Source organism: Pseudomonas sp. J380, from assembly GCF_009827115.1.
GTDB lineage: Bacteria > Pseudomonadota > Gammaproteobacteria > Pseudomonadales > Pseudomonadaceae > Aquipseudomonas > Aquipseudomonas paracarnis.
The window spans coordinates 1,487,559-1,718,244 of the sequence record NZ_CP043060.1; the positions used below are offsets into that span (position 1 = coordinate 1,487,559).

181 protein-coding genes, 1 tRNA gene and 2 pseudogenes (1 of these 184 running past the window's edge) are annotated in these 230,686 nt (G+C 60.8%); 87 read left to right on the top strand and 97 right to left on the bottom strand.

Annotated elements, in window-relative coordinates; translation table 11 throughout:
• The 3 genes from FXO12_RS06685 to FXO12_RS06695 all read left to right on the top strand — a co-directional run.
• Positions 1–171: the final stretch of an efflux RND transporter permease subunit gene (locus tag FXO12_RS06685; protein ID WP_057977148.1), read on the top strand. The gene continues 2,904 nt to the left of window position 1, outside the view; the window shows 171 of its 3,075 coding nt (coding positions 2,905–3,075); the start codon falls outside the window, past its left edge; it ends in the stop codon at positions 169–171.
• 128 nt (positions 172–299) lie between these two features.
• Positions 300–4,997 carry an RHS repeat-associated core domain-containing protein gene (locus tag FXO12_RS06690; protein WP_256678930.1) on the top strand — a complete coding sequence of 1,566 codons (4,698 nt, stop codon included), beginning with the start codon at positions 300–302 and terminating at the stop codon, positions 4,995–4,997.
• Between the two features lie 49 nt (positions 4,998–5,046).
• Positions 5,047–5,406: a hypothetical protein gene (locus tag FXO12_RS06695; RefSeq protein ID WP_034127726.1), complete on the top strand. Its 360-nt coding sequence runs from the start codon at positions 5,047–5,049 to the stop codon at positions 5,404–5,406.
• Between the two features lie 1,125 nt (positions 5,407–6,531).
• Here the strand turns inward: FXO12_RS06695 and FXO12_RS06700 are convergent.
• The 5 genes from FXO12_RS06700 to FXO12_RS06720 all read right to left on the bottom strand — a co-directional run bounded on the left by FXO12_RS06700 (position 6,532) and on the right by FXO12_RS06720 (position 10,729).
• Entirely contained in the window at positions 6,532–7,761 is a 1,230-nt protein-coding gene (locus FXO12_RS06700; protein WP_160049594.1) for a M20/M25/M40 family metallo-hydrolase, read from the bottom strand.
• A gap of 48 nt (positions 7,762–7,809) precedes the next feature.
• On the bottom strand, positions 7,810–8,868 hold the full coding sequence (locus FXO12_RS06705) for a diguanylate cyclase (RefSeq protein ID WP_057977142.1): 1,059 nt from the start codon (positions 8,866–8,868) through the stop codon (positions 7,810–7,812).
• A 79-nt stretch (positions 8,869–8,947) separates the two neighbouring features.
• Entirely contained in the window at positions 8,948–9,580 is a 633-nt protein-coding gene (locus tag FXO12_RS06710; protein ID WP_054918636.1) for a LysE family translocator, read from the bottom strand.
• 69 nt (positions 9,581–9,649) lie between these two features.
• Entirely contained in the window at positions 9,650–10,519 is an 870-nt protein-coding gene (locus FXO12_RS06715; protein WP_034127732.1) for a sugar phosphate isomerase/epimerase, read from the bottom strand.
• A 27-nt stretch (positions 10,520–10,546) separates the two neighbouring features.
• Entirely contained in the window at positions 10,547–10,729 is a 183-nt protein-coding gene (locus tag FXO12_RS06720) for a rubredoxin (protein ID WP_014718115.1), read from the bottom strand.
• Positions 10,730–10,887: 158 nt separating this feature from the next.
• On the opposite strand from FXO12_RS06720, the gene FXO12_RS06725 reads away from it, so the two are divergent.
• Positions 10,888–12,318 carry a PLP-dependent aminotransferase family protein gene (locus FXO12_RS06725; protein ID WP_057977139.1) on the top strand — a complete coding sequence of 477 codons (1,431 nt, stop codon included), beginning with the start codon at positions 10,888–10,890 and terminating at the stop codon, positions 12,316–12,318.
• A gap of 51 nt (positions 12,319–12,369) precedes the next feature.
• On the opposite strand, the gene FXO12_RS06730 is transcribed toward FXO12_RS06725, so the two are convergent.
• Positions 12,370–13,359, bottom strand: coding sequence for a GlxA family transcriptional regulator (locus FXO12_RS06730; RefSeq protein WP_160049595.1), 990 nt, complete (start codon positions 13,357–13,359; stop codon positions 12,370–12,372).
• A 109-nt stretch (positions 13,360–13,468) separates the two neighbouring features.
• Between FXO12_RS06730 and FXO12_RS06735 the strand changes: the two genes are divergently transcribed.
• Entirely contained in the window at positions 13,469–14,011 is a 543-nt protein-coding gene (locus FXO12_RS06735) for a thioesterase family protein (RefSeq protein WP_057977136.1), read from the top strand.
• 9 nt (positions 14,012–14,020) lie between these two features.
• Here the strand turns inward: FXO12_RS06735 and FXO12_RS06740 are convergent, their stop codons facing one another.
• On the bottom strand, positions 14,021–15,649 hold the full coding sequence (locus tag FXO12_RS06740; RefSeq protein WP_054897061.1) for a hypothetical protein: 1,629 nt from the start codon (positions 15,647–15,649) through the stop codon (positions 14,021–14,023).
• A 142-nt stretch (positions 15,650–15,791) separates the two neighbouring features.
• Between FXO12_RS06740 and pvdM the strand changes: the two genes are divergently transcribed.
• From pvdM to FXO12_RS06755, 3 genes are read left to right on the top strand one after another with little or no spacing between them, the layout of a single operon-like run.
• Positions 15,792–17,141, top strand: coding sequence for a pyoverdine-tailoring dipeptidase-like protein PvdM (pvdM, locus tag FXO12_RS06745; RefSeq protein WP_057977134.1), 1,350 nt, complete (start codon positions 15,792–15,794; stop codon positions 17,139–17,141).
• Positions 17,142–17,159: 18 nt separating this feature from the next.
• Positions 17,160–18,428, top strand: a complete 1,269-nt coding sequence (locus FXO12_RS06750) for an aminotransferase class V-fold PLP-dependent enzyme (RefSeq protein ID WP_057977132.1) — start codon at positions 17,160–17,162, stop codon at positions 18,426–18,428.
• Between the two features lie 29 nt (positions 18,429–18,457).
• Positions 18,458–19,330: a formylglycine-generating enzyme family protein gene (locus FXO12_RS06755; RefSeq protein WP_034127738.1), complete on the top strand. Its 873-nt coding sequence runs from the start codon at positions 18,458–18,460 to the stop codon at positions 19,328–19,330.
• A gap of 123 nt (positions 19,331–19,453) precedes the next feature.
• Here FXO12_RS06755 and FXO12_RS06760 read toward each other — a convergent pair whose 3' ends face one another.
• Positions 19,454–20,281 (bottom strand): formyltransferase family protein, encoded by an 828-nt coding sequence (locus FXO12_RS06760; protein WP_160049596.1) that lies wholly within the window; start codon positions 20,279–20,281, stop codon positions 19,454–19,456.
• 201 nt (positions 20,282–20,482) lie between these two features.
• Here FXO12_RS06760 and FXO12_RS06765 point away from each other — a divergent pair, with 201 nt between their 5' ends.
• Together FXO12_RS06765 and FXO12_RS06770 are read left to right on the top strand one after the other, a co-directional pair.
• A complete protein-coding gene (locus FXO12_RS06765; RefSeq protein ID WP_034127740.1) occupies positions 20,483–22,135 on the top strand; it encodes a cyclic peptide export ABC transporter in 1,653 nt (550 codons plus the stop codon).
• Positions 22,136–22,253: 118 nt separating this feature from the next.
• Positions 22,254–24,695, top strand: a complete 2,442-nt coding sequence (locus FXO12_RS06770) for a TonB-dependent siderophore receptor (protein WP_082631555.1) — start codon at positions 22,254–22,256, stop codon at positions 24,693–24,695.
• Between the two features lie 145 nt (positions 24,696–24,840).
• Here the strand turns inward: FXO12_RS06770 and FXO12_RS06775 are convergent, their stop codons facing one another.
• The gene (locus FXO12_RS06775) at positions 24,841–36,696 is read right to left on the bottom strand and encodes a non-ribosomal peptide synthetase (RefSeq protein WP_057977125.1); all 11,856 of its coding nucleotides are present in this window, start codon (positions 36,694–36,696) and stop codon (positions 24,841–24,843) included.
• Positions 36,697–36,699: 3 nt separating this feature from the next.
• Complete coding sequence (locus FXO12_RS06780; RefSeq protein ID WP_160049597.1) at positions 36,700–50,733, bottom strand: non-ribosomal peptide synthase/polyketide synthase; 14,034 nt, start codon at positions 50,731–50,733, stop codon at positions 36,700–36,702.
• Between the two features lie 210 nt (positions 50,734–50,943).
• Between FXO12_RS06780 and FXO12_RS06785 the strand changes: the two genes are divergently transcribed.
• Both FXO12_RS06785 and FXO12_RS06790 read left to right on the top strand, forming a co-directional pair.
• Positions 50,944–51,195 (top strand): type II toxin-antitoxin system HicA family toxin, encoded by a 252-nt coding sequence (locus FXO12_RS06785; protein WP_057977120.1) that lies wholly within the window; start codon positions 50,944–50,946, stop codon positions 51,193–51,195.
• Positions 51,192–51,557 (top strand): type II toxin-antitoxin system HicB family antitoxin, encoded by a 366-nt coding sequence (locus tag FXO12_RS06790; protein ID WP_014718824.1) that lies wholly within the window; start codon positions 51,192–51,194, stop codon positions 51,555–51,557. Before FXO12_RS06785 ends, FXO12_RS06790 begins: the two co-directional genes overlap by 4 nt.
• Here FXO12_RS06790 and FXO12_RS06795 read toward each other — a convergent pair whose 3' ends face one another.
• Positions 51,558–52,730 (bottom strand): MFS transporter, encoded by a 1,173-nt coding sequence (locus FXO12_RS06795; protein WP_054897054.1) that lies wholly within the window; start codon positions 52,728–52,730, stop codon positions 51,558–51,560.
• A gap of 132 nt (positions 52,731–52,862) precedes the next feature.
• Here FXO12_RS06795 and FXO12_RS06800 point away from each other — a divergent pair, with 132 nt between their 5' ends.
• Complete coding sequence (locus FXO12_RS06800; RefSeq protein WP_054897053.1) at positions 52,863–53,450, top strand: TetR/AcrR family transcriptional regulator; 588 nt, start codon at positions 52,863–52,865, stop codon at positions 53,448–53,450.
• Here FXO12_RS06800 and FXO12_RS06805 read toward each other — a convergent pair.
• The gene (locus FXO12_RS06805) at positions 53,434–54,789 is read right to left on the bottom strand and encodes an MATE family efflux transporter (protein ID WP_054897052.1); all 1,356 of its coding nucleotides are present in this window, start codon (positions 54,787–54,789) and stop codon (positions 53,434–53,436) included. The two genes, FXO12_RS06800 and FXO12_RS06805, sit on opposite strands and share 17 nt — an antisense overlap.
• 19 nt (positions 54,790–54,808) lie before the next feature.
• Complete coding sequence (locus tag FXO12_RS06810; protein WP_054897051.1) at positions 54,809–55,381, bottom strand: DUF2239 family protein; 573 nt, start codon at positions 55,379–55,381, stop codon at positions 54,809–54,811.
• A gap of 525 nt (positions 55,382–55,906) precedes the next feature.
• Here FXO12_RS06810 and FXO12_RS06815 point away from each other — a divergent pair.
• The 3 genes from FXO12_RS06815 to FXO12_RS06825 are packed head-to-tail and all read left to right on the top strand — an operon-like array spanning position 55,907 to position 58,224.
• Positions 55,907–56,425 carry a PAAR domain-containing protein gene (locus tag FXO12_RS06815; RefSeq protein WP_082423389.1) on the top strand — a complete coding sequence of 173 codons (519 nt, stop codon included), beginning with the start codon at positions 55,907–55,909 and terminating at the stop codon, positions 56,423–56,425.
• Positions 56,422–57,120, top strand: a complete 699-nt coding sequence (locus tag FXO12_RS06820; RefSeq protein WP_054897050.1) for a VRR-NUC domain-containing protein — start codon at positions 56,422–56,424, stop codon at positions 57,118–57,120. The genes FXO12_RS06815 and FXO12_RS06820 overlap by 4 nt, the downstream gene beginning before the upstream one ends.
• Positions 57,121–57,135: 15 nt before the next feature.
• A complete protein-coding gene (locus tag FXO12_RS06825; RefSeq protein ID WP_057977116.1) occupies positions 57,136–58,224 on the top strand; it encodes a DUF3396 domain-containing protein in 1,089 nt (362 codons plus the stop codon).
• 63 nt (positions 58,225–58,287) lie between these two features.
• On the opposite strand, the gene FXO12_RS06830 is transcribed toward FXO12_RS06825, so the two are convergent.
• Positions 58,288–58,935, bottom strand: a complete 648-nt coding sequence (locus FXO12_RS06830; RefSeq protein ID WP_160049598.1) for an isochorismatase family protein — start codon at positions 58,933–58,935, stop codon at positions 58,288–58,290.
• A gap of 222 nt (positions 58,936–59,157) precedes the next feature.
• Positions 59,158–59,931 (bottom strand): L-iditol 2-dehydrogenase, encoded by a 774-nt coding sequence (locus FXO12_RS06835; RefSeq protein ID WP_057977113.1) that lies wholly within the window; start codon positions 59,929–59,931, stop codon positions 59,158–59,160.
• A gap of 254 nt (positions 59,932–60,185) precedes the next feature.
• Between FXO12_RS06835 and FXO12_RS06840 the strand changes: the two genes are divergently transcribed.
• On the top strand, positions 60,186–61,133 hold the full coding sequence (locus tag FXO12_RS06840) for an AraC family transcriptional regulator (RefSeq protein ID WP_057977112.1): 948 nt from the start codon (positions 60,186–60,188) through the stop codon (positions 61,131–61,133).
• On the opposite strand, the gene FXO12_RS06845 is transcribed toward FXO12_RS06840, so the two are convergent.
• Positions 61,115–61,927, bottom strand: a complete 813-nt coding sequence (locus FXO12_RS06845) for an aminoglycoside phosphotransferase family protein (protein ID WP_054897045.1) — start codon at positions 61,925–61,927, stop codon at positions 61,115–61,117. The genes FXO12_RS06840 and FXO12_RS06845 overlap by 19 nt on opposite strands.
• Before the next feature lie 212 nt (positions 61,928–62,139).
• On the opposite strand from FXO12_RS06845, the gene FXO12_RS06850 reads away from it, so the two are divergent.
• Entirely contained in the window at positions 62,140–63,090 is a 951-nt protein-coding gene (locus tag FXO12_RS06850; protein WP_032872109.1) for a nucleoside-specific channel-forming protein Tsx, read from the top strand.
• Positions 63,091–63,104: 14 nt separating this feature from the next.
• Positions 63,105–64,136 (top strand): purine nucleoside permease, encoded by a 1,032-nt coding sequence (locus FXO12_RS06855; RefSeq protein ID WP_034127319.1) that lies wholly within the window; start codon positions 63,105–63,107, stop codon positions 64,134–64,136.
• 150 nt (positions 64,137–64,286) lie between these two features.
• Here the strand turns inward: FXO12_RS06855 and FXO12_RS06860 are convergent, their stop codons facing one another.
• The 6 genes from FXO12_RS06860 to FXO12_RS06885 all read right to left on the bottom strand — a co-directional run bounded on the left by FXO12_RS06860 (position 64,287) and on the right by FXO12_RS06885 (position 67,616).
• A complete protein-coding gene (locus tag FXO12_RS06860; RefSeq protein WP_054918674.1) occupies positions 64,287–65,246 on the bottom strand; it encodes a zinc-binding alcohol dehydrogenase family protein in 960 nt (319 codons plus the stop codon).
• 28 nt (positions 65,247–65,274) lie between these two features.
• Positions 65,275–65,448, bottom strand: a complete 174-nt coding sequence (locus FXO12_RS06865) for a DUF1427 family protein (RefSeq protein WP_014718843.1) — start codon at positions 65,446–65,448, stop codon at positions 65,275–65,277.
• A gap of 69 nt (positions 65,449–65,517) precedes the next feature.
• Positions 65,518–66,294 carry a helix-turn-helix transcriptional regulator gene (locus FXO12_RS06870; protein WP_054897042.1) on the bottom strand — a complete coding sequence of 259 codons (777 nt, stop codon included), beginning with the start codon at positions 66,292–66,294 and terminating at the stop codon, positions 65,518–65,520.
• Between the two features lie 114 nt (positions 66,295–66,408).
• The gene (locus tag FXO12_RS06875) at positions 66,409–66,579 is read right to left on the bottom strand and encodes a putative metallothionein (protein ID WP_019816816.1); all 171 of its coding nucleotides are present in this window, start codon (positions 66,577–66,579) and stop codon (positions 66,409–66,411) included.
• 88 nt (positions 66,580–66,667) lie between these two features.
• Entirely contained in the window at positions 66,668–67,123 is a 456-nt protein-coding gene (locus tag FXO12_RS06880; protein WP_003191976.1) for a DMT family transporter, read from the bottom strand.
• Between the two features lie 4 nt (positions 67,124–67,127).
• Positions 67,128–67,616 (bottom strand): DMT family transporter, encoded by a 489-nt coding sequence (locus tag FXO12_RS06885; RefSeq protein WP_014718846.1) that lies wholly within the window; start codon positions 67,614–67,616, stop codon positions 67,128–67,130.
• 119 nt (positions 67,617–67,735) lie between these two features.
• Between FXO12_RS06885 and FXO12_RS06890 the strand changes: the two genes are divergently transcribed.
• Positions 67,736–68,668, top strand: coding sequence for a LysR family transcriptional regulator (locus FXO12_RS06890; RefSeq protein WP_057977109.1), 933 nt, complete (start codon positions 67,736–67,738; stop codon positions 68,666–68,668).
• A 76-nt stretch (positions 68,669–68,744) separates the two neighbouring features.
• Here the strand turns inward: FXO12_RS06890 and FXO12_RS06895 are convergent, their stop codons facing one another.
• The 5 genes from FXO12_RS06895 to FXO12_RS06915 all read right to left on the bottom strand — a co-directional run bounded on the left by FXO12_RS06895 (position 68,745) and on the right by FXO12_RS06915 (position 84,056).
• On the bottom strand, positions 68,745–70,064 hold the full coding sequence (locus FXO12_RS06895) for an Nramp family divalent metal transporter (protein ID WP_057977107.1): 1,320 nt from the start codon (positions 70,062–70,064) through the stop codon (positions 68,745–68,747).
• A 42-nt stretch (positions 70,065–70,106) separates the two neighbouring features.
• Positions 70,107–71,660, bottom strand: coding sequence for a DUF726 domain-containing protein (locus tag FXO12_RS06900; protein ID WP_054897040.1), 1,554 nt, complete (start codon positions 71,658–71,660; stop codon positions 70,107–70,109).
• A gap of 132 nt (positions 71,661–71,792) precedes the next feature.
• Positions 71,793–72,098 (bottom strand): XRE family transcriptional regulator, encoded by a 306-nt coding sequence (locus FXO12_RS06905; protein ID WP_057977105.1) that lies wholly within the window; start codon positions 72,096–72,098, stop codon positions 71,793–71,795.
• Positions 72,091–72,456, bottom strand: coding sequence for a type II toxin-antitoxin system RelE/ParE family toxin (locus FXO12_RS06910; RefSeq protein ID WP_034127312.1), 366 nt, complete (start codon positions 72,454–72,456; stop codon positions 72,091–72,093). The genes FXO12_RS06905 and FXO12_RS06910 overlap by 8 nt, the downstream gene beginning before the upstream one ends.
• 212 nt (positions 72,457–72,668) lie before the next feature.
• Entirely contained in the window at positions 72,669–84,056 is an 11,388-nt protein-coding gene (locus FXO12_RS06915) for an autotransporter-associated beta strand repeat-containing protein (protein ID WP_160049599.1), read from the bottom strand.
• Between the two features lie 411 nt (positions 84,057–84,467).
• Here FXO12_RS06915 and FXO12_RS06920 point away from each other — a divergent pair, with 411 nt between their 5' ends.
• Both FXO12_RS06920 and FXO12_RS06925 read left to right on the top strand, forming a co-directional pair.
• The gene (locus FXO12_RS06920) at positions 84,468–86,279 is read left to right on the top strand and encodes a monovalent cation:proton antiporter-2 (CPA2) family protein (protein ID WP_054918692.1); all 1,812 of its coding nucleotides are present in this window, start codon (positions 84,468–84,470) and stop codon (positions 86,277–86,279) included.
• Between the two features lie 72 nt (positions 86,280–86,351).
• Entirely contained in the window at positions 86,352–86,906 is a 555-nt protein-coding gene (locus FXO12_RS06925; protein ID WP_054897036.1) for a hypothetical protein, read from the top strand.
• 648 nt (positions 86,907–87,554) lie between these two features.
• Here FXO12_RS06925 and FXO12_RS06930 read toward each other — a convergent pair.
• The 3 genes from FXO12_RS06930 to FXO12_RS06940 are packed head-to-tail and all read right to left on the bottom strand — an operon-like array spanning position 87,555 to position 89,637.
• A complete protein-coding gene (locus FXO12_RS06930) occupies positions 87,555–88,271 on the bottom strand; it encodes an alpha/beta hydrolase (RefSeq protein ID WP_057977101.1) in 717 nt (238 codons plus the stop codon).
• 10 nt (positions 88,272–88,281) lie between these two features.
• On the bottom strand, positions 88,282–89,037 hold the full coding sequence (gene cobF, locus FXO12_RS06935; RefSeq protein WP_054898541.1) for a precorrin-6A synthase (deacetylating): 756 nt from the start codon (positions 89,035–89,037) through the stop codon (positions 88,282–88,284).
• 45 nt (positions 89,038–89,082) lie between these two features.
• Positions 89,083–89,637, bottom strand: coding sequence for a histidine phosphatase family protein (locus tag FXO12_RS06940; RefSeq protein WP_034127306.1), 555 nt, complete (start codon positions 89,635–89,637; stop codon positions 89,083–89,085).
• 216 nt (positions 89,638–89,853) lie between these two features.
• Here FXO12_RS06940 and FXO12_RS06945 point away from each other — a divergent pair, with 216 nt between their 5' ends.
• Positions 89,854–94,410: a DUF6543 domain-containing protein gene (locus FXO12_RS06945; protein ID WP_125919871.1), complete on the top strand. Its 4,557-nt coding sequence runs from the start codon at positions 89,854–89,856 to the stop codon at positions 94,408–94,410.
• 62 nt (positions 94,411–94,472) lie between these two features.
• Here FXO12_RS06945 and FXO12_RS06950 read toward each other — a convergent pair whose 3' ends face one another.
• The 3 genes from FXO12_RS06950 to FXO12_RS06960 are packed head-to-tail and all read right to left on the bottom strand — an operon-like array spanning position 94,473 to position 98,537.
• Positions 94,473–95,792 carry an MFS transporter gene (locus FXO12_RS06950; RefSeq protein ID WP_034127304.1) on the bottom strand — a complete coding sequence of 440 codons (1,320 nt, stop codon included), beginning with the start codon at positions 95,790–95,792 and terminating at the stop codon, positions 94,473–94,475.
• A gap of 33 nt (positions 95,793–95,825) precedes the next feature.
• Positions 95,826–97,355 carry a class I adenylate-forming enzyme family protein gene (locus FXO12_RS06955; protein WP_054898544.1) on the bottom strand — a complete coding sequence of 510 codons (1,530 nt, stop codon included), beginning with the start codon at positions 97,353–97,355 and terminating at the stop codon, positions 95,826–95,828.
• Between the two features lie 3 nt (positions 97,356–97,358).
• Positions 97,359–98,537 carry an acetyl-CoA acetyltransferase gene (locus FXO12_RS06960; RefSeq protein ID WP_057977097.1) on the bottom strand — a complete coding sequence of 393 codons (1,179 nt, stop codon included), beginning with the start codon at positions 98,535–98,537 and terminating at the stop codon, positions 97,359–97,361.
• Between the two features lie 130 nt (positions 98,538–98,667).
• Here FXO12_RS06960 and FXO12_RS06965 point away from each other — a divergent pair, with 130 nt between their 5' ends.
• The 4 genes from FXO12_RS06965 (at position 98,668) to FXO12_RS06980 (ending at position 103,247) form a co-directional block, all read left to right on the top strand.
• Positions 98,668–99,240 carry a LuxR C-terminal-related transcriptional regulator gene (locus FXO12_RS06965; RefSeq protein ID WP_003190613.1) on the top strand — a complete coding sequence of 191 codons (573 nt, stop codon included), beginning with the start codon at positions 98,668–98,670 and terminating at the stop codon, positions 99,238–99,240.
• Positions 99,241–100,050: 810 nt separating this feature from the next.
• Positions 100,051–100,947, top strand: a complete 897-nt coding sequence (locus FXO12_RS06970; RefSeq protein ID WP_057977095.1) for a VOC family protein — start codon at positions 100,051–100,053, stop codon at positions 100,945–100,947.
• Entirely contained in the window at positions 100,944–102,335 is a 1,392-nt protein-coding gene (locus FXO12_RS06975) for an alginate export family protein (protein WP_057977093.1), read from the top strand. Before FXO12_RS06970 ends, FXO12_RS06975 begins: the two co-directional genes overlap by 4 nt.
• A gap of 93 nt (positions 102,336–102,428) precedes the next feature.
• Entirely contained in the window at positions 102,429–103,247 is an 819-nt protein-coding gene (locus tag FXO12_RS06980; RefSeq protein ID WP_057977091.1) for an alpha/beta fold hydrolase, read from the top strand.
• 150 nt (positions 103,248–103,397) lie between these two features.
• Here the strand turns inward: FXO12_RS06980 and FXO12_RS06985 are convergent, their stop codons facing one another.
• Positions 103,398–103,784, bottom strand: coding sequence for a DoxX family protein (locus FXO12_RS06985; protein ID WP_034127298.1), 387 nt, complete (start codon positions 103,782–103,784; stop codon positions 103,398–103,400).
• Positions 103,785–103,967: 183 nt separating this feature from the next.
• Between FXO12_RS06985 and FXO12_RS06990 the strand changes: the two genes are divergently transcribed.
• Positions 103,968–104,966: an NAD(P)H-quinone oxidoreductase gene (locus FXO12_RS06990; protein ID WP_054918707.1), complete on the top strand. Its 999-nt coding sequence runs from the start codon at positions 103,968–103,970 to the stop codon at positions 104,964–104,966.
• Between the two features lie 177 nt (positions 104,967–105,143).
• Here the strand turns inward: FXO12_RS06990 and FXO12_RS06995 are convergent, their stop codons facing one another.
• From FXO12_RS06995 to FXO12_RS07005, 3 genes are all read right to left on the bottom strand, one after another.
• The gene (locus FXO12_RS06995; RefSeq protein ID WP_057977089.1) at positions 105,144–106,274 is read right to left on the bottom strand and encodes an alkene reductase; all 1,131 of its coding nucleotides are present in this window, start codon (positions 106,272–106,274) and stop codon (positions 105,144–105,146) included.
• Positions 106,275–106,352: 78 nt separating this feature from the next.
• Complete coding sequence (locus tag FXO12_RS07000; RefSeq protein WP_034127295.1) at positions 106,353–107,030, bottom strand: type 1 glutamine amidotransferase domain-containing protein; 678 nt, start codon at positions 107,028–107,030, stop codon at positions 106,353–106,355.
• Positions 107,027–107,656 carry a TetR/AcrR family transcriptional regulator gene (locus tag FXO12_RS07005; protein WP_054898552.1) on the bottom strand — a complete coding sequence of 210 codons (630 nt, stop codon included), beginning with the start codon at positions 107,654–107,656 and terminating at the stop codon, positions 107,027–107,029. Before FXO12_RS07005 ends, FXO12_RS07000 begins: the two co-directional genes overlap by 4 nt.
• A 173-nt stretch (positions 107,657–107,829) precedes the next feature.
• Here FXO12_RS07005 and FXO12_RS07010 point away from each other — a divergent pair, with 173 nt between their 5' ends.
• Positions 107,830–108,768 (top strand): GlxA family transcriptional regulator, encoded by a 939-nt coding sequence (locus FXO12_RS07010; RefSeq protein WP_034127293.1) that lies wholly within the window; start codon positions 107,830–107,832, stop codon positions 108,766–108,768.
• Between the two features lie 558 nt (positions 108,769–109,326).
• Here FXO12_RS07010 and FXO12_RS07015 read toward each other — a convergent pair.
• Entirely contained in the window at positions 109,327–109,965 is a 639-nt protein-coding gene (locus tag FXO12_RS07015) for a GNAT family N-acetyltransferase (RefSeq protein WP_054898553.1), read from the bottom strand.
• Positions 109,966–110,013: 48 nt separating this feature from the next.
• Between FXO12_RS07015 and FXO12_RS07020 the strand changes: the two genes are divergently transcribed.
• Positions 110,014–110,886, top strand: a complete 873-nt coding sequence (locus FXO12_RS07020; protein WP_057977087.1) for an undecaprenyl-diphosphate phosphatase — start codon at positions 110,014–110,016, stop codon at positions 110,884–110,886.
• Positions 110,887–110,992: 106 nt separating this feature from the next.
• Here FXO12_RS07020 and FXO12_RS07025 read toward each other — a convergent pair whose 3' ends face one another.
• From FXO12_RS07025 to FXO12_RS07045, 5 genes are all read right to left on the bottom strand, one after another.
• Positions 110,993–111,946 carry a Dyp-type peroxidase gene (locus tag FXO12_RS07025; RefSeq protein ID WP_054918716.1) on the bottom strand — a complete coding sequence of 318 codons (954 nt, stop codon included), beginning with the start codon at positions 111,944–111,946 and terminating at the stop codon, positions 110,993–110,995.
• A gap of 46 nt (positions 111,947–111,992) precedes the next feature.
• Positions 111,993–112,811 carry a sugar phosphate isomerase/epimerase gene (locus tag FXO12_RS07030; RefSeq protein ID WP_057977085.1) on the bottom strand — a complete coding sequence of 273 codons (819 nt, stop codon included), beginning with the start codon at positions 112,809–112,811 and terminating at the stop codon, positions 111,993–111,995.
• 2 nt (positions 112,812–112,813) lie between these two features.
• Positions 112,814–114,013, bottom strand: a complete 1,200-nt coding sequence (locus tag FXO12_RS07035) for an NAD(P)/FAD-dependent oxidoreductase (RefSeq protein WP_057977084.1) — start codon at positions 114,011–114,013, stop codon at positions 112,814–112,816.
• A complete protein-coding gene (locus FXO12_RS07040) occupies positions 114,010–114,336 on the bottom strand; it encodes a MocE family 2Fe-2S type ferredoxin (protein WP_034127287.1) in 327 nt (108 codons plus the stop codon). Before FXO12_RS07040 ends, FXO12_RS07035 begins: the two co-directional genes overlap by 4 nt.
• 104 nt (positions 114,337–114,440) lie before the next feature.
• The gene (locus FXO12_RS07045; RefSeq protein WP_054898558.1) at positions 114,441–115,523 is read right to left on the bottom strand and encodes a fatty acid desaturase family protein; all 1,083 of its coding nucleotides are present in this window, start codon (positions 115,521–115,523) and stop codon (positions 114,441–114,443) included.
• 161 nt (positions 115,524–115,684) lie between these two features.
• On the opposite strand from FXO12_RS07045, the gene FXO12_RS07050 reads away from it, so the two are divergent.
• Positions 115,685–116,734 carry a LacI family DNA-binding transcriptional regulator gene (locus FXO12_RS07050; RefSeq protein ID WP_057977082.1) on the top strand — a complete coding sequence of 350 codons (1,050 nt, stop codon included), beginning with the start codon at positions 115,685–115,687 and terminating at the stop codon, positions 116,732–116,734.
• 18 nt (positions 116,735–116,752) lie between these two features.
• Here FXO12_RS07050 and FXO12_RS07055 read toward each other — a convergent pair whose 3' ends face one another.
• On the bottom strand, positions 116,753–118,714 hold the full coding sequence (locus tag FXO12_RS07055; protein ID WP_057977080.1) for a sigma-54-dependent Fis family transcriptional regulator: 1,962 nt from the start codon (positions 118,712–118,714) through the stop codon (positions 116,753–116,755).
• Positions 118,715–118,901: 187 nt separating this feature from the next.
• On the opposite strand from FXO12_RS07055, the gene FXO12_RS07060 reads away from it, so the two are divergent.
• From FXO12_RS07060 to FXO12_RS07070, 3 genes are read left to right on the top strand one after another with little or no spacing between them, the layout of a single operon-like run.
• The gene (locus FXO12_RS07060; protein ID WP_060772968.1) at positions 118,902–119,918 is read left to right on the top strand and encodes a Gfo/Idh/MocA family oxidoreductase; all 1,017 of its coding nucleotides are present in this window, start codon (positions 118,902–118,904) and stop codon (positions 119,916–119,918) included.
• On the top strand, positions 119,918–120,697 hold the full coding sequence (locus FXO12_RS07065; RefSeq protein ID WP_057977076.1) for a TIM barrel protein: 780 nt from the start codon (positions 119,918–119,920) through the stop codon (positions 120,695–120,697). Before FXO12_RS07060 ends, FXO12_RS07065 begins: the two co-directional genes overlap by 1 nt.
• A 19-nt stretch (positions 120,698–120,716) precedes the next feature.
• The gene (locus tag FXO12_RS07070; RefSeq protein WP_057977074.1) at positions 120,717–121,643 is read left to right on the top strand and encodes a sugar ABC transporter substrate-binding protein; all 927 of its coding nucleotides are present in this window, start codon (positions 120,717–120,719) and stop codon (positions 121,641–121,643) included.
• A gap of 160 nt (positions 121,644–121,803) precedes the next feature.
• On the opposite strand, the gene yghU is transcribed toward FXO12_RS07070, so the two are convergent.
• Positions 121,804–122,631 (bottom strand): glutathione-dependent disulfide-bond oxidoreductase, encoded by an 828-nt coding sequence (gene yghU, locus FXO12_RS07075; protein WP_034127280.1) that lies wholly within the window; start codon positions 122,629–122,631, stop codon positions 121,804–121,806.
• A gap of 95 nt (positions 122,632–122,726) precedes the next feature.
• Between yghU and mug the strand changes: the two genes are divergently transcribed.
• Together mug and FXO12_RS07085 are read left to right on the top strand one after the other, a co-directional pair.
• On the top strand, positions 122,727–123,260 hold the full coding sequence (gene mug, locus FXO12_RS07080) for a G/U mismatch-specific DNA glycosylase (RefSeq protein WP_054918728.1): 534 nt from the start codon (positions 122,727–122,729) through the stop codon (positions 123,258–123,260).
• A gap of 30 nt (positions 123,261–123,290) precedes the next feature.
• Positions 123,291–123,887, top strand: coding sequence for a glutathione S-transferase family protein (locus FXO12_RS07085; protein ID WP_034127278.1), 597 nt, complete (start codon positions 123,291–123,293; stop codon positions 123,885–123,887).
• A 132-nt stretch (positions 123,888–124,019) separates the two neighbouring features.
• On the opposite strand, the gene FXO12_RS07090 is transcribed toward FXO12_RS07085, so the two are convergent.
• A complete protein-coding gene (locus FXO12_RS07090; protein ID WP_034127277.1) occupies positions 124,020–124,787 on the bottom strand; it encodes an SDR family NAD(P)-dependent oxidoreductase in 768 nt (255 codons plus the stop codon).
• Between the two features lie 138 nt (positions 124,788–124,925).
• Here FXO12_RS07090 and FXO12_RS07095 point away from each other — a divergent pair, with 138 nt between their 5' ends.
• Positions 124,926–126,074: an aldose epimerase family protein gene (locus tag FXO12_RS07095; protein ID WP_057977072.1), complete on the top strand. Its 1,149-nt coding sequence runs from the start codon at positions 124,926–124,928 to the stop codon at positions 126,072–126,074.
• A gap of 115 nt (positions 126,075–126,189) precedes the next feature.
• On the opposite strand, the gene araH is transcribed toward FXO12_RS07095, so the two are convergent.
• The 7 genes from araH to FXO12_RS07130 all read right to left on the bottom strand — a co-directional run bounded on the left by araH (position 126,190) and on the right by FXO12_RS07130 (position 134,643).
• Positions 126,190–127,158: an L-arabinose ABC transporter permease AraH gene (gene araH / locus FXO12_RS07100; RefSeq protein ID WP_005787495.1), complete on the bottom strand. Its 969-nt coding sequence runs from the start codon at positions 127,156–127,158 to the stop codon at positions 126,190–126,192.
• A gap of 9 nt (positions 127,159–127,167) precedes the next feature.
• The gene (gene araG, locus FXO12_RS07105) at positions 127,168–128,670 is read right to left on the bottom strand and encodes an L-arabinose ABC transporter ATP-binding protein AraG (protein WP_054898569.1); all 1,503 of its coding nucleotides are present in this window, start codon (positions 128,668–128,670) and stop codon (positions 127,168–127,170) included.
• Positions 128,667–129,671 carry a substrate-binding domain-containing protein gene (locus FXO12_RS07110; RefSeq protein ID WP_057977070.1) on the bottom strand — a complete coding sequence of 335 codons (1,005 nt, stop codon included), beginning with the start codon at positions 129,669–129,671 and terminating at the stop codon, positions 128,667–128,669. Before FXO12_RS07110 ends, araG begins: the two co-directional genes overlap by 4 nt.
• Positions 129,672–129,840: 169 nt before the next feature.
• Positions 129,841–130,704, bottom strand: coding sequence for an SMP-30/gluconolactonase/LRE family protein (locus tag FXO12_RS07115; protein WP_057977068.1), 864 nt, complete (start codon positions 130,702–130,704; stop codon positions 129,841–129,843).
• A gap of 16 nt (positions 130,705–130,720) precedes the next feature.
• A complete protein-coding gene (locus FXO12_RS07120; RefSeq protein ID WP_160049600.1) occupies positions 130,721–132,301 on the bottom strand; it encodes an aldehyde dehydrogenase (NADP(+)) in 1,581 nt (526 codons plus the stop codon).
• Positions 132,302–132,311: 10 nt separating this feature from the next.
• Positions 132,312–133,304, bottom strand: coding sequence for an AraD1 family protein (gene araD1, locus FXO12_RS07125; RefSeq protein ID WP_057977064.1), 993 nt, complete (start codon positions 133,302–133,304; stop codon positions 132,312–132,314).
• Between the two features lie 16 nt (positions 133,305–133,320).
• Complete coding sequence (locus tag FXO12_RS07130) at positions 133,321–134,643, bottom strand: MFS transporter (RefSeq protein WP_003190554.1); 1,323 nt, start codon at positions 134,641–134,643, stop codon at positions 133,321–133,323.
• Between the two features lie 191 nt (positions 134,644–134,834).
• Here FXO12_RS07130 and FXO12_RS07135 point away from each other — a divergent pair, with 191 nt between their 5' ends.
• Positions 134,835–136,571: an IlvD/Edd family dehydratase gene (locus tag FXO12_RS07135; protein WP_019817288.1), complete on the top strand. Its 1,737-nt coding sequence runs from the start codon at positions 134,835–134,837 to the stop codon at positions 136,569–136,571.
• A gap of 48 nt (positions 136,572–136,619) precedes the next feature.
• A complete protein-coding gene (locus FXO12_RS07140) occupies positions 136,620–137,342 on the top strand; it encodes a FadR/GntR family transcriptional regulator (RefSeq protein WP_034126739.1) in 723 nt (240 codons plus the stop codon).
• Between the two features lie 7 nt (positions 137,343–137,349).
• On the opposite strand, the gene FXO12_RS07145 is transcribed toward FXO12_RS07140, so the two are convergent.
• From FXO12_RS07145 to FXO12_RS07155, 3 genes are all read right to left on the bottom strand, one after another.
• Positions 137,350–137,949: a hypothetical protein gene (locus FXO12_RS07145; protein ID WP_034126738.1), complete on the bottom strand. Its 600-nt coding sequence runs from the start codon at positions 137,947–137,949 to the stop codon at positions 137,350–137,352.
• 432 nt (positions 137,950–138,381) lie between these two features.
• On the bottom strand, positions 138,382–140,511 hold the full coding sequence (locus tag FXO12_RS07150; protein ID WP_057977062.1) for a TonB-dependent siderophore receptor: 2,130 nt from the start codon (positions 140,509–140,511) through the stop codon (positions 138,382–138,384).
• A gap of 205 nt (positions 140,512–140,716) precedes the next feature.
• On the bottom strand, positions 140,717–141,808 hold the full coding sequence (locus FXO12_RS07155) for an NADH:flavin oxidoreductase/NADH oxidase (protein WP_014718067.1): 1,092 nt from the start codon (positions 141,806–141,808) through the stop codon (positions 140,717–140,719).
• Positions 141,809–141,898: 90 nt separating this feature from the next.
• Here FXO12_RS07155 and FXO12_RS07160 point away from each other — a divergent pair, with 90 nt between their 5' ends.
• Positions 141,899–142,198: a helix-turn-helix transcriptional regulator gene (locus FXO12_RS07160; protein WP_003190545.1), complete on the top strand. Its 300-nt coding sequence runs from the start codon at positions 141,899–141,901 to the stop codon at positions 142,196–142,198.
• 450 nt (positions 142,199–142,648) lie between these two features.
• On the opposite strand, the gene FXO12_RS07165 is transcribed toward FXO12_RS07160, so the two are convergent.
• Together FXO12_RS07165 and FXO12_RS07170 are read right to left on the bottom strand one after the other, a co-directional pair.
• Positions 142,649–143,677, bottom strand: a complete 1,029-nt coding sequence (locus tag FXO12_RS07165) for a GGDEF domain-containing protein (protein WP_054922113.1) — start codon at positions 143,675–143,677, stop codon at positions 142,649–142,651.
• Positions 143,678–143,679: 2 nt separating this feature from the next.
• The gene (locus tag FXO12_RS07170) at positions 143,680–144,531 is read right to left on the bottom strand and encodes a hypothetical protein (protein ID WP_169922168.1); all 852 of its coding nucleotides are present in this window, start codon (positions 144,529–144,531) and stop codon (positions 143,680–143,682) included.
• 329 nt (positions 144,532–144,860) lie between these two features.
• Between FXO12_RS07170 and FXO12_RS07175 the strand changes: the two genes are divergently transcribed.
• The 5 genes and pseudogenes from FXO12_RS07175 to FXO12_RS07190 all read left to right on the top strand — a co-directional run bounded on the left by FXO12_RS07175 (position 144,861) and on the right by FXO12_RS07190 (position 151,853).
• Positions 144,861–145,751, top strand: coding sequence for a bestrophin family protein (locus tag FXO12_RS07175; protein WP_003190542.1), 891 nt, complete (start codon positions 144,861–144,863; stop codon positions 145,749–145,751).
• 295 nt (positions 145,752–146,046) lie between these two features.
• Positions 146,047–146,922 (top strand): annotated as a pseudogene (locus FXO12_RS29350) (cache domain-containing protein); the annotation flags it as partial.
• Between the two features lie 375 nt (positions 146,923–147,297).
• A pseudogene (locus FXO12_RS29355) lies at positions 147,298–147,834 on the top strand (methyl-accepting chemotaxis protein); the annotation flags it as partial.
• Positions 147,835–148,124: 290 nt separating this feature from the next.
• A complete protein-coding gene (locus FXO12_RS07185; protein ID WP_057977060.1) occupies positions 148,125–150,533 on the top strand; it encodes a glucose/quinate/shikimate family membrane-bound PQQ-dependent dehydrogenase in 2,409 nt (802 codons plus the stop codon).
• Between the two features lie 57 nt (positions 150,534–150,590).
• A complete protein-coding gene (locus FXO12_RS07190) occupies positions 150,591–151,853 on the top strand; it encodes a carbohydrate porin (protein ID WP_060772970.1) in 1,263 nt (420 codons plus the stop codon).
• Here FXO12_RS07190 and FXO12_RS07195 read toward each other — a convergent pair.
• From FXO12_RS07195 to FXO12_RS07205, 3 genes are all read right to left on the bottom strand, one after another.
• Entirely contained in the window at positions 151,850–153,025 is a 1,176-nt protein-coding gene (locus FXO12_RS07195; protein WP_057978031.1) for a XylR family transcriptional regulator, read from the bottom strand. The genes FXO12_RS07190 and FXO12_RS07195 overlap by 4 nt on opposite strands.
• A gap of 127 nt (positions 153,026–153,152) precedes the next feature.
• A complete protein-coding gene (locus FXO12_RS07200) occupies positions 153,153–153,542 on the bottom strand; it encodes a hypothetical protein (protein WP_054895673.1) in 390 nt (129 codons plus the stop codon).
• Positions 153,539–154,954, bottom strand: a complete 1,416-nt coding sequence (locus tag FXO12_RS07205; RefSeq protein ID WP_057978033.1) for a PAAR domain-containing protein — start codon at positions 154,952–154,954, stop codon at positions 153,539–153,541. Before FXO12_RS07205 ends, FXO12_RS07200 begins: the two co-directional genes overlap by 4 nt.
• Positions 154,955–155,234: 280 nt before the next feature.
• On the opposite strand from FXO12_RS07205, the gene xylA reads away from it, so the two are divergent.
• The 7 genes from xylA to FXO12_RS07240 all read left to right on the top strand — a co-directional run bounded on the left by xylA (position 155,235) and on the right by FXO12_RS07240 (position 163,515).
• Positions 155,235–156,551 (top strand): xylose isomerase, encoded by a 1,317-nt coding sequence (xylA, locus tag FXO12_RS07210; RefSeq protein ID WP_057978035.1) that lies wholly within the window; start codon positions 155,235–155,237, stop codon positions 156,549–156,551.
• Positions 156,552–156,695: 144 nt separating this feature from the next.
• Positions 156,696–157,694, top strand: coding sequence for a D-xylose ABC transporter substrate-binding protein (xylF, locus tag FXO12_RS07215; protein ID WP_057978037.1), 999 nt, complete (start codon positions 156,696–156,698; stop codon positions 157,692–157,694).
• A 97-nt stretch (positions 157,695–157,791) separates the two neighbouring features.
• A complete protein-coding gene (gene xylG / locus FXO12_RS07220) occupies positions 157,792–159,336 on the top strand; it encodes a D-xylose ABC transporter ATP-binding protein (RefSeq protein ID WP_057978039.1) in 1,545 nt (514 codons plus the stop codon).
• Positions 159,337–160,473 carry a sugar ABC transporter permease gene (locus FXO12_RS07225; RefSeq protein ID WP_034127128.1) on the top strand — a complete coding sequence of 379 codons (1,137 nt, stop codon included), beginning with the start codon at positions 159,337–159,339 and terminating at the stop codon, positions 160,471–160,473. It begins immediately after the preceding gene.
• A 223-nt stretch (positions 160,474–160,696) separates the two neighbouring features.
• Positions 160,697–161,638: an ornithine cyclodeaminase family protein gene (locus FXO12_RS07230; RefSeq protein ID WP_057978041.1), complete on the top strand. Its 942-nt coding sequence runs from the start codon at positions 160,697–160,699 to the stop codon at positions 161,636–161,638.
• Between the two features lie 117 nt (positions 161,639–161,755).
• Positions 161,756–162,889: an FAD-binding oxidoreductase gene (locus FXO12_RS07235; protein WP_057978043.1), complete on the top strand. Its 1,134-nt coding sequence runs from the start codon at positions 161,756–161,758 to the stop codon at positions 162,887–162,889.
• Complete coding sequence (locus tag FXO12_RS07240) at positions 162,889–163,515, top strand: transcriptional regulator (protein WP_057978045.1); 627 nt, start codon at positions 162,889–162,891, stop codon at positions 163,513–163,515. The genes FXO12_RS07235 and FXO12_RS07240 overlap by 1 nt, the downstream gene beginning before the upstream one ends.
• 124 nt (positions 163,516–163,639) lie before the next feature.
• Here the strand turns inward: FXO12_RS07240 and FXO12_RS07245 are convergent, their stop codons facing one another.
• Both FXO12_RS07245 and FXO12_RS07250 read right to left on the bottom strand, forming a co-directional pair.
• Positions 163,640–164,416 carry an ABC transporter substrate-binding protein gene (locus FXO12_RS07245; protein WP_057978047.1) on the bottom strand — a complete coding sequence of 259 codons (777 nt, stop codon included), beginning with the start codon at positions 164,414–164,416 and terminating at the stop codon, positions 163,640–163,642.
• A 174-nt stretch (positions 164,417–164,590) separates the two neighbouring features.
• On the bottom strand, positions 164,591–166,090 hold the full coding sequence (locus FXO12_RS07250; protein WP_057978048.1) for a CoA-acylating methylmalonate-semialdehyde dehydrogenase: 1,500 nt from the start codon (positions 166,088–166,090) through the stop codon (positions 164,591–164,593).
• Between the two features lie 108 nt (positions 166,091–166,198).
• Here FXO12_RS07250 and FXO12_RS07255 point away from each other — a divergent pair, with 108 nt between their 5' ends.
• The 4 genes from FXO12_RS07255 (at position 166,199) to FXO12_RS07270 (ending at position 171,473) form a co-directional block, all read left to right on the top strand.
• The gene (locus tag FXO12_RS07255; protein ID WP_057978049.1) at positions 166,199–167,140 is read left to right on the top strand and encodes a LysR family transcriptional regulator; all 942 of its coding nucleotides are present in this window, start codon (positions 166,199–166,201) and stop codon (positions 167,138–167,140) included.
• A 280-nt stretch (positions 167,141–167,420) separates the two neighbouring features.
• Complete coding sequence (locus FXO12_RS07260; protein WP_014718046.1) at positions 167,421–167,879, top strand: (2Fe-2S)-binding protein; 459 nt, start codon at positions 167,421–167,423, stop codon at positions 167,877–167,879.
• Positions 167,879–170,116: a molybdopterin cofactor-binding domain-containing protein gene (locus tag FXO12_RS07265; protein ID WP_054895689.1), complete on the top strand. Its 2,238-nt coding sequence runs from the start codon at positions 167,879–167,881 to the stop codon at positions 170,114–170,116. Before FXO12_RS07260 ends, FXO12_RS07265 begins: the two co-directional genes overlap by 1 nt.
• A 16-nt stretch (positions 170,117–170,132) precedes the next feature.
• Entirely contained in the window at positions 170,133–171,473 is a 1,341-nt protein-coding gene (locus tag FXO12_RS07270; protein ID WP_057978053.1) for a cytochrome c, read from the top strand.
• Positions 171,474–171,623: 150 nt separating this feature from the next.
• Here FXO12_RS07270 and FXO12_RS28735 read toward each other — a convergent pair whose 3' ends face one another.
• A complete protein-coding gene (locus tag FXO12_RS28735; protein ID WP_164919367.1) occupies positions 171,624–171,773 on the bottom strand; it encodes a hypothetical protein in 150 nt (49 codons plus the stop codon).
• 135 nt (positions 171,774–171,908) lie between these two features.
• Positions 171,909–172,352, bottom strand: coding sequence for a DUF421 domain-containing protein (locus FXO12_RS07275; RefSeq protein WP_034127111.1), 444 nt, complete (start codon positions 172,350–172,352; stop codon positions 171,909–171,911).
• Positions 172,353–172,586: 234 nt separating this feature from the next.
• Between FXO12_RS07275 and FXO12_RS07280 the strand changes: the two genes are divergently transcribed.
• A complete protein-coding gene (locus FXO12_RS07280) occupies positions 172,587–172,823 on the top strand; it encodes a hypothetical protein (RefSeq protein WP_034127110.1) in 237 nt (78 codons plus the stop codon).
• A gap of 9 nt (positions 172,824–172,832) precedes the next feature.
• On the opposite strand, the gene FXO12_RS07285 is transcribed toward FXO12_RS07280, so the two are convergent.
• A complete protein-coding gene (locus FXO12_RS07285; protein WP_057978055.1) occupies positions 172,833–173,666 on the bottom strand; it encodes a DNA/RNA non-specific endonuclease in 834 nt (277 codons plus the stop codon).
• A 267-nt stretch (positions 173,667–173,933) separates the two neighbouring features.
• Between FXO12_RS07285 and FXO12_RS07290 the strand changes: the two genes are divergently transcribed.
• The gene (locus FXO12_RS07290) at positions 173,934–174,389 is read left to right on the top strand and encodes a GNAT family N-acetyltransferase (protein ID WP_034127108.1); all 456 of its coding nucleotides are present in this window, start codon (positions 173,934–173,936) and stop codon (positions 174,387–174,389) included.
• Positions 174,390–174,589: 200 nt separating this feature from the next.
• Complete coding sequence (locus FXO12_RS28740; RefSeq protein WP_019821496.1) at positions 174,590–174,739, top strand: hypothetical protein; 150 nt, start codon at positions 174,590–174,592, stop codon at positions 174,737–174,739.
• Positions 174,740–174,766: 27 nt separating this feature from the next.
• On the opposite strand, the gene FXO12_RS07295 is transcribed toward FXO12_RS28740, so the two are convergent.
• Positions 174,767–176,290, bottom strand: a complete 1,524-nt coding sequence (locus tag FXO12_RS07295; RefSeq protein ID WP_054921133.1) for a sensor domain-containing diguanylate cyclase — start codon at positions 176,288–176,290, stop codon at positions 174,767–174,769.
• Positions 176,291–176,708: 418 nt separating this feature from the next.
• Here FXO12_RS07295 and FXO12_RS07300 point away from each other — a divergent pair, with 418 nt between their 5' ends.
• The 5 genes from FXO12_RS07300 (at position 176,709) to FXO12_RS07320 (ending at position 178,853) form a co-directional block, all read left to right on the top strand.
• A complete protein-coding gene (locus FXO12_RS07300) occupies positions 176,709–176,885 on the top strand; it encodes a general stress protein (RefSeq protein ID WP_003190478.1) in 177 nt (58 codons plus the stop codon).
• Between the two features lie 328 nt (positions 176,886–177,213).
• Complete coding sequence (locus FXO12_RS07305) at positions 177,214–177,564, top strand: general stress protein (protein WP_014718036.1); 351 nt, start codon at positions 177,214–177,216, stop codon at positions 177,562–177,564.
• 53 nt (positions 177,565–177,617) lie between these two features.
• Positions 177,618–178,169 carry an ATP-dependent Clp protease proteolytic subunit gene (locus FXO12_RS07310; RefSeq protein ID WP_014718035.1) on the top strand — a complete coding sequence of 184 codons (552 nt, stop codon included), beginning with the start codon at positions 177,618–177,620 and terminating at the stop codon, positions 178,167–178,169.
• A 29-nt stretch (positions 178,170–178,198) separates the two neighbouring features.
• Positions 178,199–178,432 carry a DUF2934 domain-containing protein gene (locus FXO12_RS07315; protein ID WP_057978057.1) on the top strand — a complete coding sequence of 78 codons (234 nt, stop codon included), beginning with the start codon at positions 178,199–178,201 and terminating at the stop codon, positions 178,430–178,432.
• Between the two features lie 211 nt (positions 178,433–178,643).
• Positions 178,644–178,853 (top strand): hypothetical protein, encoded by a 210-nt coding sequence (locus tag FXO12_RS07320; protein WP_057978059.1) that lies wholly within the window; start codon positions 178,644–178,646, stop codon positions 178,851–178,853.
• A 55-nt stretch (positions 178,854–178,908) separates the two neighbouring features.
• On the opposite strand, the gene FXO12_RS07325 is transcribed toward FXO12_RS07320, so the two are convergent.
• Positions 178,909–179,178, bottom strand: coding sequence for a DUF6555 family protein (locus tag FXO12_RS07325; RefSeq protein WP_003190473.1), 270 nt, complete (start codon positions 179,176–179,178; stop codon positions 178,909–178,911).
• A 402-nt stretch (positions 179,179–179,580) separates the two neighbouring features.
• Positions 179,581–179,895, bottom strand: coding sequence for a hypothetical protein (locus FXO12_RS07330; RefSeq protein WP_034127106.1), 315 nt, complete (start codon positions 179,893–179,895; stop codon positions 179,581–179,583).
• Positions 179,896–180,292: 397 nt separating this feature from the next.
• Between FXO12_RS07330 and cyoA the strand changes: the two genes are divergently transcribed.
• From cyoA to cyoE, 5 genes are read left to right on the top strand one after another with little or no spacing between them, the layout of a single operon-like run.
• Complete coding sequence (gene cyoA, locus FXO12_RS07335; protein ID WP_057978061.1) at positions 180,293–181,216, top strand: ubiquinol oxidase subunit II; 924 nt, start codon at positions 180,293–180,295, stop codon at positions 181,214–181,216.
• A 2-nt stretch (positions 181,217–181,218) separates the two neighbouring features.
• Positions 181,219–183,192, top strand: coding sequence for a cytochrome o ubiquinol oxidase subunit I (gene cyoB, locus FXO12_RS07340; protein WP_057978062.1), 1,974 nt, complete (start codon positions 181,219–181,221; stop codon positions 183,190–183,192).
• 3 nt (positions 183,193–183,195) lie between these two features.
• Positions 183,196–183,810: a cytochrome o ubiquinol oxidase subunit III gene (locus FXO12_RS07345; RefSeq protein ID WP_054895700.1), complete on the top strand. Its 615-nt coding sequence runs from the start codon at positions 183,196–183,198 to the stop codon at positions 183,808–183,810.
• 1 nt (position 183,811) lies between these two features.
• The gene (gene cyoD / locus FXO12_RS07350; protein WP_034127103.1) at positions 183,812–184,150 is read left to right on the top strand and encodes a cytochrome o ubiquinol oxidase subunit IV; all 339 of its coding nucleotides are present in this window, start codon (positions 183,812–183,814) and stop codon (positions 184,148–184,150) included.
• The gene (gene cyoE, locus FXO12_RS07355) at positions 184,108–185,004 is read left to right on the top strand and encodes a heme o synthase (RefSeq protein ID WP_057978064.1); all 897 of its coding nucleotides are present in this window, start codon (positions 184,108–184,110) and stop codon (positions 185,002–185,004) included. Before cyoD ends, cyoE begins: the two co-directional genes overlap by 43 nt.
• A gap of 214 nt (positions 185,005–185,218) precedes the next feature.
• Here the strand turns inward: cyoE and FXO12_RS07360 are convergent, their stop codons facing one another.
• The 4 genes from FXO12_RS07360 to FXO12_RS07375 form a co-directional block, all read right to left on the bottom strand.
• A complete protein-coding gene (locus tag FXO12_RS07360; protein WP_232458755.1) occupies positions 185,219–186,751 on the bottom strand; it encodes a histidine kinase famiy protein in 1,533 nt (510 codons plus the stop codon).
• 153 nt (positions 186,752–186,904) lie between these two features.
• Complete coding sequence (locus FXO12_RS07365) at positions 186,905–187,414, bottom strand: ferritin-like domain-containing protein (protein WP_019821478.1); 510 nt, start codon at positions 187,412–187,414, stop codon at positions 186,905–186,907.
• A gap of 63 nt (positions 187,415–187,477) precedes the next feature.
• Positions 187,478–188,362: a manganese catalase family protein gene (locus FXO12_RS07370; RefSeq protein ID WP_057978066.1), complete on the bottom strand. Its 885-nt coding sequence runs from the start codon at positions 188,360–188,362 to the stop codon at positions 187,478–187,480.
• Positions 188,363–188,527: 165 nt separating this feature from the next.
• Complete coding sequence (locus tag FXO12_RS07375; protein WP_054895704.1) at positions 188,528–188,758, bottom strand: hypothetical protein; 231 nt, start codon at positions 188,756–188,758, stop codon at positions 188,528–188,530.
• Between the two features lie 320 nt (positions 188,759–189,078).
• Between FXO12_RS07375 and FXO12_RS07380 the strand changes: the two genes are divergently transcribed.
• Entirely contained in the window at positions 189,079–189,261 is a 183-nt protein-coding gene (locus FXO12_RS07380; RefSeq protein ID WP_057978068.1) for a general stress protein, read from the top strand.
• A gap of 68 nt (positions 189,262–189,329) precedes the next feature.
• Here FXO12_RS07380 and FXO12_RS07385 read toward each other — a convergent pair whose 3' ends face one another.
• The 11 genes from FXO12_RS07385 to FXO12_RS07435 all read right to left on the bottom strand — a co-directional run bounded on the left by FXO12_RS07385 (position 189,330) and on the right by FXO12_RS07435 (position 205,034).
• Complete coding sequence (locus FXO12_RS07385; protein ID WP_232458754.1) at positions 189,330–190,448, bottom strand: fimbrial protein; 1,119 nt, start codon at positions 190,446–190,448, stop codon at positions 189,330–189,332.
• Positions 190,449–190,450: 2 nt separating this feature from the next.
• Positions 190,451–193,048 (bottom strand): fimbria/pilus outer membrane usher protein, encoded by a 2,598-nt coding sequence (locus FXO12_RS07390; RefSeq protein ID WP_044273270.1) that lies wholly within the window; start codon positions 193,046–193,048, stop codon positions 190,451–190,453.
• Between the two features lie 33 nt (positions 193,049–193,081).
• The gene (locus FXO12_RS07395; RefSeq protein ID WP_054895706.1) at positions 193,082–193,828 is read right to left on the bottom strand and encodes a molecular chaperone; all 747 of its coding nucleotides are present in this window, start codon (positions 193,826–193,828) and stop codon (positions 193,082–193,084) included.
• A 71-nt stretch (positions 193,829–193,899) separates the two neighbouring features.
• On the bottom strand, positions 193,900–194,448 hold the full coding sequence (locus FXO12_RS07400) for a fimbrial protein (RefSeq protein ID WP_003190448.1): 549 nt from the start codon (positions 194,446–194,448) through the stop codon (positions 193,900–193,902).
• 923 nt (positions 194,449–195,371) lie between these two features.
• Positions 195,372–197,714: an ATP-binding protein gene (locus FXO12_RS07405; RefSeq protein WP_057978073.1), complete on the bottom strand. Its 2,343-nt coding sequence runs from the start codon at positions 197,712–197,714 to the stop codon at positions 195,372–195,374.
• Positions 197,711–200,071, bottom strand: a complete 2,361-nt coding sequence (locus FXO12_RS07410) for an ATP-binding protein (RefSeq protein ID WP_054895708.1) — start codon at positions 200,069–200,071, stop codon at positions 197,711–197,713. Before FXO12_RS07410 ends, FXO12_RS07405 begins: the two co-directional genes overlap by 4 nt.
• A 29-nt stretch (positions 200,072–200,100) precedes the next feature.
• Positions 200,101–200,766 (bottom strand): response regulator transcription factor, encoded by a 666-nt coding sequence (locus tag FXO12_RS07415; RefSeq protein WP_003190442.1) that lies wholly within the window; start codon positions 200,764–200,766, stop codon positions 200,101–200,103.
• 151 nt (positions 200,767–200,917) lie between these two features.
• Complete coding sequence (locus FXO12_RS07420; RefSeq protein WP_032892352.1) at positions 200,918–201,583, bottom strand: response regulator transcription factor; 666 nt, start codon at positions 201,581–201,583, stop codon at positions 200,918–200,920.
• 324 nt (positions 201,584–201,907) lie between these two features.
• On the bottom strand, positions 201,908–203,242 hold the full coding sequence (locus FXO12_RS07425; protein WP_054895709.1) for an EAL domain-containing protein: 1,335 nt from the start codon (positions 203,240–203,242) through the stop codon (positions 201,908–201,910).
• Between the two features lie 137 nt (positions 203,243–203,379).
• Positions 203,380–203,802: a hypothetical protein gene (locus FXO12_RS07430; protein ID WP_032892354.1), complete on the bottom strand. Its 423-nt coding sequence runs from the start codon at positions 203,800–203,802 to the stop codon at positions 203,380–203,382.
• A gap of 20 nt (positions 203,803–203,822) precedes the next feature.
• Entirely contained in the window at positions 203,823–205,034 is a 1,212-nt protein-coding gene (locus tag FXO12_RS07435) for an EAL domain-containing protein (RefSeq protein ID WP_057978075.1), read from the bottom strand.
• 192 nt (positions 205,035–205,226) lie between these two features.
• Here FXO12_RS07435 and FXO12_RS07440 point away from each other — a divergent pair, with 192 nt between their 5' ends.
• Positions 205,227–205,481, top strand: a complete 255-nt coding sequence (locus tag FXO12_RS07440) for a hypothetical protein (RefSeq protein WP_014718023.1) — start codon at positions 205,227–205,229, stop codon at positions 205,479–205,481.
• Positions 205,482–205,486: 5 nt separating this feature from the next.
• Complete coding sequence (locus tag FXO12_RS07445) at positions 205,487–205,765, top strand: hypothetical protein (protein ID WP_020303212.1); 279 nt, start codon at positions 205,487–205,489, stop codon at positions 205,763–205,765.
• Positions 205,766–205,784: 19 nt separating this feature from the next.
• Here FXO12_RS07445 and FXO12_RS07450 read toward each other — a convergent pair whose 3' ends face one another.
• Entirely contained in the window at positions 205,785–206,285 is a 501-nt protein-coding gene (locus tag FXO12_RS07450; RefSeq protein WP_160049601.1) for a CinA family protein, read from the bottom strand.
• Between the two features lie 122 nt (positions 206,286–206,407).
• Between FXO12_RS07450 and FXO12_RS07455 the strand changes: the two genes are divergently transcribed.
• Complete coding sequence (locus tag FXO12_RS07455) at positions 206,408–206,806, top strand: low affinity iron permease family protein (RefSeq protein ID WP_057978079.1); 399 nt, start codon at positions 206,408–206,410, stop codon at positions 206,804–206,806.
• A 34-nt stretch (positions 206,807–206,840) separates the two neighbouring features.
• Here the strand turns inward: FXO12_RS07455 and FXO12_RS07460 are convergent, their stop codons facing one another.
• Positions 206,841–207,902: a M28 family peptidase gene (locus FXO12_RS07460; protein WP_057978081.1), complete on the bottom strand. Its 1,062-nt coding sequence runs from the start codon at positions 207,900–207,902 to the stop codon at positions 206,841–206,843.
• Positions 207,903–208,094: 192 nt separating this feature from the next.
• Here FXO12_RS07460 and FXO12_RS07465 point away from each other — a divergent pair, with 192 nt between their 5' ends.
• From FXO12_RS07465 to FXO12_RS07485, 5 genes are all read left to right on the top strand, one after another.
• The gene (locus tag FXO12_RS07465) at positions 208,095–208,859 is read left to right on the top strand and encodes an OBAP family protein (protein ID WP_054895713.1); all 765 of its coding nucleotides are present in this window, start codon (positions 208,095–208,097) and stop codon (positions 208,857–208,859) included.
• A gap of 80 nt (positions 208,860–208,939) precedes the next feature.
• Positions 208,940–210,229, top strand: coding sequence for an SDR family oxidoreductase (locus tag FXO12_RS07470; protein ID WP_160049799.1), 1,290 nt, complete (start codon positions 208,940–208,942; stop codon positions 210,227–210,229).
• Positions 210,230–210,394: 165 nt separating this feature from the next.
• Positions 210,395–210,676, top strand: a complete 282-nt coding sequence (locus tag FXO12_RS07475; RefSeq protein ID WP_054921166.1) for a hypothetical protein — start codon at positions 210,395–210,397, stop codon at positions 210,674–210,676.
• 102 nt (positions 210,677–210,778) lie between these two features.
• Positions 210,779–211,036, top strand: a complete 258-nt coding sequence (locus FXO12_RS07480) for a DUF6555 family protein (RefSeq protein WP_003190423.1) — start codon at positions 210,779–210,781, stop codon at positions 211,034–211,036.
• On the top strand, positions 211,033–211,272 hold the full coding sequence (locus tag FXO12_RS07485; protein WP_057978083.1) for a hypothetical protein: 240 nt from the start codon (positions 211,033–211,035) through the stop codon (positions 211,270–211,272). The genes FXO12_RS07480 and FXO12_RS07485 overlap by 4 nt, the downstream gene beginning before the upstream one ends.
• Before the next feature lie 276 nt (positions 211,273–211,548).
• Here FXO12_RS07485 and FXO12_RS07490 read toward each other — a convergent pair whose 3' ends face one another.
• Positions 211,549–212,406, bottom strand: a complete 858-nt coding sequence (locus FXO12_RS07490; RefSeq protein WP_014718015.1) for an SDR family oxidoreductase — start codon at positions 212,404–212,406, stop codon at positions 211,549–211,551.
• Between the two features lie 308 nt (positions 212,407–212,714).
• Here FXO12_RS07490 and FXO12_RS07495 point away from each other — a divergent pair, with 308 nt between their 5' ends.
• A complete protein-coding gene (locus FXO12_RS07495) occupies positions 212,715–216,860 on the top strand; it encodes a CheR family methyltransferase (RefSeq protein WP_057978085.1) in 4,146 nt (1,381 codons plus the stop codon).
• Between the two features lie 15 nt (positions 216,861–216,875).
• Here the strand turns inward: FXO12_RS07495 and FXO12_RS07500 are convergent, their stop codons facing one another.
• Positions 216,876–217,391 carry a hypothetical protein gene (locus FXO12_RS07500; protein WP_057978087.1) on the bottom strand — a complete coding sequence of 172 codons (516 nt, stop codon included), beginning with the start codon at positions 217,389–217,391 and terminating at the stop codon, positions 216,876–216,878.
• A gap of 14 nt (positions 217,392–217,405) precedes the next feature.
• Positions 217,406–217,627: a PLDc N-terminal domain-containing protein gene (locus tag FXO12_RS07505; RefSeq protein WP_003190416.1), complete on the bottom strand. Its 222-nt coding sequence runs from the start codon at positions 217,625–217,627 to the stop codon at positions 217,406–217,408.
• 288 nt (positions 217,628–217,915) lie between these two features.
• Between FXO12_RS07505 and FXO12_RS07510 the strand changes: the two genes are divergently transcribed.
• The gene (locus FXO12_RS07510) at positions 217,916–219,190 is read left to right on the top strand and encodes a glycoside hydrolase family 68 protein (protein ID WP_057978089.1); all 1,275 of its coding nucleotides are present in this window, start codon (positions 217,916–217,918) and stop codon (positions 219,188–219,190) included.
• A gap of 305 nt (positions 219,191–219,495) precedes the next feature.
• Here FXO12_RS07510 and FXO12_RS07515 read toward each other — a convergent pair whose 3' ends face one another.
• The gene (locus tag FXO12_RS07515; protein ID WP_057978091.1) at positions 219,496–221,205 is read right to left on the bottom strand and encodes a polyurethanase; all 1,710 of its coding nucleotides are present in this window, start codon (positions 221,203–221,205) and stop codon (positions 219,496–219,498) included.
• A gap of 254 nt (positions 221,206–221,459) precedes the next feature.
• Between FXO12_RS07515 and FXO12_RS28940 the strand changes: the two genes are divergently transcribed.
• The 6 genes from FXO12_RS28940 to yecR all read left to right on the top strand — a co-directional run bounded on the left by FXO12_RS28940 (position 221,460) and on the right by yecR (position 224,762).
• Complete coding sequence (locus FXO12_RS28940) at positions 221,460–221,768, top strand: transposase (protein ID WP_057978987.1); 309 nt, start codon at positions 221,460–221,462, stop codon at positions 221,766–221,768.
• Positions 221,769–221,776: 8 nt separating this feature from the next.
• Entirely contained in the window at positions 221,777–222,607 is an 831-nt protein-coding gene (locus FXO12_RS07520) for an IS3 family transposase (RefSeq protein WP_232458742.1), read from the top strand.
• A 135-nt stretch (positions 222,608–222,742) separates the two neighbouring features.
• Positions 222,743–223,042 carry a hypothetical protein gene (locus tag FXO12_RS07525; RefSeq protein WP_054922084.1) on the top strand — a complete coding sequence of 100 codons (300 nt, stop codon included), beginning with the start codon at positions 222,743–222,745 and terminating at the stop codon, positions 223,040–223,042.
• A gap of 275 nt (positions 223,043–223,317) precedes the next feature.
• Positions 223,318–223,926 (top strand): hypothetical protein, encoded by a 609-nt coding sequence (locus tag FXO12_RS07530; RefSeq protein ID WP_057978347.1) that lies wholly within the window; start codon positions 223,318–223,320, stop codon positions 223,924–223,926.
• A gap of 42 nt (positions 223,927–223,968) precedes the next feature.
• On the top strand, positions 223,969–224,385 hold the full coding sequence (locus tag FXO12_RS07535; RefSeq protein WP_057978349.1) for a hypothetical protein: 417 nt from the start codon (positions 223,969–223,971) through the stop codon (positions 224,383–224,385).
• Positions 224,386–224,459: 74 nt separating this feature from the next.
• Complete coding sequence (gene yecR, locus FXO12_RS07540; RefSeq protein ID WP_057978352.1) at positions 224,460–224,762, top strand: YecR family lipoprotein; 303 nt, start codon at positions 224,460–224,462, stop codon at positions 224,760–224,762.
• Between the two features lie 209 nt (positions 224,763–224,971).
• On the opposite strand, the gene FXO12_RS07545 is transcribed toward yecR, so the two are convergent.
• The 5 genes from FXO12_RS07545 to FXO12_RS07565 all read right to left on the bottom strand — a co-directional run bounded on the left by FXO12_RS07545 (position 224,972) and on the right by FXO12_RS07565 (position 228,684).
• A tRNA-Gly gene (locus FXO12_RS07545) sits at positions 224,972–225,047 on the bottom strand.
• Between the two features lie 60 nt (positions 225,048–225,107).
• Complete coding sequence (gene pgsA, locus FXO12_RS07550; RefSeq protein ID WP_003190391.1) at positions 225,108–225,668, bottom strand: CDP-diacylglycerol--glycerol-3-phosphate 3-phosphatidyltransferase; 561 nt, start codon at positions 225,666–225,668, stop codon at positions 225,108–225,110.
• A gap of 32 nt (positions 225,669–225,700) precedes the next feature.
• Positions 225,701–227,524 (bottom strand): excinuclease ABC subunit UvrC, encoded by a 1,824-nt coding sequence (gene uvrC / locus FXO12_RS07555; RefSeq protein ID WP_019821446.1) that lies wholly within the window; start codon positions 227,522–227,524, stop codon positions 225,701–225,703.
• Position 227,525: 1 nt separating this feature from the next.
• The gene (gene uvrY, locus FXO12_RS07560) at positions 227,526–228,167 is read right to left on the bottom strand and encodes a UvrY/SirA/GacA family response regulator transcription factor (RefSeq protein WP_003190387.1); all 642 of its coding nucleotides are present in this window, start codon (positions 228,165–228,167) and stop codon (positions 227,526–227,528) included.
• Between the two features lie 151 nt (positions 228,168–228,318).
• Positions 228,319–228,684 (bottom strand): helix-turn-helix domain-containing protein, encoded by a 366-nt coding sequence (locus FXO12_RS07565; RefSeq protein WP_054895748.1) that lies wholly within the window; start codon positions 228,682–228,684, stop codon positions 228,319–228,321.
• A gap of 82 nt (positions 228,685–228,766) precedes the next feature.
• Here FXO12_RS07565 and FXO12_RS07570 point away from each other — a divergent pair, with 82 nt between their 5' ends.
• Positions 228,767–229,006 carry a DNA-binding protein gene (locus FXO12_RS07570; protein ID WP_044273192.1) on the top strand — a complete coding sequence of 80 codons (240 nt, stop codon included), beginning with the start codon at positions 228,767–228,769 and terminating at the stop codon, positions 229,004–229,006.
• Between the two features lie 35 nt (positions 229,007–229,041).
• Here the strand turns inward: FXO12_RS07570 and FXO12_RS07575 are convergent, their stop codons facing one another.
• Together FXO12_RS07575 and FXO12_RS07580 are read right to left on the bottom strand one after the other, a co-directional pair.
• On the bottom strand, positions 229,042–229,488 hold the full coding sequence (locus tag FXO12_RS07575; protein WP_057978354.1) for a GNAT family N-acetyltransferase: 447 nt from the start codon (positions 229,486–229,488) through the stop codon (positions 229,042–229,044).
• Positions 229,489–230,238, bottom strand: coding sequence for a carbon-nitrogen hydrolase family protein (locus tag FXO12_RS07580; RefSeq protein WP_057978357.1), 750 nt, complete (start codon positions 230,236–230,238; stop codon positions 229,489–229,491). It abuts the gene before it with no gap.
• Positions 230,239–230,686 lie beyond the last annotated feature (448 nt).

The window sequence follows — 230,686 nt, forward strand, 5'->3', positions numbered from 1 at the left end:
GCGTTGGCGTTTATTCCGTTGACGTTGTCTGTGTTCTGGTCGTCGCTGGCTTATGTGCTGATTGGCGGTGTGCTGGTGGGCACGGTGTTGACGCTGTTGTTTCTGCCGGCGCTGTGCAGCCTGGTACTGCGCGACAAAGTTGCTGAAACGTCCCACGTAACTGCCGGATAAGCTCTACTCCCCTCCGCTTTCCACCGCTGCAAAGTCCCTCGCCTGATCAAACAGTGCGAGGGATTGCAGATGGTTTTTCCTGTTAGAGACTTGGTTACCTGGCCGCCCCCTGTGGGGAGCCGCCGCGTATGACCCAAGCAGCCCACATTACCTTTATCGAACACGAGCTGGATGGTTTCCATCAGAGCCTGGTGGAGTACCGCCAGCAGATGGGCGCCTGGTATTCGCGTGCGCTGGATACTGTCAGTCATGCAGCGGACATGCCTTCGTTGCTGGGTATGGATCGGGTGTTGCGGGTTGGGGATGCACAGCAGTCGGTCGGTCTTGGCGATGCGGACTTTTCCACCGTGGCCCGCTGTCCGGCAGGGGGTGTGCTGAAGATCCAGAGCAGGTTCGAGTCAGCGTACGACGTGCCGATCGGCAATATTCCGGTTGAAGTGATCGGGCTGGATGACGGCAGCTCCAGGGTCATCCTGCTCGACGAGCACGGCGACGGTTTCCACGAATGCGCCGCCGGCGGGCGCTATCAGGTAAGGGTTCAGGGCGGCGTTTCAGCGCAGCAAGTCGATGCCTTGTTTGCTTCCTATGCCGGGCTGACTGCGGATCTGGAGCAATGGCTGCGCGAGCAGTGGCAAGGCTTCAAGCCGCATTGGCAGCAATCCCCGGCCAGCGCAATAGGCAACGGCGTGCTCGCCGGCAGTTGGGCAGCGATCCGTGACGTGTGGGACAGCATCAAGCAGGTGCAGGCGATTCTTGAAGACCCGCTCAAGTACGTCGAGCAACTGGGTAGCGAGGCGGCGAAGTTGGCGCAAATCGCCACCGATGCGCCCAAGGTCATGGAACAGGCGATGTTGCTGGCCAGTGATGAGGCGGCGCTGTACCTGTTACTGCGCACCGCCATGATCTGGCTGGAGGCGTTACCACCTAGTGAAGTTGCGCAAGCGGCCGCCGGTTTTATGGTATCGCTGCTGATTGACCTGGTGATTGGCGTGGTGTTGACCATCGCGCTGCCGGCAGCGGGCGTAGCGTATTTGAGTATGCGCCTGGTCAAGTACGGCGCAGGGATTCTTCAGTCAGCCGTGGGTTTCGTGACCGGTGTGCTGACGATCCTCACAACGTTCATGCGGGCGGTGGACCGCTACAAAGCGGTGGCGGTTCGCGGGGTGGTGGGAGGGCTGAAGCAAGGCACGGTGCAGATGCGCTGGCGAGCGCGGCAGAACGTAGTGCTGACGCAGAAAGAGCGTGTGGATGATGTGCCGGCGGTGGCGTCGAACCCGAAGGGGGATGCGGCGACGCCTGCGGATAAAACGGTCACTCACGGTTGCCCGGTGTCGATGGTTACCGGCGAGGAATTGCTGACCCTCACCGATGGCGCGCTGGATGGGATCTTGCCGTTTGAGTGGACGCGGCTGTACCGCACCAGTGCGGTGGATGTGGATTGTGGGTTGGGGTTTGGTTGGAGTCATGGGCTGGCCCATCGGCTTGCGGTGTCGGGCGATTCGGTGGTGTGGAGCGACCATGAGAACCGCTCGACTACCCTGCCCTTGCCCACAGTTGCTCGACCGGCGATTACCAATAGCCTGGCGGAAGCAGCGATCTACTTGGGCTCGGCTCCTGATGAACTGGTGTTGGCCCAGGCGTCGCGGTTTTATCACTTTCGTAACGGTGTCTTGGTTTCCATCAGCGATGCGTATGACAACCGTCTGCGCATTTGCCGTGATCGCTCAGGACGGATTGAGCGGCTGGATAACGGTGCTGGTCGTTCCCTACTACTGCGCTATGAGCTGGACCGCATCGTCGCGGTGGACTACCAGGTTCATCGCGCCAAAGGGCGTGAGCCCTACGTTTGGGAAACCGAGCAGAACATCGTTTCCTACGCCTATGACGAAGCTGGCCGACTGGTGTGTGCGACCAATGCCGTCGGTGAAAGCGAGCGTTATCGGTACGACGATCAGCACGTCATTGTCGAGCGGCAGTTAGCCGGTGGGGCGAGTTTCTTCTGGGCGTGGGAAGGCGCGGGCAAGGCGGCTCGCTGCGTGCGGCATTGGGCGAGTTTTTCGCAGATGGACACGCGCTATGCCTGGGGCGATGACGGGCGTGTCACGGTGCATAACGCCGATGGTAGCCAGGAGGTGTATGTCCATGACCAGCGGGCGCGGCTGGTGCAGAGGATTGATCCGGACGGCGCCACGCACTTTGAATCCTACGACGACCAGGGCCGGCTGACCGTCGAGCAAGACCCGATGGGCGCGGTGACGGCCTATCAATATGACGACGCCGGACGCTTGGTGGCGCTGTTTCCGGGGGATGATGAGCCAACGTCCTACGAGCATGACAACGGTTTTGTACGGGTTGTCAGGCGTGGGGAGGCGGTCTGGAAATACGAGCGTAATGAGCAAGGCGATGTTACGCGTAGGACCGATCCCGATGGAGAGGTTACTGACTACAGCTACACCAAGCACGGGCAACTGACTGGGATTTGGTACCCGGATCACAGTTGCCATCGACTGGTGTGGAACGAACGTGGGCAGTTGCTTGAGGAGCAGTTGCCCAATGGTGGGATCAAGCGTTATCGCTATGACGATCTGGGTCGACAGGTTGCCCGTGAGGATGAGCATGGCGCACTAATCCAGTATCAGTGGGACGCCGCAGGACGCTTGCTGAAACTGACCCAGCCAGGCGGTGGTTGTAGGGAGTTCAGCTACAACCCCTACGGCAAAATCATCGCCGAACGCGACGAACTCGGCCACGTCACCCGTTATGAATACGCCGATGGCCTGCACCTGATCAGCCGCCGCCTCAACGCCGACGGCACTCAGGTCAAGTACCGCTACGACAACGCTCGGCTATTGCTCACCGAGATCGAAAACGAAGCCGGCGAAACCTACCAACTCGACTACCACCCCAACGGCCTGATCCGCCAGGAAACCGGCTTCGACGGCCAGCGCACCGCCTACGCCTACGACCTCAACGGCAACCTGCTGGAGAAGACCGAATACGGCGACGATAACAGTCAGCTAATCACCCGTTACGAGCGCGACCACGCCGGTCGCCTCGTCCGAAAAACCCTGCCCGATGCCAGCGTTGTCGACTATGCCTACGACCGCCAAGGCAACCTCCTTAGCGTCGAGGACGGCCACTGGGCGCTGGCCTACGAATACGACCGCCAAAACCGCCTCACCGCCGAACACCAGGGCTGGGGCACCCTGCGCTACGGCTACGACGCTTGCGGCCAGCTGAAAAACCTGTGCCTGCCGGACAATAACCGCGTCACCTTCACCCACGATAAAGGCGGCCACCTCGCTACCGTCGAACTCAACGGTGAAGTGCTCACCTCACATCTGTTCAAGAGCGGCCGCGAGCATCAGCGCCAGCAAGGCCAACTGCTCAGCCACTACCACTACGACGACCAACACCGCCTGCACGCCCACGCGGTAACGCAGCAACAAAACCACCTCTACCAACGCCAATACGACTACGACAAAAGCGGCAACCTCACCCGCCTGCTCGACACTCGCAAAGGCGAACACCTTTACCGCTACGACCCGCTAAACCGCCTGACCCGCGCCGATCACTCCCAGGACGTGCAGGAACGCTTCGCCCACAACCCGGCCGGCAACCTGCTGATGCAAGACCGCCCCGGCCCGGACATCGTTGCGGCCAACCGCCTGATGATCCAGGGCGACCGCCATTACGACTACGACGCCTTCGGCAACCTCATCCGCGAGCGGCGCGGCAAAAGCCAGCAACTCGTTACTGAGTACCGCTACGACTGCCAGCATCGATTAATCAGCATCACAAAGCCCAACGGCCAAACCGCCAGCTATCGCTATGACCCATTTGGACGCCGCATCAGCAAAACCGTGGACGACAAAACCACCGAGTTTTTCTGGCAAGGCGACAAGCTGATTGCCGAGCACCACGCAGAACGTCATCGAAGCTACCTCTACGAACCCGACAGCTTCCGCCCACTGGCACTGCTGGAAGGCTTTGGCCCACAAGCCACAAAGCCCTACCACTACCAACTCGACCACCTCGGCACCCCGCAGGAACTGACCAGCCCCGAAGGCGAAATCGTCTGGTCCGCCCACTACCGCGCCTACGGCCAGATCGCCCGGCTCGACGTGGGCAAAATCGACAACCCACTGCGTTTCCAGGGTCAATACTTCGATCAGGAAAGCGGGCTGCACTACAACCGCCATCGCTACTACAATCCGGATGTTGGTCGCTACCTGACGCCGGATCCGGTGAAGTTGGCGGGTGGGGTCAATGGCTACCAGTACGTGCCCAATCCGACAGGGTGGGTGGATCCGCTAGGCTTGAATTCATGCCCAGGTGCTGGCGGGTGTAAACCCAGCACTAGTGCTCCAAACCCTACGGAGAGTGTTAACCACGGAGAGCCTGCCTTACCGCAACTGACCCGCGCGCAGCGGCAGGCGAGAATTGATGAGCTTGCAGAAGCAAACGCATACAGACGTTTGAAAGAGATCGAACAAGCATTCCCAAGAGCACATTTTTTGGAGAAGCACGGCGCGCAGACAACCCCCAACTCCCAACTCGAAAGAGTAAGATCGGGTAAAAACCCAACAACAGAAGAAATCGAAAGATACATTGGTGGAAGAAAAGATGGTGAACCCAAAATACCTACTGCAGCTACTAGATATTTCAGCCATCGGGACCAACTCAACGCCATTTATCGCGCACAACTTATATTTAAGTATACAAACCTACAAATATCTCGCAGACCAATGGACATGGGAAAAATAATTGGAGAAGGATACAAAAAAATAATTTTGAATATGGAAGACAAAGCAAAGCTATTGTAATACTTGATAACGATGGCAATCCGATTACTGCGTACACGGAATTCTAAACATGAAGCTCACACCAGAACTATCAATACTCAGAAGCCTACTATTCACCTACAGCATTGAAAACTACGACGACCCTGAAAGAGAGCGCTTCATCGCTTCAAAAAACATCAACAACGAAACAGAACTCGCTGATCTTTTTGAAAAATTGACCAAGCCAGAATTTCTTTCATACAAACTTGAAATTCAACAATGGCATATTGAAACACTTCAGCACTACCTAAATACTGATGAAAATTTTAATTCCGTTTTTTATCTTCTCGACACCTATTTCGATGATGAAATAACTGACCACAGGCAATTTATGAGCGTGCTATTACGCTGCTTACAGAATTACACAACTGAGGCTACCACGAGCAAATAATATGAAAATAAAACCACCCAGCATGTCAATAATCCGCGGTCTACTGTTCACTTACGACATAGAAAACACGTACGACTTAGTGCGAGAAAAAACCATTTCATTAAGAGACATAAATAACGACGAAGAACTTATAAAACTATTTGACGAACTGACCAAGCCAGAATTCGTAGCTTATACAAGAAGTGAACAAAAATGGTTCATTGATTCCATATCACACTTTCTAGCTACAAGCGACAACTTTGACGCAGTCTTTAAAAATATGAAAACTTATTTCAGCGCCCCCGTAACCAATCAAACAAACTTCATGCAAGTCCTTTTGAATTGCTTAAGAAACTACTACAACACGCCAAACTCAAAAATTTAAAAAAAGCTGTTCGATGCTAAATCGGCGCTCCTCCGGCGAGCGAGCTTCCTCGCGCTGTGTCACAAGCGGCCCCAATCCAGGCGATGCGCTTCCAGAAGACCGATGTGTGCAGCTTCTAAAGCAAAACGTCCTTTTCAGTTACAGGGCACTGGACAGCATATTTCTTCATAGCTTTTAAGTATCTCCAATGAAACTCAAGCCAAAGCTATCGATAATCCAAGGTCTGCTTTTCACTTACTGCATCGAAAACACTAGGGATGTGGACAGAGAAGAGCTCATTACCTCCATAAACGTGAACCATCACGAGGAACTTACATGGCTATTCGACAAACTAACCAAACCTGAATTCATGAAATATAGGCGAGACGAAAGAGAATGGTACATCAACACACTTCAGCATTTTCTCAGCATCGGAGAAAACTTTGAGTCAGTGTTTTATCTCTTTAACACTTACTTTAATGATGAAATATTCGAAAAACGGCAATTCATGAAAACACTGTTGGACTGCCTCAGCAGATACAACCTTGACATTGTCGAGAGCAGGTCAGACGCCCCCTCTGCTAACCAGTAAGTGATGGAAAGATGACCCCAAAGCCAGCTTCGAAGTCCACTCACTATGGGGCGCTGAGTATCCAATGTGGGAGGGGGCTTGCTCCCGATAGCAGTGATTCAGTCAATGCATGTGCAAGCTGATCCAGCGCTATCGGAGCAAGCCCCCGCCCCCATTTGAATTTCTTCAGTGCTTCAATCCAACGCTCCGATCAGCGCTTGGAAAGCTCCATGATCATCCGACTCAACAAATAAACCCGCGGCACCACACTCTCCACCTCGGCATATTCCTCCGCCGTGTGAATATTGCCCCCCACTATCCCAAACCCATCCAGCGTCGGCGTGCCTACACCGGCGGACAAGCTGGCATCCGCCGCGCCGCCGCTGCCTTCGATGGTCAACTTGCGTCCCAGTTCGCCATAAATCCCTTGGGCAATCGCTACCAACTTATCCGACTCGGCGGTCTGCGGCATCGGTGGCAGGCCGCGCTGCAGGCTGGTGTTCACTTCGGTTTCCGGGATCAATTTGTTGGCTGAAACCCGCGCCAGGTCTTTCTCGATCCGGTCGAACTCTTCCGGCAAGGCCGCACGCACGTCGGCCTTGGCGGTGGCTTGGTCAGGGATAACGTTGGTGCGGTCACCGGCCTTGAGCACGGTGAAGTTGATGGTGGTTTTCTTGTCTTCATCGCCGAGTTTGCCCAGTTGCAGGATCTGGTGCGCGGCTTCCATGGCGGCGTTGCGTCCCAGTTCCGGGGCGACGCCGGCGTGGGCGGCCTTGCCTTTGACTTTGACCACCGCGGTGGCGCTGCCTTTGCGCCACACCACCAGGCCGTCGGCAGGGCGGCCGGGTTCCAGGTTCAGGGTCACGTCGTGGCCCTTGGCAGTGTTGCGGATCAGTTCGGAGGCGGCGTCGGAGCCGGTTTCTTCGCTGGCGTCGAGCAGGAAGGTGATCTGCGCGTAATCCTTGAAGCCCTGGCTTTTGAGGACCTTGAGCGCATAGATGCCCGCAACGATGCCGCCCTTGTCATCCATCACGCCGGGGCCGTAGGCGCGGCCGTCCTTGATGTGGAAGGGGCGCTCGGCAGCCGAGCCTTCCTTGAATACGGTGTCCATATGGGCCATCAGCAGGATCTTGGCCTTGCCGGTGCCTTTGAGGGTGGCGACCACATGGCTATTGTTGGCGGCTTTATCCGGCACCAATTCGATGGTGAAACCCAACTGTTTCAACTCATTCACGGCGATATCGCGCACTTGGGTCAGGCCCGGCTCGTAGCCTGAACCCGAGTCGATATTCACCAGGCGCTCCAGCAGCTTCAAGGCTTCGGCCTTGTATTGTTCGGCCTGTTGCTGGATCTGTTTATGAGGCTCGGCGCTGTAGGCCGGCAGGCTGAAAGACAAGGCCAGGGTAGCGGCCAAAAGGGTACGCGGGAACGTGAAGAGCATGGACCGATCCTTGTTTTTTGTTGGAAGGTGCCCCGCCACCCTACCCCACTAAACTGACCGCAACCAACTGCCCTGTACCGAACTGACCCGGTTGCGCCCGCTGCTCTTGGCTTCGTACAGCGCCTGGTCGGCATCGTTGAGCCAACTGATGGAGTCGGCGTGGCTAGGCTGGTACGGCGCCAGGCCGATGCTCAGGCTCACTCGCAGTGTCGGGTCCTGGGCATAGGCCAAGGCGTTGAAGCGACTGCGCAATGCCTCCATCACCTCGGTGGCACGGTTGAGGGGCATATCGGGCAGGATCACGCAGAACTCATCACCGCCATAGCGCCCGGCCAAGTCGTTGGTGCGCAGGTTCTGGCGCAACACCTTGCTCAGTTGGCGCAGGACGATATCGCCAGTCACATGGCCGTAGGTATCGTTGATGGTCTTGAAGTGGTCGATGTCGATCAACGCGATGGCGGCACCGCCCGGGCCACGGCGGCAGCGTTGAAACTCGAGGTCCAGATGGTCCTTCCAGGCGCCGTGGTTGAGCAGGCCCGACAGGCTGTCGGTGCGGCTCAAGGCCAGCAGTTCACGTTTGTGGCGGGCCAAGGTGACGGCCTGGCGGTAGCAGATCCAGCCCAGGGCCAGGGGATACAGCATCAGGATCGGCAGGCAGGCATACAGCTGGGCCTGGGTGGTCACGGCGATAAATCCTGGTGTGAACAGCAGCAACGCGGTGCCCAGCCCCAGTGCCTGCGCCACCCAACCCGCGAACAGGAAACGCGGCCCGCCGATGGCGACGTTGTTCATGCTCATCATCGACAGGGTGGTGACGCTGGGCAGCGGGTTGAAGTGCATCGCGCCAACCCAGAACCCACCGCAAAAGGAATCGAACAGCAGGCTGCGGCGTTCGCTGCGCAAGGTATTGGCCGAGCGCAAAGAACATTGAAAAGCCAGGTGCGGCCACGCAAAGGCATTGATCAGCATCCAGGCCCACACCCACAGGGACGGATTCAACGGATACATGCCGAACGCCACGCACACAAAGCCGAGCGTCAGCCCCAGCACGCGAGATTTGTACAAGCGCAAAGCGAGCGGAAGTCCTTTTCCTCCGACGGCTGGCATGGTGGGGGCGATCCTGGGTGAATGCCTGGAGTCTATCAGGGCGACGTCAAATCGCCACTACCGCTTATTGGCTAATACTTCAGTGCGAAAACCCACGCGCCAGCATCAAGGCGACGCCCAGCAGCAACACGGCCGTGATTCGCTGCAACAACACCCGCCGCTTGGGGTTTTCCAGCACGTGTTTGATGCGCTGGCCGAAATAGCAATACAGGCAGCCGCTGGCAAATTGCAGCAGCAGGAAGGTCAGGCCAAGGATGGCGATGTCCGCCGCCGAACTGTGTTCACCGGCGCCGGCAAACTGCGGGAACACGGCGCTGAACATGATGATGGTCTTGGGGTTGGAAAACCCGGTCAACAGCCCTTTGCCAAACAGGCTGCGCGCCCCCTCGACCTTGTCGGCGTTGTTGATCGACACGCCGCTGCTGGTCCACTGCTTGTAGGCCAGGTAAAGAATGTAGGCCACCCCGACAAACTGGATGGTCTGGGTAATGGCGAGGTTGCCCTTGATCAATTCCGAGAAGCCGACGGCAAAGATCAGGATCGAAATCAGGTACGACACAGTGGCGCCGACCTGCGCCGGGATCGAACTGCGCAGGCCGTCCTTCAAGCCCAGGCTCAACAACAGCAACGTCATCGGGCCCGGACTGAAGGTCATGGTGGCGCAAAACAACAGAAAGTAGAGAAATGAAGACAGGGTTAACGCACTTGTCATGGCCAGCACCTTGAATAAAAAGAAACAGCAGCAACAGGGCGAACGCGGCCAGCGCTCGCCCCCGGCCGATCAGGCGACAGCGATTTCGGTGGTCAGGGAGTCGCGGTACATCACCGCCAGGTCAGCCAGGGCAGCCTTGGCGGTCTGGTTGCGGGTTTCAAACGCGACCAGCCCCTTCCAGTTGGTCTCGACAATGGCCTGCAGCACATCGGCGTAATCGCAGTTGCCGTCATGGATGCCGAAGTGCTGGTCTTGCACGCCGTTGTTGTTGCTGAAGGAAATGCCCTTGATCAAGTGGTGGTATTTGCGCACCACTTCTGCCGGCAGGCCGTTCTCGATGTTGGCGTGGCCGGCATCGAGGAAGAAATACACATTGCTATGGGCTTGCAGGCGCTCGAACACAAAGGCGTATTCGGCTTCATGGGTAAAGATGTAGTGGAACGGCCGATAGTTGACGTAGTTGGACAGGTTCTCCAGGTAGATATCCGTGCCCTTGGCCTCGGCATAGCGCGCCAGTTCCTGCACCGACTTGAGATAATGCTCCAGGGCAACCTTCTTGGCCATCAGCACCATTTTCGGCTCGACGATGCAACCACCGTGAATGATCAACGGCGCGCCCAGGCGGCTGGCGATATCGATTTCTTTTTTGACGTACTCCACGGCCGCACTACGGAAGGCTTCGACATCACTGCCCAACGGCGCCTTGAAGTTGCCATGGAAAACCGGCTTGACCCCCGTGGCCGCGATTTGCGCCTGCAGGCTCTCGATACGCGCCTCGGTCCAGTCATCGACCATTTCGCCGAACAGGCTGCCGTCGATGTACCAGTGGGTGCAGTCACCTTCGATGGCGGTTTGCAGGCCCTTTTCGGCGCCCAGGTATTTCTGGTGGGCCACACCGGTGCAGAACGGGACGGTGGCGTTGATCAGTTTGCTGTTCATGGGACGATTCCTTTCGTTGATGGAGTGTCAGGCGAATTGACGTTCAGGAAGATTGATGGCCATGAAATCGGCCTTGGTCACGCCGCAATCCGGGCATGTCCAATCTTCAGGCACCTCTTCCCAAGGGGTGCCTGCGGGAATTCCGTCCTCCGGAATACCCAGTTCTTCTACGTACATAAAACCGCAGGGTGCGCACATATAAGTCTTCATGGAAATGCAAAATCCATTGCTCAGGTGTAGGAAATATCGCCATCTCCAGGCGAGATGCCGCGCAGTCTAGGGGAGTGGCATTGCGCAAGGCAGGTAAAGTGGTGCCTAATCCGGCCTAACTTCACCGGTAAAAGCACCGGCAAACACAAGGACGCGTCATGTTTGTATCCGCCATCGCTTTCGTAGAAGGCACGCCCAAGGTCCAGCAGATCGTCGAGGCGTTCAGCCTGGCCATCGAAAATGGCGAATGGGCACCGGGCAGCAAACTGCCATCCGTGCGTGAACTGACCCAGGTCCTCGGCGTCAGCAAGTTCACTCTCAATGAGGCACTGGACCGCCTGCGCGGTCGCCACCTGCTCACCTCGAGCCAGGGCCGCGGCTACTTCGTGGCGATGGACAGCACCCGCCCTGCCTCGGCGACCTGGGTGGACCTATTGCCCCAAGACCTGCTCAGCGTATTGCGCCGGCCCTTGGCCACCGCCAGTGGCGAACTGCGCCCCGGTGGCGGGCACTTGCCGGAGGATTGGCTCAATGGCGAAGCGATCCGCCAGGCCATGCGCAGCGTAGTGCGTGCGCCGTCACTGCGTATCGCCGGGCTGGGCACGCCGGCGGGGCTGTTGCCGTTGCGCCAGGCGCTGCAACAGAAACTGCACGGCGAAGGCTTGTCGGTACCGGTGGAACAGATCATCACCACACCCAATACCGTGCAGGGCCTGGACATGCTCATGCGCCTGCTCGCACGCCCCGGCGACACGGTGCTGCTCGACGCGCCGTGCTACTTCAACTTCCACGCCAACCTGGCGCTGCACGGCGTCAAAGTCATCACCATTGCACGCCGCCCCGACGGCTTTGACTTCAGCGCCCTCGAACAGCTGCTGGCCGAACACCGCCCCAGCCTGTATCTGACCACCAGCGTGTTGCACAACCCCACCGGCCACTCCTTCAGCCCCAGCCAAGCGTTTCGCCTGTTGCAACTGACCCAGCAGTACCACTGCCACATCGTCGAGGACGACCTCTACGGCGACCTGCACCCCAACCCTCCACCACGCCTGGCCGCCGTCGCCGGGCTGGACCAGGTCACCTACCTGTCGGGGTTCTCGAAGATCCTGAGTGCCAACACCCGCGTCAGCTATGTGGTGGCCGCTCCGCAACTGGCCGCCAACCTGACCAACATGAAATTGATGAGCGGCGGCGTCACCTCGGAACTGTTCGAACAGATCGTCTACCGCATGCTCAGCGAAGGCAGTTACGCCAAGCACCGCAAACGCATGGTGCAGCGCCTGATGGAAGCCGGTGGGCGCGTCGAACAATGGCTCAAGCGCTGCGGGTGCGAACTGCCCATGGCGTATGAAGGCGGGATGTTCATCTGGGCACGCCTGCCGCCTGGCGTGAACGGCGAACTCCTGGCCCAGGAAGCCCTGAAACGCAGCATGGTACTGGCACCTGGCGCGCTCTTCGGCTACGACCCGGCCCACCGCGACTCAATGCGCTTCAATGTGGCCCACAGCGACGAACCACGGGTACAGCGGGTGTTTGAGGCGCTATTGCTGCACGGTGTTGCACAGAGCAATCCCCGCGCAAAAAAGTGATACACGACCCTGGTGCAGCGCGCCTGCTTACCTGACCGGCATCAAGGCAGGTCAGGACCTCGGTGCGTCAGGTACATAGGCGTCGCCCTGGGCAACCAGGAACTTCTTGCGATACGCCGCCGGCAGCATCCCCACCCGTTGCTGGAACAGACGCCGAAACGAGTTGCTGTCCTCATAGCCCACGGCATACGTGATGCTGGCGAGGGTCATGCGTGTTGACTCCAGCATCTGCTTGGCTCGTTCCAGGCGCAGGGTTTGCAGGTAGCCAATCGGCGTACAACCAGTGGCATCCTTGAAACGCCGCTTGAAATTACGCACGCCAAAACCAAAGCGCCGGGCCACCTCATCGATCACCATTGACTGCGCAAAGTGCTGCTCCAACCAATGCTGCACACGCAGGATCTGCGCATCACCGTGGCTTTTGGGCAGCGACCACATCGCGTAGGCCGACTGCTCGGTGCGGCCGGCATCGATCAGCAAGTACTTGCCGCAGGTATGAGCCAGCTCCGGCGAGCCGAAACGGCGGATCAGGTGCAGCATCAAGTCCATCGCCGCCGTAGCGCCCCCGCACGTGATCAGGCGATTGTCTTCGCAAAGGATCTGCCCCTCATCCAGGCTGACCTGGGCATATCGACGCCGGAAGAACCCGGCAAATGCCCAGTGAGTCGTCGCACGCAAGCCGTGCAATAAGCCGGTCTCGGCCAGCATGAAGGCCGCCGTGCACATGGAAGCCAACACGGCGCCCTGCCCATGCTGCTCACGCAACCAGGGGCCGTAGGCAGCAAACGTCGGCATAGCCTCCTTGAGGGTAAAGAGAAACCCGGGAATCAGCACCAGGTCCGTGTGCGCGATCTGCGCCATTGAACCCTGCACCTGCAGGCGCTGCCCGCCCCATGCTGTCACCGGCTGGCCGTCCATAGACGCGAGCATCACCTCAAACGGCGGGCTTTCAGCGAACAGATTGGCCGCACTGAGCATTTCCATGGCCAGGGTGGCACTGGCAGCGGAACATTGATCCGCCAGGAGCAAGGTGACATGCATGTAAAAACTCCGGCTTGCACTTTTCGCATGTAATAAGTCATTTACGCATCTACCTTAGCCGATCCCACCCCCGTACAGTGCGGCCATTGATCAACTGCCTGGCGTTTTTATGAATCTCTGGTTTCGATTACTGCACATGCTGTTGCGCCGCCCCTGGCGCAAACCGGTCCACGGCCTGGCTACCTCGGTGGTGCGCATGCGTGTCTGGCCGCTGGACCTGGACCTGAACCGGCATGTCACCAATGGCCGGTATTTCACCCTGGCCGATGTGGCTCGCATGGATTTTGTGCTGCGCACCGGCGCCTTTCGCGTGGCGCTGCGCCATAAGGCGATGCCGATAGTCGGCGATACCTGGGGCAAGTTCCGTCGGGAATTGAAGCTGTTCGAGGTATTCGAGGTGCATACCCGCATTCTCGGCTGGGACCACAAGTGGAACCTGATGGAGCACCGCTTCGTCAGCAATGGGCGGGTGGTCGGCGTGGTGGTGATGCGTGGGCTGTTTCGATCCGCCAAAGGCACCCTGCCCCCGGCCGAATTCATCCGCGAGTTGGGCTTGGACGACACCTCACCGCCGATGCCGCAATGGTTGAGCGACTGGGCACGCAGTTGCGATGAGATGAGTGCGCAATTGCGTGAGGAAGAGCAGGTTTAAAAAAACCTGCTAAGCCTCGCGTTTGAGTTTCAGATGCCGCGCATACCATGGCCGCTGCGGCACACGTTTGAACAGCCCCTTGAGCAGCTCTTCATCGGCACCGAAGGTAATGCGCAGGGCCAGCTTCATGATCTCCGGGTCCATTTCCATCGAGCGCCCCTGTTGCAGCCCCGGCGTGGTGCTGCAGCCGTGGGTGTCCGGGCCCAGCCACGGGTCACCTATTTCCACCCAGCGACCTGGCGCAAACCAGGCTACGCCGTTGACTTCCAGTCGGCTCACCTCGCCTGGGTTGAAGCGCTCGTGGGCACGAAACCAGTCTTCGATGCGGTCATCGATCCAGCCGTGGAAATGCCAGAACACCGGGTTCACATGGGATGAAAACGGGTCGCCCAGAAAGTCGTTCTCCGGCGCATACCAACGTGCGGCAAAGTCTGCGGGGTCACGGGCGAAGGGGACCGGGGCGCCGTTGGACGGGTCGCGGGGCACCGAGGCCCAGCGCATATGCAGCCAATCGTGCAGGCCCAGCTCCATTTCCGAGCCCAGTTGGCCCAGGGTCAACTTGGCCAGGTAGCGCGGGTCGCGGTATTGGGATTCCCACACCTGGAAGTTGCTGTGGTAGGTCTCGGCCGCCTTGATATCGCTGACCCACTGGGTGTAGTCGGCGTCATCTGGCGCTGACCAACAGGGCGGCAGTGCGAAACCGTCGTGGTTGTCGAAGTAGCGCACAAAGCCCGGGCGATCCCGCTCCAACGGCGGTTGCGGCTCGGGGAATTGCGGCCAGGAGGGCAAGTCCTGCATGGAACGTGCGGTGCCGAGCATGTGGCGGTGCATGAAGAAGAAGTCGATGCCCGAACCATTGCGGTCCTTGCGCTTGCCGCGGGCGTCGCGTTCCTGACCACGGGGCCCCGGTTGCCAGCCGATGCCGCGCAGGGCCTCGCGTTTTTCTTCGGAGAGCTTGTGCCATTGGTCGCGGGTGGCGTGCCACAGTTGGTGAAACAGGCGGTGCTCGGGAGAAATCAGCCAGGCCAGCAAGGTCGGGTTGAGGCCGATGCGCTGGCGGGCTTCGGGGAACAGTTGTTTGTGGGCGATAAAACGGTTGTCGCGTTCGGTCAGCGCCAGGGGCCGCTCAAGGTCGAGGATGTGCCCGCTGAGGGTGGCGCTGCCGGCATTGCCGAAATCGGCCCAGACTTCATCCAGGGTCATCTTGAATTCATAGGCCGGCACGCCGCCGGCTGAATCGCGGTCGATCAAGCGCCAATAGAGCACGGCGCCCTCGCCCGTCAGCACATCACCCAAGACCCGGTAGCGCGGCTCGCCTTCAGCGCGCAGCTGCTCGGCGGTGTCCAGGTAACCGCGCAGGCCACGCCCACGGGGGGCGATGTCGAGCAGCAACTCCAGGCCATGCAGCGGCAGGCCCGCAAGGCCCGCATCGCGGCCTTCCAGGCGCAGGCTCCAGACGCCCCGCAGGGTGTTCGCCAGGTGCTGGCCCTGGGTGTCAGCGAGGTCGACCGTAGCTTCGCCGGGGGTGATAGGAAACTCTTCTTCCCGCGTCAACTCGCGATGGGCATAAAAGGCCGCGGGCACGGCTGCACCGGTCAGCGCCAGGCCTGCGATGAACCCACGTCGAGAGATTGTCATTGGCTACCTTAGGAAACAGCTTGATCAGAGCTAGAACGTTTGCAACCCGATGAAATTTACCGCCCTCCCCCCGCCACCTAAATTTCCCCCGTCATCGCTCGTTCTTCCCTGATAGCAAAGGCCTCAACTGACTGAGATGGCAATGACAAAATCACGTTCGAAAAAGGCGCTGTATATCGGCCTGCCGCTGGCCCTCGCTATCGGCGCCGGGGCTGGCTTGCTGGTCTGGGATCAGTGGTTCAAGGGCAACGCCGGCTACCCGCTGGAGGTGATCAAGCAGGCCAATGAAATGCAGGATCGCCTGTTGTCGTTCGACAGCCACATCACCCTGCCCCTGGATTTCGGCACGGCGGGCAACGAGGCCGACAAGGATGGCAGCGGCCAGTTCGACCTGGCCAAGGCCGCCCGCGGCCGATTGTCGGGCGCCGCGCTGACGATCTTCGGCTGGCCGGAAATCTGGAACGGCGCCAACGCCCCACACAAGCCCACCGACGGTTTTGTCGAAGAGGCCCGGCACGAGCAGGAAGTGCGCTACAAGATCATCTCCGGCATGGTGCGTGACTTTCCCAACCAGGTGGGCATTGCCTACACACCGGACGATATGCGCCGCCTGCACGGCGAAGGCAAGTTCGCGATTTTTATCAGCATGCTCAACGCCTACCCCTTGGGCAATGACCTGAACCAGCTGGACTTGTGGGCCGCACGCGGCATGCGCATGTTCGGGTTCAGCTACATCGGCAATAACGCCTGGTCCGACTCGTCGCGCCCGCTGCCGTTCTTCAATGACTCCACCGATGCCCTCGAGGGCCTGTCGCCTATCGGCCAGCAAGCGGTGCATCGCCTCAATGACCTGGGGGTGATCATCGACGTGTCGCAGATGTCGACCAAGGCCCTGCAGCAAGTCGCGCAGCTGAGCCGCACGCCGATGGTGGCGTCGCACTCGGCGCCACGGGCATCGGTGGACATCCCGCGCAACCTCAGCGACAAGGAGCTGCAACTGATCAAGAACAGCGGCGGCGTGGTGCAAGTGGTGGGTTTCCCCGCCTACCTGCGCCCCTTGAGCCAGCCGACCCAGGACAAGCTCAATACCTTGCGCGCACGCTTCGACCTGCCGCCACTGCCCAACCTGGCCATGGCCCTGATGCCCGGCGATGCAATCATTGCCGCCTGGCCCGAGCAACGCTTCGGCCAATACGCCAGCGCGCTGTACGGCATTCTCGAGGAAGAACCCAAGGCCACCCTCAAGGACCTGGGCGACGCCATCGACTACACCGTGCGCAAGATCGGCATCGATCATGTCGGTATTGCCTCGGACTTCAACGACGGCGGCGGCCTCCAGGGCTGGGAGAACGTCGGCGAGGTGCGCAACGTCACTGCCGAACTGATCCAGCGCGGCTACTCCGAAGCCGATATCGCCAAGCTGTGGGGAGGCAACTTCCTGCGGGTGTGGGACCAGGTACAAAAAGCCGCCAAGCCATTGGCCAATCGCTAACCACCACGAAGTAAGTCCATGACCGACCGCCGTACATTTCTCAAGCAGGCCGGCGTCTTTGCCGCGAGCCTGCCGCTGGGCACCGCGTTGCTGCCTCAGGCAGTAGCCGCTGTTACGAACGACCCATGGACGGGATTGAAGCAACTGTTCAACCAAGACCCCAATTACCTGCACCTTTCCAACTTTCTGGTGACCTCGCACCCCAGGCCCGTGCGCGAGGCCATCGAACGCTACCGCCAACAGATCGACCGCAACCCTGGCCTGGCCATGGACTGGGACCTGCAGGAAACCTGGAAGCGTGAGGGCCAGGTACGCGAGTGGGCCGGCCGCTACCTGAACGCCACGCCAGCGCAGATCGCCCTCACCGGCAGCACGTCCGAAGGGCTGGCGATGATCTATGGCGGGATCAAGGTGCGCGCCGACCAGGAAATCCTGACCACGGTGCATGAGCATTACGCCACCGCGTTCAGCCTGGACTTCCGGGTACGCAAGGAGCAAACCCAGGTTCGTAAGATACGCCTGTTCAAAAACCCCAATCAGGTCTCGGCCGATGAAGTGCTGGGCAACATCCAACGCAACATTCGCCCCAACACCCGCGTGCTGGGCATGACCTGGGTGCAGTCCGGCAGCGGCGTGAAACTGCCCATCGGTGAGATTGGCAAGCTGGTGGACGAACACAACCGCAACCGCGACGAGCCGGACCGCCTGCTCTATATCGTCGATGGTGTGCACGGCTTCGGCGTGGAAGACCTCGACTTCCCCGCTATGCACTGCGACTTCTTCATCGCTGGCACCCACAAGTGGATGTTCGGCCCGCGGGGCACCGGCCTGGTATGCGCCCGCGAGACCGAAAACAAATACGTCACACCGATGATTGCGACCTTCTCCGAAGACAAAAACTTCGCCACGACCATGACGCCCGGCGGCTACCACGCCTTCGAACATCGCTGGGCCGCCGACGAAGCCTTCAAGCTGCACCTGCAACTGGGCAAGGCGCCGGTGCAGGCACGTATCCATGCCCTCAACACCGAACTCAAGGACCAACTGCTGGCCCACCCGCAGATCGAACTGGTGACACCGCGCAGCCCCGACCTGTCAGCCGGATTCACTTTCTTTCGGGTCAAGAACTGGGACAGCGATGCCGTTGCGGCCTACCTGATGAAAAACCGCGTGGTGGTGGACGCGGTGGACCGTGACGTTGGCCCGGTGATTCGCACCTCGCCGGGCCTGCTTAACAACTCCGATGAGATCCAGCGCTTCATGACCCTGCTGAGCCAGCGGTTATGACCCCTTTTCCCTTTGAACGAGACGCCTCCATGATGCCATCCCGACTCAAACCGCTCACCGCATTGGCACTCACCGCCCTGTGCGGCGCCCTGCTGCCCGGCCTGGCCCAGGCCGCTGCCCCACAACCGGGCAAGGTCTTCAAAGACTGCAAGGACTGCCCGGAAATGGTGGTGCTTCCCGCCGGCACCTTCACCATGGGTACGCCGGACGACGAAGTGGGCCGCGAGCCTGACGAAGGCCCGATGCACGAGGTGACCTTCGCCAAGCCGTTCGCCATGAGCCGCTTCCATGTCACCGCCGGCGAATGGGACAGCTACGTGCGCCAGACCGGGGTCAAGATCGCCAATGGCGACGACCGCCCCGGCCGCGAATGCATCGCCAGCAAGCCGCGCTATCCCCAGGGGCCACGGCAGCCGGCGGTGTGCATGGACATGGACGACATCAAGCAGTACGTGAGCTGGCTGTCGAAGAAGACCGGGCACACGTACCAGATGGTCAGCGAAGCCCAGCGTGAATACGCCGCCCGCGCCGGCACCACCGGCCCGTTCCCCTTCCCGTTCGACGAAGGCAAGGGCTACAGCATCGCCCAGCACGCCAACACCTACGGCCCGGCGGACGGCTACAGCTATTCGTCGCCCGTGGGCAGCTACCCCCCGAATGCCTTTGGCATGTATGACATGCACGGCAATGTGTATGAGCGGGTGGCTGATTGCGAGCATCCGAACTACGTCGGCGCGCCAACTGATGGCAGCGCCTGGGTGGAGCCCAACTGCGAGGCCTACCAGATTCGCGGCAATGACTGGGGCGAGGCGCCGGTGTTTTCACGCTCGGGCAATCGCAACAACATCTACCCGCAGACGCGCGGGGACTGGATCGGCTTTCGGGTCGTGCGCGAGCTCTAATACCTTGTAGGAGCGAGCTCGCTCGCGAAAAACGTCAACGATGACGCGTGCTCTCTGAATAAACGCGGCGTCTGTGAGATTTTCGCGAGCAAGCTCGCTCCTACAGGGTTCGCGCCCGCATGTTCAGCCTTGTTTGGCCAACAGCTCCAAGCCTTCATGCAGCGCCGGGAACAGGCTGTTGTTGAAGTTGTTCCAGCGCAACTCAAGGATGGTGTCTTCGGGCGAAATCTGGGTCTTGAGCACGTCGTGGAATACCTCTCCCGAGTCGATGCCGTTATCCACGTAGTGGAATGACGCACCGGTCCAATACAACGGCTCGCACGCCTGAGTCGCTTTGGTTGCCCAGTCGGTGATCGCCTGCCCACGTGCGCCGTACAGCGCATTCCAGGTGGCGTACGCCCCACGGCGCTCGTAAGGCGACTCGAGACGGGTGATGCCCGGATGAATGTTCATGATGCGCCGCGCAAACGTCGCACCCGGGCGCACCAGTTCGTCGAGGATCACCAGCAAACCATCCAGCACCACGATGTCAGCCTTCAACTCCACTAGGGTGTCATGCAGGCGACGCTCGAAATCCTGCTTGCCGGCGACATGTTCGGCGCTGCCTCGTGGCAGGCGACGATAGGTCGACGGCACGCTGAGCAGCAGGTCGTTGACCAACGTGTCCTGCACACGCAAGTCCGCTGGGTACAGCCACTGGCGACCCGGCTGGTAGGCGAAGCCGTAGTCCGCCACCAACTGCTGGTCCCGCGGGTTGTGCTCATCGTCGTCATACACCACGCCTACGAGGTTGTAAGCCTCGCCCAGCGACGTGTCGTTGAGCGAGCCCACCAGAAACTCCAGCACCGATTTCATATAGCGCTCGTGGTCTTTATAGGCCACCGGCTGCCCCGCCTTGTCGGCGGCGGCATTTCTCAGGGACCAGACATACACCAGGTTCTTTTTCGTCATGTGTTTCGCTCTCGCTCAAAGGGCCACGCACGGCATTGATACACGTGCGCCTACAGAACAAGAACGAACCAGGCCCCGGGCAATTTATCGCTCACTGCCACCGTCCGGCACGCCGCGCTAAATAGTCACGCCACAGCTTCGTTTGTCATGGGTAAGGGTCTGTGTGCCCAGCCCCCTCTTTTCACTTTCCGGGAAGTATTTATGACCGACCCCAAGCGCGGCGCCTTCAAAGGTTTGCTCGCATTGCTCAGGCCCTTTCGCACCATCGTGACGGTCTCCGTCGCCCTTGGCATGGCGGGCGGCCTGGCCATTACCTTGCTGTTGGCGACGATTAACAATGCCCTGCATTCGGCGGGGGGGATGACTCAGGGTGTGGTGTTAACCTTCGCCGCGTTGTGCGTGGTGGCGCTGGTCAGCTCGATCATTTCCGACATCGGCACCAACTACGTCGGGCAACGGATCATTGCCGCCCTGCGCAAGGACCTGGGTGAAAAGGTGCTGTCAGCGCCCATCGGGCAGATCGAGCAATATCGCTCTCACCGCCTGATCCCGGTGCTGACCCACGACGTGGACACCATCAGCGACTTTTCCTTTGCCTTCACGCCCCTGGCCATCGCCGCCACCGTTACCCTGGGATGCCTGGGTTACCTGGCTTACCTGTCCGTGCCGATGTTCCTGATGATGGTGGTCGCAATCATCATCGGCAGCGCCGTGCAATTCATCGCGGGCGGCAAAGGCATCCAGGGCTTCGATCTGGCCCGTAGCCACGAAGATGAATTGCAGCGTTACTACAATGCGATTGCTTCGGGAGCCAAGGAACTGCGCATGCACCGTCCGCGGCGGTTTCGCATGAACACCCACCGCATCCAGGAAACCGCAGACCGCATCAGCGATATCCAGGTGCGTTCAGTCAACATCTATATCCTGGCCAAGACCTTTGGCTCGATGCTGTTCTTCGTGGTCATCGGCCTGGCCCTGGCGATGCAGGCCTACAACCCCAACCCCGACCCCACGGTGATTACCGGCTTCGTGCTGGTACTGCTGTATATGAAAGGCCCGTTGGAGCACCTGCTGGGTTACTTGCCCGTGGTTGGCAAGGCGAAGATTGCCTTCGGGCGCATCAGCGAACTGTCGGAACGTTTTTCTTCGCCCGAGCCCCACTTGTTGATGGACGACAGTGAAGCGCCGAAGCCTGTGGTCAACAGCCTTGAACTGCGCGGCGTCAGCTACAGCCCGCCAGCGGTTGAAGGCAGCCAACCGTTCCACCTGGGGCCGATCAACCTGAGCATCAAGCAAGGCGATATCGTGTTTGTCGTGGGCGAGAATGGTAGCGGCAAGACCACCCTGATCAAGCTGCTGCTGGGCCTGTATCCACCTCAGGCGGGTGAGATCCTGCTCAACGGTACAGCGGTGACCGACCCAGAGCGCGACGATTATCGCCAGTTGTTTACCACCGTGTTTTCCGACTATTACCTGTTCGATGACCTGGTACAAGGCAGCGCCACCCAGTCCCTGGACAGCGCCACCAAATACCTTGAGCGCCTGGAAATCGCGCACAAGGTCAGCGTCAAGGACGGCGTGTTCAGCACCACTGACCTGTCCACCGGCCAACGCAAGCGCCTGGCCCTGGTCAATGCCTGGCTGGAAGAGCGCCCGGTACTGGTGTTCGACGAGTGGGCCGCCGACCAGGACCCGGCCTTCCGCCGCATCTTCTACACCGAGCTGCTGCCGGACCTCAAACGCCTGGGCAAGACCATCATCGTGATCAGCCACGATGATCGTTATTTCGACATCGCCGATCATCTGGTGCGCCTGCGCGCCGGTCAGGTGGTGCATGAGATGGAGCCTGCATGAAGTACCGGAATAATTTTTTCCGGTTTTGCGAAGTAGGAACGTCTCACTAGTGGTAATGAGAACTAACCTCAATAAACACTTAGAATTGCCCACTTAAAACATAGAAGAGAAAGCATCCATGCCAGCACGACTCGGTCTCAGCCCCCTGAGCAAAGCGCTATCCATGCGCCGGGCCCTGAACATCAACCTCTTGCCCAGTGCCTTGGCGTTGGCTGTGTCGATGCCGATTGCAGGCTATGTGCAGGCCCAGGAGATCGAGTTGAATATTCCTGCGCAGTCGCTGGGGAGCGCACTGCAGGAATTTGGCCGCCAGACCAATGTGCAAGTGCTCTACAGCCCGGGCGATGTGCAGGGCAAGAACAGCCCCGCCGTCAAGGGCAAGATGCAGCCGCAGCAGGCCATAGCTGCATTGCTGGCCGGTAGCCAGACTACCTATAACCTCAATGGCAATACCTTGACCGTCACTGCTGCTGGTAGCGGTGGCGGGCTGGAGCTGAGCCCGACGCAAGTGACTGGCAACTACTTGGGCAACGTCACCGAAGGTTCTGGTTCCTACACGCCTGGCACAATTGCCACGGCTACACGTTTGACGTTGACCCCACGGCAAACTCCGCAGTCGATCACTGTGGTGACTCGCCAGCACATCGAGGATTTTGGCCTCAACAACATGGATGACGTGATGCGCCATACTCCGGGCATCACCGTTTCCGCCTACGACTCCGACCGCACCAACTACTATTCCCGTGGTTTTTCGGTCAATAGTTTCCAGTACGACGGTATTCCATCGACTGTGCGTAACGTCGGCTATTCGGCGGGCAACACCCTGAGCGACATGGCGATCTACGACCGTGTTGAAGTCCTCAAGGGCGCTACCGGCCTGCTCAACGGTGCCGGTTCCCTGGGTGCGACCATCAACTTGATCCGCAAGAAGCCAACCGCGCAATTCAAGGGCCATGTGCAATTGGGGGCGGGTTCCTGGGACAACTACCGCAGCGAAGTGGATGTCAGTGGCCCCTTGACCGACAGCGGCAATATCCGTGGCCGTGCGGTGGCTGCGTATCAGGACAAGAAGTCCTTTATGGACCACTACTCGCGCAAGACCGAAACCTACTACGGCATCACCGAGTTCGACCTGTCTCCCGATACCATGCTGACGGTGGGCTTCGATTACCAGGACAACATTCCACAGGGTTCCAGTTGGTCCGGCTCCTTCCCGCTGGTCAACTCCAATGGCAGCATCAACAAAATGCCGCGCTCCTACAACAACGGCACCACCTGGAGCTCGTGGGAGCAAAACACGCGTACCGCCTTTGCCATGCTCGAGCATGACCTGGGCGACGGCTGGGTGACCAAATTCCAGCTCGACCACAAGATCAACGGTTACCACGCCGATCTGGGTTCGATCCAATTCGTCCAGCCGGCAGCCGATGGCACCGCTGAGATCAACGGGCAGAAATACACCGGCGAGACCAAGAGCACCTCGGCCGACCTCTACGCCACCGGCCCTTTCAGCCTGTTTGGCCGCGAGCATGAACTGGTGGTGGGCGGCTCGATCGGCACCTCACGCTGGCAAGGCAAGGGGTACTGGTCGCCGGAATGGCCTGGCGGTAACAAGGTCGATTTCTATAACTGGAACGGCCATATCGCCAAGCCTATTTACGGCCCTGCCCAACAGCACATCGACGACACTATCCGTCAAACCGGGTATTACCTGACCGCGCGTTTCAACGTGATTGACGACCTGAACGTGATCCTGGGTGGGCGCGTGGCCAACTATCACGTGACTGGCAACAACCCTTCCTACAAGGAAACCGGGCGGTTCATTCCTTACGCCGGTGTGATCTACGACCTCAACGACAACTTCTCGGTATACGCCAGCTACACCGATATTTTCCAACCTCAGGAAAGCACCTATAAGGACCGTAACGAGAAGCTGCTGGAGCCAGACGAAGGGCAGAACTACGAGTTGGGCCTGAAAGGCGAGTTTTTCGATGGCCGCCTCAACACCAGCATCGCTTACTTCGAAGTGCATGAGACTAATCGCCCCATCTCGGATGACGCCTACAACAACCAGACACCTGCCCCGAACAACTGGGCGTTCAAGAGCTCCAAGGCCGTCACCAAAGGCTACGAAGCGGAAATTTCCGGTGAGTTGAGCCCAGGCTGGCAACTTCAAGGTGGCTACACCCACAAGATCGTACGAGACGAAGACGACAAGAAACTCTCCACCTTCGAACCCGAGCATCAGGTCAATCTGAACACCACCTACAAACTCAAGGGCGACCTGGACAAGTTCACCATCGGTGGCGGTGTACGCTGGCAGACCAAAGGTTGGAACGAGATCTGGAACGGGCCACTTGAGAAAAACCAGGACATCACCCAGGAGTCCTACTGGTTGGTGGATTTGATGACCCGCTACCAGGTCACCAAGAACCTGTCGGCTACCGTCAACTTCAACAACATCTTCGACAAGTCTTACTACACCAACGTGGGCTTCTATAACTCGGCCGCCTACGGTGAGCCACGTAATGTGATGGTCAGCACGCGCTGGGACTTCTGATTCCACGCGTCGATCGATCAAACGCCCGGTGAGCACCCCATGCTCACCGGGCTTTTTTTTGGGCGTGCAGAGATACTGGCGAAGAGGGATTGGAGCATAAAAAAACCCGGACACTGGATCCGGGTTTTTGTGATTGAGCGGCGGCTTACCTCAACGCCTCTACCAAACTGCTGATAAACACCGCGCTGTCGATAATGCCATCATGATCGGTCTCAATCATCACTGAGCGCTCGATGCGCCCTTGGCTGATCACCGTTGCCATTTGCTGCTCGATCAGGTCCTTGAAGCGCCCTGCCCGGCTCATGGACGCCCACCAACAAGTGACGGGCGCCTTGATCGGCTTGAAGTCAGCTTGCAGCAAACGCTCACTGAGTGCCCGGTCAACGTCCCAGGAAATCTGCGCCTCATTGCCACGCAGTAATTCATCCTTGATCACCGTGAAGGCTTCGCCCAAAGACTGTTCAGCCCAATTCACAAATTCCCGCCATTGTCCCGTTTCATCCTCGCTATCCCGTTGGCATTGCTGCCAGGCGTGTTGGATGGACTCGGCGAACTCAGGAAACATAACCCCCAGCAACGCTGCGCGGCGCTCATTGGCTGAGATCTCGCGAGCGTCCTCGACCACCACTGCGTCCCAATAGGGTGTGACCCATTGCGGCGGCGCAGCGTCGATCCAGCCGACAAACTCCACTTCTCGGCCGGCTTGCTCCAGGCCGTAGGCGACCTCCATCGCCAGGTTGCCGCCCAATGACCAGCCACCCACGCGGAACGCGCCTTCGGGTTGGGCCACCAACAATTGCGCGGTGTAGTCCTCGACCATTACCTGCCATTGCGGCACCGTGGCGCCCAATTCGGCCAAGGCACGACACATGACCCCGAACACCGGGCGCTGCTCGCGCAAGGCCAGGGCAATCGCGGTGTAGCAATGCACCGAGCCGAAGCTTGGGTGGAACAGGAACAACGGCGTGCCTTGCGTCTGCTGGTTGAGCTTGACGATCAACGAAGACCGGCTATTGCCCTGCAGGCATTTGACCTGTCCCGCCACAGTAGGGTTAAGCATCAGTTGGCTGACAGACAGGTTCACGCCGCTGACCTTGCGAATTCGCTCCTTGAGCATCAACACTCGCAATGAATGGCCACCGAGCTCGAAGAAGTTGTCGTTGAGCCCTACGCGCTCCACCTCCAGCACCTCGCTCCAGACCGCTGCGATTTGCTGCTCGATCTCGCTAACGGGCGCCTGGAATTGCGCGGCACCGTGAGCCTCTGGCTTGGGCAACGCCTTACGGTCCAGCTTGCCGTTCGGGCTCAACGGCATCTGCGCCAGTACCACCCACTGCGCCGGGACCATGTAGTCGGGCAACTGCTCGGCCAGGTGTGCAACTACCCCTGCCTTCCACTCTTCAAGGGGCTGTTGCAGCACCAGGTAACCCACCAGGTGGGTACCGTCCACCGCCAGCACCGCGGCTTCGCGGACATTGTCGAGCTCCAGCAGGCGCGCTTCGATTTCGCCCAACTCTATGCGCAGGCCGCGCAGTTTGACCTGGTGATCGATGCGCCCGGCATATTCAATCACGCCATCGTCGCGATAACGCGCCAGGTCACCGGTGCGATACAGACGTGTGCCGCTGCCGAACGGGTCGGTCACAAACCGCTCGGCGGTAAGTGCCGCACGGCGGTGATAACCCCGCGCCAAGCCAATACCGCCCAAATACAGTTCGCCCAGCACGCCCACTGGCGCAGGTTCCAGGTTGTCGTCCAGCACGTAGCAGCCCAGGTTGGCAATGGGTCGGCCAATAGGTACGGCGTCGCGACCTTCCTCGACACAGGTCCAATGGGTTACGTCGATAGCGGCTTCGGTAGGGCCGTACAGGTTGTACAAGCCGGCGTGGGGCAATTTGACGAACACCTGTTGCTGGGCATCCGCAGGCAACGCTTCCCCACTGCAAACGATGTGTTGCAGGCTCTGGCATGAAGTAGCCGCCGCGTCTTGCAAGAACGCTTGCAACATGGAAGGCACGAAATGCAAGGTGGTGACCTGTTGCTCGTTGATCAGCCGTACCAGCCTGGCTGGATCACGATGATCGCCCGGTGCCGCCACTACCAGACGCGCGCCGGTCATCAGCGGCCAGAAAAACTCCCACACCGACACGTCAAAGCTGAACGGAGTTTTCTGCAACACGCTGTCGTGCGGCGTGAGCCCATATGCCTGTTGCATCCAGCACAGGCGGTTGGTCAGCGCGATATGGCGGTTGCCAGCGCCCTTGGGCTGACCGGTGGAGCCGGAGGTGTAGATCACATAGGCAAGGCTTTCGCCGTGCACCGGGATATTCGGGTTGTGGCTGCTGAAGGTTTCCAGCCAAGTATCGCCACATTCCAGCACCAGGGTTTGTACACCGGCGGGAACCGGCAGTTGCGCCAGTAGATGAGCCTGGGTCAACAGCAGTTGCACACCACTGTCCTGCAGCATGTAGGCCAGGCGATCACGAGGATACTCGGGGTCCAGCGGCACATAAGCGCCACCGGCCTTGAGCACCGCCAACAGGCCAACTACCATCTCCACCGAGCGCTCTGCCGCCAGCCCCACCAACACATCCGGGCCAACCCCGGCCGCCATCAAGCGATGCGCCAGGCGATTGGCCCGGGCGTTCAACGCGCTGTAACTCAAGGCTTGCCCCGCGAAAATCAAGGCAGGTGCATCCGGTGTACGCAGCACCTGAGCCTCGATCAGCGTGTGGACCGCTTGATCCAGCGGGTAATCCACCGCAGTCGCATTCCAATCATGCAATACCCACTGCCGCTCGGCCTGCGCCACTGAGGGCAACGCGCCAAGGCGTTGACTGCCGTCGCTGGCCAGGGCCAGCAGCAACTGCTGGAAGTGCTCGGCCAAGCGCTGGATATGCGCGCCGCTGAAAGCGTGGCGGGAGTAATTGAACTCCAAGCCCAGTGTCTGGCCAATAGCCAACAACACGGTCAATGGATAGTGGGTCTGTTCCAGGCTGTGCACTGCGCCAAAACGCAGCCCCGACGGTGCGCCCTGCTCCAGCGCCTCGGACACCGGGTAGTTCTCGAACACCAGGATACTGTCGAACAGCGCCTCTCCACCCAGCCCGGCCCAACGCTGGATCTCGAACAGCGGCGTGTGTTCATGCTCACGCAAGCCAACGTTCTGTTGCTGAAGTTGCTCCAGCCAATGGCTGACCGACATTTGCGCATCCGGCGTCGCCACCACCGGCAGCGTGTTAATGAACAAGCCGACCTGCTGTTCAATCCCACGCAGTTCCGCCGGACGCCCTGCTACCGTGGCGCCGAATGCTACGGTGGCTTGCCCGGTGTGGTGATGCAACAGCAACAACCAGGCGCCTTGCACCAGGGTATTGAGGGTCACCTTGTGACGTTGGGCGAAGGCTTTGAGGTGTTCGGTTTGCGCAGCATCCAGGCTCAAGCGATGCTCGCCATTCACCGCCTGGGCCGCATCCACCTCAGTCTCTATGGCATCGGCCAGGCGCGTGGGCGCCTGCAAGTTGACCAGTTGCGCCTGCCAGAACGCCTGGCTGACGGCTTTGTCCTGTGCCTGCAGCCAGGCGATGTAGTCGCGGTACCGCCCGGTAGGCGCTGGCAGCGGCTCACCGGCATACTGTTGCAACACCTCGCCGAACAGCTGCGAACCACTCCAGCCATCCATCAAAATGTGGTGATTGGTGTAGATCAGGTGGTAGCTCGTCGCCCCCGTGCGTACTAGCGTCAAGCTCAACAGCGGTGCCTGCTCCAGGACAAAACCCTGGGTGCGTGCCGACTCGGCCAGCTCATCCAGGGCCTGGTTGCAGTCCTTACGGGTCTGCCAATCCAACGCCATAAACGGCAGGCGCACCTGCTTGTAGACCACCTGCAAAGGCTGTTCAAGTTCCGCCTGCCAGACAAAACCGCTACGCAGGATCTCGTGGCGTTGCACCGCCACCTGCCAGGCCTGGTGGAAGCGCGCCACATCCAGGCCCTGCACATCAATGCGCATCTGGTTGATGTAGTCACCCGAACCTTCGCCGTACAGCGATTGGAACAGCATGCCTTGCTGCATGGGTGACAATGGGTACAGGTCTTCGACCTCAGCCACGTTCAGTGCCAAGCCATCCAACTGGTCCTGGGACAACCGCGCCAACGGGAAGTCCGACGGCGTCACGCCCTGATGCGCCGACTCACAACAATGATCAATCAGAGCCTTGAGTTCCAAGGCATAGTCGTCGGCCAAGCATTTGACGGTTGCTTCACCGAACATCGCCTGGCTGAAACTCCAGTTCAACTTCAGCTCGCCACCATAGACCTGACCGTTGATTTCCAGCCAGTTGCCCAAAGGTGCCTGCGGGCTTTGCTCGGCACCGCTGGCATCAGCGGTCGGCGTGAACAGTCCTGGCTGTTCGCCGCTGTCGAAGCTGGCATCGAACTGCCCCAGATAGTTGAAGGTGATACGTGGCTGCGGCAAGGCCGCCAACGCCTGTTGCGTTGCGGCATTACCCAGGTAACGCAGGGCACCGAACCCCAGGCCCTTGTCGGGTACGGCTCGCAGCTGCTCCTTGATGCGCTTGAGGGAAGCAGCCAGGGAATCGGCCGGTACCAGTTGCACGGGGTAAAGGCTGGTGAACCAACCGACAGTGCGAGTCAGATCGATGTCATCGAACAGATCTTCGCGGCCATGACCTTCAAGCCGGATCAACGTCGAAGCCTCGCCGCTCCAGCGCGTAATAACTCGCGCCAGGGCAGTCAACAGCAGGTCATTGATCTGGGTGCGATAGGCACTCGGCGCGTCGTGCAGCAAGCGCCGAGTATAGGTGGCATCCAGGTGTGTGCTCACACTCAGGGCCAGTTGGTTGCTCAGGCTCGCCTGTGGATCGGCGCCCGGCAAGCCGACCGGACTGCCCTGCAATTGCGCCTGCCACCAAGCCAGCTCGTGTTGTAACGCCGGGCTGTGGGCGTAGGTCTGCAGGCGAGCAGCCCAGGCGCGGGTGGCGCTGGTCTTGGCTGGCAGTGTCACAGGGGCGCCTTGGGCCAGTTGCTGATACGTGCTTTGCAAGTCTTCAAGCAGGATGCGCCACGACACACCGTCCACCACCAAGTGATGGATCACCAGCAACAAGCGCTGTGAACCGTCGGCCAACTGCGCCAACACCGCACGCAATAACGGGCCTGCGCCTAAGTCGAGACTGCGTTGGGCCTCTTCGCCCAAAGCCTCAAGTTCTTCGACGCTGTTCAATGTGGTTTGCCATAGCACTTGTTCAGCCTGGTGCTGATCCGGACCACGGTAGGCCGCGCTCCAGCCCTGTGCGCCCTCGACAAAGGTGCTGCGCAAGGCATCGTGATGCACGATCAACGCCTGCAGTGCGGCCAACAACAGCGGTACCTGCAACGGCTGGTGCGGTTGCAGCACCGCAGATTGGTTCCAGTGATGACGCTGGGTAATCTCATCGGCAAAAAAACTGTGTTGCACCGGCAACAACAGCAAATCGCCAGTCAGCGGCGACTGATCCATCTGCACCACACCGTCGCCTTCCCTCGCGACCGTCGCCAGGCTCTGCACCGTCTGATGCTGGAACAACTCCTTGGGCGTGAAACGCACACCCGCCTGGCGGGCGCGGCTGACCAGTTGAATCGAAATGATCGAATCGCCGCCCAGCTCGAAGAAATTATCATGCAGGCCCACCTGTGGCAGGCGTAGCACATCGGACCAGATCGCGGCGATCTTCTGCTCCAACTCGCTCTCGGGCGCCACATACACCTGCTGCATCTGGCTCACATCCGGCAGCGGCAACCCCTTGCGGTCGAGCTTGCCGTTGGGGGTCAGCGGCATACGCTCAAGGAACATCAAATGCGTCGGCACCATGTAGTCCGGCAAGCGGGTTTTCAAGGCGCGCCGCAAGGTTTCGCGACCGTTTGATTGAGCGACAGCATCACCCAGGAGCGTCGGGTCCAGTGGTACGACATAGGCCACCAGTTGTTTGCCGGTCGGCCCCTCCTGGGCCACCACCACGGTTTCACCGACACTGGCTTGCTCACGCAAGCGCGCTTCGATTTCCCCCAGTTCGATACGGAAACCGCGGATCTTCACCTGATGATCGACACGCCCCAGGTAATCCACTACGCCATCCGGACGCCCGCGGGTCAGGTCGCCGCTGCGATATACGCGAATGCCGGGCTTGCCGAACGGGTCCGGCACGAAGCGTTCGGCGGTTAACGCCGGACGCTCCAGATAACCCCGGGCCACGCCCTCGCCGCCCAGGTACAACTCGCCGGCTACGCCGATGGGTTGCAGGTTCAGTTGCGCATCCAACACGTAGCCACTGCGGTTACCCAACAAAGTGCCGATGGGCGCGTAGACGGCGCCACATAGGTCGCCCTTGCGTGCCTTCCACAACAGCGGTGTGACCACGGTTTCCGTCGGGCCGTAGCCGTTGAACAGGTACTTGGGTTTCAGCGCGCGCCACGCCAGGTCATAGCTGGCCTGGGCCACCGCATCACCGCCAAAGCAGTACACCCGCACCGCCGGCGGGTTGCCGTCGCGCTCGGCATGTTCGGCCAACTGTTGCAGGTACACCGGTGGGAACACCGCCATGGTCACGTTGTGGCGATGCATTTGCTCATAGGTGTATTCCGGCAGCCACAGGCTGTCATCACGGATCAACACGCTGGCGCCATTGATCAGCGGGTGCATCCAGCCTTCGTGGGAGCCGTCGAAGGCGAAGGACATGAAGTGCAGTTCGCAATCGGCCGGGGAGGTTTCATAGCGCTCGCCAGTGGCGATGATATGCGCCACCAGCGGGCCGTGTGACACCGCCACGCCCTTGGGCAAACCGGTGGACCCGGAGGTGTAGATCACGTAGGCGAGGTTGTCGCCGTCCAGCGCCACAGTCGGGGCCGTATCGCTGTAATCCGACCAGGCTTGCACCTGATCCACCGCCAAGGCGTCGAGGCCGTCCGGGATCGGCAACCGGTGTTGCACGGCCGAATGGGTCAACAGCAATTTCGAACGACTGTCTTGCATCATGTACAGCAGGCGATCACGCGGGTATTCGATATCCAGCGGCACATACACACCGCCGGCTTTCATCACCGCCAGGAACGCCACCATGATTTCGGCACTGCGCGGCATGGCGATGGCCACCCGCACTTCCGGGCCGACGCCACGAGCGATCAGGGCATGGGCCAGGCGGTTGGCCTGGCGATCCAGTTCGCCGTAGCTCAGGGTTTGCGCGTCGAACTTCACCGCCACCGCAGTCGGGTTTGCCCGGGCGCGATCGGCAAACAGTTGATGCACCAGGCGCTCGGCCGAAAAGCCAGACTCCGTGCGGTTCCACAGTTGCAGGATCTGTTGTTGTTCGGTCGCGTCCAGCAAGCTTAACTGGCTGAGCTGCTGCCGTGGGTTGGCGACCATACCTTGCAGCAGGTTCTGCCAGTGACGCGCCATGCGTTGCACGGTGCTGGCTTCGAACAGGTCCTGGGCATAACCCAAGGTGGCCCATATACCTTCGGTGGACTCCTGAATATCCAGGTCCAGGTCGAAATGTGCGGTCTTGCTGTCCCAGTCCAGCCCTTCTACCCGCAGCCCTGGCAATTGGTGCTGAACCTGAGCCTGGCCGATGTCAGTCTGATGATTGAACATGACCTGGAACAGCGGGTTGTGGCTCAGGCTACGCTCAGGTTGCAGGGCTTCCACCAGTTGTTCGAACGGCAAATCCTGGTGGGCCTGGGCTTGCAGGGCGCGTTGCCGAACGTGCTGCAGCAACTGCTCGACACTCATCTGCCCATGCACATCCGCCTTGAGCACCTGGGTGTTGACGAAGAAACCAATCAAGCGCTCGGTCTCGCTGCGATTGCGGTTGGCAATCGGCACGCCGACACGTATTTCTTCCTGGCCGCTGTAGCGGTGCAACAAGGTCTGGAACGATGCCAGCAACAACATGAACAGGGTCACGCCCTGCTGGTGGGCCAAAGCCTTGAGCCCCTGGGTGAGTTCGGGCGCCAGCTCGAACGCCAGGCGCGCGCCGCGGTGGCTCTGCACAGCCGGGCGCTGGTGATCGAACGGTAACTCCAGCACGCTCTGCTCACCGCCCAACAGTTCACGCCAGTAGGCCAGTTGACGTTGCTTCTCACCGGCGTCCATCCAGCTGCGCTGCCATACGGCGTAGTCGGCATACTGGATCGGCAGCGCCGGCAACTGCACGTCCTGGCCTTGGCTGTAACCGGCATACAACTGCACCAGTTCCTCGACCACCAACTGCATCGACCAACCATCGGAGACGATGTGATGCTGCACCAACACCAACACATGCTCGTCGGCGGCCAGGCGCAACAGCGTGACGCGCAGCAACGGGCCTTGTTGCAGGTCGAACGGATGGGCGATCAGCGCTTGCACCCTGGCTTTGAGCTGGGCGTCATCGACATCAGCCTGGGTGATCGGCAAGGACATTGGCGGCTCAATCACTTGCACCGCGCCGTCGTGATCCTGGCGGATATGGGTGCGCAGGCTTTCATGACGCGCCAGTAAGCTATCGAAACTGCGTTGCAACGCAGCCAGGTCCAATTGCCCTTTCAGGCGCAGCGCGCTGGGAATGTGATACGCCGCGCTGTGGGGTTCCAGTTGCCAGAGAAACCATTGTCGCTCCTGGGCGTAAGACAGTGGCAACGGCTGCACGCGCCCCGCCGGCAGTAGGGCCGGCGCCGTTGGCAATAGGCTCTCCTGGGTTTGCAAGGCCGCGACAAACGCCTCCAGCCGCGGGTGTTCGAACACGGCTTTGAGCGGCACTTCCAGGCTCAGGGTCTGGCGGATGCGTGACACCACCTGCATTGCCAACAGGGAATGCCCTCCCAGTTCGAAGAAGTGCTGGTTCAAGCCCACCCGTTCGGCCCCCAGAATAGCCGCCCAGATCGCCGCCACCTGTTGTTGCAACGGGGTGACCGGCGCTCGCCAATCCTGTTGTTCCACGCTGGCATCTGGCTTGGGCAGGGCCTGGCGATCCAGCTTGCCGTTGGGGTTGAGCGGCATGCGGTCGAGGAAGATCAGGTGCGCCGGCACCATGTAGTCCGGCAGGTGGTCGCGCAAGGTGGCCATCAACTGTTCACCAACCTCGGCGCGCTCGGTTTCAGGCAGCGTCTGCGCAGGCACCAGGTAGGCCAGCAGTTGGTTGTCGGCAGCCAGCAATAGCGCTTCACGCACGCTGTCCTGGGCCAGCAGCACGGTTTCGATCTCACCCAGTTCTATGCGAAAGCCACGGACCTTGACCTGGTGATCGACCCGCCCGACATATTCCACCACACCATCGGCGCGATAACGCGCCAGGTCGCCGGTGCGGTACAGGCGCTCGCCGGATGGGCTGAACGGATCAGCGACAAAGCGCTCGGCGGTCAGGCCTGGCCGTTGCAAATACGCACGGGCCAAGCCATTGGCACTGGCGATATAGAGTTCACCCACGGCGCCCAGCGGTAGCAGGTTCAGGTCACGGTCCAGCACATACAGGCCACGCCCTGGCAGCGCCCGGCCAATGGGGCTGGCACCGCCGGCGCCGACGGCGCTCGGGTCAGTGCAGTCCAGCACGCTGGAAACCACGGTGGCCTCGGTAGGCCCGTAGGTATTGAGCAAGCGCACATGGCCGAGCCCGGCGCGCTGCCACAATAGTGGGCCGTCCAACGGCATGGCTTCGCCGCCGATATGGATCTGGCGCAAAGCACCATAGGTCCTTGGGCCTGCTGCCAGGCAATCTTGCAGGAACAGCTTCCAGTAGGCCGTGGGCAAGTCGGCCAGGGTAATGCCCTGGGCGATGATCTGCCGATACAGCTCGGCACCGTCCCATAACTGCGGGCCACGCAGTACCACGGTGGCGCCGAGGGTCAGGGCTGGATATAGCTGCTCGACGAAACCGTCGAAGTTCAAGGTGGCAAACTGCAGCACTCGGTCCTGGGCAACCAGTTGCGAGTAATCCGCCGCGATGCCAGCAAACTCACTCAGTGCAGCCTGGCTGATGGCAACCCCCTTGGGCTTGCCTGTGGAGCCGGAGGTGTAGATCACATACGCCAGGCTCTGGGGCTCGACATCAACCGGTAAATTACTGTCGGCACACAACGCCAACTGCGCCTGGACCCGGTCGATGTCCACTGCCAGCACCCGGGCCGGCAACGGCAGACGCCCATGCAGGTGGGATTGGGTCAACACCAGGCCCACACCACTGTCCTCAAGCATATGCGCCAGGCGTTCGCGGGGGTACTCAGGGTCCAGCGGCACATAGGCCGCTCCTGTCTTGAGCACCGCGAGCAAGCTGACCACCATGGCAAAAGAGCGCTCCACGGCGATCCCCACCAGCCCTTGGGGGCCGACGCCCTGGGCCAGCAGGTAATGCGCCAGGCGGTTGGCCTGACGGTTCAGCTCTCCATAGCTGAGGGCCTGCTCATCCAGGGCCAGGGCCTGACGTTCCGGCTGCTGATCAGCCTGGGCTTCAAACAGCCGGTGTACAGCCTCAACGGGGGTGACACCCGCCGGGGTGTTCCAGTCCTGGAGCATCCTGTGTTGCTCAGCGGCGCTCGCCATCGGCAGTTCACAGAGGCGGCTGCGGGGTGCACTCACCACCGCCTGCAGCAGGTGCTGCCAATGTTGCGCCAAGCGCTCGATGGTGGCGGCATCGAACAGGTCGGTGGCGTAGGTCAGCGCGGCCCAAAGCCCGTCGGCGGATTCATGGGTGTCCAGGCTCAGGTCAAAATGGGTGGTCTGGCTGTCCCAGTCCAGTTCCACCACACGCAGGCCCGGCAACTGTTGGCCTTCGCGGCCGGCCTGGGCCTCGGTCTGGTGGTTGAACATCACCTGGAACAACGGGTTATGGCTCAAGCTGCGTTCAGGCTGCAATGCCACCACCAGTTGCTCGAACGGCAGGTCCTGATGAGCCTGGGCCTCCAGGGCGCGGCGTTTGGTTTGTTGCAGCAGCTCGGCAAAGCTCATCTGCCCGTCAAGGTCAGCCTTGAGTACCTGGGTGTTGACGAAGAAGCCGATCAGCCGCTCGGTTTCGACACGGTTACGGTTGGCGTTCGGCACGCCAATGCGGATATCCGACTGCCCGCTGTAGCGATACAACAGGGCTTGGAACGACGCCAGCAGCAGCATGAACGCGGTCACACCCTCTTGCTGCGCCAGGCGCTTGAGCCCCGCCACCAGCGTCGGTTGCAGATGCACCTGCAGGCTTGCACCGCGATGGCTTTGCTGCGCCGGGCGCGGGCGGTCAAGCGGCAATTCCAGCACCGGTTGCTCGCCGCCCAGCAGGGCCTGCCAATACGCGAGTTGGCGCGCCTGTTCCCCGGCTTCCATCCAGCCGCGTTGCCACAGCGCGTAGTCGGCGTACTGGATCGGCAGTTCCGGGAGTTGCAGGTCATGGCCCTGGCTATGGGCGGCGTAGAGCTGCACCAGTTCCTCCACCATCACCTGCATCGACCAGCCATCGGAGACGATGTGGTGCTGCACCATCACCAGCACATGCTCATCCTCGGCCAGTTGCAACAGCGTCACACGCAACAACGGCGCCTGGTGCAAATCGAACGGCCGCGCCACCTCCTCTTCCACCCGCGCCATCAACTGCGCTTGGTCGACATGCGCCTGCTGGATCTGCACCCGCGCCTGCGGCATCACTGCCTGCCACAGACGTTCATCGTCCTCGACCAATTGCGTGCGCAAGCTTTCATGCCGGGCCAGCAGGCTGTCGAAACTGCGTTGTAACGCTGCCAGGTCCAAGTGCCCGTGCAAACGCAGGGCGCCAGGGATGTGGTAGGCGGTACTGTCCTTGTCCAGTTGCCAGAGGAACCACTGGCGTTCCTGGGCGTAAGACAACGTCGGTGTGTCGCTGTCGTGGCGGGTGGGAGCAATCGGCAGTTGAGCGAAACTCATGCCCCGGCTTTGCAGGCGCTGGTAAAACTGCTGGCGCTGCTCCAGAGGCAAGCGAAGAAAGCGCGACACCAGGTCGATATTAGGGTTGGAAAGCATGGTTCAAATCGCCTCTAGTTCGCTCAAAAAGTCACGAAGGTCATCAAAATCTTCCACGCTGCCGGCGCGGAAAGTGGCTGCGGCCTGCACGTAGGCGCGCAGCGATTCGGTCTGGAACAGTTCCATCAACGGTACGTCCAGGCCGAGCTCGGCCTGCACCCGCGAGGTAATCTGGATCGCCAGCAAGGAGTGGCCACCGACATCAAAGAAGTTGTCGTTCAGGCCCACTTGCGGCAGGTGCAGGATGTCGGCCCAGATTGTGGCGATCTGCTGCTCAAGCTCGGTTTGCGGAGCCAGGTACTGCTGCTGCATCTGGCTCGCATCCGGCACCGGCAGGCCTTTGCGGTCGAGCTTGCCGTTGGGGGTCAGCGGCATCTGCGCCAGGAATACGAAGTGGCTGGGCACCATGTAGTCCGGCAGGTCGGCTTTCAGGGCACGACGCAGGGCGTCACGGAACTCAACCTGGTCGGCCAGGCTGGCGTCGGCCGGTACCACATAGGCCACCAGTTGTTTGCCGGTCGGCCCCTCCTGGGCGACCACCACGGTTTCACCGACACTGGCTTGCTCACGCAAGCGCGCTTCGATTTCCCCCAGTTCGATACGGAAACCGCGAATCTTCACCTGATGGTCGACACGGCCCAGGTAATCCACTACGCCATCCGGACGCCCGCGAGTCAGGTCACCACTGCGATACACGCGACTGCCGGGCTTGCCGAACGGGTCCGGCACGAAACGCTCGGCAGTCAGTGCCGGGCGCTCCAGATAACCCCGCGCCACGCCCTCGCCGCCCAGGTACAACTCGCCGGCCACGCCGATGGGTTGCAGGTTCAGTTGCGTGTCCAATACATAACCGCTGCGGTTGCCCAGCAAGGTGCCGATGGGCGCGTAGACGGCGCCGCAAGGGTCGCCCTTGCGTGCCTTCCACAGCAGCGGCGTGACCACGGTTTCCGTCGGCCCATAGCCGTTGAACAAGTACTTGGGGCTCAGCGCTCTCCAAGCCAGGTCATAGCTGGCTTGAGCAACGGCATCACCACCGAAGCAATACACCCGCACCGCCGGTGGGTTGCCGTCGCGCTCGGCATGTTCGGCCAACTGTTGCAGGTACACCGGTGGGAACACCGCCATGGTCACGTCGTGGCGATGCATCTGCTCGTAGGTGTATTCCGGCAGCCACAGGCTGTCATCACGGATCAACACGCTGGCGCCGTTGATCAGCGGGTGCATCCAGCCTTCGTGGGAACCGTCGAAGGCGAAGGACATGAAGTGCAGTTCGCAATCGGCCGGTGAGGTCTCATAACGCTCGCCAGTGGCGATGATATGCGCCACCAACGGCCCATGAGCCACCGCCACGCCCTTGGGCAAACCGGTGGAGCCGGAGGTGTAGATCACGTAGGCAAGGTTGTCGCCGTCCAGAGCCACATCCGGTGCCGTATCGCTGTAACCGGCCCATTCTTCGGTGCGATCAATCGCCAGGGTATCCAGACCCTCGGGGACTGGCAGTTGCTGCAACGCCCGGCTGTGAGTCAGCAGCAGTTGCGCACGGCTGTCTTGCATCATGTACAGCAGGCGATCACGTGGGTATTCGATATCCAGCGGCACATACACACCACCGGCTTTCATCACCGCCAGGAACGCCACCATGATCTCGGCACTGCGCGGCATGGCGATGGCCACCCGCACTTCCGCGCCGACGCCACGGGCGATCAGGGCACGGGCCAGGCGATTGGCCTGGCGATCCAGTTCACCGTAAGTCAGGGTTTGAGTATCGAATTTAACCGCCACTGCGTCCGGGGTTTGCCGGGCGCGATCGCCGACCAATTCATGCACCAGGCGCTCGGCTGAGAAGCCGGCGTCGGCCTGGTTCCACAGCTCAAGAATCTGCTGTTGCTCATCCTCGCCCAGCAAGCTCAATTGGCTGATGGGTTGCTGTGGGTCGATCACCATTGCCCGCAAGAGGTTCTGCCAATGCCCGGCCATGCGCTCGATGGTCGCCACAGCGAACAGATCGGTGGCATAACTCAGAGAGGCACGCAGGGCCGTCTGGCTTTCTTCCACATCCAGCGCCAGGTCGAACTGGGCCACGCCTTCGTCCAGATCCAGGACTTCGACGTGCAGGTCGGCCAGGCGATGCAGATGGCTGTCGGCAACGCTCACACGGTGGTTGAACAACACTTGGAACAACGGGCTCAGGCTAAGGCTGCGCTCCGGTTGCAATGCCTGCACAAGCTGTTCGAACGGCAGGTCCTGGTGAGCCTGGGCCTCCAGGGAGCGCTGACGCACCTGGTGCAGCAGTTGCTCGGTGCTCATTTGCCCGTGGATATCGGCCTTGAGCACTTGGGTGTTGACGAAGAAGCCGATCAACCCCTCGGTTTCCAAGCGGTTGCGGTTGGCAATCGGCACGCCCACGCGCACATCTTCCTGGCCGCTGTAGCGATGCAGCAACGCTTGGTAAGACGCCAGCAGGAGCATCGGCAGCGTGACGCCAGCGTGCTGCGCCAGTGCGCGCAAACTGCCCAACAACTCCGGATGCAACTCGATACCCAAGCGTGCGCCGCGATGGCTTGGCTGTGCTGGGCGCGGATGGTCGAACGGCAACTCCAGCACCGGTTGCTCGCCGCTCAACTGCTCGCGCCAGTAGGCCAGTTGACGCGCCTGCTCCCCCGCCTCCATCCAACCGCGCTGCCACACGGCATAATCGGCGTACTGGATCGGCAGCGCCGGCAATTGCACGTCTTGGCCTTGGCTGTTAGCGGCATACGCCTGCACCAACTCTTCGACCATCAACTGCATCGACCAGCCGTCAGAGACGATGTGATGCTGCACCAGCACCAGCACGTGGTCGTCCTCGGCCAGGCGCAGCAAGGTGACCCGCAGCAGCGGCCCACGCAGCAGGTCGAAAGGCTGGGCGATCACCTGCGCGACCCGCGCCTTGAGGCCGGCATAGTCGCTGTCGACCTGCTCGATATCGACCCGGCCCTGGGCGTCAATGACTTGAACCGCGCCGGTGGCGTCCTGACGGAAATACGTGCGCAGGCTTTCATGGCGAGCCAGCAAGCTATCAAAGCTCTCTTGCAGCGCGGTCAGGTCCAACGGCCCCTGCAAACGCAAGGCGCTGGGGATGTGATACGCGGCGCCGGCCGGGTCCAGTTGCCAGAGGAACCACTGGCGCTCCTGGGCATAAGACAGCGGCAGAGGCTGCGTGCGGTCGGCCTTGATCAATGCCGGCGCGGTGACGCCCTCCTCGCCCAAGGCCCGCACGAAATCACCCAGTAGCGGCTGTTCGAACAAGGCCTTGAGTGGGACTTCCAGCGCCAGGGCCTGACGCACCCGTGACACCACCCGCGTGGCCAGCAATGAATGCCCGCCCAACTCGAAGAAATGATCGTCGAGGCCCACCCGGGGCAATTCCAGTACCTCGGCCCAGATCGCCGCTACCTGCTGCTCACGCGGGGTGACGGGCGCTACATGGCCCTTGAGCGACAGGCTGGCATCCGGTTTGGGCAATGCCTTGCGGTCGAGCTTGCCGTTGGGGGTCAGCGGCAGGCTGTCGAGGAACAGCCACTGCGCGGGCACCATGTAGTCCGGCAAGCGCTCGCGCAGCGCGGTTTTATAGACCTGCGCCGCCTGCGGCGCGGCGCTGACCAGGTAAGCGATCAGCCGGTCGTTATCGGCCAGCACCACGGCTTCGCGTACGCCGTCGAACTCACGCAAGCAGGCTTCGATTTCACCCAGCTCGATACGGAAACCCCGGACCTTGACCTGATGGTCGACGCGGCCGATGTATTCCACCACGCCGTCGGCCCGATAGCGTGCCAGGTCGCCGGTACGGTACAGGCGTTCGCCCGGAGCCCCAAACGGGTTGGGCACGAAGCGTTCGGCGGTCAGCGCCGGCTGCCCGTGGTAACCCCGCGCCAGGCCGACACCGCCGATCAGCAGCTCACCGGACACACCTTGGGGGCATGGCGTGAGACCGGCATTGAGGATGAACAAGCCGGTATTGGCGATGGGCCGTCCAACGAACGGCAATGCCTGATGCAAACGATGAGCCGCCGACCAGATGGTGGTTTCCGTCGGGCCATAGAGGTTCCACAACGGGCCTTGCAGGTCGAGCATGCGCTGGGCCAAATCGACGGGCAGCGCTTCGCCACCGCACAGGCAGGCGATGCCACGCAGTGAATGAGCCCGTGGGCTGTCGAGCAACATGCGCCAGGTCGAAGGCGTGGCTTGCAGCACATTCGCCGCCTGACGCTGGGCCAGATCGAGGATCGCCTCGGGGTCGAGGGCCGTTGCCTGGGTGCTCAGCACCACGGTACCGCCGACACTCAGCGGCACATACAGCTCCAGGGCGAAGATGTCGAACGAGAAGGTGGTCAGCGACAACAGCCGCGCATCCTGGCCGACACTCAACGTGCCGGCCATGCCGCTGGTGAAGCTGCACAGCGCCTTGTGACGAACCATCACCCCTTTGGGCTTGCCAGTGGAGCCAGAGGTGTAGATCACGTAGGCCAGATGCTCCGGTGTCACGGCAACCTGGGGATTGTGCTGCGCTGTGCCGGCCTCCTCCACCATCAGCACCTGCACGCCGTGCGGCTGAGCCAGGTGCCCCAGCAGGTGCGGTTGCGTCAGCAATACCCGGGCGCGGCTGTCTTCAAGCATGTAGGCCAGGCGCTCTGCCGGGAATTGCGGGTCGAGCGGCACATAGGCGCCACCGGCCTTGAGGGTCGCGAGCAAGCCAACCACCATGTCCAGGGAACGCTCCACGTGCACCGCCACCAGCACGTCCGGGCCGACGCCCATGTCGATCAGACGATGGGCGAGCCGATTGGCGCGACGGTTGAGTTCGCCGTAGCTCAGGCGCTCATCATTGAAGTGCAGCGCGATGGCGTCGGGTTGCGCCGCGGCCTGGGCCTCAAACAACTGGTGTACGCAGCGTTCGCGTGGGTAGTCGGTGTCGCTGCGGTTCCAGTCGTGCACCATGTGCTGCCATTGCGACGGGCTGAGCATCGCCAGGTCGTCCAAGGCCACCGAGGCATCCTGCAGGACCGCGCGCAGCAGGTTTTGCCAATGCTCGGCCAGGCGTTCCACGGTCGCCGCGTCAAACAGATCCGTGGCGTAAGTCAGCGAGGCCCAGAGACCGTCCGCCGATTCCTCGGTTTCCAGGTTCAGGTCGAATTGCGTGCTGTGACCGGCCCAATCCACTGGCTGCAAAGCCAGGCCGGACAATTGCACCGGGGCTGAACGCAGGCTGTCCTGATGGTTGAACATCACCTGGAACAGCGGGTTATGGCTCAGGCTGCGCTCGGGCTGCAACACTTGCACGAGCTGCTCGAACGGCAGGTCCTGATGGGCCTGCGCCTCCAGGGCACGCTGCTTGACCTGGGCCAGCAACTGGTCGAACGGCATCTGCCCGTGCACGTCAGCTTGCAGCACCTGGGTGTTGACGAAAAAGCCCAGCAGTCGCTCGGTTTCGAAGCGATTACGGTTGGCGACCGGTACGCCGACACGCACCTGTGCCTGGCCGCTGTAGCGGTGCAGCAAGGTCTGGAACGAGGCCAGCAACAGCATGAACAGCGTCACGTCCTGACGCTGGGCCAGGGTCTTGAGTTCAGTCAGCAGCGCACGCTCCAGATGAATCTGGCGGCGCGCGCCACGATGGCTCTGCACTGCGGGGCGTGGATAGTCCAGCGGCAGGTCCAGCAACGAATGTTCGTGCCCCAGTCGAGCGCACCAGTAATCGAGCTGGCGTTGTTGTTCCCCAGCCGCCATCCAGTCGCGCTGCCACTGGGCGTAGTCGGCGTACTGGATCGGCAAGGCCGGCAACCCTGCGTCGCCTTGGTACAGCGCCACCCACTCGTCGATCATCACTTGCATCGACCAGCCGTCAGAGATGATGTGGTGCTGGGTGATGACCAGCACATGGTGATCAGGCGCGACGATCAGCAACTTGACGCGCATCAGCGGGCCGTTGCGCAGGTCGAACGGGCGCTGGATCTCTTCGGTGACAGCCTGCTCGATAGCGCCGGCGTCGACCTCTTGTTGTTCAACCGGCACTGCCAGGCTTGGGTGGATGACTTGCACGGTGTACTCGCCCGCCTCCACAAAGGTGGTACGCAGCGGTTCATGGCGCTGCACCAGGGCCTCGACGGCGCGCTCCAGCGCCGCGATGTGGAGTTCACCGCGCAGGTGCAAGGCGCTGGGCACATGATAGGCCGCGCTGGTGGGATCCAATTGCCAGAGAAACCACTGCCGCTCCTGGGCAAAGGACAACGCCAGCGGCTGCTCACGGCCAACCGCCTGCATCACAGGCGCGGTATCGGCCTGCACGCCTGCGCACGCCGCTGCGAAAGCGGCCAGCGTCGGCTGTTCGAACAGGGCCCGCAACGGCACTTCCAGCTTGAGATCGTGGCGCACCCGGGAGATCACTTGGGTGGCCAGCAAGGAGTGGCCGCCGCGTTCGAAGAAGTGATCTTCCAGGCCAACCTGCTCGACCTGCAACACTGCTTGCCAGATCGCCGCCAACTGGATTTGCAATGGACTTTGCGGCGCCACGTAGGCGGCGCTGGCCTGGTTCAGGTCGGGTGTGGGCAGCGCACGGCGGTCGAGCTTGCCGTTGTGGTTCAACGGCAAGGCATCGAGGACCACCCAATGGCCCGGCACCATGTAGTCCGGCAACGTCTGGCGCAAGCGCGCCGCCAGTGCCTGTGCCTCCAGCGCTTGGCCTTCGGCGGGCACCACGTACGCCACCAACTGCACGCCGGTCGCGCTCGGCTGCGCAAGCACGGCGGCTTCTCGCACATTGGGCAAGGCTTGCAGGCTGGCTTCGATTTCGCCCATTTCGATACGCAGGCCACGAATCTTCACTTGATGGTCGATACGCCCGACGTACTCCAGCGCACCCGCCGGGTTGTACCGGGCCAGGTCGCCACTGCGATAAAGCCGCGCACCGGGCATGGCGGAAAACGGGTCCGGCAAGAAGCGCTCGGCGGTCAGCGCCGGGCGGTCGAAATAGCGTTGCGCCAAGCCAACCTCGGCACCAATGCACAGCTCGCCCACGCCATCGGTGGCCAACAGTTCGAAACCGCTGTCGAGTACATACAGGCCGCGCCCGGCAATCGCCTGCCCGATTGGCACGCCGTAGGCGTCGTTGGCATCGGCCAATTGGCACTCATGCACGCTAGAGACCACCGTGGCTTCGGTCGGCCCGTAGGTGTTGACCAGCCGCACATTGCCCAAGCCCGCGGCGTACCACGCACGCACGCCCTCCACTGACATGGCTTCACCCCCCACATGTACCTGGCGCAGCTTGCCCAGGGAGCGACGGTGCTCGGCGCACTCTTGCGCCAACAGGTACCAGTAGGCGGCGGGCAGATCGGCCAGGGTCACGCCCTGCTCGACAATCTCTTGCGCCAGTTGCCCGGCATCCCAGAGTTCATCGCCACGCATGATCAACGCCGCGCCCGCACACAGGGACGGGAAGCACTGTTCGACAAAACCATCGAAGCTGAAGGTCGCAAACTGCAGCACGCGGTCCTCGGCGCTCAGTCGGCTGTACAGCGTGGCGCTGTCACAGAACTGGCCAAGGGCGGCATGGTCGATGGCCACGCCTTTGGGCTGGCCGGTGGAGCCAGAGGTGTAGATCACATAGGCCAGGTCAGCCGCCGCCGCGTGATTAGGCGGATTGGTCGTCGGGTAGCCGGTCAGTTCGTCGCCACTGGCGCTGAAATCCATGCGGGTCAGGCCGCGGGGCAAAGGCAAGTCGGCGAGCAAGCCGGTTTCGCTGAGCAGCACGTCCAGGCGGCTGTCGGCGAGCATGTAGGCCAAACGTTCCGCCGGGTATTCAGGGTCCAGCGGTACGTAGGCCGCCCCGCTTTTGAGCACTGCCAGCAGGCTGACGATCAATTGCGGGCCACGCCGCGAAGCCAGGCCCACCCGTTGACCGGGGCCGACACCAAGCGCCAACAGGCGATGGGCCAGGCGGTTGGCGCGCTGGTTCAACTGGGCGTAGCTCAAGCTGGCGTCACTGGCCTGCACAGCCAGGGCGTCTGGCGTCGCCTCGGCCTGGGCTGCGATACGCTGATGCACGCGCTCGTTGGCCTGGGGCGCTGCGGCTGAGCGGCTCAGAGCGAGCATCTGCCGTTGCACAGGGGCGTCGAGAAGGCGCAGGTTGCCCAGCGGCATGTGAGCGTCTGCGAGCAATTGCGCCAGCAGGTGTTGCAGGTTGGCGCTCAACTGCGCCACGTGCGCCTCGCTGAACTGGGCACGGTCATAACTGAATTCCAGGCGCAGGCTGGCGCCCAGTTCGATGCCCAGGGTCAATGGATAGTGCGTGCGCTCATGGTTGTGCAGGTGACCGAAGGTCAGGCCGGCCGGCGCGCCTTGCTTGAGCGCCTCGGCGACCGGGAAGTTCTCGAACACCAGCAAGGTGTCGAACAGCGCGCCCTGCTGGCCGGCCCAGCCCTGGATGTCGTAGAGCGGCACATGTTCATGGTCGCGCAGGCTGAGGTTGAGCGCTTGCAGTTCGCTGAGCCAGGTTGCGGCCGACTGGGCTGGCGAGGCTGCGCTGATGATCGGCAAGGTGTTGATGAACAGGCCCAGTTGCTGCTCGATCCCCGGCAGCGGTGCGGAACGCCCGGCCACGGTGGCACCGAAGGCGACGCAGTCCTGGCCGGTGTAGCGTTGCAGCAGTAGGCTCCAGGCGCCTTGCAACACGGTATTGAGGGTGACTTTTTGCTCGCGTGCAAAGTCGCCCAGGCGGCGGGTAAAGTCGCTGTCCAGTGCCACGTGATGGTCAGCCATGCCAACCGCGTCCACCGGCTTGCGCAACGCTTGCGCCAGCAGGGTCGGCGCCGGCAATGCCGCCAGGGCGTTTTTCCAGAACGCTTCGCCCGAGGATTGTTGTTGCAGCCAGGCGAGGTAATCGCGGAACTGCCCGAGCGGCGCCGACACTGCCTGCCCCGCATAGTGAGCGATGACTTCACCGAGCAACTGCGCGTTACTCCAGCCGTCCATGAGGATGTGGTGGCTGGTGAAGATAAAGTGCCAGGCCGCACCGGCACCGCGCACCAGCGTCAGGCGAAACAGCGGCGCGGCATTCAGGGCAAAACCGCGTTCGCGTTCGGCCTGGGCCAGGGTGTCGAAATCGGCGTCGGGGTCTTCGATCACTTCCAGTTGCAGGTCGACCTGGCGCTGGATCAGCTGATGAGCACTGTCCAGGCCCAGCCAATGGAAGCTACTGCGCAGGATGTCGTGACGATCCAGTGCAGCCTGCCAGGCACGCCCGAAAGCGAGCAAATCGAGGCCCTCGATGTCCAGGCGCAACTGGTTGATGTAGGCCTGGGCCTCGGGTTCCAACAGGGTGTGGAACAGCATGCCTTGCTGCATCGGCGACAGCGGATAAAGGTCGGCAATCGCCGGCCCGGCCACGGGCAAGGCATCCAGTTGCTGCTGGGTGAGGCGTGCCAGCGGGAAATCCGACGGGCTCACCTGGCCTGCCGGCGTGGCACAACAATGCTCGATCAGCACCCTAAGTTCAGTTGCGTACTCGTCCGCCAGACCTTGAACAGTTGCCGCCTCGAACATCTCCCGGCTGAACCCCCATTGCAACGACAGCTCGCCGCCATATACCTGACCTTCCAGCGTCAGCCAGTTGGCCAGCGGCGCCTCTGGATCCTGGGCCTGGCCACTGCCCTGACTGGCCGGCACGAACAGTGCCGACTCGTTGAACTGACGGTCGAACTGGCCCAGGTAGTTGAAGGTGATGCGCGGCGCGGTAAGGTTCGCAAGGCTTTCCTGCGCGTGTGGCGCGCCCAGGTAGCGCAGCAGGCCGTAGCCCAGGCCTTTGTCGGGCACGGCGCGCAGTTGTTCCTTCACCGCCTTGATCGCCTCGGGCAACTCGCCTTCGGCGTGCAGACGCACCGGGTACAGGCTGGTGAACCAGCCGACGGTGCGGCTCAGGTCGATGTCGTCAAACAGATCTTCACGGCCGTGACCTTCCAATTGAATGAGCGCAGCAGGTTGCTCGCTCCAACGGCTGATCACCCGCGCCAGGGCGGTCAACAGCAGGTCGTTGACCTGGGTGCGATAGGCCGCTGGCGCGTCTTGCAGCAGTCGGCGGGTGTGCTCGGCGTCAAGGCGTGTTTCCAGCTTGGCGCCCAGGCGGTTTTGCAGGCCGCCTTCGGGGTGATCACACGGCAGCTCGGCGTCGATGGATTGGGCTTGCCAGTACGGCAGTTGCTCCTCGACGGTCTGCGCGTGGCGGTGCAACTGTTGCGCCCAGCGCTGGTAGGCACTGGTTTTTGCCGGCAGCACCTGTTCGCGGTAGGCCTGTTGCAGGTCTTCGAGCAGGATGCGCCAGGACACACCATCCACCACCAAGTGATGGATCACCAACAGCACACGCTGGCTGCCATCGGCCATGCTCACCAACGCGGCGCGCAGCAGTGGACCTTGGGCAAGGTCAAGGCTGCGCTGGGCTTCATCACACAGCGCCGCCAGTTCAGCGTCGGTGCCGGCCTGGCATTGCCACAACAGCGGTTCGCTGACATAGGCAGCATGGCTCTGCTGCCAGCCGCCAGCCTGCTGCACAAAGCGCAGGCGCAAAGCGTCGTGATGCTGGATCAACCGCGCCAGCGCGGCCTCCAACCGTGCAGGCTCAAGCACCTCACCGGGCACCAGTAACAAGGATTGATTCCAGTGATGCCGCGCCGGGATCGGCTGGTCGAAAAAACTGTGTTGGACGGGCGTCAGCATCACCTCGCCACTGACCGGGCCCTGGTCGATCAGGCTGACCTGCTCAAAGCGCGCCACCAGAGCCAGGCTGCGGATGTTCTGGTACTGGAACAGGTCACGCGGGCTCAGGCGAATGCCGGCCTGACGGGCGCGGCTGACCACCTGGATAGAGATGATCGAATCGCCGCCCAGCTCGAAGAAGTTATCGTCCTGGCCGACCTGCTCAACGCCCAGCACGTCGCTCCAGATGGCAGCCAGGGCTGTTTGCAGGTCGCCTTGGGGGGCGACAAATGCCTGCTGCTGCGCCGCATCCGGCAGTGGCAACGCCTTGCGGTCGAGCTTGCCGTTGGCGGTCACCGGCAGCTTGGGCAGCGCAATGAAATGCGTCGGCACCATGTATTCCGGCAAGCTGCTGAGCAACCATTCCTTGAGGCCCGTTGGCGCCTCGCCTGCGTGTACAAGATAGGCGACCAACTGCTTGCCGCCCTGTACCAGTACCACGGCTTCGCGCACGTGTGGATGCTGCATCAGGCGTGCTTCGATTTCGCCCAGCTCGATACGCAAGCCGCGCAACTTGACCTGATGATCGAGACGGCCGAGGTATTCGATTACCCCATCGGCACGTTGGCGCACGCGGTCACCGGTGCGATACAGGCGTTCGCCTGTCACAAAGGGGCTGGGTACAAAACGTTCGGCGGTGAGCGCCGGGCGCCGATGGTAACTGCGCGCCAGGCCGACGCCGCCCAGGTAGAGTTCGCCACTGACGCCGGCCGGCACCGGGTTGAGTTGCGCGTCCAGCACGTAGGTGCCGAGATTGGCGATGGGGCGGCCGATGGGCACGCTATCGGCGCCTTCGTCAATGCAGGTCCAGTGTGTGACGTCGATGGCCGCCTCGGTCGGGCCATAGAGGTTGTACAGCGCCGCAGCGGGCAACTTGGCGAACACTTGCTGTTGCGCGTCCAGGGGCAAGGCTTCGCCGCTGCACACAATGCGCGTGAGGCTTGCGCACGCCTGTACGCCCGGCTCATGGATAAACGCCTGCAACATCGACGGCACGAAGTGCAAGGTGGTGATGACGTGTCGGCCAATGGTGTCAATCAGGCGCGCCGGTTCACGGTGTTCGCCAGGCGCCGCGACCACCAGGCGGGCGCCGGTCATCAGCGGCCAGAAGAACTCCCACACCGACACGTCAAAGCTGAACGGGGTTTTCTGCAACACCGCGTCATTGGCGCCCAGGCCATACGCCTGTTGCATCCAGCTCAAGCGGTTGACCAAGGCGCGATGGCTATTGCCGGCGCCTTTGGGCTTGCCGGTGGAGCCCGAGGTGTAGATCACGTAGGCCAGGTTGAGGGCATGCAAGGCCACGTTCGGTGAATCGCTGCTGTAGCCGTCGAGCAATAGCGCCGGCTGGTCCAGGGCAAATACCTGGATACCGGCGACGGGCAGCGACGCCAGCAGGCTCTGCTGGCTGAGCAGCAACTGAATGCCACTGTCTTCGATCATGTAGGCCAGGCGTTCCCGGGGGTACTCAGGGTCGAGGGGCACGTAGGCGCCACCGGCCTTGAGAATCGCCAGCAGGCCAACCACCATTTCGATGGAGCGCTCGATGCAGATACCTACCAGCACGTCGGGCCCCACGCCCTGCTCGCCCAGGGCATGGGCCAACTGGTTGGCGCGCGCATCCAGTTGGGCGTAGGTCAAGGTGGTGGTACCGAACACCAGTGCCGGTGCATCGGGGCTGCGCCGCGCCTGGTCTTCGATGAGGTGATGAATCCCGCGCTCGGTCGGGTACGCCTCGGCGGTCTGGTTCCAGCTGTGGACCAGCCGTTGCTGTTCAGCCGCGTCAAGCATGGGCAATTCGCCAATGCGCTGTTCGCCATCGAGCACCATGGCTTGCAACAGGCCGATCCAATGCCGGGCCATGCGCTCGATGGTGGGCGTATCGAACAAGTCATTGGCGTAGGTCAGCGCGGCATGCAGGGTGCCGGACTTTTCATAGGTGTCCAGTGTCAGATCGAACTGGGTGGTGCGGCCTTGCCATTCCACCAGGGCCAATTCCAGGCCCGATGCGGTGCTGACCGAGGCGATGTCGGCGACTACCGGCTGATGGTTATACATCACCTGGAACAGCGGCGTGTGGCTCAGGCTGCGCTCGATTTTCAGCGCTTCCACCAGCCGTTCGAAGGGCAACTCCTGATGGGCCTGGGCGCCCAGGGCATGCTCCTTGATACCTTGCAGCAACTCGGCAACCCGGGTTTGCCCGGTCAGTTCGGTGCGCAACACTTGGGTGTTGACGAAGAAACCGATCAGCCCCTCGACTTCGGTGCGATTGCGATTGGCAATCGGCACACCGACGCGAATGTCGCCCTGGCCGGTATAGCGGTGCAACAGCACATTGAAGGCACCGAGCAGCAGCATGAACAGGGTGACGTTGTGTTTTTGCGCGCAGCTGCGCAGTTGCGCGGCCAGTGCCGGCTCAATCGCGAAGTTGTGCCGTGTGCCTTGGTAGCTGGGCATGGCCGGGCGCGGGTGGTCGGTGGGCAGCTCCAGAACCGGATGTTCATCGCCCAGGCGAGCCTGCCAGTACTCCAACTGGCGGGCCTGCTCGCCCGCTTCCAGCCAGCGGCGCTGCCACAGGGCGTAGTCACTGTACTGGATGGGCAGCGCCGGCAGTTGGGGCGCTTCGTTGCGCTCATGGGCGTCATAGCAACGGATGAATTCGTCAATCAGCACATTCATCGACCAACCGTCGGAAACGATGTGGTGCAGGGTCAGCAGCAGCACGTGTTCCTGCTCGGCAAGCTTGAGCAGTTGCACGCGCAGCAGCGGCCCGTGTTCCAGGTCGAACGGCAACAGCGATTGACGGGTGGCGGCGGCGTTGACGGCCTGCTCCCGTGCGTCGATGGCCAAGGCCGTGAAGTCCAGGTGCTCGACGGTCACCGACGGCTCCACCGCCACCTGCACCAGCCGCTCATCAGCCTGACGCTGGAACACCGTGCGCAAGGTTTCGTGACGCGCCACCAGGTTGGCGAACGCTTGCTCCAGCGCTGGCAGGCTCAGCGCCCCCCTCAAGCGCACTGCGCCGGGCAAATTGTAGGCGCCGCTGGCCGGGTCCAACTGCCATAGAAACCACATGCGCTGCTGCGCGTAGGACAGCGCCTGGCGGTCCTCCACCTCCACCCCTGCCGGAATCGGAAACCTTGAAAAATCCACGCCTTCTTTCTGCAAGGCTTGCAGGAACAGTTGGCGCTTTTCCAGGGGCAGCCCGATAAACCGGCGAGCAAGTTTCAAGGAGTCTTCAGCATTCATTTCTTGGAATCCGGGGCAATAGGCGGGAAGCACAAAGGCACGTCGTCCCTATAAAACGAACCGGGCGGGGAAAAATTAGCGGGGGAATGGGGGGCGCCGCACAGGCTGTCATCGGGGGTTACATCAATCCCCGCGAAGCCGCACGAAGCTGAGCTAGCATTGACGAACACCACTTTTTGCAACTACATTTAGTTACACGCAGGGAACGCCGTGTCCAAGAATGAAAAGCTGCTCGCCAAACTGCTCAATGAGCACATGGCATTTACCTGGTCTGAGCTCGTCACGTTATTACGCCGATTGGGATACACACAGATTGAAGGGGCCGGAAGCCGGGTCAAGTTCGACATGGGCGACCCCAGTGCAATGATCTCCCTGCACAAGCCTCACCCCGGCAACGAACTGAAACACTACATTCGGCGCCAGATCATCGAACAATTGAAATCAGGAGAACTGATTCAGTGAACAACCAACTGAAACACAAAGGCTACATCGGCTCCATCGAAGCCAGCCTCGAGGACAACTGCCTGTTTGGTAAAATCCTGTTCATCAAGGCATTGGTGAGCTATGAAGGCAAAACTGTGGCTGAACTGGACGCAGCCTTCCGTGGCGCGGTGGATGATTATCTCGCTACCTGCCAGAGCCTGGGGCACACGCCGGAGAAACCGTGCAAAGGTTCATTCAACGTACGCGTCGGGCATGACTTGCATTTGGCCGCTGCCCTGGCGGCAAACCGTAAGAAAGTGACATTGAATGATCTCACGCGTCAGGCGCTGAACGAATTTCTGCAGCATCACTACCCAGAGCCATGCCCGACGATTGGCTGACTATCCCAACCGCCGGTAACCCACTACCGCCGAGCCCGCTACCACCGCCCCCGCCGCCAGCGCCACCCAAAACCCGCTGGTGGCGCCAAAGTGGTCGATCATCCACCCCGAACTGGCGGCGCCAATGGCCACGCCGATGCTCAGGCCGGTGATCAGCCAGGTCATGCCTTCGGTAAGGCGGCTGGCCGGGACGATCTGCTCCACCATGGCCATCGACACAATCAAGGTGGGCGCGAAGAACAGCCCGGAGATAAAGATTGCAGCGGCCAAGCCGGGAATATTGCTCACCAACAGCAAGGGCAAGGTGGTCAACGCCGTGGCTACGCCGCAGTACAGGAACTGGCGTGGCAACGGTGCCTTGAGTTTGAGGGCACCGAAGGCCAACCCCGCCAGGCACGAACCAATGGCATACACCGACAGCACGATACTCGCCGCCGCCGGCTGGCCTTGATGCTGGGCGAAGGCCACGCTGACCACATCCACCACGCCGACGATCACGCCCATGGCCAGCAGCAAAATCATCAGGATCAATACCGACGGCGACGCAATCAGCCAGCGACCGTGTGCTCCCTGATGCGCGTGTACCGGTGGCTCGGTTTGCCGTTGCAGCACAAAGGTGGTGACGCCCACCGCCAGCAACAACGCCGCCACCAGGGGCCCGGCTTCTGGGAACACCGCCACGCTCAACCCCACCGAAATGGGCGGGCCGATGATGAAGCACACCTCATCAAGTACCGACTCCAGGGCAAACGCGGTTTGCAGCCTGGGCTGGCCACGGTACAACTCGGTCCAGCGCGCTCGCACCATGGCCGACATATTGGGTATGCAGCCCGCCAGCGCGGCGAACAGAAACAGCGTCCAATTCGGCGCCTGCAACCGCGTACACAGCAGCAACATCAATAGCGCCCCGCCGCCGATCAGCGCGGCAATCGGCAGCACCCTGCCCTGGCTGTAGCGGTCCACCCAACGTGACACTTGCGGCGCGCAAATCGCCGTGGCCAGGGCAAACACTGCCGCCACCGAACCGGCCAGGCCATAGCCGCCATGCACCTGGGACAGCATGGTGATCAGGCCGATGCCGGTCATGGATATCGGCATGCGTGCCAGCATGCCAGCGAGCACAAAGGCCCGGGCACCGGGGGCTTGGAATAATTCAGCGTAGGGGTTTGCCATCCTGCTTGACCTCTTGCTCGACGCCCTGGGCTTGCTATCTGAAACCATCAGGGCAGAATACATACGGCGCGTATGTGGCAAATCATGCTTCGCATACGCAACGTATGTCAATCACTTAGCCAAGAGACGCCCATGAGCCGAGCCCGAGCTGAAATGATCGAAGACACCCGCGCCCGCCTGATAGCGAGCGCGCGCCGGGCCTTCGCCACCCAAGGCTATGCCAATACCTCGATGGATGACTTCACTGCCCGCGCCGGCCTGACGCGCGGTGCGCTGTATCACCACTTTGGTGACAAAAAAGGGCTGCTGGCGGCGGTGGTCGCTCAACTCGACAGCGAGATGGACGCGCGCTTGCAACGCATCTCGGAGCAGGCCGTAGAGCCTTGGAGTGGTTTTTGCGAGCGCTGCCGGGCCTATCTGCGCATGGCCCAGGACCCGGAAATCCAGCGCATTGTATTGCAGGATGCACCGGCGGTACTGGGCGACACCGGCTCCCAACAACACTGCGTGGAATCCTTGCGTCAATTGCTGGAGGCCCTGATGCAAGCGGGTCTGATGCCTACGGCACCCAGCCACGCACTGGCGCAGTTGATCAACGGCAGCCTGGTCAATACCGCGTTGTGGATTGCCCGGGATGAACACCCGGGCACACGGCTGGAGGAAGGCTTGCAAGGCCTGAAGCTGCTCCTGCAGGGGCTGAGCCTCACACCAACCGTTTGATCTGCTTATGCCGCCACACCAGGCGGTAATAGGCGATCTGCAACACCAGCATCGCCAGGTAGGTCACCGGAAATGCCATCCACACTCCTTCCAATCCGAAGTGGGCGTTGAACAGATAGGCCATTGGCAGTTCTACGCCAAGCACGCAGAAGATCGAGATCGCCACCGGCATCAGCACCACGCCGCTGGCGCGCATGATGCCGCCGATCACCGCCTGGAAGCCGAATACCAGAATGCTCCAGAGCATGATGTGCAGCAGGTGTTCGGCCCGTACCCGTGCGCTGTCGTCGGTGATGAACAGGCCCAGCAACCAGTGGGACAGCCCATAGCCGAGCACGATCAAGCCACCGGTGAGGCACAGGTTGATCACAAGCCCCGTGCGCAGGATCGGCCCGATACGCTCCAGGCGCCCGGCGCCAATCGCCTGGGCGCCGAGGATCGAGGCGGTGATGGCAATCGACAGCGCCGGGAACTGCACATAGTTGACGATCTGCGTCACCGCGCCATAGGCCGCCGTGGCCTGGGAACCGTGGCCGTTGACCAGGGCCAGGATGACCAGCTCCGACAGCGATAGCACCACCATCTGCAAGCCCGTCGGCAGGCCGATGCGCAGGACTTTGCCGAGGACGACGCGGTCCAGGCGCAAGGCGGCAAGCAACTCGCGGTCTGGTGCCATCACGTGTTTTTTGTGGCGCAGGCGCAGGACCAGAAACAGCATCGCCAAAGCGTTACCTACCAGCCCCGCATACACCGCACTCTGGATGCCCATGGGCGGCAGGCCGATCCAGCCGCGAATCAGCGCAGGCGTCAGCAGCAAGCCCACCAGGGTCGAGACCATCAATGCCAGCAACGGCGAAATCGTGTCGCTGACCCCACGCAACAGTTGGGTATAGAGGATGAACACCAGCAGCAACGGCATGATCAACATCATCATCTGGGCGTAGCCCACGGCATTGTCGAGCACATCCACCGGCGTGCCCAACGCCTGCAATGCCGGGCGCGCAAACAGGCTGCCCAGCACGGCGGCCACTAGGCCCACCAAGGCGCCCAGGGTCAGGGTGGCACCGGTAATCACCTTGACCATTCCGGTCTCCTGGGCGCCCCATGCCTGGCCGATCAACACCGAGGCGCCCGCCCCCAGGCCGATCACCAGGGCGATAAAGAAAAACACGATGGGAAACATCCCCGACACCGCGGCCAATGCCTGGGTGCCCAGCATCTGGCCAACGTAAATGCCGTTGAGGGTGCCGGAAAAGCTTTGCAGGAAATTGGACAGCACCATCGGTGCCAGGAACAACAGATAGATTTGCCACAGCGGGCGTTGCTGGGTGACGTCCATGAAGGTCTGAGCCCCTTGATTATTGGACTGGGAAGGCATTGCGCGACAGCCAGGCCAGGTAGGTGCGCACGTCCGTCGGCCAGTGCGCGATACTGTTCGAGAAGCCGTCCCTGTCCTGGGCAAACAGCGCACGCGAGGCGTCTTCAAAGCCCGGCAGATTGCCGCCAATCGCGCTCATGAAGCGATAGCTGGCCTCCTTGGCCTGGCGCAATTGATCAGCGCTGGCATGAGCCATACGCGCTTCATCCACCAACCGGCGCAAGGCAGCCGACGCACCACCACGCTGCTGGCCGAGCCACTCCCAATGACGTGGCAGCAATGTGACTTCCCGGGCGACGACGCCCAACTTCGGGCGGCCTACCGAGGGCGTTGCGGGTGGCTCGTCGTCGCTTTCGGCCTGGGGAGGGTGCGGCGCGTGACCTGCTGGCCACGGATAATCGACTTGAGTGCCCGTGGCGTCATCGAAGACCAGGAAGCTACCGGCTGGCAAAGCCTGGGCGACAAGGGACTCGGCCACATCGACATAGGTCCCCGCGGCGATGCATTGATGACCTGCGAACGCAGTGCAGAGGGAAAGGGTGTGCGTGGTCATCTTTTATTACCCGGATTTTATTTGTTTTACCCGGATAATATTAGGCTTAATTTGCCGACTTGCAAGGATCTTTTGCGGGCGCGATCTGCTTGTGGCACCTCGACCTAGGTGAACCTCTCTGGTCCCCCTGCTCCAGCAATCGCCGGACCTGCATCGATGGAAGCAAAACAGCGGACGCAGGTTGATATCTCCCTCAATGCACTCACCGGTAGTGAGATGAGCGCCGGGGAACCATCTTTGAATATCCCAATTGTCATTCCCTTACTTGCGAATGCATAAGAATGTAGAGCGTAAAGAATCAATACCCCGCAATCATGTAGGAGATTTTTCTTTTCTTTGACAGGTACTTCCCGTTCGCGGTTAAGCATCTTGTAGTTAATCGGAGGAATAGGAAAAGTACGCCACGCGCCACTACCGGCGAACGATCAGACAAGGAACGAGTATGGCGATTGATATGCTTGCGAAGCGTCTCGTTAATTCAGCGCACTTTCTTGATCTGCAGCCACTTTCCCGAGGTTCGGCACTATGAGTGGAAAGCCCGCCGCCCGCGTTACTGACCCTACGACATGTCCAATTCCGGGACATGGTGTCGCCTCCATCATCGAAGGTTCTCCTGACGTCTTCTTCGATGGTTTGCCCGCAGCGCGCCAAGGTGATCCATCTGCTTGCGGGAGCCCGATCAGTTCGGCCGTATCATCGACAGTTTTTATCAATGGAAAACCTGCCGCAACGCTCGGCAGTGTGGGTGAACATGGCAACGTGATCATCGGTGGATCGGGTACTGTGATCATAGGCGATCAATTCACACCGCCCCCACTCAGCCCCATGGTGCCATTGGGCAGTTCCAATACCCATTACTCTGGACGCTTTCAACTCATAGATCAGGAAACCGGAAAACCTATCGTTGGCCGCAAGGTAAAGGTTTGGTCGAGTGCCGGTTGGAACGCGCTCGACACCACGAATAGCGAAGGCATGACATCGTGGATTAGCCATGCTGCGTCAGAGTCTATCCATATTGACTTGATGCAGGAAGGCGAAGAATGAATGGGCAACCCAGCCTTTCTCAGGGGGGCATGAGCCCAGACGGAAAGATTAACCCTGTGGGCATTCTGAAACCGAAGCTCGATCCCCAAGACAAGAACGTACTGTGCTCGGCAATTTGCTATTGCAGCGGCACGCCCAACATCAGCCAAGATGGCAAGCATCTCAAACAGGCCTGCGTGGCCCAGCGCCTTGGGGAGCTTGACGAGATTCTCCAGAGGCGCAGTCCGTATAAGCAAGTCAGTTACGACATGACCAAGCGACCACCACGGCCAATCCTCGACAGCCAAACGGGGAATAGCCCTCATGGCTGGATACCGGGCTGGATCAACAAATATTGGAATGACGACCCAGAGCATCCACCGTTCAAACCCGGGAAAGGGATGATTCGCCGGCCCGATGTGGTGATCGTCAAGGACGCCAGCAAGCCGCCAACTCAGGACAACATCAAGCAAGTGGTGGAGATGAAGTTTCCACCTGACCCACCGAAAGTGGAGCAGGCGCAGGATTATGCGAACATTGCTGGCAACAAAAACAGGGTTGTTGAGATGACATCTACCGAATGCGACTGTAGCCAGCAAAGTCAGCAGTCCAATGTGCCAGTGGAGCAGCTCGGGTGGGCTGCAGCCATCGCAGGGGGGATGATGTTTATCCTGACGCGTGGCCGCTCCCCTCGACCAATGACCCCCGCTTACTAATTCGGAGGAATGCCAATGGAACCGGAATTCAATGTGGCCGAAGAACTTGTCAAGCAACCACATCTGCTGGAAATACCCGGCCACTTGCTCATGAAGTGCGGACGCCAGAACTATATCGGCGCGGTGCTCTGCCTGCGCGGGACGCTTTATTTCAAGGATGCACACACACGTTTGGTACGGGAGGCACTGTGCCAGTGCTTTGACGACTTCAAGCGCTTGGCTGAGCCCTACCTCACTTGGGTCTGGCGCGAAGAGCCTCCTCAGGGTAAACCACTTTCAGCTTATGCCGATGCAAAGCCATTACGCGACATGATGGAAGTAATGGATGAGGATGACCTTCTCAGCTTCTACTACCTCAGTGGCAAACAATCAAATGACGCCAGCGCTTGGCTCTTCAATGTGTGTGGTACGCGAGGATGGAAGGCAAAGATGGGGGATGAAATAAGCACTCTGGAGTTCTCAGTACCGCTTCTGTACCAAGAGCAAAACCCACTCAGCTTCCTGCGTTTGTACCTTGACTCAGCACGCCGATTGGCTCCAGAACAGGGTTACGCGGGACATGCCTTCAACCTTTCCGTCACCAACCGGGACGGCAACGAACCTACTGAAGCCTTTATGGCGGCACGCATGCCTGGTTTGGATGTGGGAACAGCCGGTCTACTGGCTAATATCCCCGAGTTCAAACCTACAAAAATCAAGACGGTCAGTTGGCTGACCTTGCTCGACCAAACTCGCCTGGAGTTGGTTGGCGGCCTGGAAGGATTACGTACGCAGCTACCCTCCAGCCATTTTGCCTTCTATGACTACGGTAGCGGCGTAGTGATCCAGGCCGGCGCATACCCCTACCTTGGTGGTGATGCCGAGGATCCGAAGCCGGCCGCCTACGTAATACTGAACCATGTACTCAAGGGCATTCGCTACGAGACGGTGGGTTCATTGCACGGCGGCTCTCATAACGGCGAGTTGCGGCTGGTGGACTGGTCGGCTGACCAGTGGCTCAAGCGCTTGGATGTGGATACAGGCGACATCCCCAGCTGGCATGCCAAGTTACTTCGCGACGAACCCTGCCTGGATGCTACAAATACTCTGCCAGGGCGCTTATAGACGCGGCGTAATTCACCTGCTCGACCGCCAACTGACAGAGGCGATGGCCTCACCGGAATCTGCTTAACGCGCGACCACCACGACCAATTCTTCGCGGGTGCGACTGATGTGTGCACCAGCCTTGAGCAATTCGTCGACAGCCTGTACACCGCCCTCCTCGCTGATGCCTCGGCACGCCGGCAAATGCAGGACCACTTGCAATCCGGCTTTGAGCAACTGCAACGCAGTGGTCTTGACGCAATAGTCCAGCGCCAGCCCGCCCACAATCACGCGGGCCACGCCGTGGGCCTTGAGGTACTCGATGACGCCGGTGGACAGTTTGTCGTGCAGGTCGTGGTAACAGGCGCCGTAGGGGTGCAGGTCGGGCTCGACACCTTTCCAGATGAAGTAGTCGTAGTCATAGGGCGTGGGCAATTCATCGAGCAGGGTGAACCCTTCAGTACCCGGCACGCAGTGGCTGACGCAGGTCACATCGGCATGGGCCAGGCCGGTGGGTTGCAGCATCTCGCTGTGCTGCGCAACCACCCAGGGTGCGTGGGGGGTGTGGGCGTCCTTGCTGCCGATGCGGTGGCCGGCGAGACTGGCCATGTAATTGAGTTCGGCACCAATGCCGTCGCCACCGGCCACTGGCAACTCGTTGGGACACAAGGGCGTGAAGCTCTTCTGGGCGTCGACGTCAAATGAAGCGATGGCGGCTTTCGAAAGGCTCATGGTCGTTCTCGGGTGGTCTGCACGTACGACCGCCTCCGGGCGAGCGTAGAAATCTTGAAGTATGGGACAGTTTACTGCGGGGATCGATGCGTTGCTGACTTACCCTATTCTCAAGCACGCTGAAGTTCAAAGGTGGGAGCTGGCTCGCCTGCAATGACGGGAGTGAATCCACCAACGCTATCGCAGGCAAGCCAGCTCCCACAGTTGGGTCAGCGTTAACCGCTAGTTCAGCCAATTGCCGCCATCAACGTTATAGGTCTGGGCCACCACATAGTCGGCGTCCGTCGACGCCAGGAAGATCGCCATGCCAGTCAGGTCTTCAGCCGTGCCCATCCGCCCAAACGGCACCTCATCCCCTACGCGCTTTTTCTTCTCGCCAGGCGCCAGCCCTTCATGCCTGGCGAACAGCGCATCCACCCCATCCCAATGCTCGCCGTCCACCACACCGGGGGCGATGGCATTGACGTTGATGCCCTGCTTGATCAGGTTCAAGCCCGCCGATTGCGTCAGGCTGATCACCGCCGCCTTGGTCGCGCAATAGACCGCCACCAACGGCTCGCCCCGCCGCCCGGCCTGGCTGGCCATGTTGATGATCTTGCCGCCATGCCCCTGGTTGATCATCTGTCGGGCTGCGGCCTGCAGGGTGAACAGGGTGCCGGCGACGTTGATCGAGAACAGTCGTTCAAAGCTGTCGCGGGTGATGTCGATGATGGGGGCCAGGTCGAACAGGGCGGCGTTGTTGATCAGGATATCGAGCTTGCCGGCGTGGCTCACCACCGTGGCGATCGCCGCGTCGATGGAGGCTTGGTCGGTGACATCCATCGACACCGCGTAAGCCTTGGGCCCCAGTTCGGCGGCGGTGGCCTGGGCCTGCTGCAGGTTGATGTCGGCGATGGCCACGGTGGCGCCTTCAGCGATGTAGGCCTGGGCGAACGCACGGCCAATGCCTCGCGCCGATCCAGTGATCAGCGCGCTTTTGCCTTCGAGTCGTTTCATGGGGGGTCCTGTAAAGGTTATTGCCGGTAGTCGGTGAACACCGCCGAGAACAGCTTGCCGACCTTTGTTGTGGAGCCTCGATTACAGCAGCTTGACCTGCCGCCTCACAAACGGCTGGCGAATGCGCGGCTGATACTTTTTTAACCTGAGGCACAGGATCAAAAAAGTATCAGCCTCAGGCGAAACCAGGGCTAGCGCAGCGATTGCCAGTGCGGGTATTTTGGGAAAATTGCACCGCCACAAGAGGCAGCACCATGCCCGTCAGCCCCGCCACCCTGTTCGAGCATCGCCCTGCCGAGCTTGAGGTGATCCTGACCGAACCGGAACATGGTTTTCGCTGGTTCGAACATGACTATCCCTATGAACTGGCACGCTGGAACCACCACCCTGAATTCGAAATCCACCTGATCCGCCAAGGCAGCGGCAAGCTGGTGGCGGGCGACTATATCGGTGCATTCAGCGCCGGGCATGTCGCACTGATCGGCCCTGGCCTGCCCCACGACTGGATCGGTGACCTGGCGCCGGGCGAATACCTGCACGGGCGTGATGTGGTGCTGCAATTCGACGGCGCCGCCCTGCTCGCTCTACGCACCACCCTGCCTGAGCTCGGTGATTTACAGTCACTGTTTGCACAGGCGCGACGGGGAATCGAATTCACCGGCGAGACCGCAACGAGCGCGGCACGGCTGATGGAGGCCATCGGCTGCGCCCATGGGCTGCAACGCCTGGCCCTGTTCCTGCAATTGCTCGACACCCTGAAGAACGCACCGCCTGCACAGGCCAATACCCTGGCCAGCCCGTGCTATGCACCGACGCTGGATGCGCGCAGCGCCGAACGTATCAACAAGGCGCTTGACTACCTGATGCGGGAACTGACCGGCGATGTACGCCTGTCGGACATCGCCCGGCAACTGGACATGAGCGAACCCGGCTTTTCGCGTTTTTTCAAGCGCAACACCGGCCACGGCTTTATCGACCTGATGCGCAAGTTCCGCGTGCAGCGTGCCTGCCGCTTGCTGTTGCACAGCCAGATGTCAGTGGCGGACATCTGCTTTGAGGTGGGCTACGCCAACCTGTCGAATTTCAATCGCCACTTTCGTATCGAAATGCACCAGACGCCGAGTGAGTACCGGCGGCAGGCCGCACTTCAATTATTCACCCCGGTTACCCATCACCCGCCGCCTTACTCGCCCGCCCCTTGAGCCAGTGCCTGCTGTGCCAGACGGGCAACCTGCAACTCAATCATGGCACGCTCGCGCTCCTGGTCTTCCAGAAACCAGGCGGCAGACAACCCGGCATGAGCCACCACCCATTGCAACAAACGAGGACGTGAGAGGCCGGCCGCCAGGGCGATAACCCCAACCTGGCGGCTGAAACGCAGTGGATCGCTACTGGTCGGCAAGTCCGGATTGCAGATCAGATTAGCGTAATCGTAACCGCGCTCGCCCATCACCCGCTTTGGATCAATCGCCAGCCAGCCACGAGGGCCAAAGTCGAGGATATTGTCGTGGTGGCAATCACCGTGCAGTACCACAACCTCCTGTTGCGCAGCCAGCAATGTCCGGGCCGTCGCCGCGCAGTCGCGTAAGGCACCGCCCTCCTGTTCGGCGGCGTGCCACAAGGATCTGAACCACTCATCCAGCCCAACCAACCCTTCGGGCGGCGACACACGAGGCGCATGCAGCCGGGCCAGGGTTGCGCAGGCGATCTGGCTGGCTTCGTCGTCCTGACCATTGAGGGCCATGCGCATCAAGGAACCTGGGCCCGTGGCGCGTTCCATTAACACTGCAGTGTGGTCATGGGCGAACACCCGTGCCGCACCGTCACCGGCCCACCAACTCAGCAGGCGGCCGCCGAGTTTTTCCTCAGGGGTATGAGCAATTTTCAACATCGCCGGCACGCCCTTCCAGCGGACCGGCAACAGGTGGCTGCCGGGTGTGACGATAGGCTCTCCATCGGCACTCAGCTCCCAGGCACGCAGGTAGTGTTCGAACATCAGATTCCTCCACAGGGGTGACGCATCAGGATGACAGAAATCCCACTGTTTTCCTGACCAAAGCGTCGGCTAATTGCTCTTTTTTCTAGATAGTTCAAGCCATTGACCCAAGTTGGTACAACCTGTGCAAACGTTTGCGGAACGAACTTGACCGCCAAGTTCACTCCTCCCCGTCTAATCGGGTTTAAACCGCGTAAGAATAAGGACTTTCAATGCACCCCACCTCAAAGCCTCGTGCTGGTCTTGGCGTTTCGTTGCTACTGGCTGCCGTTACGGGAGTACTCAGTGCACCCATTTTGGCGCAGGAAAAGCCCGTGGATGACTCAGCACAGGGCGAAACCCTCAGCCCTGAAGCCAACCCCCCGGCGAAAAAAGGCGTGTATCTGTCCGAGTGGTTTAACCAGGACCTCACGCTGATTGGCAGCAAAGACATCAGTTTCGGCCCCAAGCCTCAAGATGACGTCTACCTGGAATACGAGTACTTCGGGCGCAAGGGCCCCTTTGAGTTGTACGGCTATATCGATGTGCCGAAGATCCTCACCATCGGTAACAGTAATGACAAAGGTGTGTGGGACCATGGCTCGCCGGTGTTCATGGAGCATGAACCGCGGATCTCCATCGACTACCTCGCAGGACGCAGCCTGGCAATTGGCCCATTCAAGGAATGGTATGTGGCCTTTGACTGGATCTACGACCACGGCAGCCGCAAGGAAAACCGCGCCAACACCCTGTACAGCGGCCTGGGCACCGATATCGACACCCACTCGCGAGTCAACCTGTCGGCCAATTTCTACGGGCGCTACCAGTGGGAAAACTACGGTGCCAGCAATGAGTACTCCTGGGACGGCTACCGAGCGCAGATGAAGTACATCGTGCCCATCGGCAAGTTCGACAACGGCGCCTCGCTGACCTACATCGGTTTCACCAACTACGATTTCGGCTCGGACCTGCACAAGGACAACCCGGCGCGCACCGCCAACTCCCTGGTGGCCACCAACGTATTGCTGTACTCGTTTACCCACCTGCGCTTTACCCTGGTCGGCCGTTACTTTCACAACGGCGGCAACTGGGAGGATGGCAGCGAGTTGAATTTCGGCGAAGGCAACTTCCGCGCACGCTCAGACGGCTGGGGTTACTACGCTGGCGTGGGCTATCAATTCTGATCAAGGAGCTTTAGATGAACGCATTGACCCGTGTCTCGCTGGCCGTCGGCCTGGCCCTATTGCCTCACGTGGTGCTGGCGGATAACCCGCCACCGATCAAACCCAAGGTGATGCTGATCACCATGTTCGCCCCCGAGGCGCAAACCTGGATCGACCGCCTCGAACTTAAACAAGAGGTACGCGTTCCGGGCTTGTCCGCCGAATATCCCGTGATTCGCTGCAACACCCAAGACGTGTGCCTGCTGGTAACCGGCATGGGCCAGACCAACGCTGCCGCGTCTACCCTGGCCCTGGCCTTGTCGCCCAAGTTCGACCTGCGCCAGAGTTACTTCCTGATCGCCGGAATCGCCGGTATCAGCCCCAAGCACGGCACCATCGGCACCGCCGCCTGGGCTCATTACCTGGTGGAGTTCGGCACGCAGTGGGAGCTAGATTCACGGGATGCACCCAAGGACTGGCCGACGGGCTATATCGGGATCAACACCAAGGGGCCCAACGAAAAACCACCGTTGGACTACAAGACCGAAGTGTTTGAGCTCAACCAAAAGCTGCAAGCCAAGGCGTTTGCCTTGTCGCACAAGGTGGAGCTGACAGAAAGCACAGAGTCCGCCGCCTGGCGCAAACACTACCCCGCCGCCCCGGCCAACCAGCCGCCGCAAGTCACCCGCTGCGACACCCTGGCGGGCAACACCTGGTTTTCCGGTACCCGGTTGAGCGAACGTGCCGAAGTCTGGACCAAGTTGCTCACCGACAACAAAGGCGAATACTGCACCACCCAACAGGAAGACAACTCCACCTACGAAGCGCTGCTGCGCGCCAGCCGCGAAGGCTTGGTGGATATCCAGCGCCTGGCCGTGGTGCGCGCAGGTTCCGACTTTGACCGGCCTTACCCTGGCTACAGCGAAGTGGACAACCTGCTCAAGTATGCGGACCAGGGTGGGTTTGTACCGGCGCTGGAAAACCTGTACCGCACGGGCAACCCGTTGGTCCAAGCGATTGTGAAGAACTGGTCGGCGTGGGAAAAAGGCGTTCCCGAAGCCGAATAAAGATCAACACTGTGGGAGCGGGCTTGCTGTGGCGAGCAAGCTTGCTTGCGCTGGGGTGCGTAGCGCCCCCAAAAAAGCCGGCTCCAGCTGCGCTATCGAGCGGGAGCAAGCTCCCTCGCCACAGCAAGCCCGCTCCCACATTTCTATCCATCAGGGCAGGAAGATGATTTTGTCTGGGCTGCCGTTGTTCACTTCTGCATAGCACTGAACACCCTCCGCCAACGCCACTTCACGCAACCCTGTAGGCAGCGGCAACAGGCCTTCATCAAAGAAGCGCCCAAACGCCTCCAGCATCACCGCGCATTGTTCGCAGCTATAGAGCAAAGAGTTGATCCCAACCACCGACCCGCCCTTACGGTACAGCGCCAGGGCCGGTAACTGCACATGGCCGTCAACGGGTGCGGCGATGATGGCGATGCGGCCGAACGGTGCCAGCCCCGCCACCGCGGCAGGCAGCCAGAAACCGGTAGTGTCAAAGATCACGTCGGCGCCGCCCTTGAACACGGCCTGCACTTGCGCGCCCAATTCCTCCGGCTTGCCCAAGGCAATCGCCTCCAGCCCTTGGGCCTGCAACATCTCGAGCTGATCGGCCTTGCGCACGGCCGCCAATACCTGCGCACCGCGTATCTTCGCCAGCGCCAACGCCGCACTGCCGACCGCGCCGTTGGCGCCGACCACCAGCAAGCGCGTGCCCTTGCCAACGCCGCTGCGCTCCAGGGCATCCCAGGCGGTGGTATAGGGCACACCGAGGCTGGCCGCCTGGGCAAAGCTCAAGTGCGTAGGTTTGTACGCCACGCCCTTGGCTGACACGCGCAGGTATTGGGCATGGGAACCGTCAGCGAAAAAACCCAGGTCACGACCGGTGCCCCAGACCTCCTGGCCGAGCAATGCCTGCGGGCCTTCCACCACCACGCCTGCGAAGTCACGCCCAGGGATGCGTGGCAGCGTGGTGTAGGGGAAACGGCCAAGCACGTTTTTGACGTCGCTGGGGTTCAGGCCCGCCGCGTTGACCTTGACCAGCACTTCGCCGGCAGACGGTACCGGCATGGGCACCTCCACTAGGCGCAGGTGGGCGAGGTCGCCGGTGTCGGTAAATTGCAGTGCGTTCATAGAGGGCATCCGTGGAAGGAAAAAGGGATCAGGACAACCAACCACTGACCAACTGCCGCGCCATGGGCCAGAGCTTTTCGCCGAGCAGCATGCCCATCAGGCCGACCAGTGCGATAGCGGGCGGTGCAGGCGAGCGGAAGTCCAGCGCGCCGTAGATCACGCCGACAAACAGGCCGATGGCCAAGGAAATCAAATAGCTCATGAACGCTGCGCCCGGTTGATTGATGGGCTCAGTCTAGTGCGCGTCTACCGTGGGTATCGGCCAAGTGCTTCAGGATTTCGGCCAACCCCTGTACTGCGACGGCGATACTCCCAGTTCACGTCGGAACATGTCACTGAAGCTACTGGGCGAATAGCCCAGGGTGCGCGCTATGCCGCTCACCGAATGGCCCTGGATCAACTCCGCCGCCGCCGTAGCCAACTGCACCTGACGGCGCCACTGGGCAAACCCCATGCCCAGGTGCTGCTGGAACAACCGCGCCAGGGTGCGCACGCTGGCGCCCGCGGCCTCGGCGTGCTGCTCGAACGGGATGTCCAGGGAGGGCGACGTCATGACGGCCTGGCACGCATTGATCAGCCGACGATCAGCCGCCACCGGCATGGCGATGCGAATAGGCGAGCGCCGTGCGCGTTGCAACTCCAACAGGGCCAGGCCTACGACAGCCTCGTAATAGGCCGCATCGCCGTGATCGCCCTGCTCCACCAATGTCACGATCAACTCACGCAACAAGCGGCCCACTTCTATGACCTGCACCTGGCTGTCCAGCGTCGCTGCCAACGCCGGGCGCAGGTAGATATTGCGCATCTGCAAATCGGAGACCACGCGAATCCCGTGCTCCACCCCCGGCGGCAACCACACCGCACGCTGGGGCGGCACCACCAGCGCTTCGCGGGGCGTCTCGACCCACATCACACCGCTCATCGCGTAGAGCAACTGGCCCCAATCGTGACTGTGCGGCTCTACGTACAACCCACGCGGGTAGGTACGCGCCAACGGCTGCACGGGAACGGCGAGATCACTGAGGTCGGGGGGCGCTGCCAGGGCCATGGCGGGTACACATCAATCGGGTCGGGTGACCATGGTAAAGACTGGTCGCCGGCAAACGAACTGTTTTTACTCATCCTGCAGGCACCGGGTGGCCGGGCCTGCAGGTCAATCCTGTCAACCGTGGGCTGACTTGGCGCATTCGCAACCCGTCGCCGCCGCGCAGGGTTCACCATGAGCATGGTGCTCGGCACAGCCCTGGCAGCAATAGCCCTTGCCGTCTTTCATTATTGCGTCAGCGCCCAATACACATTTGCAGTGAGGGCAAGCACAGGTTTGATCTGGCATGGTCAGACTCCTTTTTCATGGTCGTCCGATGCGGCGAGCGCCGCACCTTAAGCAGTGACCCTGGGCAAGCAAGCATGGTTCAGCGCCGTCAGTCGGCCCGGCGGCTATTACTGCGGTACATGAACACCAACGCCAGGGCAAGCAATAGCATGGCGAGGATACGGCTGCCCGACAGCTCGATCGCCGGGTTGCCCAGCCAGCCAAAGTTGTCGATCAGCATGCCCATGCCCAGTTGCCCGACAATCACCGCCACCGTGGCGACGGCTGTGCCGACCACAGGCACTGCGCCGACCATCACCATCATGTACACCACGCCAAACAGGGCACCGGTCAATTGCCACTTTGGCACCTCCAGCAGGCTGACGGCCTGGGCCGGTTCGAAGAAAAATATCAACAGCGCCGTGGTCAGCGCGCCCACCGCGAAGGTCAACAGACTGCTGCGCAATACCCCCACCGTCTGGCCCAGACGCCCATTGATAGCGGCCTGCACACTCAGCACCGCCCCCGCTGCAATCACCACCACCAACAACATAAACAGATTCATCGTCTTAACCTCGTGCAATCAGAACCAGAGCCGCCACAATCAACGCCAACGCGATCCAGCGCTCGCCATTGACCCGTTTGCGCGCCGTGCCGAACCAGCCGAAGTGGTCGATCAACACACTCTTGCCCACTTGGCCCGAGAGGATCGCGATCATGGTCATCGCGATGCCGATGTGCGGTGTGGCCAGGGTCAATACCACCACGTACATCGGCCCCAGAAACCCGCCGATCAGCTGCCAGCGTGGCAGTTGCGTGAATGCTGGACCCTTTTGCGGGCCGCTGAACAGCAGCAGTAAAAACAGAATCGCCGTGCCAACGCCAAAGATGCTCAACGTCGCCCACAAATGTCCGACCTGCGCGCCCAATGGCCCGAGCAACCCGGCCTCCACCGACAGGCCCATGCCCGCCAGAATCACCAACGGCAACAGCAGCAGCCGTAGAAGGTTATTGCTCGGCCTGGCCTGCGCCAGGCCTTCGGTAGAACGTGCCTGCATACATCACCCGTGTATCAAGAAAGGAAAAACATGGCGCGCATTATCCGGTGGCCGTGCTGTGCGATAAATGGGAGTATGCGGACAACACCTTTGCGCAAAACGCACAGCCTGGAGAGACGATGCAGGGCTTGAATGAACTGAGTTTCAAGGCGCTACGCCTGTTTGTGGCCGTGCTGGACCAGGGCAGCTTTTCCGAAGTGGCCCGCCGCGAAAGCCTGGCGCCCTCCTCCATTTCGCGGCAGATTCAACTGATGGAACAGGCCGTCGGCCAGCAATTGCTCTACCGCCATACGCGTGCCGTCAGCCCCACCGAAGCCGGCCGCCTGCTGGGCCGTCACGCACGCTTGCTACTCGAGCAGTTGGAGACGGCTAACCAGGCCCTGCAGGAGCAAGACAGCGAACCCAGCGGCCTGGTGCGCATCAACGCGCCCATGGCGTTCGGCCAGCGTCACCTTTCACCCTGGCTGGGAGGGCTGTGCCGGCTCTACCCGAAGCTGCAACTGGATATCCAGCAGACCGACACCTTCGTCGACCCGCTGCAAGACGGCACCGACCTGCTGTTTCGTATCGGCGTGCTCAATGACTCGGGCATGCAGGCGCGCATCTTCGCGCCGCAACGCTTTCGTATCGCAGCCAGCCCCGCCTACCTGGCCCAGCATGGCACGCCGCGCCACCCCGACGAACTGGCCCACCACCACTGCCTGGCCTACAAAGGCATCACCGGCCAGCAGCGCTGGTTCTTCCGCCGCGGCCAAGGCGATTGGACCCCCTACAGCGTCAGCGGCCCCATCACTGGCAACCACGCCGACACACTCACCCACGCCGCCGAACAAGGCCTGGGCCTGGTGGCGTTTCCGTCCTGGCTGATTGGCGAAAGCCTGCGCGCCGGCACCTTGCAGGCGGTGCTGAGTGAGTATGAGGTCGCGACAACCCTGGAGCCCCAACAGATCGCCGCGTTGTGGCCGGGCAGCCGCAGGCTCTCATTGAAGGTGCGCACGGTGATCGACTATTTCGTGGAGTGTTTTGGGACGGTGCCGTATTGGGATCGGTGAGTGTGACCGCCCCCTGATGGAGCGCAAACTGTTCGAAGGCGGTGTTGAGAAAACGAGCACATGACTCAACCCTAGCTCAGAACAACCACTGCCCGATCAACCACGCATTCGCCCCACTGATCACCGCGAACAAAAACCACGCCAGCAGCCGCGTGGGCAGCCGGTTGACGAATGGCCCCATCAATTGCTTGTCGCCAGTCATGCGGATCAGCGGGTACAGCGCAAAGGGCAACTGCAGGCTCAGGACCACCTGGCTGAGAATCAGCAGCTTGCCGATGGCATCATCACCCATCAGCCATACACCTAGAAACGCCGGGATCAGCGCCAGCCCACGGGTAATCAGGCGGCGCTGCCAGCAGGGTATGCGCAGGTTGAGGTAACCCTCCATGATCACTTGGCCGGCAATGGTGCCGGTAAAGGTCGAACTCTGACCCGAAGCCAGCAAGGCGATACCGAACAGAATGCTGGCGAAAGCACCGCCGACCAAGGGATCGAGCAGGTGATAGGCGTCCTGGATCTCCACCACATCGGTATGGCCGGTCTTGTAGAAGGCTGCAGCCGCCAGCACCAGGATGGCGCCGTTGACCAACAGCGCCAAGGCCAGGGAGCCGATGGTGTCGATACGCGCCAGCTTGACCGCGTCCTGTTTGCTCGCCAGGTCCTTGCCGATCAGGCGGGTCTGCACGATGGAGGTGTGCAGGTAGAGGTTATGAGGCATGACCGTCGCGCCGAGAATACCGATGGCCAAGTACAACGGCGCCGCATCGCTGATAGCCGACAGTGACGGAGTGAAGCCACTGAGCACGTCGGGCCAGTAGGGTTTGATCAGCACCAGTTCGATGAAAAAACACACGCCGATGGTGGCGACCAGCGCCAGCATGATCGCTTCCAGGCGGCGAAAACCACGATTTTGCAGGGCCAGGATCAACAGCGTATCGAAGGCAGTGATGACAATACCAGTGGTCAGCGACACGCCCAGCAACAGGTGAAACGCCAGGGCGCAGCCGAGCACTTCGGCAAGGTCTGTGGCGATGATGGAGATTTCCGCCAACACCCACTGGGCACGAGCAGAGCGCTGGCTGTAGCGCTCACGGCACAGTTGCGCCAGGTCCTTGCCAGTGGCGATACCCAGCCGTGAACACAGGCACTGCACCGCCATCCCCGCCAGGCTGGCCAGCAGCACCACAAACAACAGGCTGTAGCCGTAGCGTGAACCGGCTTCAATGGCCGTTGCCCAGTTGCCGGGGTCCATGTAGCCGATGGAGATCAACAGGCCGGGGCCAGCGAACATCAGCACCCGTTTAAAAAACGAGGCCTTGGGATCAACAGCGACAGAGCCGGCCACTTCCGGCGGGCAGAACGGGGCGGTAGCGATTTTCGGCAGGCTGAATTTCACGCGGTATTCCAGGCAAATACACAAGACTTGGGCAGCAGCTTATCAGTCGGACGCGACCGTGCGCATCACCGTGTCTCGCGGCAGGTCAAACGCTTCCACCACTTGCACCACCAGCTCCAGTTCCTGGTTAAGGGCCTCGCGCTCCATGCGCTGGCGAATCACGCCGATCACCAGTACCGCCAGGGTGGTGATCGAATATGCCGGGCCGGAAAACGCTCGCACCCCGCTGACCAGCAACATCGCCGCAGCCAGCGCCTGGCCCACCACCGGAATCGCCGTGGCCGCACCGCGCCGCAGGATAAACCCAGTCAGCCCGGCCAACGCCGTGCCGCTCAAGGCGGTGGTGGCCGAACGCCCCAGATCGAAACGGTTGAACAGCCCCTGCTCTTTTTGTGCAGCCGCCTTGAGCTCGGCCTCGAACGCCTGGCGATCAGCGCGACTGAGTTTGTCCTTGTACTGCTCGATCAGTGTTTCTGCGACCTGCCCTTCGATCTCTGCCAGCGCCACGTGCTCAAGTGGCTGGTCGAACTTGATGCCCAGGCGTTGCGCCACATCTTCGGCAATCTGGCGATAGCCCACGCCATGGCCACGGGCCAGGTTCATAAAGCTATCACCGCCCATGCGCTGCAATTCAATGGCCAGTTTCAACGGCTCGCGCACACTGGCATCAATCGCGGCACTGCGCTTTTGCGCCATCAGTTCGGCAAGAAACTTCAGCTCCTCCGGCCGCGCTTGCACCAATGCCGGGTACAGGTCCACGTCCGCTTCGGCAAAACGCACTTCACTGCTGCGCGAGTCCACACGGATCATGCCGCGCCGCTCCTGCAGCAAATCGGTGTACTGCACCACCGTCTTCAACTGCGGCCAATAGGCGGCATGATCGAAGCTGGCCAGGTGCACATTGGTGACCTTGGACTTGAGCGCGGGCGTTACGTCAATCGCATAGCGGCCAATGCAACGCTCGGTATCGGGTTTCATGGCCAGCGCCCAGTCCTTGCTGGAGTGGCAGTTGATCAACCGCCCCTTGAGCGGCGCCGACACATCGTCCCAGGGGCTCGATGTACAAATCGCCCCGCCCATCAACAACAGGTTATCGAGCGGCAGTTCGCGAGCAATCTCGGGGCTGGCCAGCAAGCTCTTGACCAGGATACGCGCGCCCAGGGAGTGGCCGATCAGGTTGATACGCCGTACCGGCAGCGACTGGTCGTGCAGGTAGCCGGCCAGCTCTGGCAATAACGTCTTGGCCACTTCATCGACCCGTGCCTCGACACTTTTGTAATGGTCGAGAAAATAGGCAATGGCCTTGCCCACGCCCACCGTCGCCGCGCCCAGGCCGCCACCGCCGAGCAGCGAGGCGAGCACGTCCTTGAACGGTGCAAACAGGTTTTCCAGAAAATGCCCCGCCGGCCAGAACAACATCAGGTTGGTCGACCCTTCGATACCGGCCAGTTGCTCCTTGAAACTGCCCAGTTGCTGACGGTTGAAGAATGCCGAATAACCGTGAACATAGAGATTGAGCACATCCCCCTGGGGCTCGCCACACAAGACGAACGTGGGTTTGCGGGTGCGGTGCATTTCATCCCACTGGTGTTGCATGGGGCGGTGACTCCTGGCGGAAGGGATGGCGATAGTAACAAACAGAGCCGACAATGAAGGTGAATCCTGACCAGCGTTCGCCACGCTCAGGACAATTGGAATAGCCTGAATCTGGCGAAGAGCCCAGCTACTTCAACAGGCAAAGTTGTCAATTTTGACCTGGCCATCCGGAAAAGTGGCGATGATTTCCAGCTCGCCCCCCATCGCACGTATGTAGTCACGCAACGTGCTGATGTACATATCAGTACGACGCTCCATCTTCGAAACCGCTGCCTGGTTGATATTCAATGCCTTTGCCAGGCTTGCCTGGCTCAGTTGCTGGGCTTTGCGCAACTCATGCAGCGGCATTTCTTTCAAGTGTTGCTGAAATATCTGCTCGGCATCGGCGTGCGCCTCAGGTGTCATGCGAGCTTTCAGTTCCGCGAATTTCTTAGCCATGGTCACGGCCCTCTTTACGCAATGAGTCTAAATGTACGTCGTACAGCTTCTCTGCCAAGGGTACGTACTCGTGGTACCAACGGTGCTGTGCGGTTTTATCGCCACCTATCAGCAACACTGCACAGCGCCGAAAATCGAAGGCATACAACACCCTGTAAGGTCGCCCTGCATGCTGTACCCGCAACTCTCGCAGGTTGCCGTGCCGAGCACCCTTGATATCGCTGCTATGGGGAAAGCGCAGCCCAGGCCCGAACAGCCCCAGCAAATCAACACTGGCAGCCACCGACGATTGCTCCTTTGCATCCAAGCCATCCCACCACTCTTCGAATTCATCCGTGTATTCAATGTCCCAGACCATGCAAATATGCCACCCAAGGAATATAAACTCAAGTGCATAACTTTAGGCCGGCGTCGGTTGGTCGCCAGCCGTGTTCCGGAAGAAATTGTATTCACATCCTTCAGGCTGCCCGGTGAGCAATAAATGCCCTGCTTTCATGAACCAACGTACTTCTTCAAAAAATCTTCCAAAAAAAACCGCCCTTTCGGGCGGTTCAAAAAACTCGGCCGTGATCAAAAACCGAGGGAGAAACTCACGGTCACTGCGTGGTCCTTGTCGTTACGCGAGAGTTGGCCCGAATAGCCCAGGCCCAGTCTGCCGTTCTGGCTGATCTGGTAATCCAGCCCCGCTTCCACCACTGCACTGTCCTTGGCAATCGGCACGCCTTGGGTGCTGAACGAGCCACCGCCATTGATAAAGCTCAGGTCGGCGTCGGGCTTGGTATCACCGAAGGCATGGCGCCAGCCGATGCTGCCCCGTGGGGTGATTTTCGAGCCGTTGCCCAGGGTGATGGTCTGGCCAATGCGCACGCCCAGGGTCGAGTAGGTGATGTCCTGGTCGGCATCGCCACGCAGGGCTGCCGAACCGCCTTTTTCCTTGATGGTGTCGCTGTCGTAGTTGACGTAGGCCAGGCCGGCGAACGGTTCCAGGGCCACGCTAGGGGTTTGGATGGTGTAGCCGACTTCACCGAACACCTGCGCACTGCGTGCCTTGTAATCGGCTTTGAGGCGTTGGCCCTCGGCACCGACGGCCACGTTGCGCTTGCTTTCGACGTCATGCCAGCTGTACGCCACGCCCATCCGTGCGGCGAAGGCTTCCTGCTGGTAGGCGGTGTAGGCCATCAGGTGGTAGCTGTCCACATCAGCGCTGGAATTGCGGCGCTTGGCGTCCAGGTCGCTGCGGGTGTAGCCGGCGGCCACGCCCACGCGCCAGGCGTCGTCCACTTGCTTGTCGGTGCCGAGCAGGAAGCCGCTGAGGTTGCGGTCCAGCTTGGCGGTGTTGCTGTCACCGCCCATATGGCCCCAGGTGCCAAGCACGCGCATCCAGCCGACCATCTCGCCGTGACAACCGGCGCTGCTCAGGTGGTTTTCGCTGGGTGCCAGGGCATTGCGCGGGTCGTCCTCGCGGTAGCAACCGGGTTGGCGCAGGCGCTCGTTGACCGCATCACGCACGTAACGCGAGTCTTCAAGCATGGCGCTGGCGGTGCTGGCGTGGATTTCGCCGGACAAGCTGTCGAAGGCCGCGCGTGCCGCTGCCACATCACCATTAAGCAGGGCGTTTTGCACCGCTGCGCCACCGACTCCGGTGCCTGTGCCCAACGCCGCCGCCACGCCGCGCTGGTTACCAGTGGCCGCCACACTGGCGTAACTGACGTCGTTGCGGCTGACCGCCAGGGCCACTTGGGTTGGGCTGTAGTTCAACGCGGAAGTGAGGAACGCCAAGTTCTCCAGATTGGTGGTGGCAAAGGTACCGTTGACTGCGCCCGCCGTCAGCAGGGTGTAGGTGGTGGCGCCGGCATAGGGTGCCAGGTTGACCACATTCAAGGTGCCGCCCAGGTTGGCGGTACCGCCCACGGCCAGGGAGCCGGTGGTGGATGGGGTGATCACCAGGTTCAGCGCACCGGTGCTGGCGTTGGTAAAGTTGCCGGCCACGGTCAGTTTGCCGCTGTCGGGTGTCACCGAGCCGTTGTTGACCAGCGAACCGACACTGCCGTTACCGGTCAGCCCCGCACCGTTGGCCACGGTGACTTGGCCGCCGAGCACGGCGCCTGGGTTGGCCGCGTTGCCCACTTGCAACACGCCCTCTTCCACCGCCACGGTGCCGCTGAACGGCTGGTTGCCGGTCAGCAACAGCGCGCCTGCGCCTTGCTTGATCAGCGCACCGGTGCCGCTCAAGGTGCCGCTGAATTGGCCATTGGTGCGTTGGGCAAACAACAACCGCGCGTTGTTTAGGATCCTGCCACGCAGGCTGGTGGTGGTGCCCGCCAGCGTACCGCCACTGACGGTGGTGCCGCCGGTGTAGGTATTCGCGCCAGTCAGCAGCAAGGTACCGGCATCCAGTTTGTTGATGCCGCCGGTTCCCACCAGCGGTGCATCAATCTGGGTAGTCACGCCGGAATTGACTCGCACCGCCGCCAGGCTGCCATCCGCCGCGTTGGTCGGGCTCAAGCTGCCGCCTTCGCCGGCCGTCAGCACGTAGCCGGCGTCCAGCACTTGCAGGCCGGTGAAGCCTTGGTTGCCGACCACGGTCACGGTGCCACCCTGCCCGCCAAATACCGCGAACTGGTTGGTGGACGCCTGCCCCTGGGTGCCGGTCGGGTCGGTCCAGTTGGTGCCCGGGCCCCAGGTGCCACTGCCACCTGTAATGGTGCCATCGGGATTGGTGGTGCCGCCGTTCCAGAACTGGATCTGGCCTGGCGCGGTTTGCACCACCAGGTTGAGCTGGTTGGCCAGCGCCGTCTGCAGGCTCAGGTTGCCCAGGGCCACCGGCAAGGTGCCAAAGGTGAGGCCGTTATCGGTCAAGCTGCCGCCGTAGCGGAACAGTTGGTACACGCCGACGCCGAAGCCGCCGGTATCGCTGACGTTGAGAGTGCCGTCCAGGGTCAGGTTGCCCGCCACGTTCATCGCCGTACTGGAAGCACCCGGTGCGCCGAGGGCGAAGTCCAGGGTGGTGCCCGATGACAAGGCCAGCGAACCCACCGACAGCGGCGTCGCGGCGCCGGCCTGGAGCACCGAGCCGTCTGCCATGTTCACCGCACCGCCCAGAGTCCCGCTGCCGCCGAGGGTCGCGCCGCTGGCGACTTGCACTGCGGCGCTGTTCAAGGTGCCGTTGACCAGCAGGCTGCCGGTGTTGACGTTGGTAGTACCGGTAAAGGTGTTGTTGCCAGTCAGCAGCAACGCTCCGGTGCCGGTTTTGTTCAGTACACCAGCGCCGGTAAGGTTGCCGGTGTAGGTGCCGTCAATGGCTTGCTCGAAGGTCAACGCCGCGTTGTTGGCGATGGCGCCTTGCAGGCTGGTGGTGTTGCCCGTGGTGGTGCCGCCGTTGAGCGTGGTACCGCCGCTGTAGGTGTTGGCACCTGTCAGCAACAAGGCGCCGCTGCCGTTTTTCACCAGGCTGCCAGTGCCGCTGACCACGCCATTGAGGGCCAGGTCGTGGCTGCCGGCCAGGGTCAGCGGGCCACCCAGGTTGAGGGTATTGGCCAGTTGCAGGTCGGTGCTGCCATCCAGTTGCGCCGCGCCGCCGACCGTCAAGGCACCACTGCCCAGGGCAGCATTATTGCCAAGGATCAATTGACCGGCGTTCAGGCCAGTGCCGCCGCTGTAGCTGTTGACGCCATTGAGCGTCAGCGCTGCCGCACCGTTTTTCACCAGGCTGCCGCTGCCGCTGATGCCACCGTTGAGGGTCAGCGCGTTGCTGCCTGCCACCGCCAAGGCACCGTTGAGTACAGCCGCATTGGCCAGGCTGACCGCCGCGTTGCTGTCCAGGGTGGTGCCGCCGGCCGCCGTCAGAGCGCCTGTGCCGAGGGCACTGTTGTTGCCCACCACCAGGGTGCCGCCATTCAGCGCGGTACCGCCGGTGTAGCCATTATTGCCGTTGAGTACCAGGGTGCCACTGTCGAGCTTGGCCAGGGTGCCAGCGCCGTTGAGGGTCACGCCCAGGGTCGCGGTGGCATTGGGGTCGACGCGCACCGCGGTGTTGCCGGTGCCGCCATTGACCAGGTTGAGTACGCCCGCTGTGCCAGCGCCCAGGGTGTAGCCATCGGTGACGAACTGCATGCCGGTGATGTTCTGCGTGCCGTCCACCGTCACGTTGCCCGCCGCGCCTTGGAACACCGCGAAGCTGTTGACCCAGCCCTGGTTGAGGGTGCCGTCGACATTGGTCCAGTTGGTATTGCCGGCGTTCCAGGTGCCGTTGCCGCCGTCAATCGCACCGTTGCCGATCAGGCTGTTGCCATCCCAGAACTGCACGGTGGTGTTGGGTGCAGTCACCAGCAGGTTGACCTTGCTGGTGATCGCGGTCTGCACTTGCAGATCACCCGGTACCACACTGCCTGGCAGTGTGCCGAGCGCCAGGCCGTTATCGGTCAAGGCCCCGGTGTAGTTGATGAGGTTGTAGACGCCGCTGCCAAAGCCGCCGATATCGGTGACATTGAGGTTACCGTCCAGAGTCAGGTCGCCGCCGACATTCAGCAGGCCTGTGCCGCCGCCCAGCACCGGGGTGCCGAGGCCAACATCCAGGTTCGAGTTGCCACCCAGCACCAACGAGCCCACCGACAGTGTGCTGCCGGAGGCCAGGCCGATGTGCCCACCGTCGGCCACGGACACCGCGCCGGCCAATGAACCGCTGCCGGCCAGGGTTGCGCCGCTGTTCACCGCCACCGTGCCGCTGGCCAGGGAACCTGTGACATTCAAGGTACCGCCGTTGACGTTGGCCGCGCCGCTGAGGGCATTGGTGCCGCTCAGGTTGAGCACCCCGCTGCCGTTTTTATCCAGGTTTCCGGCACCGTTGAGCGCGCCGCCAAAGCTGTTATCAAGATTGCTGCCTCCCACCGCCAGCGTAGCGCCGCCCGCCACCTGCACCGTGCCGGTGCCAGCCAGGCTGTTGAGGTTGGCATTGCCACCCAGGTTGAGGCTCGCGCCGCTGCCGACAGTGACGCCGGAGGTGGTGCCCAGCGCACCATTACCCGCCGTGGTCACGCTGCCGGCCGCCACGGTCAGTGGGCCGCTGAAGCTGTTGTTGCCAGTCAGCAGCAGGTCCGCCGCGCCATTCTTGATCAGCGCTGCATTGCCAGCGAGTACGCCGGCCAGGGTCAGGTTGTTGCTGCCAGCGACGCTGAGGTCGCCATTGAGGTTGACCGTATTGGCCAGCACCAGCGGCGTGCTATTGGCCAGGGTCGCCGCACCGCCGACGGTCAGCGCGCCCGAGCCCAGGGCCGTGGTGCTGCCGAGGGTCAGCGTACCGGCATTGAGTGCCGTGCCGCCGCTGTAGGTATTGGCGCCGTTCAGAGTCAGGTTGGCGCCACCGGCCTTGGTCAACGAACCACTGCCGTCCACCACGCCGTTGAGGCTCAGGTCGTTGCTGCCGCCGACGGTGAGCGCGGCATTCAGGCTGGTGTTATTGGCCAGGGCCAACGCCGTGTTGGTGTCCAGGGTGGTTGCCCCATTGACCGCCAAGGCACCACTGCCCAGGGCCGACGCATTGCCCAGGGTCAGGGAGCCGGCATTCAACTGCGTGCCGCCCAAGTAGGCATTGGCGCCGTTGAGCGTGAGGTCGCCCGCGCCGGTTTTGGTCAGCCCACCGGTACCGCTGACCAGGCCGTTCAGGCTCAGGTCGGCGGTGCCTAGAATGCCCAGGTTGCCGGCCAGATTGACCGTATTGGCCAGGGCGACCGCCGTGCTGCTGTCGAGGGTGGTGCCGGCGGCCGCGTTCAGGGCGCCACTGCCCAGGGCCGTGTTGGAGGCCAGGATCAGGCCGCCTGCGTTGAGTGCGGTTGGGCCGGCATAGGTGTTGTTGCCACTGAGGGTCAGGTTGGCGATGCCATTCTTGATCAGGCTGCCCGTGCCCGCCACGGTGCCGGCCAGAGTCAGGGCATTGCTGCCGCCGAGGGTCAGGCTACCGTTGACGTTGAGCGCATTGGCCAAGCTGACTGCGGTGTTGCTGTCCAGGGTGGTGCCGTTGGCGGTGGTCAAGGCGCCGCTGCCCAGAGCACTGTTATTGCCGACCACCAGGGTGCCGCCATCCAGGGCGGTGCCGCCGGTGTAGCTGTTGGCACCGTTAAGCACCAGGGTGCCGGTGTCGAGCTTGGCCAGGGTGCCGCCGCCGTTGAGCGCGACGCCCAGGGTGGCAGTGACGCCGGGATCGACACGTACGGCGGTGTTGCCGCCCACGCCGTTGAACAGGGTCAAGGCGCCCGCTGCGCTGCCGGCCAGGTTGTAGCCATCGGTGACGAACTGCAAACCGGTGATGGCTTGCGCGCCGTCAACCGTGACAGTGCCCGCCGTGCCTTGGAACACGGCAAAGCTGTTCGGGGTCCAGGCTGTATTGAATGCGCCGTTGACGCCGGTCCATTGGCTGGCGCCTGCACTCCAGGTGCCGCTGCCGCCTTCGATGGTGCCATTGCCCGTGGTTTGGCTGCCGTCCCAGAACTGCACGTTGGTGCTGCCGTTGACCAGCAGGTTGACCTGGTTACCGATAGCGGTTTGCAGGTCCAGGTCGCTGGCCGGGATGTTCACCGGCAGGCTGCCCAGCAGCAGGCCGTTGTTGGTCAGGCCGCCGGTGTAGTCGATCAGGCGGTAGATACCCGCACCGAAGCCGCCGATATCCGTGACGTTGAGGGTGCCGTCCAGGGTCAGGTTGCCGTTGACCTGAACCAGCGCCGTGCCGCCAGTGGCGGGCGCGCCGAGGCCCGCATCCAGGTTGGAGTTGGCATTGAACAGCAACGAACCGGTGGTGAGGGTCGCGCCGGAATTGACGGCCAGGTGGCCGCCGTCGGCAATGGTCACGTTGCCCAACAAAGTACCGGTACCACCGAGGGTGGCACCACTGCCCACCGCCACGTTGGTGCTGGCCAGGGAACCATTGACGAGCAAGCTGCCGGCGTGGACCTGGGCATCGCCGGTCACCACGCTGAGGCCACCGAGGGTCAAGGCGCCTGTGCCGTCTTTGGCCAGGTTGCCGAGGCCTGCCACGACGCCGTCGAAAGTGCTGTCGAGGTTATTGTTGCCGACGCTCAAGGTGCTGCCGGCCGCTACGGTTGCAAGCCCGGTACCCGTGAGGGCGCCCAGGCTGGCGCTGCCGCCCAGGTTCAAGGACGTACCGCTCGCCAGGTTGACCCCGGCGCCGACACCCAGTGCTCCGTTGCCCAGCGTGGTGAGGCTGCCCGATTGCACATCGAACAGGCCGTTGAAGGTGTTAGTGCCGGTCAGGCTCACATCCGCCGTGCCGGTTTTGACCAGGCTACCGCTGCCGGCCAGCACGCCGGCCAGGGTCAGGTTATTGTTGAGAGCACCCACGGTCAGCCCAGCGTTTAGGTTGACCGCATTGGCCAATACCAGCGGCGTGCTGTTAGCCAGCGTGGCCGCGCCGTTTACGTTCAAGGCGCCGGTACCCAGGGCCGCTGCCGTGCCCAGGGTCAGCGTGCCGGCGTTGAGGGTGGTGCCGCCCTGGAAAGTGTTGACGCCATTGAGGGTCAGGTTGGCCGTGCCGTCTTTGCTCAGGCCAGCCGTGCCGGTGACCAGGCCACCCAGGGTCAGGTCATTGCTGCCGGTGACGGCGAGGTTGGCGTCAAGCACGACGCCATTGCCCACACTCAGCGCTGCCGTGTTATCCAGGGTCGCCGCGCCGCCAACGGTGAGGTTGCCCAGACCAAGGGCGGTGGCGCTGCCCAAGGTCAGCGTACCGGCGTTCAGGGTGGTGCCACCCAGGTAGGCGTTGGCGCCGCTGAGGATCAGATTGGCCGCGCCCTCCTTGGTCAGGCTGCCCGCACCGTTGATTGCGCCGCCGAGCGTCAGGTCAGCGGTGCCGCCGATGCCCAGGTTGCCAGCCAGATTGATCGCGTTGGTGGTGGTAACCGCCGTGCTGGCGTCCAATGTTGTGCCGCCGGCGGCGTTCAACACGCCCGCGCCCAGCGCCGTATTGCTGGCCAGGATCAGCCCGCCTGCGTTCAAGGCCACAGGGCCCAGGAAGGTATTGGTGCCGCCGAGTGTCAGGTCTGCCGTGCCGTTCTTCACCAGACCACCGATGCCACTGATGGCGCCATTGAGCGCCAATGCGTTGCTGCCGCCGACCGTCAGGCTGCCGCTGAGTACCGCATTATTGCCCAGGGTTACGGAGGCGTTGCTGTCCAGTGTGGTGCCCGCCGCAGCAGTCAGGGCGCCAGTACCCAGCGCGGTGTTGCTGCCGACCACCAAGGTACCGCCATTGAGCAAGGTGCCACCGGTGTAGCTGTTGGCGCCATTGAGCACCAGCGTGCCGGTATCGAGTTTGTTCAGAACGCCCGCGCCGGTGATATCGACGCCGAGGGTGGCAGTCGCCAGTGGGTCGACACGTACGGCGAAGTTGCCGCTGCCGGTGCTCAACTGCCCACCGGTGCCATTGACCAGGCTGTAGCCATCGGTGACGAATTGCAGACCGGTGATGGTTTGTACGCCATTCACGCTGACAGTCCCCGCAGCACCTTGGAACACCGCAAAGCCACCGCCCCAGGTCTGGTTGGAAAGGCCGTCGGCCGAGGTCCAGTTGGTGCCCCCCGCTGTCCAGGTGCCGTTGCCACCGTCGACAGTGCCGTTGGCAAGGGTGTTGCTGCCGTCCCAGAAACGAATATTCGGCGCCGCTACCACCAGGTTGACCTGGCTGCCCACTGAGGTCTGTACCAGCAGATCACCCAGGCCATAACCCAGCGGCACCGTGTTGACGTTCAATGCGCCGGTCAAGCCGCCGGTGTAGTTGATCAAGCGATACACGCCGGCGCCAAAGCCACCGGCATCGCTCACATTAAGGTCGCCGGCCAGATTCACGTTGCCACCGACATTCATCAGCGAGGTCAGCGACGGTGCGCCAAGCGCCACATCCAGACTGGCCCCGGCACTCATGTTCAGACCCGCGGCCGACAAGGTCGTGCCACTGCCCAGCGCCAAGTGCCCGCCGCTATTGATATTCGCCGTACCCAATAGCGAGCCACTGCCGGTGAGGGTGCCGCCGCTGTTCACGTTGACCAACGCGCTGCCCAGAGAACCATCGACATCCAGGGTGCCCGCGTTGATCGCCGTGTTACCGGTGATGCCATTGATTCCGTTGAGCGTGAGCGTGCCGGTACCCACCTTGATCAAGCTGCCCGCGCCGCTGAGGTCACCGTCAAAGGTACTGCTGGTGTTCACGCCACCCACGGTGAGTTCCAAACCGCCGCCGACTGCCACGCCACCCGCACCGCTGAGGCCAGCCAGGCTGGAATCGACGCCCAGGTTCAGTGCGGCGCCGGTGCTGACATTGACGCCAGAGGTGTTGCCCAATGCACCGGTGCTGCCGGTGGTGACGCTGCCGGAGACAATATTCAATGGCCCGGTAAACGTGTTGTTGCCGCTCAAGGTCAGGTCAGCCAAGCCATTTTTGATCAGCGCACTGGCGCCGCTGAGCACGCCGCTGAGATTCAGGTCATTGTTGCCCGCGAGCGTCAGGTCACCATTGAGCGCAACCCCGCTGCCCAGAGTCAAAGCCGCGCTGTTATCCAGGGTTGCCGCACCGCCGACCGTCAAGGGGCCTGCGCCCAATGCGCCTGCCGTGCCCAAAGTCAACGTACCGGCGTTGAGGCTGGTGCCACCGGTGAACGTGTTGGTGCCGTCAAGGGTCAGGTTGGCCAGGCCATCCTTGATCAGCGCACCCGCGCCGCTGACCACACCGCCCAGGGTCAGCCCATTGGTGCCGCCGACGGTCAGCCCGGCGTTGAGGACAATGCCATTGCCCAGTGCCACCGCCGAGGTGCTGTCCAGGGTTGCGGCGCCGCCGACGGTCAAGTTGCCCAGGCCAAGCGCCGTATTGCTGCCGACGGTCAGGCTGCCCGCATTCAGAGTAGTGCCGCCCAGGAAATTATTGCTGCCGCTGAGTGTCAGGCCGGCCGCGCCGCCTTTGGTCAGGCTGCCTGCACCGTTGACCGTGCCGCCCAGGGTCAGGTTGGCGCTGCCACCGATTCCAAGGTTACCGGCCAGGTTGATCGCGTTGGCCAGCGTCGTACTGGTACTGGCGTCCAGGGTCGTGCCCCCGGCTGCATTCAACGTACCCGCGCCCAAGGCACCACTGGCGCCAACTACCAGCTTGCCGCTGTTCAGCGCTGTGTTGCCCAGGTAAGTGTTCGCTTGATTGAGGATCAGATCCGCCGGGCCGTTCTTGATCAACCCACCAAGGCCCGCCACCACACCGCCAAGGGTCAGCGCGTTGCTGCCGCCAAGGGTCAGGTTACCGCCCAGGTTGAGGTTATTGCCCAGGCTCACTGCTGCACTGGCATCCAACGTGGTACCCGCCGAGGCGTTCAACACACTGGCGCCGAGCGCAGTATTGGAGCCAACCACCAGCGAACCGGCGTTGAGGGCCGTGGCGCCGGTGTAAGCATTGTTGCCCGTAAGCACCAGGCTCGATACGCCCTCCTTGATCAACCCGGAACCACCGCTGACAACCCCGCCAAGAGTCAGCGGGTTCACGCCGTCTACGGTCAGATTCGCGTTCAAGGTAATCGCATTGCTGGTTGTCAGCGCAGCATTGCTTTGCAAAGTACCTGCACCCGCCACGGTCAAGGCACCGGTGCCTAGCGCGGTGGCATTGCCCAGCGTGAGCGTGCCGGCGCTCAAGGTAGTACCACCCTGGAAGGTGTTGGCGCCGCTGAGGATCAATTCGCCGGTCCCGGCTTTGTTCAAGCCAGTATTGCCCGAGATCAGGCCGCTCAAGGTCAGCCCGGTAGCAGCCCCCTGCACCGTCAGTCCACCGGTTCCGAGGGTCATCAGGTTAGCCAGCGTCAAGCCGTTGCCAGTGGCCTCGATAGCACCGCCGTTAGACGTGAGCACACCGCTGCCAAATGTCGCGTTGTTATTGAATTGCGCCACACCCCCATTGAGCGTAGTGCTGCCGCTGACCAACGGCCCCTGCAACGTCCAGGTGCCACTGTTGATGGCCAGGTTGTTGAAGTTGACATAGTTGGCGCTTGAAGCCGTGCCGGTGCCCGTACTGCCACCACCGACACCCGTCGTGTTTTCAAGGATCAGCGAGTTGCTGCCGCCTGCCCCGCCATCCACCTGGCCGGTGGGCGCGAACGTCAGGTTCACGCCGATCAGTCCGCCAAGGCTCAAGCCGATGCCGCCGCCGTTGGTCACTTGCGAGCCCGTGACTGCCGTAAAGGTGTTGGTACTGGCGGCCCCCATCGACACGCCGCCAGAGATAGTGCCGGTGTTGCGGAACGTGTTCCCTGTAGTGGAGCTCTCGAACGCCACGCGCCCGGTCAGGGCGCCGTTGTTGGTCATATTGACCTGCCCGCCACCCTGCACGGCTACCACCGGGGTATCGGACGTGAACAGCGACAGGCCGAGCAAGGAGGAAGAACCAATGACGCCGTTGTTGACGATCGTGGTGGTGCCGCCTGCGCCGTTGGTGGCGTTGAGGGCCATGCCATCCAACGAGGCCAGGTTCAGCCCCAGCAACGCGCCAGTACCGCGCATGATGCCGGTGGCACTGTTGGTGATGTTCAACACGCTGGCTGCCGTGTTGCCGATCACCACCCCACCGCTCAGCACTGAAACCAGTCCGAGCAGTGCCGGGTCAATGGTGCCGGAGTTGTTCAACGTGGCGTTGTTGCCGGTCAGGGTCAGTGCTTTGCCGCCCAGCGTTGCGTTGAGTTGCGCCCCGGCATTGACGTTGACCGTCAGGTTATTGACCGCGCTGCTGAAAGTGTTGAGGAACAATGGCAATGACGGCACGCCCGTACAGGTCACCGTCGCGCCGACCGTAGGACTTGCCGGGCTACAGGCGGCAAACACGTCCGGACTTACCAGGCCCATCACCAGCCCGGCCACTCCGAGGCGGATCGCGAGAGAAAGTGCAGAAATACGAGGTAAAGCGGCAGTCGCAAGTCTTCTATCCACGTTCTACTCCTTGTGGTCCAAGCCTTTCATCCGTGACTGCGTGCACGCCTTGCTTCAACGATCCACACGCATCGAATTCGAAACACCTGACCGTGGTGACTACTGATCCAGTTTTTCGAAACGTTAGTAGACCTGCGCGAAAGCCATTGAATTAAATGGTATTAATACTTTCGTAAAATCGGCGTAAGAATGGGATGAGAGCCAACATCCATTGACTGTCGCGACAAAAATACAAGTTTCAAAATGTGAAAAAGCGCTCTAATAGCGCCCTATCCTCCCCACCGCAGGAGCGAGCTTGCTTGCGAAAATCATCAACGATGACGCGACAAGCCAGACACAACGCGGTGCCCTTGCGTTATTCGCGAGCAAGCTCGCTCCTACCGTTGATCGATGCAAATGCTGGAGTTCGTAATGCCCCATGAAGGCAACCTGTTACAAGCAGCCGTGGTGTTCCTGTTCGCCGCCGTGCTGGCCGTGCCCCTGGCCAAGCGCCTGCAATTGGGCGCGGTGCTGGGCTATCTGTTTGCCGGTGTGATCATCGGCCCGTCGGTTCTCGGCCTGATCGGCAACCCGCAAAGCGTGGCGCAGTTCTCTGAACTGGGCGTGGTGCTGTTGCTGTTCATCATCGGCCTGGAGCTGTCGCCCAAACGCTTGTGGGTGATGCGCAAGGCGGTGTTCGGCGTCGGTCTGGCCCAGGTCCTGCTCACCGGTGTGGTGATGGGCGCGGTCGCGCTATGGCTGTTTGGCCAGTCGTGGAACAGCGCCGTCGTGCTGGGCCTGGGCCTGGCGCTGTCGTCTACGGCGTTTGGCCTGCAAAGCCTGGCCGAACGCAAGGAGCTCAACCAACCCCACGGGCGTCTGGCCTTTGCCATCCTGTTGTTCCAGGACATCGCCGCCATCCCGCTGATCGCCATGGTGCCGTTGCTGGCCGGCAGCGATCATCCGACCACCGAAGCCCAGGGCCTGCAACATGTGTTGCAGATCCTCGGCAGCATCGCAGTGGTGATCATCGGCGGGCGCTACCTGTTGCGCCCGGTGTTTCGCATTGTGGCCAAGACCGGCCTGCGCGAAGTGTCCACCGCCACCGCGCTGCTGGTGGTGATCGGCACCGCCTGGCTGATGGAGTTGGTGGGCGTGTCCATGGCCCTGGGGGCCTTCCTCGCCGGCCTGCTGCTGGCGGATTCGGAATACCGCCACGAACTGGAATCCCAGATCGAGCCGTTCAAGGGCCTGCTGCTGGGGCTGTTTTTCATTAGCGTGGGCATGGGCGCCAACCTCAGTTTGCTGCTCAGCACGCCGCTGGTGGTGATCGGCCTGACCCTGCTGCTGATCGGCTTGAAGCTGCCGCTGCTGTACGCCGTCGGGCGGATGGTGGGCGACCTCAATCGCGAAAGTGCCCTGCGCCTGGGCGTGGTACTGGCGGCGGGGGGTGAGTTCGCCTTTGTGGTGTTCAAAATCGGCCGCGACCAGGGCCTGTTCGAACCGCAGCTGTACGACGTGCTGGTGCTGACCATCACCCTGTCCATGGCCGTGACTCCGCTGCTGTTGCTGGTGTGCCCGAAGCTGTTCAAACCCAAGGCCAAGCCGGTGGAAGTGCCCGAGGAATACCGCGCCATCGAAAGCGATGCGCCTCGCGTGGTCATCGCCGGCATGGGCCGGATGGGCCAGATCGTGGCGCGAATCCTGCGCGCGCAGAACATCTCGTTCATCGCCCTCGACACCTCGGTGGAAACCATCGAGCTGACCCGCAGTTTCGGCGGCATGCCGGTGTTCTACGGCGACCCCCAACGCCCGGAAATCCTCCACGCTGCCAAAGTCGATCAAGCGGAATTCTTCGTGATCGCCATGGACGATCCGGAGATCAACATCAAGACCGCCGAGCTGGTGCGCAACCTCTACCCGCACATGAAGATCATCGCCCGTGCGCGTAACCGCCAGCACGTACACCGCCTGGTGGACCTGGACGCTTCACCGGTGCGCGAAACCTTCTACTCCAGCCTGGAAATGAGCCGCCGTACCCTGGTCGGCCTCGGTTTGAGCCAGGCCCAGGCCGATGCGCGCATCAACCGCTTCAAAACCCACGACCAGCAGGTACTTGCCGCCCAACACGCGGTATACGACGACGCGGCCAAGGTCATGCAAACTGCCCAGGAAGCCCGTGCGGAACTGGCGCGCTTGTTTGAAATGGACAGGCTTGACGAGGAATCCTCCGACAAGCTGTGATGGGCTGGATGAACGAAATTGCGAATTTTCTGACAGAATACGCCGCAATTTCGTTCAACCCCGGAGTGCTTCATGGCCACGTTCACCAAAACCGCAATGCTGCTCGCCCTAGCGCTTACCGCCGGCAGCGTGTTCGCTGCCACCAAGCCCGCCACACAGACAATCTCCACCTTGGGTGGCAAGTTCACCTTCAAACTGCCCAAAGCCTACAGCGCCGACACCCTGCCCTCCGGCACGGCGCAAGACGGCACCGCTGACACCCAAGGCACCCTGTACGCTAACTCAACGACGAAAAGTGTGGTGATCGTCGCCGAAACCGTGCGCAACGATGGAGCAACTATCCAGGATAACGACCCGAAGTTCCTCGACGGCGCCGTGGCTGATTTCGTCAAAGACCAGAGCGCCGCCATGCCCGACTTCAAGAAACTGGGGGAGAAGAAACTCACCTACAAGGGCCTGGGCCTGCGCCAGGTGGACAGCAGCGCTACCCAAGGCGGAGGCAAGACCTTGAACTCCACGTTCCTGGGTGGTTCGGGCAACCATTTGCTGGTGATCCAGGCGATTTCCCGGGCTGATGATGTGAAGGGGCATGCGGCGTTGGTGAAGCAGATTACGGGCGGCAAGTAGCCCCCTCTTCCAGCCAACACAAAACCCATGTGGGAGCGGGCTTGCCTACGATGGCGGTGTGTCAGTCACTGAATCTTTTACTGAGCCACCGCTATCGCAGCATAGGTATCTACATAACTCTGTAAGCTCAGCGGTAACCACGATGCGAAGCGAGCCGCTCTTGATCTGCTTTTGATCTTAGGCGCCCCGTTAAACCACGCTGGCCGGAATTCGACAGGGATTTGGGGGGTAAACCGGCAGGGATGCCGGTTTAGCCGCCCCGCGCCATGGATGGCGCGTGGCGGCGGCCCCCCCAGATCACTGGCGGATTACGGGCACACCGAGCCTAGGCGAGGTGCCGAGTGGTGGGGCAAGAGCGTTTTGCTTACTTTGCCGCTTTTGCAAAGTGAGCCGCCGTAAGGGCGGAACCCTAAGTGGCCGTTACCGCAGGAATGGATATGTACACGGTCCAACTGTGTTGACTGCCAGGCCGTCTTCGCAGGCAAGCCAGCTCCCACATTGGATCGCGGGGCATCAGTTATATCTGTGTCGGCTGCCAGGCCGTCACGGGAGCAAGCTCCCTCGCCACAGATTTAGCGTCGTGCCGAAGTTGTGTAGATACCTATGGCTATCGCAGGCAAGCCAGCTCCCACATTTTTAACCGCATTTTCACTTCAGGCTTTTCTCTAGCCAGGCTTTCAAGTCCTGCACTTCCGCTTCGCTGATGGTGTGATTCATCCCCGCGTATTCATGAAACTCCGGCTTGAGCCCCAACCCCGTCAGCACCTTGTTCGCCTGCGTGGCCGAGCTAAAGGGCAGCGCCTGGTCCAAGGTGCCATGGCCGATAAAGATCGCCAGCTTGCCCATGGACGCATCAGGTTTGAGCGCAGACCTGAGCACCGGTAGCACGCTGCCACTGAGCGCAGCGATACCGCGTACCAACTCGGGTTCACGCAAGGCCACCTCGTAAGACATGATCGCGCCCTGGCTGAACCCCACCAGGAACACCCGATCACTTTGGGTGTGGTACTTGGCGGTAGCCTTGAGCACAAAGTCCTTGATCAGCCGGGCGCTGCTGAACAGTTCATCAGTCTCGCCGTTGTACTCAGGCTCATCGGTCTTGGTGAACCAACGATAACCTTGCGGCTCCACCGGCAGCGGCGCGCGCACCGACAGGTAGGTCCAGGTGGACGGCAACGCGTCCTTGATACCAAACAGATCTTCCTCGTTGCTGCCAAACCCATGCAGGAAGATCACCAGCGGCTGGTTGCGCGCATCACCCTGGGTCTGTTCCAGGTAGGACAAAGGTAAGTCGGTGTGCAAGCCGGAGTCGGCATGAGCGGCGCCGGCCACCAGGGCCAAGGCGAGGGCAAGTTGTTTGAGCATCGGGTTTACCTCAGGGTTTGCGCAACAAATAGGTGTCCATGATCCAGCCGTTTTCCAGGCGCGCCGCCTTGCGTACCCGTTCGATCTCTTCTGCCACATGCGCCACTTTACCGCTGATCAGGATCTCGTCCGGGGTGCCCAGGTAGGCGCCCCAGTAAATATCCAGGTCCTGATCCGCCACACTGCGGTAGGAATCTTCGGCGTCGAGCATGACCACCAGGGTATCGGCATCACTCGCCTGCCCCGCCGCCAACCGGCGCCCAGTGGTGATTTCGATGGACTTGCCAATACGGTTGAGCGCCACCTTGTGCTGCGCCGCCAGGGCTTGCACGCTGGTGATGCCGGGGATCACTTCAAACTCGAAGACACAGCGACCACTGGCAAGAATCGCCTGCAAGATGCGGATGGTGCTGTCGTACAGCGCCGGGTCGCCCCAGGCCAGGAACGCCCCCACCTCACCGTCAGCCATTTCTTCGTTGATCATGCGTTCGAAGGTCTGCTGCTTATCGCGGTTGAGGTCCTGCACAGCGGTGGTGTAGTCGATTTCACCGCGCACACGCTCCGGGCAGTCGGCCTCGACAAAACGGTAGCCGGGCTCGGTGATATAGGTGTCGCAGATTTCCCGGCGCAGGTCGATCAGCTTGTCCTTGCTCTGGCCCTTGTCCATCAGGAAGAACACGTCGGTACGGTTCAGCGCCTTCACGGCCTGCATCGTGATGTAGTCGGGGTTGCCGGCGCCAATGCCGATGATCAGGATGCGTTTCATGGGTTGCTCTCAGTGCGGGGCGTGGATTTTGCCATGATCAACGCATCAGGCGTGAGTTTCCAGGCGCAGGCGCCAGACCGCGTTGAAACGCAGCTCGGTGCGCGACAGCGGTTCGACATCGATCAGGTAGAACATCGATACTGGAAATTGCATGACGTACAGCATTGCAGCGCGGATGACCAAGGGATGTGTAACGGCCACCACATGGCCGGGTTGGCACTCCAGTGACCTCATCCATTCGCCCACGCGCGCGCAAATGTGGTCCACCGACTCGCCGCCATGGGGGGCGCTGGCGCTGTCGGTGAGCCAAGTCATCAATTCATCGCGATCAAGCTGGGCAGTGTCCTGCCCCTTCCAATGGCCAAAATCGCCATCGCGTAACGCGGGCTCAACCACGGCGTGGTCACCGAACAGCGTTGCCGTCTGGCGAGTCCGCGCTTCGGGCCCGCATATCAGGCGCACACTTTTGCGGAACCGATCCGTCAGTGACAGCCGCGCATTCTGCCAATCCATCAGTAACGACTCGTCATCGGGAAACCGCCCCTGCTTTTGCATGGGGGTCACGGCATGACATACGAGAGTCAATCGGGTTGCTTGCATAGGCACCTCACTCTGTTCAGGGACGCGGTGGAGGGAAAACGGCGCCGTATTTCAACCTGTCACAACGAACAGGCAAAGGACTGTGACACATGACGGCTCCCCGCATCAGCGGCTGTAACCCTTCGTATTAAGTGGATACGGAACACCTTCGTACAGAAAAGCCACGAAAATTCGCCACAGAAGGCGCGCTTTTCATAACGATAGACGGAGACTTCCATGACGATCCCGGCAGCCACGAACCATGTTCCACCCTCATCTTCGCAACAAACGCCAACAGGCACCTTTGCGTGGCCGGTCAACCCGGATGAAAGGCTGAAGTATGACATCGCTCAGCAGCCGGAAAATCCTGGTCGATCCGAGCCCGTTTCAAGACGCGCACCAAGTTCGCCTCAATTTCTGCTCACTCAAGGACACGTCAGCACGTTGGTGGAAAAGAGTGATGCCGAGCTGGCACAGCAGCTCAGCGCGGCATTGATGGGCCAGGTCGCTGAGGAGCTCACAACCAACAGACAGTCACTCACCGCCCCGACCCTCACCCAGGTTCCGCCTTTTTCCAGCTTCGGCCAAGCGTGGGCACGTTTTAACCAGGCGCTCAGGGCAGAGCCGTTTGCAACCTTTGCCAAAGCCCATCACATCGACCTGTCCAATTTCAGCTGGAACCCTCAAGAGGGAACCATGACGTGCATGATCAATGACTCCCCCAACAGCTTCACGGAGTTCACCCCTGGCTGGTCACAGGCATCGGCGGACGTCGCCGCAGAGGCCAGAGAGCTGGGCGCCCCGTCGACGACCTGGTTCCGCTACACCGGCGAACACACGCCTCCCAGTTACCTGGTCGGAGACTTCTACGCTATCGCTAGAACCGAGCTTACGCGCGATCCGCGGGCCGTGATCGCGGCACTCCAGCAAGCCGACACATTCCCCTCTCTGGTCATCCCCAACGGCCCCCTGCCATTGGACATCTCGCAACAGACCTTGCGCGCCAGGCAAGCACAACGCAGCGCGAAGGAGACGATCACCCAAGCCACCTTTGAACGCAGCGGTACACTTGCCGACTCCAGTCGCACACCGACGCCCGCCGAACGCGTCGAGGCGGCTGATCGGGAAGTGGCACGGGAGTGTGCCAGAATCCTCACGAGGATCGGATATCAAAGGCGCATCGATGATCAGTCGCTAACCTTTCTCCCCTTCTTGAATGTGCCTGACGACTCAACCTACGCACACACACGCGAGGCGTTCGGCAAATGCTTCTCCAGCCCCGCTTTCCTGGCGTTTGCGAAAGAACATAATCTCGAGGTGTCATCCTTGTTTATCCACTTGCCGACAGGCCAGTTGGAAGGCTACGTACGAAACCCTGATGGCAGCCGTAAATCGATTGTTTTGCGCACGTCGACTTGCCCCCAATGGGCGGCCCTCGAACCCGACATTTCAAGCGCGGCCCGCAAATATGGGAGAAGCGGCTCGGTCTACGAGGGGCCCGTTCGTACCCAGCAAGCGCTGGATCTCTCTATGATGCTGGACTTTTACGGCGTGACTCGGGAAACCGGCTCAGAGCAGAAGTGGCTCGAACAAGTCGCAGGGCTCATCCGCGATGGCTTCCCCTCCTTGAAAAAAAACAACCCTTCTGCTGACACCTCGCGTGGGATTCGCGAACTGCAGCAGGCAGCCCTACAAACACTTGCAGGCATCACAACCCCTCCAACACCTACTGTCGTTCAAGCGCCTGCGCCGGTAACCACCGCCAAGCCGCCCGTCGCCAGCCCCGTGAGCGACATCGCCCACCGTCTGTTTAACGCAAAGCCCGGGTTGCAATCGGTCGTATCGGGATTACTCAAGGACGCCATCGATGCGTCATTGAACCTCGACGTGGAGCAGTTGGCGTTCGCCGTTCCCGATCCGGACAATCCAGGTGAGCACATTGAAACACCGCTGATGGAAATGATCATCAGCCATGTCGCTGGAGGCGCCGCGCCGGTTTTCGACAGCGCTGGCAAATTCGTCGATACGCGCGAGGACGTGATCGCCCGTACCGGCAAACCTGCGGGTACTGCACTTCCTATCGATAGGTCAGCGCTACAGAAGGCTATGAGCGAGTTGCCCGGCAAGCTGAACGAAACGCTTCGAGCGGCAAAGATCACGTATTGGAATGAGCCGCCGTTCAATGAGCCGGCCCCTGGGCTGAGTGCCGACACAGCGCTCAGTGTCACCCCGATTTACGCGGGTAGTCGGCGGTCAATGCTCGGCCAACTGCTGCACAGCAACCTGCGCCTGGCCAGTTTAAAATCTCCAGGTCTCAATGACATACAGCGCGAAACACTGGATACGGTAGCAAGGTTTCCCCACGGGTACCTCAACCCCACAGACAACTCCAAGACAACCATTCACTTCATGGTCCGCACTGACCCGGCCAACCCAGACAGCCCGAACGTTCAAACCCCTAACCTGTTCATCGAACGCAAGGCTGGGGATCGCACCCTCGCAGTGCTGATGTGCGAACCCAGCGGAAAGGTTACCCCTTATGCTTCCCTGGATGCTGCCCAGCAGGCCTGGGAACAGCAAAACCCCGAGGCGCAACCACCGACCCGCACCAACAAGCCCAGCCTGAAAGCCTTCGACGCTGATGCGTTCTACCTGCAAGCGAACGTCATGATTAACAACGGGGACGCCAACGCCGACACTGATCCCGCGCTGATCGTGGCGCGACCATCCCAAGAGTCCGGGCTCAAGCGTCCCGAATGGTCGAAAACCGCCTCGGATGCCAATCGCTTTATTTACCATGACCTGCTTCTGGAGATGGCGGGCTTCGAGCGCCGGCACAAGGGCAAGAGCTTTGGCAGTGATATTCCGGACATTAGCACTTATATCCAGGAACAGATCAAAGCCCTCAACCCTCCACCCTTTCACTATGACATCAAGGATCTGGAAGTCATCTTTCACACTCCCTATGGCGCCCCGGCCAGCGGATTCGGATCAACCCAAACCACCACCCTGCCCTTCACCGAAACCTTTGTACGCAACCTTTCAGGATTACCAAAAGGTCGGGTGGAGGTGCGTCACAAACCGACGGGCATTCATCTAGCCAAGCTCGGAAAAGAGGGCGAACTGGGTAAGCTGATTCAGCAAATCGATGCCGGCAAGAACTACCCCGAATTAGTCAGGCGCGAGCTGCTCGACGATCCTGAAAAAAAAACCAGGCGCCAAGCGCTGTTCGCCGAGCAAGTCCCGATTGAACTGAAAATGAGGGCCCTGGAACTGACGGCCAAAGGCGAGGCTGGCTTCGATAACGCCATGGGTTTTCGTTACCTCCAGGCAATACTGGATCCAACGCCAGGGAAGAAGTTCGTCAATGGCAACGAAATCACCGTGCGCCCGTTGGCGCTCATGCGCCTGCCCGGCGCGGTGCCCGATGTGGTCGAAAACATGTTCCTGATCGAACCCAAAGACACCACAGTCGGCCCGCACATTCTTTATCGCCCGTTGAATTCCAGCGCCCCTCTGCTGCAGTTTCCTTCGCGCCAGGCGCTAATGGAGTCTGTCCAGACACAGAAGGAGCTACAAAAAGACATTCTTGCCTGGCTGCCTGATGAGACAACCCGCGCCGTCTACAGGCACGATGGCTTTCGCGAACCGCATATGCCGACATATACGCCCGTGTTCACGCCTGCGCCGCCCACACTGGCGACTCACGACCTGTCGTCCGAGCTGCAAACCGGGCAACTGATGAGCTACTTGTATGAAGCAAATTCAAGGGCGCTGACATCGCTGGCCAAACACCAAGCCGTATCCAACGGGGAAAGTCGCTGGGAAAGGATTAAAGAAGGGGCAGGCCTATTACTCAATACGGCATTTCTGTTCATGCCAGAGAGTGCCTTTTTAATCGGTATGCCGTTTCAGGCAGACAGCATCATAAGTGATATCAAGACGCTTGCCGGGAGCAGGGAAGGAAACAAAGAAGCAGCCGCAACAGATTTATTCATCAACATAGCGATGTTAATGCTTCACCTCGCAAGAGCACACCCCACTCAAACCTCCGCACGTACTGGAGTCGCGGCCATTCATACGGTACCGCAGGAAAAACGCGTAGGTGATTTACCGGCGGCGCCTTCGCCTGAGTCAGCATTACGTGAAGTGATTCGGTTGGGCGGTCCATGGAGGGGTTTCAAGGCCATCGATGGCGACATACAAACCTTCGAGGATATTTACAAAGGCGCCCCACGGCTCAATATATTCGGACATGGGACTGAACCGGCCACCGGAGAGCCCGCGAAAGTCGTAGGCGCAAACGGCAAGTTCTATTCGGCGCAAGACATCGTCAATAAACTTCGTGCGGAAAAAATTGACTTCAGCAAATATAAAAACATTGTGCTTCGCGTCTGCTATTCCGGCGCAAACGGCCCGAACTCGCTGGGTGATGAAATCTCCAACCTGACCAACATACCCACCAAGTCATTCGCAGGTCCTGTGCACATGGATTATTTTTTGGGCAAAGACCCAATAGGCCTGTTCAAAACGTACTATCGGGAATTCAAAGCGAAATACCCCACGCTTTCTCCACGCGACATAAAGTTACTCGCTGATTCGAAAGTGAGGTTGGATTTTGCCAAGAACAACCACCTTAATACGGTGGAAAAGACATCAGGAACGCTGCTGCGATTCAATATTGGCACCCAGAAAGAGCCTGAGATGGTTCAAGAACTTGTCGATTACCGGCCACATTACTCCTACCCTGCCCTGCACGCGGCCCACGTGTTGCCAGCCAATTCAACCCGGTAGCCTGTTGCGGCAGGTTTGCCAACACAACCCTGCCGTTTGATTACCAAGATGCAAACACGGCGTCAGGCCAGCGCCGTTTTCGCAGACGCCACCCTAGGCGTGGCACCGACCACGAAGTCCTCCTTGCGCAACAGCACCAGCGCTACCAACGACACCACCCCGGTCGCTACATAGAAATACCACGGCGAAGTAATGTCGCCTGTCACCTTGATCAACCAAGTGGAAATCAACGGCGCACTGCCGCCAAACACCGCGACGGGCACGTTATACGCCACGGCAATCCCAGTGGAGCGAATCCGCGTCGGCAACAGCTCACTCATCAACGCATAGGTTGACGACGCGTACAGCCCGAACAGAATCGCCACCGCCATCAACGGCGCGAAGAAGGTCGCCGGGGTGGCGGTCGGGGCGGATTTGAACAGCCAGAACATCGCCAGGGTCGCCAGCGTGCCGATCACCATCAGGAACGGCTTGCGCCCGTATTTATCGGTAAAGGCCCCGCCAAACGGCATCACGAAAGCCGCCGAGAAGCTGGCGACGAACACATAGAGCAAGGTGGTGCCGCTGTCGAACTTGAGGATCTTGGCCATGTAGGTCGAGGCGAAGGTCAGCACCAGGTAAAAGATCGAGCTGTGCAAGGTGATGATAAAGAACACCAGGGCAATCGCCCGCTTCCACTGCCAGACCTCACGCAGCGGCGCCCGCGAAGTTTGCCCGGCGCGTTGCAGGGCGAGGAACTCGGGGCTGTCTTCGAGCTTGAGGCGAATGTACATGGAAATAAAGCCCAGGGGCGCGGCGATCAGGAACGGTACGCGCCAGGCCCATTCCTGCATGACCTCGGCGCCCAGCACCCAGGTCATGCCGTTGGCCACGGCGCCACCGAGCAGCAGGCCGAGCACGGCGGTAACCATCAGCCAACAGGTGGCAAAGCCACGGCGACCGGGGCCGGCGTATTCAGAGATGAAGCTGGTGACGGTACCGATTTCGCCGCCCGCCGAGAAGCCCTGCACGCAGCGCACCAGGATCAACAGGATCGGTGCGGCGATGCCCAGGCTGGCGTAGGTCGGCAACAGGCCCAGCATCACCGTGGAGCCGGTCATCATCACCAGCGCCATGATCAGGGTTTTGCGCCGGCCGATCTTGTCTGCCAGCGGGCCGAAGAACAGCCCACCCAAAGGGCGGATAAAAAAGCTCAGCGCAAACGCAGCAAAGCTGGCCAACAGGCTGGTGGTGGGGTCATCGGAGACGAAGAACGCCTGGCCGATATAGACCGCGAGAAAGCCATAGACGCCGTAGTCGTACCACTCGATCAAGTGGCCGGAGGTGGCGCCCAGAAACGCACGGCGGCGCTTGCGGACGGTGTCTTGTGCGGGATTGCCCATCGTGGGGACTCCTTGTCTGATTATCGATCCATGTTAAAGCGCGGCGATACTCGCGGTTTGCAGCCAATGCCGCAAGTCGGTCTTGAGAATCTTGCCGTAGCTGTTCTTCGGCAAATCGCTGCGCCACACATATTTTTTCGGCTTTTTGAACGAGGCCATGCGCGCCAGGAACCACGTCGTCAGCTCGCCTTCGTCCAGCGGCTGGCCGCTGCGGGTCACCACGAAGGCCACCACCGACTCACCCCATTGCGCGTCGGGCTCGCCCACCACGCACACTTCGAACACCTCGGGATGCTGGGCCAGCACTTCCTCGACTTCACGGGGGTACACGTTGCTGCCGCCACTGATGATCACGTCCTTGGAGCGATCCGTCAGGGTCAGGTAGCCGGCCGGGTCGAGGTAGCCGATGTCGCCGGTCAGCAGCCAACCGTCCACCAGCGTCTGGCGCGTGGCCTGCGGGTTGCGCCAGTAGCCCTGCATCACCGTGGCGCCACGCACCGCGATTTCACCGCGCTCGCCGGTGGGCAGTGGCTGGTGCTCGGCATCGAGAATGCGGATCTCGACACAGGCTTGCGCGTGGCCCACCGAGGCGGCCAGGGTGGCCCAGTCGGGGCGCTGGCGCTCGGCGATCAAGGCGCGGGGCAAGACGCTGATGGTCATCGGGCTCTCGCCCTGGCCGTAGATCTGCACCAGCCGCGGGCCGAAGGTGTCGACTGCTTCACGCAGGTCGGCGAGGTACATAGGGCCGCCGCCGTAGACGATGGTCTTGATGCCGGCGCCGTGATAATCCTGGCGCCGGGCCTGTTCGACCATGCGCTTGACCATGGTCGGCGCAGCAAACAGCGACACCTGGCCCATGTGCTCGGCCAGCCCGAACAGCTCGGCGGCATCGAAGCCATGGGAGGCCGGCACCACATGGCGGGCGCCGCAGCGCACATGGATGAAGTTGTACAGGCCGGCGCCGTGGGACATGGGCGCGGCATACAGCGCCGCATCGTCGGCGCTCACTTGATCGACATCCGTGGCGTAGCACAGCGACATGGCGATCAGGTTGCCGTGGGACAGCATCACGCCCTTGGAGCGCCCGGTGGTGCCAGAGGTATAGAACAGCCAGGCGAGGTCGTGATCCTGGCGGGGCACCGGCTGTTCCAGGCTGGGCCAACCATGGCTGGGCGGCAGCGGGTGGCCGTCCAATTCCGTGCAATGCGCGGGCAAATCCCGCGATGAAAACACCTGGCCGCCGTCGGTAAAGATCAACCGCGCCTCGGCATTATCGGCAATCCACGCCGCTTCGCTGGGGTGCAGCTTGGCGTTGATCGGCACCGCCACCCCGCCCATCCACCAGATGGCGTAGAGCAGTTCCAGGTAGTCGCAGCTGTTTTTCATCAGCAGCGCCACCGCGTCTCCCGGCACCAGGCCATGCTGCTCCACCAGGTGCGCGGCGCGTTGGCGCACGTGGGCGGCGAAGGTGGCGTAGTCGGCCACTTGCACGCTGCCGTCGAACAATGCCGGGCGTTGCGGGGCCCGACGCTGGGTGTCGTGCAGCCAGTTGGCAATGTTCATGACTCAGCTCCGGCGTGCCTGCAGGACCGAGGCGTAGTTGGCCACCGCCATGCCGCCCATGTTGAACACCAGGCCGAACTCCGGGTTGGGCACCGCCAGGCCAATCGGCTCGCCGGTCAATTGCCGGAACGCCAAGGCATGCATGGACACCCCCGTGGCGCCGACGGGATGTCCCTTGGCCTTGAGCCCGCCGGAAAGGTTCACCGGCAAGCGCCCGCCGGAGCGCACCACCCCGCTGTCGAGCACGCGATGGCCTTCGCCCTTGGGCGCCAGGCCCATGGCTTCATAGATCAGCAACTCGGCAATGGTGAAGCAGTCGTGCACTTCGGCGAAGCTCAGGTCAGCCAAGGTCACATTCGCCCCGCGCAGCGCTGCATGGATCGCGCGTTGCGGGCCCTCAAAGGCGAGGATGTCACGCTGGGCGATGGGCAAGGTGTCGTTGACCTGGGTCATCGCCCGGATTTGCACCTCGCGACGGAACGCCCGCGCACGTTTGGGCGAGGCGAGGATGATCGCGGCTGCGCCATCGCTGATCAGTGAGCAATCGGTCAGGCGCAGGGAGTCAGCCACGAACGGGTTGCTTTGGGACACGTTGTTGCAGTGTTCGAAATTCATCTCCCGATGCATCTGCGCCAGCGGGTTGGCCATGGCATTGGAGTGGTTTTTGGTAGCGATGGCCGCCATCGAGCCCAGCGGGCAGTGGTAACGCTCGGCGTATTGGCGGGCGGCGCGGCCGAACAACTGGGGGAAACTCAGGCCGGCTTCGGCCGGGTCGTTCTGGTAGCCGGCCCCGGCCAAGGCTTGGGTGACCGCGGCAGTGCTGGTGTGGGTCATCTTCTCGGCGCCCACCACCAGCACCAGCTCAGCGCTGCCGGAGAGGATCGCATTGACCCCCGCCTGAATCGCCGCCGAGCCGGATGCACAGGCGTTTTCACAGCGAGTAGCCGGTTTGAAGCGCAGCCCGGGGTCGGCTTGCAATAGCAATGAGGCGGCAAACCCGTCGGGCACCAGCCCCGAGTTGAAATGGCCGAGGAACAACGCATCGATTTGCGACGCGTCAATCTCGGCGTCGCTCAGGGCTTCGCGGGTCACCTGGACGATCAGGTCTTCCAGCGTCGTGCCTTCCAGGCGACCAAAGCGGGAGTGACCAGCGGCAACAATGGAGACGCAATCAGCAGGCATAATCAATTTCTTCTGTTCTTGATTCGGACTTTACTTACAATGACCCACCCCTGATCGTGCGCCAATTCGTGTAACTACTTACACGGGTAAGTAGCGCCCCAGGGCATTGAACAACGAGGCAGGATGCCCCATGACCGCGCTAGCCCAGCAATTTCCCGACCTCGAACGCCTGGCGTTCAAGCTGTCCCCTGCCCCGCAGATCGTCACCAGCGACCGCGTGATTCTCGACTGCAACGACGCTTTCCTGAAGCTGTTCGGCTATACGCGCGACGCACTGGTCAACCAGCTGACCTTGCTGATCTACCCGTCCCAGGCCGACTACCACGCCATCGGCAAGCGCAGCCATGATTGGCTGCTCGACAGCGACAACGGCTTTTATTCCGATGAACGCTTCATGCAGCACCACAATGGCGAAGTGTTCTGGGCCAAGTCCCACGGCTACACCCTCACCCCCAAAGACCCGTTCAAGCTGATGATCTGGCACTTCGAACGCCTGGACCGCATGCACCAGGGCACCGGCGACCTCACGCCCCGGGAGCGGGAAATCGCCATGCACATCGTCAACGGGTTCAAATCCAAAGAAATTGCCCTGCGCCTGGCGATCTCCCACCGCACCGTTGAGGTGCACCGGGCGCGGTTGATGAAGAAATTGCAGGCCAAGACGGTGGTGGAGTTGGTGTCGAAGATCATTATGGTGGCCTGACCGATAACGGCTGTTTAACCGATGCCCCGCCATCCAAATGTGTGGGCAGCCCCAATGCCGCACAGTTAAGCGAACGCAATGCCCAACGCAACGAAGATCAAATGTGGGAGCTGGCTTGCCTGCGAAAGCGGTCGTGCAGTAATAGATGCAGTGACTGAAACGTCGTCATCGCAGCATAGGTATCTACACAACTGTGCAGTTCGCCGCAGCCACCGGTAACTACGATGCGAAGCGAGCCGCTCTTGATCTGCTTTTGATCTTGATCTCAGGCGCCCCGTTAAACCACGCTGGCCGAACGCAGGCTTGAATTCGTGGGTAACCCGGCAGGACGCCGGGTTAGCCGTCCTGGGCCAAGGATGGCCCATGACGGCGGCCCACGGATTCAAGCCGGAGTGAGGGCACACCGAGCCTAAGCGAGGTGCCGAGTGGTGGGGCAAGAGCGTTTTGCTTACTTTTGCGCTTTTCAAAAGTGAGCCGCTGTAAAAGCGGAACCATAAGCAGCCATGACCTAAATAATGGATATGTACACGGTCTGATCCAAGATTATGGTCGGCTCTCAGGCCGCCTTCGCAGGCAAGCCAGCTCCCACAGTTTGATCGTGGGGTATCAGCTAGAGAAGCGTCGGCTGGCAGGCCGTCATCTCAGGCAAGCCAGCTTCCATATTTGGATTGAGGGGCGTCAGGTAGACAGGCGTCGGCTGTCTGGGCCGCGTAGCTGAAACGTTCAACCGAGCACGTCCATACAATTCCCCACCGCCCTGCCCCCCTAACCTCACGGCTTTCGAACCCTCAGAAGCGCTGGAGAACGGGCATGGGTAACACAGCAACCAAGGTATCGCTGGCATTGACGCTGCTGGCAAGTGCGATGATGAGCAACGCGTTTGCCGCCACCCCGAACGTGGCCGTGGCGCCGCAGTACGACACCAGCCATGTGTATGTGGCACCGGCCGATGTGGACCGTTTTGCCCAGAGTTTCCTCGCCACCTTCGGCGGCAAAAGCACGCCCCAGGTCGTGGTCAACGTGCTGCCGGTGCCGAGCAGCACCACCTCGCAATTGCTCCAGACCCCGGCGGGCACCGTGTCGTTGTTCGGCTTTACCACCCCCGTGCCTCACCCGTTCGGCCAGGAACGCAACGGCTATCTGGTCAAGGACATGGACGTGGCCCTCAAGGCCGCGCGTGAAAATGGCGCCGACGTAATCGTCAGCGATTTCCCCGACCCCATCGGCCGTGATGCCGTGGTGCAATGGCCGGGCGGTGTGAACATGCAGCTCTACTGGCACACCAAGACCCCGGATTACGCCGCCTTCGACACCGTGCCGGAAAACCGTGTGTATGTGTCCAACGACAGCGCCGAGCGGTTTATCAAGGCATTCCTGGGTTTCTCCCACGGCAAGGTAGTGAGCGACGACAAGCACGCCCCTGGGGTTGATGTCGGCCAGGCCGGCGGCCACTACCGCCGCGTCGAGATCGAATCGCCGTTCGGGCGCATGGCGGTGATGGTCACCAACGGCCAACTGCCCTACCCGTTCGGCCACGACACCACCGGTTACCAGGTCAACGACCTCGCCGCCACCCTGGGCAAGGCCACTGGCTCTGGCGCCACAGTGCTGGTGCCGGCGTTCGACAGCAAAGGTCGGCGCAGTGCGTTGGTGGAGTTCCCGGGCGGTTATGTCGCAGAAATCCACCAACTCAGCGCGGCAAAATGATTCGTCACGCAGGCTGGAGCCTGGCTGTGCTGTGGCCGTTGCTTGCTGGCAGCGTGCAGGCCGACGACCAGCTGGTACGCCCGGCGATCAAGGCCAACCGCTGGCAGGAAGACTGGTCTGTGCTCAAGGACCCGGCATTGCGCACACAACCGCTGGACAACCTCAAGTACATCCCACTGTCCGCCGCCAACCCGTTCACCTACTTGTCGTTGGGCGCCACCTTGCGTGAACGCTTCGAGATGAACGACGCCAGCGGGTTCGGCGTGCGGGATGTACCGCGTGACCGCTACCTGATCCAGCGCTTTCAGGTGCACGCCGACTTGCACCTGAACGAACACTGGCGGCTGTTCACCCAGTTGGAAGATGTGCGGGCCTATGACAAGACCACCATTGGCGGTGCCGACCAGAACCGCGTCGACCTGCGCCTGGCCTTTGCCGAATACGTGAAGACCTTCAGCGCTGGCACCTTCAAGGCACGGGCTGGCCGCCAGGATTTCGCCTTCGACTTGCAGCGTTTCATCTCGTCACGGGACGGCCCGAATGTGCGGCAGTCCTTCGATGCGTTGTGGGCGGACTGGGAAACGCCGCAATGGCGCTTCATCGGGATCGCCAGCCAACCGGTGCAGTACCAGGATGGCCGGCATTTCGACGACAAGTCCAACAGCGACGCGCGCTTCCACATGCTACGAGTCGAGCGGCTGGTGGGCGGCACCAATGAGCTGTCGGCCTATTACGGCGTGTACGAGCGCAGCGCCGCCCATTACCTGGACGCCGACGGCGAAGAGACGCGCCAGTTGCTGGACGCCCGCCTGGGTGGCGCAGCCCAGGGTTTCGACTGGGACGTCGAAGCCATGCTGCAACGCGGCTCGGTGGGCAGCAAGACGATTCGCGCCTGGGCCGGTGGCAGCCGCACCGGCTACACCTTTGACACGCTGGCCTGGAAGCCGCGTATCGGCCTGCAACTGGATATCGCTTCCGGTGACCGCCAGGCCGGTGACGGCCGGGTCGGCACCTTCAACCCGCTGTTCCCCAATGGCTATTACTTTTCCCTGGCGGGCTACACCGGCTACAGCAACCTGATCCACGTCAAGCCGTCGATCACCGTCAAGCCCCTCGCCAAGCTCAGCTTGCAAACCGCCGTCGGCCTGCTGTGGCGGCAGACCACCGCAGACGCCGTCTACACCCAGCCCAACCTGGCCGTGGCTGGCACGGCGGGCCAAGGCGAGCGCTGGACCGGCGCCTACGGCCAACTGCGCACCGACTACGCCTTTACGCCCAACCTCAGCGGTGCGGTCGAAGCGGTGCACTACGCGGTCGGCCAGACGCTGCGTGATGCCGGTGGGCACGACAGCAATTACCTGGGCATGGAGCTCAAGTTCAGTTGGTGAGACAAGCACACCCATACAAGCCTGGGCTCAGGTTTACGGCAATAGTGAGGCGGTTTTTACACCGCCCTTTTTCAGCCCTGCAAGGAGTTTCAGATGAGCACATTCGTTGCCAAAGACGGTACCCAGATCTACTTCAAGGACTGGGGCAGCGGTAAGCCCGTGCTGTTCAGCCACGGCTGGCCGCTGGATGCGGACATGTGGGAATACCAGATGGAATACCTGAGCAGCTGTGGCTTTCGCACCATTGCCTTTGACCGTCGTGGTTTTGGCCGCTCGGACCAGCCATGGACCGGTAACGACTACGACACCTTCGCTGACGATATCGCCCAGTTGATCGAACACCTTGACCTGCAGGACGTGACCCTGGTGGGCTTCTCCATGGGTGGCGGTGACGTGGCGCGCTACATCGCCCGCCACGGCAGTGCCCGTGTCGCCGGCCTGGTGTTGTTGGGCGCGGTCACGCCGATCTTCGGTCAGCAAGCCGACTACCCCCAAGGCGTGCCAGGCGAGGTGTTCGATGGCATCAAGGCCGGCCTGTTGAAGGATCGTGCGCAGTTCATCAGCGACTTCAACACGCCATTCTTCGGTCTCAATAAAGGCCAGCACGTTTCGGAGGGTGTGCTCAGCCAAACCCTGCAGATCGCCATGCTCGCGTCGCTCAAATCCACCGTGGATTGCGTCACGGCGTTCTCGCAAACCGACTTCCGCCCGGACATGGCCAAAATCGACGTGCCGACCCTGGTGATCCATGGCGACGGCGACCAGATCGTGCCGTTCGAAACCACCGGCAAGGTGGCTGCTGAAATGATCAAGGGCGCGCAACTGAAGGTGTACAAGGATGCGCCTCACGGGTTTGCCGTGACCCACGCTCAACAGCTCAATGAAGACCTGTTGGGATTCCTGAACCGTTGACATCTTGATGCCCCTGTAGGAGCGAGCTTGCTCGCGAAGAACGTCAACGATAACGCGTGCTTGCTGAATGAACGCGGCGCCTATGCGTTTTTCGCGAGCAAGCTCGCTCCTACAGAAGGCAGAAGGCCGGGCGAGCCAGGCCTTTTTTGTTCAGGCAAAGCGCTGGCTCAGCACCAGCCGCCCCGGCCCTGCGATCAGCACGCTGGTAAAGATGATCAACAGCAGCCAGCCGAACTGCCCTTCGAACAACGTCCACTCCGGGTGCACCACCAGCAACGCGATGACCAGCACCGCCAGGATCGGCAGGCACGCCAGGCGCACCAGCACGCCCGCGACGATCAGCAGCGGGCACAGCACCTCGGCAAAGATCGCCAGCAGCAACGTGACATGGGCGCCCAGGTGAAACGGGTCCTCGATCAGCTTCAATTGCTCGCTGTAGTGGAGCAACTTGGGCAACCCATGCACCCACAGCAGGAACAACGCCCCGCTGACCCGCAGGAACAACAACCCGATATCCTGATTTCTCGCTTCGTTCATACGCCACCTGTGTCCGTCAAAAATGAGCGGCAGCCAGTGTGTCCGAAGCCACGCCGACGCACTTGCAGGCTTGTGCTGAAAGCCTGCGTTTGCATTGCCCGAAGAACCCGGCATGATCTTGCTGAACTGCCGACCCCGCGCTACGGTCCCAACCCATACGCTCATCGCTACAGGAACTTTTCCATGACGCTTCCCCAAGAAATGACCCTGATCGAAATCACCACCCCTGGCGGGCCCGAGGTCTTGCAGCCGCGCAGCGCCGACGTGCCAGTGGCCGGGCCAGGCGAGATTCTGATTCGCGTGCACGCCGCCGGGGTCAACCGCCCAGACGCCTTGCAGCGCGCGGGTAAATACCCGATGAAGCCCGGCATGAGCCCGATTCCGGGGTTGGAAGTGGCCGGTGAAGTGGTGGCGCTGGGCACTGGCGTGAACGAATACAGCCTGGGCGACAAGGTTTGCGCCCTGACCAATGGCGGCGGCTATGCGCAGTATTGCGCGGTGCCGGCCAGCCAGGCGCTGCCGATCCCCGCAGGCATGGACTGGATTCAGGCCGCTGCCGTGCCGGAAACGTTCTTTACGGTCTGGGCCAACCTGTTCGGTCTCGGCGGTGCCCGCAAAGGCCAGCGCGCCTTGATCCACGGCGGCACCAGCGGCATCGGCACCACCGCGTTGATGCTTTGCCAGGAGTTCGGCATCCAGGCATTCGCCACGGCGGGCAGCGCCGACAAATGCGCGGCGATTGCCAAGCTCGGTGCCGAGCCGATCAACTACCGCGAACAGGCATTTGCCGAGGTCATCGCCAAACAGACCGATGGCAAAGGCGTCAACGTGATCCTCGACATCATGGGCGCCTCGTACCTCAACAATAACCTCAAGGCCCTGGGCATGGACGGCCACCTGGTGATCCTCGGTTTCCTCGGTGGCGCCAAGGCCAACGACGTTGACCTGCTGACCATCCTCGGCAAACGAGCGGTGATCACCGGCTCGCTGCTGCGGGCCCGCACGCGGGAAGAAAAGGCCGAGATTGCCCAGCAACTACGCGAACACGTGTGGCCGGTACTCAGTGCCGGGCGCTGCCTGCCGATTATCGACCAGGTCTACGCCTACACCGACGCCGCCCAGGCCCATGCGCGGATGGAAGGTGGGGATCATATCGGCAAGATTGTGTTGCGGGTGGAGTGAGGCATTTTTGATGTGCAGAGGGGTCGCCTAGATGCCAGTCCGTCAAGCGCAGATCCCTGTGGGAGCGGGCTTGCCCGCGAAGGCGGTGGGCCAGTCAACATACATGTTTGCTGGGCCGACGTCTTCGCGAGCAAGCCCGCTCCCACATTTGATTTTCATTGGTTTGAGCATCGCGTGTCACTGGTGTGCGGCATACACCGGATAATCCACATACCCCGCCTGTGTCCCGCCATACAAGCCTTCGGCCTTCAACGCATTCAACGGCCAGCCATTGAACAGCCGCTGGGGCAAGTCCGGGTTGGCAATGAAGGGCCGTCCAAAGGCGATCAAGTCCGCCAACCCGGCCTCTACCAGCCGTGCGCCGCGCTCGGCGGTGTAGCGCCCGGCGTAGATGATCCTGCCGCTGAAGGTGGCGCGCACGGCCTGGCGAAATGTGTCGGGCAGGTCGGGGGCGTTGTCCCAGTCGGCCTCGGCAATGGACACATAGGCGAGGCCCGACGCTTCCAGCACTTTGATCGCTTCGATATAGGTAAGGTGCGGGTCTTCTTCCACCAGGCCGATGTAGACCCGGTCCTGATCGGTGCCACTGAACAGCGGCGAAAAGCGCACGCCCAGGCGTTCGGGCCCCACCACTTTGCACACCGCTTCGACAATCTCGCGCAGCAAGCGCAGGCGATTGTCCAGCGAGCCGCCGTACTCATCCTCACGGAGGTTGGAATGGGCCGAGATGAACTGGTTAACGAGGTAGCCGTTGGCCGCGTGAATTTCCACGCCGTCGAACCCGGCGTCCAGGGCATTGCGCGCAGCCTGGGCGTAGTGCCCGACCAGCTCTTCGATTTCCAGCGTGGTCAAGGCACGCGGGACGGGTGGCTGCACCAGTTCCCCCCTACCCGGCCCGGTTTCAATGAAGGCTTTGGCTTGCAACGCCGGCAGCGCAGACGGGCCCACCGGGGCTCCACCGTCAGGTTGCAGCGCGTTATGGGACACCCGCCCCACGTGCCATAGCTGGGCGAAGATTACACCACCCTCGGCATGCACCGCTGCAGTGACTTTGCGCCAACCCTCGATTTGCGCCGGTGTATGAATGCCGGGCGTCCAGGCGTAGCCCTGGCCCCGAGGTTCGATCTGCGTACCCTCGCTGACCATGAACCCGGCACTGGCCCGCTGACGGTAATACTCGGCCATCAGGCCGGTGGCGATATTACCCGGCTGGGCGCTGCGCTGGCGGGTCAGCGGTGGCAGTACCACACGGTTGTTCAAGCGGTGATGCCCCAGCTTGATCGGGGTATTCAAGATGCAGTCAGGCACGGCGATATTCCAAATTCAGGACGAACGAAAACCGTGGCGACTCCTGGGAGTCGCCACCGCGTAGATCGGTTGATTAATTTAAGCGCAGAGTGTCAGCAGGGCCTTGGCCACTTCGCTGGAGCTGCCTGGGTTTTGCCCAGTCACCAGCAAACCGTCGACAATGACGAAGGATTGCCAGTCGGCGCCCTTCTCATACAGGCCGCCCAATTTACGAAACTCATCTTCAATCAGGAACGGCACGACCTCGGTCAACTGCACAGCGGCCTCTTCCGAGTTGGAGAACCCGGTGACGCGGCGGCCCTTGATCAACGGCTCACCGTTAACTGCCTTGACGTGACGCAAGGCACCCGGTGCATGGCACACAAAGCCAATGGGCTTGCCGGCCCGCTCGAAGGCTTCGATCAGCGCGATGGACACCGACGACTCCGCCAGGTCCCACAGCGGGCCGTGGCCGCCTGGGTAGAACACGGTGTCGAAGTCGGCGGCATTGACCGAGTCCAGCTTCACGGTGGTCGCCAGGGCTTGCTGCGCAGCCGGGTCTTTGCCGAAGCGCTCGGTCTGCTCGGTTTGCGCATCCGGTTCATCGCTCTTGGGGTCCAACGGCGGCTGGCCGCCGGCCGGAGAAGCCAGCACCACTTCGGCGCCAGCGTCCTTGAACGCGTAATAAGGTGCGGCGAATTCTTCGAGCCAGAAGCCGGTCTTGCGCCCGGTATCGCCAAGCTGGTCGTGAGAGGTCAGTACCATTAATACTTTCATTTTCCAGTGCCTCGATCGATGTGAATAACAGGGTTTTCAGGGCTGCCCAACAACTGTTGGGTCAGCAGCAGCGCCTCGGTGAACGGCGCGGTGGTACGGGTGATCTTGCCCATGACGCTGGTTCCCAACCATAGCGCATACAAACGCCTGGCCAGGCTTTCGGGGGCCTGCTCGAACCTGAGCGAGCCGTCTTCGACGCCGCGTTGAAGGGCCACGGCAAGCAAGTCGATGGTGCGCGAAGTACCGCGTTGCAGCGCCAGCCGCATGGGTTCTGACAGATCGGAGACCTCCGCCCCAAGCTTCACGGCCAGGCATTTGCCGGCGTCGGTGCAGCCGGTGTGGTTGTCGATCCAGCCTTGCCAATAACGCATCAGCTTGGCGTGGTGGGTCAATCCCGGCTGATCGAACAGCTGCTGCATGCCCTCGACGTAGTGGTCGAAATAGGTATCGAGTAACACCACGCCAAAGGCATCTTTGGAGTTGAAGTAGTGATAAAACGAGCCCTTGGGCACTTGCGCCGCTTGAAGGATTTCGTTCAAGCCCACTGCCGAAAACCCCTTGGCCCCGACAATGGATTGCGCCCGTTCAAGAATCGCTTGCCGCGCACTGCTGCTTGCGTTGCTCATGCTTGCCCCTCTGCGATTAGACCAGTCGTCTAGTGCGTTGGGCTCATGTTAGGCAGCGCGGCACTGGCTCACAATGTCATATCCGCAAGGATTCCGGACACGCACGAAAGTCGGTTGCCGTTTGCCCGGCACACGCCGACAATCGCCTCTCCCCTGCCCCTTGGAGAGATGCAATGCACAGCGTTGCGCTGATGGTTTACCCGAATTTCCAGTCGTTGAGCCTCAGCCTGGGCTCGGTGTTCGAGTGTGCCAACCTGCTGCGCGGCGAGCCGGCCTATGAGTTTCACCTGGTGTCGGAAAGCGGCGGCGCCGTGATGACCTCCCAGGGCTTTTCGGTGAACACCAGCGCGCTCCGCCCAGAGGGCTATGACACCTTGATTGTCAGCGGCTACCTGGAGTTTCGCCTGCCGGAAGCCAACCTGCTGGAACTGGTCAAGGCCGCGTCCGCGCAGTCGCGCCGGGTGGCGTCGTTATGCATGGGCATCTTTGTGCTGGCCGAGGCTGGCCTGCTGGCTGGCAAGCGCACCACCACCCACTGGATCCACGCACCCGCGTTTCGCAAGCGTTACCCGGATATTCGCCTGGAAGAGGACAAGTTGTTCATTGTCGACGGCCAGGTGTGGACCGGTGCGGGCATGAGCGCCGGGGTCGACCTGGCGCTGGCGATGGTGGAGGACGACCTGGGCAGCGACCTGGCCCGTCGCATTGCACGCAAACTGGTGATTGCCCAGCGCCGTGGCAGCGAGCAGTCGCAACTGTCGGCCTTGCTGGAACTGGACCCCAAGTCCGACCGCGTGCAGTTGGCCCTGGCCTATGCCCGTGAAAACCTCACCCATGATTTGTCGGTGGACGCACTGGCCGACGTCGCCCGGCTCAGCCCACGCCAGTTCAGCCGGGTGTTTCGCGAAGAAACCGGGCAGACCCCGGCCAAGGCCATTGAGGCCCTGCGGGTGGAAGCTGCGCGGGCAATGATGGAAACCAGCCGCCACCCGGTGGAAGTGGTGGCGCGCGAAACCGGGTTTGGTGATCGCGAGCGCATGCGCCAGGCGTTCCTCAGGGCCTTCGGGCAGCCGCCCCAGGCGATGCAGCAGGTGCTGTTCAACCCGGGCTAGGCCCGTGACGGCCTGACAGCCGACTCCTATCTACCTGAAGTGCCATGATCCAAATGTGGGAGCTGGCTTGCCTGCGATGGCGGCCTACCAGCCGACACTTACCTACCTGACACCCCGCGATCAAACTGTGGGAGCGGGCTTGCTCGCGAAGGCGGCCTGACAGCCGACCAGAATCTTGGATCAGACCGTGTACATATCCGTTATTTGGGTAACGGCTGCTTATGGTTCCGCTTTTACAGCGGGTCACTTTTGGAAAAGAGCCCCAAAAGTAACCAAAAGGGCTCTTGCCCCACCACTCGGCACCTCGCCTAGGCTCGGTGTGCCCGAACACAGGCTTGAATCCGTGGGCCGCCTCCACGCGCCATCCATGGCGCGGGGCGGCTAACCCGGCGTCCTGCCGGGTTACCCACGAATTCAAGCCTGCGTTCGGCCAGCGTGGTTTGACGGGGCGCTTAAGATCAAGATCAAAAGCAGATCAAGAGCAAGATCAAGAGCGGCTCGCTTCGCATCGTGGTTACCGCAGGATATCGATGCTCATCGAGAGAAAGCCCCAGCCCCTCAATGCAACGAAGCCCGGGTAATCAGGTAACTCACCAACTGCGGATCATCCTCCAGTTCAATCATCTGCACCGGACGCGGCAAGTTATCCAGCACGGTGCGCCAGAACGCCTGGGACACCTCGTCCTGATCATAGAAACGCACCAACCAATTGGCCGCGCCGCTGCACAGCACCTGGCTGGCAATGGCACGGCCGATGCCTTTGCGGCGGTAGCGCTTGAGGATGAACAGGTCAGCCAGTTCCAGGGCGTCGATGCCCGGCAGTTCGCTGCTTTCGATCAACAGGAAACCGGCGATATAGCCGTCTACCAGCAACAGGTTGGCGCTCCATTGCGGGTCGCTCCAGTAGCGGGCCAGGTGTTCGTCATGGATGTAGTAACGCCCATCGGCCTCGACATCTTCCTGTTCCCAGTCCGAAGACTCATAGGCGTAGTACTGGTAAAGATTGCGGATCAGTTCAGCTTCTTCAGGGCCGGTCTGGATCAATTCGACGGTGGTTTCAGGCATGGGGCTCTCGGTGGAAAAACGCAGGGCGCCATTGTTCACAAAAGTGCTACCCACGCCAATGGCCTGGCGAATCCTTTCTATTAGCTGAACCGATTGCAAATAGCGGTTGCCCTGGCCGAAATCCTGAAACATTTAGAATAAACTTCGCCGGTTTCCCCCTATTGCTCAAGGACACGTATTTTGACCAACGTCTGTACCGCCGGCCTGGATGTGGGCTTTGCCTCCCTGGATTACCTGCAAATCTTCATCCTTGGGGTGATCCAGGGCATTACTGAATTGCTGCCGGTGTCGTCCACCGCCCATATGCGCGTTGTGCCCGCCCTGCTCGGCTGGCAAGACCCCGGCTCGGCGTTTTCCGCGGCCATGCAATTGGCGGCGCTGGCGGCGGTAGTCAGCTATTTCTGGCGCGATGTGCGTCAGGTCACCACCGGCAGCATCAGTGCGGTGCGCCGGGGCGACTACAACGACCGCTGGTTCAAGCTCGCCGTGGCGATTGTGCTGGCAACCGTACCGATTGGCATCGCCGGCCTGGCGTTGTCGTCGACCTTGAATGCCTGCAACTCACCCTTGCGCGGGCTGATGGTGATCGGCATTTCCTGCGTGGTGATGGCGGTGCTGCTGGCAGTGGCCGAACTGCGTGCCCGGCATACACGCGACGTGAGCCAAATGCGCCTGCGCGATGCCTTGATTGTGGGAGTTGCGCAGATTGGCGCGTTGATACCGGGCGTATCGCGTTCGGGCTCTACGTTGACCGCAGCGCTGTTCCTGAATTTCAAACGCGAAGAAGCGGCGCGGTTTTCCTTCCTGCTGGGCCTGCCGGCCATCGCCCTGGCCGGTTTGAAAGAGCTGTGGGTATTGCTGCACGCCGACCTGCCCGCCCACGCCTGGCCCCATTTGATGTTCGGGCTGGTGGTGGCCAGCGTCTCGGCGTTCTTCGCGATCTGGGGCCTGATGAAGTTTCTGGAACGGTTCTCCACCTGGCCGTTCGTGATCTACCGTGCGCTGCTGGGGGTGTTTTTGATCGTGGCCGTCAGCACCGGCCTGCTTACCTGACGCTTGTAGGAGCGAGCTTGCTCGCGAAAAACGTCAACGATAACGCGGGCATTCTGTATGTTCGCGGTGGCCTTGGTTTTTTCGCGAGCAAGCTCGCTCCTACAGGTTATTGGCGGTCGGCCAGTGCTTCGAGCAAGTCGGCCGAGGGCACGAAGAACAGGCCGCCGGTCACCGCCGTGCTGAAGTCGAGCAAGCGGTCGTAATTGCCGGCCGGGCGGCCGACGAACATGTTTTCCAGCATCTGTTCCAGAGGCTGAGGCGAGCGTGCGTAGCCGATGAAATAAGTGCCGAATTCGCCCGCGCCTGGGCGGCCGAAGGGCATGTTGTCGCGCAGGATCTTCACTTCTTCACCGTCCTGGTCAGTGATCACTGTCAGGGCGCTGTGGGAGTTGCTCGGCTTGGCGTCTTCGTCCAGTTCGATGTCCGATAATTTGGTGCGCCCGATCACCTTCTCTTGAGCCTCCACCGTCAAGCCATTCCACGCGGTCATGTTGTGCAGGTATTTCTGCACCAGCACATAGCTGCCGCCTTCGAACTCAGGGTCTTCATCGCCCACCAGGGTAAACGCCTCGGCCTTGCGCCCCACCGGGTTCTCGGTGCCGTCGACGAAACCGATGATGCTGCGCATATCGAAGTAGCGAAAGCCCTGGACCTCATCGACCACCTTCACGCTATCACCCAGGGCCGCCATCAGCTGGGTCGCCAGCTCGAAACACAGGTCCATCTGCTCGGCACGGATGTGCAGCAGGATGTCGCCGGGGGTCGACACTGCCTTGCGCCCTTGCACACCGAACTCGCGAAACGGATGCAAGGCCGCCGGGCGCGGCGCGCCGAACAGGCGGTCCCAGGCATCCGAGCCAAACCCGCAAACGCAAGTCAGGTTGCCCGAGGGCACGCGCTTGCCTACCGAGCGCACCAGGCCTGCGATGTCGGCGCACCAGGCCCGCACGTTTTCAACCGCATCGGGCGCCAGGGTGGCGACCATGAAGATCGCGCTGCTGGTGATCGGGTGGCACACCGATTGTGGTTCGAGCGGGGGACGGACGGGGCAGGTTTTCATGGGCATTCCACAGGCTGAGGGCGGTGAACCCGCGCAGATTAGCAGATCATCGATGGCAACTGGCCCACACCTGGCGAATCAGGGCTTTGAGCTTGAGCGCCTCGGCCCAGCGATCGGTGAGTTCGCGGCCCTGTGCGTCGGTAATCGCATAGGGTGGCGGGCCCAACTCGCAAGTGAAGGACAAGCTCTGCGGACTGTCAGCGCGGCCCAGCCAGTGTTCGATCCCGTAGCGCCACCAGCCGGTAAACCGCTCGACCCACGGTTGGTGCTGGGGGAAATCCAGACCAACCTGCACCTGTTCGCTGCTGGCGATGCGGCCATGAAAGCCCCAGCTGTGACGCAGGATGGTGCGTATCTGTTCGTCGTCTTCCACACTGCCGGGCTCGGGCAACTCGCGGCCAACCACGTAGTGGGAAAGGTCTGCGAGCAGTTTCAGATCGGGCATCTGTGCCAGCAGATCGAGGGTGAACAATAGGTCGTTGGTGAGCCGGTAACGGTGGGTTTCCAGCAGGATCGGGAAGTCCACCTGTTCGGCCAGGCGTTGCCAGCCGTCGATCAGCCTGGCCGCCTCGGCCTGGGTACGCGGGCGCACGTCGGCTTGCAAGGTGAGGTGGTGACAGCCGTGACGGCTGATCACCTCCAATGCCCTGGCTAGATCTTCCACCGATTGCGGGAACAGTTGCCCTTCAATCTGCAAGCCCCTGGCCGTGGCCGCCGCGTGCAGGCGCTGCACCGATGCAGGTGCCCAGTAATGGTCGGTGATGCCGTCATAACCGGCGGCGGCGATGCGGTCCAGTTGCGCTTCGAGGCTGCCGGGCTCGGTTTGCATGGCCCACATCGATTGGAATACTAACAACTGGCGCATGGTCAGCCTCGCAATAACAGCTTCAGGGATACCTCAGGGTCGGCCAGGCTGGCCGGGTTGAGCGGGATTCGGGCAGTAATCAAGTGCTCGCACAACTTGATGTCCTTGGCTGCGCGGTTACCCAAGGCCCAACTGCAGGCGCCCTGCAAACGGTGATGGTCGTCCAGGTAGAACAGCAGCTGGCCGCCGTCTGGCAACTCCCGGCGAACCATCAGCGCAGTCATCACCCCGACGGTGTGCAAGCCCCACGCGTATTGATCGGACCAGAAACCCGGGATCGTCTCGAACGCCAACTCCTGCCCTAGCAGGTTCAACGCCGCGAGACGGCCCTGGGCTTCGGCGTTGCGCCAGGTTTCCTGGCGCTGATAAAGGCCCGCCAGGCGAAACTCGCACACATCCCCCGCCGCGTAGATATCCGCCGCACTGGTGCGCAACTGCGCGTCGACACGAATGCCCTGCCCGACTTCCAAGCCCGCCGCCGCGGCCAACTCGATGTTAGGCTGCATGCCAATGCCGACCACCACCAGGTCGCAGGGCAGCCGTTGCCCGTCGACCAGTTGCACGGCGTCGACGTGGATGCACTCCAGCGCGACGTTCAAACGCACATCCACACCCTGCTCACGGTGCAAGGCCAGCAACGCGTCACTGATCACCGGCGGCAAAACCCGCCTTGCCAACCGTGGCCCGGCTTCCAACAACGTAACCTCGCAGCCCAGGCCCCGCGCTGTCGCCGCCACCTCCAAGCCGATAAAACCACCGCCGACCACCACCAGCCTGGCGCCAGGCTTTAATTCATTGCGCAAGACCAACGCGTCATCATGGGTGCGCAGGTAAAACACGTTGGCCTGCTCTTGGGGCAAGCGTCGCGCCCGGCCTCCGGTGGCCAGCAGCAGGCCGGCATAGGTCAACCATTGGCCGTTGGCCAGTTGCAACCGGTGGTGCTGGGGCTCCAGGCGGCTGACCGGGTTGGCGGCGATATGCTCGACCCCGAGCGCCGCCAACTGCTGGCTGTCGCACAAGCTGCATTGCGCCAGGTCGCTCGAACCTTGCAGCAAGCCCTTGGACAACGGTGGCCGTTCGTAGGGCAGATGCGCTTCATCGCCGATCAGGATCAGGCGCCCGCTGTAGCCTTCTTCACGCAGGGTCAGTGCCGCACGGCCACCGGCATGGCCGGCGCCGACGATGATCAGGGGGGCGTTCATCCTTCGGCCGTGACGGCGAGCAGCACCCGCCCCGCATCCACCCGCACGGGGTAGGTCTTGAGGTTGACGCACACCGGCGCGCCCAAGGCCTTGCCGGAGCGGTAATCAAAGCGCCCGTTGTGCTTGGGGCACTCGATCACATGGTCCATCACCAGGCCGTCGGCCAGGTGGATTTTCTCGTGGGTGCACAGGCCGGCGGTGGCGAAGAATTCGTTATCGGCTGAACGGAACACCGCGTAGGTCTGCGCGCCGTGGTCGAAGCGCAGCACGTCTTCTGCTTCTATTTCGCCCACGGCGCAGACGTCGATCCATTGATCGTTCATACATTTATCTCCAATGACTGGCTCTTACTCTGTGGCGAGCGAGCTTGCTCGCGCTGGGCTGCGAAGCGGCCCTGGATTCGTCTGTACGGTGTAGGTCTGAAGGGTTATTGGGGCTGCTGCGCAGCCCAGCGGGAGCAAGCTCCCTCGCCACGGGTGGGGCGTTGGACGAAATAGCCGGGGTCGCTGCGCTGGCGCCAGATCGTCGGAATGATTTCCTGGTAGGCCTGCCACAAGTTGGCATACGGCGGCGGGCAGTCGCTGCGGATCTCTTCGTGCAGTTGACTGAGCGCGTGGTAAGGCACCATCGGGTACATGTGGTGTTCGAGGTGGTAGTTCATGTTCATGTAGATAAAGCGCAGCACGCGGTTCATGTAGATGGTGCGGCAGTTACTGCGGTGGTCGAGCACATCTTCGGCCAGGCCCACGTGTTGGCTGATTCCAAACAGGTAACCGAGCCAGGCGCCATAGAGGCTGGGCAGGCCCACCAGCATCAGCGGCAACCAGCTGTGCAGGTACAGCGCGGTGCCGATGATCAGGGCGTAGAGGCCGACCCAGATACGTGCATCTCGGTACACCTTGGGCCACTCTGATTCGGGGATGAAGTCCTGCTCCTGGGCGCTCATTCGCCCGAGCGCATGGCGGGCCACGCCGCTGAAAGTCTTCCAGGCCAGAGGCAGGTTGAACAGGCTGAGGGCCATCATCCATAAGCTTGGCGGGCGCGGTTCGACGATCTCCGGGTCACGGCCGACGACGATGGTGTCGGTGTGATGACGAGCATGGCTCCAGCGCCACACGTGGGGTTCGAAGAGGCACATGAAGCTCGCCACCTGATACAGCGCATCGTTCATCCAGCGGGTCTTGAAGGCGGTGCCGTGACCGGTTTCGTGCCAGCGCGGGTTGGAGGCCGTACCGTAGAGCACACCGTAGGCGATAAAGAATGGCACGCAGGCCCAAGTGCCCCAGAACCAGTAGCCGCCGACACCGGTGGCCAACAACGTCGAGAACCACAGGGCGGTGTCGCGCAAGGCCGGGCCGTCACGGCGTTGCATCAAAGCTTTCATGCGATTGCGCGGGATGGGCGACTGGTACCAACGGGCCGAGACCAGGCCCTTGTCGGCGGCGCGGGCCGCTTCGGGGCCGGTGAGGCTGTAGTCGCGCCGAGCGCGGTGAGCGGTGTGTCCAGGCATTGTTATTGTTCTCCGCAAGCGTGGGTTTCAGGGGCTTTGCGAAACCAACGATAGAGCGCGGATAAATCACCCTCAAGGCCTTGAATCCATTCCCTATCAAGCTATCATCCAGGCCCAGCGGGGCTTGATAGTTTTCTATCAAGACGCTCAAGGGGCCTGCCATGCACAACAACAAACGCCCAACCATCGCCACCGTTGCCGCCCATGCGGGGCTCAGCGTAGCCACCGTCGACCGCGTGCTGAACGCCCGCGCGCCGGTCAACCCCGGCACGGCCGAACAGGTGTTCCAGGCCGCCGAAGCGGTGGGCTATTTCGCCGCACGGCTGATCGGCCAGCGCATTCGCGAACGTCGGCCCACCTACCGTTTCGGCGTGCTGTTGCTGGGCACAGCCCAAGCCTTTTATGCGCAGTTGGCCCACGCCATCAGCGAGGCAGCGCAGCATCACGCCACCGCCAACCTGAGCTGCCAGTTCGACTACATCAACGACCGCACGCCCTCCGCCATCGTCGCGCAAATCGAACAACTGGCCGTGCAGTGCGACGCCCTCGCGGTAGTCAGCTTCGCCCATCCGTTGATCAACGCCTGCCTGGCGCAGATCCGCACAGCGGGCGTGCCGGTGGTTGCCCTGCTCTCGGACATCCATGAACACGCTGCCGAACCCTATGTAGGCCAGGACAACCACGTGGTCGGGCGCACCATGGGTTGGCTGCTGGCGCGCACCTGCGGCGCACGCAAAGGCAGCGTGGGCATCCTGTTGGGTGGCCATCGCTTTCTCGGGCATCAGGCCCGGGTCGAAGGCTTGCACAGCTACCTCGCCGAACACGCGCCGAGGCTCAAGCCGTTGGAGCCGCTGATCAACCTGGACAACTGCGACATCACCGAAGAAGCCACCCTCGACCTGCTCAGCCGCCATACCGATTTGCGTGGGTTATGTGTGGTGGGCGGTGGTGGCGACGGTGTGATCAACGCCTTGGCGCAACTGCCCAAGCGCCCGACGCTGTGCTGCATCCTGCAAGAGTCCACGCCCTTGTCGCGTCAGGCATTGAGCAACGGGTTGATTGATGTGGTGATGGACTCGCAACCACGGCAGACGGCCGTAGCGCTGGTGGAATTGCTGGTGCGCTTGCAGAGTGATGAGGGGTTTGACCCATTGAGGCACCGCGTGCATATACCGCCGCAGATAGTGACCCCGGAAAACCTGTGCAGCTGATCGGTTTGGCTTGAGGTTTCAGCGCTCACGGAAATCGGCGGCGCTCAAGCCAAACCGACTCATCTTGTTGTACAGACCGCCCCGCGACACATCCAGTTGCTGTGCGGCCAGACGAATGTTGCCGCGGGTGCTGGTGAGCGCGGCGACGATGGCGTGCATTTCATGGCTGCTCAAATCCTGCGCGGGCTGGGGCTGGTAGGCGCGCAACGTGGTGCGTTGCGGGGTTTCCAGCGGCAAGTCGGTCGATTGAATCAGCTCGCCCATCGCCAGGTTGGTCGCCCGCTCAATGACGTTCTCCAGTTCCCGCACGTTGCCCGGCCAGCCATGGGCTGACAGCAACGCCAACGCATCCGGCGCGAAACCTTGCACCGCTTTACGTAGCGAGCGGGCACAGCGCTGCAGGAAGTGCCGCGCCAGCAATGGGATATCGTCACGGCGCATGCGCAGTGGCGGCACGCTCAGGTTCAGCACGTTGAGTCGGTAGTAAAGGTCTTCACGAAACGCACCCTCGGCCACCGCCTGGCTCAGGTTGCGATGGGTGGCGGCGATGATGCGCACGTCGACTTGCCGCGATTGCTTGGCCCCGACGCGGGTGATTTCACCCTCCTGCAAAACCCGTAGCAGACTGACCTGGGCATCGAAGGACATGTCGCCGATTTCATCCAGGAAGATGGTGCCGCCATCCGCCAGTTCGAACTTGCCTGCCGCCCCACCCCGCGCCGAGCCGGTGAACGCGCCTTCGACGTGGCCGAACAGTTCGCTCTGCACCAGGTCCCGTGGGATCGCGCCGCAGTTGACCGCCACAAACGGGCCGTTGCAACGCTCGCTGCCGTTATGAATGGCCTGGGCAAACAGTTCCTTGCCGGTGCCGCTTTCGCCGAGGATAAAGGTGGTGGACTCGCTGCGACTGGCAATACGCCCCAAGTGCAGTGCGTCTTGTATGGCCCGCGAGGTGCCCAGGATGGTCTCAAAGGTATAGCGGGCCTGGGTGCCGATAATGCGCCGGGTAATCTCGCGGATACGGCGGTTTTCGCGCACCGACACAATCACCCCACCCTGCTCCAGTGGGCATACCGAAACCAGGCAGGCGAGTTGGCTGCCGTCGTGCAAGTAGAAGGTGCAATCGCGGTCGCGCACAGGCTCACCCAGCGCGTCGCTCAATTCGCTGCGGCCCAAACGCTGGAAAGGACTGCCGATCAACTCGCGCCCCACCCCGAACAGTTGCCGCGCATAACGGTTGAGTGCCTTGATGCAGCCACGCTCATCGAGCACCACCAAGCCTTCGTTGAGCACTTCGAGTACGGCCTGTTGTTCTTCCAGCAACACCTGCAGCGCCATCTGCCGCGACACCGCCTCGGCCGCCGCTTGAACGGTGCCCAGGGTATGGAAATGAAACCAGCCGGGCTCGGCGGTCAGGGTGAGCATGGCCAGGGTCTGGCCTTGGGCATCTTTGATCGGCGCGGCGGCGCAGTGCATGTGGCGCTGGCGCAGGCCGCTGGCGAAATTTTCTTCAGCCAGCACATACACCAGGCGATCTTCGGCCAGGGCCAGGCCGGTGCAGTTGGTGCCTTGCACCGATTCGAGCAAGCGACTGCCCACCGGGGTGATGTCCAGCCCGCAAAAATACAGAGTCGTGCCCTCGGCATCCGTGAGGTTGATATGCCCCCGCGGGTTGTAAGCCAGCAATCCATGCATGACCTGCGCGGCGGCGGCGATCAGGGCGCGATGGTGGGCCAGGGTCGCCGCCAGCGCATGAGGCGCAACAAAGCGGTAGTCGCTGTTACCGGGCTCGATACCCGCCTCGACACTGCGTCGCCAGGAATCCCAGATGACCTGGCGTACGCCGTGGGGACGCACGACTTGGCCAGCCAGGCATTGGCGCCACGCCTGTTCCAACGCGGCAATGGGCCCGTCGTTCAGCGCGGCAGGCCCCAGGTTCGTGAGGTATTCGAGGTCTTGCACACTGAACGCCTGGGTCATTGCGGTTATCCATGTTCATATTTTCGACATGTCAGTATAGACATGTCATGAATATGGACACTTTTTGTTTAATCAAAATAATAACCCGATATAAATCAGCTAGTTATAAATTGGCACAGGCTTTGCTCCTGCCCCCATGTCACCCAGGACGGTCCTGGGGGCCCACAACAACAAGAGGGGTCGTTTCATGAGTACACAGAACATCCGCCTGGGCTTGATCGGTGCCGGCCGCATGGGCAGCTTCCATGGCCTTACCGCCGCACGCCACATCCCCGGTGCCTGCCTCGCCGCCATCGCCGATCCCGTCCCAGGCCAGGCCGCTCGCCTGGCAGCAGAACTGGGGGTGGACAAGGCCTACACCGACCCGCAACAGCTGCTGGACGACCCGGACATCGACGGCGTGCTCATCGCCGCCCCTGCCCGTAGCCACACGGAGCTGGTGATCAACGCCGCACGCGCCGGCAAGGGTATCTTCTGCGAAAAGCCCATGGCGATTACCCTGGACGAAGCCGACCGCGCCATCGCCGCCGCTGCCGATGCACGGGTGCCCTTGCAGGTCGGCTTCAATCGGCGCTTCGCCAAGAGCTTTCGCACGGCGCACCTCGACGTCGTCGCCGGACGTATTGGCACGCCGCAGCTGCTACGCTCGCTGACCCGCGACCCGGCGCTGAACAACCCGGCCAACTCACCGCAATGGGTGATCTTCCTCGAAACCCTGATCCACGACTTCGACACCTTGCGCTACCTCAACCCTGGGGCCGAAGTGGTACAGGTGCAGGTGATGGCCGACGCACTGATTGCCCCGCAATTCAAAAGCCAAGGTTTGCTCGACACCGCCGTGGTCACCCTGCGCTTTGAAAACGGCGCCATTGCCACCGCCGAAGCCAGCTTCCAGGCCGTGTATGGCTACGACGTGCGCGGCGAAGTGTTCGGCAGCAAGGGCATGCTGAGCATGGGCAGCCTTAACGACTGCGACCTGGTGCGCTACCTGGCCGAGGGCATCCAGGCAGACACCCAGCGGATGGACACCGACCTGCTGCGCGACGCCTACATTGCTGAGCTCAACCACTTTGTCGACTGCCTGCGCAGCGGCGCCAAGCCCCTGGCCAGCGGTGAAGATGCGCGTGCAGCCCTGGCAATTGCCCGTGCCTGTATTGAGTCGTACCAAACCGGCAAGGCCGTGGTCGTTCAAGGAGCCCGCTGATGATGCCGTTCAAATTGGCCGTCAGTGCCGAAATGGTGTTCCTCGACCTGCCCTTCATCGAACGGGTCAAACGTATTCATGCCTTGGGCTTCAGCGCCGAAATCTGGAGTTGGGCCGACAAGGACATCAATGCCTTGGCGGCGACGGGCGCGGACTTCACCTCAATGACCGGCTACCTCACCGGCACCCTTACCGACCCCGACGGCATCCGCCAATTGCTCGACAGCGCCCGTGAGTCCCTGGGCATTGCCGAGCGCCTCAATTGTCCCAGCCTCAATCTGCATGGCACGGGCCTGGGTGAAGGCGGCCTGCCCGTGCAGCCCGTCAGCCACACCACCGGGCGCATGTGGCTGAGCGCTTGCAAGAGCCTGGAAAAAATCGCGCGCCTGGGAGAAGACGCCGGCCGCGTGTTCCTGCTGGAAAACCTCAACACCGCCGTCGATCACCCAGGTACACCGTTCGCACGTGCCGACGACACCCTGGCCCTGATCGAAGCCGTCGGCAGCCCGCATTTGAAGATGAACCTGGACCTGTACCACGCGCAGATTGGCGAAGGTAACCTGATCGAATTGATCCAGCGCGCTGGCAGCGCCATCGGCGAAATCCAGGTCGCTGATGTGCCTGGACGCAAGGAGCCCGGCACGGGCGAAATCCACTACTCGGCCATTGCCCGGGCCTTGCACGCCATGGGTTACACCGGTGTGGTCGGCCTGGAGGGCTGGGCCAGCGGCGACAGCGAGTCGGCCCTGGAGCGTTTCCGTCAGGCATTCACCCTATAACAATAAAAGGAACAGCCTCATGCACCGTTATTCATTACTAGTGGCCGCGCTGTTGTTGGTGTTCAGCCAGTGGACCTTCGCTGCCTATCGCATCGGCGTGAGCATTGCCCGGGTGGACGATAACTTCATGACCTATGTGCGCACCGGCCTGGAGGCGGCAGCCAAACACCAGGACGTGCAGATCCAATTCGAAGACGCCCAGGGCGATGTAGTGCGCCAGCTCAATCAGGTCGAAGGCTTTCTCAACCAGAAAGTCGATGCGGTGATCGTGCTGCCGGTCGACACCGCCGCCACCGCCAACATCACCCGCGCAGCCGTGGCGGCGAAGACGCCGCTGGTGTACGTCAACCGCCACCCGGATGAGCGTACGCTGCCTGAGGGCGTGGTCACCGTGGCCTCCGACGACATCGAAGCGGGGCAATTGCAGATGCGTTACCTCGCCCAAAAACTGGGTGGCAAGGGCAACGTGGCGATCGTCATGGGCGACCTTGCGCAGAACGCCACCCATGCCCGCACCGAGGGGGTCAAACAGGTGCTCAAGGACTTTCCGGGGATCAAGATCGTCGAGCAACAAAGCGCCGAATGGCAGCGCAGCAAGGGAATGGACCTGACCAGCAACTGGTTGCTGGCCGGCACCCCGTTCAATGCCATTGTCGCCAACAACGATGAAATGGCGATTGGCGCGGCCATGGCCTTGCAGCAAGCGGGCAAGGCCAAGGGCGAGATTGCGATTGTCGGCATCGACGGCTTGCCCGATGGCCTGGCAGCGATCAAGCGCGGGCTGCTGGCGGGCTCAGTGTTCCAGGACCCCAAGGCCCAGGCTGCCCAGGCCGTGCAAGCGGCGGTGCGGATGATCAAGGGCGAGCAAGTTGACGCGCAGGTGTGGGTGCCTTTCGAGCTGATCACGCCTGAGCAGGTGGGGGTGTTTGAGCAGCGCTACAAATAACTCGAACAATCAGCTGGATACTATCGAAGGCAGAAGCGGCAACTGTGGCGAGGGAGCTTGCTCCCGCTGGACTGCGTAGCAGTCCCAGCCTTTTTAAACAAAGAGCGGGGCCGCTTCGCGCCCCAGCGGGAGCAAGCTCCCTCGCCACGTGGTTATCGTATCAATCCAGGTCACTTGCATCATGGCGCTCGGGCAACTGATCATCCCCCGACACCCGGTTCACCCGCCGCCCACGCTGCACCGCCGGCCGCGCATCAATCGCATCCGCCCAGCGCATCACATGCTTGTATTCATGCACCGACAAAAACTCTGCCGCACCATACAAACGGCCTTTGACCAACCCACCGTACCAAGGCCATATGGCGATATCGGCAATGGTGTATTCATCCCCGGCGATGTATTGGCTGACCGCCAGGCGCTTATCCAGCACATCCAGTTGGCGCTTGGTCTCCATGGCGAAGCGGTTGATCGGGTATTCCATCTTGCTCGGCGCATAGGCATAGAAATGCCCAAAGCCGCCCCCCAGGTAAGGCGCGCTGCCCATCTGCCAGAACAGCCACGACAGGCATTCAGCCCGTGCGGCGGGCTCCGTGGGCAGGAACGCACCGAACTTCTCGGCCAGGTACTGCAAAATCGCGCCTGATTCGAACACGCGAATAGGTGTGGCGCCGCTGTGGTCCATCAGCGCAGGAATCTTCGAGTTCGGGTTCACCGCCACAAAGCCACTGCCGAACTGGTCGCCGTCGCCGATCTTGATCAGCCAGGCGTCGTATTCGGCGCCGCTGTGCCCCAGGGCCAGCAGCTCTTCCAGCAGGATCGTGACCTTCTGCCCATTGGGCGTGGCCAGGGAGTATAACTGCAGCGGGTGCTTGCCCACCGGCAGCGGCTTTTCGTGAGTGGCGCCGGCGATGGGCCGGTTGATGCTGGCGAAGGTGCCGCCGCTTTCGGTGTCCCAGGTCCAGACTTTGGCAGGTACGTACTCGGTCATAATCAATGCTCCAGAGGCGCTTGCGATCAACTAAGCGCTCCAGACTAAACCAAAGGTCGATGATTCGTCACACCTATCAGCATGGAAGATCCGGCATGAATGATCGACTCGACGACCTCCTCGCCGACCACTTGCACGTACTGTTCTGCGGCATCAACCCTGGCAAGGGCTCGGCAGCCCTCGGCCTGCATTTTGCCAATCGCAGCAATCGTTTCTGGCGCACCGTGCACCTGGCCGGTTTCACGCCCAATGAAATTCGCCCGCAAGACGGCGCCACCTTGCTGCACTACGGTTGCGGATTGACCACTTTGGTGGCACGGCCAACGGCCAGTGCAGGCGAGTTGGCGCGGCATGAGTTCCAGGACGCGGCTGCGGCGCTCGAACATAAAGTTCGCCGCCATGCCCCGCGTTTCGTCGCGTTCCTCGGCAAGCCCGGCTATAGCGCACTGACCGGCCAGCGCGAGGTCGCCTGGGGTTTGCAAGCGCAGCTACTGGGCGACGCCTGGGTATGGGTGCTGCCCAACCCCAGCGGGCGCAACCTGGCGTTCAGCCTGGATCAATTGGTGCAGGCGTATCGGCTGCTGCACAACGCCGTTGCGCAATCCAGGCCCGCGCCCTTAATCTCGTGAGCCCAACACCCTGTAAGCAATGGAGGCTGCATGAAACTGGTCGGAATGCTGGACTCGCCCTACGTACGCCGCGTGGCTGTTTCCCTGGAGTTATACGGGGTGGACTTTGTGCATGAACCGCTGTCGGTGTTCAGCACTTACGCTGAATTTGCCCAGATCAACCCGGTAGTCAAGGCCCCTTCCCTGGTGCTGGACGATGGGACGATGCTGATGGATTCGAGCCTGATCCTCGATTACCTGGAAGCGCTGGCGCCGGCTGACAAAAAGCTGCTGCCCCAACAACCGGCGGCACGCGCCCGCGACCTGCAACTGCTTGGGCTCGCGCTGGCGGCCTGTGAAAAAAGCGTGCAGATCGTCTATGAACACAACCTGCGCCCCGCTGAAAAATTGCATGCGCCTTGGCTTGAGCGCGTTACCGGGCAATTGCTGGCGGCCTATACGTTGCTGGACAAGCAACTGGCGGGCAACGAGGCGCTGACCCAGGCCTCCCTCACCGCAGCGGTCGCCTGGTCGTTCAGCCAGTTCACCGTGGCCTCGGTGGTGAAGGCCGATGCGTTCCCCAACCTCAAGCGCCATGCCGAACGCCTGGAGCAGCACCCGGCGTTCAAGCGTTACCCCATCGAATGAACTTGCCCTAATGTGTAGGAGCGAGCTTGCTCGCGAAAAACTCATAGACGCCGCGTTTACTCAGGCTACACGCGTTATCGTTGACGTTTTTCGCGAGCAAGCTCGCTCCTACAGGGAGCCCTGTTCGCGTCGCTACACCCACCCGCCGTCGACGATAAAGTTCTGCGCCGAGCACATCGCCGAGGCATCCGAGGCCAAAAACAGCGCCATGTTGGCGATGTGTTCCGGCATCACGCTGCCGGGCAGGCACTGACTGCGGGCGATGAGCTCCTTGGCGGCGTCGTCGACCCACATGGCCAGTTGTTTTTCGGTCATCACCCAACCCGGCACCAAGGTGTTGACGCGGATATGGTTGGGCCCCAGTTCACGCGCCAGGGCCCGGGTCATGCCGTGGGCGGCAGCCTTGCTGGCGGCGTATACGGGGTAGCCGGCCGAGGCCATCATCCAGCCCACCGAGCCCAGGTTGATGATCGAGCCGCTACCAGCCTCCTTCATCATGGGCACCACCGCCTTGGCGGCAAAGAAGGCGTGCTTGAGGTTGACCGCAATCAGTTGGTCGAACATGTGCGAGTCGATTTCTTCCAGGCTGTGGCGCACATCGTTCGCCGCATTGTTGACCAGTACCGTGATCGGCCCCAGGGAGTGCTCGAAACGCCCGATCGCCGCACGGTAGCCGATCTCGTCGGTGATATCGCAGCACTCGAACTCGACACTGTGCCCTTTGGAGTTCAGCAACGCCGCCAGGCGTTCACCCTGGCTCTGTGCACGGTCCACAAACGCCACCTTGGCACCCTGCGCGGCGAAGGCCCGCACCATGAACTCGCCAATCCCCGAAGCCCCGCCGGAAACCAGCACGGTTTTGTCCTTGAGGTCGGGATAAATCGCTTGCTGGGTAGTCATAACAATCAGTGCTCCGCTTAATTAGTCTTATTTTATTTTGCAAGAACGGCGTTAAAGGCTATAAATCTGCTGTCATATCGACAAAATATCTCAAATTAGTAGAACTATTCCAGCAAAACAACAAAAGGAAGTTCGACCATGAAGCACCCTCGATACCTGCTGTCCGGCCTCGCGCTGTCTATGCTGATCGCCAGCGGCGGCGCGCACGCAGCCGGCCTTAGCAGCGAACACAAACCCTTCGGTAAAACCAACGATGGCACCGCCGTCGAACAGTACGTGTTGCGCAACAGCCACGGCATGCAAGCCACGGTGATCACTTACGGCGGTGTGCTGCAGTCGCTCAAGGTGCCGGACAAACACGGCAAGCTCGACGACGTGGTGCTGGGCTTCGACGACGTGCAAGGCTATCAAGGCGGTACCGCGTTTTTCGGCGCCACCATCGGCCGCTTCGGCAACCGCCTGGCCGGCGGCGCCTTCGAACTCGACGGCAAACGCTACCAGGTGCCGCTCAACGACGGCCCCAACTCATTGCATGGCGGCGCCCAGGGCTTCGACAAACAGGTGTGGCAAGCCAAATCGGTCAAGGACAAAGACTCGGTGGGGGTCACCCTCACCTACCTGTCCAAGGACGGGGAAATGGGCTTTCCGGGCAACTTGAAGACCGAGGTAACCTACCGCCTCAACGACAACAACGAACTGCACATCGACTACACCGCCACCACCGACAAGCCCACGGTGCTCAACCTCACCAACCACAGCTACTTCAACCTGGCCGGCGCGGGCAATGGCGACATTCTCAAGCAGGTCGCCACCTTGCACGCCAGCCACTACACACCGGTGAATGCCACCTTGATTCCCACCGGCGAACTGGCGCCGGTCAAGGGCACGCCCATGGACTTCCTGAAGCCTACCGCCATCGGCCAGCACATCAAGGACGACCATCCGCAGCTCAAATTCGCCGAGCCCAAACAAGGTGGCTTCGACTTCAACTGGGCGCTGGATACCAAAGGGGACGTCAAGCAACTGGCCGCCGAGGTGCATGATCCTGAATCAGGCCGACGTTTGCAGCTCTACACCACAGAGCCTGGCGTGCAGTTCTATACCAGCAACTTCCTGGACGGTTCGGTGAAGGGCAAAGGCGGCAAGACGTACCAGCACTGGAGTGGGTTTACCTTGGAGACCCAGCATTTTCCGGATGCGCCTAACCAGCCGAGCTTTGCCTCAACGCGTTTGAATCCAGGGCAGACTTACACCCAACACACTATTTTCAAGTTCACCGCTGATTAAATTGTGGGAGCTGGCTTGCCTGCGATGGCGGTGGCACAGGCTACTCAATTATTGCCTGAACCAACGCTATCGCAGGCAATCCAGCTCCCACATTGGTTTTTCACAGCGCCTGGGTTCAGCGTTGTTTCATGCGGTCGATGACCACGGCCAACAGCAGGATCGAACCGCGGATCACATACTGGTAAAAGGTATCGATGTTCTTCAGGTTCATCGCATTCTCGATGATCGCCAGAATCAACACCCCGGCAATCACATGGCGGATCATGCCGATGCCGCCGCTCAGCGACACCCCACCCAGCACGCAGGCCGAGATCACCGTGAGCTCGAAGCCCTGGCCGATCATCGGCTGGCCGGAGGTCATGCGTGAAGCCAGGATCACTCCCGCCAGCGCGCCAATCAGGCCGTGCACGGCAAAGATCAGGATCTTGGTGCGGTCAACGTTCACGCCCGCCAGCAGCGCCGCCTCCGGGTTACCGCCGATGGCCATGGTGTTGCGCCCATAGGTGGTGTAGTTGAGCAGCCAGCCGAAGAACAGGAAGCAGACAATGGTGATCAGGATCGGCACCGGCACACCAAACAATTGGCCGTTGCCGAACACGAAGAATTGCTCCTGGGACACGCCTACGGCCTTGCCGTCGGCAAAGATGTAAGCCAGGCCGCGCACGATTTGCATGGTCGCCAGCGTAGTGATCAAGGCGTTGACCCGCAGCTTGGCGATCACGATGCCATTGATCAACCCCACCATCAGGCCCATCAGCAGCGCTGCGCCAATGCCCAGCATCACGCTGTCGGTATCGCGCATCACAATCGCCGCAACCACGCCGGCGCAGGCGATCACCGAGCCTACCGACAAGTCGAAGTGCCCCGAGGCCAGGCAGAACAGCATGGTGCACGCGGCAATACCGACAGTCGAAATCGCCAGGCCCAAGCCGCGCATGTTGAGCGGAGAGAGGAAGTTATCGATCAGCAGCGCGCACAGTACGAAGATGCCCACCGCCGCCAAGAGCATCGCCCAGTTATCGAGCAATGCACGCATATCGAGGGGTTTGCGTGCCGAGGGCAACGCGTTGTTTTGAATGGTCATGGTCGTCTCTCAGTTCGCCAGGCCGCGTGGCAAGGCCAGTTGCAGCAGGTTGGATTCAGTCGCGTGCTCGCGCAGTTGTTCGCCGCGCAGGGCGCCTTCGCACAGCACCAGGATGCGGTCAGAGATGCCCATCACCTCCATCAGGTCGCTGGACACCACGATCACCGCAATGCCACTGGCCGCCAGGTTATGGATGATCTGGTAGATCTCCGACTTGGCGCCGATGTCGATACCGCGAGTGGGTTCGTCGAGCAGCAACACCTTCATCGGCATCGACAGCCAGCGGCCAAGAATGGCTTTCTGTTGGTTGCCGCCGGACAGGTACAGGATCTTCTGCGCCGCGTTCGGCGTTTTGACCCGCATCGCCTGGATCTGTCGGTCGGCGTTACCTTTCTCCCAGCCTTCGCGCAACAGCCAGCCAAAGGTGGAATGGGCGCCACGGGCGCTGATGTTGATGTTCTCAGCGACGCTGCCCAGCGGGATGATGCCCTCTTTCTTGCGATCCTCCGGACACAGCAATACGCCGGCGGCAATGGCGTCGCGGGGTGAGCGCAGTTGCAGCGCTTGCCCGCACAGTTCCAGGCTGCCGGCACTGGCGCGCTCCAACCCACTGAGCAGGCGAAACAGCTCGGTACGCCCCGCGCCCACCAGCCCGAACAGGCCCAGGATCTCGCCCTTGCGCACCTCAAAGCTGATCGGTTCACGCAGGCCGGGGCCGAGCAAGCCGTCCACCTTGAGCGCCACTTCGCCCTGCTCACGCGGTCGGTAATCGTAGATATCCTGGATATCGCGACCGACCATGCAGGTCACCAGTTGATCGTGGGTCAGCGTGTTCATGTCCTCGAACGTACGCACGTAGCGACCGTCCTTGAAGACCGTCACTGCGTCGCAGATACGGAACACTTCTTCCATACGGTGCGACACGTAGAGCACTACTTTGCCCTCCTCGCGCAGGCGCGTGATGATGGCCATCAAGCGGTCGATTTCCCGCGCCGAGAGGCTACTGGTCGGCTCGTCAAAGGCGATCACATGGGCGCCACGGGACAGCGCCTTGGCGATTTCCACCAATTGGCGCTGGCCCAGGGACAGGCGCCCGAGTTTCTCGTCGGGGTCGATTTCATCGGCCAGGCCCTTGAGGCAGGCCAGGGCCTGCTTGCGCAGCAGGCTCCGGTTGACCACGCCAAAGCGCGTGGGCAAATGCCCGAGGAACAGGTTCTCGGCCACGCTCATTTCCGGCACCAGATGTAGCTCCTGGTGAATCACCGCCACACCGCTGGCGATGCTGTCGGCGGCGCATTTGAAGGCCATGGTCTGCGCGCCGATCTGCACCGTACCGCTGGACGGAATGTAGGCGCCGCCGAGGATTTTCAGCAGGGTCGACTTGCCGGCGCCGTTCTCACCCATCAGCGCGTGCACCTGCCCCGGGTGGGCGGTGAAGCAAATGCCATCCAGCGCCTTGACCCCGGGAAAGGTCTTGCCGATGCCTTCAAACCGCAGGGCCGCAGCGGTCATTTCCACAGCCCGATCTTGGTCAGTTCCGCCTGGAAGTTTTCACGGGTAATCAGCGTCACTTCGTCCATGGCCGTGTATTTCGGCGGCTCGGTGCCCTGGGTAACCCACTCGTACATCATCTCAGCGGTTTTGTAGCCTTCAATGTGCGGGCTGGGCAGCATCGAGCCGAAGAAGCCGCTGTTGGCTTTCTTCAATTCGCCGATGGCGTCGGTGCCATTGATGCCGATACCAATCACATTGGCTGCGGCGAAACCGGCACTTTCGGTGGCGCGCACGCCGCCGAGCACGGTGTTGTCGTTCATGCCGCCGATGATCAGGTTCTTCGCGCTACCCGGCAGCTTGACCAGTGCCGAGTTGGTGGCGTCCATGCTGCCTGGCACGTCGAGGGTTTTCAGCGGGGCGGTGAGGATGTGATCTTTAGGAATGCCAGCCTCTTCCAGCGACTTGATCGAGCCGTCGGTGCGCTTCTTGCCGGTGTCGAGCTCGTTGAAGGTGTTGATCACCGCGTAGGTGTCCTTCCAGTCCCAACCACGTTTTTTCGCTTCGGCGGCCATGGCGGCGCCCTGCTTCTGGCCTACCTCAAACGCGGCCATGCCCAGGTACGGCACGTCTTCCATGAAGTTGCCCTTGGCATCGACAAAGCGATCATCCACGGCCATCACTTTCAAACCGTTGACCTTGGCCTTGGCAACGATAGCCGGGCCCAGGGACACGTCCGGCGGGCAGATCACGAAGCCTTTGGCGCCGTTGGCGGCCAGGCTGTCGATGGCCGAGAGGGTTTTCTCGCCGTCCGGCACCGCGATCTTGATGAGTTTGAAGCCTTTGTCCTGGGCGGCTTTTTCCGCAAACGCCCACTCCGTCTGGAACCAGGGCTCTTCGGCCTGCTTGACCAAGAAACCGATTTTCACTTCTTCAGCGGCCAGCAACAGGCCGCTCAAGCTCATGGCCGAGACCGCCACAGCGGCGCAGCACAGGGAACGCAAACCACGACGACGATTCATAGGGGTGACTCCTTGTTGTTGTTTTTTTTCAATGTTCGTTTTGTGTACGGGTACTGTTGTGGCGAGGGAGCTTGCTCCCGCTGGGGTGCGCAGCGCCCCCCAAAAAAAGCCGGCTCCAGCTGCGCTGTCGAACGGGAGCAAGCTCCCTCGCCACAACAGCGCGTTTGGTTTATCCGGCGAAGCGGTGACAGGGCTTGCCTGGCACGTCGACCTCAATGGCCAATACCGCACCATCAAGGGGGTGATCCAAGGGACTCGCCGCGCTGGTGATGTACAGCGTGGTGAGCTCGGGCCCACCGAACACGCAACTGGTGGGACGGCTAACCGGTAGTTCGATGATGCGATCCACCTCACCTGAAGGCGTTAGCCGCAGCAGGCAACTGCCATCCCAGCGCGCGTTCCAGATGTAGCCTTCGGCGTCCATGGCCGAGCCATCCGGCCCGCCGCGTGTGTGCGGCCCGAACCAGGCCTGGGCGGCGCCGAGTTGGCCGTCAGCCTGGATCGAATGCTGATAGAGCGTACCGTCCATGCTGTCGCCGAAATGCACCTGGCTGCCCGCCTCGTTCCAAAGCAAGGTGTTGGGAATGCCCAGGCCCGCCAACAACGGCGTGACCCGCGCATCGGCATCGATGCGAAACAAGCCACCGGAGCGCCGGGTAATCGGCAGGTCTTCGCCCTGCTCGCCTATGTTGTTCTGCATGGTGCCCAACCACAGCCGGCCCTGGGCATCGCAGCGTGCTTCATTGCCGCGGTTGCCCGTTTGCGGGTCGGCTACGCACAGCAGGGTCAAGGCTTCGGTGGCCAGGTCCAGGCGATACACACCGCTGCTCAAGGTCACCAGCGCATCACCGCTTTGACAGGGGATGAACGCCGAGACGTGCTCAGGCAATTGCCACACCTGCAACTGCCCCTCCATAAGACGCAGCGCCTGGCGGGCGGCGATATCCACCCAATACAGGGCCTGGGTCGGTACATCCCAGAACGGCCCTTCGCCCAACCGGGCACGGTGCGGGGTGACTGCGCTCAACGACATGAAGCCTCCTGATCAGTTACAGCGATTCGCGCGATGGCGTGCCATTTACCAGGCGCTGAATACGCAAAGGGTTGGCGTTTTTCAACGCGTCGGGCAGCAGGCTATCAGGGTAGTTCTGGAAGCACACCGGGCGCAGGAAACGGTCGATGGCCAAGGTGCCGACCGAGGTGCCACGGGCGTCGGAAGTCGCCGGGTACGGCCCGCCGTGAACCATGGAATCGCACACCTCCACGCCAGTGGGGTAACCGTTGAGCAGGATGCGCCCGACTTTCTGTTCCAGCAGGGGCGTGAGTTCGGCGAACTGGTGCAGGTCGGTCGGTTCGCCGATGAGCGTGGCGGTCAATTGCCCGTGCAGCCCCTGCAGGGCGGCGCTGAGTTGGGCCTGATCGGCCACTTCGACGAACACCGTGGTGGGGCCGAAGACTTCTTCCTGGAGCACTTCATCGCCTTCAATCAACAGACGTACATCCGCCTTGAACAGTTGCGGTTGCGCCTGGTTGCCCGACTGCGCGCTGCCCGCCAGATGCTGGATGCCCGGGTGAGACCGGAGTTTTTCCAGGCCCTTGCCGTAGCTGCCCAGGGTGCCGGCATTCAACATGGTTTGCGCCGGTTGCTCGCCGATCAATTGCGCGACCTGCTGAGTGAACGCGGTGAACGCAGGCGAGGCGATACCGATCACCAGGCCTGGGTTGATGCAGAACTGGCCGCAGCCTTGTACCACCGACGCGGTCAGGTCACGGGCAATGCTTTCAGCGCGGGCTTGCAGCGCCTGGGGCAGCACGATCACGGGGTTGATGCTCGACATCTCGGCAAACACCGGGATCGGTTGCGGGCGCGCCGCGGCCATGTCGCAGAGGGCGCGGCCGCCTTTGAGCGAGCCGGTAAAGCCTACCGCCTGGATCGCCGGATGCTTGACCAGCGCCTCACCGACGCCGCCGCCAAAGATCATATTGAACACGCCAGCCGGCATCTCGGTGGCCTCGGCAGCACGAATGATCGCATCGGCCACGCGCTCGGCGGTCGCCATGTGCCCACTGTGGGCCTTGAACACCACCGGGCAGCCGGCGGCCAGCGCGGCAGCGGTGTCGCCGCCAGCCGTGGAAAATGCCAGGGGGAAGTTGCTGGCGCCGAACACCGCCACCGGGCCGAGGCCGATACGGTATTGGCGCAGGTCCGGGCGCGGCAGCGGCTGGCGCTCTGGCAGGGCCTTGTCGATACGTGCGCCGTAGAAGTCACCACGGCGCAGCACGGTGGCGAACAAGCGCATCTGGCCGCTGGTGCGCCCGCGTTCGCCTTTGATGCGTGCGGCCGGCAAGGCGGTTTCGCGGCAGACCAGTTCGACGAAGTCATCGCCCAAGGCGTCCAGCTCATCGGCCACCGCATCCAGGAACTGCGCACGCCGTGCGGCGCTCAAGGCGCGATAGGCTGGGTAAGCCTGTGCCGCGGCCTGGGCGGCGGCGTCCACTTCCTGGGCGGTGGCCTGGTAGAAATCCTGGGGCAAGGCTTCGCCGGTGGTGGCGTCGATGCTTTGCAGCTTGATGCTGCCGTTGGCGCTGCGCTGGCCGCCGATGTAGTTGTGGCCGAGGAACGGGGTCATGTTGATCTCCTTAAAGGGGGGTGACTTGGCCGGGTTCAAATGCCGCATCGCTGCTGCCGATACCGTTGATCAACGGCGCGCCGAATTCAGCCTGGCTGATCTCGAACACATCGCCCGGCTGGGTACGTATACCGTCGGCGAATGACAAGGTGGCGGTGCCGAAGAAGTGAATGTGCACATCGCCCGGCATGAGGAACTGGCTGTATTTGAAGTGGTGGTATTCGAGGTTTTCCAGGCTGTGGCACATATTGGCCTCGCCACTGAGGAATTCGTTCTGCCAGATGACCTCGCCGTTGCGCAGGATGCGGCTGGTGCCCGCCAGATGCTCGGGCAGTTCACCCACGCGCAACTCCGGGCCATAGCTGCAACTGCGCAGCTTGGAATGGGCCAGGTACAGGTAGTTCTTGCGCTCCATCACATGGTCGGAGAACTCGTTGCCCACCGCAAAGCCCAGGCGATAGGGTTTACGGTCATGCCCGACCACATAGAGGCCGCCGATTTCCGGTTCTTCGCCGGCGTCTTCGGCGAACGGCGGCACCGGGAAGGCCTGGCCCGGGCGCACGACGATGCTGCCATCGCCTTTGTAAAACCACTCCGGTTGCACACCGGCCTGGCCAGCACCTGGTTTGCCGCCCTCCACGCCCCATTTGAAGATGCGCATGGTGTCGGTCATCGCGCTGTCGTCGCCGGCCTGCTGGTGCATCTTGTCGCGGGCCGAGGCACTGCCCAGGTGGGTGAGGCCGGTGCCGCTGATCAGCATGTGGGCCGGGTCCGGGTGGTCCAGCGGGGGCAGGATTTTGTGGTCCGCCAACAAGGCGGTGTAGTCATGGCTGGCGCCCAGGCCGAGGGCTTCTACCTGTTGATGCAACTTGCCGCCGGCTTCGATGGCGGCCAGCGCGAGTTCACGCACGCTGTGGGCGCCGCGCACTTCGCGTACCTGGTTGCCTTCTACCACGCCGACGCGGCGCTCACCGTTGCTCAACTCGAACTGAACTAAACGCATGCAGGTTCTCCTGGATTTAAGTGCGTGTGGCGCCACGGGCGCTGGCGGCGAATTGGTCGACGGGCAGCACGTGCTTGCGTTCCAACAAGCGGTAGACCACGAGGGTCAGCAGCAAGCCGAACACCATCACACCGGATAAGAAATACAAGCCTGAGGCCAGGTTGCCGGTGTACTCCTTGAGCGCACCGATCACGAACGGGCCGATATAGCCGCCGAGGTTGCCCACCGAGTTGATCAAGGCAATACCGGCCGCCGCACTGGCGCCGGCAAAAAAGCGCCCCGGCAGGGTCCAGAACACGGCGGTGCAGGAAAACATGGCAAACGCCGCCAGGCACAGCGCGGCCATTTGCAGCACTGGCACCGTGAGCCAGGCGCTGCAGAACAGGCCGATGGCGCCCAGTACATAGAGCACGGCGAGATGGCCGTAACGGTCGTTCAAGCGGTCGGAGCTGCGCGGGATGATCAACAGGCCGATGATGCCGAAGATATAGGGCACCGCGGAGATGAAGCCGGTGGTGAGGTCGCTGCCGCCAAACTGCTTGATCAGGGTCGGCAGCCACAAGCCGAGGCCGTAGATGCTCAGGGTCACCGGCAGGTAGAACAGCGCCAGCAGCAACACGCGCTTGTCCTTGAGCGCATGCAAGGGGTTGCCATGGCGCGTCTGGCCGTAGGCTTGCAGGTCTTTGTGCAGCTCGCCGGTGAGCCAGGCTTTTTCTTCCTCGCTCATCCAGTTGACCTTCTGGGGGCCGTCCGGCAGGTAACGCAGCACCGGCCAGGTCAGCAGGATCGCCGGGGTGCCGATCACGATGAACAGCCACTGCCAGCCATGCAGGCCAAGAATGCCGTCCATGCCGAGCAAACCGCCGGACACCGGGCCGGTGATCATCATTGCAATAGGTTGGGAGAGGATGAACAGCCCGAGGATCTTGCCGCGATGGCGCACCGGGAACCATTGGGTGATGTAGTACAGCACGCCGGGAAAGAACCCCGCCTCCGCCGCGCCCAGCAAAAAGCGCATCACATAGAAGCTGTGCGGCCCTTGCACGAACGCCATGCCGATGGTGATGGCGCCCCAGGTGATCATGATGCGCGCAAACCAGCGCCGCGCGCCGAAGCGGTCGAGCATCAGGTTACTGGGAATCTCGAACAGGAAATAGCCAATGAAGAACAACCCGGCACCGAGGCCATAGGCGGCGTCGCCGATGCCCACGTCAGCGCCCATGTGCAGCTTGGCGAATCCTACGGCGGAACGGTCCACGTAGGCGATCAGGTACAGCAGGATCAGGAAGGGAATCAGTTTCAGCGTGATGCGCCGAATAAGCCGCAGTTCCTGGCTCATGGGGTCGATCTCCGATTGTTGTTTTTATAGAAGCTCGGGGGACGCCTCTGACGAAATCCGCCAGGGCCATACCTCAGTTAAGACCGACTATATAGTATGACTATTTGCAAAACAACACTTCCAAAGCGGCGATTTTGCGCTTATGTTTAAGCACGCATAGAACATATAGTCATACAATAAGAGAATCGATCATGCCTGACAAAAAGCCCGGCCTACGCTCTGCCCAGTGGTTCGGTACCGCCGACAAGAACGGTTTCATGTACCGCAGTTGGATGAAGAACCAAGGCATTGCCGACCATCAGTTCCATGGCAAGCCGATCATCGGCATCTGTAACACTTGGTCGGAGCTAACCCCGTGCAATGCGCACTTCCGCCAGATCGCCGAGCACGTCAAGCGTGGCGTGATCGAGGCCGGTGGCTTCCCGGTGGAGTTCCCGGTGTTTTCCAATGGCGAATCCAACCTGCGCCCTACCGCCATGCTCACGCGCAACCTGGCGAGCATGGATGTGGAAGAAGCGATTCGCGGCAATCCGATTGACGGTGTGGTGCTGCTGACCGGCTGCGACAAGACCACCCCGGCGCTGCTGATGGGCGCGGCCAGTTGTGATGTGCCGGCCATCGTCGTCACCGGCGGACCGATGCTCAACGGCAAGCACAAGGGCCAGGACATCGGCTCGGGGACGGTGGTGTGGCAGCTCAGCGAACAGGTCAAGGCCGGCACCATCACCCTGGATGACTTCCTCGCGGCCGAGGGCGGCATGTCGCGTTCGGCGGGCACCTGCAACACCATGGGCACGGCCTCGACCATGGCCTGCATGGCCGAGGCGCTGGGCACTTCCCTGCCCCACAACGCGGCGATTCCGGCGGTGGATGCACGCCGCTATGTATTGGCGCACATGTCGGGCATGCGCGCCGTGGAGATGGTGCGTGAAGACTTGAAGCTGTCGAAGATCCTCACCAAGGAGGCGTTCGAAAACGCTATCCGCGTGAACGCGGCCATCGGCGGCTCGACCAACGCCGTGATCCACTTGAAAGCCATCGCTGGGCGCATCGGCGTCGAACTCGACCTGGATGACTGGACCCGCATCGGCCGCGGCATGCCGACCATCGTCGACCTGCAGCCCTCCGGACGCTTTCTGATGGAAGAGTTCTACTACGCCGGCGGCCTGCCCGCGGTGCTGCGTCGCCTGGGTGAGGCCAACCTGATCCCCCACCCGAACGCCTTGACGGTCAACGGCAAGTCCCTGGGCGAGAACACCCAGGATTCGCCGATCTACGGCCAGGACGAAGTGATCCGCACCCTGGACAACCCGATCCGCGCCGACGGCGGCATCTGCGTGCTGCGTGGCAACCTCGCGCCCCTGGGCGCGGTGCTCAAGCCTTCGGCAGCGAGCCCCGAACTGATGCAACACCGTGGCCGCGCCGTGGTGTTCGAGAACTTCGACATGTACAAGGCACGCATCAACGACCCGGAGCTGGACGTGGATGCCAACTCGATCCTGGTCATGAAGAACTGCGGCCCCAAGGGTTACCCCGGCATGGCCGAAGTCGGCAACATGGGCCTGCCTGCCAAGCTGCTGGCCCAGGGCGTGACGGACATGGTGCGCATTTCCGATGCGCGCATGAGCGGCACCGCCTACGGCACCGTGGTGTTGCACGTGGCACCGGAAGCCGCCGCCGGCGGGCCGTTGGCGACAGTGAAGGAAGGTGACTGGATCGAACTCGATTGCGCCAATGGCCGCCTGCACCTGGACATTCCAGATGCCGAGCTGGCAGCGCGCATGGCCGACCTGCCCCCCGCGCAAAACCTCATTGTCGGCGGCTATCGCCAGCTGTACATCGACCATGTGTTGCAGGCCGACCAAGGCTGTGACTTTGACTTCCTGGTGGGCTGTCGCGGGGCAGAAGTCCCACGGCATTCCCACTAATTGGGATGCTATGATGCGGCGAATCTAAGCCAGAGCCTCCCCGTCGTTATGGATCACCAGCCGCCCAAGCCGCGCAAGAGCCAGCATGCCCAGATCGTTCAGGACTTGGGCATGCACATCGTTTCCGGTCGCTTCAAGCCTGAAGAACGCTTGCCCATGGAAGCCACGCTGTGCGAGGAATACCAGGTCAGCCGCTCGGTATTGCGCGAAGCCACGCGGGTGCTCAGCGCCAAGGGCCTGGTGTACTCCAAGCCACGGGTGGGCGCGGTGGTACGGCCACGCTTGAAATGGCACCTGCTCGACCCGGACGTGCTGTCCTGGTTGATGCAGTCCACGCCCCACAGCGAGTTTTTCAACACCCTGGCCGGGGTGCGCCGCATTCTCGAACCGGAAATCGCCGCCATGGCCGCGACCACCGCCACCGATGAAGACATCGCCACCATCGAACAAGCCTACCAAGGCATGGAAACCGCCAAGACCCACGAGGACCTGTTACAGGCCGACCTGGACTTCCACCGCGCGATTGCCGACGCCACCCGCAACGACCTGCTCGCCTATATGTGCAACATGCTCTCGCTGCCGTTGCGCGAGTCGATCAACATCACCAACCGCCGCCCGGATATCCAGGGCCTGAGTCTGCCTCGGCACAAGGCGATCCTCACGGCGATCCAGAACCGCGATGCCTTGGGTGCACGGCATGCGTCGCTGGTGCAACTGGACGACACCCGAGTGGCGCTGGATACGGTGATGAACGTGTTGACGCCGTTGTGAGCCCGCGTCATTCCTGACTGTTATTGTTGGCCCTGGGGCAGGTGTTATCGCCCTCTTTTTTCAGCGCCAGCACGGCCTGGCGCTCGGACAACAAGTGAGTGATGGCGCCGCCGATCGCAGCGGAAATCAACGCCAAGGCTTCTTTAGGCAGATTGATCGCCGCCCAGGTCAACCCACCGATCAGCAAGATGACAAACAGGATATTGAAACGTGACACGCCGAGTTTTATCGAGCGGACGATATCGGACGTGTCCTGCATTTTCTCGAAGCGTTTAAGGTCTTCGAACTTGCGCACCGATTCCAGGGTTTCCAGGTAATGGGTTTCGGCCCGCTTCAATTTCTTGATCACATCGGCTTCGAGCATGACCTCCTCTATCTCGATCCTGACCAGGCTGATATTGGCGCCTGGACGGCCTAGAATTTCCGAACTCAGCGAACTTTCGGCCAGCTCGGCCAGCAGATAGGTATAGGAGGTTTCGCTGATCTCCTTGGCATATTTTTGCAAGGCTGACGTGTAGCACTTGGTGGCGTATCGGGTGAACAGACGCTCGGCATCGTTGGTCTTTTTGATCAGGTCTTCAGCTTTCTCGATCAGTTCCCGTTCCATTTTTAATATCCCTATTAAGCGTGGCTTCGAAAAGCAATGAGCGCCGACCGCTGCGCTGGCACGTTACGAGCAAACATCCCTCGATCGCCCGCCAGTGTCTACTGTTAAACCTGACAGGGAAGCTGATGCAGGCCCCTGTGGCGAGGGAGCTTGCTCCCACGACGGCCTGCCAGCCGACGCATATCCACCTGACGCGCCGCATTCCAAATGTGGGGTGTCAGGTAGAGAAGTGTCGGCTGTCAGGCCGTCATCGCAGGCAAGCCAGCTCCCACAGTTGGATCGCGGCGCGTCAGGTAGAAATGCGTCGGCTGTCAGGCCGTCATCGCAGGCAAGCCAGCTCCCACAGTTGGAACGCGTAGCGTCAGGTAGATAGGGGCCGTTGCGGGAGCAATCTCTCTCGCCACCGGCCCTGCGTGGTACCGCAGCTGTTCATCACAGGGTGTAGGCGATGCCCACCTGCACGGTACGCGGTGCGCCGGGGTAGGCGTAGATATTGCCGAACGCGCCTTCTTCATATTCGCGGTTGAACAGGTTCTTCACATCCAGGTTCAAGCGCACACGCTCATTGACCTTGTAGTAACCGAGCAGGTCGACCACGGTATAGGCGTCCATGGAGAATGCCGTATTGGCGGTCTGGCCGGCGCGTTGGTCGACGTACTTGCCGCCGGCGCCCAGGCCCAGGCCTTTGAGCGCGCCGTCCTGGAACTCGTAGACGTTGAGCAGGCTGAAGCTGTTGCGCGGGATGTTCATCAAGCGCGTGCCGGAGCGCAACGTGTTATCACGGGTAACTTCCGCATCTACGTAAGCGTAGCCGCCGATCACGCGCCATTCGGGCGTGAGGTTGCCTGCCACATTGAGGTCGAAGCCCCGACTGCGCACCTGGCCGGCCGCGACACTGAAGGTATTGTCCACGGGATCGGTGGTCAGCACGTTCTTCTTCTCGATCTGATAGATCGCCGCATCCACGCTCAACTGCCGGTCCAGCGCCTCCCACTTGATACCCATCTCGTAGGACTTGCCTTTCTCCGGTGCAAAACCACCGCCTTCGCGGCTGGCGCCAGTGTTGGGCTTGAACGAACGCGCAGCATCGGCATAGACCGCGACGGTGTCGGTGAGGTCGTAGATCACACCCACGCGTGGGGTGACGGCGTTGTCGGCGGCCTGCCAGCTTTTACCAACATAGTTCTGGTAGTCATGCTCGAAACGCTCGAAGCGGGCACCGGCCAGCACTTTCAGACGTTCAGTGAGAGCAACCTGGTCCTGTACAAAAGCGGCGTAGGTCTTGAGGTTTTCTTTGTCGTGGGTCGGCGTACGGGTCAGGGCCGGACGGGGTTGACCGTACACCGGGTCAAAGATGTCAATGGGATAGGTACCCGCCGCGGCGCTGGAACGCTGGATAATCGACTTATAGTCGTAATCCTCGTACTCGATACCGGTAAGCAAGATGTGATCAAACCCGCCGGTGGAGAAGTGCCCGGTCAGGTTGAGCTGATAGTCCTTGTCGGTCCATTCCAGCTTGCGGTAGTTGAAGTTGCGTTGCAGGGTGCGGCCATCAGCGCCCAGGCTACCCGGCCCGTTGGCTTCGATGGCATTGCCTTTCAAACTGCCGTCCAACCACTGGAAACCGCCGCCCAGGGTCCAGTTGTCGCTCAGTGCATGCTCGAAACGCAACTGCGCCATGTTGTTGTCGTTGTGCAGCTTGCCGGCGTCCTTGTCGCCCCAGAACGTATCACGCGAGGGCGTGCCGCGCTGGTTGGGGAAACGCGTCAGGCCGCGGTCCAGCGGGTGGTTGTTGCGCATGAAGTCGCCTTCGAAGGTCACCTTGGTGTCATCGGTGGCCTGCCAGGTGATTACCGGCGTCACGCCGTAGCGTTCCGTCTCGACGTGATCGCGGAAGGTGTCGCCGCCCTCGCCCACGACGTTCAGGCGATAGGCCAGGCGGCCCTCCTCGTCCAGCGGGCCGGAGGCATCCAGGGTGCCGCGCTTCATGCCCTGGTCATTGAGCTGGCTGCCCAGGGTGACGGTGCGTTCAGCCAGCGGCTGCTTGGACACCACGTTGAAGGTGCCGCCTGGGTCGCCACGGCCGTAGAGCATGGTCGCGGGGCCGCGCAGTACTTCCAGACGCTCGATGGTGTTGGCGTCCGGCATGTTCGGGTAACCGCGGTTGATCGGGAAACCGTTGCGGTAGAACTCACCGGTGGTGAAGCCGCGCACGGTAAAGGTGGTCAGGCCCTGGCCGCCAAAATTGTTGGCACGGCCCACGCCGCCGGCGTAATCGAGGGCATCCTGCAAGCGCGTTGCACCGAGGTCTTCGACCACGTCCTTGGACACTACGCTGATGGACTGCGGGGTTTCATGAATGGCGGTGTCGGTGCGCGTCGCACTGGCTGAGCGTGTAGCGTGGTAGCCCTGCACGGGGCCTTGGGCCGACTCAAGGTCCGCGGTGGCGGTGACATTGGTCGCTTGCAGCTCGATACTGGCGTTCTCGGCAGGTGCCTGCTCTGCCCACGCGAAGGGGGAAAACGCCTGGAGCACACAGATGGAAATCAGAGTACGACGCATGGGTGTAGAACCTAGTGAATGAGCCAGATGGGACGGCAAACCTGCCAAGAATTCGCGGCGCATCATATATCAAGGCATTCTCGTTTGATATCGGTTCTCATTTGTTATTTTTCACGTACCTGCTGTGTCTCCAGTGGGTAACGCAAAAACCACAGGCGAAAAAAAGCCACTCAATCGAGTGGCTCATGCAACGCGCAGGCATACCTCAGCGATAGCGTTCCAGCCAATGCGCGTAAGGCGCCGGCAAGGTCCAGGAGGACTTGTCCACGCCCAGTTCCTTGGCGGCAAAGTAGGCCCAGTGTGGGTCAGCCAAATGTGCGCGCCCCACCGAAACCAGGTCCAGGTGCCCGGCCTGCAGCGCGCCTTGCGCCAGTTGCGGCGTGCCGAAGCCCCAGGCCGAGGTCACCGGAATACCGGCTTCACGGCGTACACGCTCAGCAATCGGGCCCATGAAGGCCGGGCCCCATGGGATGTTGGTGTCAGGAATGGTAAAGCCGACGCTGACGCTCAGCAGGTCCAGGCCACCGTCCTTGAAACGGCGGGCCAGTTCGATGGACTCGGTGAGGGTCTGCTCATCACGGCCGTCGTATTCGATCACACCGAACCGGGCGGTGAGCGGCAGGTTTTCCGGCCAGACTTCACGCACCGCAGCCAGGGTTTCGAGGAGGAAGCGGCTGCGGTTGTCGAAGCTGCCACCGTAGGCATCGGTACGCTGGTTGGAGTGCTCGGAGAAAAAGCTCTGGCCCAGGTAGCCGTGGGCGAAGTGCAGTTCGATCCATTCAAAGCCGGCATCGCGAGCGCGGCGGGCCGCGTCGACGAAGTCCTGCTGCACGCGGGCAATGTCTTCCAGGGTCATGGCACGCGGTACGTTGGGCAAATTGGCACCAAACGCGATGGCAGAGGGGGCGATGGTTTCCCAGCTACGGGCATCAGAAGCCGGGATGTGGTCATCACCTTCCCAGGGGCGATTGGCACTGGCTTTGCGACCGGCGTGGGCGATCTGAATGCCCGGCACCGAACCTGCGGCCTTGATGGCCTTGACCATGGGCACAAATGCCTGGGCATGGGCATCGCTCCAGATCCCGGCGCAGCCTGGGGTGATGCGCCCTTCAGGGGCGACCGCGGTGGCCTCGACCACCAGCAGGCCGGCACCACCACGGGCCATGCCGGCCAGGTGAACGTGGTGCCAGTCGTTGACCATGCCGTCTTCGGCCATGTATTGGCACATCGGTGGGATAGCAATGCGATTGCGCAAGGTCACATCTTTGAGTTTGAACGGTTCGAACAAGGCCGACATTGAGAACTCCAGGAAGGGATGAGTGATTCGATAGTTCGATGGTAATCGAACTATGGTATTGAACGCTACCCCCCTGTTATGATCCGCCCCATGCGAGCCTTCAAACACCCTACCCCGCAAGAATTGACGCTTGAGCGTGTGCTGTACGCCTTGAGCGACCCCGTGCGCCTGGACATCGTGCGCTACCTGGCCAACGTGCCAGAGGCCACCTGTGGCGAACTCGACGGGGGGCGGCCCAAGTCCAGCATGTCCCATCACTTCCGGGTATTGCGCGATGCCGGCCTGGTGCACACCCGCAATGTGGGCACCACCCATATGAACTCGTTGCGCCGTGACGAGCTGGAAAGCCGCTTCCCTGGGTTGCTGGCCAGCGTGTTGTCACAACACTAGACGCATAACTTCGGCGCGACGCCGGGCCTGTGGCGAGGGAGCTTGCTCCCGTGACGGCCTGCCACCCGGCGCTTGCCTACCTGACACCCCACAATCCAAATGTGGGAGCTGGCTTGCCTGCGATGGCGGCCCGACAGCCGCCCCATATCTACCTGACACCCCTCAATCCAACTGTGGGAGCGGGCTTGCTCGCGAAGGCGGCCTGACAGCCGGCACAGTCATACCGAGTACATATCCATTCCTGCGGTAACAGCTACTTAGGGTTCTCTTGCCCCACCACTCGGCACCTCGCCCAGGCTCGGTGTGCCCGTAATCCGCCAGCGTGGTTTAACGGGGCGCTTAAGATCAAAAGCAGATCAAGATCAAGAGCGGCTCGCTTCGCATCGTGGTTAGCGTTGGCTGCTGCAACTTGGAAAGTTGTGCAGATACCTTTGCACTAGACGCCAAGCCTCAGGACAAGATCGCCTTCAGCAGCGCGCCGTCCAGGTGCACACAATCCTTGCCATTGCGCTTGGCGCCGTACAGGTTCTTGTCCGCCATCTTGAGTACGGCCGACAACTCGTCGCCCGGCGAAAAACGCGCCATCCCCGCACTGCAGGTGTAATGGTGGGGCGCAGGCACACTGCTGCGGATCGCTTGCAACAAGTCCAGGGCATAATCACAGGCCACCTCCACATCGTCGCCCTGCAATAACACGCCGAACTCTTCCCCGCCGATCCGTCCAAAGCTGTGGCTGCCCTTGGCGTTTTTCAGGCAAAGGGCCATGGCGCGCAGAATCTTGTCCCCCACGTCGTGGCCATATAGATCGTTTTTTTCTTTGAAACTGTCGATATCCAACATGATGAAGTAGCCGCCCTGCTCCCCACCGAGCAACTTCTCGAAGCTCTGCATAAAAGCGCGCCGGTTGAGAATGGAGGTCAGGTAGTCGGTCTCGGCCAAGGCGCGAAACTCGCTTTCCACCAGCAATACCGAACGCAGGTTCTTCAAGTAGGAATAACTCAAGATAAACCCGATGGATACCGACGCGGCGCAGAACAGCAGCAAATACACCTCGGTGCCAACGTATATATCCGCCTGCATGGGCGGCCACAGGATCAGCCAGATCAATAGCGCATCGGCCAGATAATCCTGGACACTGATAAACAAGATCGCACTGCCCACCACCAGGGTCACGGCCAACGGCAGGCCATAGATACGCAACTCTTTGTTCATATGAATCAGATAAGCGAAGCCGACGGACAACAACACCATATAGGTGACCCCCAGCACTCGCCAGAGCAGAAAGTTCGTGGTGGTGGCATGTACCCGGCAAACAATCAGCAGGCCCACCGTGACGCCCAACATATAAAAATTCAACTTCAGGGCCGCAGGAATCAGGAGCATGCCGACCCAGGCAATAATCCCTACCCCTTCGGCTTGGGTCACCGCAGGTGACAACAAACTGCGCATTCTGGGCCGCAACTTCAAGTTAGCAGGCATCCTTACGCTCCCATCTCAATAGCATGCAGGCCCATCGCAAATGAAAAGGCCATGAACCGCTTTACCAGGCTGGCAAAGGGTGGCAGAACTTCCAGCCGGGTTTTGGAGTGGGCTTTGAAATAACCCTTTTCAACCCCCTCCTGCACCATACGGATAATGTGGGTCTTGGACACGGAAAGTTGCTTGGCCAAGGCCAGGTAGGAAGACGACCGGAAGGTGGCGCGGTCGTTCTCAGGGGCAAAGGCGTCGTTGTAGATCGCCAGCATCAACAGATGGCCGGCGTCGCGCTTCACCAGCCAGTAACATTCGGGCAGCAAGACATCCACCGTCAACTCGGCCGCGAGAATCATGGCAAAACCCTTGAAATAGAGCGCAAGGAACTCGCGGTCATCCAAGTCGCGCATCTGCCGGAACACTTCCCTTTCGGGATAGAGCAGCGCCAAAGACTCCGTGAGGGCGGTGAGCATCAACCGCGCTTCGCGGCAGGCTTCATCCGAAGGTGCATACACCCTGAAGCGACTGTCTTCGGGGTGCGGCGCAACCTCCATGAAACCCAAGGCCCGGAATAGCAAAAAAATCGATTCCAGGCTGTTTTTCGAACAATATTTGCGCGTTACGCACAAGGCTTTAACTTCTGCCAACAAAGGCAGCGGTGTAGAAAAGTATTGGCTCAATAATGCAAACGACACCATCAAGCGGCTGTATTTAAGGGCACTCTTGTAGAAAAACGGTCGTCTCGAATAGGGCACGAGCAGCACGTGGTAATGCGCTCTCATGCACGATTCAAAATCCTTATGACGTTCGAGCGCTTGCGCGGTATTACACATAGCCAACTTCAACGAACTGACACGCATGAAAGAGCCCTGATCATCCAACTTGATGCCACTGATCTCAGCTACGAAATCCCTGCAGCCCGGCCCCAAAACAAATCACTTCAAAAATCCTGCCATTAATGGCTTTTTGCCTCGAACGCAATGTAAAGCGATTGCCGGACAAGACGTCATCAGTACCAAAGTTGTTCCACAGTCAGATGCCCTATGGCACACACTTACGCGCAACCTTTGGTTACATTCTCTCCGCCTGGCGGTTAGAGGACTAATCGATTCAGCACACTGCGAACCTTCCTTCCTCGGCGGCGTCGTAACAGGGGATTGTTGCCAACCGCCCGCCGCGAGGTTCTCGTTTGAAAGCTGCCCTTCTGAAGAAATACCGCCTGATCATCAAGACCATGGGCTATGTGGGCTGGGCGTTGTTCTGGCTGTTGTTGTGGGATGTGGCGGTGACGGTGGATTTCATGCTGTTTCTCACCGCCAAGATCAATTTGCCGCTGATGCCCCTGACCTTGCTCGGCTCAGCACTGGTGGTGCTGATCAGTTTTCGCAACAGCAGCGCCTATAACCGCTGGTGGGAAGCACGCACGCTGTGGGGCGCGATGGTCAACAACTCGCGCAGTTTTGCCCGGCAAGTGTTGACCCTGCTCGATGACGCCCCCGGTGAGGTGAACCCGGTGAAGTCGACGCTGTTGCGCCGTCACGTGGCTTACGTCAACTGCCTGGCTGCGCACCTCAAGGGCCAGCCGTGCCCGGAGGAAGTGCGAGCCTTTATCCCCGCCGAAGAATTTGCGCGCAACGGCGCCACTAATAACTTCGCGAATGACATCCTCACCGGCTCGGCCTCGTTGCTGGCGCGCGAATACCAGGCCGGACGCTTGGACAGCATCCGCCTGGCGCGGTTGGAGTCGACCCTGGTGGACCTCTCCAACGCCCAGGGCGGCATGGAGCGGATTGCCAACACGCCACTGCCCTACCCTTACGTGTACTTCCCGCGGCTATTCATTTCCCTGTTCTGCCTGATCGTACCGGTGGGCCTGGTGGAATCCCTCGGTTGGTTCACGCCGTTGGCCTCCACGGTCGTGGGCTTCATGCTGCTGGCCATCGAACGCATCGGCACCGACCTGCAAAGTCCGTTCAATTCCAGCGAACATCAGATCCAGATGGAAAGCATTTGCGAAACCATCGAGAAGAACCTGCAGTCGATGCGCCGCGATGCCCTGGTCGGTGACCCGATCGCCTGATTCCCCCCTCCTCAAGTGCCAACTCCCTCGGCCGATATACCGAGGGTACGCATGGCCTCGCCTCTCACAAAAACGCCTGCGACACCCAGTACCCATTTTTCTCCCCTTGCCAAAACTATAAATACCCGCGGGTGAAGTCATGAATATCAAGCAGAAGCTGACATGGGCGTTTGCGGCCATCGCGTGCGTGCCGGTCATCCTGGTCGCCATTATCGTGGTGCTGAACCTGCGCGAGGGTGCGCTGGCCAACTTCCTCGACAGCAGCGGCCGCGAGATCCGCCAGATCGACAATGGCATGCAGCAGTTTTTCGACGGCATCAGCCAGAATGTCGACTTCGTCGCCAAAGACCCGCGTGTGATCGCGGCCAAGAACCTGAAGAACTACGCCGGCGCCGATGCAGCGCAAATTCCGCTGACGCCGACCAACACCGAACTGCTGGCGATTTTTGATCAGTTCGCCAAAAGCCACCCCAGTACCGCCTACCTGTCCCTGGGACTGAGCGATGGCGGCTACGCCAGTTGGCCGGACGACGCCAAGCTGACGCAATACGACCCGCGCACCCGCCCCTGGTACCAGGCCGCCATTGCAGCGCCAGGCAAGACCGTGCGCACAGGCGCCTACTACTGGGCCCCGGACGATGTGGTGCTGATCGGCACCGTGCGCACCGTCGCGGATGCCACGGGTAACGTCCTTGGGGTGGTTGGCCTTGACGTGTCGCTCAAGCAACTCACTGAGCTGGTGCGCACCATCAAGCTGGGCGACAGCGGCTACCTGATGCTGGTGGAAGCCGACGGCAACGTGCTGGTGGACCCCAGCGATGCCACGCACAACTTCAAGCCCCTGGCGGGCCTGGGCGCGAACTACGCCGAACTGGCCAAGCACGGCGATGGCGTGACCGAGGTGAGCATCGATGGCGTGGCCTACATGGCTAACGTGGTCAGTTCCAAAGACTTGGGCTGGCGCTTTATCGGCCTGATCAAGCGTGACGAAGTGATGGCCGGCGCCACCCGCCTGACGTGGTTGATCGCTGCGATCGCCGCCGTACTGGCCGTGGTGTTCGCAATCGTCGGTGCCAGTTTCGCCCGTGTGATCGTGCGTCCGATTCGCGGTGTGGCCGACGGCCTGCAGGAAATCGCCGAAGGTGAAGGCGACCTCACGCGCCAGCTCAAAGTGCAAGGCAAGGACGAAACCGCCAGCCTGGCCGGCTGGTTCAACCAGTTCCTGAGCATGATCGCGCAACTGGTGCAGCGCATCGGCAACGCCTCCTCAGACCTGCAAACCGCCGCCGCCGACACCAGCGCCGTGGCCAACAATATGAACCAGGCCGCCGGCCGCCAGCGCGAAGCCGTGGAACTGGTGAGCACCGCGTTCAACGAGATGGTCGCCACCGCCAACGAAGTCGCGCGTTCATGCAGCGCCGCCGCCACGAGTGCCGATGAGGGCTATCGCGACGTGCACACCGGCCAGCAGCACATCGGCGAAGCCACCGGCAGCGTGCTCAAGCTCAGCGAAGACCTGCAAAAATCCACACAGACCATGCAGTTGCTCGAGCAAGACAGCCAGAACATCAACACCATCCTCGACACCATCCGCTCGATTGCCGAACAGACCAACCTGCTGGCGCTCAACGCCGCGATCGAAGCCGCCCGCGCTGGCGACCAGGGCCGCGGCTTTGCGGTGGTCGCCGATGAAGTGCGTGCACTGGCGCGTCGCACCGCCGACTCCACCGGCGAAATCGACAGCCTGCTGGGCAACCTTGCCCGCCGCACCCAGGAAGTCACCCAGCAGATGCAAGGCAGCTTGCTGGTGTCCAACACCAGCGTGGAGCGCATCCAGCAGGCCCGTGACAGCTTTGACAAGATCCGCGGCTCGGTGGACTCGATTCGCGACCAGAACACTCAGATCGCCACCGCCGCCGAAGAGCAGCACCAGGTGGCCGAAGAGATCAACCGGCATATCGCGCAGATCCACGCCGACGCGCAGTTGGTGGAAGGCTTTGCGCATTCGGCGCAGACCGGTTCAGGGCGGCTGACTGATATTTCCGGCCAGCTCAATGGGCTGGTGGGGCGCTTCAAGTTCTGATGCCCGCCCAATAAAGGCAGCGCTGTACCGTGGCGAGGGAGCTTGCTCCCGCTGGACTGCGTAGCAGTCCCAGTCTTTTAAATTAAGAGAGGGGCCGCTTCGCGCCCCAGCGGGAGCAAGCTCCCTCGCCACAGGGTACGCGTCGCCGGGTCCATCTATGCCGCCTCAGAGGCGGCCCTGCCCATCATCGCAGTACCTGCAACAGTCTATTGCAGTACTCAAATGTACTAACTGGTTACTTATCTTGCTAAAATCGCGTCTTTGCCCTCTCTCACTCGAGTCCATTCGACATGAAACGAGCATCGCGCGCCGCTGGCGTCTCTAGATTCTTACTCCTGGGCCTGGGCGTCGTCATCGCCCTGCTCGGCCTTGCGCTTGCCGTCGGCGGCGCCAAACTGGTCAGCCTGGGAGGCTCCTGGTACTTCCTGCTCGGCGGCGTGGCCATGGCCATCTCCGGGCTGTTGATTGCCCGCTGCAAGCCTGCCGGCGCCTGGTTGTTCGCCGCGTTTCTAGTGGCTACTGCCGTGTGGGCGGTGGCCGACGTGGGCCTGGAATACTGGCCGCTGTTCTCGCGACTGTTAATGTTTGCGGTGATTGGCGTGGTGGTCGCGCTGGTGTATCCGTTGCTGGCCGGCAAATCGGCGCGGGGTGCCTATGGCGTCGCCGCCGTATTGGCGCTGGGCGTGGCGGTGGCGGCGGGCAATATGTTTGTCGCGCACCCAAGCGTGAAGCCCACCGGTGCAGGCCCGGGCGTCACCCCGGTGGCTGCGGCCGATGCGCAGAAAGATTGGGCCCACTACGGTCATACCGAAGGTGGCAGCCGTTTCGCCGCGCTGGACCAGATCAACCGCGACAACATCGACAAGCTCAAGGTCGCCTGGACCTACCACACCGGCGACGTGGCCATCAGCGACGGTAACGGTGCCGAGGACCAACTGACCCCCCTGCAGATCGGCAACAAAGTGTTTATCTGCACCCCGCACAACAACCTGATCGCGCTGGATGCCGACACCGGCAAAGAACTGTGGAAAAACGAAGTCAACGCCAAATCGGCAGTGTGGCAGCGTTGCCGGGGCATGGCGTATTTCGACGCCAGCGCGCCGATTGCCCAGCCGACCCAGCCCGACAGCTCGCCGGTCCTGGCCGCCAGCGTGCCCGCCGGTGCGCAGTGCCAGCGTCGCCTGCTGACCAACACCATTGATGCACGCCTGATCGCCGTAGACGCCGACACCGGCAAGTTCTGCGAAGACTTCGGCACCCACGGTCAGGTGGACCTCAAGGCCGGCCTCGGCAATGTGCCGGACAGCTACTACCAACTGTCCTCGGCGCCGCTGATGGCCGGTACCACCGTCGTAGTCGGCGGTCGCGTGGCAGACAACGTGCAGACCGATATGCCCGGTGGCGTGATCCGTGGCTTTGACGTGATCACTGGCCAGATGCGCTGGGCGTTCGACCCAGGCAACCCTGAAGACAAGCAGGCCCCGACGGGCGACGCCACCTACGTGCGCAGCACCCCGAACAGCTGGGCGCCGATGTCTTACGACCCACTGATGAATACGGTCTTCCTGCCTATGGGCAGCTCCTCCACCGATATCTACGGCGTGGAGCGCACCCAGCTCAACCACAAATACGGCGCTTCGGTGCTGGCACTCGACGCCTCCACCGGCGCCGAGAAGTGGGTCTACCAGACAGTCCACAACGACCTCTGGGACTTCGACCTGCCAATGCAGCCCAGCCTGATCGACTTCACCCCGCCCGGCAGCGACAAGGCTGTACCGGCCGTGGTCATCGGCACCAAGGCCGGGCAGATTTACGTGCTCGACCGCGCCACCGGCAAGCCGCTGACAGACGTGCAGGAAGTGCCGGTCAAAGCCGCGAACATTCCCAACGAGCCGTATTCCCTGACCCAGCCGAAATCCGTGGGCATGCCGCAGATCGGCGCGCAAACCCTCACCGAGTCGGACATGTGGGGCGCGACGCCGTATGACCAGTTGTTGTGCCGCATCGACTTCAAGGGCATGCGCTACGACGGCCTGTACACCGCGCCGGGCACCGATAAATCCCTGAGCTTCCCCGGTTCCCTGGGCGGCATGAACTGGGGCAGCATCTCCACCGACCCGGTGCACGGTTTTATCTTCGTCAACGACATGCGCCTGGGCCTGTGGATCCAGATGGTACCGTCGCAGAACAAGGCCCAGACCTCTTCCGGTGGGGAAGCGCTGAACACCGGCATGGGCGCCGTGCCGCTCAAGGGCACGCCGTACGCGGTGAACAAAAACCGCTTCCTGTCGGTGGCCGGCATTCCGTGCCAGGCACCGCCATTCGGCACCTTGACCGCCATCGACATGAAGACGCAAAAGGTCGCCTGGCAAGTACCGGTGGGCACCGTTGAAGACACCGGCCCCCTGGGTATCCGCATGCACCTGCCAATCAAGGTAGGCCTGCCGACCCTGGGCGGTACGCTGTCCACCCAAGGCGGCCTGATCTTTATTGCCGGCACCCAGGACTTCTACCTGCGCGCCTTCAACAGCGGCAATGGCGATGAAATCTGGAAAGCCCGCCTGCCCGTCGGCAGCCAGGGTGGGCCGATGACCTACGTGTCGCCGAAAACCGGCAAGCAATACATCGTCGTCACCGCCGGCGGCGCACGCCAGTCCACCGACCGTGGCGACTACGTGATCGCCTACGCCCTGCCGTAACCGCCCTCTGTTCGCGCGGTGCCCAGGCGCCGCGCTTTGTGTTTGGAAAGATCCCCCATGACCCCTACTCCTCATACCGCCTGGCGCCTGGCGCTGGGCCTGGCCTTTGCGGCCGCCCTGCCCGTTCAAGCCGACGACACCACCCTGACCGGCGACTGGGGCGGCCTGCGCCGCGAACTCGACGCGCAAGGTGTGCGCTTTACCGGTGACTACAGCGGCGAGACCGCCTACAACGCCCACGGCGGCCAGCATCGTTCGGCGCGCTACTCGCAAAACATCAAACTCGGCGTGCAATTCGACCTGGGCAAGCTCTACGGTTTCACCAACGGCGACCGCATCCAGCTGACCATCAACGACCGACGCGGCAACAGCGCCTCCGAGGACTTGGTGGGCAACCGCCTGCCGATCCAGGAAAACTACGGCGGCCTCTACACGCGCCTCACCGAGCTGAGCTACGAGCGCACGCTGTTCACCCCGGCGCTGAACCTCAAGCTGGGCTATATGGCCATGGGCAATGATCTCGGCGGCCTGGACAGCGGCATCCTGTGCAACTTCATGAACGCCGGCTTCTGCGGGCATCCGCTGAATATGTCCGGCGGCAGTGGCTGGGCCAACTACCCGAATGCGCACCTCGGTGCCCGGGTGAAATACGACTTTTCGCCCAACTGGCAACTGCGCGTGGCGGCGTTCAATGTCGACCCGTCCAGCAATGGCAACTCAAGCCGTGCCTGGCACCTGGGGCCCAAGCACACCACCGGCACCGTGGTGCCCATCGAGCTTATCTACAAGCATGCGGGCGCACTGCCCGGTGAATACAAGCTCGGTTATTACTACGACAGTTCCGATGTAAAACGCATTGGCAGCAACAAGGACGTCAGCGGGCGTGGCGGTCACTACCTCTTGATCGACCAGGCTGTGTGGGCCTCACAATCATCCCAAGGCCGTAGCCTGCACGCCTTCGGCCAGTACTCTGCCGCCAGCCAAGCGGCCTCGCCGTTCACCAAGTGGTATGGCGCAGGCGTGGTGCTGTACAAGCCGTTCGAAGGTCGCCCGCGCGATACCGTCGCCCTGGGCTATGGCCGCGCGGTGCCGAACCCGCGCAGCCGTGATGTGCAAGAGTTGGCTGCGTTCAATGCCGGGGCGTCCTACCCCTCAATCGACAGCGCCGAACAATTGATCGAACTCAGTTATGGCTACCAGGCCACGCCTTGGCTGACCTTGCGCCCGGATGTGCAATACATCATCGAGCCGGGGGCGTTTTCCGGTGAGAGCATCGACAATGCGCTGGTGCTGGGCTTGCAGGTCAAAGCGGTGTTCTAGTTTGTGCCCTGTTGATACTGACGCGGCGTACAGCCAAATTCGCGGCGAAACACCGTATGCAGGTACTGCGCAGAGGTGAAGCCGCAGCGTGCGGCAATGTCGGCGATAGCAAGGCTGTGGTTTTCCAAACCTTTGGCGGCAGCGGCGAGTTTGAAGCGCAAAATCTCATCATGCACGCTGCAGCCACGCGCCTTGCGAAAATGCGCTTCCAGGGACGAGCGGGAAACACCGACATAAGCCGCGACCTGATCGGTCTTGATACCCTGGCAGGCGTACTGGCGGATAAACAACAAGGCCTGCATCACGTAAGGGTTGCCCAGGGGTTGATGCAGGCTGGAGGCCTGCACGTTGATGGCGTCCGGCGGCACCAGCACCTGCGTGCCCGTGCAGGGTTTGCCGTGCAGCATCTGATGCAACAATGCCGCAGCGGTACGGCCCATGGTCTCCGTGCCCTGGATCACCGAACTGAGCGGCACCCGCGTGAGGGTGCGGGTCAGCGGGTCGTTGTCGATGCCGATCAACGCCACCTCCTCCGGCACCGCAATACCCGCCGTCAGGCAGGCTTGCAGCAATTGCCGAGCACGGGCATCGGTCACCGCGATAATGCCGATAGGCTTGGGCAGGCTGTGCAGCCAGGCAATCTGCTGCTCCACCGCGCTGTCCCACAACGGCGCACTGGTGCCCAGGCCGCGATACACCTCTACCTGCAAGCCATCGCGCTGCATCAAGCGGCGAAAAGCTTTCTCACGCTCCTGGGCCCACCGATTGGCCTGGGCTTCGGGCAGGCTGAAACAGGCAAACCGCGTCAACCCCGCCTCCACCAGATGCTCGTAGGCCAGCTTCATCAGGGCATGGTTATCGGTGGCCACATAGGGAATGCCCTTCGGGTACTTGCCCACATCCTCATAAGACCCGCCCACCGCCACCACTGGAACCCGACTGCCGGCCAGCGCCTCGCCAATCAGCGGGTCATCGAAGTCAGCAATGATCCCATCCCCCTGCCAACGCTCGATACCGCGCAGGCGACAGAGGAAGTCCTCTTCCAGGAACAGGTCCCAGGATGCGCGGGTGCTGCTCAGGTAGTTGCCGATACCGGCGATGATGCCGCGGTCGTAGATTTTGCTGCCGTTGAAGAGCAAGGCGATACGGTGAACGGGCGGTAGGGTTTTCATTGTTTTTGTCCTGGGGCCGGTCGGTGCAGATTAGGCCTGTGTACTACGCACGCCTAGCTACATTCAAATCGATGTCACGTCCTGGAAGCAGTCTGAGCATATCGGGCCTCAGGGAGGCCCGTTCTATCTACCTAAATTTTAAAACTATGAATACAGTTCCTAGCCAAACGCCAGTGCCAACTACCATTGCTAAATGTAGGTTCAGCAGGCGTTTTAGGTACGGAGGAAAGTTTTCATAATCGATAGGGCTCAAGTCACCAATGCGGATATATGTCCTTGGCATCGCTATCATCCCGGTGATTTTCGCCATCTCCAACAACGACCAAATATAGCCGCGCCTCCCCAGGCTCGGCCCCCAAAGATAAATATAGCGACTGTTTTTCAATGCCTCTTTTATCGCATCCAAATGTCGATGACTCAGGAACAAGCTGTACGCAATACTCACGAGTTCGAGCAGAAAAGGCCCGCCGGTAAAAATGATCGCAGCCCAGGGTGACCAAGAGTCAATACGGGTCATGGTTGAAAAGCCTCGTAAATTTTTTCCCCAATATAATCGCCACCCATCTCACCGAAAGTCGTACCTGCCCAGGCGCCGGCCCCGACTAAGGCCGCGACACAGACGACCCCTCCAAGCCCGCCGGTTGCCACTCCAATCCCCAAACAGATTGAACCACCCGCAATTTGACCCGTCACTCCACCCCAAATACCCCCCAATGTGGCTCCAGCGAATTTCCCCCCTTCAGTGAACTTAACCCTCTCACATGCAGCTCCAGAATCCCCGTTACATACCTGCTCAATAGCCAGCAACGAAGACACTCCCCCAAGTCCAATACCGATATAACCCCCTGCCTTCATGTACTTCGTGGCACGGCTGACCGCTTCCACATGAGCGGCATACCCCGGAATCTGCCCCGGCCCACCCGCCTTGTCCCAGTGATGCACCAAGCTGCGACTGGATATACCCAGGGCCGTTTTCAACTTGGGGTGATCGCCCAAGGTGGTCTGCCCGCGCAGGCGGGTGGAGTTGAGCAGATGAGCATCCAACTGATTCATAAGTCGCTGACGATCAGCAAAGAACTGCGGTGACCTAAGGTGTCCGTGCTGCCGATAGCTGTCCTGATGCAGGCGCTCCATGGCCTGCAGCGTTTCGCGCAGATTGCTCAGGTGTTTTTCCATCACCACTGCGCTGACGCCGAGCCAGGTTGAGGTTTGGCCGATGAAACCGGCGATCTCTGCACCGTGGCGATGCAGAAAGTCAGCCTCGTCCGGCGTCAGCTCATCCAGTGATGCGCTGACGTGTTGTGCAGCCTGCATCAGTTGAGCTTCTTCATACGAGCAGGAGGTGTTTTTCGGATCGCTGAGCACGATCATCGAACCAGCTTTGACGTAGCCTGTGTTGGGATTCAGCGATTGAAACTTGCGCATTACAGCCGGGTCGAGCGTCGGAAAAAGTGTGGCTTCCAGCGCCTCGCGGGTCATGCTTTTGGGCACGATATAAAAACCTGGCTCCTGACCTTGCACACCATTGGATGCCATTGATCCAACATGACCGGACGGCACGAAACCAGAATGACGTGGCGCTACAGTGTTTCGATTTACAGATGATGCGTTTGGTTGAGCTACTCGCAGGTTAATGGGCGGTTCTGCATGTTGGTTTTCATAGGTGGCCGAGTACACCGAAGGAATCAGCTCGGCTTTACAGGGACAGTCGCTGTAACTATCCAAAGTGCCGGCCATAAGCCGACCATGGCTGTTTATGTGGGAAACGCCACCGACGATCTTATAAGTTTGCCCATCCTTGCCGCAGATGACTCGGTCACCTTCGCACGCATGAAAAAGGCCATGTATGTTGACTCTCTTATCACCGTCCAGCACTTCCCCGCCGCAGGTGGTCTTGTCACCCAGTCCAATGAAATAACCTACGCTCATTTTTTTGCCTCTTATCCATGTTTTTTGGCCGTACTTCCCTGCTCGTCCCGATAAGAAAACTGACGCGTAACGCCTTCCGAGGTAACGAGCAAGTGGCACACCAAACCTGGAAGAGGCATATCCCCACCGTAAAGTCAGACGTTTCTCTAAATCCTGTACTCCCTCAGCCGTTCTCAGCCCCTCACTCAAAATCGCACTCCCCTTTGGTGATTTTCATAATCAGCCGCCCAAGTGCCATTGCTAGTATCCAGACACCGCTCAGAACAATAAGGAAAACCCCATGCCGTACTTCCCCGGTGTCGAAAAGGTGCGCTTCGAAGGCCCTGCCAGCACCTCTGCCCTCGCGTTTCGTCACTACGACGCCAACAAATTGATCCTCGGCAAGCCCATGCGGGAGCACCTGCGCATGGCCGCCTGTTACTGGCATACCTTTGTGTGGCCGGGGGCGGATATGTTTGGGATGGGCACGTTCAAGCGCCCGTGGCAGCGCAGTGGCGATCCGATGGAGGTGGCCATCGGCAAGGCCGAGGCGGCGTTTGAGTTTTTTTCCAAGCTGGGCATCGACTACTACAGCTTTCACGACACCGATGTGGCGCCCGAAGGCAGCACGCTCAAGGAGTACCGCAATCACTTTGCGCAGATGGTCGACCACCTGGAGCGCCATCAGGAACAGACCGGCATCAAGCTGCTGTGGGGCACCGCCAATTGCTTCAGCAACCCGCGCTTTGCCGCCGGGGCCGCGAGCAACCCAGACCCAGAGGTGTTCGCCTTCGCCGCCGCCCAGGTGTTCAGTGCAATGAATGCCACGCTGCGTCTCAAGGGCGCCAACTATGTGCTGTGGGGTGGCCGTGAAGGGTATGAAACCTTGCTCAACACCGACCTCAAGCGCGAGCGCGAACAGCTCGGGCGTTTTATGCGCATGGTGGTTGAACACAAGCACAAGATCGGCTTTACGGGTGACCTGTTGATCGAGCCCAAGCCCCAAGAGCCGACCAAACACCAATACGATTACGACAGCGCCACCGTGTTCGGCTTCCTGCATGAGTACGGCCTGGAACACGAGATCAAAGTGAACATCGAGGCCAATCACGCGACGCTGGCCGGGCACAGCTTTCATCATGAGATCGCCACCGCCGTGTCGTTGGGGATCTTCGGCAGTATCGACGCCAACCGCGGCGACCCGCAGAACGGTTGGGACACCGACCAGTTCCCCAACAGCGTCGAGGAGATGACCCTGGCCACCTACGAAATCCTCAAGGCTGGCGGGTTCAAGAACGGCGGCTATAACTTCGACTCCAAGGTGCGCCGCCAGAGCCTCGACGAGGTGGACCTGTTCCATGGGCATGTCGCCGCCATGGATGTGCTGGCCCTGGCGTTGGAGCGTGCGGCGGCGATGGTGCAGGACGACCGCTTGCAGCAGTTCAAGGACCAACGCTATGCCGGCTGGCAGCAGCCGTTGGGCCAGGCGGTGTTGGCCGGTGAGTTCAGCCTGGAGTCATTGGCTGAACATGCCTTTGCCAACGCGCTGAACCCGCAGGCGGTGAGCGGGCGCCAGGAGATGCTTGAAGGCGTGGTGAATCGGTTTATCTACACCTGACTGTGACCAGAGATTGCTCCCGCTGGGGCGCGAAGCGGCCCCAAAAAATGGGAGTGCTGCGCACTCCAGCGGGAGCAAGCTCCCTCGCCACAAAGAGGATCTTCACCTAGTGTCTTTCCAACAACAATAAAAGGACGCACCACCATGAAGTCATTCAAACCTGCCCTGCTCGCCGCAGCCGTGGCGCTGCTCGCCCTGCCGGTGATGGCCGACCCTGCGCACCCGAAAATCGGTTTTTCCATCGACGACCTGCGCCTGGAGCGCTGGTCCCGCGACCGTGATTACTTTGTTGCCGCTGCGGAAAAGCTCGACGCCAAGGTCTTCGTGCAGTCTGCCGATGCCAACGAACAGAAGCAGATTGCCCAGATCGAAAACCTCATCTCCCGGGGCGTCGATGTGATCGTGATTGTGCCGTTCAACGCCACGGTGCTGACCAACGCGGTGGCCGAAGCCAAGAAGGCCGGGATCAAGGTGGTGTCCTATGATCGCCTGATCCTCAACGCCGACATCGACGCCTATATTTCCTTCGATAACGAAAAAGTCGGCGAGATGCAGGCCAGCGGCGTGTTGCAAGCGGCGCCCAAGGGCAATTACTTCCTGCTCGGCGGCGCGCCGACGGACAACAACGCCAAGGTGCTGCGCGAAGGTCAGATGAAGGTACTGGAACCGGCCATCGACAAAGGCGATATCAAGATCGTCGGCCAGCAATGGGTCAAGGAATGGAACCCCACCGAAGCCTTGAGCATTGTCGAAAACGCCCTGACCCGTAACGACAACAAGATCGACGCCATCGTCGCCTCCAACGACGCCACCGCCGGCGGTGCGATCCAGGCCCTGGCTGCGCAGAAGCTCGCGGGCAAGGTACCCATCTCCGGCCAGGACGCTGACCTCGCAGCGATCAAGCGCGTGATCAACGGCACCCAGACCATGACCGTGTACAAACCGCTCAAGCTGATCGCCACCGAAGCGGCCAAGCTTTCGGTGCAACTGGCACGCAGCGAACAGCCTACCTATAGCTCGCAATATGACAATGGCAGCAAAAAGGTCGACACCATCTTGCTCACGCCGACGCCGTTGACCAAGGCCAACATCGATGTGTTGGAGAAAGACGGCTTCTATACCAAAGAGCAGATCGGCCTGTAGGTCCTGGCAGGCAGCCCGTGTCGCCTGGGGGTTTTTCGCGAGCAAGCTCGCTCCTACAGTGACGGTGTTTCGTCGGCCTTTTGTGTGAGCCATTGCCATGTCGCATTACCTGCTGCAAATGAACGGCATCGTCAAAAGCTTTGGCGGTGTCAACGCTCTCAACGGCATAGACATCAAGGTCAAGCCTGGGGAATGCGTGGGCCTGTGCGGTGAAAACGGTGCGGGTAAATCCACCTTGATGAAGGTGCTGTCGGCGGTGTACCCGCACGGCACCTGGGAGGGGGAAATCCTCTGGGATGGGCAGCCGCTCAAGGCCCAGTCCATCCGCGAAACCGAGGCGGCCGGCATTGTCATCATTCATCAGGAACTGACCCTGGTGCCCGACCTGTCGGTGGCCGAGAACATTTTCATGGGCCACGAACTGACCCTGCCCGGTGGGCGCATGAACTACCCGGCGATGTTGCACCGCGCCGAGGCGTTGATGCGTGAACTCAAGGTGCCAGACATGAATGTCGCGCTGCCGGTGTCGCAGTACGGCGGCGGCTACCAGCAACTGGTGGAGATCGCCAAGGCCTTGAACAAACAGGCGCGCCTGTTGATTCTTGACGAGCCCTCCTCGGCCTTGACCCGTGGCGAAATCGAGGTGTTGCTGGACATTATCAAGGGCCTGAAGGCCAAGGGCGTGGCCTGCGTGTACATCTCCCACAAGCTTGATGAAGTGGCGGCGGTGTGCGACACCATTGCGGTGATTCGCGACGGCAGGCACATCGCAACCACCGCCATGGCAGACATGGACATCCCCCGGATCATCACGCAGATGGTCGGCCGCGAAATGAGCAACCTCTTCCCCATCGAGCACCATGAAGTGGGCGAGGTGATCTTCGAAGCGCGTAACGTCACCTGCTACGACGTCGATAACCCCAAGCGCAAGCGCGTCGACGACATCTCCTTCGTGCTCAGGCGCGGTGAAATCCTTGGCATCGCCGGCTTGGTGGGCGCCGGGCGCACGGAGTTGGTGTCGGCGCTGTTCGGCGCTTACCCCGGCCGCTACAGCGCCGAAGTATGGCTGGACGGCCAGGTGATCGATACGCGCACGCCGCTCAAGTCGATCCACGCCGGGCTGTGCATGGTGCCCGAAGACCGAAAGCGCCAAGGCATCATTCCCGACCTGGGTGTAGGCCAGAACATTACCCTGGCGGTGCTCGACACCTACGCGCACATGACCCGCATCGACGCTGAGGCCGAACTGGGCAGCATCGACCAGCAGATCAGCCGCATGCACCTCAAGACCGCCAGCCCGTCGCTGCCGATCACCAGCCTCTCAGGCGGCAACCAGCAAAAGGCCGTGCTGGCGAAAATGCTGATGACCCAGCCCAAGGTGCTGATCCTCGACGAACCCACACGCGGAGTGGACGTGGGCGCCAAGTACGAGATCTACAAACTGATGGGTGCGCTGGCCGCCGAAGGCGTGTCGATCATCATGGTCTCCTCAGAACTGGCCGAAGTGCTCGGCGTGTCCAACCGCGTGCTGGTGATTGGCGACGGCCAGTTGCGGGGGGATTTCATCAATGAAGGGCTCACCCAGGAACAGGTGCTCGCCGCCGCGCTCAGCCATAACCCTAATGATCGGAAGACCGCGTAGATGAATCAGGTCAAACACCTTTTTACCCGCTACAAGATGCTCGCGCTGGTGATCGCCGTGGCGTTCATCTGGTTGTTTTTCAGTTGGCAGACCGAGGGCGGTTTTCTCACCCCGCGCAACCTCTCCAACCTGCTGCGGCAGATGTCGATCACCGGGATATTGGCCTGCGGCATGGTGCTGGTGATTATCGGCGGCGAGATCGACTTGTCGGTGGGCTCGTTGCTCGGACTGTTGGGCGGGCTGGCGGCGATTCTGGATGTGGTCTATCACGTGCCGCTATTGGCCAACCTGAGCCTGGTGGCGCTGTGCGGCTTGATGATCGGCCTGGCCAACGGCTACATGACCGCTTACCTGCGCATTCCCTCGTTCATCGTCGGCCTGGGCGGAATGTTGGCGTTTCGCGGGATTCTGCTGGGGATTACCGGCGGCACCACTATTGCGCCGGTGTCGCCGTCGCTGGTGTATGTGGGCCAGGGGTATTTGCCCCACAGTGTGGGCGCTGGGCTTGGCGTACTGCTGTTCGCACTGACGCTGTTCCTGACTTGGAAGCAGCGGCGCAACCGCGCACTGCATGGCTTGGCCGCGCACGCTTTGGTGCGCGACGTGTTACGTGTGGTATTGATCGGCGCGGTGCTCGCCGGGTTCGTCACCACCCTCAACAGCTACGACGGTATCCCCGTGCCGGTTCTGCTGTTGCTGGTGCTGCTCGGCGTATTCAGCTACGTCACCAGCCAGACCGTATTCGGCCGCCGCGTGTATGCGGTAGGCAGCAATATGGAAGCCACACGGCTATCCGGCATCAACGTGCAAGCAGTGAAACTGTGGATCTTCGGCATCATGGGGGTGATGTGCGCGCTGGCCGGCCTGGTCAACACCGCGCGCCTGGCGGCGGGCTCACCGTCGGCGGGCAACATGGGCGAACTCGATGCCATCGCTGCCTGTTTTATCGGCGGCACGTCGATGCGCGGCGGCTCGGGCACCGTCTATGGCGCGTTGCTTGGCGCGTTGGTGATTACAAGTTTGGACAACGGCATGTCGATGCTGGATGTGGACAGCTACTGGCAGATGATTGTGAAGGGCAGCATTCTGGTGCTGGCGGTGTGGGTGGATGTGAGTACCCGCTCGGGCAGGCGATAACTCGTCCGCCAGCACACCACCGATCATCTGTGGGAGCTGGCTTGCCTGCGATGGCGGCGGGTCAGTCACCTGATGGACCGACTGACACACCGCTATCGCAGGCAAGCCAGCTCCCACATCTGATCCTCATGGCTCCCCCACATTGATCTCATTTTTCCCTCAGGTCATTGCGGATAAAAACTAAAAGTCCATAATGGACAAATTAGTTTATCCGGAGAACCCCATGTCCACGACGCCCCTCGTCATCGACCAGGCCCAGGCCCGTACCTTATTGGCTCAAGTCGATGTACCCGCGATCCTGCGCAAACTGTTCCGCGACCTCGCCGCCGGGCAAGCGGTACAGCCGGCGCAACAGCTGGTGGAATTTCCTCAAGGCGCCGGGGATTTCATCAACTACCTGGGCGTACTGGCCGGAGACGGCGTGTACGGGGTCAAGACCTCCCCCTATATCGTGCGTGATCAGGGCCCTTTGGTGACGGCCTGGACCTTATTGATGTCGATGCACAGCGGCCAGCCATTGCTGTTGTGCGATGCCGCTGAATTGACCACTGCACGCACCGCCGCCGCCACGGCTTTGGCAGTGGATGCGCTGGCACCGGCGGCGGCGCAACGCCTGGCGATCATCGGCAGCGGCAAGGTCGCCCAGGCGCACCTGCGTTATGTGCAGAACCTGCGCGACTGGCAGCAGATCCGCCTGTACTCGCCAAGCCTGGGCAGCGCCAGCGCCGAGACGCGTGCGCAGTTGACCAGCCTGGACCCGCGCCTGAGCCTCGTCGCAAGTTGTGAGGCCGCCCTGGAAGACGCGGATGTGATCCTGCTGTGCACCTCGTCCGCCGGGCCGGTCATCGACCCCTCGCGCCTGAGCAAACCCGCGCTGATTACCTCCATCAGCACCAATGCGCCACGTGCCCATGAAGTACCGCCACATTGCCTCAACCAGATGCACGTGTTCTGCGACTACCGCCAGACCACTCCGGATTCGGCCGGTGAGATGCTGATCGCCAGCGAGCAGCACGACTGGGACAAACGCACGATTGCCGGCGACCTGCCCGAGTTGTTCAGCGACATGGCCCAGCGCCCCGACTACGATCGTCACGTCTTTTTCCGCTCCATCGGCCTGGGCCTGGAAGACATCGCCCTGGCCAATGCCCTGTATCGACTGTAGGAGCGAGCTTGCTCGCCAAGACCTCACAGGCACTGCGGTCACACAGAATCGGCGCGTTATCGTCAACGTTTTTCGCGAGCACGCACGCGCCTACAATGCTTATTTCAGGAGATCTCCATGAGCCAGGCAGACTTCATCATTATCGGCGGCGGCATTGCCGGCGCGTCCACCGGGTTCTGGTTGTCGCAGCACGGCAAGGTCCTGGTGCTGGAGCGTGAAAACCATCCGGCCTATCACTCCACCGGGCGTTCGGCAGCGCTCTACACCGCCGCGTACGGCACCCCGCAAGTACGCGCGCTGACCTTGGCCAGCCGGGCCTTTTTCGACCTGCCACCCGCAGGCTTCTGCGAACATCCCCTGCTGACGCCCCGGGGCGAAATGACCGTGGATTTCAACGGCGACCCGGCCGAACTCGACAGCCAGTACCTGAGCGCCAAGGCCACCGTAGAGCAGGTACAGCGCCTGACGGTCGATGAAGCCTGTGCACGCTTGCCGATCCTGCGCCGTGAAAAAGTCCACGGGGCAATCTACGACCCTACCGCCTGCGACATCGACACCGACGCCCTGCATCAAGGCTACCTGCGCGGTATCCGCCGCAACCAGGGCGAAGTGCGCACCGACAGCCATGTGCTGGGCTTGAGCCGCGACGCCGACGGCCTGTGGCAGGTGCGCACCCAGGATTCGACCTTCACCGCGCCGGTCATCATCAACGCCGCCGGTGCCTGGGCCGACCATATCGGCGGGCTGGCGGGCGCAGCGTCCATCGGCTTGCAGCCCAAGCGCCGCTCGGCCTTTGTCTTTGCCGGCCCCGAGGGCATGGACAGCCACGACTGGCCGATGCTGGTAGCCCTCGACGAAGCGTTCTACATGAAACCGGATGCCGGCATGTTCCTCGGCTCACCGGCCAACGCCGACCCGGTAGAACCCCAGGATGTGCAACCCGAAGAGCTGGACATCGCCATGGGCATCTACCAGATCGAGGAAGCCACCACCCTGACCATCCGCCGCCCCACGCGCACCTGGGCCGGGCTGCGCAGTTTTGTGCAGGACGGTGATTTGCTGTCGGGCTTTGACCCGCAAGTACCGGGGCTGTTCTGGGTGGCAGCGCAAGGCGGCTATGGTATCCAGACCTCACCCGCCATGGGCCAGGCAAGCGCCGCTCTGGTGCGCGGCGAACCGCTGCCGGAGGCACTGACCCGGTTCGGCCTGGACGCTGGTATGCTCTCACCGGTCCGCCTGGAGCCCCATTGATGAACACCGCTGAACAAGACAAGGTCATGCAGAACTTTCGCGCGATTGCCGATGCAATCGCTACGTTGTTCTTTCCCCATGCAGAAGTGGTGCTGCATGACCTGCGCACGCAAACCGTGGATTACATCGCCAATAACCTGTCCAAACGCAGCCTGGGTGACGACTCGTCCCTGGAGGACATGCTCGACGGCGACGTCAGCGAGGTGAATATCGGCCCTTACGAAAAGCTCAACTGGGACGGCCAGAAAATCCGCAGCCTGAGCACTGTGCTGCACGACCACAAAGGTCACCGGCTGGCTGTATTGTGCATCAACCTGAATATTTCAATGTTCGAAACGGCCAAGGCGGCGCTGGATTTATTCCTGTCGCCAAGCAAGCTGATCGCACAGCCAGACGCGCTGTTTCGCGATGACTGGCAGGAACGCATCAACACCTTCCTGCATGCCTGGCTGCGCGAGCGTCAGTTGAGCCTGAACCTGTTGACCCGCGACCACAAACGCGAACTGGTGCTGGCGCTGCATGCTGAGGGAGCCTTCAAGGGCAAGAGCGCCTCCAACTATGTGGCCAATGTGCTGGGCATGGGGCGGGCGACGGTCTACAAGCATTTGAAGGAATTGAAGGCCTGATCAGTTGTAGGAGCGAGCTTGCTCGCGAAGAACTTTAACGATAACGCGTGCATTCTGGGTAAACGCGGTGCCTGAGAGTTCTTCGCGAGCAAGCTCGCTCCTACAAGAGTTCGATCCGCTAGAATCAGTCGCCGTAGATATCGGCCTTGAAGTACTGCTGTGAAATCTTCTGGTATTCGCCGCTGGCGCGAATGCCGTCGATGGCCGCATTCAATTCGCTGACCAACTCGCCATTACCCTTGCGTACTGCGATGCCGGCCCCCTCACCCACGTATTTCGGGTCTTTGAGCTCCGGGCCGACAAAGGCATAACCCTGCCCGCGCGGCATCGACAGGAAGTCGCTCAGGGGAATGGTGTCGGCAAAGATCGCATCCAGGCGCCCCGCTGCCAGGTCCATGTAGATTTCTTCGTTATTGCTGTAGCGCTTGACGTTGATGCCCTTGGGCTCAAACACCTCGGTGGCATACCGGTCGGTAGTCGTTGCGCGCTGTACACCAACGTTCTTGCCCTTGAGGCTGGCGTACTGGTCATCCACCACGGCGCCGTCCTTCATCACCAGGCGCGACGAGGTGAAGTAGTACTTGTGGGTGAAATCCACCGACTTCTTGCGGTCTTCGTTGATGGTCATGGACGACAACGCCATGTCGATCTTCTTGACCTTGAGGGACGGAATCAGCCCGTCGAACTCCCCTTCGATCCACACGCACTTGACCTTCATTTGCGTACACAGGGCGTTGCCAATGTCGTAGTCGAACCCCACGATCTTGCCGTCACCGGTTTTGGAGGCGAACGGTGGGTAAGCGGCCTCAATGCCAATACGCAGGGTTTTCTCGGCGGCCAGCAGGTGGCTGGCGGCAAACAGGCTCAGGGCCAGGGCGGGAAGGAGATGGCGTTTCTTCATGGAGGGGTTCTCGCAAGTTGTTGTTGGTTTGGCAAGAGTGAAGAAAAACGTGGAGCGGCTATTTTGTACTTATAATTCCATACTGGACTTTTATGTGTTCAACCGTCAACAGGCAAAAAAAATGTGGGAGGGCTTGAGCCTTCCCACATCAGATCCTGCAGCACAGCTTGAACGTTACTTGGACACCGGCATCGCAAACTCCGCACCCTGCTCGATGCTCTCCGACCAGCGCTGCATGATCGACTTCTGCTTGGTGTAGAAGCGCACGCCCTCGGTGCCGTAGGCATGCATGTCACCGAACAGGCTCTTCTTCCAGCCACCAAACCCGTGCCAGGCCATAGGCACCGGGATCGGCACGTTGATACCGACCATGCCCACTTCGATGCGCCGCGCAAACTCACGAGCAATGTTGCCATCGCGGGTGAAGCAGCTGACGCCGTTGCCGAACTCGTGGTCGTTGACCAGCTTCACTGCCTCGGCAAAATCGTTGACCCGTACACAGGCCAGCACCGGGCCGAAGATTTCTTCGCGGTAGATGCTCATGTCCTGGGTTACGTGGTCGAACAAGGTCGCGCCGAGCCAGAAGCCGTTTTCCAGGCCGGGCTCGGTGGGCACGTAGTCACGGCCATCGAGCAGCAACTGCGCGCCCGCTTGTACACCCTGCTCAATGTAGCCACTAATGCGTTCCAGCGCGGCCCGCGACACGATCGGGCCCATCTCGGCTTTGAGATCGCGACCATCGGTGATGCGCAGCAGCTTGGCGCGTTCGGTCAAGGCGGCGATGACTTTGTCACCCACGTCGCCTACCAGCACCGCCACCGAGATCGCCATGCAGCGCTCGCCGGCACTGCCGTAGGCGGCGCCCATCAGCGCGTCCACGGTGCGTTCGATATCGGCGTCGGGCATCACCACCATATGGTTTTTCGCCCCGCCCAGGCCTTGCACGCGCTTGCCGTTGCGGGCGCCGCTCTCGTAGATGTATTGGGCAATCGGCGTGGAGCCGACGAAGCTCACAGCCTTGACGTCCGGGTGTTCGATCAGCGCGTCCACTGACTCTTTATCCCCCTGCACCACGTTGAACACGCCTTTGGGCAGGCCGGCTTCATGCAGCAACTCGGCCATGAACAGCGACGCGCTTGGGTCAGTCGGGCTGGGCTTGAGGATAAAGGTGTTACCCGCCGCAATGGCAATGGGGTACATCCACATCGGTACCATCACCGGGAAGTTGAACGGCGTCACGCCGGCGACCACGCCCAACGGCTGGCGCATCGTCCAGTTGTCCATGCCACGGGAGACCTGGTCGGAGTGTTCGCCCTTGAGCAGGTTGGGAATGCCGCAGGCAAATTCGAGAATGTCGATGCCACGGTCGACTTCGCCCTGGGCATCGGTGAACACCTTGCCGTGCTCGGCGACGATGATGCGCGCCAAGTCGTCCTTGCGTTCGCGCAGCAGGTGCAGGTACTCGAACAACACGCGGGCGCGACGGATCGGCGGGGTGTCGGCCCAGCCGGCAAACGCGGCCTGGGCGGCGGCGACGGCTTCGGTCACGGTCTGGCGGCTGGCCAGGGCCACACGGGCGGTGACTTCACCGGTGGCCGGGTTGTAGACGTCCTGATAACGGTCATCGCGGCTGACGCGCTGGTCGTTGATGTAGTGCTCGATGGTTGCAGTCATGGCAGTCGATCCAGGTGGGTAGCGTTGGTCCACACGATAGGCTTTCGCTTTGTTCCGAACCAGAGCAGAATCCAGAACTTATTGTCCTTATATGCGAACAATACACCCATGGAAAAGGCTGAGATCGAAGGGCTGTGGACCCACATTCACTGGCTGTCTGTGCTGGAGGAACAAGGCACCTACACCGCCGCCGCCGCGCGCCTGGGGGTGAGCAAGTCAGCGGTGAGCCAGCGCATTTCCGACTTGGAAAAGGCCACGGGTACCCGGCTGGTGACGCGCACCACCCGCAGCGTGCGGCTGACCGATGCAGGGCTGTCATTGGCCCGCGAAGTACGCAGCGCCTACGCGCAGATCGCCCGCAGTTTTTCCTCGGTGCGCGACTCGGTCGGGGAAATACGCGGGCTGGTGCGCCTGACCGCCCCCGTGGCCTTCGCCCGGCAACAACTGGTGCCGCACCTGTCCGGCTTTTTGCAGCAGTACCCCCAGGTGCGTATTCAACTGGACGTCTCCGATGCCTTGAGCTCACTGGCCGCCGAGGGTTACGACCTGGCGGTGCGCCACGGCTTCCAGGTGCCCGAAACCCACGTGGCATGGAAGCTGTGCGACACCAACTCGGTACTGGTCGCCACCCATGATTACCTGCAACACCACGGTGAACCCCGCGAGCCGGGCGACCTGTCGGCCCACAACTGCCTGTTTTACCCACGCGGCACCGACCAGCCCGCCTGGACCTTCGAACGCGGCAGCCAACCCCTCGAGCGCCTCACCGTGCCCATCGCCGGCAGCTTCGCCACCAATAACAGCGAAGCCTTGCGCGACGCCGCACTCAACCACCTGGGCATCGCCCTGCTCCCGGACTTCAGCGCCCAGGCGGCGCTGGCCGCTGGCAAAGTGGTGCAGGTATTGAAGGACTGGACACTCAAAGGCGCGTTTGCCGATGAGATTTACCTCATTCGGCCTTACTCGCCCCATGTGCCCAAATCGGTGACCGTATTGGTAGGGTATTTGAAGGAAAAGCTGTCAGGCGGGTTTCAATTTGGTGGCTGCTGATGAAGGCTCTTGTAGGAGCGAGCTTGCTCGCGAAAAAACCGAGAACCCCGCGTTAAACCTGATAGCGCGCGTTATCGTTGGCGATCTTCGCGAGCAAGCTCGCTCCTACAGAGGACAGTGACCCAATCCTGTTGAATTCTTGCCTGATCCTCTGAACTTGAGGGCAATCGGATAGATAGCCCTTGCGCGTTGGTCTAGAGTTCGACGATGGGCGACTTCCAGTCGCACCGCTCCTATAAGAACTCAGCACCACCAACCGATGATCAGCAGATGAGCCCGCATGGAATTACGTATCAACCAAAAGGCCTATCAGGTCGATGCCGAAGCCGACACCCCGTTATTGTGGGTGATCCGTGACAACCTGGGCATGACCGGCACCAAATACGGCTGCGGCCTGGCCCAGTGCGGCGCCTGTTCGGTGCTGGTGGACGGCAACGTGGTGCGCGCCTGCGTGACGCCCGTGGCCGGCGTGGTCGGTCGCGAGATCACCACCATCGAGGCCGTGGAGGCCGATGACGTGGGCAAGCGTGTGGTGGCGGCCTGGGTCGAACATCAAGTAGCGCAATGCGGTTACTGCCAGTCCGGGCAGGTGATGGCGGCCACCGCGCTGCTCAAACATACCCCCGCGCCGACCAAGGCGCAGATCGACGCGGCGATGGTCAACCTCTGCCGTTGCGGCACCTACAACGCGATCCATGCCGCCATGGATGCCTTGGCCGCCGGGAAGGAGACCGCCTGATGAACACCACCGAGATCATTCCCGGCGTTACCCTGGGCGAACCGATCAACCTGTCCCGTCGCCGCTTCCTGGCCAGCACCGCGGTGGGCGCGCTGGTGATCGGCTTCGGCTTGCCGCTGGGCACCTCCCGCGTGCAAGCCGCGACCGGCGCGGCCGCTGAGCGTGGAACCCAGGTACCCGCCTTCCTGGAAATTCGCCCTGACGGCAGCGTGCGCCTGCTCAGCCCTTTCATGGAAGGCGGCCAAGGCACCCACACTGCCATGGCGCAGATCGTCGGTGAAGAATTGGATGCCGACCCGGCCACGTTCATCGTCGAAGCGGCCCCGCCCGGCGAAGCCTACGTGGTGATGGAAAATGGCATGCGCATCACCGGCGGCAGCATGTCGGTGCGCATGAGCTACCCGACCATGCGGCGCCTCGGCGCCCTCGCCCGCGCGATGCTGATGCAGGCCGGCGCCGAGCAACTGCGCGTACCGCTCAGCGAGCTGACCACACAGCCCGGTCGCGTGGTGCACGCCGCTTCCGGTCGCTCCCTGGGCTACGGCGAATTGGCAGGTGCCGCCCTGGATATGCCGGTGCCCGACCCGGCCAGCATCACCCTGCGCGACCCGAGCCAGTTCCGCTGGATCGGCAAGCCGGTCAAGCGCCTGGATGCCTATGACAAATCCACCGGCAAGGCGCAGTACACCATCGACCTGAAAATCGACGGCATGCTCCATGCCGCCGTCCAGCATGCGCCACGCCTGGGCATGACCGTGGGCAGCCTGCGCAACCAGGCGCAGGTGCAAGCCATGAAAGGCGTGCATTCGGTTCACACCCTGCCCGGCGCCGTAGCTGTGGTAGCTGAACGTTGGTGGCATGCCAAGCGGGCCGTCGAAGCCATCCAGGTGGAGTGGCTTGAAGCCGCCGCCGACTCCACCGTGCGGGCCATGCCAGCGGATTTCTCCAGCGACAAGTACCGCGACTTCCTCGCCGCCCAGCAGGGCCCGGCCCGCGATGACGAAAACGAAGGCGATGTGGCCGGTGCACTGGCCAGCGCCAAGACCCGCGTCGAAGCCACCTACCACAACCAGTACCTCAACCATGCCCAGTTGGAACCGCCTTCAGCCCTGGCACGCTTTAACCCCGACGGCACACTGGAGGTGTGGCTGCCTAACCAGGCGCCGGATATGTTCCGTGCCGACATTGCCAAGCGCACCGGTCTGAGCATTGAGCAAGTCACCCTGCACTCGCCGCTGCTGGGCGGCTTTTTCGGCCGGCATTTCCTGTATGACTCGGCAAATCCTTACCCGCAAGCCATCGCGTTGGCAAAGGCGGTGGGCCGGCCGATCAAGCTGATCTGGAGCCGTGAAGAAGAATTCGTGCGCGATGTATTGCGTCCGGTCGCCGTGGTCAAGTTCCGCGCCGCGCTGGATGACAAAGGTCTGCCCGTCGCCATCGAAGCGGTGAGCGCCACCGAAGGCCCCACCGAAGCCATCGCCGGCAAACAGGGCGACGCCATCGACCCTACTGCCCTGGAAGGGTTGTCGGGCAAGAGCTACGCAATACCCAACAAACGCATCGCACAGATTTACGTCAAAGGCCCGGCCATGCTCGGTTATTGGCGCTCGGTGGGTAATTCGCTCAATGACTTTTTCTACGAAGCCTTCCTGGACGAACTGGCCGACAAAGGCGGCCATGATCCCTATGAACTGCGCCTGCACCTGCTGCGCGACAACCCGCGCCTGACCACCCTGCTGCAAGCGGCCGCCGAGCTGTCTGGCGGTTGGAAGCGTGGGCCCTACACCGCCGAAGACGGCACCCGCCGTGCACGCGGCGTAGCCATGGCCTCGCCGTTTGGCTCCCATGCAGCGGTGGTGGCCGAGGTGTCGATCGAGAACGGCCAGGTCAAGGTTCATCACATCTGGGAAGCGATTGACCCGGGCAGCATCGTCAACCCGGCGATTGTGCAAGCGCAAGTCAACGGTGCCGTGGCCTTGGGACTGTCGCAAACCTTGTTGGAGGAAGCGGTATACGTGGATGGCAAGCCAAGGGCGCGCAACTACGACCTTTATCCGGTGCTGCCGCCTTCGCGTATGGCGCAGGTACACGTGAAGATCGTCGAAAGCGGAGAAAAAATGGGCGGTATCGGCGAACCGCCGTTGCCGGCTGTGGCCCCGGCCGTGGCGAATGCCGTGGCGCAGCTGACCGGCCAACGCATCCGCAGTCTGCCTTTGAGCCGTTACACCTTCAGCTAACCGACAGGGAATGCCCATGAATAACCGCCGATTCGCAAGAACCGCAGGGTGGCTGGTGCTGCCCTGCGTGGTCGCCGCCGGCCTGCTGGCCTGGTACGTCACCCGCGAGCCTGCCTCGCCTTTTGAACAGCAACAGGCCACGAGTTTCGACCCCGCCTTGGTCAGTCGCGGCGAATACGTCGCGCGAGTGAGTGACTGCGTGGCCTGCCATAGCCTGGCCGGCAAGCAGCCATTCGCTGGTGGCCTGGAAATGGCCACACCGCTGGGGGCGATCCACGCCACCAACATCACCCCCGACCGCGAGCATGGTATCGGCACCTATAGCCTGGCCGACTTCGACCGCGCCGTACGCCACGGCGTAGCACCGGGTGGGCGACGACTCTATCCGGCCATGCCCTACCCGTCTTATGTGAAGCTCAGCGACGATGACATCCAGGCGCTGTACGCGTTTTTCATGAAAGGCGTGCAACCGGCCAACCAGCCTAATATCCCCAGCGACATTCCCTGGCCGCTCAACCTGCGTTGGCCCATCGCCCTGTGGAACGGTGTGTTTGCACCGACCGCGACCTATGCCGCCAAGCCCGGCCAGGACGCACTGTGGAACCGGGGCGCCTATATCGTCCAAGGCCCCGGCCACTGCGGCAGTTGCCACACGCCACGAGGGCTGGCGTTCAACGAAAAGGCCCTGGACGAATCCGGCGCGCCGTTCCTGGCCGGTGCCCTGCTCGACGGCTGGTACGCCCCCAGCCTGCGCCAGGACCACAACACCGGCCTGGGGCGCTGGAGTGAGGAACAGATCGTGCAGTTCCTCAAGACCGGTCGCAACCAGCATGCCGTGGTCTATGGCTCGATGACCGAAGCCTTCAACAACTCCACGCAGTTCATGCAGGACGATGACCTGGCCGCGATCGCTCGCTACCTCAAGTCACTGCCCGGCGACCCCCAGCGTGACGGCAGCCCCTGGCAATATCAGCCGGTAACGGCGCGCTCGGATGTCCCCGGTGCTCACACGTACGCCACCCGCTGCGCCTCCTGCCATGGGCTCGACGGCAAAGGCCAACCCGACTGGATGCCGCCTCTGGCCGGCGCTACCTCGGCCCTGGCCAAGGAAGATGCGTCCGCGATCAACATCACGCTCAATGGCTCACAACGCGTGGTCACCGCCGGCCAGCCGGACGCCTACCGCATGCCAGCGTTCCGGGAGCAATTGTCCGACTCGGAAATCGCCGACGTGCTGAGCTACGTGCGCGGTACCTGGGGCAACCACGGCGGTGCGGTCGATGCGAAGGCCGTGGGCAAGTTGCGTGGGCATACCGACCCGGCGAGCAGTAGCCCGATCATCCTGCATATGCGCTGATCGGTCGCGATCAACTGTGGGAGCTGGCTTGCCTGCGAATGCATCGACTCGGTTTACCTGATGAACCGAGGTGTTTGCATCGCAGGAAAGCCAGCTCGCACATTTGGGCGATGAGCATTCAGGTAGATAAGCGTCGGCTACAAGGCCGCGCTATTTGTTTTCGTCCGCCTTGCCTTCCTGCATCTGCACCGACGACTGGGTGCCACTGTTGTTGTCTTTAGTGGCGTTGTCGGCGTTGTCAAAACAGCCGTGCAGCATGAATGCGCTGCACAGGCCCAGGCACATATAAAGCTTCTTCATGAAGGTTCACCTGCTGGCGAGTGAGTGATATCCGCGTGACGACAGCAACATTCGTCCGCCCATGATCTATCTGTCTGGTACAGAGGCGCGTGCGTTCAAAAAACAGACCCTTGGCTGACGAATGGGGGCCGCGTATCAATCAAACGGGATCACCGAGATCTTGCCGTTGCGCTCAAGAATCGCGAAGCGGATCTGCTTGAGCTCGACAAGCCCTTGGGTGGACCGGGCAGCCTCAAGAATGTCACCCTCGTCCAGCCGCGCATGCTTGAGGCGTTTGTGCAGCACCTGGCCCTGCTCGACCAGCACCGTCGGCCCGCCATCAAGCACCCGCGCGAACCAGGCTGAACGCTGCTTGGCCAGCGAGAAGCCAATGTCGATGGCAATCAGGGTGGCGATGACCAGCACGGCGTTGGTCATCGAGAAATCTTCGCCCAGCAACGCCTGCTGGGTGGCTTCGCCGATGACCATCAACAAAACCAGGTCAAAGGTGGTGAGCTCGGCCAGCGTGCGCCTGCCGGCAACTTTGAACAGCACCAGCAGCACCAGGTAAATCGCCACAGCCCGCAGTACAGAGTCCATGGTTGCCCCTCGGAACAGTGAATGGGAAACGACCGATTCATACGGATTAGGTGACCACCGCGCCGCGGTGGTTCATTCTTTCAACGTGCCCCGGCCACCATCTAAAAAGATGATAGTTTCAGCGCAACTGAATCGTTGAAATGATCGAAATTTCGGCAGCAACCCAGTTGATACCGGGGCGTTGGCAGCGGGTCACAGCTCTATATCGATCACGCTGAAGAAGGAACCCCTGTCATGAACGACTCACAACGCGCCTGGGAACTGGCCATGGTGCTGATTGCCAACGGCCGGATCCCCTTCGACCCCGCCAACCCGAGCGGTTCGGTGAAAATCCTGAACAAGCATTTGCAAGCGCTGGAAGCAGCGCTGCATGAACAGGCAAGCACCGGCACGCCGCTCACAGAGATCAGCACCCGTGAGCGCCTGGGCAAGAACAACAGCCGCAGGCCCTCGTTGGTGTGTGCCGAATAGGCGTCAGACTTAGGTTCGGCTACAGCCGATCCGACTCGGCAACTGGCCATGCCTGGCCTTCAGCGTGGTTTGCATTGCTTGCGGCAAGGTGCTCCAGAACGTCAGCCCCGAGCGCTCTTCGATGTGATCCACGGTGACCTGGTAATCGCAGAAGTCTGCGCCCTTGGGGGTTTCCTGGTTCATTACGAATGAGGCGTACAGACCCGTTTCCGGCGAACTGCCGACCACGATGATTTTCCAATAGCCACTCGGGATGGTGTGTACTTTGTTCGTACCCGGCAACGAGCCCACAAAATGCTCATACAGCGGCCCGGTGGCCACATACACCTGATCGACGCCTGGCTCCTTGCTGAGAGTGCGCTCCTGGTCTTCCAGGCGCGCCCACGGCCCCTGGTTGAGTTCGGCTTTTTGCGGGGTAATGTTCGACAGGTAGTTGAGCGTTTGCCAGTCGGCCACCCCGGCCATTGACGCCAGGTTGGCCTGATGCCCACGGTCGATTTTGAGCGCGACGTTGGCACCGTTGTAATCCACCGGGTCCAGGGTCTCCCCGGCTGGAATATCCGGGTCGGTGCGCCAGTCACGGGAACGCCCGCTGGCCGCGGTGGCTTTAGTGATCTTGTAGGACACCCAATTGGCGAACTTGGTCGAACCGTTGTTGTTCAACGTGTAGGCCTGGCGGTTCAACGTCACTGGGCTGCCGCCGGTGGGGCAGCCAACCGCGCAGTTATCGAACTGCAAGGGTGGCGCAGGGAGGACGGCGGATTGGCGTGTGGGCGTGGTACAGGCGGCAATCAACGGGATCAACGAAAACGCCAGGTACTTGAACGATGTGCTTCCTTGCATGGTGTTACTCCTTGGGATGTATCTGTTAAAAGACTGAATGGCCTCGGCCGATGCGCTTCCTGCGCAAGTCGAGATAACCATTGGAACACATAAACATTTCTAAACAACGACTGCAATCAGGCCAACAAACGTAAACCCTTCGCGCCCCATAACTGTGCTATCCATAACGCCGCCCTCTAGCGGGCGATAGCATCGCGTCATCAATGCACAAGGGACTGTCATCAAGCACGTGGGGGCAAATGTTTAAACAGAGGATGCTCCACGACCATGGCTGAATACCTTCTGCCTCCCGCTGCTCCACACTGGCTGATCCGCCAAGCCATCCCCGACGATGTGCATGCCTTGGTCGCACTGGATGCCTACGCAACCGAGCATGCCAGCCGTCGTGTGTTTATCTATGATGCCGTGGTTCGCCAGCAATGCCTGGTAGCCGCCAACGCTAACGTGTGCGCCGGCTACCTGGTGCTCACCCACGATTTTTTCAACCATGGGTTTATAGCGCTGGTGGTGGTTTCACCGCTGTACCAACGCCAAGGCGTCGCCCTTCGTCTGCTGGCAGCGGCCGAAGCGGCCTGCAAGACGCCCAAGCTGTTCGCGTCGACCAATGCCTCCAACGGCGCGTCCCAGGCCCTGCTGACGAAAGCCGGCTTTATTCCCAGCGGGCAGATCGAGAATCTGGACGATAACGACCCTGAACGTGTGTACGTCAGGTTCATTCGCTGACGATACCTTTTGTAGGAGCGAGCTTGCTCGCGAAACACTCACAGGCGCCGCGCTTATTCAGGGAGCACGCGTTATCGTTGAGGTTTTTCGCGAGCAAGCTCGCTCCTACAGAAAGCAGAACGCCATCTGCGCTACGCAGGAACCTTTTCTCGAATGCACAATCTGTGGTTCACCCTTTTGAACCGATTGAGACCCTGCGCATGCTTGTGAAAAAAGCCGTCCTCTGCCTGGCACTGCTAAGTGCCGGCTTCATCGCAGGCTATGCGGCCAAACCCACCCCGCAGCTGCAAGTCACCGCTGGCCAACTGATGGAGTGCGGCGAACTCATGATCCCGACGCTTGGGATGTGAGCCGCGCATACCCAGGTAAAAGCCGTTTCAGCCGCCCGAAGTCACGTCCGCAGGGTGCACGTTGAACCCATTGCGCCCCGCCGCCTTCGCACCGTAAAGCGCTGCATCGGCCGCCTCGACCAAACCCAACACCGGCTCCAGCCGTGAGCCCAGGCCCGTCGCAACGCCGATACTCACACTCACGCGCCCGAAGGGGCTGCCTGGGTGTGTGATGTTCTCCTGCTGTAGGCGCGAAAGAATGCGTTGCGCGACCACCGCAGCGCCTGCACTGTCAGTCGCGGGCATGATGACCGCCATTTCTTCTCCGCCATAGCGCGCCACCAGGTCCGAGGGCCGCCGCACGCACGTTTCCAATAACGTGCTGACCGCCTGCAAGCAAGCATCTCCCGCGACGTGACCAAAGGCATCGTTGAAGCGTTTGAAATGGTCGATATCGATCATCAGCAATGCCAGTGACGTACCCTCGCGCTGCGCCCGGCGCGCTTCAACGGCCAGCGTTTCGTCAAAACAGCGGCGGTTGGCGAGGCCGGTCAGCGCATCCTTTTTCGCTAATAGCGCCAATTGCCGATTGGAGTCGAGCAACTGTTGCTGGGCGACACGCAACGCCTCTTCCGCCGCCGTACGCCTGCGGATATCCAGGATCAGAAACCAGCCGATCAGCCCCGTCAGCCCCAGCAGCCCCGCCACCACGACCGCTGACAGTGCCGCCTCGATGCGCCACGCCGCAAGGGCTTCGTGCTTGCCCAACGCGACCGTGGTGATCAGCGGCAGGGTTTCGCTTTTGCGAAAGGCATAGAGCCGCTCAACCCCGTCGAGGCTGGAGGTATAGGCCGCAGTGCCCACAGGCTGGTCGACTAGGTACTTGGAATAAATAGGCGAGGTGGAGAAGTTGCGGCCCATGTCCTGCTCGCGGAAGGGGTAACGCACCAGTAACGTGCCGTCGGCGTAGGACAGGCCGATGGCGCCCTCCTGGCCCACATCGAGTTTGCCGAATACCCGCAGAAAGTTTTCCACCCCCAGGGTCACGGCGACCACGCCAGCGAAGTTGCCGGCCGCGTCGTTGAAACGGCGGCTGATGGTCACCACCCATTCATGGTTGGCGCGGCTTTGAATCGGCGGGCCAATAAAAGGTTCAGCGCTCGGATCGTCGCGATGGTGGATGAAATAGGCCCGATCACTGCTATTGGCGCCCTCCGGAATCGCACGATTGGAAGACAGCAGCCACCGGCCCTGATGATCATAAATGGTGATGCCGCTGAGCTGCGGCATCAGCGGCTGCTGTAGGTTGATCAGCGTGCTGATTCGCTGGATTTGCACCGGCCCACTGCCTTCGGTTTCCAGGCGCTCAACCAGCCCCAGCAACAGCAACGAGCTTTGCCGCACGATGCCTTCGGTATAGGTGTTAAGGGCCTGGGTCAGGTTCAAGCCATGCACATCCACTTCCGCCAGCGCACGGTCGCGGGAAGACAGGACTTTCCAAATCGTCAGCGAAGTCAGGGAACAGCCGATCACCAACAGCAACAGCATCACAAGACGGGTATCACGCTTCACGTCAGCACCTTAAGGAAGTCCGGTTTCCGTTCCAGCCATCATTCGAACGTCGGTACTCACAGGGGCAACCGGTTCCAGAGTGCCAGCATACAAGCAGTCTGTGCGGGCTGCAGCAACAGAGTGTGCGGCTGAGCGCCGGCCAGAGTAGCCAGCGCCTTTAATGACCACTATCAAACAGGGTATTGAATGCTAAACCAATCGTTAAGGTCGCCATTAATTCAATATCAATCGACGCGACAAAACTTATACGAAGCGGCACTTCTTGAGCCTAGTTGTACAAGTTTCATCTACCACTCTACCGTTCATCGCCCTTTTTAAAAAATTTCAAAACATCTGCGCACTTGCCCCTATCAGAAAAGATGTCCGTTGCATAAACGGGCAACTAGCGAAACGACATTTCAAAACTGGGAGTATTGTTATGACGACGAGCAATAAAAACCCTGGAAACTTTGCCAATGATCGCGAAAAAGCATCACAGGCGGGAAAGAAAGGTGGACAGGCCTCTGGCGGCAACTTCGCCAACGACCGCGAGAAAGCCTCGGAAGCCGGGCGTAAAGGCGGCCAGAACAGTCATGGTGGTGGACGTAAGTCCTGACCACACGGGCAGTACCGCTGTTCCGTTCGTTAACAAAGGGCATTCATCATGCGTGCGTCCATTGATAATCAGCGCGGCGAGCCAGCTCGCAGGCCGATTGTAGAAGTGCAAACTAAAGCAAGGACTGGCCTGCGTTCTAATACGTCTGCGTGTTACGAACATCAGCAACTTGCTGAACAAGCCGAAGCCACGATAAGTGCATCTAAAACGCCACCCTTGTGTGAAAGGCACTTATAACCGTGCAGCTTGACTCACGCGCCTAAGTGCACGTTTCCAGCACAATCGAAGTGAACGTTACATTACCGACATAACGACGAGGTAACTGAACATGACTACTCAAGACAAGCAAGGCCAGATGAGCGTCAGCGAAGCCGGTAAAAAAGGCGGCGAAGCCACTTCTGCGTCCCATGACAAAGAGTTCTACCAGGAGATCGGCAGCAAAGGTGGCCAAAACAGTGGCGGGAACTTCAAGAATGATCCCGAGCGCGCCGCTGAAGCCGGCAGCAAAGGCGGCCAGAACAGCGGGGGCAATTTCAAGAATGACCCCGAACGCGCCGCCGAGGCGGGCAGCAAAGGCGGCCAGAACAGTGGCGGCAATTTTGCCAATGACCGTGAAAAAGCTTCCGAAGCCGGGCGTAAAGGTGGCGAACACAGCCACGGCGGCGGACGCAAAAGCTGATGTGCTTGATGCAGGGGAGCCATGCTCCCCTGCTTTCATTGATGAGGGACACCATGCCTTTACACATTATCAACTTCACCGCACCGGTCACCGCTTCTACGTGCAGCCAACTGATTGAAAAAGCCTCGTTGGCCGTACAACAAGATGCTCAGGGCCTGGTACTGAATATCGCCACCATGGGTGGTGAATGCAGCTACGGCTTTACGATGTACAACTTTTTATTGTCCCTGCCGATTCCGGTGCATACCCATAACCTCGGCACCGTGGAATCCATGGGCAATATCATCTTCCTGGCCGGTGAGCGCAGAACCGCCTGCAAGCACAGTAAATTCCTGTTCCACCCCTTCCACTGGCATGTGCAAGGCGCGGTTGACCACTCGCGCATGTCCGAATATGCGATGAGCCTCGATTACGACTTGCAGTTGTACGCACGCATCGTAGCCGAGCGCACCGCCGATGCTGTCGAAAAACTGGAGACCGAAAAGTACCTGATCGCCGCGCCACGCATTCTCGACCCGCAACAAGCGCTGACCGCCGGCTTGATCCATGGGATCGAACTTCCCGTGGTCAAGGCGGACTTCGTGAGCAGCTTCATTCACTCCTAGCACCTTTTATTCAATAGGGGAGCCTCACAATGGACGAAGAAACGATCCGACTCACCGCGTACCGCATTTGGGAACAGCAAGGGAAGCCTGATGGTCAGGATTTCGTGCACTGGTTACAAGCCAGGGAGGAGCTGACAACCCCGCCGACTGGCGGCCTGGCAGGCTCGATAGAAAGTAGCGTCACCCCGCCCAACCCGGACCGATCAAAGCGCCAGGCGACCGCCGCCGGGCAAAAAACCCGCAGCAGAAAACCCAACAGCTGAACCCACAGAGCCGAGAGTGAGGACGCGCCTGTCGATAAACCCGCCAGGGTACTAAAACATCGGCAGCCGTCCAAGCGTCATCCCCGCCCCGCCGCCTCTCGATACTGGCATTAAAACATCAACTAATCGCTTGTTTGAATTCTTCCTTTTTAGCAGTTGAAAACGCCCATTTCTTAATCGAGAGTGGCCGTTCATTCAGGGAGGAATCGATGTGATCCATCTACAAGCGAACCGAAGTTGCCTGCAATGCAAACAACCCTACGAATCGACGCTGGATGACCCCGACTTTCTGGTGTCGTCGGCCTCTGACATGCTCTGCCCGGCCTGCAAGCAACACTATGCAACCGACCTGATGAAAGAGGCACTTCAACGCAGCGTGCAAAAGTTGTGCATGTTGCAGGAGCGACGCAAAAAACAGTAAACACGCGCCTCGCCCCTACCGCCACCCGCATGAACACCGTCCATTAAAAATACATTCATTCGGGTGGCGGCGGCACATAGGGCTTTGCAATAAACGGGATACTCCCAGACGGGCGCCATCTTACATTCTCAAGACCGTAGCGCTCGGCCAGCGGTTTACTGATGCGTTTGATCTTTTCATTACGCGACCTGGGAATAATACCAATGCCTGCATCGCAACAGGCCCAATGCCACGCCTCTGCGTTATTCATCACCTCCGCTCTTATAATGAAAGACTTAGGCTCGTGGTGGTATTCGTACTCGATGACATATAAAGAATTTTTCATAACCTCTCCTTCTGATTTTTTGTTATTTGCTCAGAACGAAGGTTCAGAAATTTTAATGTTTTAATGACGACGATCACGCACTTGCTGTTGCACTACCGTTCGTCGGCCTCGCATTAAAAAAATAAAACTGCTCATGCTTCTTTTGTTTCTTAATACTGAGTCTGTTCACTCCAGGCTCTTGGTAAAAACTCCTGTCTTGCCCGCACTCTGTGCGGGCTTTTTTATTTTGCCGCGACGCTACACCCTGTGGCGAGGGAGCTTGCTCCCGTGACGGCCTGGCAGCCGACGCTTGTCTAACTGACGCACCGAGGTCCAAGCTTGCCTGTCGGACCAAAATCCTCGTCGGCTGTCAGGCCGTCATCGCAGGCAAGCCAGCTCCCACATTCAAGATCGCGGAGCCACTCAATCATCGTCGTGCACGTGAGCGTCAGCACAGGGCAGTCGGCCGGACTCACCTCCGGCAATACGTTCCGCCTGATCAATACCGCGTTTGAGCGCGTCATTCACCGTCCATTCGGCACCCGGCAACTGCTTGATGCGTTCAACCACACATTGTCCCGTCGCGGTATAAACACAGAGCAGCACTTCAATATCAGCATCGTCCCGCTCTCGGGCCCTGACTTCGATATGGCAGCCGTTTTCGACTTCCCGGGTGAAGCATTTTTCTTCCAGTGCTTTTGAGACCCAGGCTTTATAGGTGTTGCCACGTATAAACATAGCGCTTCTCCAAAACCGTTAGTGGGGTTGGCCATCAACTAACGACTGAAATCCCTAATCAGAATTCAGACTTTCTGCAAGGCCACCTCCATCATGCACCGATAAAAACCCTTTACCGTTTCGCCTGTTAAACCGTTCGTCAGGCGAGGAAACAAATTGTTAAACCAACCCATCGGGCTCTATTCAAAATGTTCGGGAGCGCGGCGAAATGCGCCCTGCAGAGCGGCAGAAAAAGCCAATAGAACCGGACAGTAGACGCATTTTATCTACTGACGGCAGCTTATTGCCGAATGTTTATCACCTGATGGCTCCTGGTGTTAACAAGCGCTTCGCTTAGTTAACGCGCGAGCACAGATTCGGCACAGCAAAACGCAAGTTTCCAATACAGGAGCAAGGCATGAAACGAGCGATGGGTTATTGCCTGGTCACTATCACCAGCCTCTTCTTACTCACCAGTTGCAACCTAGTGGTATTCAACCCCAAGGGGCAAGTAGCAACCGATGAGCGCGACCTGATTATTCTCGCTACGGGCCTGATGCTGCTGGTGGTCGTTCCGGTGATTGTGATGATGTTTGTCTTCGCCTACCGCTACCGCGCCACCAATAAAAAAGCGCGTTACTCCCCCCGCTGGGCCAGTTCGCACAAAATCGAAGCGGTGGTATGGGGCGTTCCCCTGCTGATCATCATCGTCCTGGGGTGGGTCACGTGGGAGACCACCCACGCACTCGACCCCTATCGCCCGCTGGAGTCAGACACCCCGCCGATCAATGTGCAGGTGGTGGCCACCGACTGGAAATGGCTGTTTATCTACCCTGACCTGGGCATCGCCAGCGTCAACGAACTGGCCCTGCCGGTGCACACGCCGGTGAGTTTCACCGTCACCTCCGACGCGGCCATGACCTCGTTCTTTATTCCCGCACTCGGCGGGCAGATCTACGCCATGGCCGGCATGCAGACCAAGTTGCACCTGATCGCCAACGAAACCGGTGAGTTCAGAGGGATTGCCGCCAACTACAACGGCCCCGGTTTTTCCGACATGCATTTCACCACGCTGTCCCTGAGCACTGCCGACTTTCAAACCTGGGTGACAAAGGTCAAGGGCGCGGCCACCTCTCTGGACCACAGCGCTTACGCGCAATTGGCCAAGCCCACCCTCAAGCACCCGGTGACCTATTACTCGGCGGTACAGGAGCGCTTGTTCCTGGACATCGTCGATAAATACGAGGGCATGAACAAGGCCAATAAACCCCGGCGCTCGCCATTGAGCGACGCTGCACAACGCACCGATCAACACCCAAGTCTGCTGGCTGAGGAGCGGTAACCATGTTCGGAAAACTGTCGTGGGACGCGATCCCAACCACTGAACCCATTGTGATGTACACCCTGGCCGTCGTGGGCCTGATCGGGGTGGCGCTGGTGGGCTCGATCACCTGGAAACGCAAGTGGGGTTATTTGTGGCGCGAGTGGTTCACCTCGGTGGACCACAAGAAGATCGGTTGCATGTACATCGTCGTCGCCCTGGTGATGCTGCTGCGCGGGTTTTCTGATGCGATCATGATGCGCACCCAGCAAGCCATGGCCGCCAGCGGCGGGCCGGGTTACCTGCCGCCGGAACATTACGACCAGATCTTCACCGCCCACGGTGTGATCATGATCTTCTTCATGGCCATGCCCTTCGTGGTCGGCTTGATGAATATCGTCGTGCCGTTGCAGATCGGCGCTCGCGATGTGGCTTATCCGTTTCTCAACGCCCTGAGTTTCTGGCTGTTCGTGGTGGGTGCGGCGCTGGTGAATATTTCGCTGGGGGTCGGTGAGTTCGCGCGCACCGGCTGGGTCGCGTATCCGCCGTTATCCGAGCTGGGCTACAGCCCCGGCGTCGGCGTGGATTACTACATCTGGTCATTGCAGATATCCGGTATCGGCACGCTGCTCACGGGGGTGAATTTCTTCGTCACCATCCTGAAGATGCGCACCGAAGGCATGACGCTGTTCAAGATGCCGGTGTTCACCTGGAACGCGCTGTGCACCTCGGTGCTGATTCTGGCGGCATTCCCGATCCTCACCGCCACCCTGCTGATGCTGACCCTGGACCGCTATCTGGGCATGCATTTTTTCACCAACGAGGCCGGCGGCAACCCGATGATGTACGTGAACCTCATCTGGGCCTGGGGGCATCCGGAGGTGTACATCCTGATCCTGCCCGCGTTCGGGGTGTTTTCCGAGATTGCCGCCACCTTCAGCAGCAAGCGGCTGTTCGGCTACGTGTCGCTGGTATGGGCGACCATCGCGATCACCGTGTTGTCGTTCATCGTGTGGCTGCATCACTTTTTCACCATGGGCGCGGGGGGCAACGTCAACGCGTTCTTCGGCATCATGACGATGATCATCGCGGTGCCGACCGGGGTGAAAATCTTCACTTGGCTGTTCACCATGTACCGCGGCCGTGTGCGCTTCGAAACGCCCATGCTGTGGACCCTGGGCTTTATCGTGACCTTCAGCATCGGCGGCATGACCGGGGTGCTGCTGGCGGTGCCCGGGGCCGATTTCCTGCTGCACAACAGCCTGTTCCTGATCGCGCACTTTCACAACGTGATCATCGGTGGTGCGGTGTTCGGCTATATGGCCGGCCTGACGTATTGGTTCCCCAAGGCGTTCGGTTTCCGCTTGAACGACAAGCTGGGCCGCATCGCCTTCTGGTGCTGGCTGGTGGGCTTTTATTTCGCGTTCATGCCCTCCTACGTGCTGGGTTTCATGGGCATGACGCGCCGTCTCAATCATTTCGACAACCCCGAGTGGCGGCCCTGGCTGCTGCTGGAGCTGGTGGGGGTGGCAATCATCCTCTGCGGCGTGGCGGCGCAAGCCTTGCAATTGTTTGTCAGCATCCGCAACCGTCATCAATACCGCGACCGCACCGGCGATCCGTGGGACGGGCGCACCCTGGAATGGGCCACCGCGTCTCCCCCGCCGCTGTACAACTTCGCCGAGCAGCCCAAGGTCAATGACCTGGACGCGTACTGGGGCATGAAGGAGCGCGGCGTCAGCACCCTGAGCCACACCGACTATCGGAGCATCCATATGCCGCGCAATACCGCGTCGGGCCTGGTCATCAGCCTGTTTGCGCTGGTCTGCAGCTTTGCGTTGGTGTGGCACATCTGGTGGTTGGCGGCGTTCGGCCTGGTGGCCTCGGTGGTCGCGTTCGTGGTGCGCAGCTACGACGAAGACACCGATTACTTCGTGCCCGCCCAGGAAGTCGCGCGCATCGAAACGGCCCGTCTCAAAGACCTGGCGGAGGCTTGACCCATGTCCAATATCGTTATGGAAAAAGACATTGCCCATACCCACGAACAAGGGCATGAAGACGCCGGTTCCCTGAGCCTGTTCGGGTTCTGGATCTACCTGATGACCGACTGCATCCTGTTCGCGACCTTGTTCGCCGGCTACGCCGTATTGCGCGACAGCGTGGCGGGCGGGCCGTCGAGCATGGATATTTTCGAACTGCCCTATGTGCTGGCCGAAACCATGCTGCTGCTGTTGAGCAGTATCACCTACGGCTACGCCATGCTCGCCATGAACCACGGCAAGCAACGCGATGTGCTGCGCTGGCTGGGGCTCACGTTCGTGTTGGGCGCGGGCTTTATCGCCATGGAGATCAACGAATTCCACCACCTGATCGAAGAAGGCTACGGGCCGGACCGCAGCGGCTTCCTGACGGCCTTCTTCACCCTCGTCGGCACCCACGGCGCGCACGTGTTCACCGGGCTGATCTGGATGGCGGTGCTGATGGTCCAGGTCAAGCAACGCGGCCTGACCAGCACCAACGCCACCCGGCTCAGTTGCCTGAGCCTGTTCTGGCACTTTTTGGACGTGGTGTGGATCTGCGTCTTTACCGTGGTCTATCTGTTGGGGGTGGTGTGACATGTACAAGCAAAGCTCGCTTCACAGCAGTGCCGGTACCAGCCATGGCAGCAGTCGCTCCTATCTGGTCGGGTTCCTGGTGTCAGTACTGCTCACCCTGATTCCGTTCGCCCTGGTGATGTTCCCGTCACTGCCGCGCACCGTCACCGCCTGGTTGGTAGTGGCGTTGGGCGCGATACAAATCGTGGTCCACCTCAAGTTCTTCCTGCACCTGGACACGGCCGAAGAACAACGCTGGAACCTGATTGCGCTGATTTTCTCGGCGGTCATCATTCTTCTGTTGGTGGGGCTTTCGTTATGGATCATGGACAGTATTCATCACAACATGCTGGCGCACTGAAACACTGGCGGGGGCTGTTCAATACCGCTATCGAGCTCACCAAGCCGGGCATTATTGTCGGCAACCTGGCGTCGGTGCTGGGCGGTTACCTGCTCGCCGCCAGCGGGCATGTGGCCACGGTGACGCACGGGCTTGCCACACTGCTCGGCACGGCCCTGGTGATCGGTTGCGGCTGTGTCATCAACAACTGCATTGACCGCGACATCGACCGGCGCATGGTGCGCACCTGTCATCGGCCATTGGCACTGCGCACCATCAGCGTGTCCACTGCCGCAGGCTATGGGATCGTCCTGGGCACCTGCGGTTTTGGCTTGCTGTGGGCCGGCAGCAATGCGCTGGCGTGTGGGCTGGCAATGGTCGGGCTGGTGATCTATGCGGGGGTCTACACCTACTGGCTCAAGCGACGCTCCCACTGGGCCACCTTGATCGGCAGCGTCTCCGGGGCGATGCCACCGGTGATCGGCTATTGCGCGGTCACCGGGCGGTTTGACCTCACGGCCATGCTACTGATCGCGGTGTTCTGTTGTTGGCAGATGCCGCATTCACACGCCATCACCGTGATGCGCCGCGAGGATTTCCGCGCCGCAGGCCTGCCGCTGTTGAGCCTGGCCCAAGCCCATCGGCAGATCCAGGCGTACATGCTGGCCTTCCTCGCCAGCGCCCTGATGCTAGGCGCGGTGGCGCAGATGGCGGCGTTGTATTTCGTAGTGATGCTCGGGCTGGGGGGTTATTGGCTAACTCTCGCGGCCAGCGGTACACGCCTCGCTGACCCGACCGGCTGGGCACGCAGGATATTCGGGTTTTCGATTGTGTTGGTGCTGGCGCTTGACCTGGCGCTGGCGGTGCTGAGGTAGCTTTGTGGGCGGCGCCCTCGAGGGATGCAATGCTCAAAGCAACAAAGATCTCCTGTGGGAGCGGGCTTGCCCGCGAAGACGTCGGCCCACCCAACATTGATGTTGACTGACCCGCCGCTATCGCAGGCAAGCCAGCTCCCACAGGGGATTGCGCTTAACTGAATGGCATTGGGGCAAGCCCGCTCCCACATTTTGAGCGCATTGGCCTGCTCGATCAGGCATCGAGCACCGCCCGGATTTTGCGCGGCAAATCAGCAGGCTGATACGGCTTGGGAATCAACTCGAACTCATGCACCTCTATCTCCGCGCGGGCCAATGCGTCTTTCGCATAGCCGGTAGTCAGCAAGATCCTGATGTGCGGATACAAGCGCGACACCTCCCGCGCCAACGCTGCGCCATTCATCGCGCCGGGCATGATCAAGTCACTGAACACCAGGTCATACGTCGCCTGCTTGAGCATGCCCAACGCCTCGGCGGCATTGAGGGCGATGTCCGTGTGGTAACCGTAGTCAGACAGAATGACCTGCGCCAACTCGGCCACCTCGGGCCGGTCCTCCACGATCAGGATGCGTTCGTTACCTTGCGGTGAGATGGCTGTGGGGGGCTGCTCGACCCACAGCTGGCTGTCATCTGCAGGAAAGTACAAGCGAATCGTCGTACCGATGCCCGGGTCTGAATGAATCCGCGCCGTGCCGCCCGATTGCTTGACGAAGCCGTACACCATCGACAACCCCAGGCCCGAGCCCTGGCCTTCTTCCTTGGTGGTGAAGAACGGCTGCATGACTTTGTCCTGAATACCTGCGTCGATGCCGTTGCCGTTATCCGAGACCGAAATGCTCACGTAACAGCCCTCGGTCAACCCATCACGCTCGGCACCGACATCGCCCGGTACCTGGACGTTGCAGGTCTGGACGGTTACCGCTGGGTCCGCACGCCCGCGCAAAGCATCCTGGGCATTGGATAACAGGTGCTGCACTGCCAGCTCCGCCTGGACAGGGTCGATGCGGCAGTTCCACAAATCGTCGGCAAGTTCTACATGCAACTCGACGCCCTGCAGCGCACGTGCCATGAATTCGGGGCGGCTGAGCAAGCTGTTCAAGTTGATCACCCGACTGTCGAGCCGTTGCTTGCGCGAAAACGCCAGCAACTGCTGGGTCAGGGTCTGAGCTTTTTCCGCCGCTGCCCTGGCACGGCTGGCACTGTTGACGATGCGCTGCGGATCGCTACCGGGGCGCTTGGCGCTCTGCTGGATCAAGTCGAGATAACCCATCATCACTTGCAGCAGGTTATTGAAGTCATGGGCAATGCCACCGGTCAGTTGCCCCAGCGCTTCCAGGTCTTGTGCGCGACGCACGCGCTGTTCGGCATCGTGACGCCGGCTCACGTCCAGCTGCGATGCGAAAAAATACACCAGTTGCCCACGTTCGTTGAACAACGGCGAAATGAACAGCTCGTTCCAGAAGGTCGAGCCATCCTTGCGGTAGTTGAGCACCTCGACACAGGCCTCATGGTGCTGCTCAACCGCGCGCTGCACCTGGTGCAGCGCGTTTTTGTCGGTTTGAGGCCCCTGCAAGAACCTGCAATTACGTCCGATCACTTCGTCCAGTTCAAAGCCTGTCAGGGTCAGGAACGCCTGGTTGGCAAAGATGATCGGATTATCAGGCCCCGCGGGGTCGGTCACGATCATTGCACTGTGGCTGGCTTGCATGGCCGCAAAGAACAGGTCTTTGCGGCTGGCAGACAGCATTGCCAATTCCATACCGTCGACCACAGGCTTCTTCTTTGTCGCCAAGGTTCACCTCCAGATACGTGGTACGTGTTCCATGGACCGTGAAAACGCTGCGCAGTGCCATCTTGTGCCGAGCGGACGCGGCGCCCCCCAAGGGCACCGCACGTGTCATTAACGCTTGGCTTGTGTGTCAGGCGCCTCAGAGCGTTGCAAAAACGCTTGCGTAAGCTCTGGCAAGTGCTCGAGCAACCACTGAGCCATGGCGACTTCCTGGGGTAGAATCTTTTCGCACGCCGCTTGTGTCTCGGCGTCACCCGCTGCCTTCGCGGCCGCGATGAGCACCGTGTAGCTGGCCACTTCCATATTTTCAAACACGTAGCCGGCCATCGCGCCCTTGATCACCTCGTCACTCATCAGCGAGCCACCGACCGCCTGACCGAAAGCCATCAGCTTGCCGCCCACGTCTTTAAGGGTCGAAGCACTGCCTCCCAAACGCGTCAGGCATTCGTCAATCAGTTGCTGCTGCCCAAGGGTTTCCTCAATGTGCTCGTCGATTCGCGCCTTTAGTTGGGGGTAATTCTCCAGGCGCTCGGACTGTGCCTTGAGCATTTTCTCGGCCTGTTGCTCCATCGCATGGGCATCACGTAGCCAGTCGAGCAGGTTTTCCTGTGGGGTTGCCATGTCGTTGTCCTCGTCAAGAAAGTCGAAAGCACCGCACGCCCTTCAGCGTGCGGCTGTTCTCAATCAAAGGTCGGGCTTGGGCTTGAGGCCCGCCCCCAGGTCAGCGCCGGTGGTGGGGTCGCTGGTGGGGTCCGAGAGCGTGCGGATTTTCATCGCGCTCAGCACCGCTTCATCGTCGGCGTCCAACTGCACGCTGGCGGTGCCGTCACCGCCATCGACCGCCGGTTGTGGGTTTTCCACAAACTCCCAACCGTCACCCTGGTTCCAGGGCCCGCGCAGGTTCTCCGCGCCTTGGGACATGTTGAAGTACACCTGCGTGAACTCCGGTTTGCCCGGCAACTTGCCCTGGGGAAAATTCGGCTGGATCGCATGCAGCGCTTTTTCGAAGGATATCTGGTGAGCGATTTCCCGCGTCATCAAAAACCCCAGCGCATCTTTTACACCCGCGTCATCAGTGACGTTCATCAACCGCTCATAGACAATTTTGGCCCGGGCTTCGGCGGCGATATTCGAGCGCATGTCTGCGGTGGGTTCACCAATAGTGTCGATGTAGGCGGCGGTCCACGGCACGCCGGCAGAGTTGGTCAAAGGCGAACCCGCCCCGTACAGCAGGCTGGTGATATGCGAGTCATTGCCGGCGCCATTGAGGGCACGATACAACTCGCCCTCCTCTTCCACGCCTTCGGCCATTCGCCCCTTGGCGCCCTTGTTGAGCATGACGATGATGGAGCCGACGATCTCCAGATGGCTGAGTTCTTCGGTGGCGATGTCCATCAGCAAATCTTTGCGCCCCGGATCGTCTTCCGCCAAGGCTTGGGTGAAGTAACGGGACGCGGCGGCCAACTCACCTTGGGCGCCGCCAAACTGCTCGAGCAAAAGGTTGGCCAGGCCCGGATTGGGCTCGGCGACGCGGACGGTGTATTGAAGTCGCTTGTTATGTAGAAACATGAACAAATCTCCTCAGGCTTACGGAAAAAGGCGCCCTGCTGGAATGCGCGCCTACCTTGCATGGGAAGTGGCCTGCGCGTGGAAAATTTCAAAATAAACCGACGCCTCACGACCAGCGGTAATGCGCTGCAGGCCAAGCGAAACGGCACTTGTAGCGCAGTTCTCTCAATCGGCGCCGTGGTTTTCCGACTCGGGCACGGCGTCGATGCCGGGCGTACCGTTGGCGGGCTTGATGCTGGCGTCAGCGGGCGTTGCGGCGCTGTCGGGATGGTCCCAATCGGTGGTCGCGTTGGGGTCTTCGTCGCGCCCGGCAGTGCCGATGACGCAACCGTCTTCATTGGGTGCGTCTGGATGCTCGAGCGGCCGGTACTGTGGGTTGGATGGGTTGTGTTTCATGGCTGAAAAGCTCCCGTTCACAGGTTAGGAACCTCGTTGGAACCACACCCTTTTTTGGAGTGCGACGAAAAAGACGAATGGCAGGACCGTTAACTAAACCAGCAGTTTCGATCTGATTAATATCAAAGCGCTGGCCGGCAATAAAAGTTATACGAAGCGGCGCATCAACCAAGTTTCTGTATAACTTTTTCAGCGAAATTACCGTTCGTCGCCGGTTAGAAAAATCGGTAAAACATTTTTCAAAAAGCCAATATCGGAATAAGTGTCCGTTGCGAAACGGCCAACTAACGAAACGCAAACTTAGCGACTGGAGAACTATCATGACTACAGGTAATAAAAACCCGGGCAACTTTGCCAATGATCGCGAAAAAGCCTCCGAAGCCGGTAAAAAAGGCGGCCAAGCGTCGGGCGGGAACTTCGCCAACGACCGTGAAAAAGCCTCGGAAGCCGGCCGTAAAGGTGGGCAGCACAGCCATGGCGTCGGTCGGAAGTCGGGTTCTTGAGTAACGGTGGGAGGGGCAGCCTGGCTGCCCCTTCAAACCAAACGCACAGAACATAAGTGACATATTCATCACTGATAAATAATCGTAAACGTCGCCGACGCATTGGCCGGGCCTGGCGTGACTCGGTTGGCGGTTTGCAGATAACGGGCACGCAAGCGGATGTTGTAGCTGGACTCGAAGGACAGTGGGTTAATACCGCTGGCCCGATTCATCCCCAGGGGTACCGGGGTACTGTCTAGTGTCGCTACTTGGATGCCGACTCCGCTTGCGGCAGGCGAATTACCTGTGCCTGTGGGATCAATGCTCAGCACGCCCGTACTGGCATTGATCGCCGGGCGCGAGGAGTCGATGCGAAATTGCAGGGTGTTACCCGCTAGGGTTCCGCCGGAGCCAACGCCGGTGGGTGAATTACCACTTTGCGAAAGCCAGCCAGGTCCGGTGGTGGAATAGGTGCCATGGAACGCCGGGCAATCATTCAAGTTGATGGAAAAATCTGTCCACCCTGTGGCGCTGTTAAGCCCGGTGAACTTATTGGTCAAGTGCGTCCCCATCGGCACTGAAACATCCGGCGTACTGCAGGTGCGCGAGACAATCTGGATACTGCCGGAGATGCCCATCCTGAAACCCTGCATCCTGGCATCGCCGAAGTTGCCAAACAGGCTCACGACCGGCAATGAGCTGCCCGCCAATACACCTGGCGTTACTTCCCCTAGTTTGATCAGTATCAATTCGAAGTTCGAAGGTCCATCAAACGGAATCAGGCAGCGAGAGCCCGATGTGCAGGCAGTCCAGGATTTGTTGGTTTGCCTGGGCAACACGCCGCCGAGACTATTGATAACCACCCCCAGCCCTGGAATTCGGGTTCTGTAGACCTTGTTGGCATAGGGGCCGCTGGACCAATTGGCTGAGCCAGAAGTCGCCTCGACCGTCAACTCGGTCCACTGTTGAAACGGAGCAAACCGGCAGTCCAGCTCGGGTGCCTGGCCCAAGGCCATGCTGAAGCGCTGTCGATAGACTTCGGCGCCCACCGGCACATCACGTCCGACGGTAATCGCCGAGACCTGCAATGGCATGTTGCCCACTGCGGCCTGGATACCGTTGTTATATGTACAGGTCACTGCCATGGCCGTATCGGCCATCGCCCAAAGTGCCGCCAGCGCTAGGCTGGGTTTGATCAAAGCGCCCATGTTCATAACGGTACCTTTTGCATGTTGTTGGGCGGCGTGCTGCCCGCGACCTGTTTGCCGGCGGCGCAAATAGCGTCCACCTGCTGCAATTGCTGGCCCTCGCCGGGGCCGGGAGGAATCATCAGGGCACACTGTTGATGGGTCTTGCTGCCCCAGTTGATCAACAACTGGCGGGTTTCTGGCTTGATCCGGGCATAGAGCAGACCGCCCTGCCCGACCATCCCCACCGAGGCGCCTTCGCCGTCGGTCACGCCTGCGCCAAATGGCAAGCTGCTGCCATCGTCCAGGCGCACATTGAGCAGCACCGCACGGCCCTGATTAGTGGTGTATTTAAGATGCACCACGGCGCCAGCGCGTGGGGCGACTTGTTGGCTGGTCTCGTTGAGTTCGACATCCAGCGAACTGCCAATCGGGTCGATGGCCACCTCGTTCAGCTCATAAGGCCGCAGGTACGGCACCACGGCATTGCCGCGACTGTCGAGCGTCAGGCCGGGGTACCCCGAAACCTTGGCGCCCGCGGCACCCGGCGCACTGACCACCGCCATGGTTTCGCCGCGGTACGGCGTCATGGTCACGCCCTCTGCATGGGCCACCACGGTGCCGCTGGCGCCCATCGAGGCGCTGGTATAGCCATCGCCACGCCCCAGTGCCGCACTGAGCATGGCTCGCCCACCCGTGTACTGACCGTTAAGCGCGGCGCTCTTGCTGTGGTTGGCGCCGTCATGGCCGAAATTGGCGCTATAGCCATATTGACGGTCTTGGCCGGCGGTGCCGCTGATACCGGCCTGCTCACTGTAATTGCCTTGGGTATCGCGGCCCACCTGCGCGGTTATTTGCGGAGTGTTACCCGACGCGCCGAAATCCAGGGGCATGCTCATGGTCAGCAAAAAGCTGTTCTCCATGTCGCCCAGCCCCATGCGGCTGCGGTTGGCATTCACACTGAAGCTGACGCGGTTGAACTGCTTGCTGTAGCTGAACTGGTACTGCACATCACTGCCCGGCTGATTCCAGTAGTTTTGCGCGTAACCGCTGATGGAGACTTGCCCCCAAGCCCCAAGGTTCTGGTCGGCGGTCACCGAAAAACGGCTGCGCGGGCGACCGAACATGCTCGAATCCCAGCCATTTTTCTCGGCATCCAGCAGTTGGATGGCGTTGCTGAAATCCAGGTAGTCCTGAGTGGAAAACCGATAGGCTGCCAGCGAGAAGTTACTGCCGGTACTGAGCACATTCTTGCTGTACGACACCCGCATGCTCTGGCCCTTGGCAGCGCCGCCGGCCAGGTCGGTCTGGGCGTGCGTGATGTCCACGGCCATCGCACCGATGGGTGTGCCGAACGCCAGGCCGGTGAGCACCGCCGTGTAGTCATCGCTCGATTGCAGACCGGCAAAACCGGTGAAGGTATTGTTCAAGCCGTACTGCACAGTCCCTTGCAGCAGGCGCGCCTGATCGTCGACGAAGTTGTTGCGGGTTTCACCCGCAGTGAGGCTGAACCGCGAGGTGCCGGGGCGCAGCAACTGGCTGACCGAGGCGTAGGGCACGATAAAGTTCTGCTCAGTGCCGTCGGCTTCGGCCACGCTCACGCTGAGGTCGCCACCATAGCCGGTGGAGTACAGGTCATCGATCACGAACGCGCCGGGCGCCACGGTGGTTTCCAGCAAGATATTGCCGGCCTGGCGAATGGTTACCCGCGCATTGGTGCGGGCAATACCCCGGATGACCGGCGCATACCCGCGCATCGAATCGGGCAGCATGCGGTCGTCAGTGGACAGTTGCACACCGCGGTAGGACAAGGTGTCGAAGATCTCGCCGGTGGTGTTGGACTCACCCACCGTCAGTTGGCTTTTCAACGCGGTGATATCACGCTGGGCGTATGTGTCCAGAGCCTGGTACCGGCTGCCCAAACGTGACTGCCAGCTCATGGACGCGTTGTGGCGCAGGCGCCAGTCCCCCAGGTTCAGGCCCGCGTTGAGGCCCATGAACGCCGAATCGGAGTTGCCACTGCGGGTGCGGTTACGATTGGCGTTGAAGTTGTAGCTGAGCATGGCGGCCGTCACGCCACGGTCCCACAACTGCGGGCTGACGTAACCCCGCGCATTACGCTTGAGCGCCACCTGGGGAATGCTCAAGTCCAGCGCCTGGTTCTCTGGGGAGAAGTTCGCGGTAGCGCCAGGGATTACCTGCCCCACTGCCGGGCACGCCTGACTGTCGAGCATCGTGCTGGCCTCGGGCGTAAGGCTGGCCATTTGCACACCCTGGCGCTCAAGCAAGCCACGGTTCATACACACCACCGGCTTGCTGCCGTCGGCCTGGGCGTCAATGCGAATATCCTGCCGGTTGTTCAGTTGCCCGTTGAGGATGATGTCGGCTCGGTATTGGCCTGGCATCACCGGGTTGCCGGCCTGGTAGGCACTCAGGTCAAGATTGCGCGAGTCTTCGGGCAGGAAGGCGTCATTAAACTGCACTTCTTGCGCCAGTGCGCCTTGCATGCCCCACACGCCTGGAGCAATGGCCAATGCCTTGAGGATCAGGGCAGTGAGCGGATTCAAGGCGAAGCGAGGCCGCGCCCGCAGAAAAAGCCTGGAGCAAGAAAAGGTCGACATAGATGACTCGCGGTTAAAAACGTCAGGAATGGATCAGGGCTGCAGCGTGTTGTGGGTCGGGACCAACGCGCCGTAATCGTTGATGGCGCTGAATTCCACCTGGGCCTGGCTCGACGGCCTGGCCTTGAGCGTGGGCAGCGCGAACTGCCGGGTTTCTCCAGGGCCGACCATGCCGTCCTCACTGCGATAGCGTTGGTTACCCGCCACCAGGTCCAACTCGATCAGCGAGACGTGGAACGCCGACGGGTTGTACGCCTTCAGCGCCAGGCCTTGGCCATCGCGTGCCGTAACCAATTGCCACTGCACCTGCTCAACCGCCTCATTGGGATTTCCAGGCAAGCCGACCGGGCGATAGAACAGCTTGATGCGCGAACGGAAAGCCATTTGCAGCGTATTAAGGTCTGCACCCGCCTCGGGTTTGGGCGGGATTTCGAGAACGTTGAGCCAGAACACCGACTCTTTGTCCTGCGCCAAAGGCGCGCCGGTAAAGAGCACTCGCAAGCTTTGGCCCTTGGTCGGGTCAATGCGCGCCACCGGGGGCGACAATAGGAACGGCGCCTTGGAGCTGGTGGGTGTCGATTCGACGCTGCCGGTGTCGATCCATGATTGGACCAGTGCGGGCAACGTGCCGTTATTGTTCAGTTTTACGGTGATTTCTTTCTGGTCCGCCGGATAGACCAGGCGCGTACCGGTAATCACCACTGCAGCGAATGCATGGGAACACATCAGTGTGGCCAGGCCGATCAGCAGCAGTGGTTTGAATGCACGTGTGCACGACATAGAGCAATCCCTTTACCGTCTGGATGCACGCCCTTCAATACCGAGCAGGGCGTGTGTCCAAAGCCTGCGACTTACTGATAATTGATGGAGTAAGTCACGGAGCCCACAACGGTGCCCGGCGTGGTAGCCGACTGGGCGTAGTACTGAACGGCGTACGGCAGCACAGCGGTCAGGGCAGTTGGGTCAACAGTTACGCGGCTGGTGGAGGTAACCTGAGACGTGTTGCCGGCCTTGATCGCGTTGCCATTGGTGGCATCCACCAACTGCAGTTGAACCTTGGTGGCTGAACCGCTGATGTTCTTCACATTACCGCTGGCCGGATCAACACCACCGCCCGACTCAAAGAACGCCGCCGCGGTTTTGATCGCAGCAGAGCACTTGCTCAGTTCGATGTTGAAACCGGTCTGGCCAGCTACTTGCCCGGCGGAAGCCAAGGAAGCGGTGGAGATGGTTGGCAAGGTGACGGTGGTCGCGCCGGAAGCTGCTGCACCATTGACGGCCACTTGGCAGGTTTCGGCTTTCAGCTCACCGTTGAAATCAATTTTGCCGTCCGAAGCCATGGCAGCAGAAGAGACGGTGGCAGCGACCAGTACAGCGAGGGCGCGAGCTTTGTAATTCATGAGTAACTCCGAGAGCACGATAGACTTGATTAAGTTTTGAAGTTCCCTGGACGGGAAATACTTCTGCGTTGTTGCGAAGTGAAGTGTAAGCAGCGCACTTAATTTTCAAAATAGGAGTGCTCTGAAAAACAAATAACCCGGGCAAATTACCTTATAAACAGGCGATTAAAAGCAACAAACAAAGCCCCCCACCATAGTGGGCTGGCTTTAATAAGCCAACAGACAAAGCGTCTATAGGAGTGGTCCTAAAAGCGCGCCTGAACGGTATATTTAAATCCAGCTTATATAATGGGTCATCGTTATTCTGATCATCAGATGTTGATTGACCCACCGTTATCGCAGCCTAAGCATCTACACAACTTCGAGGTTAGGCTGGACCCGTGGCGGCCTGACAGCCGACGCTTATTTACCTGGCGCCCCGCGATCCAACTGTGGGAGCGGGCTTGCTCGCGAAGGCGACCTGACAGTCAACACAGTTGGATTGGGTACATATCCGTTCCTGCGGTAACGGCCACCTAGGGTTCCGCCCTGACGGCGGCTCCCTTTTGAACAGCGCAAAAGCAAGCAAAACGCTCTTGCCCCACCACTCGGCACCTCGCCCAGGCGCGGTGTGCCCGTAATCCGCCAGTGATTTGGGGGCCGCCTGAGCGGCTCGCTTCGCATCGTGGTTACCATTGAGCGCTACAGAGTTGTATAGATACCCATGGCTATCGCAGGCAAGCTCTAATGCCGTTCAGTTAAGGCATTTTGTAGGAGCGAGCTTGCTCGCGAAAAACTCACAGGCGCCGCGCTCATTCAGGAAGCACACATTATCGTTGACGTTTTTCGCGAGCAAGCTCGCTCCTACAGAGGGCGATATACGCTTAACTGAACGGCATTAAGGCAAGCCCCACCTGTGAGAACGAGCGGGTACAGCAACGAGGCTATGCTGGCGCAGGCCTTTGACCAAGCAGCACGCTGAGACGCTCGGCAATCTGCTGCGCTGGCCAGTCACGCTCATCGCGCAATAGCCGTCCCAGGCTTTCGACAGTGCCCACCAGGTCGTCCCGCTCCAGCCCCAGCGCCGCCTCGTGCAGACGCTGAACTGCCTGCAACGCTTGGCTTCGCTCGCGCAAGGCCAGTGCCTCGATCAAGTCGTTGAAGGCCGTGCGCAGGATATGCGACTCCTCCTCTGGCTCTTCCTTGGGCATTGCCGGCAGCGGACCTTGCGGCATGTCACACCAAAGCTCGATCATCTGCTGCAACTTGGCCGGTGTAACCGGCTTGACCAGCACCCCGTCGAGCCCCGCATCAAAACAACGCTCAAGGTGCTCGTTATCGCTGAAGCCCGCGACAGCTACAAGCGGACAATGGGCACGCTGCAACACCTGCTCCAACTCACGAAAGGCGCCCGCCAGCGGCTCGATTTCACTGTTTGGCAAGTCGCAATCGATCAATACCATATCGACCCGTCGCACATTGAATAGCGTCAACCCTTGGGCGCCATCAACCGCCAGCAACACCCTACAACCCAGCGCTTGCAGGTGTGCAGGCAGTGTCTGTTGGCCGGTCACAGGCGCCTGCACCACCAACACGTGTACACCGTTACCCTCCACTTGGGCCTGCGCCGCTTCAGCCTGGGGTATATCCAGGGTCTTGGCCCACTCGACAGACAGTTTGACTTCAACCTCAGTACCCACGCCTTGGGTGCTGTTGAGGGTCAGCTCACCCGACATCAGCCTCACGAGGCGACGGCAAATCACCAGGCCAAGCCCGCTACCACCGGTACGTTTGTAAGAGTGCTTGGCCCGTGCATAGGGCCGAAACAGGCTGGCCTGCGCCTGCTGTGACAAGCCAATGCCGCTGTCGATGATGCGGATCAGCACGTGCGGCACAGGAACCTCTGGCCATTCAACCACCTTGAGCTGCACCTCCACCCCGCCTACCTCAGTGAACTTGACCGCATTGGAGATCAGGTTGCGCAGCACCTGACTCAAGCGCATGCCCTCCAGCATCAAGGGGCCGCTGGGGCGTTCACCACTCAATGTCAGCAACAGGCCTTTTTTTTCGGCGCCGGCGCGATACTCCTCCACCACCTGCTGGACTAAGGCCCAGAGGTCCACAGGCTCCAGGGTCAGGGTCAGTTCCCCGGCCTCCATCCTGGAAATGTCCAGCACGTCATCCACCAGCCGCAGCAAGGTATTGGCGCCGCTGTTGGCCAATTGAGTGAAGTGGCGCTGCTGTTCGTCCAGCGGTGTGTGCTCCAACAACTCGATAGCCGCCAGCACCGCGTTCATCGGCGAACGCACTTCATGGCTGACCACCGCCAAAAACATCGCCTTTTCCCGCTCGCTCTGCACGGCCTGGCGGCGCTGACGACGGCTTTGCCAGGCGAACGCGATCAACAGCAGCACCACCGACAGCAACAGCCACAACTCACCCTGGAAATGCTCGGCGATGTCCTTGATCGTCGGAATGTCCAGGTTCATGTCATCGAACCAGGCGTCATAGATCGCTTTGCGCTCATCGTTGCTGATGGACCCCAGCACTTTTTCCAGGATCGACAACAGGATCGCGTCGCTGTCACGCACCGCCATGCTCACGCCGGTGTGCAATTGCGGCACCACCCCGGATACTTGCAACACCCCCTGATACTGCCGGGAAAGATAGGGGATCAGTAACCATTCAGAGGCGATGGCGGCATCCGCCCGACCGTCCTTGACCATCGCCATGATGTCGACAGCGTTCTGGCCGGAGATCACCGTTATGCCGGGGACTTTCTGCTGCAAAAACGCCTGATACCCCTCGCGCCCCAACATCACCAGGCGTTTGCCGGCAAGTTGTTCCAGGTCCACGAATGGCTGTTGGCCAAAGCGGCTGACGAGGATGGTGGAACTGGTGTTGTAGGGCGTCGTATAGCGCATGCCCAGGTCCTTGACCGGATCGTCGTCGCGGCGCCGGGTTGGCAAGATATCCACCTCGCCGCTGATCAGCATGTCCTTGCGGGCGCTACGATTGCCGGTGACCACCGACTGAAAATGCAGGCCCGTACGCGCCGCAATCAAACCCAGGTACTTGGCCGATAGCCCACGCAACTGGCCGTCGCTGATGTACTCGAAGGGCAGCAGGTTGTCGAACACACCGACACGCAGCACGGGGTTGGCGGCGATCCAGTCACGCTCTTGCTGGGTCAAGGTCATCGACGGCGGGTCGGCCTGCGCATCGGCCAGGCCCGCGCTTGCCAGCAGCAACCACCCCAGCAGCAGGCGCAACCGTACAACCTTCATTGTTGCGTCATCGGCGGCGGCGCGACCATGGCCAGCATGTCCAGCGGGGTCTCCTCGCTCACGGCACGCCAGTGCTGAACCAACGCCTGAAGCGTGTGCACGTAAACCGGGTTGCCCCAGCCCTCCTCTGCCCGCAACAGGTTCTCCATGTGCGCGGCCGCCTGGGCCAGGGCCGGCCATTCGATGATCAGTGCCGCGCCGTGTAACCGATGGGCAACATGGATGGCCGAAGGGCGATCACAGAGCGCCATCGCCCTGAGCAGGCTCCCCAGGTCGGCCGCCATCTCACGGTTGATAGCGGCCTGATCAAGTGTCGGGGCCATCAAGCTGGCACGCGGTGCCGCCAACGTGACGCCGCACCACTGCTCGATCACGTCACTCAACTGCCCCAGACGTATGGGCTTGCTCAACGCCCCATCCATGCCCGCCGCCAGGCAGCGTTGAAGGTGCTGCTCGCCGGTCAAGGCGGAAATGGCAATGATCGGGCAGCGCGCTCGCCCCCATTGCTGTTCGAGCGCCCGCAGTTCGCAGACCAGGCTGTAGCCGTCCTGATCCGGCAGGTCGCAGTCCATCAATACCAACGCGTAAGCGCGCTCAGCGAACCGCACGCGGGCCTGGGCCGCATCGGCGGCAATCACTGGCACACAACCAAACCCGCTGATTTGCGCCCGCAGCACTTCCTGGTTGGCCAGGGTGTCTTCCACCACCAGCAGCTGCAAACCATCGGTGACATGCAAAGGCATTGGGGCTGGGGCTCGCGTCGGTTCAGCGGCCTCAGGGGCAAGGGTTGCGGGCAAGTACAGGTTGATACACGTCCCCACTCCCGGCTCGCTGCGCAGGGTCAGCGAGCCTTGCATCAAATCGACCAATTGCCGACATATCATCAGCCCCAGGCCGCTGCCTCCCGCACGCTTGTAGGACTGACTCGCCTGGGCATAAGGCCGGAACAAAGAGGCCTGCACCGCTTCGCCCATACCGATGCCGGTGTCGCGGACTTCAACCTGCAACTGATGCTTACCGTCCAGCAAGTCTTCCAGGCGCAGGGTGATGTCAACAGCGCCGGTATCGGTGAACTTGATGGCGTTAGACAACAGGTTATGAAACACCTGCGTCAGCCGCGAACGGTCAAGCCACAACGACGGCAGGGGTGTCTGCACGCTCACATTCAGACTCAAGTGTTTTTCCCCCGCACGCAGGCGATGCAAGCCCACTACGCCATGCACCAGCGCGATGACATCCGTCGCCTCAAGTGTCAGACGTAACGCCTTGGCCCCTGAATCCGGCCGGTGCAGCACATCATCGAGCAAGCGCACCAGCATATTGGCGCCGCTGTTGGCCAAGTGCGCGAAGTGGCGCTGCTGGTCATTGAGTCGGGTGTGCCACAGCAGCTCCATGGCCGCCAGCACGGCGTTCATTGGCGAGCGTATTTCGTGACCCATCACCGCCAGGAACATGGTTTTTTCCTGCTCGTTCCGCTCGGCCTGCCGCTGCTGGCGGTAACCGCGATAGACCAGCACACACAAGCCAATCAACGCCAACATGCCCAGGATCAAAAGATGCAAGTAATGGCTGGCGATGTCCCACAGGGTCGGCGCATCTACCTCCAGGTCCCGGTACCAATGCTCGTACATCGCATTCTGTTGTGAGGGGCTGATCGAGCCTAGGGCTTTGCCAATGATCGAGGCCAGCATGGCGTTATCGGTGCGCACCGCCATGTTCACATCCAACATGCTGCTGCCCACCACGCCAGAAATTTCCAGCACGCCCTGAAACTGTCGATACAAATAGGGCATCAAGAAGGCTTCGGAGGCCACGACTGCATCGGCACCACCGTCCCGGAGGGTGTTCAGCATGGCCAAGGCCTGGGGGCTTTTGATCAGAGTGGCTCGGGGTGCCCTTTTTCTGAGCAACTGCTCATAATACTCCACATCGGGGATCACGACCGTTTTATCTTGTAGCTGGTCAAGGTCAAAAATATCGGCGTCGTCGACACGGGTCACGATGATCGGCACGGTAGTGTCGTAGACCAGCGCGGTAAGATCCTCGATAGGCGGCTCGTCACGAAAGCGAAAGTGCGAAGACAGCAGGTCTACCTGGCCATCCAACAGCATGCGCTCACGTGCAGCCCGGGTCTTGACCGGCACATAGGTGAATTCAAGCCCCGTGGCATCGCGCACATATTGCAGGTACTGCACCGGCCGCCCTTGCAGCACGCCATTACTCATGTACTCGAAGGGGACCAGGTTTTCCATCACCCCCACTCGAAGGACCGGATGCTGCGCTATCCACAGCCGCTCCTGCTCCGTCAGCTCAACCGGCGCCGCACAGGCAAGCGCGGCATCCAGCATCAGCAACATGAATAAGAGGGCACCCGGTCGCCATCGCCTCATGGTGAGCCGATGATTTTATTGAGCTTGAACAGTTCATTGTTCGAGGTGACCCCCAATTTGCGAAACGCTGAGGTTTTCTGGGTGCTGATGGTCTTGATGCTGCGATTGAATTTTTCTGCGATTTCACTCACGGTCATGCCCGCCAGATAGCAGCGGATCACCTCCTGCTCACGGCTGGTCAGCTCGGCCTGGACCAGGGCATCCGAGGCTTCGCTGGGGTCTTTGCGCGTCTCGCTGGTGACGGTTTCCGCCAGGCGATACGTCATGTCGGTGCTCAGGTACACCGCGCCGGAGACCACCTTGCGAATGGCCTTGACCACTTGCGTCATGTCCTCGCCCTTGCCAACAAAGCCACGGGCACCGACCCGCATGGCCAGGGCCACGGTAGCCGGGTCATGATGGGCGGACAACACCAGGATCTGGCAACTGGGAAACTTGACCCGCAAGGCGCGGATCAGCGATACGCCATCCATCTCGTCGGGGCTCAGGGAGAAATCCAGCAGCAGCAGGTCAGCCGGAGCGCTGACCAGGCCGGCGAGCAAGTCGCGGCTTTTTTCATAAATGCCAACCACGTCAAAGTTGGCCTCGGCCGCCAAGGTGTTGGCGAGCCCATGCCGAACAACAGCGTGGTCGTCCAATAGAGCAATGCGTACAGGTTTCATCGTATTCGAACCCACTTGGCCCCGCTTAGGTGGCGCGGTCAAACAACAGGGACAGCTATTACGGCACTTCAAGGAGTATATGCAACAACCGCCAAAGGGCACGCCCGCCTACCGCTGTTTTTGCGCGCGTCGGCGTGGCCTGCGTTTAGCGTTAAACACTCTCGATGATGTGCTTGATCCGAAACAGCTCGTTGTTGGACATCACGCCCAACTTGCGAAAAGCCGAGGCCTTTTGCGAACTGATGGTCTTGATACTGCGGCTGAATTTTTCAGCAATTTCGGTGATGGTCATGCCCGACAGGTAACAGCGGATCACCTCTTGCTCCCGCGCAGACAAGCTGACAAAACGCATCGCGTCATCGCGTGATTGCTCCTCACCGTCATAGTTGACCGCCGTGGCTTCGGCCACCCGATAGGCCATGTCAGCACTCAGGTAGACAGCGCCCGAGGCCACCAGCCGCACTGCGCTGATCAATTGGCTCATGTCTTCACCCTTGCCGATAAACCCACGGGCACCGACGCGCAGGGCAAGAATCACCGTGGCCGCGTCATGGTGAGTGGAAAACACCAGGATTCGGCAGCCCGGGTACTTTACCCGCAGAGCACGGATCAGCAGGATGCCATCCAGCTCATGAGGGCCGAGCACAAAATCGAGCAACAACACCTCGGCCGGGTGTGTCAGCAGGCCGGCCATCAACTCACGACTGCGAGCGTAGACCCCCACCACTTCAAAATCAGGTTCCTGTACCAACCGATTGACCAAACCATGCCGCACGATTGCATGATCATCCAGCAAAGCAATTTGTAGGCGTTTCATAAATGACGGAACACTCTGTATAGCGTGCAAAAAAATGGACAACAGCGCTGCCTCACTCTGAATAAGTTAAGGTCCTCTCAGACTCATCCATTTCATCAATTACATCAGTGCAACTGAACATCACACGCCACACGCTCACTCCCTATAACTTAACGCGCACAGGCTCACCATCGCAGTTAAAAAATGCGCCAATTCTTCACAATAACGACGGTATAAAACTTAATAGATCTGCGAAAAACTTAATATAAGAAAACTCCTAAAAACCAAGAGCTGACCTACACACATCAAGTTCCAATACTTACCTGCCCGCCAAACTTTACAGCCTCAGCCGTTCTTTTCCCGCTCAATCACAAAGTTCAAGAAGGCGTCTATTTCCATCGGGCGCGCCAGCGCATAGCCCTGCCCTACCCGGCAACCCAGGCGGTGCAGCAGGGGGATCGTGGACTCGTCCTCGATCCCCTCCGCCACCAGGCTCAGGTTAAGCAGACCTGCCCAGTTCACAATGCCTGCGATCACCTTGCGTGACGAGGCGTGCTGCTCGACACCGCGCACAAACGAGCCGTCGATTTTCATTTCATCAAACGACAGGTTCGCCAACAGCTTGAAAGTGGCTGCGCCGCTGCCGAAGTCATCCAGCGAAACCTGAAAACCCTTGGCGCGAATAGTCGTCAATGACGCCGAAAGATGCAGCTCATCCGGCTCCTGCACATCTTCGGTCAGTTCGACTTTCAGCAAGCGGCTCGGCAGATCTGCCTGGCGCATGCGCAAGGCCAGGCGCTCGGCAAAATTGGGGGTGCACAGGGTCTTGGCCGACGCATTCACCGCGATAGGGATCGTAATGTTTTCGCGCTTTAACGCTAGCATCACGCGCAGAGTCCACATCTCCACCAGGCTGAACAGCAACAGGTCCAGGCCGAGACGGTTGACCAGCGGCATCAACACCGCAGGCGGAATTTCACCAAAGCGCGGGTGCTTCCAGCGCACCAACGCCTCAGCGCCGACGATGCGCCGGCTCAGCAACTCGAACTGTGGCTGAAAGACAAAGCGCAATCCCTCGCCGGTGGTCAGGGCGTTGATGACTTCATCCTCAGCCAGCGACTCAAACGTCATGGCCTGCAGCTTGGGGTCCGGTTGAGCGAGGGTCAGCAGCACCGTGCGCAAGGCATCGCCCAGCTCCAGCGGGCCACCGTCACGCAAGATCTGCACGCTGATTCCCGCCGACTGCGCCAGGCGCGAATGGGATTCCAGTGCGCTGATGGCTACGCCGCCCATGTGCTTGACCCACAACTGCTTAGCGGGCGCTTCGCACGCCGGTGTAACTGTTGCTTCGATCAAATTTTCCTGCACATTCAGGGTGGTTTCGCCGGTCCAGAAAATACTCGGAAACTGCATTAACGTACCCGCGTCATGCAGTGCTTTGAGCACACTTGGCAACATCAAGCCATCGCCACACTCGGAGCGGATTTCGCACACGATGATGTCCACGCGGTGCGCGCTTAACCACGCCTGCAGCGCCTCCAGCGAGGCGACCGTGGCCAGCGGCGTGACCCCCATGCCACCCAACGCAGAGGCGAGGCGCAAGACACACGCAGGGTCGGTTGCCAACGTGATCACGCGCAGGGCGCTGAACTCGTTAGGCACGGCGGCATTTAAGATCATGACAAAGAATTTCCCGAGATTGTTTCAGCGAAAAAGCTTATCAGTGCCTAAAAAGAAGCAAATAGGAATGGGACTAAAAGCATAAAACTGAGGCGGTGGCGGGTCCCGCGAAAAGCGTGCAATAGCTCACATCAGGATTAATTGGATTCCAGCAACGGTCTGCCCGAGCGCTGTTTTATTTGCACATCCACCCGATCCATGACGCGCGCCAGAATCGATCGGTCCGGAACACCGGAGGCAATAAAGCCGCAGCGTTGCGCCGTGACTGGATTATCGGGAAACGCTTGCAGGGTCACGCCCTGATAAATCAATGAGTGTCTGACACACGCGTACTCCTCAAGCATTTGCTTAAACTGTGCGCCCGCCGCGTGCACGGTTTCTTCATTGATCACCAACAGATCAAATACATCCCTTGCGTTATCCAATAACGTAATCAACACCTTGAGGGAATCGACAGGCACAACGCGGTGGTATCCCAAATGGCCAAGGTCTTTTTCAATACTCATTCGCCGGGTGGCATCGCTATCTACCAACGCGATCCGCAAACGTGGATTGGACATAAAAGCCCTCCTGATTGACATCAAATATTGCTGCGCGAGTTCAACTGGGTCGCCAGCCAGGCCAACGCGCGCGCAGCGTTCATGGGACGAGCACAGAGATAGCCCTGGGCCTCGTTGCATCCCAGCTTCAGTAATCCCTGGCGCTGGTTTTCGTTCTCGACGCCCTCCACCACCACTCGCATGCCCAGTGCCTCGCCCAGTGCCAATGTGCTACTGACCACGGCACGGTTGCGCGCACTGCTTTGAAGATCGCGGGTAAATGCGGCGTCCAGTTTGATTTCGGTAAACGGCAACTGGCACAGGCGCTCCAGCGAGGAATAGCCGGTGCCGAAGTCATCAATCGACAGGCCGGCACCCATCATGCGCAGTCGTATCAGGGTGTCGAGCACGGCGGGAGAAACTTCCAGCAGGCCGCATTCAGTGATTTCAAACGTCAGACGACACGCAGCAATGGCGTGGGATTGGAGTGAATCGCAAAGACGCGGCAATAATGAGCCACGACCGAGCTGGTCGGACTCCAGGTTGAATGCCAGCGATAAGACCTGCTGCTCTGCCGACTGCTGCAAGAACTCAAGGCCTTGTTGCAACAGCGCGAAGAACAGTTCATCCAATGCGCCAACTTGAGCGAGCAGCGGCAAAAAATCTGCCGGATACAACAGGCCGTACTGTGGATGTTGCCAACGCGCCAGCACTTCAAAACCGCGCACGTGCCCCGTGCTCAAATTGAACTTGGGCTGGAAGAACGCCTTGAACTCATGCCTTGAAAAACCCCCAGCCACGCAGGCCTTGCTCAAGAACCCAGACCGGCTGCTTCGGCGCGCCTGCTTTGTCGGCGCGCCAATCCTCTCCAAGTAGCGGCTGAGCATAGGCGCAATGGCGCTTGCTGGCACCGGGAAGTCCACATAACCCAATACACTGATGCCCAACAGGCCTGCCATGCGATCAATTGCATCGTGCAGGTCCGTGCCATGGGCGCTGAACATAATGAGCGCTTTAGCCAAGTGGCCACGGCCGAGCACTTCGATGGCCCTCAAGCCGTGTGCGCCCTCGTCCTTCAAGTTGCACAAGGCGATATCGACAGGCCCGGTACGCTCGAGCAACTCAACGGCCGCCACGACATCGGCAACGGCGGCCACCTCTTCACACCCGACCTCCCGGAACACCTGGGTGGCAACAAGCCGCTTGAACGGGTGTTCTTCGATGACCAGAACACGAATAGGTAGGAAGGACATGGCAGAGCACACATAAGTGGGGATGTGCGAATTATCGGCAGACCTTCAGCCGGCGTATTTAGGAACGCTCCTAGAAAGGGCCAGAAATATGTAAGGTAGAACATCTGCCCCAGCAGCCATTACCTTGCCAGTATTTACGCCAACTGATTCTGAGCTAGCCTTAACGCGCTGAGTCCTTTATGCGGTGAACTCATGGATACGTTAACGAAAGCCGAAATCGAAACGGCCCTGTCCGCTCGCCTTCCCAAGTGCGCGGTCAAGTGCGCACTCAACGCAGACGGCAGCCTTTCAGTCACTGTAACGGCGCACGGTATGGACCAATTCACCATCGCGAACATCAACCGCGCCCACTACCACGGTGTTTCGGGGATCAACCGGCTTGTGCGGGAAATACGTGAAGAAATGGTCATCGCCAGACAGTCTTTCTGGCTGTCATCGGTGGGGTAACAGATATGCCAGACGCTACTGACGCAACGCTGCAACCGGTCAACATTCAATACCTGCATGACACGCTGTTCGGTGTGAACACGCTCGCCAGCGAATGCATGGGGCAACTTGTGCGCACTGCGCCCGGCGTGCAGTTGCGGCTTGCACCGCCATGGCCAAAGCTATTGCCGAAGGCCCACTGGATTAGCTTTGAATGGAATGGTCAGGCCTATCGTGGCGTGGTGCAGGAGGCTGAATCCTTGACCAACGGCGACTTGCTGATGGACATCGAACCGCAGCCGTAAACGCGCACACTTGGCAGCATTAGGCGCGTTCACCGACCATCGCCCGTTGGTGAAAATGCGGCAGCCATTTCAATGCATGAAGAGACGCGGCCAACTGCACCTGCTCACGAGAACCCATAAAGCGTTGCTTGCGACTGAACACACTCAGTGCCCCGCCGTTTCGATAGGCCCAGGCAAAACAGACAGTGCCTGGGGGAATGCCATCAATTCCATCCGGCCCCAGCAGGCCAGTGGTGGCGACCGCCACATCAGCGGGGCTGTCGCGCAGCGCGCCTTGGGCCATTTCCTGGGCGACCTCACAGCTGGTGAGATTGAAGGTATCGATGGTATAGCGACGCACGTTCAACAGCCGCTGTTTCGCTTCTGGCGAATACACCACGTACCCGCTTTCGATCCACGTACCGCTGCCGTCGACCTGCGAAAGCAAGGTGATGATCTTGCCTGCGGTACACGACTCCGCCGTCGTGATGACCAACTGATGGTGCTTGAGGTATTCAACGATAGAAGCAGCGACCGACATGCTGAGTGCTCCTTTGCAAGAGGGATTTGCTCATTGATTTTTGTCAAAAAAAACGATTTGTAAAAAAGAATTTCGAAATTCTGCTGGGGTCTACAGAGGAACATCCCCCAGGAGACAGCACCATGAAGTTCGCGAAATTCTGCCAAAAACTCTCCAACCAGGCGGGCAGCTCAAAAACCTTTCTGACAGCCGTCACCTTGATAGCTGTCTGGGCGCTCACCGGGCCTTACTTTCATTACAACGACACTTGGCAGTTAATCATCAATACCTCCACCACCATCATCACCTTCCTGATGGTGTTCCTGATCCAGAATACCCAGAACCGCGACAACGATATTCTTCATCTGAAACTGGACGAGCTGATTCGTGCCACCAAAGAAGCTCACAATGCGGCGTTGAGCCTGGATAAGCTCGGGTCGCGAGAGCTACAGAAACTGCGTGAGCAATACAGCAAGCTGGGGCAACCCAACGCGGCCGATGACATCAGGCAGGAGGCGGATTCTTCAAGCGGCCCGATCTGAGCCCCACACCGGTCAGCGTACCTTGCCCCGTCTATCAGGTTGCAAGGTACTCGGCCAATGTCGCGGCACAGGCCTGCACCGCCCCATCCACAATCAATTCATAACCATGGGTATTTTCCGTTGGAATGGCCAGGCAGCCGGCGCGGGCGCAGGTCCCGTTACTCATGACCGCACTGGCATCCGAAGCGAAATCCACCAACAGCGCATATTGGGGGCTGTAGCCGCAGCGCTCTGCGGCAGCCGCCAGATCGTTGACCACCGCCCGGGTGTAATAGCCTTTCTGGTCCCCCGTATTGATGATCGGGTCGACGGCCAGGCGCGTGCCGTATTCCTGCATGACCGGCCCCACCTCCACCGCGATGGTGGTGTCGCCGGGTAGCGTCGACGCGGCATACATTGCCCCGGCATTGCACTCCTCTTCGAGCGTGGTGAATACCAGATAGACATCCCTGGCCAACGCCTCCCGGCGCGAAGCCAGCAGCTGGGCTGTATGCAGAACGGCAGCAATCGGGGCGCGGTCATCCAGAAAATGCGCGGCAATGGCATCGCCCACCTGGAAGGGCTCACGCCAATGACGGCTCAGCACCACACGGCTTCCGGGCCGAATGCCGTACTCGCACAATGCCTGGGCAGTGCATCGCGTGATCACATGAACGTCGTTCCAGTGCACATCGCCCGAGAGCACATCAGCCCCTTGTGCCGTATTACTGGTGGCGTGCATCGAGCCAAAGGACAGCACGCCAGGAAGGATGCGTGTGTCCCCCAGGATATCCACCGGGCACACGCCAAAGTTGACCGGGTTGGCCCCACCCAGCGCCGTCACCCGCAACGTGCCATCCGCCTCGACGCGTTTAACCACCATGGCGATTTCATCCATATGCGCCATGACTTTAACCGCACCGGCAGGCTCGGCATCGCTGTGCTTGCCCTTGATCAAACCCACCACATTACCCGCCTGATCGACCCAGGCCTCATCGCACAACGGCGTCAGGCTTTCCAGGCAAATGGCGCGCACCTCGTCTTCCTGACCGCCCGGCCCGCGTGCCCGGAGCAATTGGGTAAGCAGCGTCGACGCTGGATTTTCAGTCTTGTGCATGGGATGAACACCTCACTGGCAGGTAAGCAATTGCGCTGTCAGCGCCTCTATAAAAAACGACCTGATGAATGAGTGAGTGTTCAACTCAAAGCATTTTGAACGCCCCGTACGCGCGTCTTTCCAACGAGAACAGGATCAAACCTGGCTTTGATCATCGCGCATGAACACACCGGCAACAGGAGGCAGCCGACCATGACTGACAACCCCATCCATCAAGTGACCCAATCCCTGGCCGCAGCAGTGACGCTGGCCCTGCTCAGCGCCTGCGCTGGCAACAACTCACGTTCGAATGTCGAGGCACCTGGGAAGCCGACAACACCTTCGACCCGAACGCTGGAAGCCGGCGCCGCCCTGCTGCAATCACGCCCACCGATTGATGCCCTGAATGCCTACCTGGACGGTTTTCACTTCTACAACGGCCATCCCGATGTGCAAATGGAAGCCCATCACTACTGCGCAATCCTCAACGAGGAGGTCATCCAGTGTGTGATCTACGACGGCAACCGCAAGGATGCCAAGTTGATGGGCGTGGAGTACATCATCAGCGAGGCGCAGTTCAACACGCTGCCCGCGCCTGAAAAGGCGTTGTGGCATAGCCATGTGCATGAAGTGAAGTCAGGGCAACTGGTCGCGCCGGGCATTCCTGAGGCGGCGGAACATGCGCTGATGGAGAAGTTGGTGCACACCTACGGCAAGACCTGGCACACCTGGCATACCGATCTGGATAAACGCCTGCCGTTAGGCGTGCCTCAGTTGATGATGGGGTTTACCGCAGACGGCCAGGCTGACCCGCGTATGGTCGCCGAACGCGATAAACGACTGGGCATCGACAGTGCCGACAAGAAAAAGACGCGCGCCGATATCCCCGCGCCGCCCATCGCCCCTGGGGCGGACGCGTGGCGCCAGGGCACGGTTATCCAGATCGCCGACCCGACCCTGAAGGCCCATCAACATTGACACCGCCATTCAGTCATTTGGATTGAACGATCATTTGCGGGCCTTTCTCTACCCAAGACCAGCCAAAGGAGGATGTCATGATGATTGATACCGCAACCGGAATGAGGCCTGGCGAGCGATACGCCGTGGAAAACCTGGAGCGCACACCGAACTTCAGCGGTTTTTTCCTGGACGGAAAGTACTACCTGGGCCCTGAACTGATGACGGCTGTCGGATGGCTTGAGGGCCAGACGTTTATTTATGATGAGCTCGACGCCACAGGCGAACCGGTGTTTCCCAACCGCGTCGCTGGCACCGTCGAAAACCTGACCCTGATACTGACTGACGGTACCCGCCTTCAACTGCACCCGGTGCCCGTCCACGTGCCCGAGGATTCGCCTGGCGTCATGCAGGCCAAGGGGAAACTGCACGGCAAGACCGTGGTGATCACCGGCGCCTCCAGTGGCATTGGTCGCGCGGCTGCTCACGCCTTTGCCGAGCAAAGTACCCGCTTGGTGTTGGGGGCCCGAGATGAAAAAGACTTGGAAGAGGTCGTCGAGGAATGCGCTGCGCGTGGCGCCGAGGCCATCGCCGTTAAAACCGATGTAACCCAGGGCGACCAGATGCGCGCCCTTGCCGAACAAGCGGCGGCCTTCGGCAATGGCCGCATCGATATCTGGATCAACAACGCCGGAGTAGGCGCCGTCGGCAGTTTCGAGGACACGCCCCTGGAAGCCCACGAACAGGTGCTGCAAACCGACCTGCTCGGGTACCTGCGCGGCGCCCACGTGGTGTGGCCCTATTTCAAAGCCCAGCACCGCGGCACTCTGATCAACACCTTGTCGCTGGGCAGTTGGGTAGCCCAGCCCTATGCCGTCGCCTACTCCGCCAGTAAATACGGCCTGCGCGGCCTGACTGAGGCACTGCGCGGCGAGCTGACTGACTACCCGGATATTCATGTGTGCGACATCTATCCCGCCGTGATGGACACACCGGGCTTTCGCGATGGCGGCAATTTTACCGGCCACGAGTTGACGCCACCGCCACCGGTCTACGACCCACATAAAGTCGCGCAAGCGATGGTGGCCTGTGCGCTGCAACCGAGGGACAGCACCACGGTAGGCAGCGCTGCCACCGTGGCCCGCGTCGCGCATTTTTTGCTGCCTGGCTATTCGCGGCTATCCGGCTGGCTTACCCGCCTCGGCCTGGAGCGCAGCCAGCGCGCCGCGACCTCTACGGGCAACCTCTACGCCCCGGCAAGCGGCGAACGTCGTGTCGAAGGCGGCTGGCGGCAAACCCACCGTACGCCCTATAGGATGGTTGCAATAGGCGCAGCGCTGCTAGTGGGCGGCGTTGTCGTTGCGCGCAAATATTCAGCTCGTCACATATGAAAACGGGGCACATCCCGAATACCAGCCAGTCAAGCACAACTCCTCTGTGGGAGCGGGCTTGCTCGCGAAAGCGGTGGATCAGTCACATCAATGTTCGACGTCTTCGCGAGCAAGCCCGCTCCCACATTTGATCTTCGTTGTTCCCATTACATGAGGTAACCCAGCATGTCTTACGATTACCAAGGTACTGCCAGTGTCATCACTGCCTCGCGCCATCTTGGAACACCCTCAGATGAACGCCTTAACGAGCCCAAAAACATCCAAATGACCAGCAGCGGCAAGCCGACCATCGCGCGCCTGGACTTTGACACGCCAATGGATTGGCCTGGCAATCCCAACTTTATCACCGTCAATTTGCCCGACGGATCCTCCGTCAGCGGTGTCATCGCCGAACTGCAACGCCCGGCCGATGGTCCTGGATGGGTCACCTTTACGGTAGATGATTAGTCTTCATCCATGCCTTGCGCCCAGTCATCGAATTGTCGGACAACTTATTTGAATTATTTTTGACGTCAAATATCTGTAGTTCATGAGTATCAAGGAGGCCTCATGAAACACAACGACCTATTCACTATCGAGTACCAGCTGCATGGCGAGCCCAAGTCCTTCATCGTGCGCGCGCCGCGCATGGACAATGCCGAGGCTTGGCATTGGGCCAGTTGTGACGCTGGTGTGGCGGTCATCCCCAAATTTGGGCAACACACGTTCAAGCGTGTGTCCAAACCGATGGCGGAGAAATACGGCATTACCCAGGTGCGCTGGAGTGGCGCGGCACAGATTCAATGGGCGGAGGGCCTCAGAGGATGAACAGTCAGACTCTTGGTTATACAACTACAAACAGGCGGGACGACGAAGTCGTGCGAAATGCCGAGATGTTTTTCGAAGCGGATCGATTGGATGCGTTGGCGTACGAGATCATTGAGTCCTACAGCGGCGATGCTCAGACGTGGGCGCGCTTTACCGAGGCGAAGAAACGTGCGGATGCGCAGCGTACGGTGGCCTATCGAGAGTGGATGCAAATTCATCGTTCCAAGCGCAAATAACGTCAGCCTGTGGGAGCTGGCTTGCCTGCGATAGCGGCCTGACAACCAATCAGGATGTCAGGCCGAGTGTATATCCCCTCGCGTTCACGCCCCTGACTCAGGGTCTGTTGAAGGCCCTCCAGGAGCGACACCGCCTTGCCTCTGTGCCTGTTGCCCGCCTGCCGGTGCCTGCGACTTATCGTTTCGCTTAGCCGCCGCCGGGCGCACCTTGCGCTCAGAAGGATTCGGTTCGTGGTGCTTCGAGGCTTCGCTCATACCGCCCTCCTCAATCACTGATCAAAGTATCGGCTTGCCACCCGTCACGCCGTAGCGTTCGCCGGAGATGTAGCTGCCTTCATCCGACGCCAGCAGCACATAGATCGGCGCCACTTCCACTGGCTGGCCTGGGCGTCCCAATGGGGTGTTGCCGCCAAAGTTTTTCACCATGTCCGGCGTCATCGTCGAGACAATCAACGGCGTCCAGATAGGCCCGGGTGCCACGCTGTTGACGCGAATCCCCCGCTCGCCGAGCATCTGCGCCAGGCCGGCGGTGAAGTTGGCAATCGCGCCCTTGGTGGCCGCATAGGGCAACAGGCTGGGGTTGGGCATATCGGAGTTGACCGAGCTGGTATTGATGATCGAACTGCCCTCGGCCATGTGAGGCAGTGCGGCCTTGCAGATGCGGAACATCGCGGTGATGTTGACGTTGAAGGTTTTCACCCAGTCCTCGTCGGGGATGTCTTCCAGCGATTGATAGGTCATCTGGAACGCTGCGTTGTTGACCAGCACATCGATGCGGCCGAACTTCTCCACGGTGTCGTTGACGATGGCCGTGCACTGCGCCGCATCGCCCAGGTCGCCGGGCAGTAACAGGCATTGACGACCCGCCGCCTCGACCCAGCGTGCGGTCTCCTTGGCGTCTTCATGTTCATCCAGATACGACACCGCCACGTCCGCGCCTTCACGTGCGAAGGCAATGGCCACGGCCCGTCCGATGCCGCTGTCGGCCCCGGTGACCAAGGCGATTTTATTGGCGAGCCGGCCCGAGCCTTGGTATGACTGCTCACCGCAATCGGGCATCGGGTCCATCTTGCGCTGCTCACCGGGTACGGGCTGTTGCTGGGCGTTGAAGGGTGGTTTTGGATAGCTGTTCATCAGAACGTCTCCTGGGTGGGTTTCTCTTTGCGAGGGTTCGCCAGGAAGCGAAGTTCAGACGGATTTTCAGAAAATCGGATAACCGTGCAACCGCGATGGCCACTCGTCAGTTTGATTAAACCTTCCGCAGGTTGCGTGCCTCAACCGGCAGCAAGTGGTCGGTCGAATGACCGGGTGGCCTAAACGCATTTTTTGTTGGCGGCAGGTTTTCAGCTATATTTCACTGTCGGTTCAGCCCTCGCCCTCGTTGCTCAAGTTCTTCCCTCTACACCCGTCTTCCTGTGCGCCGTTATCCAAGGTTGGTATTTATGAAGTCTGCCCCCCCGCGGTCCCCCAACGTTCCGCAACGCAATGATCTGACCCCCAGCAACTTGAATTTCCCGGTGGTGGGTATTGGCGCGTCGGCGGGCGGGCTGCAAGCCGTGAAAGCGTTCTTCGAGCACATGCCCAGAGACTGCGGCATGGCCTTTGTGGTGATCCTGCATCTTTCGCCCGACCATCAAAGCGTGGCGGGCAAGATCATTCAGGAAACGACCCGCATGCCGGTGTCGCAGGTCAATGACGCCACGCCCATCGAAAAGAATCACGTGTACGTCATCTCCCCGGCGCAGCTCTTGAAGATGAACGATGGTTACCTGGCGGTCTCGCCTGCCGTGCGCGAAGGTGGACCGCACATTGCCATCGACCTGTTTTTTCGCGACCTGGCAGACACCCATAAAGAACGCGCGTTTTGTCTGATCCTGTCTGGTACCGGCTCAGATGGCGCGGCAGGGCTGTCGCGCATCAAAGAACAAGGCGGCATCACCCTGGTACAAGCACCGGAAGACGCCGAGTACGATGGCATGCCGCTGGCGGCCATCGAAACCCAGATGGTCGACCTGGTGCTGCCTGTGGTGGAAATGCCGCAGAAGCTGCTGGAACTGTGGCGCAATGCCCAGTCGATTGTGCTGCCCACCGCCAACGACCCTGAGATCAAGACCACCCCACCCAGCACCGAGCGCGATGCCGCCGTGGCCGAGCAGCTGTTGCTGGATATTCTGATCCAGTTGCGCGCCAGTACCGGGCATGACTTCAAGCATTACAAACGCGCCACGGTGTTGCGTCGTATCGAGCGGCGCTTGCAGGTCACGGCCCAACCCGACCTCGCCACCTATTACAACTTCCTCCAGGCCAACCCGGACGAAACCAAGGCTTTGCTGGGCGACATGCTGATTGGCGTGACCAACTTCTTTCGCGACCGCGAGGCCTTCGAAGCGCTTGAGCGAGACGTAATCCCCAACCTGGTGAAGTCACTGGAAGACAGCGTGCCGCACCGTGAGGAAGTGCGTATCTGGTCGGCAGGATGCTCCACCGGCGAAGAGGCCTACAGCCTGGCGATGCTGGTGGCCGAGCAACTGGCGCTGGACGCCAGCGGTGCAAAGATGCAGGTGTTTGCCACTGATATTGATGAGCGGGCCATTACCCATGGCCGCAACGGCGTGTACCCCGAAGCGATCATCACCGACGTACCGCCTCAACGGTTGCGCCAGTACTTTGCCAAGGAGAAGAACCAGCACTACCGGGTGCGCAAGGAAATTCGCGAAAAGGTACTGTTCGCCAAGCACAGCCTGTTGGCCGACCCACCGTTTTCGCAGATCGACCTGATCGTGTGCCGCAACCTGTTGATCTACCTGGACCGCGAAGTGCAACGCGACATCCTGCAAATGTTCCACTTCGCGTTGCGCCCCGGAGGTTACCTGTTTCTCGGCTCCTCGGAGTCGGCCGACGGCTGCCTGGACCTGTTTGTACCGGTGGACAAGCGCAACCGCATTTTCAGGGTGCGTGCCGGCTCGTCCGCCGTGCGTCGCGCCCCGACCATGCCGCGAGGCGGCTACCTGCGCCCGAGCGCCACGACGCTGGCGATTGAAACCAAGGCGCCCAGCAAGGTCTCGTTCGCGGACATCCATCTGCGCGCTCTGGAAAAAGCCGCGCCGCCCAGCGTTATCGTGAATATGCAGGCCGATATCCTGCACATGAGCGAAGGCGCAGGTCGATTCCTGCGCTACGTGGCCGGCGAGGTGACGCACAACCTGCTGACGTTGGTGCATCCCGATTTACGCCTCGATATCCGCACCACCTTGTTTCAGGTCCAGCAATCGAATAGCCCGGTGTCTTCGCGCAAGATCCGCATCCAACGCGAGCAAGGCCCCTTCCTGGTGGACATCAGCGCCCGCCCCTACCGCGATGAAGCGACCGAAAACGACTACGTGCTGGTGATCTTCCAGGAAACCGCCGTCGACCCACAGCTGCCCGACATCGACACCGTCAGCCAGGCCGAAAACGCGATCATGAGCAACCTGGAGCGCGAGCTGCAACGCACCAAGTTGCACCTGCAGGACACCATCGAACAGGCGGAAGTCTCCAGCGAGGAACTCAAGGCCTCCAACGAAGAAATGCAGGCCGTCAACGAAGAACTGCGCTCGGCCACCGAGGAGTTGGAAACCAGCAAGGAAGAGTTGCAGTCGATCAACGAAGAATTGCTGACCGTCAATTTCGAGCTCAAGACCAAGGTGGAAGAGACGGACAAGGTCAACGACTACCTGACCAACCTGATCGCGTCCACCGACATCGCCACGGTCTTTGTCGACCGCAACATGCGCATCCGTTGGTTCACGCCACGGGCCACGGATATTTTCAGTATGTTGCCGGTGGACACCGGACGCTCATTGCTGGACATCACCCACCGCCTCAATTACCCGCAAATGACCGAAGACGCCGCCACCGTGTTTGAGTCCCTGAGCTTGATCGAGCGGGAAATCAGCAGCAACGACGACCGCTGGTACATTGCGCGGTTGCTGCCTTACCGCTCCAGTGAAGACCACATTGATGGCACCGTGCTGACCTTCATTGATATCACCAAGCGGCGTCAGGCCGAAGAGGAACTGCGCCTGGGCGAGGAGCGCATGCGTCTGGTTGCCGAGAGCACCCACGACTTTGCCATCATCATCCTCGATGACCACGGCGCCATCACCGACTGGAACACCGGTGCCGAACTGATCTTCGGCTACACCAAGGACGAGGTGCTGGGCGCTTACTACGACCTGATTTTCTCCCCGGAAGACCGCTCCGCTGGCGTGCCGGAGAGCGAACTGCGCACCGCCCGCGAACATGGGCGTGGCGAAGATGAACGCTGGCATGTGCGCAAGGATGGCAGCCGTTTCTATTGCAGTGGCGAGGTGACGCAGCTCAAGAGCGACAGCTTGCGCGGCTACGTCAAGATTGCCCGCGACCTTACCGGCCACAAACGCACCCAGGACGAACAGAATCAGCGCTTGAAGGAAACCCAGACCAAAAGCCATCTCAAGGATGAGTTCTTCGCGGTGATGTCCCACGAACTCAAGCATCCGTTGAACCTGATCCAGCTGAACGCCGAACTGTTGCGGCGCTTGCCAGCCACCAAGGTCGCGGGCCCGGCCATCAAGGCGGTCAATACCATCTGCGAAGCGGTGTCCAGCCAGGCGCGGATCATTGACGACCTGCTGGATGTCGCCCGGGTTCGCACGGGCAAACTGAAGCTGAAAAAGCAACCGATCGACCTGATTCGCACCCTCAAGGACATTCACAGCGTGGTCCTTGCCGACGGTCATCGTCGCCAGGTCAGCCTTCAGACACCTTCGGTGCCGGGCCCGTTGATCGTTGACGTAGACCCCACGCGCATCGAGCAAGTGATCTGGAACCTGGTCAACAACGCCCTGAAATTCACCCCCGAAGACGGCCAGGTGCAGTTGGTGGTCAGCCGCTCGGACGGGCGCGCGCAACTGGACGTCATCGACAGCGGCGCGGGCCTGGCCCAAGAAAGCCTGGAAGAAATCTTCGACCTGTTCGGGCAAGCGGAAAACCAGCACCAGACTCACCAGCGCGAAGGCCTGGGGATTGGCTTGTCGTTGGTGCGGCAGCTGGTGGAGGCCCACGGCGGTTCGGTGAGCGTGCATTCGCGAGGGTTGGGCTTCGGTTGCACCTTTTCGATCTGGTTGCCGCTGTGCGAACAGCAGGATCATCTGCTGGATAGCGGCGCTACCCAGAACGAAGATCAGCGCCTCAATGGCCTCAAGGTTTTACTGGTCGATGATTCAGCCGAAGTCCTTGAGGTGCTGAACATGCTGCTGGAAATGGAAGGCGCCCAAGTGAGCGCCTTCAGCGACCCGTTAAGCGCACTTGAAACAGCCCGGGATGCCCAGTACGACGTGATTATTTCGGACATCGGCATGCCTAAAATGAATGGCCATGAGCTGATGCAGAAGCTGCGCAAAGTAAGCCACCTTCGACAGGCTCCCGCCATCGCCTTAACGGGCTATGGCGCTGGCAATGACCAGAAAAAGGCGACTGAATCGGGCTTTAATGCGCATGTCAGCAAACCCGTGGGCCATGACTCGTTGATCTCCTTGATCGAAAAACTGTGCCGCTCACGCCGTTAGGGTTTGGGCTGACGGTCAAGGGTAGATGAACTGAGAGAAGCGCACGGACGCCCCTGTGGGTCGCGACACCTGGGTATCCACGCTGCCCACCGTGTCGCTGCGCAAGGTCAGGTGCAACACGGCCTGGCCGGCGCTGTCACTCAGCATCCAGACGCTTACACCCTCCCCGGCCGCCCTGGCCTTGAGCGGCTGCGGCTGGAGCGTCTCGATATTGAAACCGCGCAGCAGCTCACCGCTCAGCTCGACCTCCAGGGGTTGTTGCGCCTTGCCTTGCACATGAATCACCAGCCCATCGGAGGCGCCATTGCGTAAAAAGCGTTGGTACTCCACGCGCAACTGCCCATCGGCACTGCGCACTTCGCGGGTGCTCAGCGGCCCGCTGGAAAACAGGCCCGCCAGGCTCAGCCCCATCAGCACCAGCAGCGCGTACCAACCCACCCTTTCAAAGCGCCAGACCTTGCGCTGCAAGGCCATATCTTCCGGTACCGGGTAGTTGCGGCTCTGTAAGTCGTCGGGGTCTGGGTTGTTCATAGCGCGGCCCGGACTCAGCCCTTGCTGTGCTCGGGAGAAGACGGCCCCTTGGTGACACCCCTTGGGCCGGCAATCGCCCATATTGCGGCGCCCAGGAACGGCAGTACCACGACGACAGCACTCCAGCCTGCCTTGCTGGCCGATGCGTTATCGCTGCGCCAGATGCTGTTGATGATCCACGCGTCGAGCAGTACGAGGATCACTGCCAGGCCTATCCAGAAGTAAGTGGTTTGCATGATGCACCTCCAGGTTATGTAACTTTTGGCGCGCAGGCGCAGGCAGGGTTCATTATTTTTGGGCTTTCTGCCTGGCGCTTGGTTTGCCGCCATCATGCGGACAACTTCGCCGATCCATTCAGGAACGAACCGCTTTAAACAAGACGAGCTGAAACGTATCAGCTTTGGAAAAAGCACGAATTATGCACAAGTGCATTTTTAACCTTGACCCATAGCGACGAGTCCTCTAAATTCAAATAACTGTATATGAATACAGTATTTTGAATCCCTTCATGGACGAGGCTTACTATGAAAAGCACCCCTTCGAAATTTGGCAAAACACCCCATCAACCCAGCCTGTGGACCCGCGCCGATGCGCTCAAAGTCCATGCGGACGACCCCACCACCACCCAGCCGCTGGTCAGTGCGAACTTCCCGGTATTGAGTGACGAGGTTTTTATCTGGGACACCATGCCGCTGCGTGACATCGACGGCAACATCACCTCCGTCGACGGCTGGTCGGTGATCTTCACCCTCACTGCGGATCGCCACCCGAACGACCCGCAATACCTCGATCAGAATGGCAACTACGACGTCATCCGCGACTGGAACGATCGCCATGGCCGGGCAAAGATGTACTACTGGTTCTCCCGCACCGGCAAAGACTGGAAACTCGGCGGCCGGGTAATGGCTGAAGGGGTTTCGCCCACCGTGCGCGAATGGGCTGGCACACCGATCCTGCTGAACGAACAAGGCGAAGTGGACCTGTACTACACCGCCGTCACGCCCGGCGCGACCATCGTCAAGGTGCGTGGCCGCGTAGTGACCACCGAGCACGGCGTCAGCCTGGTGGGCTTCGAGAAGGTCAAGCCACTGTTCGAGGCGGACGGCAAGATGTACCAGACCGAAGCGCAAAACGCCTTCTGGGGCTTTCGCGATCCATGGCCATTCCGCGACCCGAAAGACGGCAAGCTGTACATGCTGTTCGAAGGCAACGTGGCCGGCGAGCGCGGTTCGCACAAGGTCGGTAAAGCCGAAATCGGCGACGTGCCACCCGGCTATGAAGAGGTCGGCAACTCGCGCTTCCAGACCGCCTGCGTCGGGATCGCCGTGGCCCGCGACGAAGACGGCGACGACTGGGAAATGCTCCCACCGCTGCTGACCGCGGTCGGCGTCAACGACCAGACCGAACGCCCGCACTTCGTGTTCCAGGACGGCAAGTACTACCTGTTCACCATCAGCCACACCTTCACCTACGCCGACGGTGTAACCGGCCCGGACGGGGTGTACGGTTTCGTCGCCGATTCGCTGTTCGGCCCGTATGTGCCGTTGAACGGCTCTGGCCTGGTACTGGGCAACCCGTCCTCCCAACCGTTCCAGACCTACTCGCACTGCGTCATGCCCAACGGCCTGGTGACCTCCTTTATCGACAGCGTACCGACTGACGACACCGGCACGCAGATCCGTATCGGGGGCACCGAGGCACCGACGGTGGGTATCAAGATCAAAGGGCAGCAAACGTTCGTAGTCGCCGAGTATGACTACGGCTACATCCCGCCGATGCTCGACGTCACGCTCAAGTAAACGGAGGCTGTAAGACAACGGGTTTGAATTCGATGACAAACCCGTAGTGGATAGCATCGAGGTATCCCGTCTGATGCAACTCACCCCACCTCACTGGCTACAAGGATGTCGCCAGTGAGGTGGGGTGCGCCGCACCTGTGGCGAGGGAGCTTGCTCCCGTAGCGGTCTGACAGCAGACGCTGATCTCACTGACACGCCGCGATCCAAATGTGGGGAGTAAGGTAGATACGCCTAGGCTGACAGGACGTCACGGGAGCAAGCTCCCTCGCCACAGGTTCAGCGTCACATCACCGTTATTTGGAGACTCAGGAAATATAAATCCCCGCCCCATTCAACTGAGTCATATTCACGCCAACCAACGTCACAGAATTGTCCCCGAAGGACAGCAGCGCGTTGTCCTCGAACATCGAGACATGGGAGCGATAATCGTATTGCTGTCCCAAGTCAGGAATACCCATGAACACCAGCTTATCGCTGGCCTGGTACCCCTCGACCCGGTCATTACCAAAGAGGCCGTTGAACAGGAAGGTATTGCTGCCACCGCCCGACACCATCAGGTCATTGCCCGCCCCGCCAACGAACACGTTATTGCCCTGCCCACCGATCAAATGATCGTCGCCGCCCAAACCAAATAACCACTCCCCTGCTGCATGAGCGGTGAGAACGTTATCCTGTACATCGCCGTTGACTGAGGGCACGTAGTGCGTCAAGGCTGTTCCGGCCAGCAGGCCCTGGCCGGTTACGGTATAGGTGATGTCGTGAGAACCCCACGGAATTGAATTCCACAGTATGTAGGACGTCTCCTTACTCACCAGCGCGCTGATATCCCGAGTCATACTGATACCACCATAGGCGTCGTTGACGTACAGCGTGCCATCGCCATCATTGGCAAAGCTGAAGCCGGCCAGTGGTTTTTGGAGTTCGAAGACGTTATCGCCCTGCCCGCCCAGCAGGATGTTGTAGCCACCGTCATCGCGAAAACGATCATCACCGGCCCCGCCTTCCAGGAAGTCATTGCCGGCCCCGCCCTTGAGCAGGTCGTTGCCCTCGGTGCCGAGGATGAAGGTATTGCCGGTGTGTTTTTCAGCGTAGCGGTTCAGATCTTCTACCCAGGTGGTTCCACGCGCAGCCTCTGTAAGGCTGGAAACCACGATGGTCGAGTCCTTGTCGGTCAAGTCATAGAACTGCGAGGACGCGATGCGCCCCAGGCCCTGGATATAACCGTCCAGGGAGTGGGCCTTGGCGACGCCCCAATTGAGGCTATTGGGTAAATGCGCCGAGAACGACGCGTAATTATCGGTAAAGCTGACGAGGTTGTTCGCGGCCGAATCCCAGCCCCTGTCGTTACCCCAGAAGAGCGCCGAGGTGTTGATGCCGTTTCCATCAATGGCTTTGAACACCGGATCGTTCTCGTAGCCGATATTCAATACCTGAGTGTCACCTGAACGTTGGGTAGGTGAAGCGAAGGTCACATAGTGAGCGTCCTGGTAGAAGCCGCCCCAATAATCGGGGCTCAAGGCCGCCAGGCTGTTGGCCCCGAGCGCGCCGAGGCTATGGCCGGTGACCAGGATATCCTTACCGCTCAAGCCTTGGCTCACGGCGTAACGGGCGACGTTTTCGAGCAAGGCGCTGAAGGCGAACTTGGCGTAATTGGCGGCGTATCCGGGAAGTGCAGCGGCTGCCAGGTCGCTGGCCACGTCACCCGCGCCATCCCAGGTCAAGCCAAAGGACGTGCCACGAAAGGCAATGCCCATGGCAATCAGCCTGCCACCCCCATCGTACTGCCCGAGAATCTCGACGTTTGCCGAAGGGGCCAAGGCAGTCTCGCCCCAAAAGGTGCCTTGCTTGTCGACGTTCTGCGTCACGCCCAACGCTTGCGCACCAATGGGCGCCCAGCCACCGGTGGCCAGGGGTTTGCCGGTGGAGTCATAAGCGTACTCGGACAACGCCAAGGCGTTGTCCAGCAGCGCTTTGGCTTGCTCGCCCCTCATGCTCTTGTAATCGAAAACGCCCATGCCCTTCGCCCCTTTCAAATGACTATCAGATGGCGATCAGTTCGCACAGCCGGGGTCGATTGAGTGCGCGGCGCTGGGGAGTGTCAAGGGTTACCTAGAAATTCAATAATGCTCATCAAATCACCCTCTCATCCGTGCGCAGGTGCATGCCGTCGATCAACGTGTGTTCTCAATCACCCAATAGTCGGTGAACTGGCCTAATGCTCCCGGACACCTCTTAAGGGCGATATGATTCGCCCAATCAGGAGGTTTCCATGCAAGAGCGAAAGACCTACACCCGCGAGTTCAAGCAACGTGCTGCAAGCATGGTTCTTGATGATAATTGCTCAGTTCCCGACGTATGTGCATCGATGGAAGTTGGCCCTACGGCTCTGCGCCGCTGGGTTGATCAGGTTCGTAAAGAACGCCTGAAAGGGCAGCCAGTGGTTGGTACCAAGGCAATCAGCGAAGAACAGCGAGAGCTGCAGCAGCTGCGAGCCAAGATCAAGCGTCTGGAGACCGAGGCTGAAATCTTAAAAAAGGCTACGGCTCTCTTGATGTCGGATCCCGATCGTTTTTCCTGATCGAGGAACTGAGAGAGTCGAGTTCATATCCGACCTGCCTGCTTTGCAGTGCGCTGGGCGTTTCCCGTAGCGCGTTTTATGACTGGCTTAAGCGTCGCTCAGCGCCGAATACCAAGCGTGACGCACTCAGAGCAAAAGTCGTGCAACTGCATGACGAAAGCCGGGGAAGTTCAGGCGCGCGGATGATCTCTCAGCACTTGAAGGCCCAGCAGATCAAGGTGGGACGGCATCTGGCCGGAAAACTCATGGCGGAGGCAAATCTGGCCAGCAGGCAGCGCCGCCGCCATCAGTATCGCTCTAGAGGAGTCGAAGCATTTGTGGCCAAGAACTTGCTCGAGCGTAACTTCGAGCCAGCCGCAATTAATCAGGTCTGGTGCGGCGACGTTACCAGCCTGATGGTTGGTAAACGCTGGTATCACTTGGCAGCGGTCATTGATCTGTTCGCCCGCCGAATCATTGGCTGGGCGTTTTCCCTGATCAATGACGCCGACCTGGTTAGCAAGGCGCTGAGAATGGCGGTGGAGGTTCGAGGCAAACATGCAGGCTTGATCTTTCATTCGGATCAAGGCTGCCAATACACCAGCCAGCGCTTTCAGTCTGAGCTGCTGGAACATGGGATAACGCAAAGCATGAGCCGCAGGGGGCAGTGCTGGGACAACGCGCCAACAGAGCGTTTCTTCGGGACGCTCAAGTCAGAGTGGGTGCCCACCAAGGGTTATACGACAGTTGAAGAAGCCAGGCAGGATATGACCAGCTTCTTCATGCGATACAATCGAATCAGGCTCCACAGCTACAACAACTACCTGTCGCCAATAGCCATGGAGCAAAAAGCGGCATAAACACCGTAATCGGTGTCCGGGATTACTTGACCAGTTCACTCCGCCGCCGTAGGGAAAATCTCTGTCCCCTCATTATTCCCACAGGCGGCACGGCGCACAATTTCTGGTCGCCGCCACTCGCAAGGAGCCACACCCATGACCAAGACCTCAACCGCCCTCCTCCTGCTCGCACTGACCAGCCTGCTGGCCGGCTGCACCACCAATCCCAACGTATTGCAGATACACAAAGTCACAGCAGAGGCGATTGGCTTGGCCTCTACGGATGAGCTGACCATGGGCCCGGTCACCAAGAGCAAGGAGGACTTCCTGGGCGGCGCTGAACTGAACTTCAAAGCCACGACCGCCAAGGGCCGTGTGTTCAACTGCTCGACGGTCATGACTCCAGGCATCCTGCTTGAGCCGCCGAAGTACTCGCGCCTGACCTGCACGAAGTAACCCTGACAACCGGTGCGGGCATCGCACGCACCGGCTATGTGGATGGACGTCGGCGTGCCACCCTCCAATTTCTGGAGCGTTTTCACTACCGTGATACCGCCCCCACAACGCCATTGAAAGACACCTCCTACAGACCCAGCGCATGGGTTCGCAGGACGCGTCCTGATTGCGCCCACGTTATTGAAGCCCACGGATGACACTGCCTAGGATGTGCCCACTCGCTCATTTGATTGAGCCTTGGCCCTCCCAGCGTCCACGACAGGAGTCGATTGACCATGTACAACAACATCACCCTCGGTTTGCGAAAGCGCCTGCTCGCAGGTTCGACCTTCGCCCTCTTATCGCTAAGCGCAGCCCCCGCGCTGGCCACCGATTGGTGGATGATCTTTGGCACCGGCGACACGCCTAACAGAGACCTGTTCTTCGCCGATACACAGTCGGTAAAAGCCACACAACAAGACCCGCAAAACACACAGCTGACGGTCGTGCAGGTGTTCGAAAGTCCCAACAGCCCCAACTACGTGAGCTACACGCTGGAGCTGCAATGCGCGCAACGACAGCTCAGGGTGAACTCGGCCACCGCCTACCTGCGCGCCGGGGCCACCACGGTGCTGCCGGCGCCTAAACGCTGGGTGCCGGTGCCCAAGAGCTGGCTGGAGCATGGCTATGACTTCGCCTGCGCACCAGGCAAACGCAAGTCCAACGCCATGATGCCAATGGGCGTTGGCTCCATCGACAACGCACAACTGGTAGCGATCACGCAGCAAGGCCTATTCAATCAGTTGCCGGGTAATCAGCCGATCCGCATTGAGTCCAAGAAGAGCAGCACCGAGGACGTGATGCGCGACCTCAATTTCCTCTTGGGCGCACCTGAGAAAAAATGACCTCCGGCGCCAACCGGCACGCTTGAATAATGAGTGATCAACATGAAATACACAGGCGCATTGGCCTTGGCCCTCGTACTGCTGCAGACCGGCTGCGTCAGTTTTGACACCGTCCCGGAAATGTACGCGCGCAGCCAATGGAAAGGCCGCCCGGCGCAGGACGCCCTCAATTTCTTTGGTCCACCCCAAAAAATGGATCGCACCGCTGACGACCAGCATGTGGTGATGCAGTGGTACCGCGACACGTCCTACAACAGCAATGAGGTGGTGGCACAAAGCGCGGAAAGGCAGGGCAACGTGATGGTGCACACCAACTATTGGGCAACCGTCAATAACCCGAATCGCTGCATCCTTTCCATCATCGTCGATCAGGACAGAAAGATTGTCGGGTTTGAAGCCGATGAAGGCGAGTTGCTGCTGTCCAGTGGCTGCCAGTCGGTCAAATTTGGGCCGCCTTAAGGCGACCTACGCTAAGGCTGGCTAACAAAAAAACACCTGACAAATGTCATTTCCATGAAGGATCGTCCTCGACAATGAAATCCATCATCGTCGCCATCGCCCTACCGCTCTTTGCAGGCTGCGCAACGCCGAAATATTGGGAGGCCACCGGCGGCAACCCGTCCGACGGCCTTGTGCAACTCTTCTACGTACAGACGCCGTTTGAGTACGCGCAGATCCGGGAGTCCCAAGGGTTGGCGATTGCCACGGGGCGCTGCCAGTTTTGGAACTACGCGCGCGCTGAGCGCGCAGGCGCGCAAAAATCCGTGTGCCACACGATGGGGCAATTCCACTGCCTGGAAACCACCGTTACTCAGGATTATCGGTGCCAGAAGTGACACCCTCCCAAGGCGTCGAGGCGCATCGGGAAGTTGAGCGAACAGTAGTTGGCCTGGCGACCCAGGCGAACTGAGCGGATCTGGTAACATACGAACTTGAGCGCGTCCCCTACGGTTGTGCGCACAAACAAAAAAGACGCCTAAGCGTCTATTCCGTAAATCACAAGCAAAAAAAAGCCACTCGTTAGAGTGGCTTTTTCATTAATGCTTGGAGCGGGAAACGAGACTCGAACTCGCGACCCCGACCTTGGCAAGGTCGTGCTCTACCAACTGAGCTATTCCCGCTTGGTGATGCGCATTCTATAGAATCCTCAGCACCCGTCAACCCCTTGATTCAAAAAAGTTTTATTTCTTTTCAACGGTGGTTCGCAGATGGGGCCAGGCCGCACGCAGATATTGCAGCATGGACCACAGGGTCAGGCCGGCCGCGACCAGCAGCAAGGCGTAGCCCGTGAGCACCCAGAACGAGAAGTCCGACGGGTTGGCCAGCAGGATCACCAGCGCGAGCATCTGCGCGGCCGTCTTCCATTTGCCCATGTTGGAAACGGCGACGTGGGCGCGCGCGCCGATTTCGGCCATCCATTCGCGCAGTGCCGAGACGACGATTTCGCGGCCGATGATGACGGCGGCCGGGAGGGTCAGCCACAGGTTGCCGTGTTCCTGCACTAGCAGCACCAGGGCGACGGCCACCATGAGTTTGTCGGCCACGGGGTCGAGGAACGCGCCGAAGGGCGTGCTCTGTTCCAGGCGGCGGGCCAGGTAGCCGTCGAGCCAGTCGGTGGCGGCTGCGAAGGCAAATACCGAACTGGACGCGACGTAGCTCCATTCATACGGCAAATAGAACAACAATATGAAAATCGGGATAAGCAGGACGCGTAGTACGGTGATCAGATTAGGGATATTCATCGGCACAACTGGCTACGAGGTGAGAAGGCATTCTATTCGCTGTGCAGGTTTGCATAAATCAATTCAGCGAGCTTTTTACTGATACCGGGTGCTTTGGCTATCTCGTCAATGCTGGCACGGGACAGCTCCTGCAAGCCACCAAAATGTTTAAGCAAGTCGCGACGTCGCGTCGGGCCTACCCCCGCAACCCCTTCCAGGGTTGAGGTTCGCCGAGTTTTGCCACGGCGGGCGCGGTGGCCGGTAATGGCGAAACGGTGCGCTTCGTCGCGAATTTGTTGAATCAGGTGCAGTGCGGGTGAGTCGCCCTTCAACGTGAACTCATGGGCGGCATCATTCAAGTACAACGTCTCGAAACCGGCCTTGCGCGTGGTGCCCTTGGCCACACCGAGCAGGATCAGGTCGGGCACCGCCAGTTCGTTGAGCACGTCACGGGCCATGGATAACTGGCCCTTGCCCCCGTCTACCAGCAGGATATCGGGCAACTTGCCCTCCCCGTCCTTCAACTTGCTGAATCGCCGCGTGAGCGCCTGGTGCATGGCGGCGTAGTCATCGCCGGCGGTAACGCCTTCGATGTTGTAGCGCCGATAGTCGGCCTTGATCGGCCCTTCCGGCCCGAATACCACGCAAGAGGCCACCGTGGCCTCACCGCTGGAGTGGCTGATGTCGTAGCACTCCAGGCGCTGGGGCGGCTCGTCCAGGTTGAGGACCTCGGCCAGGGCGTCGAAGCGTGCAGCGACGTGCTGTCGATTGGCCAGGCGTGCACCCAGGGCCTGTTCGGCGTTGGTGACGGCCAGTTGCTGCCAGCGGGCACGGGTGCCGCGTACGCGGTGGCTGATGTCCAGCTCGCGGCCGCGCAGCTCGTGGATGGCCTCGATCAAGGTGGGGAAGTCTTCGTGCACCACGTTGACGATCAGTTCAGACGGCAGGTCCCGCTCAGGGCTGCTGACGTAGTACTGGCCAAGGAACGCGGCCATGACCTCTGCCACGTCTTCGTCGATACCGGTCTGCGGGAAGAAGTTCTTGCTGCCTAATACCCGCCCGCCTCGTACGCTGATCAGGTGCACACAGGCGCCGCCCGGGTTGACGAACGCGGCGATCACGTCGACGTCACCGGTGCCGCCTTCCATGCTTTGCTGGTCCTGGACACGGCGCAGCAGGGAGATCTGGTCGCGCAGTTCGGCGGCCTTTTCGAAATCGAGGGTGCTGGCGGCCTGCTCCATGGCCCCGGACAGCTCGTCGGTGAGTGCGTTGCTGCGCCCTTCGAGGAACATCACCGAATGGCGCACATCTTCGGCGTACTCCGAAGGTTCCACCAGGCCCACGCAGGGCGCCTTGCAGCGCTTGATCTGGTATTGCAGGCACGGCCGGGTGCGGTTCTTGTAGAAGCTGTCTTCGCATTGACGCACAAAAAAGGTTTTTTGCAGCAGGCTCAGGCTTTCACGAATCGCCCCAGCGCTGGGGTAAGGCCCGAAGTACTTGCCCTTTTGCTTTTTTGCCCCGCGGTGAATGCTCAGGCGCGGAAAGTTGCCATCCGATAAAAACACGTAAGGGTAGGATTTATCATCACGCAGCAGGATGTTGTAAGGCGGCCGCCATTCCTTGATCAGCGTCTGCTCAAGCAGCAGCGCCTCGGTTTCATTGGCGGTGATGGTGGTTTCGACCTGGGCGATACGCGCCACCAAAGCGGCGGTTTTCGGCGCAAGGCCGGTCTTGCGAAAGTAGCTCGCCAGACGGTTCTTCAGGTTCTTGGCTTTGCCCACGTAAAGCAGGCGCGCCTCGCTGTCGAACATGCGGTACACGCCGGGGCGGCCACTGCAGGTGGAGAGAAAGGCACTCGGATCAAACGGTGTGGTCATGTCAGGCGCTGGCGTCCACCATGCCGTGGCGCACTGCGAGCAGGGTCAATTCAACATCACTGCTGATGGCAAGCTTCTCGAAGATACGATAACGGTAGGTATTGACGGTCTTGGGCGACAGGCACAGCTTGTCAGAGATGGTCTGCACCTTCTGGCAACCGACGATCATCAGGGCGATCTGGATTTCCCGCTCCGACAGCGCATCAAATGGCGAATCGCTGGTGGGCTGGAACGACTTGATCGCCAATTGCTGGGCAATCTGCGGGCTGATATACCGCTGGCCGGCAAATACCAGGCGAATGGCTTGCACCATCTCGGCCAGGCCTGCGCCCTTGGTGAGGTAGCCGGCGGCACCGGCTTGCAGCAAACGGGTGGGGAACGGGTCTTCCTCGCACACCGTGACCACCACGACCTTGATGTCCGGGTGGCTGCGCAATAGCTTGGTCGTGGCACCAAGACCGCCAATCCCAGGCATCTTGACGTCCATCAGTACCACATCGGGCTTCAACTCCCGGGCCTTGATCAGGGATTCCTCCCCCGACTCCGCCTGGCCGACTACTTGCAGGCCGTCGATGTCAGCCAGCATTCGTGTAATGCCTGTACGAACGAGATCATGGTCATCGACTACTAGCACCCTAATCAAGCAGACACCTCGCGATATGGTCTTATAGGTTGCTGAACACCTTAGCAAAAAACCAAGGCGCAGACCTAGTTGCAAGTGTCATATATATAGAGATTCAACGTGCTGCGGCTGTTCGCCGGCTGGCGAACAGCACTGTTTCCTGGGCTAAAGGTCAGGAATCCTGGGGGTGCGACTTGGCTTTTCCGTTCACCACGGATGAATGCTCAGCCAAGGTACTGGTCAAGCGACGGATTGCGTCCTGGTCTTCCTTGAACATCGCTCGGTAATTGCCCAACACTTTTTCTTCGATCTTGCTCAGGTTATCCAGCTGGATCGGCGTTGGGCTGCCGGTCAATACGTACAGGATATCCACACCTTTTTCGGCGACGCGAGACAAATAGTCGGCCTTGGGTGCACGACCACCGCTTTCATATTTGCCTTGGGCGTTCGCTTCAACGCCTCCAATTTCTCCAAAAACTTTCTGCGACAGGCCAAGTCGCTCTCTTTCTTGCCTTAAGCGCGAACCGATTCCACTCATTTGGATGTATGATCCTAAATTGGCACACCCCAAGAGGTGTCACACCATCACTTCGTTAAACAAACTTGAACGGTTTTGAACTATGCCCGGAATCCGTACTGCTGCACAAGCCAAGGCCTGGCTGGAACATCAAGGAAAGTCAGTTCAAGCGTTCGCCCGGGAGCATGGCGTAGACCCGGCAACCACCTATCAAGTGCTCGCCGGGCGAAAAAAGGGAAGGCGTGGAGAAGCCCATAAAGTGGCGGTACTTCTGGGCATGAAAGAGGGCGTTATCGTGGATGAACCTGAAGCTCAATCCCACGATGAACAAAGCACTAGCTGACAGCAGTATGCGCTTATTTGTAGGACGTGCCTGTTTTAGTCCGAGGTGAGTGCGCGACACTCACGCTCCATCCGCCAGAAGCCATCCTCTTCACCGACAATGCTCAACCCCAGGCGCTGATACAGCCTTCTTGCCGGGTTGGTCTTGAACACCGTCAAACGTAGAAAGCCCAGGCCCTCGACGCGTGCCTTGAGCGCCATTTGCTCCAGCACCCATGTGCCCGCGCCCTGCTTGCGGCAGCATTCCAGCAGGTGCAGCTCGCGGATATACAGGGCCTTGCCGTCGCGGCTCAGGCTGATAAAGCCCATGACGCCATCATCGTTGCAGATCAGCCAGTTCTCGCGGCCCGCCCAGGCCACGTCGAAGCCGTCGTTGGACCACAACAAACCGTTCTGACGGTAGTAATAGCTCATGGCCTGCTGGGTCAGGGTGCGGGCAAACGGCAAGTCCTGCTCGGTGGCCCGGCGCAAATGAAACCTCATTCAGAGGGCAACCACTTGGCCGGTCCACTGCCCGCCATCGCGACGGGCGATCACCAACGCGTCGCCGACACCGGGGGCGGCAACAAGCAAGTTGCCATCGGCGGTCCAGATCGCACTGCGACCGGCACAAGCCCAGCCTCCAGATGGGCCACCGTGGTTAGCCATCAGTACCAACAGGCCATGCTCGGCCGCATAGCCTTCAAGCAAAGCACTGTCCGCCGCGTAGCCTCCCTCGCTGATCAGTACGCCGGCGGCATACACCGTGGCGCCCGCTGCCGCCGCTTGACGTGGATGGCTGGCCTGGGAAAAGTCCGCACACACTGCCAATGCGATACGCTCCTCTGCCAATTCCAGGGCCTCACCGCCCTGCCCCGCGGCAAATGCCAGCTCTTCGCCGGGGTGCAGATGCTGCTTGGTGTAGACGCCTACTGAACCGTCCGCCCCAAGCACCAGCGCGCCGATCAGCACACCTGTTTGTGGCGCCAGACGCACCGGCATGCCCACCACAGCCGTCAACCGCAGCTCCCGCGCCAACTCACGCAACGGCGTCAACACGGCGTCTTGCGGGCCGATGGCCAAGTCGGCCGCCAGGAACGGCTCGTAGCCCGTCAGTGACAGTTCTGGAAACACCAGGCATTGCACGCCCTGTTCAGCCGCGGCCCGCATCAACGCCAGGTGCCGCTGGATATTGGCAGCGACATCGCCCGGGATGGAAACGGTTTGCGCCGCAGCAAGGGTCAAGGCAGTCATGGTCGCGTCCTGGCAATCACTGGTTGAGAGTTATCAGCATATCCACACTTACCCCATAGCGGTAAGTACTACCACGCAATAGAAATTACTGATTGAATCCACCCGCACGCCTCTAGTAAGCTCCCCCCATCATTTGGAGAGCCCCATGTTGCCACTCACCCACACTCAGGTTTGCCCTGCTGCCAGCGCCTTGCGCTCGGTGTCGGCTATCCGTGTGAACGGTTCGAGCACACTGGCAGGCTTTTATTTTGGGTATTGGTTTAGCCACTGGCGCGCCTGATACCTGAAATCGGCGCCCACTACTCAAGGGGTCGCCTACCAGAGAAATCTAAACCCCCGGTCGGCTCCCCGACCGGGGGTTTTGTTTTTTCAGCGCCTGATAACTTGTTTTTCACGCTCACTTAAAGGAATCACACCATGAACTACGCCACCTATTACCGCTACGACA

Coding starts and splice junctions, on each gene's coding strand:
- FXO12_RS06690 (WP_256678930.1), top strand. CDS start 300: ATGACCCAAGCAGCCCACATTACCTTTATCGAACACGAGCTGGATGGT.
- FXO12_RS06695 (WP_034127726.1), top strand. CDS start 5,047: ATGAAGCTCACACCAGAACTATCAATACTCAGAAGCCTACTATTCACC.
- FXO12_RS06700 (WP_160049594.1), bottom strand. CDS start 7,761: ATGCTCTTCACGTTCCCGCGTACCCTTTTGGCCGCTACCCTGGCCTTG.
- FXO12_RS06705 (WP_057977142.1), bottom strand. CDS start 8,868: ATGCCAGCCGTCGGAGGAAAAGGACTTCCGCTCGCTTTGCGCTTGTAC.
- FXO12_RS06710 (WP_054918636.1), bottom strand. CDS start 9,580: ATGACAAGTGCGTTAACCCTGTCTTCATTTCTCTACTTTCTGTTGTTT.
- FXO12_RS06715 (WP_034127732.1), bottom strand. CDS start 10,519: ATGAACAGCAAACTGATCAACGCCACCGTCCCGTTCTGCACCGGTGTG.
- FXO12_RS06720 (WP_014718115.1), bottom strand. CDS start 10,729: ATGAAGACTTATATGTGCGCACCCTGCGGTTTTATGTACGTAGAAGAA.
- FXO12_RS06725 (WP_057977139.1), top strand. CDS start 10,888: ATGTTTGTATCCGCCATCGCTTTCGTAGAAGGCACGCCCAAGGTCCAG.
- FXO12_RS06730 (WP_160049595.1), bottom strand. CDS start 13,359: ATGCATGTCACCTTGCTCCTGGCGGATCAATGTTCCGCTGCCAGTGCC.
- FXO12_RS06735 (WP_057977136.1), top strand. CDS start 13,469: ATGAATCTCTGGTTTCGATTACTGCACATGCTGTTGCGCCGCCCCTGG.
- FXO12_RS06740 (WP_054897061.1), bottom strand. CDS start 15,649: ATGACAATCTCTCGACGTGGGTTCATCGCAGGCCTGGCGCTGACCGGT.
- pvdM (WP_057977134.1), top strand. CDS start 15,792: ATGACAAAATCACGTTCGAAAAAGGCGCTGTATATCGGCCTGCCGCTG.
- FXO12_RS06750 (WP_057977132.1), top strand. CDS start 17,160: ATGACCGACCGCCGTACATTTCTCAAGCAGGCCGGCGTCTTTGCCGCG.
- FXO12_RS06755 (WP_034127738.1), top strand. CDS start 18,458: ATGATGCCATCCCGACTCAAACCGCTCACCGCATTGGCACTCACCGCC.
- FXO12_RS06760 (WP_160049596.1), bottom strand. CDS start 20,281: ATGACGAAAAAGAACCTGGTGTATGTCTGGTCCCTGAGAAATGCCGCC.
- FXO12_RS06765 (WP_034127740.1), top strand. CDS start 20,483: ATGACCGACCCCAAGCGCGGCGCCTTCAAAGGTTTGCTCGCATTGCTC.
- FXO12_RS06770 (WP_082631555.1), top strand. CDS start 22,254: ATGCCAGCACGACTCGGTCTCAGCCCCCTGAGCAAAGCGCTATCCATG.
- FXO12_RS06775 (WP_057977125.1), bottom strand. CDS start 36,696: ATGCTTTCCAACCCTAATATCGACCTGGTGTCGCGCTTTCTTCGCTTG.
- FXO12_RS06780 (WP_160049597.1), bottom strand. CDS start 50,733: ATGAATGCTGAAGACTCCTTGAAACTTGCTCGCCGGTTTATCGGGCTG.
- FXO12_RS06795 (WP_054897054.1), bottom strand. CDS start 52,730: ATGGCAAACCCCTACGCTGAATTATTCCAAGCCCCCGGTGCCCGGGCC.
- FXO12_RS06800 (WP_054897053.1), top strand. CDS start 52,863: ATGAGCCGAGCCCGAGCTGAAATGATCGAAGACACCCGCGCCCGCCTG.
- FXO12_RS06805 (WP_054897052.1), bottom strand. CDS start 54,789: ATGGACGTCACCCAGCAACGCCCGCTGTGGCAAATCTATCTGTTGTTC.
- FXO12_RS06810 (WP_054897051.1), bottom strand. CDS start 55,381: ATGACCACGCACACCCTTTCCCTCTGCACTGCGTTCGCAGGTCATCAA.
- FXO12_RS06815 (WP_082423389.1), top strand. CDS start 55,907: ATGAGTGGAAAGCCCGCCGCCCGCGTTACTGACCCTACGACATGTCCA.
- FXO12_RS06820 (WP_054897050.1), top strand. CDS start 56,422: ATGAATGGGCAACCCAGCCTTTCTCAGGGGGGCATGAGCCCAGACGGA.
- FXO12_RS06825 (WP_057977116.1), top strand. CDS start 57,136: ATGGAACCGGAATTCAATGTGGCCGAAGAACTTGTCAAGCAACCACAT.
- FXO12_RS06830 (WP_160049598.1), bottom strand. CDS start 58,935: ATGAGCCTTTCGAAAGCCGCCATCGCTTCATTTGACGTCGACGCCCAG.
- FXO12_RS06835 (WP_057977113.1), bottom strand. CDS start 59,931: ATGAAACGACTCGAAGGCAAAAGCGCGCTGATCACTGGATCGGCGCGA.
- FXO12_RS06840 (WP_057977112.1), top strand. CDS start 60,186: ATGCCCGTCAGCCCCGCCACCCTGTTCGAGCATCGCCCTGCCGAGCTT.
- FXO12_RS06845 (WP_054897045.1), bottom strand. CDS start 61,927: ATGTTCGAACACTACCTGCGTGCCTGGGAGCTGAGTGCCGATGGAGAG.
- FXO12_RS06850 (WP_032872109.1), top strand. CDS start 62,140: ATGCACCCCACCTCAAAGCCTCGTGCTGGTCTTGGCGTTTCGTTGCTA.
- FXO12_RS06855 (WP_034127319.1), top strand. CDS start 63,105: ATGAACGCATTGACCCGTGTCTCGCTGGCCGTCGGCCTGGCCCTATTG.
- FXO12_RS06860 (WP_054918674.1), bottom strand. CDS start 65,246: ATGAACGCACTGCAATTTACCGACACCGGCGACCTCGCCCACCTGCGC.
- FXO12_RS06865 (WP_014718843.1), bottom strand. CDS start 65,448: ATGAGCTATTTGATTTCCTTGGCCATCGGCCTGTTTGTCGGCGTGATC.
- FXO12_RS06870 (WP_054897042.1), bottom strand. CDS start 66,294: ATGGCCCTGGCAGCGCCCCCCGACCTCAGTGATCTCGCCGTTCCCGTG.
- FXO12_RS06875 (WP_019816816.1), bottom strand. CDS start 66,579: ATGCCAGATCAAACCTGTGCTTGCCCTCACTGCAAATGTGTATTGGGC.
- FXO12_RS06880 (WP_003191976.1), bottom strand. CDS start 67,123: ATGAATCTGTTTATGTTGTTGGTGGTGGTGATTGCAGCGGGGGCGGTG.
- FXO12_RS06885 (WP_014718846.1), bottom strand. CDS start 67,616: ATGCAGGCACGTTCTACCGAAGGCCTGGCGCAGGCCAGGCCGAGCAAT.
- FXO12_RS06890 (WP_057977109.1), top strand. CDS start 67,736: ATGCAGGGCTTGAATGAACTGAGTTTCAAGGCGCTACGCCTGTTTGTG.
- FXO12_RS06900 (WP_054897040.1), bottom strand. CDS start 71,660: ATGCAACACCAGTGGGATGAAATGCACCGCACCCGCAAACCCACGTTC.
- FXO12_RS06905 (WP_057977105.1), bottom strand. CDS start 72,098: ATGGCTAAGAAATTCGCGGAACTGAAAGCTCGCATGACACCTGAGGCG.
- FXO12_RS06910 (WP_034127312.1), bottom strand. CDS start 72,456: ATGGTCTGGGACATTGAATACACGGATGAATTCGAAGAGTGGTGGGAT.
- FXO12_RS06920 (WP_054918692.1), top strand. CDS start 84,468: ATGCCCCATGAAGGCAACCTGTTACAAGCAGCCGTGGTGTTCCTGTTC.
- FXO12_RS06925 (WP_054897036.1), top strand. CDS start 86,352: ATGGCCACGTTCACCAAAACCGCAATGCTGCTCGCCCTAGCGCTTACC.
- FXO12_RS06930 (WP_057977101.1), bottom strand. CDS start 88,271: ATGCTCAAACAACTTGCCCTCGCCTTGGCCCTGGTGGCCGGCGCCGCT.
- cobF (WP_054898541.1), bottom strand. CDS start 89,037: ATGAAACGCATCCTGATCATCGGCATTGGCGCCGGCAACCCCGACTAC.
- FXO12_RS06940 (WP_034127306.1), bottom strand. CDS start 89,637: ATGCAAGCAACCCGATTGACTCTCGTATGTCATGCCGTGACCCCCATG.
- FXO12_RS06945 (WP_125919871.1), top strand. CDS start 89,854: ATGACGATCCCGGCAGCCACGAACCATGTTCCACCCTCATCTTCGCAA.
- FXO12_RS06950 (WP_034127304.1), bottom strand. CDS start 95,792: ATGGGCAATCCCGCACAAGACACCGTCCGCAAGCGCCGCCGTGCGTTT.
- FXO12_RS06955 (WP_054898544.1), bottom strand. CDS start 97,355: ATGAACATTGCCAACTGGCTGCACGACACCCAGCGTCGGGCCCCGCAA.
- FXO12_RS06960 (WP_057977097.1), bottom strand. CDS start 98,537: ATGCCTGCTGATTGCGTCTCCATTGTTGCCGCTGGTCACTCCCGCTTT.
- FXO12_RS06965 (WP_003190613.1), top strand. CDS start 98,668: ATGACCGCGCTAGCCCAGCAATTTCCCGACCTCGAACGCCTGGCGTTC.
- FXO12_RS06970 (WP_057977095.1), top strand. CDS start 100,051: ATGGGTAACACAGCAACCAAGGTATCGCTGGCATTGACGCTGCTGGCA.
- FXO12_RS06975 (WP_057977093.1), top strand. CDS start 100,944: ATGATTCGTCACGCAGGCTGGAGCCTGGCTGTGCTGTGGCCGTTGCTT.
- FXO12_RS06980 (WP_057977091.1), top strand. CDS start 102,429: ATGAGCACATTCGTTGCCAAAGACGGTACCCAGATCTACTTCAAGGAC.
- FXO12_RS06985 (WP_034127298.1), bottom strand. CDS start 103,784: ATGAACGAAGCGAGAAATCAGGATATCGGGTTGTTGTTCCTGCGGGTC.
- FXO12_RS06990 (WP_054918707.1), top strand. CDS start 103,968: ATGACGCTTCCCCAAGAAATGACCCTGATCGAAATCACCACCCCTGGC.
- FXO12_RS07000 (WP_034127295.1), bottom strand. CDS start 107,030: ATGAAAGTATTAATGGTACTGACCTCTCACGACCAGCTTGGCGATACC.
- FXO12_RS07005 (WP_054898552.1), bottom strand. CDS start 107,656: ATGAGCAACGCAAGCAGCAGTGCGCGGCAAGCGATTCTTGAACGGGCG.
- FXO12_RS07010 (WP_034127293.1), top strand. CDS start 107,830: ATGCACAGCGTTGCGCTGATGGTTTACCCGAATTTCCAGTCGTTGAGC.
- FXO12_RS07015 (WP_054898553.1), bottom strand. CDS start 109,965: ATGTTTCAGGATTTCGGCCAGGGCAACCGCTATTTGCAATCGGTTCAG.
- FXO12_RS07025 (WP_054918716.1), bottom strand. CDS start 111,946: ATGAAAACCTGCCCCGTCCGTCCCCCGCTCGAACCACAATCGGTGTGC.
- FXO12_RS07030 (WP_057977085.1), bottom strand. CDS start 112,811: ATGCGCCAGTTGTTAGTATTCCAATCGATGTGGGCCATGCAAACCGAG.
- FXO12_RS07035 (WP_057977084.1), bottom strand. CDS start 114,013: ATGAACGCCCCCCTGATCATCGTCGGCGCCGGCCATGCCGGTGGCCGT.
- FXO12_RS07040 (WP_034127287.1), bottom strand. CDS start 114,336: ATGAACGATCAATGGATCGACGTCTGCGCCGTGGGCGAAATAGAAGCA.
- FXO12_RS07045 (WP_054898558.1), bottom strand. CDS start 115,523: ATGCCTGGACACACCGCTCACCGCGCTCGGCGCGACTACAGCCTCACC.
- FXO12_RS07050 (WP_057977082.1), top strand. CDS start 115,685: ATGCACAACAACAAACGCCCAACCATCGCCACCGTTGCCGCCCATGCG.
- FXO12_RS07055 (WP_057977080.1), bottom strand. CDS start 118,714: ATGACCCAGGCGTTCAGTGTGCAAGACCTCGAATACCTCACGAACCTG.
- FXO12_RS07060 (WP_060772968.1), top strand. CDS start 118,902: ATGAGTACACAGAACATCCGCCTGGGCTTGATCGGTGCCGGCCGCATG.
- FXO12_RS07065 (WP_057977076.1), top strand. CDS start 119,918: ATGATGCCGTTCAAATTGGCCGTCAGTGCCGAAATGGTGTTCCTCGAC.
- FXO12_RS07070 (WP_057977074.1), top strand. CDS start 120,717: ATGCACCGTTATTCATTACTAGTGGCCGCGCTGTTGTTGGTGTTCAGC.
- yghU (WP_034127280.1), bottom strand. CDS start 122,631: ATGACCGAGTACGTACCTGCCAAAGTCTGGACCTGGGACACCGAAAGC.
- mug (WP_054918728.1), top strand. CDS start 122,727: ATGAATGATCGACTCGACGACCTCCTCGCCGACCACTTGCACGTACTG.
- FXO12_RS07085 (WP_034127278.1), top strand. CDS start 123,291: ATGAAACTGGTCGGAATGCTGGACTCGCCCTACGTACGCCGCGTGGCT.
- FXO12_RS07090 (WP_034127277.1), bottom strand. CDS start 124,787: ATGACTACCCAGCAAGCGATTTATCCCGACCTCAAGGACAAAACCGTG.
- FXO12_RS07095 (WP_057977072.1), top strand. CDS start 124,926: ATGAAGCACCCTCGATACCTGCTGTCCGGCCTCGCGCTGTCTATGCTG.
- araH (WP_005787495.1), bottom strand. CDS start 127,158: ATGACCATTCAAAACAACGCGTTGCCCTCGGCACGCAAACCCCTCGAT.
- araG (WP_054898569.1), bottom strand. CDS start 128,670: ATGACCGCTGCGGCCCTGCGGTTTGAAGGCATCGGCAAGACCTTTCCC.
- FXO12_RS07110 (WP_057977070.1), bottom strand. CDS start 129,671: ATGAATCGTCGTCGTGGTTTGCGTTCCCTGTGCTGCGCCGCTGTGGCG.
- FXO12_RS07115 (WP_057977068.1), bottom strand. CDS start 130,704: ATGTCGTTGAGCGCAGTCACCCCGCACCGTGCCCGGTTGGGCGAAGGG.
- FXO12_RS07120 (WP_160049600.1), bottom strand. CDS start 132,301: ATGACCCCGTTCCTCGGCCACAACTACATCGGCGGCCAGCGCAGCGCC.
- araD1 (WP_057977064.1), bottom strand. CDS start 133,304: ATGCGTTTAGTTCAGTTCGAGTTGAGCAACGGTGAGCGCCGCGTCGGC.
- FXO12_RS07130 (WP_003190554.1), bottom strand. CDS start 134,643: ATGAGCCAGGAACTGCGGCTTATTCGGCGCATCACGCTGAAACTGATT.
- FXO12_RS07135 (WP_019817288.1), top strand. CDS start 134,835: ATGCCTGACAAAAAGCCCGGCCTACGCTCTGCCCAGTGGTTCGGTACC.
- FXO12_RS07140 (WP_034126739.1), top strand. CDS start 136,620: ATGGATCACCAGCCGCCCAAGCCGCGCAAGAGCCAGCATGCCCAGATC.
- FXO12_RS07145 (WP_034126738.1), bottom strand. CDS start 137,949: ATGGAACGGGAACTGATCGAGAAAGCTGAAGACCTGATCAAAAAGACC.
- FXO12_RS07150 (WP_057977062.1), bottom strand. CDS start 140,511: ATGCGTCGTACTCTGATTTCCATCTGTGTGCTCCAGGCGTTTTCCCCC.
- FXO12_RS07155 (WP_014718067.1), bottom strand. CDS start 141,808: ATGTCGGCCTTGTTCGAACCGTTCAAACTCAAAGATGTGACCTTGCGC.
- FXO12_RS07160 (WP_003190545.1), top strand. CDS start 141,899: ATGCGAGCCTTCAAACACCCTACCCCGCAAGAATTGACGCTTGAGCGT.
- FXO12_RS07165 (WP_054922113.1), bottom strand. CDS start 143,677: ATGCCTGCTAACTTGAAGTTGCGGCCCAGAATGCGCAGTTTGTTGTCA.
- FXO12_RS07170 (WP_169922168.1), bottom strand. CDS start 144,531: ATGCGTGTCAGTTCGTTGAAGTTGGCTATGTGTAATACCGCGCAAGCG.
- FXO12_RS07185 (WP_057977060.1), top strand. CDS start 148,125: ATGAAACGAGCATCGCGCGCCGCTGGCGTCTCTAGATTCTTACTCCTG.
- FXO12_RS07190 (WP_060772970.1), top strand. CDS start 150,591: ATGACCCCTACTCCTCATACCGCCTGGCGCCTGGCGCTGGGCCTGGCC.
- FXO12_RS07195 (WP_057978031.1), bottom strand. CDS start 153,025: ATGAAAACCCTACCGCCCGTTCACCGTATCGCCTTGCTCTTCAACGGC.
- FXO12_RS07200 (WP_054895673.1), bottom strand. CDS start 153,542: ATGACCCGTATTGACTCTTGGTCACCCTGGGCTGCGATCATTTTTACC.
- FXO12_RS07205 (WP_057978033.1), bottom strand. CDS start 154,954: ATGAGCGTAGGTTATTTCATTGGACTGGGTGACAAGACCACCTGCGGC.
- xylA (WP_057978035.1), top strand. CDS start 155,235: ATGCCGTACTTCCCCGGTGTCGAAAAGGTGCGCTTCGAAGGCCCTGCC.
- xylF (WP_057978037.1), top strand. CDS start 156,696: ATGAAGTCATTCAAACCTGCCCTGCTCGCCGCAGCCGTGGCGCTGCTC.
- xylG (WP_057978039.1), top strand. CDS start 157,792: ATGTCGCATTACCTGCTGCAAATGAACGGCATCGTCAAAAGCTTTGGC.
- FXO12_RS07225 (WP_034127128.1), top strand. CDS start 159,337: ATGAATCAGGTCAAACACCTTTTTACCCGCTACAAGATGCTCGCGCTG.
- FXO12_RS07230 (WP_057978041.1), top strand. CDS start 160,697: ATGTCCACGACGCCCCTCGTCATCGACCAGGCCCAGGCCCGTACCTTA.
- FXO12_RS07235 (WP_057978043.1), top strand. CDS start 161,756: ATGAGCCAGGCAGACTTCATCATTATCGGCGGCGGCATTGCCGGCGCG.
- FXO12_RS07240 (WP_057978045.1), top strand. CDS start 162,889: ATGAACACCGCTGAACAAGACAAGGTCATGCAGAACTTTCGCGCGATT.
- FXO12_RS07245 (WP_057978047.1), bottom strand. CDS start 164,416: ATGAAGAAACGCCATCTCCTTCCCGCCCTGGCCCTGAGCCTGTTTGCC.
- FXO12_RS07250 (WP_057978048.1), bottom strand. CDS start 166,090: ATGACTGCAACCATCGAGCACTACATCAACGACCAGCGCGTCAGCCGC.
- FXO12_RS07255 (WP_057978049.1), top strand. CDS start 166,199: ATGGAAAAGGCTGAGATCGAAGGGCTGTGGACCCACATTCACTGGCTG.
- FXO12_RS07260 (WP_014718046.1), top strand. CDS start 167,421: ATGGAATTACGTATCAACCAAAAGGCCTATCAGGTCGATGCCGAAGCC.
- FXO12_RS07265 (WP_054895689.1), top strand. CDS start 167,879: ATGAACACCACCGAGATCATTCCCGGCGTTACCCTGGGCGAACCGATC.
- FXO12_RS07270 (WP_057978053.1), top strand. CDS start 170,133: ATGAATAACCGCCGATTCGCAAGAACCGCAGGGTGGCTGGTGCTGCCC.
- FXO12_RS28735 (WP_164919367.1), bottom strand. CDS start 171,773: ATGAAGAAGCTTTATATGTGCCTGGGCCTGTGCAGCGCATTCATGCTG.
- FXO12_RS07275 (WP_034127111.1), bottom strand. CDS start 172,352: ATGGACTCTGTACTGCGGGCTGTGGCGATTTACCTGGTGCTGCTGGTG.
- FXO12_RS07280 (WP_034127110.1), top strand. CDS start 172,587: ATGAACGACTCACAACGCGCCTGGGAACTGGCCATGGTGCTGATTGCC.
- FXO12_RS07285 (WP_057978055.1), bottom strand. CDS start 173,666: ATGCAAGGAAGCACATCGTTCAAGTACCTGGCGTTTTCGTTGATCCCG.
- FXO12_RS07290 (WP_034127108.1), top strand. CDS start 173,934: ATGGCTGAATACCTTCTGCCTCCCGCTGCTCCACACTGGCTGATCCGC.
- FXO12_RS28740 (WP_019821496.1), top strand. CDS start 174,590: ATGCTTGTGAAAAAAGCCGTCCTCTGCCTGGCACTGCTAAGTGCCGGC.
- FXO12_RS07300 (WP_003190478.1), top strand. CDS start 176,709: ATGACGACGAGCAATAAAAACCCTGGAAACTTTGCCAATGATCGCGAA.
- FXO12_RS07305 (WP_014718036.1), top strand. CDS start 177,214: ATGACTACTCAAGACAAGCAAGGCCAGATGAGCGTCAGCGAAGCCGGT.
- FXO12_RS07310 (WP_014718035.1), top strand. CDS start 177,618: ATGCCTTTACACATTATCAACTTCACCGCACCGGTCACCGCTTCTACG.
- FXO12_RS07315 (WP_057978057.1), top strand. CDS start 178,199: ATGGACGAAGAAACGATCCGACTCACCGCGTACCGCATTTGGGAACAG.
- FXO12_RS07325 (WP_003190473.1), bottom strand. CDS start 179,178: ATGAAAAATTCTTTATATGTCATCGAGTACGAATACCACCACGAGCCT.
- FXO12_RS07330 (WP_034127106.1), bottom strand. CDS start 179,895: ATGTTTATACGTGGCAACACCTATAAAGCCTGGGTCTCAAAAGCACTG.
- cyoA (WP_057978061.1), top strand. CDS start 180,293: ATGAAACGAGCGATGGGTTATTGCCTGGTCACTATCACCAGCCTCTTC.
- cyoB (WP_057978062.1), top strand. CDS start 181,219: ATGTTCGGAAAACTGTCGTGGGACGCGATCCCAACCACTGAACCCATT.
- FXO12_RS07345 (WP_054895700.1), top strand. CDS start 183,196: ATGTCCAATATCGTTATGGAAAAAGACATTGCCCATACCCACGAACAA.
- cyoD (WP_034127103.1), top strand. CDS start 183,812: ATGTACAAGCAAAGCTCGCTTCACAGCAGTGCCGGTACCAGCCATGGC.
- cyoE (WP_057978064.1), top strand. CDS start 184,108: ATGGATCATGGACAGTATTCATCACAACATGCTGGCGCACTGAAACAC.
- FXO12_RS07360 (WP_232458755.1), bottom strand. CDS start 186,751: ATGCTGTCTGCCAGCCGCAAAGACCTGTTCTTTGCGGCCATGCAAGCC.
- FXO12_RS07365 (WP_019821478.1), bottom strand. CDS start 187,414: ATGGCAACCCCACAGGAAAACCTGCTCGACTGGCTACGTGATGCCCAT.
- FXO12_RS07370 (WP_057978066.1), bottom strand. CDS start 188,362: ATGTTTCTACATAACAAGCGACTTCAATACACCGTCCGCGTCGCCGAG.
- FXO12_RS07375 (WP_054895704.1), bottom strand. CDS start 188,758: ATGAAACACAACCCATCCAACCCACAGTACCGGCCGCTCGAGCATCCA.
- FXO12_RS07380 (WP_057978068.1), top strand. CDS start 189,079: ATGACTACAGGTAATAAAAACCCGGGCAACTTTGCCAATGATCGCGAA.
- FXO12_RS07385 (WP_232458754.1), bottom strand. CDS start 190,448: ATGGGCGCTTTGATCAAACCCAGCCTAGCGCTGGCGGCACTTTGGGCG.
- FXO12_RS07390 (WP_044273270.1), bottom strand. CDS start 193,048: ATGTCGACCTTTTCTTGCTCCAGGCTTTTTCTGCGGGCGCGGCCTCGC.
- FXO12_RS07395 (WP_054895706.1), bottom strand. CDS start 193,828: ATGTCGTGCACACGTGCATTCAAACCACTGCTGCTGATCGGCCTGGCC.
- FXO12_RS07400 (WP_003190448.1), bottom strand. CDS start 194,448: ATGAATTACAAAGCTCGCGCCCTCGCTGTACTGGTCGCTGCCACCGTC.
- FXO12_RS07405 (WP_057978073.1), bottom strand. CDS start 197,714: ATGAAGGTTGTACGGTTGCGCCTGCTGCTGGGGTGGTTGCTGCTGGCA.
- FXO12_RS07410 (WP_054895708.1), bottom strand. CDS start 200,071: ATGTTGCTGATGCTGGATGCCGCGCTTGCCTGTGCGGCGCCGGTTGAG.
- FXO12_RS07415 (WP_003190442.1), bottom strand. CDS start 200,766: ATGAAACCTGTACGCATTGCTCTATTGGACGACCACGCTGTTGTTCGG.
- FXO12_RS07420 (WP_032892352.1), bottom strand. CDS start 201,583: ATGAAACGCCTACAAATTGCTTTGCTGGATGATCATGCAATCGTGCGG.
- FXO12_RS07425 (WP_054895709.1), bottom strand. CDS start 203,242: ATGATCTTAAATGCCGCCGTGCCTAACGAGTTCAGCGCCCTGCGCGTG.
- FXO12_RS07430 (WP_032892354.1), bottom strand. CDS start 203,802: ATGTCCAATCCACGTTTGCGGATCGCGTTGGTAGATAGCGATGCCACC.
- FXO12_RS07435 (WP_057978075.1), bottom strand. CDS start 205,034: ATGTCCTTCCTACCTATTCGTGTTCTGGTCATCGAAGAACACCCGTTC.
- FXO12_RS07440 (WP_014718023.1), top strand. CDS start 205,227: ATGGATACGTTAACGAAAGCCGAAATCGAAACGGCCCTGTCCGCTCGC.
- FXO12_RS07445 (WP_020303212.1), top strand. CDS start 205,487: ATGCCAGACGCTACTGACGCAACGCTGCAACCGGTCAACATTCAATAC.
- FXO12_RS07450 (WP_160049601.1), bottom strand. CDS start 206,285: ATGTCGGTCGCTGCTTCTATCGTTGAATACCTCAAGCACCATCAGTTG.
- FXO12_RS07455 (WP_057978079.1), top strand. CDS start 206,408: ATGAAGTTCGCGAAATTCTGCCAAAAACTCTCCAACCAGGCGGGCAGC.
- FXO12_RS07460 (WP_057978081.1), bottom strand. CDS start 207,902: ATGCACAAGACTGAAAATCCAGCGTCGACGCTGCTTACCCAATTGCTC.
- FXO12_RS07465 (WP_054895713.1), top strand. CDS start 208,095: ATGACTGACAACCCCATCCATCAAGTGACCCAATCCCTGGCCGCAGCA.
- FXO12_RS07470 (WP_160049799.1), top strand. CDS start 208,940: ATGATTGATACCGCAACCGGAATGAGGCCTGGCGAGCGATACGCCGTG.
- FXO12_RS07475 (WP_054921166.1), top strand. CDS start 210,395: ATGTCTTACGATTACCAAGGTACTGCCAGTGTCATCACTGCCTCGCGC.
- FXO12_RS07480 (WP_003190423.1), top strand. CDS start 210,779: ATGAAACACAACGACCTATTCACTATCGAGTACCAGCTGCATGGCGAG.
- FXO12_RS07485 (WP_057978083.1), top strand. CDS start 211,033: ATGAACAGTCAGACTCTTGGTTATACAACTACAAACAGGCGGGACGAC.
- FXO12_RS07490 (WP_014718015.1), bottom strand. CDS start 212,406: ATGAACAGCTATCCAAAACCACCCTTCAACGCCCAGCAACAGCCCGTA.
- FXO12_RS07495 (WP_057978085.1), top strand. CDS start 212,715: ATGAAGTCTGCCCCCCCGCGGTCCCCCAACGTTCCGCAACGCAATGAT.
- FXO12_RS07500 (WP_057978087.1), bottom strand. CDS start 217,391: ATGAACAACCCAGACCCCGACGACTTACAGAGCCGCAACTACCCGGTA.
- FXO12_RS07505 (WP_003190416.1), bottom strand. CDS start 217,627: ATGCAAACCACTTACTTCTGGATAGGCCTGGCAGTGATCCTCGTACTG.
- FXO12_RS07510 (WP_057978089.1), top strand. CDS start 217,916: ATGAAAAGCACCCCTTCGAAATTTGGCAAAACACCCCATCAACCCAGC.
- FXO12_RS07515 (WP_057978091.1), bottom strand. CDS start 221,205: ATGGGCGTTTTCGATTACAAGAGCATGAGGGGCGAGCAAGCCAAAGCG.
- FXO12_RS28940 (WP_057978987.1), top strand. CDS start 221,460: ATGCAAGAGCGAAAGACCTACACCCGCGAGTTCAAGCAACGTGCTGCA.
- FXO12_RS07525 (WP_054922084.1), top strand. CDS start 222,743: ATGACCAAGACCTCAACCGCCCTCCTCCTGCTCGCACTGACCAGCCTG.
- FXO12_RS07530 (WP_057978347.1), top strand. CDS start 223,318: ATGTACAACAACATCACCCTCGGTTTGCGAAAGCGCCTGCTCGCAGGT.
- FXO12_RS07535 (WP_057978349.1), top strand. CDS start 223,969: ATGAAATACACAGGCGCATTGGCCTTGGCCCTCGTACTGCTGCAGACC.
- yecR (WP_057978352.1), top strand. CDS start 224,460: ATGAAATCCATCATCGTCGCCATCGCCCTACCGCTCTTTGCAGGCTGC.
- pgsA (WP_003190391.1), bottom strand. CDS start 225,668: ATGAATATCCCTAATCTGATCACCGTACTACGCGTCCTGCTTATCCCG.
- uvrC (WP_019821446.1), bottom strand. CDS start 227,524: ATGACCACACCGTTTGATCCGAGTGCCTTTCTCTCCACCTGCAGTGGC.
- FXO12_RS07565 (WP_054895748.1), bottom strand. CDS start 228,684: ATGAGTGGAATCGGTTCGCGCTTAAGGCAAGAAAGAGAGCGACTTGGC.
- FXO12_RS07570 (WP_044273192.1), top strand. CDS start 228,767: ATGCCCGGAATCCGTACTGCTGCACAAGCCAAGGCCTGGCTGGAACAT.
- FXO12_RS07575 (WP_057978354.1), bottom strand. CDS start 229,488: ATGAGGTTTCATTTGCGCCGGGCCACCGAGCAGGACTTGCCGTTTGCC.
- FXO12_RS07580 (WP_057978357.1), bottom strand. CDS start 230,238: ATGACTGCCTTGACCCTTGCTGCGGCGCAAACCGTTTCCATCCCGGGC.